This is a genomic window from Actinomycetospora flava, from assembly GCF_037400335.1.
GTDB classification, from domain to species: Bacteria; Actinomycetota; Actinomycetes; order Mycobacteriales; family Pseudonocardiaceae; genus Actinomycetospora; species Actinomycetospora flava.
In genome coordinates this window covers 1-223334 of record NZ_JBBEGM010000002.1, presented here as the reverse complement: position 1 = coordinate 223334, position 223334 = coordinate 1, and the positions used below count along the sequence as shown (strand labels likewise).

Sequence of the window (223334 nt, the reverse complement as noted above, 5' to 3'; positions counted from 1 at the left end):
TGACCGCGGCCATGCCCGTCGGCACCCGCGAGGCCGGGCGGCGGCTGTCGTCGATGACCCAGGGCGGGCTGCCGGTCGACGTCGCCGAGACGATCGCCTGGTTCGCCCAGGGCGCCTCGTACGCCGTCAACGGGCAGGTGCTGCGCGTCGACGGCCAGAACTACCTGGGGGCCTGATGGGGACGGAGACCCTCGACTCGTCCCCCACCCTCGGCGTCCTCTACGGGCGCGCGCTGCTCACGGCCCGGTCGGGCGGCACCACGCTGCCCGACCGCCGCCTCGAGCTCGTGGGCGTGCGCATCGACGCCGACGCGGTGGCCGACTACGACCAGGTGTGCGGGTTCTCCGTCGGCGGCGTCGTACCACCGACCTACCCGCACATGCTGGCGTTCCCCCTGCAGATGCGGCTGATGACCGACCGCGAGTTCCCCCTGCCCGCGCCGGGCATGGTGCACCTGCGCAACGTCATCACCCAGGCCCGCCCGCCGGAGGTGGGCGAGCCGCTGCGGGTCGCCGTGCACGCCGAACGGCTCGCCGCGCACCCCAAGGGCGCGCAGGTCGACCTCGTCACCGCGGTGACCGACGAGGACGGCGCGGAGATCTGGGGCTCGCGCAGCACGTACTTCGTGCGCGGGGCGGCGGCGCCCGACGGTGCCGAGAACGCCGCCTCCCGGGAGCCCGAGCCCCAGGTCGGGCGGCTCCCGCACGCGGTCTGGACGATCCCCGGCGACATCGGCCGGCGCTACGCCGCGGTCTCCGGCGACGTGAACCCCATCCACGTCAACGGGCTCGCCGCCAAGGCGTTCGGGATGCCGGGCACCATCGCGCACGGGATGTGGACGAAGGCCCGCGCGCTCGCCGCGCTCGCCGGTCGGCACGGCCCGGCGTTCACGGTCGACGTCGTCTTCAAGGCGCCGGTCCGGGCGCCGTCGACGGCGTGGTTCCACACCGCGCGCGCCGACGGCGGATGGGACGCGAAGCTCGTCAGCCCCAAGGGCCGCGACCACCTGCTCCTGACGCTGCGCGAGTCCTGATGCTCGCGACCCTGGACGAACGAACGGCGCTGTCGTTGCATCGGTAGCAGCGAGAGCCCTATCGGCGTGCTCAGCTGGACGTTCGTTCGTCTCGGGTTTCGGCGTCTCCGGTTTCGGCGTCTCCGGGGCGGGCGGGCCGGCGGCGCCCTACAGGGCGATCGTGTCGCCGCGCCCGACGACGTCGACGCGGTCCGACCAGCCGCGCCGTTCCACCTCGCCCAGGAAGTCCGACAGCGGCGAGCGGAAGACGCCGTAGTCGTCGTAGTGCACCGGCGTCGCGCGTCGCGGCGCGATGGTCTCGAGGACGTCGGCACCCATCTCGCCGTCCATGGTGACGACGAGACCGCCGGGCAGGGTGGTGCCGCCGAGGTGCAGGACGGCGCGGTCGACCTCGCCGATGTGCTCCCGGATCGCCGGGATGCCCTCGAACGGCAGCGTGTCGCCCGAGAGGTAGACCCGGCGCAGGACCTCGCCGGAGGGGTCGGCGAACTCCAGCAGGCTGCCCATCACCGGCGGCAGCAGGCGGGTCACGGGGCGCGGCGCGTGCCGGCCCGGCAGCGCCGTGACCCGCAGCGTCGCGCCGTCGGGGCGCACCAGCGTGTGCGACTCCCACACCGCGAGCCCCAGGGCCCGGCGGAAGCGCTGGCGCGACTGCAGCGTCCGCGCGGCCTCGGGCGTCGTGATCACCGGGACCGCCTTGTCGAGCCCTCGCCGGGCCTCCCGGTCCCAGTGGTCGCCGTGCAGGTGCGAGAGCACGACCGCGTCGAGCTCCGGCAGCTGCTCCGGCGACAGGGCGGGCTCGGTGAGCCGCTTCGACACCAGCCCTTTGCCCAGGTAGGCGCGCTGCCCGCGGTGCAGGAAGTTCGGGTCCGTGAGGACCGTGAACCCCCCGCACCGCAGCAGCGTCGTCGCCGTCCCGACGAAGAACAGCGACCCGGGGTCCGTCACGGCGACAGGACCACCTTGATGCACTCGTCCTGCTTCTTCTGGAAGATGTCGTAGCCGTGCGGCGCCGACTCGAGCGGCAGGCGGTGGGTCTCCAGGTCGTGCACGCCGAGCGGGTCGTCGTCGGTGAGCAGCGGCAGGATCTCCGGGACCCAGCGCTTCACGTGCGCCTGCCCCATCTGCAGCGAGATCCCCTTGTCGAAGATCTTCAGCATGTTGATCGGGTCGGCGGTGCCGCCGTAGACGCCGGACAGCGACACGACGCCCGCGCGCCGCACCGCGTCGACGGCCCCGACGAGCGCGGCGGTGCGGTCGACGCCCGCCACCTGCATCAGCGGCGCCGAGATGGCGTCCGGCAGCTTGTTGACCATCTTCTGGGCGAACTGCGGGATCGCCGAACCGCCGTGCGCCTCCATGCCGACCGCGTCGATCGCGGAGTCGGTGCCCCGGCCGTCGGTGAGGTCGCGGATGGCGGTCGTGACGTCGTCGACCGTGCTCGCGTCGACGACCTCGATGCCGTGCCGGCGCGCCATGGCGTTGCGCTCGGGCACGCTGTCGACGGCGATGACCCGGAAGCCCTGGTGACGGGCGATCCGCGCCGCCATCTGCCCGATCGGGCCGAGCCCGAACACCGCGACGCTGCCGCCGTCGGGGATGCGCGCGTACGCGACGGCCTGCCAGGCGGTGGGCAGCACGTCGGAGAGGTAGAGGAAGCGCTCGTCGACCGGACCGTCGGGGACCTTGATCGGCCCGAACTGCGCCTGCGGCACGCGCAGGTACTCGGCCTGCCCGCCCGGGACCTGGCCGTAGAGCTTCGTGTAGCCGAACAGCGAGGCGCCCATCCCCTGGTCACGGTTCTGGGTGGTCTCGCACTGCGCGAACCACTGGTGCTCGCACATCCAGCAGTGCCCGCAGGAGATGTTGAACGGGACGACGACGCGGTCGCCGACCTTCAGGTCGCCGGTCTCGGAGCCGACCTCCTCGACGACGCCCATCGGCTCGTGGCCGAGGATGTCGCCCGGGTCGAGGAACGGCCCGAGCACCTCGTAGAGGTGCAGGTCGGAGCCGCAGATCGCGCTGCTCGTCACCTTGATGACGGCGTCCGTCGGCGCCTGGATCGTCGGGTCCGGGACGGTCTCGACGCGGACGTCGCCCTGTCCCTGCCAAGTCAGTGCACGCATGGCTCCGGCTGCCCGACGCCCGCCGAGGCCGAAACGGACCGTCGAATCGGTCACGGTCCGGAGCCGGGCGTGTTCGACTGGTGTTCACCCGTCGGGTTCCGCCCCGACGCCCGGGCGACCTAGCGTCACCGCGACCACCACGATCCGGACACACGGGAGCTTCCGTGCGCCTGCTGCCGCTCGCCGTCCACCGTCCCCACGGACGTCCCCACGTCACGTGCCGCTACCGGTGCCACGACGCCTGCTCGCGCGAGGCACCCAACCCGACCGACACCACCCCGTTCCGCGAGGTCGCGGCCGCGGCGCTGAGCCGGCGGCGTGTGCTGCAGGCCGGCCTCGTCGCCGGGATGGCCGGGACGCTGGCCGCGTGCGGGATGGGCGGCACCGGTGCACCGGCACAGGCCGGCGCGAGCACCCCGATGCCCTCCCCGTTCGGCTTCACCGCCGTCGCGCCCAACACCGAGGACGCCGTGCGCGTCCCGGAGGGCTTCGCCCAGCAGGTCGTCATCCGCTGGGGCGACCCGGTGCTGCCCGGCGCCCCGGCGTTCGACCCGAACGCGCAGACCGCCGCGGCGCAGGCCCAGCAGTTCGGCTTCAACAACGACTTCCTCGCGCTGCTCGACGTGCCGGGCCGGCCGGGGCGTGCGCTGCTCGTCGCGAACCACGAGTACACGACCGAGCCGTTCATGATCCCCGGGTACGACCCGGCCGCGCCGACCCCGGAGCAGGTCGCGATCGGGATGGCGGCGCACGGGATGTCGGTCGTCGCCGTCGACCGCGACCCCGCGTCGGGCCGCCTGACCCCCGTGATGGACGCGGTCAACCGCCGGATCACCGCGAGCACCCCGATGACGCTGACCGGCCCGGCCGCCGGCGACGCGCTCGTGCGCACGACCGCCGACCCCGAGGGGCGCACGGTGCTCGGCACGCTGAACAACTGCGCGGGCGGGGTCACGCCGTGGCGCACGGTGCTGACCGGCGAGGAGAACGTCGACCAGTACTTCGCGAACGGCGAGACGGTCGACGACCTGGCGCTGGCGCGCTACGGGATGGACGGCGGCGCCACCGAGCGGAGGTGGGAGGGTGTCGACGCGCGCTTCGACCTCACCCGCGAGCCCAACGAGCCCAACCGGTTCGGCTGGGTCGTCGAGGTCGACCCGTTCGACCCGGCCTCCACCCCGCGCAAGCGCACCGCGCTCGGGCGGTTCAAGCACGAGGGCGCCAACGTGCACGTCGGCCCGACCGGCACCGTCGCGGCCTACATGGGCGACGACGAGCGGTTCGAGTACCTCTACAAGTTCGTCTCCTCGCGCACCCACCGCGCCGGCGACACCCCGGCCGACCGCGAGTCGAACGCCCGGCTGCTCGACGAGGGCACGCTGTTCGTCGCCCGCTTCTCGCCCGACGCGCCGGGCGGCGGTCCCGACGGCAGCGGCGAGTGGCTGCCGCTCGTGGAGTCGCTCGCCGACGGCACCGGGCGCTCGTTCGTCCCCTCGATGACCGCGGCGCAGGTGCTCGTGCACACCCGGCTGGCCGCGGACACCGTCGGCGCGACCCCGATGGACCGCCCCGAGGACGTCCAGCCGCACCCCCGGACGGGCCGCGTCTACGCCGCACTCACCAACAACGACGAGCGCGGGACGCCGGGCAAGGCGGGCGTGGACGGCGTCAACCCGCGGGCGGAGAACACGAACGGCCAGGTCCTCGAGCTCACCGAGACCGGCGACGACCCCGGCGCGCGGAGCTTCGCGTGGTCGCTGCTGCTGGTGTGCGGCGACCCCGCCGCCGCGGACACGTACTTCGGCGGCTTCCCGAAGGACCAGGTCTCGCCGATCTCGTGCCCCGACAACGTCGCGTTCGACGCCGTCGGCAACCTGTGGATCTCGACCGACGGCAACGCGCTGGGCTCCAACGACGGGCTGTTCGCGGTGCCGCTGGAGGGCCCGCAGCGCGGCCGCGTCCAGCAGTTCCTCACGGTGCCGCGCGGGGCGGAGACGTGCGGGCCGGTGGTCGAGGACCGGCTGGCGCTGGTGGCGGTGCAGCACCCGGGCGAGTCGGACGACGCGAGCCTCGCCGACCCGATCTCGCACTGGCCCGACGGCGGGACGAGCATCGCCCGCCCCGCCGTCGTGTCGGTGTGGCGCGCCGACGGGGGATGGCTCACGCCACGTGAGTGAAATGGGTCGCCCCGGCGACCCATTTCACTCATGTGGCCGCAGGCCCTCACAGCTTGACGATCATCTTCCCGGTGTTCTCGCCGCGGAGCATGCCGCGGAAGGCCTCGACGGCGTGGTCGATGCCCTCCGCGGTCGTCTCCGCGAACTTGACCTTCCCCTCGGCGACCCACGGCGTGACCTCCTCGAGGAACGCCCCCATGCGGTGCCAGGAGTCGGTGACGATGAAGCCCTGGATCGACAGGCGCTTCTTGACGATCTGGAAGAGGTTCGACGGCCCGGGCGTCGGGTTCTCCGCCGTGTCGTTGTAGTGCGCGATGGCCCCGCAGGCGGCGACGCGGGCGTGGTCGTTGGCGCAGGCGATGGCGGCCTCGAGGTGGTCGGCACCGACGTTGTCGAAGTACACGTCGACGCCGTCGGGCAGGGCCTTGCGCAGCTGGTCGACCACCGGGCCGTCCTTGTAGTTGAAGGCCTCGTCGTAGCCGAGCTCCTCGGTGAGCCAGCGGACCTTCTCGGCGCTGCCCGCGCTGCCGACGACGCGCGAGGCGCCCTTGAGCTCGGCGAGCTGACCCACGAGGCTGCCGACCGCGCCGGCGGCGCCGGACACGAACACGGCGTCGCCCTCGCGGAACGCGGCCTTGTCGAGCAGCCCGACCCACGCGGTGAGCCCGGGCATCCCGAGCACGCCGAGGTACGCCGAGGGGTTCACGCCCTCGGGCGCGGCGACCTTCTGGACCTGCTTGGCCGGCACCACGCCGTGGGTGCGCCAGGCGAGGTTGGCCACCACGAGGTCACCGACGGCCGCGTCGTCGCTGCGGCTCGCGACGACCTCGCCGACCGAGCGGCCGTCCATGGGCTCGTTCAGCGCGAACGGCGGGACGTAGCTCGGCACGTCGTTCATGCGGCCGCGCATGTAGGGGTCGACCGAGAAGTCGTGGTTCGCGACGAGGACCTCGCCCTCGCCGGGGTCGGGGAGGTCGCGGTCGACCAGCGCGAAGTCGTCGGGGTCGGGCATGCCCTGCGGGCGGCGGACGAGGTGGACCTCGCGGGCGGCGGTGCTCATGTCTCCCGCGTGCCCGCGCGCAGGCGTGGCCATGCCGTGACGTGGGTAGCCCGCGGGCATGAGTGAGGGCGGCTCATGGCCCGCGTCACGACTTGAGTCTCCGTCACTCAGGAATGAATGATCCGCCCCCGTTGCTGAAGCGGTCAGTGCCGGCATCACCGCCGGCGTGGACCCCTTTGAGGAGCTACATGACCAGCGCCTTCGGGCCCGGTGGTCCCGGGTCCGGCCCGTTCGACGACTTCCTCGCCAGCTTCCTGGGCGGAGCGTCCCCGCGAGGCGTCCAGCGCATCGACATCACCCAGCTCATGACCGAGCCGGCGCGCCAGCTCGTCGGTGCCGCGGCCCAGCAGGCCGCCGAGCGGGGCAACAGCGACCTCGACGCGTGGCACCTGCTGCTCGTCGTCACGCAGGTCCCGCCGCTGCGCCAGCTCCTGGCCGGTGCGGGCGCCGACGTCGACGCGCTGCAGCGCACCGCCGACGAGCAGCTGCCCCGGGACGAGGCCCGCACCGAGCCGCCGTCCCTGACCCCGACGGCCAAGCGCACGCTGCTCGACGCGCACCAGATCTCCCGGGCCCTCGGCTCGAGCTACATCGGCCCCGAGCACATCGTGCTCGCGCTGGCCGCCAACAACGACAGCCCCGTCGGCCGCGCGCTGGGCCAGCAGGGCGTCACGCCGCAGTCGCTGCAGCGCTCCGCAGCCTCCGGGGGGCAGAGCGCCTCCGGCGGCGGCCAGGGTGGCTCCGGCGGCGAGAGCGACACCCCGACGGTCGACCAGTTCGGCGTCGACCTGACCGCGAAGGCCCGCAACGGCGAGCTCGACCCGGTCGTCGGGCGTGAGGACGAGGTCGACCAGACCATCGAGGTCCTCTCGCGCCGCACCAAGAACAACCCCGTGCTCATCGGCGAGGCGGGCGTCGGCAAGACCGCGGTCGTCGAGGGCATCGCCCAGCGCATCGTGTCCGGCGACGTCCCCGAGCAGCTCGAGGGCAAGCGCATCGTCCAGCTCGACCTGTCGGGCATGGTCGCGGGCACCCGCTACCGCGGCGACTTCGAGGAGCGGATGACCAAGCTGGTCGCCGAGGTGCGCGAGCACTCCGACGAGCTGATCGTCTTCATCGACGAGCTGCACACCATGGTCGGCGCGGGCGGTTCGTCCGAGGGCGGCATGGACGCCGGCAACATCCTGAAGCCGGCCCTGGCCCGCGGCGAGCTGCACATCGTCGGCGCGACCACGCTGGACGAGTACCGCCAGTCGATCGAGAAGGACGCCGCCCTCGAGCGGCGCTTCCAGCCGGTGATGGTCCCGGAGCCCTCCGTCGAGGACACCGTCGCGATCCTGCACGGGCTGCGCGACCGGTACGAGGCGCACCACCAGGTGCGGTTCACCGACGAGGCCCTCACGGCGGCCGCCGAGCTGTCCGAGCGCTACGTCACCGACCGGTTCCTGCCCGACAAGGCCATCGACCTCGTCGACCAGGCCGGCGCGCGCAAGCGGCTGCAGGCCAAGGGCCCGCACACCGACTCGCGCGAGCTGGAGCGCAAGCTCGAGTCGCTGACCCGCGACAAGGACCAGGCCCGCCGACGAGGACTACGAGCGGGCCGGCGCGCTGCGTGACGAGATCGCGCAGACGCAGTCGTCGCTGGAGCAGGCGCGCACCGACCGTCGGTCGGGGCAGTCGGGCATCCTCGAGGTGACCGTCGAGGACATCGCCGAGATCGTCGCCCGGTCGACCGGCATCCCGGTCAGCCAGCTCACCGAGACCGAGCGGGACCGCCTGCTCAAGCTCGAGGAGCAGCTGCACGAGCGGGTCGTCGGCCAGGACGACGCCGTCAGCGCGATCGCCGAGGCCGTCCGCCGCTCGCGGGCCGGCCTGGACGACCCGAACCGGCCGATCGGCAGCTTCCTGTTCCTCGGCCCGACCGGCGTCGGCAAGACCGAGCTGGCCAAGGCCCTCGCGGCGACGATGTTCGGCGACGAGGACCGCATGGTCCGCGTGGACATGAGCGAGTACTCCGAGCGGCACACGGTCTCGCGGCTCATCGGGTCGCCCCCCGGCTACGTCGGGTACGGCGAGGCCGGTCAGCTCACCGAGGAGATCCGCCGCCGTCCGTACTCGGTCGTCCTGCTCGACGAGATGGAGAAGGCCCACCCCGACGTCTTCAACACGCTGCTGCAGGTGCTGGACGACGGGCGGCTCACCGACTCGCAGGGCCGCACGGTCGACTTCCGGAACACGGTGCTGATCATGACCAGCAACGTGGGCTCGGAGCTGATCACCACCAACACGCAGGCGCTCGGGTTCGCCCCGTCGAACGCCGACCCGTCGCAGTCCCTGCAGGAGCGGCTGATGCCGCGGCTGCGGGAGTCGTTCCGGCCCGAGTTCCTCAACCGGATCGACGAGGTGATCGTCTTCAAGCGGCTCGACGAGGAGCAGCTGCGGCGGATCACCGACCTGATCCTCGACGAGACGCGCGAGCGCCTCGACGCGCAGGACATCGGGTTCGCGATCACCGAGGCGGCCGTCGACCGCCTGGCCGAGCTGGGCTTCCAGCCCGAGTTCGGAGCCCGGCCGCTGCGCCGGACCATCCAGCGCCAGGTCGGCAACCGGCTGTCGTCGATGCTGCTCGCCGACGAGCTGCACGGCGGCCAGACGGTCACCGTCGACGTCGCGGACGGCGAGCTGACGTTCGCCGTCGCGTCCACCCCGGCGGAGACGCCGGTCGCGGCCGGCTGACCCTCGGCTCGCGGTTTCCGACCGAAGGGCCCCTTCGATCGATCTACTCGATCGGAGGGGCCCTTCGGTCGTTTCCGGGTACCTGGCACGTCGAGATCGACTCGAGAAGGAGGACCCCCGTGAGCGCGTCCGTCGGCGACCGCATCCGCCTGCACTCCAACACCACCGACGTCCCCGACCGGACCGGCACCGTGGTGGCCGTGATCGGCGAGGACGGGCCGCCCTACCGCGTCCGGTTCGACTCCGGCGAGGAAACGATCGTGACGCCGGGCCCCGACGCGACGATCGAGGCCGGGTCGGTCGGCGACAAGCTCGGCCTCGCCGCCGAGCAGGCGGGCGACAAGGCCGCGGAGGTCGCCGACGCCGCGCGGGTCAAGGCCGAGGAGGCCACGGGCAGCGCGGCGCGCGTCGTGTCCGAGCTCGCCGACGACGTGGCGAAACGCTTCGAGCGCTGACCCCGCGCACGCCGACGACCGGCGACCGCTCCCTGGTGGGAACGGTCGCCGGTCGTCGTCTGTCGGCGTGTCGCTCGAGCGAGCGTGTGGCGATCCTGACGTTGAGTGTCAGCGTGGCCGCCACGCTGACACACCTCGGTGCGTCAGGAGCCGGAGTGGTTGGTGCTCGAGGACGAGGTGCCGGAGCTCGAGCTGCTCGACGTCCCGGAGTCCGAGGACCCGGTCCCCGTGCTCGTCGACGACCCCGGCGTCGTGCCGGTCCCGGTCTCCGTCTCCGTCTCCGCGGGGGTGCCGGTGCCCTCGGCGGGCGTTCCGGTGGTCGTGTCGGCCGGGGTGCCGCTCTCGTGGTGGGTGTCGACCGGGGTGTGGGTGTCCTCCTCCTGCGGCGCCTCGCGCGGGTCGACCGTGGTGCCGTTCGGCAGCCGGACCGGGGTGCGGGTGGTGGAGCCGTCGGGGTTGGCGATCGTGCCGTCGGCGCGGGTCACCGAGCCGTCGGCGTTGACCCGCTCGCCGGGCTTGGCGTCGTAGCGGGAGTGGAAGGTGCCGTCCTTGCGCCACACGTCGACGTGGCCGCCGGGCGTGATGAGCGTGGCCGTGCCGTCGTGGTTCCAGACGATGCGCACGCCGGGGTCGGCGGGCGTCACGGTGCCGTCGGGGTTGATGGTGAAGCCGGGCACCGGGATGTCGCCGCCGTACGGCGTGGACACGGTGCTGGGCGGGACCACGATCGCCGTGCGGGGCGTCCCGTCGGCGTTCCGGACGGTGCCGTCGGCCAGCACGATCGAACCGTCCGCGGCGCGCCGGGCACCGTGCGGCAGCGGCACGGCCGGCGAGCGCAGGACACCGTCGGGACCGACGACGCTGCCGTCCGGGAGCAGGATCGAGCCGTCGTAGGTGAAGCGGCCGGCCGGGGCGGGCGTGCCGCCGCAGTGCCCGCAGGCCGGGATCTCGCCGCCCGGGACGCCGGGAACGCCAGGTACGCCGGGAGCGCCCGAACCACCCGGAGCTCCGGCGGCACCCGGGGCACCAGGGGCTCCGGGGGCACCGCCCGCGACAGCGTTCCCGCCGCCGGCCGTCGCGCCGCCGATCGCGCCGGGCTCACCCGCCGCGCCCGGGGCCGGCGTGGTCTCGCTCGACGAGGCCGGGGCGAAGGCGCCGGCGATGGTGCCGTCCGGGCTGGTCGCCATGGCGACGAGCGCGCCGAGCCCGAGGCCCGCGCTGACCGCGACCGCCGACGCCACGACCATCGTCGCGAGCCGTCGTCCCTTGCCCGCGCCCGCCGGGTCCCGCAGCGCGGGGGCGGGTCGCGGCGCCAGGGGAGGCGGTGCCTCCCGCATCGGAGCGGCCCCATGGCCGTGCCCCTGACCCGGGTCGAACGGGCGGGTCGGGTGGGGGGTGGTGTGCATTCCGGGGCTCCTCGGCCAGGGCCGGCCACCGTGGCCGGGCTCGCTGATGAGCCTCCGGGGCGAGCGCACCCCGGACGATCCGGTTCTTCCTACGATTCGTGGGGGCTGCCCCTACCTCGTCGCCTCGTTCACCCGTCTGCCACCCTCGCCTCCCGACAATCGGTCACATAGAGTAGCTGAACTGCCGGATCGACCCGCGGAGGACGACGACCGTGACCGAGCCCTGGGGACAGCCGCCACCGCCCGGCCCGCCGCCCGGTCCCCCGCCTCCTCCCCCTCCGCCGCCGGGTCCCCCGGTCGTCGAGCAGCACGTCCACCACCATCACCACGAGGAGGAGGAGGGCTTCCTCGAGGAGCTGTTCGACCGCGACGACCACCGCCACCGCACCGGCGGCCACCGCCCCCGCCACGGCGGAGGCGGCGGCGGCGGCGACGTCCTGCACCAGCGGATCCGCGCGCGCTACGGGCGCACGATGGACGTCGGCGACGTGCTGGCCTGGCTCGACTTCCGCGTCACCGAGCTCCACGCCGCCGTGCTGGAGGGCGAGCGTCACCCGTCGCGCGTGCCGGGCTCGCCGGTGCGGATGTCGGGTCTCGACGCGCTGCTCAACACCGACGCGACCGCGTTCCGGACGCTCACCGAGCTCGGCGCGCGCATGGACCGGATCGAGGAGAAGCTCGACCGGCTGCTGGCGAAGGAGTAGCGCTCACTCCTCGAGGGCGCGCCGGTCGCTCCCCTCGAGCTCGAGCGGCTTGCGGTTGACCGACACCCCGCCCATCAGCGCGAGGCCCGTCACGCGCACCCGGGGACCGTCGGCGCGCCGGGCCGCCCCGGACCCGTCCTCGAACGCGCCCATGAAGCCGAGTCCGTCCTCGACGACCGTCGTGTCCGGGTCGACGGTGACGTCGATCCCGCCCATGATCGCGACGGCCTGGATGGTCACCTCGACGCCCGCGGGGATGCCACGCAGGTCGATGGTCACGCCGCCCATGATCGCGATCGCGCCGATCGAGAGGCCGGCCTCGTCGAGGCGCGCGTCGCGGAAGTACAGCTCGGCGCCGCCCCAGAAGGCGATGACGCGGTGGGTGTGGCCGGGCGTCCAGTCGCCGCGCTTCGTCACCCCGGACAGCACGGCCACCGACGTCGTCGACGCCGGCCGGTCGAGACGGCCCGCGGGCCGGCGCACCGGGGAGGCCGGGGAAGCCGCGGTCGGCGTGCCGTTCTCCACCGGCTGCAGGTCGGCGGTGACGGGCGCGAGGTCGCGGCGGTACACGGCGGCGTAGACGTCGCGCAGCCGCTCGTCGCCCTCGACGATCGTCAGCCGCCCGTCGGCGACGGCCTCGCGGACGACCTCGGCCACCTGCTCGCGCTCGGAGTCCGACGCCCGCATCGGCGGCGGGCCCGGGGTCACGGCCGGGCGGCGTTCGGGGTCCGACGGCTCCTGCGGCCCGGGGTCGCTCATGGCCGGGAGGATAGGCCGACCCCCGGATCGGCGGGAGCACGATCACCGGCGGGCAGGTCGACCGTGAACCGGGTCTCCCCCGGCCGGCTCGTGATCGCCAGCCGGCCGCCGTGCTCGGCGACGACCGCCGAGACGATCGAGAGCCCCAGGCCCGTGCTGCCGGTGGTGCGCGCGCGTCCGGTGTCGCCGCGGGCGAAGCGCTCGGCGACGTGGGGCAGCAGGTCGGGCGGGATGCCGGGACCGTCGTCGACGACGTCGAGCCGGACGACCGACCCGTCGTCCGCCTCGTGCAGCCCGACCGTCACGAGCGTCCCCGGCGGCGTGTGCGTGCGGGCGTTGGCGAGCAGGTTGGCGACGACCTGGTGCAGCCGCTCCGGGTCGCCGACGACCTCGAGGGGCTCCCCGTCCTCTGAGCTGTCGGTCAGGTCCAGCGACCAGCGGTGCCCGGGCGCGGCGACGTGGGCGTCGGTGACGGCGTCGATCACGAGCCGGGTCAGGTCGACGGGCTCGCGGGCCAGTGGGCGCCCGGCGTCGAGGCGGGCGAGCAGCAGGAGGTCCTCGACGAGCGCGGTCATGCGCTGCGTCTGCGAGCCCATCCGGTCGAGGAGGCCGGCGACCTCGGGCGGCAGGTCGTCGGCGCGCCGCGCGGCCAGCTCGTTGTAGCCGCGGATCGCGGCGAGCGGGGTACGCAGCTCGTGGCTGGCGTCGGCGACGAACCGCCGCAGGCGGGTCTCGCTGTCCTGGCGGGCGGCGAGCGCCGCGCCGACGTGCCCGAGCATCCGGTTGAGCGCGGCCCCGACCTGGCCGACCTCGGTGCGCGGGTCGGCGTCGGCGTCGGGGACCCGCTCGGCCAGCTCGACCTCCCCCGACGACAGCGGCAGCTCCGAGACCCGCCGCGCGGTCGCCGACACGCGGTGCAGCGGGCGCAGCGTCCGCCGCGTGGTGAACGCCGCGGCGACCCCGGCCAGCACCACGCCGATGCCGAAGATGATCGCCTGGCGGAGCACCAGCTCGCCGACGGTGTTCTCCAACGCGTCCGTGGACAGGCCGACGACGGTCACCGTGCCGTCGTCCCCCTGCGCGGCCGCGAGACGGAACGTGCCGAGGCCGTCGAGGTGCAGCGTGTGCGGGGGCTGCCCGGGCGTGGTCGCGATCGCCGGCGCGGCCTCCTCGAACGGCACCGGGGTGCTCGCCCCCGGCCGGCCGAGCAGCACCGCGCGGACGATGCGCCCGTCGTCGACGACGACCTCGAGGGTGTTCGCGGGGCGGTCGGGGCCGCCGCCGACGAACCCGCCGCCGGCGTCGGGCGGCGGCGGGCGCCGGTCCGGGTCGCCCGGCGGCGGATTGCTGCGGAAGCGGGCGATCTCGGTGACCTGGCCGTCGAGCTGGCGATAGAGGTAGCCCCGCAGCGACAGCGCCGCCCCCACGCCGACGACGAGGAAGACCACGGTGAGGAGCAGGACCGTCGACACCACGAGCCGGTTCTGCAGGGACGGCACCCACGACCTCGCGGTGATCACTCCGCCGCCGGTTTCAGCACGTAGCCGGCGCCGCGCACCGTGTGGATCATCGGCGCGCGGCCCGCGTCGATCTTCTTGCGCAGGTAGGAGATGTAGAGCTCGACGATGTTCGACTGCCCGCCGAAGTCGTAGTTCCAGACGCGGTCGAGGATCTGGGCCTTCGACAGCACGCGGCGCGGGTTGCGCATGAGGAAGCGCAGCAGCTCGAACTCGGTCGCGGTGAGCTCGACCGGCGCGCCGGCGCGGGTGACCTCGTGGCTGTCCTCGTCGAGGGTCAGGTCGCCGACGGCCAGCGTCGCGTCACCGCGCACGGCCGTCGCGACCGCCGCGCGCCGCAGCAGCCCGCGCAGCCGGGCGACGACCTCCTCGAGGCTGAACGGCTTGGTCACGTAGTCGTCGCCGCCGGCGGTGATCCCCGCGACCCGGTCCTCGACGGCGTCGCGGGCGGTGAGGAACAGGACCGGGACGTCGGGGCTGTCGGCGCGCAGGCGGCGCAGCACCTCGAAGCCGTCGATGTCGGGCAGCATCACGTCGAGCACCACGACGTCGGGGCGGAAGTCGCGGCCCTGCTTCACCGCGCCCAGCCCGTCGCCCGCGCTGCGCACGTCCCAGCCCTCGTAGCGCAGGGCCATCGAGAGCAGTTCCGCGAGCGTCGGCTCGTCGTCGACGACGAGCGCGCGCACCGGTGTGCCGTCGGGTCGGCGCAGGTCGGCGCGGGTCGCGGCGTTCATGGGGCTCAGCCTGGCAGCCGTCCGTCGGCCCCGGCTGGGTGGTTCCTGTGCGTCGGCTGTGCGCGCCGGGCCGAACCGCGTCCCGCGCTCATCCGTTGGTGAGGGTGGGGGCGCGTCGTCCGTCGGCACCCCCGTCCTCGCGCGGACGGAGGAGCCGTATGGAGGCTGACGGGGCGATGCCGCGCGCCCGGATGACCCGCCGGACGCTGCTCGGCGGCGCCGTCGCGCTCGCCGGGGCGGCGGTGACGCTCGGGGCGCCGTGGGTGTCGGCCGCCGACGCCCCGGCCGCGCGCGCCGACCCGTTCACGCTCGGCGTCGCGTCCGGCGACCCCACGCCCGACGGCGTGGTGCTCTGGACGCGCCTCGCGCCGGACCCGCTCGCCCCGGACGGCCGCGGCGGCATGGGCGACCGGCCCGTGCTCGTGGCGTGGGAGGTCGCCGAGGACGAGGGGTTCGGCCGGCCGGTGGCGCGCGGCAGCGTCGTGGCGCGGCCCGAGGACGCACACGCCGTGCACATCGAGGTCGCGGGCCTGCGCCCGCGGGCCGACCTGTTCTACCGGTTCCGCGCCGGGACGGCGATCAGCCCGGTCGGCCGGACGCGCACCGCGCCGGCACCGGTCGCGCGGGTCGACTCGCTCGCGATCGCGTCGGCGAGCTGCCAGTGCCGCCAGGACGGCTTCTACAACGCCTGGGCGTCGATGGTGCGCGACGACCTGGACCTCGTCGTGTGGCTGGGCGACTACATCTACGAGAGCGCGGCCGGCAGCGCGCTCGGGCGCGCCCACCTCCCCGCCACCGAGGCGTCCACGCTCGCCGAGTACCGGGTGCGCCACGCCCAGTACAGGACCGACCCCGAGCTGCAGGCCGCGCACGCCGCGTTCCCGTGGGCGGTGACCGTCGACGACCACGACGTGGAGAACAACTGGGCCGGCGACGTCTCGCAGCTCGACGGCGAGCCCGACGGCGACCCCGCCGTGTTCCGCCGCCGGCGCGCCGACGCCTACCGCGCGTTCTGGGAGCACCTGCCGCTGCGCCGGGCCCAGCGCCCGCAGGGCCCGGGGATGCTGCTGCACCGCCGGCTGGCGTTCGGCGACCTCGTCGACCTGCACCTGCTCGACACCCGCCGCTTCCGCAGCGACCAGGACCCGCTCCATCCGCGCGACCCGGCACGCACCCTGCTCGGCGCCGACCAGCGGGCGTGGCTGTGGGACGGGCTCGCCCGGCCGTCCGCGCGCTGGACCGTGCTCGCCCAGCAGGTGTTCTTCGCCCCGCGCGACCTCGCGGCGGGCCCGGCGACCGCGCTCGACGAGGACTCGTGGGACGACTACGCCGTCGAGCGCGACGCCCTGCGCGACCACCTCGTCGCCGCCCGCACGCCCAACCCCGTGATCCTCACCGGCGACGTGCACGCCCACCACGCCGCCGACGTGCTCGCCGACTTCACCGACCCCGGCTCGCGGCCCGTCGCGACCGAGCTGGTGACCTCGTCGATCAGCTCCGGCGGCGACGGGAGCCGGCGCGCGCCCGGCGACGACGCGCTGCTCGCCGAGAACCCGCACCTCCGCGTGCTCGACCGCCGGCGCGGCTACGTGCGCAGCACGGTGACGCCGCGCGAGTGGCGCGCGGACTTCCAGGTCGTCGACCGCGTGTCGGTGCGGGGCTCGCCGGTGCGGACGGCGGCGACCGTGGTGCTCCCCGACGGCGGAGCCGAACGGACGACGTGAGCGATTTTCCCGGCGACAGCCGGGAAGATCACTCACGTAGGGGCGGTGACGGGGCGGCTGCCGCCGATCCAGCCGGGCAGGTGCAGCATCTTGATCCCGGGGCCGCCGGCGACGATCGGGAGGATCTCGGCGGCGCACGCCCGACCCTCCAGCCTCGCGTCGCCCCGGGCCCGCAGCGCGGCGACCAGGTCGTCGCGCGCCGGGAACGTCGGCGCCAGGCGCGCGGCGACCTCGGGCGGGAGGACGACGGCCTGGGTCATGTGAGCGCCGCGGGTGAGGTCGCCGGCGGCGCGCACGGCGCCGGCGAGCGCGTCGGCGAGCGCGTCGAGCACGGCGTCGGGATCGGGACGGTCGTCGCGCGGCAGCACCTCGGCGGTGCCGCCGATCGGGAGCACGGTGACGGAGTCCGGTGCCGTGCCCCAGGGTCCGGACGGGTCCTCGGCGAGGCAGCACGTGTAGCGGGCGGGCTGAGCCGTGGTCGCCATCGTCGTCTCGCCCGGCCGGACGCCGCCCGCCGTCGCCAGGGTCAGGGCGAGCGCGCGCCCGACGGCACCGTTGGTGTGCGGGCCGGGACCGAGCATCCCGGTGCCGTGGGTGAGCCCGATCCGCGCCGCGACGGGCCCGCCGACGACGAGGGCGACGGCCGCGGTGCCCGTCGTCGTGGCGACCCCGAGCAGGTTGAGCTCCGGCGCGAGGCACGCGCGGGCCGCGGCGATCACGACCGGCACGGCCTCGGGTGACGCCCCCGCCAGCACGCAGCACGTCGCCACGACCCGCGGCGTGAGCTCGCCGAACAGCGGCGGCACGAGCCCGAGGACGGCGTCCGGGTCGTCGACACCCCGGAGCGCCGCGGCCACCCGCGAGGGCGTCGGCGGCACCACCGGCAGCCCGTCGCCGACGCCCTCGGCCAGCAACGACGCCGTGGCCTCGACGACGTCGGTGCCCTCGGGGACCGTGATCACCGCGGGACCGCGCGCGACACCAGCTCCGTCCCGCCGAACGAGGGGATCCACGCCGAGTGCTTGCCGGCCCCGCCCGCGACCGCGATGTGCAGGTTCGCCGGGTCGTGGCTGACCGTGTACGCGTCGCCGTCGGGCGACACGCCCCACTCGACGAACTGCCGCCGGTTCCCTGGCGAGACGTGGTCGACGGGGATGCGCGCGTGCTCCCACAGGTGCGCGCGGATCGTCGCCGGCGTCCAGCCGTCGCGGGCCAGGGTCGCGGCGTGCTCCGGACCGAGCAGCAGCAGGTGCGGGCCCCGCACGTAGACGTTGTTCGACCCGGGCTGCGCCATCGTGCCGGCGATCGTCAGGAGGATCTCCGCGCCGGTGGTGCTGCCGTGGTCGTTGACGTTGTGCGGCGGCTCGGCGGCCATGACGGACACGACGCTCTCGTCGGCCGGGAAGCCCCGCTGCACCGACAGCGGCTCCCACGGCGTCTCGTCGGACTCGGCGAAGCAATACGTGTACTTCGCCGGCGAGCCCTGCGTCGACCGGTCCAGGACGCCGGGCGTGGCCCCGCCGACGTGCGTGAGCACCAGTGAGAGCGCCCGCCCGATCACCGCGTTGCCCCGCGTGCCCTGGCCGAGGCAGTTGCCGCCGGAGTTCAGGCCCAGCTCGCCGCGCACCGGCCCCGACACCATCACCATCGGCGCGCACGGGTGCGTCGTCGCGAGCGAACCGTGCAGGTTGTAGGCCTCGTCCTGCACGGCGGCGAGGGCGGCGAGCAGCACCGGCAGGTCCGCCGGGCGGCAGCCGGCCATCACCGCGTTCGCGGCGACCGAGCGCAGGGTCGGCGTCACCCCGCGCGGCGGCAGCGGCCCGGGTTCCGGCACGTCCGACGGCAGAGCGGCCAGCATCGTCGCCACCCGCTCCTCGGTCGGCGGGATCGTCGGTAGCCCGTCACCCCAGCCGCGCTCCTCGCACGCGGCCATCCATGCCCAGGCGTCGTCGACGTCGGGCAGATCGACGACATCACTCACGACAGCTCTCCCATCGCGCGCAGCTCCGCGACGACCCCGGCGTACGCGGCGTCCTCGCGGCCGGCGAACTCCTCCGGCGACAGCCCGCCGATCGGGTGGTCGACGACGACGAGCCGGGGCTCGGCGCGGCGTGCCTTCGCCTGGGCCTGCACGAGCGGCAGGAACGACGACGTGACGACGAGGATCGAGCGCACGCCGCGGCGTTCGAGCTCGAGCGAGTCGTGGAGACTCCACGACGAGCACGAGCCTCAATCACCGATGGCCACGACGGCCAGCCGGTACTGCGCGGCGAGGTGGTCGAGCAGCCCGGCGTCGGCGCCGACCGCCGCGCTCGGCTTCGCCTCCAGCCCGTTGGGCCCGAACCCGTGGTCGCCGGCGAGACGGCGCCCGATCGCCTCGAGGAGGTCGTGGGCGCCGGGCTTCGAGTTGGAGAGGCCGCACAGTGCGGCACGCAGCGCAGCGGAGCTGCCGCGCCGGAGGCCGGAGACAGCTCCGGCCGGGGTGGACCCTGCGGATGCGACGGCCGCGGTCTGCTCCTCGGCGATCCCCGACGTCGGGTCGACGATGCGCACGGCTACTCCTCCTCCAGTCGGGCGACGACCGCGAGCCCGGCGCGCAGGCCGTCCGCGGCCGCGGTGAGCAGGGTCCGGTCGGCACCGGTGACGTCGCCGGCCGAGAAGACCGGCGCGTCGGCGGGCTGGCCGTCGAGCAGCTCGGTCCGCGGGTCGGCGTGGGTGTAGACGAAGACTCCCGACGCGTCGAGCACCTCGCCGTCGTCGAGCCGGACCGCGGCGAGCGTGCCGTCCCCCTCGAGGGCACGCACCCCGCCGACCCGCACCTCGACGGCCTCGTCCAGGCGGCCCGCCGAGAACGCCGACCAGCCCGGCGCCGCGCTGACCAGCGTCACCCGCTTCGCGATCCCGGCGAGCTCGAGCGCCTCGCGCGCGGTCCACTCGTCGTCGCCGACGACCACGACCTCGCGCCCGGCGTGCAGCGGCCCGTCGCAGGTGGCGCAGTGCGAGAGCCCGCGGCCCTCCCACGCGTCGGCGTCGGGGAGGTCGAGACGGCCGGGGCGCCGGCCGGTGGCGACGACGACGGCGCGCGCCGTGACCGGCCCCTCAGCCGAATCGATCGTGAGAGCGTCGACGGTGAGCGGGTCGGTCCGCACCCCGGTGACCTCGCCGTACGCGATCTCCACGCCGCGGTCCAGGACGTCGGTGAGCAGCGCGCCCATGAGGTCGGGGCCGGTGGTCGGCGGGCCGGGCCAGTCGGCCAGCGCGCCGAGGTTGATCAGCTGCCCGCCCGGCGCGAGCGCGTCGTGGGTGACGACGCGCAGCCCGCGCTCGGCGCAGGCCCGGGCGGCGGTCAGGCCCGCGATCCCGGCGCCGACGACGACCACATCCCAGTCGCTCAAGTGATCTCCTCGATCCGCCGGCTCACCGGCACACCCTGCACGTGGTTCTGCACGAAGCCGCGGGACTGGTTGCGGCTCGCGTTGCCCGCCAGCACGATCCCGATGTCCGCCGCCCGCGGCACCATCGGCACGAGCCGGTCGGGGTCGGTACCCGCGTAGCGCTCATCGAGCTCGCCGGCGGCGACGGACGCCTCGAGGTCGAAGCTCGTCGAGCCGACGTTCCACGCGCACGCCTGCAGCTGGCGCACCGGCACCCGCATGTGCTCGGCGAGGTGCTCCCGCAGCGCGTCCTTGTCGACGCCGAAGCCCGCGAGCGCCCGCGCCACCGCCGGGCCGAGCACGAGCAACGGGTGGAACGCGCCGAACTCCAGCCCCGTGTACGCCCACGGCCCGATCGCGTTGCCGAAGATCGTCGTCAGCGCGTCGAGGTGGTCGGCCGCCGACTCGCCGCCGGAGTAGATCGGCGCGCTGACCGCCACCACGCTCTGCACGGTGACGACGCTGTCGCCGTCGCCGAACCCGCGGTCCTCCCGGTACGACGGCCAGCCGAGATCCCGGACGGCCGCGTCGTCCTCGGCGAGCGCGACGTGGAACGTCGAGGCGATCGCGCCCTGGTCGGTCTGTCCCGGCGGGATGCGCAGGCCCGCGACGTTGCGCAGGTACAGGCACAGGAACCGTCCGACCGCGGTGTTCGCGCGCCTCCCGACCCGCATCGCGCCGGTGCCGCTGTGGAAGCCGAGGCGCTCCACGACCGGCCCGGACAGCACGACCAGCGACTCCCACCCCGGCGTCGACCCGGCGTCCTGCACCCGGAACTCGGGGTCGGCGACGCACTCGACGACCGCCAGCAGCACCGGCAGGTCCTGCGGACGGCACCCCGCCATGACGCCGTTGACCGCGACGCTGCGCACCGTCGCCTGGCGCAGGTCGGGGGCGAGGACGCCGAGGACCTCGTCGGGGTCCCGGCGGGTGTGGTCGAGGAAGGCCGCCACGCGCTCCGGGGTCGGCGGCACGATCGGCAGGCCGTCGGTCCACCCGCGGGCCTCGAAGTGGTCGGTGATCGCGTCGAGGTCGCCGCGCGCGACGACGTCGGTGGGGCCGTGATCCCCTGACTCGTCCGGCTCCTCCGGCTCGCCCGTGAGCGACCCCGCCGCTCCGTCTCCCGCCAGCGCGTCCACCACCGCCGGCGCCACCTGCTCACGCATCTTCCGCCGGAACACCTCGGTGGGGTCGGTGAGGATCACGCCGGGGTAGCTGACGATCGGGACGTGCCCGACGCCGAGCGACCGGCCGACGGCGCGCCCCATGCCCTCGAACCCCGCGCCGCCGATCGCGACCGCCGGCACCCCGGCGCGCTCGGCGGTGGCCGCTGCCCGCATCACGGCAGGCATGCAGGAGCCTCAAGCACCCACCGCGGCGACGACGAGGTCGACGCGGTGGGCGCGCAGCAGCTCGGGCAGGGCGTCGAGCACCCGGCGTTCCTCGGCGGCCGAGGCGTGGAAGTTGCCGAACTCCTCCCACCCGACGAACTCGACGTCGCCGTGCCGCTCGCGCGCCACCTCGGAGATCACCGCGAACATCTCCGGGCCGCGGAACAGCTCGTCCCAGAGGTAGGCGACCCGCCGGCCCTCCAGGGACGACGGACGTTCGTGCTCGGCGACGTCGCCGACCACCCGCGGGCCCAGCGGTCCCAGCACCTCGTAGCGGGGCTCGGTCACGCGTCCTCCCTCACTCATCGGCGGTGATGACGCGGCCGGCGCGGTCGCGCAGGAACAGGGCGGCGACGGTGACGATCGCGGCGCCGACGACGGCGATGCCGACCGCGATCCCGTAGCCGGCGCTCGTCGCGACGACGCCGCCGATGATCGTCCCGATGCCCGACAGGCCGCGCCCGATGTTGTAGGCGGCCGCGGAGCCCAGGGACCGGATGCGGGTCGGGAACAGCTCGCCGAACCAGACCCCGAAGATCCCGAAGTAACCGAGGAACAGGCTCGACGCGAGGTAGAGCCACACGAAGTTGGTCAGCCCGGTGCCGCCGAGGGCGAGCACGAGCATCACGGCGAACGTGACGGTCTGGAGGGCGGCGAACGTGACGAACACGCGCCGGCGACCCCAGCGGTCGGACATCCAGCCGGCGAGGATGAAGCCGACGAACGAGATCGCCGACGCGACGTAGAGCACGGTGCTCGCGGTGCCGGCGTCGAAGCCGAGGTCGCTCTTCAGCATCGAGGGCATCCACGCCGTCGCGGTGTAGGGCACCCACTGCGCACCGAACGCGACGACCAGCCCGACGAGCACGATCGGCAGCGAGTCCCGCGCGATCAGCTGGCGCCACGGGGACCGGGCGGTCTTGGCGGCCGTCGTCTCGGTGAGCATGCCCGCCGCCTTGCGACGCTGCAGCTCCTCCCACTGGCGCGACTCGCGGCACCCGAACCGGATCCAGATACAGGCGAGCGCCGGCAGGACGCCGATGAGGAACGCGACCCGCCAGTCGGCGACGACCTGGGCGACCAGCACCGCGAGCGCGTACGCCGGCCACAGCGACGCCTGCACGACACCGCCGCCGAGCCCGCGGCGCTTCGGGGCCCAGGCCTCGTTCAGCCAGGCGAAGCCGACCGCCCACTCGCCGCCGGTGCCGATCCCGGTGAGGATCCGGAGCACCAGGAACACCGTGAAGTTCGGGGCGAAGAACACCAGGCCGGTGGCGATCGAGTAGATGAGGATCGACCAGATCAGCGTGCGGCGGCGGCCGTAGCGGTCGCCGAGCCAGCCGAAGAGCACACCTCCGATCGCCGAGCCGACGAGCTGACCCGCGACGGCGACGCCGAACAGGCCGGCCGAGACGTCGAAGTCGGCCATGATCGCGGCCGCGAGCAGCGTCGGGAGCATGAAGTCGAAGTACTCCATGCCCCAGCCCAGGCACGCGGCGCCGAGGATGCGCCGGCGCTCGCCGGGCGTGTACTCGGGCGACTCGGTGCCCGGCGGAGCCGTGACGGTGCCACCCGGCCGGTCCTGCTCGGCGGTCATGCGCTCCTCCGCTCCTGACCGCGCTCCAGGAGCGCGTGCCGTCTGTGTGGCGGAGGTTAGGAGGGTCACACGACGGAAGTCCAGAGTGGATTGGATACGATTTCGGCTACGCCCGCGGCGGCAGACCCAGCGCGGCGCTCAGGTCGGCGACGGTGTGGTCGCGGTGCGCGTCCATCAGCGCGACCACCGCCCCGGTGTCCCCGCGGCGCAGCGCGGTGATCATCTTGCGGTGCTCGCGCACCACCCGGGCGCGGCCGCCGGAGTCGTAGAGGTGCACCGTGCGGTAGGGCTCGCTGCGCCGCCACAGCCGGCCGATCTCGTCGACGACGAGGTCGAGCCCCGAGAGCCGGAACATCGCGAAGTGGAACGCCTGGTTGGCCGCGACGATGCCGGCGACGTCCACCCGGTCGACCTGCTCGGTGATGGCCTCGTTGAGCGTCGTGAGCTCGCGGAGCTGGTCGGCGGTCAGGCGCGGGAGCGCGCGGAGCACCTCGGTCTCCAGGGCCCGGCGCATGAGGTAGACCTGCGCGAGCTCGTCGGCGTTGAGACGGGCGACCGCGTAGCCGACGTGCGGCTCGTGGCGCAGGACGCCCTCGGCCTCGAGGGTCTTGAGCGCCTCGCGCACGGGGATGCGGCTGACGCCGAGGCGCGCGGCGAGCGTCTCCTGGCGGACCTGCTGGCCGGGGACCAGCTCGCGCGAGCGCAGCATCCGGCGGATCTCCTCCACCGCGCGCTGCACGCTCGTCGCCCGCCGGGCGGGCTCCGTCTCGGCACTGACCACGCTCCACCTCCCCCGCCGCAGCGTACCGGTGGTGCTTCGCCGACCATTGGATACGAAATGATGTTCGATCGGTTGTGCGGTCCCGGTCCGCCGACCTAGGTTCGGCGGGTGAGCACCGATTGGGACCGGGTCCTCTCACCGCGCTCGGTCGCCCTCATCGGCGCCACCGGCCGCGCGGACAACCCGATGGCGCGCCCCCTGCGCTGGCTCACCGAGCGAGGCTTCGCCGGGCGGGTGCACCCCGTCAACCCCAAGTACGCCGAACTGGGCGGGGTCCCGTGCGTGGCCTCGCTCGCCGAGGTGCCGGACGGCGTCGACCTCGCCCTCGCGCTCGTCCCCGCCGAGCGGGCCGCCGCGGCGGTCACCGAGGCGGGCGCCGCCGGCGCGGCCGCGGTGGTCGTCTTCGCCTCCGGGTTCGCCGAGGTCGGCGAGGCGGGCCGGGCGCGCCAGGACGAGCTGGTCGCCGCGGCGCAGGCCGCCGGCACGCGCGTCCTCGGCCCCAACTGCCAGGGCCTCTACCACGCGCGCAGCCGCCTGTTCGCCACGTTCACCGGCGCCGGCGAGCGCCCGCTGACCGGCTCGAGCGGCATCGCCTACGTCGGGCAGAGCGGGGCGATCGGGGGCTCGGTGCTCGACGTGGCCGCGGAGCGCGGGCTCGACCTGAGCGCCTGGGTGAGCACCGGCAACGAAGCCGACGTGTCGCTCACCGAGATCGGGCGCCACCTCGTCGCGGACCCGGAGATCGAGGTCCTCACCGTCTACGCGGAGTCGCTGCCCGATCCCGACGACTACGCCGCGCTGGCCGCCGAGGCCCGCGACCACGGCACGGCGCTCGTGGTGCTGCGCTCCGGGCGCTCGGAGCCCGGGCGGCGCGCGGCCGTCTCGCACACCGGGGCGATGCTCGGCGACGACACCGCGTTCCGCCTGGTGTCGCGCCGCCACGGCGTGGTGCTCGTCGACGACGTCGAGGAGCTGCTCGCCGCGGCCACGATGCTGCGCGGCCGGCGGGGCCCGGCCGGGCGCGCGGTCGGGCTGGTCACGAGCTCCGGGGGCGCTGGCATCCTCGCGGCCGACCGCGCGAGCGAGGCCGGGCTCGCGGTGCCCGAGCTGACCGCCGAGACCCAGCAGAAGCTCGCCCGCCTCGTGCCCGACTTCGGGGCCGTCGCCAACCCGGTCGACGTCACCGCGCAGCTGTTCAACGACGGCGGCGAGTTCGGCGAGGTCTGCGGCATCGTGCGCGCCGACGCCGCCGTCGACGCCGTGCTGGTGCTGCTCACCATGCTCGTCGGCGAGACCGCGATGGCGCTCGCCCGCGACCTCGCCGCCACCGTCACCGAGCAGGGCCCCGACGCGCCGCCCGTCGCCGTGGTGTGGATGGCCGGCGAGGACGGCACCGCCCCCGCGCGCGCCCTGCTGCGCGAGGCCGGCATCCCGGTGTTCTCGTCGATCACGCTGGCGGTCCGGGTGCTCGACGCGGTGGCGACGCCGGACGGGGCGGCGCCGGCGCCTGTCGAGCCCGGGGTTCCCGTCCCCGGCGACGGCTGGGACCTGCTCGACGCGCTGGGGGTGCGGCGGCCGGTGTCCTCGCCCGCCTCCGACCCCGCGGCCGCTGTGGCGGAGCTCGGCGGCACCGCTGTCCTCAAGGCCGAGGGGCTCGACCACAAGACCGAGGCCGGCGGGGTCCGGCTGGGCGTCACGACGGCGACCGCGGCCGCGGTGCACGCGGAGCTCGCGGCACTGCCCGGCGTCACCGGCGTGCTCGTCCAGGAGCAGGTGCCGAGCGGGGTGGAGCTGCTCGTCGCCGTCGACGGCGGGCGCGACGGCTGGCCCCCGGTGCTCACGGTCGGGCACGGCGGGACGGCCACCGAGGTGCACCGCGACGTCGTCCACGCCCTCGCGCCCGTCACCCTCGAGACGGCCCGGGCCATGCTCGGCGAGCTGCGCTGCTGGCCGCTGCTCGCGGGCCACCGCGGCGCCCCGGGCGTCGACCTCGACGCCGCCGTCGACGCGATCGTGCGCGTGTCCCGGGCGTGCGCCGTCCCCGGGCTCGGCGAACTGGAGGTCAACCCGCTGGTCCTGTTGCCGCGCGCCGATGTCAGCGGCGTGGCGCCGCAGACACTCGACGTCCGAAACGCCACACGCTCGGATCCGCGACACGCCGGGGCCGCGATCGCCGTCGACGTGCTGAGAACGGAGAAGTAGTGGGCAGCATCGGGCTCGAGATCACCGACGGCGTCGCCGTCCTCACCGTCGACGCACCCGACGTCCGCAACGCGCTGACCCCCGCGATGGGCCGCGAGCTGGCCGAGGCGTGCGACACCGTCGACGCCGACCGCTCCGTCGGTGCCGCCGTGGTCCGCGGGGCCGGCGGCACGTTCTGCTCCGGCGCCGACCGGCGCACCTGGAACCCCGGCGCCGACCAGGCCGAGGACGGCGCCTTCCGCGACACCGGCGCCGTCTACGGCGCGTTCCGCCGCGTCGGCACGCTCGCCGTCCCGACGATCGCGGCGGTCCGCGGCGCCGCGGTCGGCGCCGGCATCAACCTCATGCTCGCCACCGACCTGCGCGTCGTCGCCCGCGACGCGCGCCTGCTCGCCGGCTTCCTGCGGATCGGCCTGCACCCCGGCGGCGGCTTCTTCACGATCGCGAACCGCACCGCCGGCCGCGAGGCGACGGCCGCGATGGGCCTGTTCGGCGAGGAGATCGACGGCGCCCGGGCCGCGGAGATCGGGCTCGCCTGGCGCGCGGTCGCCGACGAGGACGTCGAGGACACCGCGCTCACCCTCGCCGCCGTGCCCGCGCAGGATCCCGACCTGGCCCGCGAGGCCGCGCGGTCGTTCCGCACCGAGACCGGACCGCCGGGCCTGCCCTGGGACGCTGCGGTGGAGTTCGAGCGCGCCACGCAGATGTGGAGCCAGCGACGCAGGGGGACACAGTGATCTTCGACCCGACCCCGCTCTCCGCCGACGAGGAGAAGCTGCGCGAGGAGGTGCGCACGTTCCTCGCCGAGACCCTGCCCGCGGACTTCCGCCCCGGCCTGGGGCTGGGCGGCCGCCACGACCCGGAGTTCACGCGCACGCTGGCGCAGCGCGGCTGGGTCGGCATGTCGATCCCCACCGCGTACGGCGGCGCGGGTGCCAGCACGGTGCGCCGGTTCGTCGTCATCGAGGAGCTGCTCGCCGCGGGCGCCCCGATCGCCGCGCACTGGATCGCCGAGCGCCAGTCCGCGCCCGCCTTCCTGCGCTTCGGCACCGAGGAGCAGCGGCAGTGGTTCCTGCCGCGGATCGCGGCCGGCGAGTGCTGGTTCTCGCTCGGGATGAGCGAGCCCGACGCCGGCTCGGACCTCGCGTCCGTGCGCACCGCCGCGACCCGCGTCGAGGGCGGCTGGCGGGTGTCGGGCACCAAGGTGTGGACCACCAACGCCCACCTCAACCACTTCGCCGCGATGCTCTGCCGCACCACGCCGCAGGGCGAGGGCGACCGTCACGCCGGGCTCTCGCAGCTCATCGTCGACCTGTCCGACGCGGACGTGCACGTCTCGCCGATCCCGCTGATCGACGGCGAGGAGCACGTCAACGAGGTGGTGCTCGACGGCGTGTTCGTCCCCGACGAGCGGGTGCTCGGCGAGGTCGGGCAGGGCTGGGCGCAGGTCACCGCCGAGCTCGCGCACGAACGCTCCGGTCCCGACCGCTACCTCTCGATCCTCGGCCTCTACCGCGCGTTCCTCGACGCGCACGGGCGCGACCCCGACGACGTCCGCGCCGCCGCGATCGGGCGGATCGGCGCGCAGCTCTGGACCATCCGCCAGCTGTCCCTGGCCGTCGCGCGCTCGCTGGACCAGGGGGAGGCGCCGGCGGTGGAGGCGTCGCTGGTGAAGGACATCGGCACGACGTTCGAGCAGCAGGTGGTCGAGACCCTCCGCGACGCCGCGGGCGGCGAGATCGACCCCGGAGGGCCGACCATGTTCCAGAAGCTCCTCGCGGAGTGCGTGCTCAACGCCCCGACCTGGACGCTGCGCGGCGGCACCACCGAGGTGCTGCGCGGGATCGCGGCCAAGGCACTGACGCGGGGTGCGCGATGAGCAACGCCGAGATCACCGAGGTCCGCGACGCCGTCGCCGACCTGCTCGCCGCCCGCGTCACCCCCGAGGTCCTCGAGGCCGCCGAGCGCGACGGCTGGGCCGCCGGTGTCTGGGAGCCGCTGCACGCGGGCGGGTTCACGACGGTGGGCGTCCCCGAGGCCGCCGGGGGTGCGGGCGGCTCGGTCGCCGAGGCGTGCGCGGTGCTCGAGGCCGCCGGGGCCGCGGCCGCGCCGGTCCCCCTCGCGGAGACCGGCCTGCTCGCCGGGCGCCTGCTCGCGTCGGCGGGGCTCGACCTGCCCGACGGCCCGCTGAGCACCGCCGCGGGCACCGTGGCCCTGCGCCGCGGGACGTTGTCCGGGCGGCTGGAGCGGGTGGCGTGGGCGTCGGCCGCGACCCGCCTCGTCGTCCTCGCCGACGACCCCACCGACGGTGCCGCCGTCGCCCTCGTCGACCCCGCCGCGTGCACCATCACACTCGGGCACAACCTCGCCGGCGAGCCCCGGGAGACGGTCGTCCTGGACGGGATCGTCCCCGAGGCGATGGCACCCGCTCCCCCCGGTGCGCAGGACGACCTCGCCCGCCGCGGCGCCCTCGCCCGGGCCGCGCAGATCGCCGGCGCCGCCCGTCGGGTCCTCGAGGTCACCGTCACCTACACCGGCGAGCGCGTGCAGTTCGGGCGCCCGGTGTCGCGGTTCCCGGCCGTCGCCGACCACCTCGTCCGCATCGCCGAGCAGGCCGAGACGGCGGCCATGGCGGCCCGCTCGGCCGCGGTCGGTGCCGGCGCGGACGGCGAGCCTGCGGAGCTCGACGTCGCCGCCGCGGCCGCCGTCGCGTCGCAGGCGGCGGGTCTCGTGGCGGCGGCCGCGCACCAGGCCACGGGCGCGATGGGCGTGACCCGCGAGTTCGCGCTCGGCGTCCTCACCCGGCGGCTCTGGTCGTGGCGCGACGAGTGGGGCGGCGAACGGGCGTGGTCGACGCGCCTGGGCCACACTCTCGCGGCGGTCGGCCCGGAGGAGCTGTGGCCGACGCTCTCCCGAGGGGTGCGTTGATGCGAACGGAGAACGGTCTCGTCGTCGAGGTCGCCGACCGGGTCGCGACGGTGACCCTCGACCGTCCCGAGCGGCTCAACGCCCTGTCGACCGGGCTCCAGCGCGACATCGTCGCCGCGTTCGACGGGTTCGTCGACGACCCGGACGTCTGGGTCGTCGTGCTCACGGGCGCCGGCGAGAAGGCCTTCTGCGCCGGCGTGGACCTGCGCGAGATCCGCGAGAACGACTCCTCCTCGGACCGAGGATTGCGCCCGATGGGCGGGCCGTCCCGCAACGTCTTCGAGACCGTGCTCGAGTGCACCAAGCCGACGATCGCGGCGATCAACGGCTGGGCCCTCGGCGGCGGCTTCGAGCTGGCGCTGGCGTGCGACGTGCGCCTCGCCGCCGACCACGCCCGCGTCGGTCTCCCCGAGGCCAAGCGGGGCATGGGCGCGAACTTCGGTGCGCACCTCGTCGCCCGGATGCTCCCGCCCGGCATCGCCTACGAGCTGCTCTACACCGGCGACGACCTCCCCGCCGCCGACGCCGCCCGCTGGGGCCTGGTCAACCGCGTCGTGCCGGGCGCCGACCTCGCGCGGGAGGCCGCGGCGCTCGCCGCGAGGATCGCGGCCAACGCGCCCCTGACCGTCCGGCGGTACAAGGCCGCGCTGGGCAAGGGCGGCTCGCTGCCCCTGTCGGCGGCGCTGCGCCTCGACGTCGGCCCGGACCCGTACACCAGCGAGGACCGCGTCGAGGGCGTCGCGGCGTTCGTCGAGAAGCGTGCCCCCGTCTGGCGGGCCCGCTGAGCCGTGTGACGCGCGCGACGGGCACGGTCCGGAGGAGCGGGTATCCGGCCGGATGGACGTCACCGTGTTCGGCGGCACCGGCAAGATCGGCCACCTCGTCGTGGAGCGACTGCTCGACGAGGGTCACCGCGTCACGGCGCTGGTGCGCTCGCCCGACAAGCTGACGATCGACGATCCCTCCCCGGAGGTCGTCGTCGCCGAGCTGGACGACGCGCCCGCGATCCGCAAGGTCGTCGACGGCGCCGACGCGGTGATCAGCGCGCTGGGTCCCGCCATCGACCCGTTCCTGCGCAGCGGGCCCCTCACCGAGGCGACCCGGACGGTCGTCGACGCCATGCACGAGTCGGGCGTGCGGCGGCTGATCGCGCTCGGGACCGTCAGCGTCCCCGACCCGCGCGACCGCCCGGGCCTGCTCGACCGCCTCGTGCCCGTCGGCATCGGGCTGCTGATCCCGGGCGCGCTGAAGGAGGTCCAGGGGATCAGCGAGGTGGTCTCCACCTCGGGTCTCGACTGGACGCTCGCCCGAATGACCGCGCCGATCGACATCCCGTCGAACGGGACACAGCGCGCGGGCTTCCTCGGCCGCGACGACGTCGGGACGCCCATGGCGCGCACCGACGTGGCCGCGTTCCTCGTCGAGCAGCTCACCGACGACCGCTTCGTCGGCGCCGCGCCGGCCATCAGCAACTAGTCGCTCACCCGCGCCCCCGGAAGTCCTCCTCGAGGGTCTGCTCCCGTTGACGCCTGCGCGCACGCTCCAGCGCCAGCACCGTCAGCCCGTACACGCCGCCGAGGACCAGCAGGAAGATCCCGATCCGGACGACGACCAGCTGGACGCCCGCGAGGCCGAGGTCCGCGCTCGCCACCAGGGTCAGCAGGCCCAGCGCGAACAGGTAGTAGAGGGTGACCAGCAGGTAGTTCAGCGAGGACGAGAGCGAGCGGTCGCCGTACACCTCCGCGAGGAATTCGCGGGCGATCCGGCGCAGGAGCACGCCCACCACCACCGTGATGACGATGCCGACGACCACCGTCGTCACGAAGCTCGCCGTCGAGACCCCCATCGGTGACCGCCCTCGTTGGTCCGGTGCGCGATGGGTCCGGCAACGGCGTGGGGCCTCAGAGCGCGCGACGTACCCGTGCGGCTACCCGGGCCCGGTCCGCCACCAACCCGCGCGGTCGCCGGGACGCTCAGCCGCGCGTCTCGTCCGTCTCGGAGGACGATCCCGGCACCACCTGCGACTCGAGCCGCGCCCAGGTCGCGCTCCACTCCGCCAGCGGCACCAGGAGCCGCTGGAGTACCTGGAGCTGCTCGTCGAACGCCGCGAGCTGGCTCTGCATGGCCGCGACCGCGTCGCGCTGCGCCTGGATCGCCGTCCGCATCGCACCGAGCTGGGCCGCGGACATCGCGCCCGGGTGCGTCGCGACCTCGGGCAGCCCCGGCAGCTCGCTCAGCGGCGCCCCGGCCGCCCGGACGACGTTCTCGGCCATCCCGCGCAGTCCGCTGATGACCCCCCACAAGGGGTTCTGCCCGCCCGCCGGCTCCTCGCTCATACCGCGAGGTCTACCCGATCAGACCTCCGCGCCCGTGTAGAACGCGATCGTGCGATCGGCGCGTTCCTCGGCGTCGCCGCGCTCCTCCACGCCGGACGCCACGCTCGCCTCGGCCCACGACCGCCCGGACCCGGCCATGAACAGCCGCCCCTCGTCGGACGCCGACCACTCCTCGGCCTGGTCGGGGGTGATCCCGGAGCCGGTGAGGTGCGCCGCGAGCCCCAGCAGGCCCAGATCCCAGCCGATACCGACGGCGGCCGGGCCGTAGGTGCGCCAGTGGTCGTCGTCGACGTGCGCGATGTGGGTCAGGGTGAAGCGCGCCCCGTCGCCGTCGGGGGTCAGGCGGACCTCGATCCAGCTCACCCCGCCCCCGAACTCCCACGTCGCGTCGAACCCGCGCGGCGGATCGCAGGCCGTGACGGTGCCGCCGGCGTTGCCCTCGAGCTGGTACTGCCCGCCGAGACGCAGCTCGCCGCTGACGGGCAGGAACCAGCGCGCGATGCGCTCGGCCTCGGTGCACGCGGACCAGAGGTCGGCGACGTCGGTGGGGAACGCCCGGCTCACGGTGACCACCGCCGCCTCCCCGGCCTCGAGGGTGCGGGCGCCGACGGTGCGGCGGGTGGCCGCGATCTCGTGCTGGATGTCCATGAGTATCAGTATCGACTTATATGAGTCAGGACTCAAGGAACGAGTCGAGGATCCGGTCGGCGGCCAGGGCGGGGGTGAGCTCGCCCGCCTCGACCTCGCGCTCGAGCTCGCCGCGCATGCCCTTGACGTCGGGGTGGTCCTTCAGCCGGTCGAGGAGGCGGTCGCGCACCATCTGCCAGGTCCAGTCGACCTGCTGGCGGGCGCGCTTTTCGTCCAGCCCGCCCTCGGACTCGAGGTGCTCCTGGTGGCGCACGAGCGCCGACCACACGTCGTCGAGCCCGGTCCTCTCGGCGGCGCTGCAGGTCAGCACCGGCACCTTCCAGGTCTCGCGCTCCCCCCGCAGCATCGCCAGCGCCTGCTCCAGCTCCCGCGCGGCGCGCTTGGCCTCCCGCGCGTGCGGCCCGTCCGCCTTGTTCACGGCGATGACGTCGGCGATCTCGAGGATGCCGCGCTTGATGCCCTGCAGGGAGTCGCCGGTGCGCGCGAGCGTCAGGAAGAGGAACGAGTCGACCATCTGCGCAACGGTCGTCTCGGACTGCCCGACGCCGACGGTCTCGACGATGACGACGTCGTGGCCGGCCGCCTCCATCACGACCATCGTCTCGCGGGTGGCCTTGGCGACGCCGCCGAGCGTCCCGGCGGTCGGCGAGGGCCGGATGAACGCGTCGTCGTCGGTGGCCAGCTCGTTCATGCGGGTCTTGTCGCCGAGGATCGAGCCGCCCGACCGCGTCGAGGACGGGTCCACGGCCAGCACCGCGACCTTCGACCCGGCGGCCGTCAGCGTCGATCCGAGCGCGCCGATGAACGTCGACTTCCCGACCCCGGGCACGCCGGAGATGCCGATCCGCCGCGCCCCGCCCGCGTGCGGGAGCAGCTCGACGAGCAGCTCCTGCGCGGCCTCGCGGTGGTCGGGCCGCGTGGACTCGACGAGCGTGATCGCCCGCCCGATCCAGAGCCGGGAACCGGACCGGACGCCCTCGACGTACTTCTCGAGGTCCACTACGACGAGCCGTGCCCCAGGCGCTCGGTCAGCGTCCCGAGCAGTTGGGTCGCGGCCTCCGCGATCACCGTGCCCGGCCCGAAGATCGCGGCGGCGCCGTTGTCGAGGAGCTCCTGGTGGTCGCCCGGCGGGATGACGCCGCCGGCGACGATGAGGATCTCCTCGGCGCCCGCCTCGGCGAGCTCGTCGCGCAGCGCCGGGACCAGCGACAGGTGCCCGGCGGCCAGCGACGAGACGCCGACGACGTGCACGTCGGACTCGACGGCCTGGCGCGCGACCTCGGCGGGCGTCTGGAACAGCGGGCCCACGTCGACGTCGAAGCCGAGGTCGGCGAACGCGGTGGCGATGACCTTCTGCCCGCGGTCGTGCCCGTCCTGGCCCATCTTCGCGACGAGGATGCGGGGCCGGCGGCCCTCGGCCTCCTCGAACCGCTGCGCCGCCTGGCGCGCGTTCTCCACGGCGGAGTTCTCGCCCACCTCGTCACGGTAGACCCCGGAGATCGTCCGGACGTCCGAGCGGTGCCGGCCGTAGACCTCCTCGAGCGCGTCGGAGATCTCCCCGACGCTCGCCTTGGCGCGCGCGGCGTCGATGGCGAGCTTGAGCAGGTTGCCGTCGAGACCGCTCTCACGGTTGCCCTCGTCGGCGGCGCGGGCGGCGTTCGTCAGCTGCTGCAGCGCCGAGCGGACCGCCTCGTCGTCGCGGTCCTCCCGCAGCTCGCGCAGGCGCTCGACCTGCTGGCGCAGCACGTCCTTGTTGTCGACCTTGAGGACGTCGACCTCCTCGCCGGAGGTCAGCGGGTACTTGTTGACGCCGATCAGCGGCTGGCGCCCGGAGTCGATGCGCGCCTGGGTGCGCGCGGCGGCCTCCTCGATGCGCATCTTCGGCAGGCCCTCGTCGATCGCCTGCGCCATGCCGCCGGTGGACTCGACCTCCTGGATGTGCGCCCACGCGCGGCCGGCGAGCTCGCGGGTCAGCCGCTCGACGTACGCCGAGCCGCCCCAGGGGTCGACGGTGCGCGTCGTGCCCGACTCCTGCTGGAGCAGCAGCTGGGTGTTGCGCGCGATGCGGGCGGAGAAGTCGGTGGGCAGCGCCAGCGCCTCGTCGAGGGCGTTGGTGTGCAGCGACTGGGTGTGGCCCTGCGTCGCGGCCATCGCCTCGACGCAGGTGCGGACGACGTTGTTGTAGACGTCCTGGGCGGTGAGCGACCAGCCGGACGTCTGGCTGTGCGTGCGCAGGCTCAGGGACTTGGGGTTCTGCGCGCCGAACGCGTGCACGAGCTTGGCCCACAGCAGCCGCGCGGCCCGCAGCTTGGCGATCTCCATGAAGTAGTTCATGCCGATGCCCCAGAAGAACGAGAGGCGCGGCGCGAACCTGTCCACGTCGAGGCCGGCGTTGCTGCCGGCCCGCAGGTACTCCACCCCGTCGGCCAGCGTGTACGCCAGCTCCAGGTCGGCCGACGCGCCGGCCTCCTGGATGTGGTAGCCGGAGATGGAGATCGAGTTGAACTTCGGCATCTTCTCGCTGGTGTAGCTGAAGATGTCCGAGATGATCTGCATCGACGGCTTCGGCGGGTAGATGTAGGTGTTGCGGACCATGAACTCCTTGAGGATGTCGTTCTGGATGGTCCCGGCCAGCTGCTCCGGCGACACCCCCTGCTCCTCGGCGGCGGCGACGTAGAGCGCCATCACCGGGAGCACGGCCCCGTTCATGGTCATCGACACCGACATGCGGTCCAGCGGGATGCCGTCGAAGAGCTGGCGCATGTCGAGGATCGAGTCGATCGACACCCCGGCCATGCCGACGTCACCGGACACCCGGGGGTTGTCGGAGTCGTAGCCGCGGTGGGTGGGCAGGTCGAACGCGACCGACAGCCCCTTCTGCCCGGCGGCGAGGTTGCGCCGGTAGAAGGCGTTCGACTCCGCCGCCGTCGAGAACCCGGCGTACTGGCGCACGGTCCAGGGCTGGGTCACGTACATCGTCGGGTACGGCCCGCGCAGGTACGGCGTGACGCCCGGGTAGGTGCGCAGGAAATCGAGGCCCTCGAGGTCCGCGTCGGTGTAGAGCGGCTTGACCCCGATGCCCTCGGGGGTCTCCCAGACGAGGTCCTCGGCGCCCTTGCCCGTGGCCTCCTCGAGCGCGGACTCCCAGTCGCGCGACGGGGCCTCGGGCGTGCCCAGCTCTACGTCGCCGAAGTTCGGGATGCTCATCGGACCTCCAGCGCCTTCAGGGTGTCGTCGAGGACGGCCGCGGCGTCGCACCCGGCGTAGAGGGTGCTGTCGACGCCCTCGACGTCCTTCCTGCCCGCGAGCAGGATGCGCGTCGCCCCGGCCTCGCGCAGGGCGGCCGCGACGTCCGCGGCGTGCTGGTCGTAGACCTTGTCCGACGACGCGATCACCGCCACCGGGGTGCCGGCCTCGCGGAACGCGGCGGCGATCTCCTGCGGGTCGGTGCCGCCGGGGCCGTCGGTGGTCGCGATCCCGCCGGCGTGGAGCAGGTTCGTGGTGAACGACGCGCGAGCGGTGTACTCGGCGAGCTTGCCGACGGTCGCGAGGAAGACCGTGGGGCGCTCGTCCGCGGCGTCGGCCCGGTCGCGCAGCTCCTCGAAGACCTGGGCGTAGCGGCGTCGCGGCAGCCCGCCGTCGTGCTCGGTGATCGGCTGCGGGGGACGCTGCGGGAGCTCCTCGTGCAGGTTGGGGAACTCGCTGACGCCGGTGATCGGGTCCTGGCGCTTCGCGATCCGCGTCGCGCGCTGCTCCCAGGTCGCGTCGAGGCGGGCGAGCAGGCTGCCGTCGTCGAGGACCGCCTCGATGCCGCCGTCGCGCTCGATGCGCGTGAACTCCTCCCACCCGGCGTGGGCCAGCGCGTCGGTGAGCGACTCGACGTACCAGGAGCCGCCCGCCGGGTCGATGACGTGCGCGAGGTGCGACTCCTCGAGCAGCAGCGCCTGCGTGTTGCGCGCGAGGCGGCGGGCGGCCTCGTCGGGGCGGCCCAGCTCGCTGTCGAAGGGCAGCACGGTGACCGCGCCGGCCCCGCCGAGCCCGGCGCCGACGGCCGCGACGGTGGTGCGCAGCATGTTCACCCACGGGTCGCGGCGGGTGACCATCGCCGGCGACGTGACGGCGTGCTGCTCCATCGCCCGGGCGCTCTCGGAGGCCCCGCTGACGTCACCGATGCGCTCCCAGCAGCGGCGCGCGGCGCGGAGCTTGGCGAGCGTGGCGAACTGGTCGGCGGTGGCGGCGAAGCGGAACTCGATCCTCCGGAAGGCGTCGTCGGTGTCGAGACCCGCCTCGGTGAGCAGGCGCAGTGCGTGCACGCCCGCGGCCAGGGCAGCGCCGAGCTCCTGCGCGTCGCTGCCGCCCGCGCGGTGGTAGGGCAGAGCGTCGGCGACGACGGTCCGCAGCGCGGGGTGGCTCCGGGCGGCGGTCCGCGCGTGCTCGAGGAGGGCGTCGGTGTACTGCTGCTCCAGCGCCGGCCCGCCCTGGGTGCGGGCGAGCAGCGGGTCGTAGCCGAGCGAGCCGCCGACGGCCCCGGACCCGGCCTGCTCGGCGAAGCGCAGCAGGGCGTCCGCGGCGGCCGGGGTGTCGCGGCCTGCCTCGAGCGCGATCGGCGCGAGGTCGACGAACACGCCCTCCAGCAGCGTCGGCAGCGCGTCGACGGGCGGCCCGCCGGCGTCGCCGAGCACCAGCCAGAGCGACGAGACGCCGTTCTCCAGCTCGGCCATGAGGACGTCGTGGGCGTCGCCGAGGTCGGCGTCGGCGGCGAAGGCGTGGCGCTGGCGGACCAGCCACCCGTCGGCGACCTGGCCCTCGGGCCGCGCGCCGCGCACGAACGGCGGCAGGCCCGGCACGCCGGTGTCGACGCCCGGCACGTCCTCGGCGGCGTACAGCCCGGCGATGGTGATGTCGTCGTCGGTGACGGTCGCGAGCGCCGCCTCCGCCTCCTCCGGCGAGACCTCGCGCCCGGACTTCGCCAGCACCCCGGCGACCAGCTCACGCCACTGCTCGCGCGTCGGGGCGTCGAACTCCCCGGCCAGCGTGAGCTCCTCCGGGGCCTCGTCGTCCAGCTGGGCGGAGGGGTCCAGCTCCGCTGCGCTCCGTGTCCCGCCCGATGTCATGCGCCGGATCGTAGAACGGTCGCTACCCACCGTTTCCCGACCGTGCGACAGGCCACCGGTGTGAGCGAGCGGAATCGTTCGAGATGGGCTGCGCCCAGGTGAGTGATATGGGTTGTCCCGGCGACCCATGTCACTCACCTGGGCGGAGCCCCTCGCATGTGCACGCGCTCGCCCTGACGTCCGAAGAGCGCGAGGACCTCGACCGGCCCGTCGCCGGTGCTGCCCAGCCAGTGCGGGCGGCGGGTGTCGATCTCGGTGGCCTCGCCGGTACGCAGCAGGAGGTCGTCGTCGCCGTTGATCACGCGCAGGCGCCCCGCGAGCACGTAGACCCACTCCCAGCCCTGGTGGGTCGGGAGCTCCGCGGGCGGGGTGTTCCGGGCCGGGGAGAAGACGAACTTGTACGCCGCGGGCTGTCCGGGACTGCGGGACAGCCGGTACATCACGGTGTCCTCGCTGCGCGAGACCGGCTCGTCGCGGGCCGGCGTGGCCTCCCGGATCCCGATCAGCTCGTCGATCCCGGTGCCGTAGACCGTGGCGAGCGGGAGCAGCAGCTCGAGCGTGGCGCGCCGGCCGCCGTTCTCGAGGCGCGAGAGCGTGCTCGTGGAGATCCCGGTGCGCTCGGAGAGCTCGGCGAGGCCCAGCCCCTCGCGGCGGCGCCGGGTGGCGAGGCGGGCGCCCAGCTCGTCCAGCACGTCCTCGGTCACGTTGCCATTCTGGCAAGAATCCTCGTCCCGCGCCGGGCGCCGTCGCACTCTGGTCGACATGACCCACGACCCCCTCGACGTCCTCGTCATCGGGGGCGGTGCGGCCGGCCTGTCCGGCGCGCTGACCCTCGCCCGCTCCCGCCGCTCCGTGCTCGTCCTCGACGCCGGCGAGCCCCGCAACGCCCCGGCCGACGGGGTGCACGCCTTCCTCACCCGCGACGGCCTGCCGCCCGCCGAGCTCGTGCGCCTCGGGCGCGCCGAGGTCGAGTCGTACGGCGGCGAGATCCGCGCGGGCACCGCGGTGGCCGCCCGCCGCGTCGGCGACCTCTTCGCCGTCGACACCGCCGACGGCGACACGCTGCACGCGCGCCGGCTGCTCGTCGCCACCGGCCTGGTCGACGAGCTGCCCGACCTCCCCGGCGTCCGCGAGCTCTGGGGCCACGACGTGCTGCACTGCCCGTACTGCCACGGGTGGGAGGTCCGCGACCGGGCGGTCGCGGTGCTCGGCACCGGGCCGAACGCCCTCCACCAGGTCAAGCTGTTCTCCCAGCTCACCGACGACCTCGTCTACCTGCGCCACCACGCGCCCGCGCTCACCGCGCAGGAGGCCGAGCAGCTCGCCGCGCTGGACGTCGCCGTGATCGACGAGGAGGTCGTGGGCCTCGAGATCACCGACGGCCGGCTGGTCGGCGCGCGCCTGGCCGACGGTCGAGTCGTCGCCCGCCAGGCGCTCGTCGTCGGACCGCGCTTCGTCGCGCGCAGCGGGGTGCTCACCGACCTCGGCGTCGAGGTCCTCGACCACCCGATCGGCGGGCGCCACGTCGCCACCGTCGACGCGACCGGCCTGACCGCCGTCCCCGGCGTGTGGGTCGCGGGCAACGTCGGCAACCTGTCCGCGCAGGTCGTCGCGGCCGCCGCCGAGGGCACGCTGGCGGGCGCCCGGATCAACGCCGACCTCGTGGACGAGGACATCGCGCGGGCCGTCGCGCGGTACCGGAAGGACGCCGCATGAGCACCCACGACCAGTTCACCGCCGCGTTCTGGGACGAGCGCTACCGCAGCGCCGAGAAGATCTGGAGCGGCGAGCCGAACGCCGTGCTCGTGCAGGAGGCCGCCGACCTCGCACCCGGCACCGCGCTCGACGTGGGCAGCGGCGAGGGGGGCGACGCGGTCTGGCTCGCCGCGCGCGGCTGGACGGTCACGGCGATCGACGTCTCGGAGGTCGGGCTGGCGCGGGTGGCGGCGCGGGCGCAGGCCGAGGGCGTCGCCGACCGGGTGACGACCACGCGCGTCGACGTCCTCCACGACCCCGTCCCCGGCACCCACGACCTCGTCACCGCGCACTTCATGCAGCTGTGGACCGACGTCCGCCCGCCGATCTTCGCGAGGCTCGCGGGCGCAGTGGCGCCGGGCGGGCGGCTGCTGCTCGTCGGGCACGACCCGGAGGGCATGCCCGAGGAGTTCGCCCACCACCACCCGCCGGAGTTCTTCGCGACCGCCGAGCAGCTCGTCGCCGAGCTCGGGGACGCCCTGGCCGGCTGGACGATCGAGGTCGCCGAGCGTCGTGCCCGCACCGGCGTGCAACCCGACGGGCGCCCCGGCTTCCTCTACGACGCCGTCCTGCGCGCTCGCCGCCCACGTGCGTGATCTTCTGAGCTATAGCTCAGAAGATCACGCACGTACGTCAGAGGCGCGCCTTCTGCACCTTGCCCATCGCGTTGCGGGGCAGGGCGTCGACGACGCGGATCTCGCGGGGGCGCTTGTGGGCGGAGAGGCGGTCGGCGACGAAGGCGATGACCTCCTCGGGGTCGACGGGGTCGCCGGCGACGACGACGTGGGCGACGATCCGCTGGCCCAGGTCGTCGTCGGGCTCGCCGACCACGGCGGCCTCGCTGATGCCCGCGTGCTCGAGCAGCGCGGTCTCGATCTCGCCGGCGCCGACGCGGTAGCCGCCGGTCTTGATCAGGTCGACGGAGCGCCGGCCGACGATCCGGTGGTACCCGCCGGCGTCGATCACCGCGGCGTCGCCGGTGCGGAACCAGCCGTCCTTCGTCCACGTCTCGGCGGTCGCCTCGGGCCGGCCGAGGTAGCCGTCGAAGAGCCCGGGGCCCTGGAGCTGCAGCTCGCCGATCGTCTCGCCGTCGTGCGGGAGCAGCGCGCCCTCGGTCTCCTCGTCGGTGGAGACCAGGCGCGTCGACACCCCGGCGACGGGCTCGCCGACCCAGCCCGGGCGGCGCTCGCCGTCGGCCCGGACCGACAGGGTGATCATGGTTTCGCTCATCCCGTAGCGCTCGACGGGCGCCTGACCGGTGAGCTCGCGGAGGCGCTCGAACACCGGCACGGGCAGCGGCGCGCTGCCGGAGACGAGCAGGCGCGCCGAGCGCAGGACCGCCGCGGACTCCGGGTCGTTCGCGATGCGCGACCAGATCGTCGGGACCCCGAACAGCAGGCTGGCGCCGTGGTCGCGGACGGCGCCGGCGTAGAGCTCCGGCTTCGGGCGCCCGACGTGCACGAGGCGCGACCCGATCCGCAGCGCGCCGAACACCCCGAGCCCGAGGCCGTGCACGTGGAACAGGGGCAGGCCGTGGGCGAGCGTGTCGTCCTCGGTCCACTCCCACGCGTCGGCGAGACCGTCGAGGCCGGCCGCCATCGCCGCCCGGGACAGCAGCACGCCCTTGGGCGCGCCGGTCGTCCCCGAGGTGTAGAGGATCAGCGCCGCCCCGTCGTTCGGGGCCTCGCGGGAGACGTCGCCGCTGCGCCGGCTGATGTCGACCTGGCGCACCGGCAGCGTGACCTCCGGCGGCCGGCGCCCGATCCACAGCGAGGCCCCCGAGTCGGTGAGCACGTGGCCCCGCTCGCCCGGCCCGGTGTCGGGCGGGACCGGCACGACGGGCACGCCGGCGAGCAGGCCACCGACCATCGCCACGATCGTCTGCGCCGTCGGCTCGGCGAGCACGGCGACGGGGCCCTCGTCGGGGCGGTCCACGATCTGGTCGGCGACCACGGCCGCCGCGCCGACCAGCTCGGGTCCCGACATCGCGACGTCGCCGACCCGGATCGCCTCGGGATCGTCGAGGCCCCCGTCGAGCAGCGCAGCGAGCAGCGTCGTCATGGCGCCCATCATGGGCACCGCCGTCCGGGCACGCGCGACGACCCCGGGGTGCGGCGCCTACCCGTCCCGGCGGCGCATCCGCCACACCGTCACGGCGACGCCCGGCACCAGGTAGACCAGCGCCCGCAGGCTGCTCGAGGCCAGGTCGTCGAGCGGGAGCGGGTCGCGCAGCGCGTCGGCGCCGGCTCCCCAGCCCGAGGTCAGCAGCAGGGGCTGGAGCCACTCGAGCGACGGGATCGCCGCGAGCACCCCGAAGACGATCAGCCCGCCGAGCACGGCCGCGAGCACGACGAGCGGGTGCTCGGTGAACGACGAGATCGCCAGCGCGATCGCGGCGACGGCGAGGAGCTGCACGACGGTCCAGGCCGCGACGAGCCCGACCCGCCCGAGGGCCTCGCCGAGCCCGAGCGTCGTGCCGGACAGCGTGATCAGGGTGCCGCTCGGGCCGCCGACGACGACCATCCCGGTGATCACGCCGACCACGGCGAGGATCGCGACGGCCAGGACCGCGACCGCGAGCACGCCGACGGCCTTCATGACGACCAGCCGGGTCCGGCCGACGGGCGCCAGCAGGAGCCCGCGCAGCGTGCCGTGGGCGGACTCGCCGGCCAGGGCGTCGGCGGCCGCGGTGGCCACCGTGAGCGGCAGGAGCAGCGCGAGCGCCAGCCCGAGCGCGGCGATCGGCAGGACCAGCCCGTTGCCCGCGACCGCGGCCACGAGGCCGGGCCCGTCGCCGTCGTCGCCGCCCGGCCCGCCGGTGAGCGCGATGCCCACCCCGAGCGCGATCGGGATCAGCCCCAGCAGCACGAGCAGGACCAGCGTGCGCGGCCGGCGCAGGACCCAGCGGACCTCGGCGGCCGCGAGCCTGCCCAGCGGGGCCGTGGTGCGGGTGGCCGCCGCGGACACTGCGGTCGACCCCGTCGCGGTCGCTGCCGTCGTCACGCGTCCTCCTCGGTCAGGCGGGCGAAGAGCTCCTCGAGGTGGGCGCGGCGGCGGTGGACCTCCCACACCGCGACGCCGGCCCCCACGAGCGCCGCCACGATCTCGGGCGCCTCGAGCGAGCCGGGCGGCACCGCGACGCCGCCCTCCGCCCGGTACGACGGCGCGCCCGCCTCGCGCAGCGCGAGGATCGCGTCGTCGACGTCGGGGGTGCTGACGACCAGGCCTCCGGCGTCCGCGTCCAGCAGCGCGCGCAGCTCGCCGGACACCAGCAGCGTCCCGGTCTGCAGCACGGCGACGTGGGTGCACACCGCCTCGACCTCGGCGAGCAGGTGCGACGACAGCAGCACCGTCGCGCCCGCGTCCCGCAGGTCGGCGACGACCCGGCGCACGTCGCGCGTGCCGGCCGGGTCGAGCCCGTTGGTGGGCTCGTCGAGCACCGCCAGCTTCCGCGGCACGAGCAGCGCGGCCGCGAGCCCGAGGCGCTGCTTCATGCCCAGCGAGTAGCCCCGGTAGCGACGGCGGGCGGCGTCGGCGAGCCCGACCCGCTCGAGCGCCGCGTCGACGGGCCCGCGCAGATCGCCGTCGAGGCGGGGCTCGGCGGCCGCGCAGCGCAGGAGGTTGTCGCGCCCGGAGAGGAACGGGTGGAAGCCGGGGCCCTCGACGAGCGCGCCGACGTCGGGCAGCGCGGCGGCGAGGTCATCGCCGCCGTGCCCGAGCAGCTCCACCGTCCCGGCGCTCGGGCGCGTGAGCCCGAGCAGCATCCGGATGAGGGTGGTCTTGCCCGACCCGTTGGGCCCGAGCATCCCGAGGACTGCGCCGGCGGGGACGTCGAGGTCGACGTCGTCGATCGCGACCGTCGACCCGAATGTCTTGCGCAGCCCGCGGACCCGGGCGGCGACCGCGTCGGCGGGCGACGCGGCCTCCTCCGTCGGCGGGCTGGAGGTCGCCGCCGTCACCGGGTCAGGGCCTCGGTGAGCACCTGCTGGGGCACCGCGCCGGCGGCGATCCGGCCGTCGTCGGTGATGATCACGGTGGCGACCGCCGTGGTGATCACGCGACCGCTGCCCCACGGGCCGTTGACCGGGGTGCCGAGCGCGGTGAGGTCCGGCGCGCCCTCGGGGCGCTGCTGCTGCCCGCCCTCGCGGGCCGGGGCCTGCCCGACGATCACGCTGTCCCAGCCGTCGCCGACGGTCTGGCGCTGCCCCTCGGGGCGCTCCTGCTGCCCGTCGGGGCGCTGGCGGTCCTGGCCGTCGCGCACGGTGGTGCCGGGCGGCGGGGTGAAGGTGAACAGCGACGGGTCCTGCGGGCCGTAGGTGATCTCGGAGAACCCGACCCGGAGCGCCGGCTCGCCCGCGCCCTGGGCGAGCACGGTGAGCTGCAGCGGCAGGCGCGTCTCGGCGTCGACCGCGACCCGTACCTCGCGCAGCAGCGTGCGCTCGGTGGGCTGCGGGGTCAGGACCAGCTGGTACGCCGCCCGCCCGGCGACCTCGGCGGTGCCGTCGACCGCGACGGTGCTCGTCCGGCGCAGGGTCGCGATGGCCTCGGTGGCCGCGGCCGTCGGATCCTGCTGGGCCTGGCCCTCCGGTGGACCCCGGTGGTCACCGACCGGCGAGCGCGTCGCGGTGCGGTCCTGCGAGTCGTAGGCCCAGCGCGTCGTGCCGTCGGAGACCAGCGTGCGCTCGCCCTCGGGCGACGGGATCGCGACGCGACCGCGGTCCTCCCCGCCGGACCACACGCGGATCGTCGAGGTGCCGTTCGCGAGCTGTGGCACGCCGGGGACGGCGGGCAGCCCGAGGGCGTTGTCGACCTCGACCTCCCCGGCGAACGGGCCGCGCTGGGCGGTCATCACCGAGGACACGAGGTCCTCCGGGCTCACCGGCGGCAGCGGCGGCGCCGCGGCGGCACCGGCCGGCGCGACCACCAGCCCGATGCCGATCGCGGCCACCAACCCCGCTCCGAGCCCTGCCCCGACCCAGCCCCTGCGTCCCATGACCCCATCGTGTCGGGCGCTCGCTGAGACGCTCTCAGCGTCCGGTGTCGGGGGAGGCCCTACCGTCGGTGTCGTGCCCAGGGTGCTGGTGGTCGACGACGAGCCCGGGGTGCGCGACGCCCTGACCCGCGGGCTCGGCGCCGAGGGCATGGACGTGCACGCGGTCGCCGACGGCGACACCGGCCTGCGGGAGGCCGCGACCGGCTCCTACGACGCCGTCGTCCTCGACATCATGCTGCCCGGGCTCTCGGGCTACCGGGTGCTCGAGGCGCTGCGCCGCGACGGGATCGCGACGCCGGTGCTGCTGCTCTCGGCCAAGGACGGCGAGGTCGACCAGGCCGACGGGCTCGACCTCGGCGCCGACGGCTACCTCGTCAAGCCGTTCTCGTTCGTCGTGCTCGTCGCCCAGCTGCGCGCGATGCTGCGCCGCTCGGGCCCGGCGGCGGCGCGGGTGGAGCGCGGCGGGCTGCGCCTCGACCCGGGGACGCGGTCGACCACCTGGCAGGGCCGCGACGTGGAGCTCTCGGAGCGCGAGTTCGCCGTGCTCCACGCCCTGGCCGTCCACCCCGACGGCGTGCTCACCAAGGACGAGCTGCTGGCCGCCGTGTGGGGTGGCGGCGGGTCGGCGAGCCGCAACGTCGTCGAGGTGTACGTCGGCTACCTGCGCCGCAAGCTCGCCGCCGTCGGGGCCGGCGACCTCGTGCGGACCGAGCGCGGGCGCGGGTACCGGCTCGGCCCGTCGTGAGGCGGTGGTGGGCGCGTCTCCCGGTGTCGGCGCGGATCACCCTGGTCGTCGGGGTGTTCACCGTCGTCGCGCTGCTCGCGCTGGGGCGGGTGGCCGGTGGGCTGCTCTTCTCGGCGGCCGTGACCGGCGGGGACGACGCGCTGCGCGAACGCGCGGCCGCGGCCACGGGGGCGGTCGCGTCCGGGTCGGCGCCGCCCCCGGGGGTCCGGGTGGTGGACGTCGCGGGAGCGCCCGTCGACGGCCGCGGGCCGCGCCCGGTGGACGCCGACGCCGTCCGCCGGCTCGGCGCGGGCCGGCCGGTGACGGTGCCCGGCGAACCGGACGGGCCGCAGCGCTGGGTCGCCGTGCCCGTCCCGGCGCCGGACGGGTCGCCACGGCTGGTCCTCGCCTCGCGCGACCAGGTCGGCGCCGCGGAGCTGTTCGCCGACGGCGCCCGCGGGCTGGTGACCACCGCCCTGCTCGGCGCCGTCGCCGTGATCGCCGGGACGTGGACCGTGACGCGGCTGGCGCTGCGCCCGGTCGGCCGGATGCGCGCCGCGGCCGCCGCGCTGCCGCCGGGTGAGCGCCTGCCCGTGCCGCCGGCCCGCGACGAGCTCGCCGCCCTCGCCGTCGAGATCAACGAGCTGCTGGCCCGCCGGGACGACGCCGTCGCGCGCCTCGAGCGCTTCACCAGCGAGGCCGCGCACGAGCTGCGCTCGCCCATCGCGGCCCTGCGCGCCCAGGCCGACGTGGCCGTCGCGCACCCGCACGGAACACCCGCGGACGAGACGTGGCGGTCGGTGGCGCGCGAGGCCGAGCGCCTGTCCGGGCTGGTCGGGGACCTGCTGGCGCTCGCGCGGGCCGACGCCGGCGAGCGGATGCCCGCGCGGCCGGTGGACCTCGTCGACGCCGTCGGCGACGCCTTCGCCCGCCTGTCCGAGGAGCCGCTGCTCGCGATGACGCTGTGGGCGCCGATGCCCGTCGCGGTCGCCGCGACGCCGGCCGAGGTGGCGATCGTGCTCGACAACGTCCTCGCCAACGCCCGCCGGCACGCCGCGACCGTCGTGCACGTCTCGGTGGTGCCGGCCGGGCGGTGGGTGCGCCTGCTGATCGACGACGACGGCCCCGGGATCCCGCCCGCCGACCGCGCCCGGGTCTTCGACCGCTTCACCCGCCTCCAGCCCGACGCGGGCGAGGGCAGCGGGCTCGGGCTGGCGCTGGTCGGGCGCCTGGTGGCCGGACGACACGGGACGACGCGGGCGACGACGTCGCCGGACGGGGGCACGCGCCTGATCGTGCGGTGGCCGGCGGCGTAGGGCGCGGGTGGGAGGAGCGAGGGACTCCCTGGCTGCGTTCTGCGCAGTCGGGGACGCCCTCGCTCTGCCGGGGTCGGCGCGGGTGGTGGGAGCGAGGGACTCCCTCGCTGCGTCCCACGCACTCAAGGACGCCCTCGCTCCCGCTGGGGACCCCGCGCTGTCGGGGGTCGCGGGCACACTGGTCGGCGTCGCGCTTCCCCCGCGGCACCGCCGATCCGGTCGTGCCTGCCCCGAGGGAGCCCGCCATGTCCTCCGTCGACCACCGCCGCGCCCGTGCGCGCCTCGACGCCGAGACCATCGACCGCGCCGCCGCCGTCCTCCGGCGCCGCGTGGCCATCGGCCGCTACGCCGGCCTCGCCGGCGACTACGCCGGATTCGAGGTGTGCGCGCTGCTCGAGGCCGTCGCGCACTCCTCGGCCGAGGACCCGCGCTCGTCGCGCATCAGGGACGCGGCGCTGCGCGTGGCGCGGGCGGTGCTCGCCGACGAGCCGGGCGCACCGTGACGGGCGATGTGATCGTGGGGGCTTTCCTGACGTTCAACGTCAGCGTGGCCGCCAGGCTGACCCACCTCGCCGGCCGAGTACGCGCGCGCCTCGCGCCGCTCCCGGTGCCCGTCGGTCACCACCGCCAGGGCGACGCCGGCGACGAGGGCCACCTCGCCGAGCAGGGCCACCGGGCCGGGCACGGAGCCGGCGAGCAGGGCCGCGAACACGAAGCCCCAGGCGGTCTCGAGCGCCATGAGCTGGCTGACCAGCACCGGCGAGAGCCGGGCCGCGGCGGCGTGCCACGCCCGCACCGCCAGCCACGAGGACACCAGTCCCAGGAACAGCACGACGAGCAGCGCGCGCACCGGCTCCGCGGGCACGCCCTGGGTCGCGACCAGCCAGATCGCCACGGGCAGCGCGAGCACGCCCGCGGCCAGTCCCTGGGCGCCGGCGAGCACGGGGCCCAGGTCGGGGCGCGCGGCGATCAGGCGGTGCGAGTCGATGCCGTACCAGCTCCACGAGGCCACGGCGACCAGCGCGAGCACGGTCCCGACCACCGCGGACCACCCGCCGGGGCCCGGCACCGGGGTGAGGTGCACGAGCACCTGCCCGACGCCGACCAGCGCCAGGGCCGGCAGCAGCGCCCACACGCCCGCCGTCCCGCGCCGGTTGGACAGCAGCGCCATCACCACCGGGACGAGCCCGATGGTCGCGACGGCGATGGTCGGGCCGGCGAGGCGCACCGACAGCGCGACGAGGGCGTAGTAGAGCAGCGAGCCGGTGACGGCGTGGGCGACCACGCGGCCCCAGGGGACGTCGGCGCGCAGCACCGCGCGCGCCTGGGGCAGCGACACCGCCCCGAACGCCACGAACCGTCCCATCGCCAGCAGCAGCGCGGGGGCGAGCGGCGCCAGCTCGGGCGCCACGAACACCGCTCCCCACCCCGCGCCGGCCAGGGTCATCGCTGCCAACGCCGTCCGTCGCGACATGCCTCCCGTCATGACTCCACGATGCGCCCGCGTGGGCGGGTGATGTCGGGCGATCTTCGAGTCAGAAGCCCGCCGAGGTGCACGATGTCCCCATGACGGCGCCGCATCGTGCACGATCCACCCAGCCGACCCTCGACCGCGTCGACCGGCGGATCCTCGATCACCTCGCCGACCACGGGAGATCGAGCATCGCCGACCTCGCGGAGGCCGTGTCGATCTCGGCGTCGTCGGCGCAGCGGCGGCTGCGGCGCCTCGAGAGCGAGGAGGTCGTGCGCGGCTACCGGGCCGTGCTCGACCCGGAGGCGGTCGACCGCGCCCTGGTCGTGCACCTCGCGGTGACGCTCGTCGACCACACCGCCAACACCGTCGGCCGGTTCGAGCGGCACATCGTCGACCTGGCCGGTCTCGTGAGCTGCCACCACGTCACCGGCGACATCGACTACCTGATCCGCGTCGACGTGCAGGACGTCGAGGCGCTCGACGTCCTGCTGCGCCGCACGCTCGCCCGGGTGCCGGGCGTCGCGCGGTTCACGACGATGGTGGCGACCTCCGCGCTCGTCGACCGGGTCACGCGGGTCTGAGGGGAGCGAGGGACGATCTGGCCGCGCCCCACGCAGCCAGGGCGTCCCTCGCTCCACCCACGCCGACCTCCGGTCAGCCCGCGGTCAGCCGGTCCACCTCGGCCAGCAGATCCGAGACCTGCTTGACGACGCTGAACCCGTCGCGCGCGTAGCGCGCCGCCTCCGGCCCCTTGGCGTCCTTCCAGCCCTCGGCGAACGAGCGCTCGACGGCGGCGGCGAGCGAGTCGGCGAGCGCCTGCCGGTCGTCGGTCTCGGGCACGAGCACGCCGACCTCGTCGGTGACGAAGTCCCGCGGCCCGCCGGAGTCGGCGCCGATCACGGGCGTCCCGCACGCCATGCACTCGAGGAACACCAGCCCGAACGGCTCCCGGTAGGACGGGAAGACCCCGACGTCGGCGCAGGCGAAGATCGTCGCGAGCTCGTCCTGCGGGCGCGGGCCGAGGAAGTAGGTCCGCTCGAGGCCGAGCTCGGCGGCGAGGTCGTGCATCTTCACCTGCTCCTCGACCGGCCCGGAGCCGGCGACGAGGGTCAGCACGCGCCGCTGCCTGCGCTCGTAGACCGCGGCCGCGCGCAGCAGCGCGTCGAGGCGCTTCCAGTCGGCGAACTTGCCGACGAACGCGACGACGGCGTCGAACCCGCCCTCGGGCGCGACCGCCTCCGGCGTCCGGTCACCGCCGGGGGGCGGCTGCGTCGTGAAGCCCGCGAGCACCCGCTCGCGGTCGGCGTAGGTCTCCGGCGCGGGGTGGAAGACCTGCTGGTTGTAGCCGTTGTGCGAGAGCACGATCCGCTCGCGCGGGAACTCCGGGAACACCGAGGAGAACGCGTCGACCTGCTCGGAGGAGATCGCGGCGACGACGTCGACGCCGTGCTCCGGGCCCGCGGACCAGTCGAAGATCTTCTCCTGCTGGATGAACGGCAGGAACCGCCACGGGAACTCGGCGGGGTTGTCGCCGCGCTGCTCCTGGACGTACATCTTGAGCTCGGTGCCGTGCGCGAAGTCGAGCAGCGGCAGGCGCGGGCGGCCCGCGGCGACCCGCGCGCGGACGACGTCGCGCATCACCACCGCGTTCATGAAGGCGTGGTGGGCGATGAGAAGGGAGAACTCCTCGCCGGTGGCGGCCTCGACGTCGTCGATGAAGGCGGTGACCTCGGCGGTCAGGCGGGCCCGGTAGGCCTCGACCTCCTCGGGCGGCATCGCGTGCCAGCGGTAGCTGCTGACCGGCGAGATCGACTCGCAGATGGGGATGTCGTGGTCGAGCGCGAACACCCGCACGTCGTCCTCGCCCGGGCGGGTGCGCTGGACCCGCGAGGGATAGATCGAGTAGCAGCGCACCCCGGGCAGCTCGTTGTAGGCGCGGTGGTGGGCCTCGTGGAGGATCCCCGAGCCGGGGGCGAACTCCCCGTCGCGCTGCCAGTTGTTGGTGCCCAGCTGGAAGATCAGCCGCTCGCCCATGCGGTACCCCCGGGTCTGGAGATCGTCGGGAGGCGCAGCCTAGGGCGCTACACGTCCCCCAGCGCGAGGCCCCGGTAGTTCTCCGCCAGCGCGCGGCGTGCGGACTCCGAGGTCTCGATGTGGTGCAGGTGCGACAGGGCGAGCTGCTCGTCGAACGGGTCGCCGTCGGGGTCGACGTGCAGCATCGTGGTCATCGTCCAGGAGAAGTGCGAGGCCCTCCAGACGCGGCGCAGCGCGGTCTCGGAGTAGGCGTCGACGAGGCGCTCGTCCTTGGTCGCGAACCACTCGCCCAGCGCCTCGGCCAGCACCCGCACGTCGGCGACGGCGAGGTTGAGGCCCTTGGCCCCGGTCGGCGGCACGATGTGCGCCGCGTCGCCGGCGAGGAAGAGCCGCCCGTGGCGCATCGGCTCGGTGACCATGCTGCGCATGGGCGTCACGGACTTGTCGCTGATCGGTCCCCGCGCCAGCGTGAACGACCCGTCGTCCAGGGCGAAGCGCGCCGAGAGCTCGTCCCAGATCGCCTCGTCGCCCCACGACGCGGGGTCGGTGCCGTTCGGGACCTGGATGTAGGCGCGGGTCACCGACGGCGAGCGCATGGAGGCGAGCGCGAACCCGGTGCGCCCGCGGGCGTAGATCAGCTCGTGGGACGAGGGCGCGACGTCGGCGAGGATCCCCAGCCACGAGTACGGGTAGATCCGCTCGAAGCGGCGCACGAGGTGCTCGGGGATGGCGCGGCGCGACGGCCCGTACGACCCGTCGGCGCCGACGACGACGTCGGCGTGCAGCACGTGCTCGGCACCGTCGTGGCGGTAGCGCACCGACGGGCTGTCGGTCTCGACGTCGCAGACCTCCAGCACCTCGGCGTCGAACAGCAGCGGCTCGCCCTGCTCCAGACGCAGCGCGATGAGGTCCTTGGTGACCTCGGTCTGCGCCCAGATCATGACGTGGCGGCCGGTGAGCTCCTGCATGTCGACCCGGACGCTGCGCCCGGCGAACCGCAGCTCGAAGCCGTCGTGCGGCATGCCGATCTCGTCCATGCGGGCGTCGGCGCCGACCTCGCGCAGGGCGTCGACGGTGCCGTGCTCGAGGATGCCGGCGCGCTGGCGGGTCTCGACGCGCTCGCGCGGCCGCGACTCGAGCACCACCGCGTCGACCCCGCGCAGGCGCAGGAGGTGCGACAGCATCAGGCCGGCCGGACCGCCGCCGACGATCGCGACCTGGGTGCGTGCGGGGACCGGGGTGCTCACGCCGGCGTCTCGGTCGTGGCGGCCGGCGGCTGGGCGAGGCCGTGCGTGGACAGGTCGAGGAAGACCGTCTCGCCGGGGCCCTGCATGCGGACGTCGAACCGGTAGCCGGGGCCGGTCGGGCCGCCGTCGGGCACCGCGACCAGCGTGGCGCGACGCGCGTCGTCCAGGGACGAGAGCAGCGGGTCGGCGGCGTTCGCGTCCACGTGGTTCGGGAAGTAGACGCGGGTGAACAGGTGGTGCAGCAGGCCGCGCGCGAACACGGTGACCGCGAGGTGCGGGGCGTGCGGCGAGCCGGCCGGGGCGGCGGGGCGCAGGGTGCGCAGGTGGTAGTCGCCGGCGCGGTCGGTCGGCACGCGGGCGAACCCGGTGAAGCTGCGCCCGTCGCGGTGCAGCGACCCGGAGCGGGTGGGCAGGCGCCCGTCGGGACCGGCCTGCCAGAACTCGAGCAGCGCGTCGGGCACCGGGGCGCCGGCGCCGTCGCGGACGGTGCCGTAGAGCGTGATCGCGCCGGGCGTGCCGGTCGGGACCACGTCGCCGCCGCCGTCGAAGGGCAGACCGAACGCGAAGAACGGCCCCACCGTCTGGGAGGGCGTGAGGTCGAGCATCAGGCTCCGCCTTCCTGGTCGGTGTCCGGCGGGGTGGCGTGCGCGCCGTCGAGCACGATGTCCCAGGTGTAGCCGAGGGCCCACTCGGGCCGGGTGACGTCGTGGTCGTAGGCCGCGACCAGGCGCTGCTGGGCCTTCTCGTCGGTGACCGACTGGAAGATCGGGTCGAGGCCGAACAGCGGGTCGCCGGGGAAGTACATCTGCGTCACCAGGCGCTGGGTGAACGCCGTGCCGAACAGCGAGAAGTGGATGTGCGCGGGGCGCCAGGCGTTGGTGTGGTTGCGCCACGGGTACGCGCCCGGCTTGATCGTCACGAAGCGGTAGCGGCCGTCGTCGTCGGTGAGCGCGCGCCCGCCGCCGGTGAAGTTCGGGTCGAGCGGGGCCGGGTGCTGGTCGCCGTCGTGGCGGTAGCGCCCCGAGGCGTTGGCCTGCCAGATCTCGAGGAGCTGGTTGCGGACCGGCCGACCGTCGCCGTCGAGCACGCGGCCGGTGACGATGATCCGCTCCCCGAGCGGCTCCCCGGCGTGGTGGCGGGTCAGGTCGGACTCGATCGGGGCGACGTCGCGCGCGCCGAACACCGGCGCCGCGAGCTCGGTCAGACTCGGCGGCGAGACCACCAGGGGCTGCTGCGGAGCCCGCAGCGCGGTGCTGCGGTACGGCCCGTAGGCCCGGTCGGGGTGGCCGGCGGGGAGCGAGGGGGCGCCGGCAGCGACGGCGATCTCGGCGGAGACCTCCTGCTGCGTCGCAGGCTCCTGGGGTGCGCTCACCCGCGCCAGGGTGCCTGCTCCGCCCGCCGTGCCAGAATCGAGCTTCCGGTGAGCAGAAGGAGCCACGGTGAGCCCAGCGCGGGGCGGCCAGAGCGGGCCGTCGGTGACCGAGCGCGTGCTCGGGATCCTGTCCGCGTTCGGCCCGGGCGCCGAGGCGCTGACGCTCTCGGGCATCGCGCGGGGCGCCGGGCTGCCGCTCTCGACCGCGCACCGGCTCGTCGGCGAGCTCGCCGCGTGGGGTGCGCTCGAGCGCGGCGAGGACGGGCGCTACCGGATCGGCCTGCGCCTCTGGGAGGTCGGCGCGCTCGCCCCGCGCAGCCTGGGCCTGCGGGAACGCGCCATGCCCTACCTCGAGGACCTCTACGAGGCGACGCGGCAGAACGTCCAGCTCGCGGTGCGCGACGGCCACGAGGTCGTCTACGTCGAGCGGCTCGCGCACCCCGAGGCGGTCCGCGTGTTCAGCCGCGTCGGCGGGCGGATGCCGCTGCACGCCACCGGGGTCGGGCAGGTCCTGCTCGCCTTCTCGCCGCCGGCGGTGCAGGAGGACGTGCTCGCCGGGCCGCTCCCGGCGCTCACCCCGCGCACGATCACCGACTCGGGGAGCCTGCGCCGCGCGCTCGCCGCCGTGCGCCGCGAGGGCGTGGCGGTGTGCGACGGGATGGTCGACCTGCTCTCGCTCTCGGTCGCCGCCCCGGTGCGCGGCGAGGACGAGCAGGTCGTCGCGTCGCTGTCGGTCGTCGTGCCGAGCGCGGGCGCCGAGCCGCGCACGATCGTCCCGGCCGTGCGCGCGGCGGCCCGCGGCATCTCCCGGGCCCTCGGCGCGCCGTCGGCCCGGCGCCGCCCGCTCAGCGTCGTCACCCCGGTCCCGGCCGCGGACGGGGCGTGACCCGGGACGCTCGCCGTCGTTGCTCCGTCCGGGTGTACCGACGGGGAGGACGGCGATGCGCGTCTGGGGTGTGGCCGCGGCCATCGTGCTGGCGCTGGTCGCGCCGGGTGTCCCGGCCCTGGCGGACCCGGGCCCGCAGCTGCCCCTGCCGATCCCCCGGCCCGAGCGCGCGTACGCGCCACTGGACCGCCCCGGTCCGGCGCTGCGGATCACCGACGCCGCGGACGCGCTGGACTGCACGGACGACGTCGACGACGCGGCGCGCCCGCCGGTGCTGCTGATCCCGGGCACGACGCTGACCGCCGAGGAGAACTTCTCCTGGAACTACGAGCGGGCGTTCGCCGCCGCCGGCCGCCCGTACTGCACGGTCACCCTGCCGAACCACGCGATGAGCGACATCCAGGTCTCCGCGGAGTACGTCGTCGCCGCGATCCGCGCGATGCACGAGCGCAGCGGGCAGCGCGTGGCGATCGTCGGCTTCAGCCAGGGCGGCATGATCGGGCGCTGGGCGCTGCGGTTCTGGCCGGACACCCGCGCGGACGTGGCCGAGGTGATCGGCATCGACCCGTCGAACCACGGCACGCTCGACGCCTACCCCGTCTGCGCGGCCGCGGGCTGCGCACCGGCGTTCTGGCAGCAGCAGACGCTCTCGGCGTTCACGACGGCGCTCAACTCCGGGACCGAGACCTTCGCCGGGATCGACTACACGCAGATGTGGACGCCGACCGACGAGGTCGTCGTGCCCAACCTCGGCCCGCGCCCCAGCTCGCAGCTGACCACCGGCGAGGGCCGGCGCGCCAACATCTCGACCTTCGACGTCTGCCCGGGCCACGTCGCCGAGCACCTGTCGATGGGCTCGTTCGACGCGGTCGCGTACGCCCTGGTCGTCGACGCGCTCGACCACGACGGCCCGGCGCGCGCGTCGCGCGTCGACCGGTCGGTGTGCCTGGCGCCGTTCCACGAGGGCGTCGACCCGGCGACCTTCCCGGCCCGCGTCGCGACCTACACGGCGGGCATCGGGGCGCAGGTGGCGCTCTACCCGCACGTCCTCGCCGAGCCGGAGCTCGCGCCCTACGTCCTCGACTAGCTCGGCCGCGCCATCGCGCCCTGGCGGGCGGCCTTCTCGGGCTCGCTCATCGAGCGGTGGTCGACGACCTGCTGCTTCGTCGCCTCGTCGCCGCCGACGACGTGGTCGTCGCCCGCGAACAGGGCGTCGATGCCCTGGCGCGCGACCTCGGTCCGGTCGTTCTTCCAGCTGTTGTCGCCGAAGCGGGTGTCGCCCATGCCGGCGTTGTGGTGGAACGCGGAGTCGGTCGCCCCGGGCAGCAGCGCGGTGACGGTGATGCCCTCGGCGCGGAGCTCCTCGCGGATCGACTCGGCGAAGGAGAACCCGAACGCCTTGGTGGGCCCGTAGACGGGCTCGTAGGGGGTCGGCGTGGTCGCCGAGACCGACGACACGACGAGGATCCGCCGCTCGCCGTGGTCGGGGCCCTGCTCGTGCATGGCGCGCACGACGCGCTTGGCGAGGTGCACGGTGCCGGTGCAGTTGATCGCGATCATGCGCAGCTCGGCGTCGAGGTCGGTCTCGAGGAACGACGCCCCGCCGACCCCGACGCCGACGTTCAGGCACGCGACGTTGATCGGGCGCCCGAGGCCGGCGACGGAGCGCCAGAACCCCTCGACGCCGTCGTAGGTCGCCGCGTCGGCCCGGAAGGGATAGACGTCGACGCCGAGCTTCCCCAGCTCCGTCGCCGACGCGTGGACGCGGTCGCTCTGCCCGGAGATCGCGACGTCGTGGCCGCGCTCGGCGAGCTCGCGGGCGAGCTCGTAGCCGATGCCCGAGGACCCTCCGCTGACGAGGGCGAGGGGGCGGGTCGTGCTCATGGGGCGCTCCTGTCGGTCGGTTGCCGGGTGGTGGGTGCCCGCCGGGGTTTGGCCGGACCTCGTGATCGGCGACACCCGTCGGACCACCACGTCCCGGAGGTCCCCCGTGCGCCCGTTCGACGACATCGACCGCCTCGCGAAATCGCCCGCCCTCGACAAGGTCGCCGCGCCCCTGCGCGACGCCGTCCACCAGGTCCTGCGCCGCCAAGACGTCAAGGACGCGCTGCACGGGGTGTGGCTGGGCCACCCGCTGCACCCGATGCTCGCGCAGCTCTCGCTGGGCAGCTTCGTGTCCGCGGGCGTGCTCGACGTCCTGCCGCGCACCCGCCGACCGGCGACCGCGCTCATCGCCCTCGGGCTCGTCTCGGCCGTGCCCACCGCCGCGGCGGGCTGGGCGGACTACGCCGACGGCCACGAGGAGCAGCAGCGCGTCGGCGTCGTGCACGCGGCGGCCAACGGCACGATGCTCGCGGGCTACGTCGCGTCGCTGGTGGCGCGCGCCCGGGGCCGCAGCACCCGCGGCGCGCTGTGGGGCTGGGCGGCGCTGGCCGTCGGCTCGGCGGGCGCCGCGCTGGGCGGGCACATGGCCTACCACCAGGCCATGGGCGCCAACCACGCCGAGGGCTACCCGCACATCGGGCCGGGCGACTGGACCGACGCCGGCACCGTCGCCGACCTGCCCGAGGGCGAGCCGGCGCGGCGGATCGTCGGAGACGTCGGGGTGCTGGTCGTGCGCCGCGGCGAGCAGGTCCACGCCCTCGCCGACCGCTGCGCCCACGCGTCCGCGCCGCTGCACGAGGGCGAGGTCACCAACGGCGACGGCCCGCCGTGCGTCGTGTGCCCCTGGCACGGCAGCGTCTTCCGCCTCGACACGGGCTCGGTGGTGCACGGACCGGCCACCGCGCCGCAGCCGACCTTCCGCACCCGGGTGCGCGACGGACGTCTCGAGCTCGCCGTCACCGGCTACGACGGCGTGCCGGCGAGCTGAGTCACGAGTGGGCGTGCGCGCTCGTCGGGCACCCCGGGTCGTTCCCGACCGCAGGAGGTCCTGATGACCGCGCACGCCCTCGCCGACTTCCCCACCGAGGGGTTCGAGTACTTCCGCCAGGCGTTCGCCGACGCCGACGCGGCCCGCGAGTGCCGCAGCGCCCGCGTCTTCCGCGGGGACGACGACCGCGTCCTCGTCCTGCTCGCGTTCGACGACGCCGACGCCCGGGCCCGCTGCCGCGCCGAGATCGAGAAGGACACGGCCTCGGGCGGCGACATGGCCCCGCCGGTGATCACCGAGCTGCACGAGGACGAGGACCTCGTCACACGGGCGCGCGTGTGAGGCGCCGCGCCTGCGACGTCCGGGTGAGCGCGCGGCGACCGTCGGGCGAACCCCACCCGGCGGTCGTCGGGCGGCCGGTGCCCTCGCCCGACGGTGTCCCGGACGCCGTGTCAGGGTGGGACCGGACAGGTTTCAACCTCTGCCCCTTCTGGCCGACGAGCCCGTCGCCCAGGACCGCCCGCCCCCTCGGGAGCTTCCCCGCATGACGTCCGGTCCGGCCTCACCGCCCGCCGAGCTGCCCGCCGAGCCGCCCGCCTCGCCGGTCACCGAGCCGCCCGCCACCGACGGGTCCGCTTCCAAGCAGGGCGACCTCTCCGACCACGAGCGCCACATCGCCCCGCACGTGATGGTCTACCTGTTCGCGTTCGTGCCGTTCGTCGCGCTGTTCGCCGCCGTGCCGCTCGCGTGGGGCTGGGGCCTGAGCTGGCTCGACGTCGGGCTGACGGCCGGCTTCTACGTGCTGACGATGCTCGGCGTCACCGTCGGGTTCCACCGCTACTTCACCCACGGCGCCTTCCGCGCCCGGCGCGGTCTGCGGATCGCGCTCGGGGTCGCGGGCAGCATGGCCGTGCAGGGCCCGATCCGGCACTGGGTGGCCGACCACCGCCGTCACCACCTGTTCGCGGACAAGGAAGGCGACCCGCATTCGCCGTGGGCGTTCGGCACGTCGCCGGCGGCGCTGGTGCGCGGCTTCTGGCACGCCCACATGGGCTGGATCTTCGATCGCTCGCTGACGAACCAGCAGCGCTTCACCCCGGACCTCCTCGCGGACCCGGACATGCGCTTCGTGCACCGCGCGTTCACGTGGCTGACGGTGCTGAGCCTGGCGGCGCCGCCGGTCATCGGGGGCCTCGTGACGTGGTCGTGGTGGGGCGCGGTGACGGCGTTCTTCTGGGCGAGCCTCGTGCGCGTCGGCCTGACCCACCACGTCGCCTGGTCCACGAACTCGATCTGCCACCTCGTCGGCGAGCGTCCGTGGGGCGCGCGCGACCGCTCCACGAACGTCTGGCTGCTCGCGATCCCCAGCATGGGCGAGTCGTGGCACAACCTGCACCACGCCGACCCGACGTCGGCCCGCCACGGCGTCGGCCGGGGCCAGCTCGACATCTCCGCACGCACGATCTGGCTGTTCGAGAAGCTCGGCTGGGTCTCGCACGTCAAGTGGCCCACGGAACGCCGTCTCGGCCGGCTCGCGGCGCGCGCGGCCGCCTAGCAGGCGCGTCGGTAGCGGGCGTCGAGCACGCAGTAGAGGCCGAACGCCGCGAGCCCGAGCGAGATCGCGACGAGCGGCGTCACGCCCTGCCAGCGCCCCACGAGCTCGCGCAGCGCCTGGTCGAGGCCGCCGACGCGCTCGGGGTCGCCGCGCAGGGCGGCGACGGCGAACAGGGCGCCCACCGCCCCGAACGCGAGGGCGCGCGCGACGTTGCCGACCGCGCCGAGCACGACCCCGGCGCGCCGCGCCCAGGTCGGCAGGTCGTCGACGAGGTCGCCCATGAAGGTCCGCGCGACGCCCGTGTAGATCATCGTCCCCGCGACTACGAGGATCGTGATCGCGACGGCGCCGACGAGCAGGTTGCCGGCGGGCAGGTCGAGCAGGGACGCGACGAGCCGTTGGGGCCCGGCGCGGCCGCTGGCCGGGTCCCCGAGGACGGTCCGCGCGGCCACCAGCGCGACCGCGAGCACCGCGACCGCCTTCGACGCCGCGCCCACCCGCTTGCGGAAGCGTTCCCCGCCGGACACCCAGCGGAAGCCGGCGACGGTGGCGGTGACCTGCCAGGCCGCGAACGCCACCAGCCCGGCGACGAAGACGACGAGCACCACGACGCCGGCGGGCCCGACCGCGGCCACGGCGGAGACCGCGCCCTGCTGGTCGACCTCGGACGGGGCCTCCCCAAACGCGAGGCGCAGCCCCAGGCCGGCGACGAGCAGGTGCACCGCGCCGTAGGCGACGAGCCCGGCCCGGCCCAGGATCTCCACCAGGCGGCTGGGCGCGTCGCCGCCGCCGTGGACGGTCCGGTCGGCGGCCTCGTGGACGGCGTGCTCGGCGGCCTCCTCGACCGCCTCGGCACCGCCCTGGTCGGTGGTCACCGGCGAGGCATCACCCGTCGCGGCGGGCGGCGAAACCTCGTGTGATCAGAAGTCGGGGCCGTAATCGGTCGGCACGGCCGCGGCCATCGGCACGCGCTGCAGGTGCACCCGGCGGGCGAAGCGGATGCCCGGCCGGATCAACAGCTCGACGCTGCCGATGACGAAGAACCAGGTGCCGACGTAGGTCGTCTCCGCGGAGAAGAACAGGATGCTCCCGACGAGGAACCACAGACCGACGAGGATGTCGTTGACGATCGACAGCACCTCGTAGCGACGCCGGATCACCAGCTCCTCGCGACCCAGCCTGTAGACCAGCGGCGGGGCGTGCCCGGTCGAGGTCTCCCCGCTGGTGCCGCCCGTCGGTGCGCTCATGGTGCGGGAGCTTGCCCCGTCCGGCGGCCCGGCGTCAGGTCAGGGCACCGAGCGTGTGAGCGTGGCGCTCGGCGGTCTCGGCGTCCTCGCGGGCGCGGTCTGCCTCGCGGCGGCGCGTGTCGCGCTCCCGGCCGGCGGTGTCGGAGCGGTCCCACGCGGCGCGACGGGCCTCCTCGGCGGCGTCGAGACGGGCGCGCAAGTCGCTCACGGTCGCGTCGGCCTCCTCGGCCTCCTCGGTGGCGGCGTCGGCGGCCTCGGAGGCCTCGCGGGCCTGCTCGGCCAGGTCGTCGGCGCGCTCACGGGCCTGCCGGGCGGCCTGCTCGGCGCGCTCGCGCTCCTCGCGCTCCCGGCGCTCGCGCTCGGCGCGCTCGCGTTCCTCCTGCTCGGCGCGCTCGCGGTCCTCGCGCTCGCGGGTCTCCTGGTCGTCGCGGATGTCGTCGGTCTCGTGCTCGTCGTGCTCGTCGTCCTCGTCGTGCTCGTCGTCGGGCTCGTCGGGCTCGTCGGGCTCGTCGGGCGGGGCCGGGCGGGCCGTGCGGCGGTCGGGGCGCAGGTGGGACGGGCGGGTGGGGCGGTCGCGCCGGACCGAGCGGGCGCCCGACGCCGGGCCGCCGAGGGCGGCGCTGATCCCGCCGTCGCCGAGCCCGGGGCCCGCCTCCATCCCGCCGGCGAGCTGCCCGCCGGCCAGCGCCCGGGCGGCGGCGGGGTCGGCGAGCGCGGCGCCGATCGTGCGCTCGAGCTCGCGGATCGCGGGGTCGCCGAGGCGGACGGCCTCCTCGCGGGCGATGCGCCGGCCCCGCTCGACCAGCGCGTTGATCAGCCCGTGGCGCTGGCGGGAGAGCTGGCGCAGCGCGTCGCCCTCGAGCTTCTCCTGCGCCTCGCGCAGCGACCCGCCGAGCTCCTCGAGCCCCTCGATCTCCTCGGGGTACTCGCGGGCCAGCCGATTGGCGACCCACGCGGCCACCGACGGCTTGCGCAGCGCGCCGATCTCCTTGGCGAGCTCGCGGTCGCCGGCCTTGCGGACGTCCTTGACCATCGCGTCGCGGACCGGGATGAACTCCTCGCGCCCGATGCCGTAGAGCAGGTCGGCGGCGTCCTCGAGGGAGGTCGGCAGCTCCTCCTCGGTCTCGGGCCCGCTGCTCATCGGTGCACCTCGCCGCTCTCTCGTTCACGCCGGCGGCGTGGGTGGGAACACCGTGCCCCATGGCGCCTACTCCGCGCACGCTCGCTCGCCGGGCACGCCGTCAGGTCCTGCGTCCGGCGTGGTTCCTCGCCCGGGCCGGGCGGGCGAGCGGTCCCGAACGCGAGGCCGTCGTCCAGGCCGCGAAGGCCGCCGCCGCGGCCGGGGCGGCGTGGCTGCTCGCCCGCTGGGTGCTGCAGGCCCCGCAGCCGTTCCTCGCGCCCTACGCGGCGGTGTTCCTCGTGGTGCAGGTGACCGTGTACCGGTCGGTGCGCGACGCCGGGCAGCAGCTCGCGGTGGTGGCGACGGGCGTGCTGCTCGCGCTCGGGGTCACGCTGCTCACGGGCTCGGTGGTCGTCGGGCTGGTGCTCGTGGTGCTCGTGGGGCTGCTCCTGGGCCGGTTGCGCGTGTTCGGCGAGCACGGGCAGTGGGTGGCGGTGACCGCGCTGATCCTCGTCGGCCAAGCCGGCCCGGCGGCGAGCTCGCCGGTCGAGGCGGTCGTGCGGCTCGCCGAGATCGCCGTGGGGGCCGCGGTCGGCGTCGTCGTCAACATGCTGGTGCTGCCGCCCGTGTACCAGCGCGACGCGGCCGCGGCGCTGACCGGCGTGACGGCGCGGCTCGCGGACCTGCTGCGCGGGATGGCCGCCGCGTTGCGCGAGGACCAGGAGGCGCGCTCGGACCTCGCGCACGACTGGCGGCACCGCGCCCGCGCCCTCGACGGCGAGGCGCGCCGGGCGCGGGACAGCGTGGCGTGGGCGCGCGAGAGCCTGCGGCTCAACCCGCTGCGCCGGCGCCCGCGGACGCCCTCGCCCAGCGCGGTGCTCGTGCCCGCCGCGGACGCCGTCGTGGAGGTCGCGGCGCACGTGCACGACCTGTGCGAGGCGGTGGTGGACGCCGCCGAGGACGCCGCCGAGGACGCCGCGATGGACCCGCTGTTCGTCGGATCGTTCGCGGACCTGCTGGACCACCTGGGCGAGGCGCTCGAGGAGATCCGCGACGACCCGGGCGCGCTGTCGCCCCGCTCGGACCGGAGCCCGCCGGGGTCGGCGGCGCTGGAGCTGATGACCGCGGTGCACCGCGACGCCGCCCGACGCCTCCCCGGCTCCTCGGGCGAGGTGCGCGCCGGCTGGAGCGTCGAGGGAGCGTTGCTGAACGCGGCCCAACGCGCGGTCGTCGACCTCACGGGCCGCCGCCCGCCCCGGACCCCGACCGGCCCGACACCACGCTCGGACGCGTGACCCCGTGCGAGCGATGCGGCATGGCTGGCGTCTCACGCCAGGATCGCCACATCCTCGCCGGCGCGACACGCCGGGGTGGGCGTGGTGCGGGGTGTTTCAGCGTGGCGGCCACGCTCGCGTTCAACGTCAGGAAAGCCGCCACGATCACGCGCGGCGGTACGGGGGTTTCCCCCACGACGCCGGTGGTTCTCCCCATCCCTCCTCGTCAGGGTGCTCCGTAGCGTCCTGAGCCATCACGACCGGCAACCCACGGACCGCGAGGAGGTGCAGCTGTGCGTCGCTGGTGGACACGACGAGCGCGGGCGGAGGACTCCTCGACGGAGCCGCCCGAAGGGCCGCACCGACCGGACGACGCCGAGGATCCCGAACCGCAGCCCGCGCAGGACCTGCGCGGGACGCCGCCCCGACGACGTCCCGTCCCGGAGACAAGGCTGCTGCGCGACCAGCGTCCGCGGCGGTCCACTCGACACACCGGCGGGAGCCGGCCACCCGACTGATCGTGGGGGCTTTCCTGACGTTCAACGTCAGCATGGCCGCCACGCTGAAACACCACGCACCACGCCCATCCCGGCGTGTCGCGCGAGCGAGGATGTGGCGATGCTGGCGTGAGACGCCAGCAATGCCGCATCGCTCGCTCAGGAGTCAGGAGCGGGGGGTGACGACGCGGGCGAGGCCGGGCGGGTCCGCCATGCCCGCGGTGGCGGGGCCCTCGAGCACCGCGCCGTCGGGGGCGAACCGCGAGCCGTGCAGCGGGCAGTCCCAGCTCGCCGCGGCGTCGTTCCACGCCACGATCCCGCCCAGGTGCGGGCACACCGCGCCGAGCTCGTGCTCGACGCCGCCGACGCGGCAGCGCGCGATCTTGCCCCGCGAGGTGGTCTCCACGCGGCCCTCGCCCTCGGCCAGCGCCTCGCGGGAGGGCAGATGCGGCCGCGCCCACCCCGTCGCCAGGTATCGCCCCACCTCGCCGTTAGCCCGGGCCAGGCTCGGTAGCGCCGAGGCGGTGGGTGCCCGGTCGGCGCGCAGGGCGTGCGACCAGGGGTTCGGCCGGCCGACGACGTGGTCGCGCAGCGCCAGCGCGGCCGCGGTGCCGCCCGTCATGCCCCACTTCGCGAACCCCGTCGCCACGAGGATCCGCGGCTGCCAGCGCATCGGGCCGACGAACGGCAGCCCGTCCTCGGGCAGGTAGTCCTGCGCCGACCAGCGGTGCGTGATCTCGCGGACCCGGAAGCGCCGGGCGGTCCAGTCGGCGAGCGCCTGCTCGTGCGACGACGTCGGCGCGCTCGCCCCGACGCGGTGGCCGAAGCCGCCGGTGAGCAGGCGCCGGTCGCCCTCGATCATCGCGGTGCGCAGCGAGACCGTCGGGTCGTCGGCGGAGAGGTACATGGCCTGGGGCAGCTCGCCGTCCACCCGCACCGCCTGGGCGTACGAGCGCGCGGGCTCGACGCGCGCGAAGTACAGCCCGCGGTCGAGCACCGGCACCCCGGTGGCGAGCACGACCCGCTCGGCGCGCACCTCGCCGTCATCGGTGCGCACGCGCGGCGCGCCGAGCAGCGAGACGCTGCGCACGCGGGTGTTCTCGCAGACGAGCTGGCCGCCCTCGTGCAGCTCCTGGGCGAGGTCGGCGAGGTAGGGCATGGGGTCGAACTGCGCCTGGTCGGCGAGCGTCACGGCCTCCGAGACCCCGAACGGCAGGCCGACCTCGGTGCCCAGCTCGGCGGGCAGCCCGGCGCGGCGCAGCACCGCCGCCTCGCGCCGCACGGCCTCCGCGCCCGCCGACGCGCGCCCCGCCGTCGAAAACGTCACTGCGGCGCGGCGCTCGAGATCGCAGTCGGCGCGCCGGGCCCGGTCGAGCAGCCAGTCGAAGCCCGCGCGGTGGCCCGCGAGGTAGGCGTCGACGGTCTCGGGACGGTGCCGCTGGTCGAGCGTCGCGGCCCGCGTGCCCTGCAGCAGCGAGATCTTCGCGGTGGTGTTGCCGGTGGCGACGGCCCCGATCCGCCGTGCCTCGATCACCGCGACGTGCAGCCCCTCGCGGGCCAGCAGGACCGCCGTCGTCAGCCCGGTGATCCCGGCGCCGACGACGGCGACGTCGACCCGCCGGTCACCGCGCAGCGCCGGGTAGGTGTCGGGCTCCTCGGCGTGCTCGGGGTCGTGCCACGGCGAGAGCTCGTGGGCGGGCAGTGGGGGCGCCATGCCGGGGAGTTGTCCGGCCCACGGAGCCCGCAATCCCGTTGTGAGCAGTTTCCGGCGCTATAGCGCCGGAAACTGCTCACGTGCGGGCCGGGGCGGGGTCGACGAGCGCGGAGACGTCGAGGGCGAGCTGGTGGAGCTGCGCGGCGAGCTGGGCGTCGCGGTCGGCGAGGCCGCCGGGCCGGGTGGCGGCGAGCTCGTCGGCGATCTCGTGGGTCGGGCGCGGGCCGTCGGGGTCGTCGGCGTCCGGGTCGGTGGCGCCCGGGTCCGCGGCGAGGGCCCGCACGGCCGCGGCCAGCTCCTCCACGCCGCCGGTCAGGTGCGCCGGCACCGACGCGCCCGCCGACAGCACCTCCACCGCGGTCCGCGCGAGCAGCACGGTGCTCGCGTGCACGTACTCGATCCCCGCGAGCCGCCGCCGCAGCGCCGAGACCCGCGCGCGCTCCCGCCGGCCCCGCACCGTCGAGGCGGCCAGCGACCCCGCCGTGCCGGACGTGTCCAGGAACGTCGCGAGCGCATCCTGCCCGCCGCGCACGGTCTCGACGGCGTCCTGCGCCCGCGACGCCGAGCCCGATCGCAGCGCCTCGGCGACCTCCCCGAGCGCCGACGCCGGGCCCTGCAGCGCGTCGCGCGCCGCGGCGAGCAGCAGGCGCACGGGGCTCGGGGAGGCCAGGACCTGGCTGACGAGCAGCGCCAGCACCCCGCCGATGACCGCGCTCAGCAGCCGCGTCCACCCCGTCTGCGGCGACGCGAGCCCCACGACGAGCAGGGCGGCGATCCCGGCCTGCAGGAGCGTCAGCGAGCTGATGCTGCCGAGGGCGACGACGAGCATGCCCGCCGCGACCGCCAGGCCGACCTGCAGCCAGCCGCTGCCCGTGATGCGCGTGGCGATCTCACCGACCGCCACGCCGACGCACACCCCGCCCAGCAGGCGCAGGGCGCGGCGCCCGCGCACCCCGGGGTCGTCGGTGAGGCACACGACGGCGGCGATCGGGGCGAAGATCGGCGCCGGCTGCCCGAGCAGCAGCTGGGCGAGCACCCACGCCGCGGTCGCGGTGACCGCCGCCAGGGCGATCCGCCAGGCGCCGTCACGCAGGCGCGTGCCGGCGCGTCCCGCCCAGGCCACCACTCCTCGACGGGCACGCGCCGGCATCGCGATCACCCGGCACGTCTACCCGTGCCGGGCGAGGATCAGACCGCGACCAGCCGTTCGGCCTCGGCCCCGGTCTCCCGCTCGATCTGCTCGCGCAGCGCGGCGAGCGTGCGCGAGAGCAGCCGCGAGACGTGCATCTGCGAGATGCACAGCACCGCGGCGATCTCGGCCTGGGTCTTCTCGTGCACGAACCGCAGCGCGAGCATCGTGCGCTCGCGCTCGGGCAGGTCGCGGACGAGGTTGCCGACCAGCGCGCGGACCTCGACGCGGTCGAGCTCGGTGTCGAGGACGCCGAGGATGTCGACGAGCGCGGAGTCGTCGCCCTCGCCGAGCGACTCGTCGAGCGACGCCGGCTGGTACGAGCCGTGCGCGGCGACCGCCTCGGCCACCTCGTCGCGGCTCATGCCCAGGTGCTCGGCGAGCTCGCCGGCCGTCGGGGCCCGCCCGAGCTTCTGCGACAGCGTCGCGGTGGCCGACCCGACGGCGACGTAGCGGTCCTTGACGCTGCGCGGCGTGCGGACCGACCAGGCGGAGTCGCGGAAGTGGCGCCGCACCTCGCCCATGATCGTCGGGACGGCGTAGGACAGGAAGTCGCGCTCGCGGCCCGGGTCGAACCGGTCGAGCGCATGGAGCAGGCCGAGAGAGGCGACCTGCTCGAGGTCGTCGGTGGGCTCGCCGCGCCGCGCGAAGCGGCGGGCGATGTTGCGTGCCACGGGCAGGAAGCCGTGGACGAGCTTCTCGCGCACCTTCTCGCGGCGCGGATCGCCCTCGGGCAGATCGGCGAACTCCTGGAGGAGAGGTACGTACTCGTCGTAATCGCTGCTGCGGCCGGCCATCGGTCACCCCCGAAACGGGGCCCCGGGCACTAGACCGTCTCGCGGACCAGGCAGGGGGCTCGTGATGTGTGAGCTGACCCGGCTGGTGTCTGAACCGGACTTCGTTCCTTCTCCGCCTGTGCCCCGTCCGACGGGATGTCACACCTCAGCGGTGGCGCAGTCCGTCCACGAGGTCGAGCAGCGCGGCGTCCACGACCTCGTGGTGGGTCTGGTTGACCGCGTGCCCGGCGTCCTCGACGAGCACCAGCCGGGCCCGCGGCCCGAGCGCCTCGGCGATGCGCTGCCCGTGGGTGGCCGGGGTGAGGCGGTCGCCGGTGGCCGCGACGACCGTCGTCGGTACCCGCGTGAGCGCGGGCAGCGACGCGGACTCGTCGCAGGCGAGCAGCGCCGAGGAGAACGCCGAGGTCACCGACAGCGGCAGGCTCTCGGTGACCGTCTGCAGGCGGCGCACCTCCTCGTCGGTGGCGTCCGGCGTGAACGCCAGGCGGCGCACCAGCCAGCGCCCGACGGTCGAGTCGCGCCACGGCAGGGTGTCGGCGAACGGCGCAGCGCGGCGGGCGCCCTCGAGCACCGCGGGCAGGACGCCGGCGCGGCGCGCGACGGTGTGCAGGGCGCCGGCGAGGCCCTCGGAGACGAGGTCGCCTGCCGAGGTGGCGACGAGGAACACCCCGGCGACGCGGGTGCCGAACCACTCGGGGTGCTGGCGGGCCAGCGACAGGACGGTCATCCCGCCCATCGAGTGCCCGCCGAGCACGACCCGCCCGCACGGGGACACGGCGTCGACGACGGCGGCGAGGTCCTGCCCGAGCTGGTCGATGGTGGCGTTCGCCGGGTCGCCCCAGCCCGAGCGCCCGTGACCGCGCTGGTCCCAGCTGACCACCCGCGCGCGGTGCGCGAGCGCCGCGATCTGGGGCGCCCACTCCTGCGAGTCCACGGTGAAACCGTGGCTGAGCACCACGACCGGGCCCTGGTGGCCCCGGATCTCGACGTGCAGCGGCACGCCGTCGCTGGTGCGCACCCCGTGGACGGGACGCGGGCGCGCGGCACCCCCCGACGCCGCCGACGGCGACGCGGGGGTGGACAGGGACGGGGCGTGGGGAGCGGGCGCGGACCGGCCTGACCGGGGGCCAGGCGCCGCGCCGACCCGCTCGGAGGGCAGGACGGCCATGAGTCCAGGATCGGCGAGGACGCCCGCGGCTCCACCCCGGACGGGGGTGATGTCGACCAAGTGTCCGTGGCGCCCGACGGGCGGTGTGACCGACGCCGCAGGCGCGGCGGCCGCGGCCGCTCACCGACTCAGTGGCGTGGCTCCACGGCGAGCGTGACGGCCGTCGGGTGCGCGGCGTCGTGGAGCACCTCGCGGGGCTGGCGCACCAGCGTGGTGGCCTCGCCGAGCGGGTCCCCGGTGCCCGGGTGGCGGGCGAACCGCGGGTGCGCCCCGCCGCTGACCTGCAGGCGCAGCCGGTGGCCGGCGGCGAAGCGGTGACCGGCGGGCCACAGCTCGACGGTCGCCGCGCGGGTGCCGTCGGACGCCGTCGCCGGCGCGCCGGGGCCGAGGCGGACCAGCCCGTCGGTGACGTTGACCGAGCGGCCCCGCGGGTCGACGTCACACACCCGGACGAACACGTCGAGGTGCTCGGTCGCCGCGCGCAGGTGCACGGTCGCCGACGCGGGCCCGAGGGCGACGACGTCCTCGGCGAGCACGTCCGAGGTGAACACGGCGACGTCGGGGCGCGCCTCGAGGTCGGTCTGGTCGCGGGGGCCGGACTTCCCGGTGAGGATCGGGCCGCCGACCGCGGGCGTGGGGTCGGCGGGGTCGTAGTCGACCTGCGTGCCGGGCCAGCGCACGGCGCCCGCGGTGCGGTCGGGCGGCGGCTGCACCGACAGCGAGTGGTCGGCGCGCAGGTACCAGGTGCGGTCCGTGGCGTCCGGCGGCGGCCAGTCGGTGAGGTGCCGGGTGCCGCCGTCCCCCGAGAGCGTGACCGTGACGGGCGCCTCCTCGGTGGTCGCCGCGGCCACGCCGCCGCTGCCGTGGGTGCCGTCGAAGGCGCGCTCGAACGCGGCGAGCGCCTCGCGCAGGCCCGCCGCCAGGCCCGGCGCGGACGCGTGCACCCAGGGGCCGACGACCAGGCGCGGGCGGGCCCCGGCGGCGCGCAGCGCGGCGTGGTCGGCGAGCTGCCAGGGCAGGAAGATGTCCTGCCAGCCGCCGAGCATCGTCACCGCGACGTCGGCGCGGGCGACGTCGGCGACGCCGCGGGTGTAGTCGCGGCGCGCCCAGTAGGCGGAGTCGGGGGCGGACTCGCGCAGCCAGTCCTGGTACCAGTCGACCCGGCCGCCGGTGGCGTGGTGGTCGCCGCTGCGCAGGGGCAGGGCGTCGAGGGCGTCGGCGAGGACCCGGCGCCCGCGCAGCATCCGCCCCACGCGCCCGGCCGGCCCGGCGGCGAGCGTGCGCATCGTCGAGGTCCACGACAGGGCGTTGTCCAGCGAGAACGCGCCGCCGGCGTAGGTCTGGTCGCGGAACGACGACGCGGTGACCAGGGTGCCCATCGCGCGCAGCGAGCGACCCGCGGCCGGTGCGAGCGCCCACTGGGTCAGGCCGAGGTAGCTCGGGCCGAGGGTGCCGAGACGCCCGTCGCACCAGGGCTGGTCGAGCACCCAGGTGACGGTGGCGGCGCCGTCGTCGGCCTCGTCGAACGGCGACAGCTCGCCCTGCGAGTCGGCCGTGCCGCGCACCGACTGCACGACGACCTGCAGGCCGCGCTCCGCGACGAGGCGCCCGAACACCACGCCCACCCAGCCCGCGCGCCCGTACGGGGTGCGCACGATGACGACCGGACCGCGGTGCACGCCGGCGGGCCGGTAGAGGTCGTGGCGCAGCACGGCGCCGTCGGGCATCGGGACCGCGACGTCGCGGTCGACCGTCACCCGGGGCGTGCGCGGCGCGGGCAGGCGCAGCGCCCGCCGCAGGATCCCGGTCGCGAGGCTCACGCCCGCAGTCTCGCCGATCACGCCCCGGACCCGCCGAGGGGCGCCGATTCGCCCGTTTCCGCACCGGGCGTCAACGCCTGTTCACTGTCCGGGACTGGCCTCGCGGTCCCGGAGCCGCGAGCCTGCCTCCCCGTGACCTTCACCCCGCGCGGCGGCGCGCCCGACGTCGGCGTCCCCGCGGCGCTCGCCGCCCGGATGTCCGTGGCCGAGCAGCACGAGTGGGTGGCGTCCCACCTGCGCCGCCACCCCGTCAGCCGGCGGACCGCCCTGCGCGGCGGTGCGGGCGTCCTCGCCGCGACGGGGCTGGCGTCGGCGCCGTGGACGCTCGCGGCGTGTGCGCAGGCCGCGCAGGCGCCGGTGTCGGTGGTCGGGCGGCACCTCGCCTACGGCGCCGACCCGCAGCGCCGGATGGCGCTCGCCGGCGAGCTCACCGCGCCTCCCCCGCGGGGGCCGGTCGTCGTCGATCTCGGCCGCGACAGCACGTTCGGCACGACCCTGCCGGTGGAGGTGCGCCGGCTCGTCTCGCAGGTGCCCCAGGCCGACGGCGCGATCCGCGGAAGCGAGCAGTTCTTCGTCCACGCGCTGGCCGACGGCCTGGCGCCCGGTGAGCGCTACCGCTACCGGTTCCGGCTCCCGGACGGCACGACCACCCCCGAGGCCGACTTCACCACGGCGCCCGCGGCGGGCTCGACGGCGCCGTGGAGCTTCACCGCGTTCGCCGACCAGGGCGTCGACACCCGTCCACCGAGCGGGCAGGCCGGGTTCACCAACGACTACGAGGCCGACGACACCCGCCGCACGATGACGCCGTCGACGTCGCTGGTCGACCGGATCGCGGCCGCGCGCCCCGCGTTCCACCTGCTCGCGGGCGACATCTGCTACGCCGACCCGTCGGGCCACGGCCTGCCCGAGCGCAGCACCGGTGGCAGCGGGTTCGACAGCTTCGACCCGACGGTGTGGACCACGTACTTCGGGCTGATCGAGCGCAGCGCGGCCTCGACGCCGTGGATGTTCGCCACCGGCAACCACGACATGGAGGCGCTCTACGACGACGACCGCGCCCCGGGCGGGGCCACGCACGGCTACGGGGGCCACGCGGCGCGCCTGGACCTGCCGGGCAACGGTCCGTCGGCGTGCCCCTCGGTCTACACGTTCCGCCACGGCACCGTCGGCGTGGTCAGCGTCGACGCGAACGACCTGTCGACCGAGATCCCGACCAACGCCGGCTACTCGGGCGGGCGGCAGACGGCGTGGCTGCGCGAGACGCTGAGCGCCCTGCGCGCCGACCCCGGCGTCGACTGGGTGGTCGCGTTCCTGCACCACTGCGCGTTCGCCACGTCGGAGTCGCACGCCTCGGACGCCGGGGTGCGCGCGGCGCTCGCGCCGCTGTGCGACGAATTCGCGGTCGACCTGGTGCTCCAGGGCCACAACCACCAGTACGAGCGCACGAACCCGATCCGGCACGGACGCTCCGGCGCGCAGGCCCCCGACGGCGCGACCGTGCGCCCGGAGACCGACGGCACCACCTACCTGTGCGTGGGCTCGGGCGGGCGCCCCCGCTACGCCTGGCAGCCCGGCGAGACCGACCGCTACCGCGGCAACCCGGGCCCCGACAGCGGGACCACGGTGGCGAGCTACGTGGCGCTCGGCGAGGACGCGAAGCAGCCCGAGCAGGTCGAGTGGTCGCAGGCGCGCTACCTCGACTACGCGTACGTGACGGTCGACGTCGCGCCGGCGCCCACCCCGGGGGCGACCACCAGCCTGACCGTCCGCGCGACCACCGACACCGGCCAGGAGATCGACCGCGTGGTGCTGGAGCGCCGGTCCCCCACGTGAGCACTTTCCGGCCCTATAGCGCGGGAAAGTGCTCACGTGGCCCGTTCGGCGCAGCGCCGTGTGAAGACGGCATGATGCTCCGGTGCGTGCCCACCCGGTCATCGACGTGCTCGCGGCTCGCCGCGCCGAGGGCACGCGACCGAGCACCCGGACCGACCCCCACCGTGTCGCCCTCGCGGTCGAGGGCGGCGGGAGCCGGGCGACCTACTCCAGCGGCATGGTGCTCGCCCTCGAGGAGCTCGGGCTCGCCGAGTGCTTCGACGCCATCTACGGGTCCTCGGCGGGTGCGCTCGCGGGCAGCTGGCTGGTCGGCGCGCAGGCCGCGCACTGCTGCGCCGGCTGGTACCGCCCCGGGCTCATGGAGCGCGTCACCAAGCCGGGGCGCGGGCTGCGCGGCCAGCCGGTGGTCGACGTCGAGTACCTGATCAACACCGTCGGCGAGAAGATCGTGCCGTTCGACTGGCAGGCCGTGCTCGACGCCGACGTCCCCCTGCATCCCATCGCCACCGACGTCGAGACCGGCGAGGCGGTCGACCTCCACGACACCCTCGTCGACAAGGCGAGCCTCCAGCTCGCGCTGCGCGCCAGCGCCGCCGTGCCGGTGCTCGCCGGGCTGCCCGTGGAGATCGACGGGCGCCGCTACGTCGACGCCGCCGTCGCCGAGCCGATCCCGTTCCGCACCGCGCTCGCCCAGGGCGCCACGCACGTGCTCGTGCTGCGCACCCGGCGTGCCGACCAGACGGCCATCGACGTGACGCGCCTGGAGCGCGCGCTGGTGTCGCGCCTCGGCGCGGTGAACGTGCCGGGCCTCGTGCACGTCATCGGCACCCGTCTCGAGAACCGCCGCGCCGACGACTCGCGCCTCGCCCACGCCACCGCGTCGCCGGGCGAGGAGCCGTACCTGTTCGAGGTCCGCCCGCCGACGGGCGCGGACACGATCAACCCGCTCGAGACCGACCCGGACGTCCTGCGCCGCGGCATCGAGACCGGGCAGGAGGCGCTGCGCACGGCCCTCGACGATCGGGGCGAGGTGCGCTCGAGCGCCTGAGCTTGCGCGGTTACTGGCTGGTATCGCTCGCCTGGCGAGCGATACCAGCCAGTAACCGCGCCACCCCGGCACGGCGCTAGTCCCCTGCGGCGATGCTCCGCAACGGCAGGCCCGCGACGATCCGGGCCGCGTCGCCGCCGAGCACGCGCAGCGCCGCCGGCGACGACCCGCCCGCCAGCGCCAGGACGGCGTCGGGGACCAGCGCGTGCCGGACCACCACGGCGCCGTCGACACCGACGCCCACCCCGACCTCGAGCCGGGACTCCGACGCCGCGAACCGGCCCGCCTGCTCGGCCGCCACCGACGACGAACCGAGCAGCGCGGTCGGGATGCCCTGCTCCTCGGCGCCCGCGCACACCTCGCGCACCACGGCGTCGGGCGCGTCGTCGTGCACCGCGACGAGCACCGCGGGCGGCAGCGCCGGATCGTCGGCGCGGTCGATGCGCCCGTGGCAACCGGGGCCGCCGGACGCGTGGATCCCGGAGAGCCGGCTGGTCACGAGGCCGCGACCCGGGCCGGAGCCGGCCCCGCGGCGGTGCCCGCGTAGGCGTCCACCAGCCCGGCCGCGACGGCGTTGCGCGGGCCCTCGGTGCCGTGCACGTTGCCGATCCCGCACACGACCCCGTAGGGCGCGAGCGCGTCGGCGACCATGCCGGGGATCTCGAAGTCCAGCGCCGACCCGCCCAGCAGCACCACCGAGCCGAGCAGGCGCAGCGAACCCTGCGGGGCCACCTGGGCCAGCGCCCGCAGCGCGTTGACGACGAACACGCGCCGCTTCGCCTCGCGCCGCACCCGGCGGACCTCCTCCAACGAGCCGCGCACCGGCACCGCGGCGAGCCCCTCGGGGGTCACGGTGACGACCTTCGCGAACACGTGCGGCGGCAGCGGCTCGGTGAAGAACTGCACCGTGCCGTCCTCGTGGCGCACGTGGAAGAAGCTCTCGACCTTCGCCAGCGGGTGGCGCTTGACCGACTCGGCGGCCTCGCGGTCCTCCAGGCCCAGTTCGGAGTCGATCAGCTTGGTGACCAGCTCGCCCGCGCCCGCCACGTGCACCGCGGACACCGCGCCGTCGCGGTCGAGCAGCGCGGCGTCGGTGGAGCCGCCGCCCATGTCGATGATCGCGATCGGGACCGAGCTGCCCGGCGTCGTGAGCGCGCCGCGCACCGCGACCTCGCCCTCGACGCCGCCGATGATCGTCTCGCAGCCGATCTCGGTGGACAGCGCGTCGGCCACCGCCTGCATGCGGCTGCGGCTGGTGCGGACCATCGCCGCGAGCGCGACGGCGTTCTCCTTCGACACCTCGCCCGCGAGCCCGCCGCGCACGGTGGCCGGGACGAGGGTGTCGACGGCGAGCACGTCGCGGATGCGGATCTCCGAGGCCGGCTGCCCGGTCACGTCGGTCATCGTGTCGCGGACGTTCGCGAGCATCCCGCCGACGTGCGTGCCGGCCTCGCCGTGCACGTCGTTCAGCGGCGCGACCCGCCCGATCGCCTCCATGATCGCGTCGGCGCCCTGGTCGACCCCGATGTCGAGCGAGCGCCCGGAGCCCGACAGCGTCAGGGTGCCGACCGGGATCCGCCGGTCGGTGACGTCGCCGGCGGGCGTGCGCACGACGACCGCGGACCGGTTCCCCGAGAGCGCCCGCGCCACCGGGGAGACCTGGCGGGTCTGCTCGGCGTCGAGGTCGAACGTCGACGCGAGCCCGTAGGAGTCCGACAGCGTGCGGATGGTGCGCCCGGGCGGGGCCACCTCGACCGCCGCGAGCATGCCCAGCGGCACCCGGTCGACGGCCGACACCTCGTCGACCACCGGGATGCGCCGCGCGAGCCGGTTGACGACGAGCACCGCGTCGTCGCCGTGCATCACCGCGGCGACGACGTCGACGCCGCGCTCGAGGGCCCGGTTCAGGGCATGGGCGACGTCGTCGAAGTCCGCGCCGGCACCGACCACGACGACGACCGGCGTCTCCGCCTCGACCTCGGCGGTCTCCGCGAGCGTCACCGTCATCCCGACGCCGAGGCCCTCGCCGCCCGGGGTGTCGGGGTTGTGCCCGATCATCGTGGACTCGGTGATGATCGTCTCGGTGATCGTCTCCATCGCGAGCCCGCTGATCACCGGGGTGGCCTCGTTGAGGAGCACGGTCGCGAGGGCGTCGGCGGGCCGCCCGGCGGCCTCGAGGGCACGGCGGACAGCGGTGACGGCGCCCGCGATGTTCGCCGGGGTGCCCTTCACGCCCGTCGTCGACGTGAGCGAGGAGGCGAGGCGATCGATCTCGGAGCCCTCGACCTCCGCGATGCACGCCTCGGTCGTGGAGTTGCCGATGTCGACGCCGATGACCAGGGACGCGGAGCTTGCCGGAGCCGGACCATCCACTTGCGACACGCCTGTCCTTCCTCGCCTCGTCACACGGAGCGAGGGTCACCCTCACTGCGTCCCACGCAGCGAGCGTGACCCTCGCTCCTCCGGAACTGCTAGTCGACCTTGGTGATGACCGGCTCGACCTCGACCGCGTTGCGGTCCTTGTCGATGCAGTCGAACTCCTTGAGGTGCAGCAGCGCCGCCTTGGCCTGCCAGCGCGGGCGGGCCATCTGGTCGTTGCGCGTCGGCACCGGCTTGGGCGACTGGCCCTGGGCGTACTGCGCGGCGTTCGCCCCGATCATGCGGAACACCTCGGCGTCGAGCAACGGCGCCTGCGGGAAGAGCTCCAGGTTCGAGAGCCGCGCCAGGTCGCGCTGGTGGAGCACCGTGGTGCCCCGCGACAGCACGCCCACCGCGATCCCCGAGCCGGAGAGCTTGGCCCCGAAGTGGGCGATCGCCGCCAGGTCCGCGGTCCGGTAGACCTTGATGACCCGGGCCGACCCGCCGCGCTCCTCGATGCCGGCGAGCAGCTGCCGGATCACCTCGGCGTGCGGCACGTCGACGATCGTCTTGGTGAACGGGTCGCCGAACGCCGGCGAGAGCGCGATGACGACCTCGTCGGGACGGGTGCCGCGCTCGGCGGGCCCGACCTCCTTGAGCGACAGGGTGCGGACCGACTCCACTGCGGCGGTCATACGACCTCCTCCTCGGGGTTCTCGGCGGAGGTGACGTGGCGGAGCTTCTTGAGCTCTTCCCACCGCTCGCCGGTCAGGCGGTAACCGGTGCCGGGACCGGCGTAGTCGTTGGCGTCGTTGATCGCCGCCTTCGGGACGAAGTCGCCGTCGAGCACGGCGGCGGTCTGCAGCAGGTCTCCGGAGACGCGCTGGCGCAGGACCTGGAGGTAGTTCTCGGCGACGTCGCCGAAGCCGGCGCGCTCGAGGACCTTGACCAGGTCGAGGCCCGTGATGCCGCGCTCCATGACGCTGCGGGCGCCCTCGAGGTCGGCGAGCACGTCGCGGTCCGGGTAGTCGTCGCTGGAGTTGGCGTAGGTTGCCGCCTCCACCTCCTCGTCGGTGATCGCCGGGAGGTCGAGCTCCGCGAACAGGGCCTGCATGGCGCGGGCGGCCTTGTTGCGGACCTGCAGGATGACGTCCTCGCGCACGTGGCGCAGGCCGCCGTCGACCTGCATGTCGCGCTGGATGACGTTCCAGTCGTCGTAGTCGTCGGTGTCGAGGTTCGACCCGGCGAACATGTTGTCCTTGTTGGGCACGGCCGAGTAGCCGGAGCAGACGAAGTCGGTGCCCGGGAGCATCTGCGGCAGCAGACGGCTCGTGCGGCGCATCGCCGAGTGCGAGAACGACTGGTCGTTGCCCGAGGCGCACTCGAGGTCCATCCAGCTGGCGACGAGGTTCTCCGCCGCCACCGCGCGGATGCCGCCGGGGACCGCCCCGGGGACGCCGATGCAGCTGATCGAGCCGTTCTGCAGGCCCTGCACCCCGGCGCCCTTGGCCATGAGGATGCAGCGGATCTCCAGGTACAGCATGGAGCGGCCCTCGGCGTTGCCCATCTGCACCTCGGAGCCGGTGCCCGAGGTGAAGCGCATCTTGATGCCGCGGGAGGCGTAGGCGGACGCGAGGAAGGCCTTCGACCAGGGGGTGTCGTCCCCGTCGACGAACACCGACTCGGTGCCGTAGATCGAGATCGTCTCGGCGTAGGCGGTGATGCCGCGCATGCCGAGGTCGAGCTCGGTGGCCTCCTCCAGCGCGCACTGGGTGAGCGTGCCGCCGCGGCCGACCTGGCCGCCGACCTGCAGGCCGATCGCCACCAGCGGCGCGTAGCGCACGACGCCGAGGGTGGTCTCCAGCTCGGCGAAGCCGCGCACGGCGCCCTCGGCGGCGTCGGCCGCGACCTGGATCGGGTTGTCCTTCGCGCTCGTCGAGTGCGCCTGGTTGGCCGGCGTGCGCCGCGAGCGGGTCTTCTGGATGCCCATCATGATCTCGACGACGTTCATCAGCTTGACGACGTCGAGGATCTTCGCCGGCGTGAGGCCGCGGCCCAGCGCGACGACGTCGGCGCGCGAGGTGCGCGGGTCGACCAGGGCCCGCGCGATCTCGATCGAGGGGGTCGCGAGGGCGGCCTCGCAGGTGTCGACGTCGATCGCGTGGTCGGCGATGAACGTGTCCATGAAGTCGAACTGGTCGCGGGTGCGGCCGTCGAGCTCGACGATCCGGCCGTCCTCGACGCGCACGCTGGGCTGCGGGTCGAAGTCGGACTCCATCGCGACGAGGCCCTTCTCGGGCCACTCCTCGACGAAGCCGTCCAGGTTCACCGGACGGGCCTCGAGCACCTCGGTGCGCTTGGACGTCCGTACGGTGCTGTCCGAGCGGGGTTCCACCGCGGTCATGTCAGTCCTCCTCGGCGAGCAGGTTGCGGGCCGCGTAGACCTGCGCGGCCTCGCGGACGAGCGCGGCGCACGTGGTGGCGGAGTACGTGGTCTCCAGCCGGGAGGCGAGCTCCTCGAGCTGGGCCGCGGTCGAGGCGTTCGGACGCAGCGAGTTGTACATCGAGAGCACCTCGGCGTCGGGGATGGCGGTCATCTCCGAGGCGCGGGTGAAGTTCTCGGCGAGCTGGCGCCGGCCGGCCGCGGCGGCCAGCTGCCCCTGCATCGCGAGGGTCTCCGGGGTGATGCGCAGGTCCTCGGAGGTGATGTCCCCGGCGACGACCGAGGACATCGTCAGGTCGTCGAGGGTCTTGCCGGTCGGCGTGCGCAGCAGGTCCGGCCGGTTGATCGACAGGGGGTAGTCGGCGGCGGTGAGCTCGGTACTCGTCACGGGGTCTTCTCCTTGGCCGAGGTGCTCGCGGCCGGCACGACGACGTCGGCCGCGGTGGCGGGGTGGCGGGGGTCGGCGTTGGCGCCGGCCTCCGCGGACTCGGGCGTCGGGGCGGGCGCCGGCGAGTCGAGCTCGGCGGGCACCTCGAGGCGCTCGATGATCAGGACGTAGAGGCCGCCACCGATGAGGGCGCCGATGATCGGCGCCACGATGGGCAGCCACCAGTAGGGCGTGCCGTCGGCCGTGCCCCAGGCGCCGTCGTAGCCGGTGAGCCACTGGGCCAGGCGCGGGCCGAAGTCGCGGGCGGGGTTGATCGCGTAGCCGGCGTTCGTGCCCCAGGCGAAGCCGATGCCCAGCAGCAGGAGGCCGACCATGAGCGGCAGGAGCTGGCCCGCCGCCCCCTGCAGGGTCGCGATCAGCGCGAACAGCACGAACACGAGCAGGGCGGTGCCGACGACCTGGTCGAAGAACGCCGTGCCGATGCCGTGGTTCGGCAGCGTCGAGAAGATCGTCTGCGACGCGGTGGTCAGACCGGGGTCGACCGCGACGATGCCCGAGTTGTAGACCCCGCGGGTGACCAGCGCGGCGAGGAACGCGCCCAGGAACTGCGCGCCGATGTAGGGCAGGACGCTGCGCCACGGCAGGTTGCGGTAGACGGCCATGGCGATCGTGACCGCCGGGTTGAGGTGGCCCGCGCCGAGGCGCCCGGCCACGTAGATACCCATGATCAGGCCGGCGACCCAGCCCCAGGTGAGGGTGGCCCAGTCGCCGGCGTCACCGCCGGACACGACCATCTGCGCCACCGCGGCGGTGCCGAAGACGATCAGGATGAAGGTGCCGGCGAACTCGCCGACGAGCTCGCGGGTGAGGGGTGAGACGGACTGCCCGGGACGGGACACGAAGGCTCCTGGGAGGCGGCGTTGCCGTGGACGACGGGGAGAGCTCAGGCCTTGATCGCGGCGGCCGCGGCCTCGGCGACCTGCACGTCCTGCGCGGCGGAACCGGCGCTGACGCCGACGGCGCCCACCAGCTCGCCGTCGCGGTGCACGGGGACGCCCCCGCCGAACACGACCATGCCGCCGGCGGTCTGCTCGAGGCCGTAGAGCTCGGCGCCCGGCTGGACCAGCTCCATGAGGGCCGCCGTCGGGGCCTCCATGAGGATCGACGTGTTCGCCTTGCGCTGGGCGATGTCGATGCTCGCCCGGATGGCGCCGTCCTGGCGGGCGAAGGCGACCAGGTGGCCGCCGGCGTCGACGATCGCGACGTTCATCGGCTGGCCGATCTTGTCGGCCTCGGCGAGCCCGGCGTCGAGCATCCGACGGGCGTCGGCGAGGGTCAGTCCGGGCATGCGGGAACCTCCGACCGGTTCGGGGCAGGGAGTGGTCGCCCCGCGCCCGACCGGTCGGGGTGCGGACCGGTCGGGCGGGGCGGTCGGGCACACAGCCCGGCGACGCAGGACGCTAGGTACCCCGAACGGCCGTGACCACGGGGACTGTCCCCACCCTCGGTCCTGGGGGATCTCCCCTACGCCGACGAGCCGCCCCGCGAACGGCCCAACCTCGTGTCAGCGACGTGGCGCCGCTGACGCCCAGTGTCCGTAACGCCACGCGCTCGCACAGAGGCGTGCCGTCTCATCGGGTCAGCGCCCCAACACGGAGACGCGCGTGGCGTCCAGGTGCACCCGCAGCCGGATGCGCGCCTCGTCCGCGTCGCCCACGCCGAGCGCGTCGACGATCGCCTCGTGCTGGGCGAGGATCGCCCGCGGGCGTGTCGGCCCCTTCTCGAGCGAGCCGAGGTTCATCCGCAGCTGGCGGTCGCGCAGGGAGGCGTAGAGCTCGAGCAGGATCGGGTTGTGCGCGCTCTCGACGAGCGTGATGTGGAAGCGGCGGTCGGCCTCGGCGAACGCCTGCTCGTCCTCGGCGGCGAGCGCGGCGCGCTGGATGTCGAGCACCGCGTGCAGGGCGCCGCCCACGACGGCGCGGTCCTCCTCGGGCGCCGCGCACAGCTTCGTCAGCGCGTGGCCCTCGACCAGCTCCCGCGCCTCGAGAACGGCCTCCACCTCACTGGGCGACACCGCGACGACGAGTGCGCCGCGCTTGGGGAACAGTCGGAGCAGCCCCTCGGCCTCCAGGCGGAGGAACGCCTCGCGCACCGGGGTGCGGCTCATCGCGAGGGTGTCCGCGACCTGCCCCTCGGTGATCAGGTCACCGCCGGGCAGCGAGCCGTCCAGGATGCGGGCCTTGGTGTCGCGGTACGCGCGCTCTTTCGCGGACAGGCCGCTGATCCCCGTCACCGCACCGCCCTTGCCGTCGAGTCCGCGTGACCCTACTCTCACCAGATCGATGCATCTTGTATGCATCATGTGTCCGACGTCGAGGAGGACCGCACGTGACCGCAGTGGCAGCGTGGAACGCGCTCCCGGTGATGCCGGGGGCCGCTGCGCCGCCTCGGTCCGTCCTGTCCCGCACGACGGAGACCGACCCCCTGCGGCGCCGCCTCGCCGACCACCTCGGCACCCTCACCGGCGGCGTCGGCTGGGTGGTGCGCGTCGACCAGGCCGCCGGGTCCTGGGCGGTCGCCGCGGGCGACGGCACGGTGCCCGACGACGTCGTCGCCCGGCTGCTCCGCACCGGCGACCCGGTGCTCGACGGGTCCGTCCTCGCCGTGCCCGTGCGCCGCGGGCCCCGGATCGTCGGCGCGTGCGTCGCCACCGCGGGGCGCGAGGGCGGCTTCTCGGACGCCGACGTGCACCTCGCCGAGCTGTTCGCCGACTACGCCGCCCTGACCCTCGCCGACAGCGGCGTCCTCGCCGGCCGCACCCTCGAGCAGGCCGTGCGCCAGGAGCTGGACTGGGTCGAGGCCTACGCGCCCACCCGGGCCGACCTCGTCACCGTCGGCGCCGGCAGCATCCCCGGCGAGATCGCCGACGAGGTCTTCCGGATGACCCAGGAGGCCCTGCTCAACGCCGCGGTGCACGCCGGCGCGGAGTGCGTGCGCGTCGGCGTGGTGCACGGCCCCGGGACGCTCACCGTGCTCGTCGAGGACGACGGCTGCGGGTTCGACACCGCCGCCAACGCCCAGCGGCAGGGCGCCACCGCCGGCGCGCGCCTCGGGCTGCGCGCCATGGCCGCCCGCGCGCGGCGTCTCGACGGCGAGCTCGAGATCGACAGCGCGCCCGGCCGCGGCACCCGGTTGCGCCTCACGCTGCCCTGCTCGTCCGCGCCCCCGCCGGTGCCCGGCCGCACGCGCACCGGGGTGCTCGTCGCCGCGGTGCGCCCGGTGGTGCGGGCCGGCGTCGTGCGCCTGCTGCAGCTCGGCGCGCCCGGGCTCGGGATGGTCTCGGAGGTCGACGGCGCCGACGACCTCGTCGGCACCTGCCGCCTGCTGGGTCCTGACGTGCTGGTCGTCGAGCACGGGCTGCTCGGCGACGACCTGCTGGTCATGCTCGAGCGCCTCGCCGCGCTGCCCGACCCGCCGGCCGTCGTCCTGCTGGCCGGCGACTGCCCCGACGACCGGCTCCGGGCCGCCGTCGGCGCGGGCGTGAAGGGCTGCGTCGACCCAGACGCCGACGACACCCGCCTCGTCGCCGTCGTCAGCGCCGCCGGCCGCGGCGAGACGCTGCTCGCCGACGACCAGCTCGAACGCCTCGCCGCGCCGTCGCGCACCGTGGGGGCGTCGACGATCACCCCGCGCGAGCGCGAGGTCCGCACGCTCGTCGCGCAGGGGTTCACCGACCGCCAGATCGCCCGCGCGCTGGCGATCTCGGCCAAGACCGTCGAGAAGCACGTCGGCTCGCTGCTGCGCAAGACGGGCACGCGCAACCGGACGATGCTGGCGCAGCTCTGACCCGTTGCAGGCTGCTTCTCCGCGCGCGACCTCCCCGTTTCTAGCGGCTGCCGATCTGCGCCCGGGCGATGCCCGCGAGCGCCGCGATCCCCGACACCGGCCGGAACGACTCCGCGGCCGCGGTGAGCGCGGTGTACTCGTCGTCGGCGAGGGTGATCTCGGCGGCCGCGCAGTTGCTCTCGAGCTGGGCGACGCTGGACGCGCCGGGGATGGCGACGACCACGGGGTGGTGGATCGTCCAGGCCAGCGCGATCTGCGAGGGCGTCGCGTCGTGGGCGTCGGCCACCGCGCGCAGGGTCTCGATGAGCGGGGTGATCCGGCGCAGGCTCTCCGGCAGGAACGCCGGGCGCAGAGAGCGGACGACGTTCTCCGGGCGGTGGTCGGCGTCGTACTTGCCCGAGAGCAGGCCCTGGGCCAGCGGGCTGTAGGCGAGGATGCCGCGACCGGCGGTCCGGGCGTAGGGCAGCAGGTCGGCGTCGGGCCGGCGGGCGACGAGGCTGTACTCGACCTGGTTGGAGATCACCTGCGTGCCGAGCGCGGTCTCGGCGCCCTGCCAGCGGTCGAGCCCGTAGTTGCTGACGCCGACCTCGTCGACGACACCGGCGGCCTGCAGCGTCCGCATGCCGGCCATGGTCGTGCCGTCGCCGATCACCGGGTTCGGCTGGTGCACCTGGTACAGGTCGATCTTTCGGCGCAGCCGGGCCGCGCTCGACGTCCCGCGCTGCACGACGACCTGGTCGACCGGCAGCACCGGGAAGATCTTGGTGGCGACGACCGTGGTCTGCGGGTCCGCGTCGGCGCGGTCGAGGGCCTCGCCGAGGATGCGCTCGCTGCGCCCGAAGCCGTAGGCCTCCGCGGTGTCGAACACCGTGACGCCGAGCTCGAGGGCGCGGGCGACGATCCGGGACGCCTCGCTGTCGGGACCCTGCGCGTAGTCGGCGCCGTAGCCCCACTCGCGGGAACCGAACTGCCAGGTGCCCAGGCCGATCGCGGACCACTTCTTGGCCGTCGGGAGGTCGAGGTAGCGCATGCCCTCGTTTCTACCCGCCGGTACGGACGATGTGCTCCCGCACCCGGTCCACCGGCAGGTCGAGCAGGCAGGCGGGCTCGGTCGCGAGCGGGCACCGCGCCTCCCACCAGCAGACCTGCTCGGTGATCGCGGTCGGCTCGCGGTACGGACACTCGGGCAGGCCCTGCAGGTTGGTGCCCTCCTCGAGGCCGTAGCGCGAGGCGGCGGTCGGGCCGAACAGGGCGACGGTGCGCGCGCCCACCGCGGCGGCCAGACGCACCGGGCCGGTGTCGGGTCCGACGACGACGCCGCCGGCCTCGCCGACCGCCGCGAACCGGGCGGCGAGGCCGCGCAGGTCGGTCGGCGGCAGCTCGGTGGCGCCGTCGACCGGACCGACCGAGAGCACCGGGCCGGGCAGGCTCGCGGCGAGCGCCGCCCAGCGGCGGGCCGGCCAGCGCTTGACCTCCATGCCGGCGTCGGGGACGAGGACGGTCGGCGAACGGCCCAGTGCGCCCGGGTCCGGCGTCGGCGTGTCGCGCGAGCGAGCGTGTGGCGTTTCGGACGTTGAGTGTCTGCGGTGCCACGCCGCTGACAGGAGGGCACGGCGACCGGCCGCATGTTCGTCGTCCGTGAGCACCACGCGGGGCGGCCGGACGCGGTCGGCGATGACGCCCTCGGCGGCGAGGATGCGCTGGTAGCGCTCGCCCACCAGTTCGTCCGCCGGCGGTCGCCGCCAGAGGTTCGCGACGGCCCGGGTCCCGCGCCGGCGGGCGTCGGACTCCACGAGGTCGCCGATGCCGTCGAAGCGTGTCGTGGTGACGGTCAGGTCGGGCGCCAGGTCGGCGAGCGCCTGCTCGGCGGCGGCGCGCTCGTCGTGCTTCTCGGCGGTGCGCACCGCGGTGACCGCGGGGTCGTGGGCGAGCAGCGGCGCGCCGGGGGCGTGGGTGAGCACGGTGAGCTCGGCGCCCGGGTGCGCCTCGGCGAGCGCGTGGACGCCGGGCAGCACCATGATCAGGTCGCCGAGACCGCCCAGCAGGTCGATCACGAGGATGCGCATCGGAGCACCTCGTCGTAGGTCGCGACGTGCGCGGCGGCGAGCGCGTCCCAGTCGTGGCCCCGCACCAGCGCGTGCCCGCCGACCGCGACGCGGCCCCGCAGGTCACCGTCGTCCAGGAGCCGGCGCAGCCCCTCGACGAGCACCTCGACGTCGCGCACCTCCGGGGCGACGACGACCGTCTCGCCGTCGACGAGGTCGGGGTCGGCGGGCGCGTCGGCGCGCCGCGTGATCAGGGTCGGCAGCCCGTGGTCGAGCGCCGCGAGCAGGGCACCGCTCTTCAGCGTCGCGCCGGCGGTGAAGGGGAACGCCGCGATGTCGGCGGCCTGCAGCGCCGCGGAGACCTCGCCGGCGGGGCGGTGGCCGGTGATCGTCACCCGGTCCTGCGCGCCCGCCCCGGCGATGTGCCCGGTCAGCTCCCCGCGGAACGCCTCCGCCTCGTCTTCCGGCAGCGCCAGCGACGTGAACCCGCCGAGCACGAGCAGGTGCAGCGCCGGGTGCTCGGCCGCCAGGCGCGCCACGGCGTCGACGAGGTAGCGCAGCCCCTTCACCGGGTGCACGAAGCCGAAGAACACCACCAGCTCCGCGTCCGCGGGCACGCCCAGTGCGCGGCGGGTCGTCGCGCGGTCGGGCGCGGCGGGGTCGACCTCGACGTTCGGCAGCAGCGGCGCCCGCTGCGCCTCGACCCCGCAGCGCTCCCGCAGCGTCGCGGCGTGCTCGCCGTTGGTGGTCAGCACCGCGGCGCTGCGCGGGACGAGCCGGCCGGTCTCGCGGTCGGCGAGGCGGCGCCGTTCCAGGAACGACCACACCGCGTCCGGCACCCGCGGGGCGAGCGACCACCACCCGTACTCGTGCACGGTCGTCACCAGCGGCATCCCGGCGAGGTCGCCGAGCAGCCCCGGCGCGCCGGAGAAGCCGAACGCCGACGGGGCGAACTGCACGTGCGCGAGGTCGGCACGGCTCCCCCGCAGGTAGCGCGCCGCGCGCAGCAGGCCGAGCGGACCGGGGTCGACGGGGACGTCGACGACGTCGACGCCCTGGCGGTCGAGCGCGTCGGCGAGGTGCAGCGTGTAGTCGGCGACCCCGTCGTGGGCGGGGTCGGCGCGCCCGTGCACGAGCGCGACGCGGAGGCGTGTCACCGGGCGCCCTTACCCGATCCGCTGCTCCCCGGAACGGCCCGCCACCGGCACGTAGATCGAACAGGCGTCGAAGACCGCCTCGCGCACGGGGTCCTCGTCGCAGTCGCGCGCCGGGCGCAGCACGGCGTCGCCGGCCCGCAGGCGGGCGAAGGCGTCGGCGACCTCCCGCAGGTACCGGCCCTCGGCGACCCCGCGGCCGAAGTGAGCCATGAGCACGAGGGCGACGTCGTCGGCGAGCTCGGCCAGGCGCGCGGTGGAGGCGGCGAACGCGGCGAGGTCGGACTCCGGCGCCTGCGCGTAGACCGGGCCGGTGTTGATCGTGTCGCCGGCGACCAGCAGGCCGTCGCGCTCGTCGAGGAAGCAGACCGAGTCGGGGGTGTGGCCCGGGGTGTGCAGGACGCGCAGGGTGCGCCCGCCGAGGTCGAGCTCGTCGCCCTCGTGCAGCGGGTCGGGCTCCGGCGCGGGGCCGGGCGCCCAGGTCTCGTCGACGTCCGGCGGCAGCGGGCGCGGGTCGGAGTCGGCGGAGAGCAGGTGGAAGAACTCGTGGTCCAGCGCCCGGTAGCGCTCGGCGGCGGCGAGCATCCGGCGGGCGTGGCGCAGGTAGCGGGCGCGCTCGGCGGGGTCGGTGCCCGCGCGCAGCTCGGCGGCGCCGGCGGGGTGGATCGCCACGCGGTCGAACTCGGCGTCGCCGCCGACGTGGTCGAAGTGCGCATGGGTGTGGAGCACGTCGACCGGCAGGTCGGTCAGGCCCGCCACGACCGGGCGGATCGGGGCGATGCCGAGCCCCGTGTCGATCAGCACCGCGCGCTCGTGCCCCGCGACCAGCCACGAGTTGACGTGCCCCGGCTCGGCGATCAGCCAGACGTCACGGGCGACGGGCCGCGCGTGGAACCAGGACATGTCGCGTGAGCCTGCCAGCGCCTCCGGGTACTCGCCGCCGTGCCCGACCTGCGACACCCCGCCGCCCACCGCCCGGGCCGCGACGACCCCGATTGGCCCGCGATGCGCCGGATCCTCGTCGTGCGGCCCGACAACGTCGGCGACGTCCTCATGACCGGCCCGGTCTTCCGGGCCCTGCGCGCCGCGGCGCCCGCGGCGACCCTCGACCTGCTCGCCTCCCCGGCCGGCGCGGCCGCGGCGTCGCTGCTGCCCGAGGTCGACGGCGTCGTCACCGCGTCGGTGTCGTGGCAGCAGCTCGACCTGGTGCCGGGTGACGACCCGGACGCGGCGCTGGTCGCCGAGCTGGCCGGACGCGGCTACGACGCGGCGATCGTGCTGACGTCGTTCTCGCAGTCGCCGTGGCCGGCCGCGGAGGTCGCGCGCCGGGCCGGGGTGCCGGTGCGCGCCGGGCTGTCCAAGGAGTTCGGCGGCGGCCTGCTCACGCACTGGGTGCCGTCGCCGCCCGACGAGGAGCACCAGGTCGACCGCATGCTGGGGCTGCTCGCGGCGCTCGGGGTGCCGTCGCGGGGAGCGTCGCTGCAGGTCCGGATCCCCGACGACGCCGCGACCCCGCTGGCCGTCGTGGGCGCGCGCTACGCCGTGGTGGCGCCGGGGGCGAGCTGCCCGTCGCGGCGCTGGCCCGCGGAGCGGTTCGCCGCGGTGGTCCGGGAGCTCGCCGCGGACGGGCTGACGGTGGTGGTCAGCGGCACCGAGCGCGAGGCGGAGCTCGTCGACACCGTCGCCGGCGACGTCGGCGTGCCGCTCGCGGGCGGGCTCGGGCTCGCCGACCTCGCCTCGCTGCTCGCGGGCGCCGAGGTCGTCGTCGCCAACAACTCCGGCGGCGTGCACCTCGCCGACGCCGTCGGCGCGCCCGTCGTCGAACTGTTCGCCGGCACCGAGACCGTCGACCAGTACCGGCCCCGCTCCACCCGCGCCGAGGTGCTCACGCGGCCGGTCTCGTGCGCGCCGTGCCGGCAGCTCGAGTGCCCGTTCGGCCAGGAGTGCCTGGCGATCGGGCCCGGCGAGGTCGTCGCGGCGGCCCGGCGGCTGCGCGCGGGTGCCGGATCCGTGGTGGCGGTGTAGTGGTCGAGCACACCGACGACGGGCGCTACGTCGTCGTCGACGGGCGGCGCTGGCGGGCGACCGATCCGCTCATCCCGGAGGACGAGGCGGCGGTGCTGCGGCGCTGGCTGATGGCGGCGCGCCGGGACGTCGGGACCGCGAAGAAGCGCGGCGACGGGGAGGCGGAGGCGGCCGCGCGCTCGCGGGTGCACGCCGCGAAGACGGCGCTGGGCGAGCGGGGCACGGCGTGGTGGGAACAGAGCGAGGACGACCGGCGGGCGCGCTGGGGCGAGGGGCTGCGGCGCGCGGCGCAGGAGGGGTTTGACGGGGCCGGGTGAACGGGTGCCCACGTCCCATGACGACACCGCCGATCCAGGGTGACGAGAACCCGAACGACCCGAACCCCGCGAACTCCAGCGCGACGCTCGCCGCGTTCAGCGGCCAGGTGCAGCGGCGCCTCGGGCTCGAGACGCCGTCCGAGGCCGAGGTCCTGGTCCGCAGCACGCTCAACGAGTTCGGCAAGGTCGTGAGCAGCGGCCTCGCGCAGGAGCTGACGGTCAGCCTGCCGCCGGAGGTGTCGGCGGAGCTGCGCGCGCAGCGGCCGAAGGACGACGCGGCCCGCGCGGTGGGCAAGGACGCGTTCGTCGACGCGGTCAGCGGGGCGGTCACGTCCGTCGACGCGGACAAGGTCGAGCGTCAGGTCGAGGAGGTCCTGCGGCTGCTGCGCGAGTGGCTGCCCGAGGACCAGGTCGACCGCACCCTCGAGCAGCTCCCCGGCGACCTCGTGGCCCTCATGCGCTGACCCCCACGTGCGTGATCTTCTGCGCGATCGCTCAGAAGATCACGCACGAAGGACGGCGCTACGGCAACGGCGACCAGTGCACCACCTTCGTGGTGGTCATCTCGTCCAGGAGCTCCGGGCCGTAGCCGAAGCCGGTACCCGACGTCCCGCGCGGCTGGGCCGCACCGCCCGGCGCGCCGCCGAAGACCGCGTTGATCTTCACACTGCCGACGGGGAGCTCGCGCCAGGCCTGCTGCGCGTTGCCCATGTTCCCGGTGAGCACGGTGGCGGCGAGCCCGTGCGGGTCGTCGATCGCCTCGGCGAGGCCCTGCGCGAAGTCCTCCACGACGCGCACGCCCGCGACCGGCCCGAACGTCTCCTCGCGCAGGATCGGCATCGCCGGGGTCAGCCCGGACAGCACGGTGGCGGGGTAGAACGCTCCCTCGCCCTCGGGGACGAAGCCGCCCGCGTGCACGGTGGCGCCGTCGGCGATCGCGGCGGCGACGTGGCTGTGCACGTGCTCGCGGTGCCGGCGGTCGACCAGCGGGCCGAGCGCCTTCTCCCCCGCCGCCGACGGCCGGTACACCCAGCGCGCGGCCTCCTCGGCCAGCGCGTCGAGGAACGGCTCGGCGATCGCGGCCGCGCAGTAGATGCGCTCGACCGACACGCAGACCTGCCCGCCGTTGGCGTAGGACCCGAGCGCCGCCTGCTCCGCGGCCCACCGTGGGTCGACGTCGGCGTCGATCACGAGCGGGTCGTTGCCCCCGTTCTCGAGCAGGACGTGCGCGCCGGTGCCCGCGGCGGCCTGGCGGATGGCCTGGCCGGCGGCGATCGAGCCGACGTGGGCGACGAGGTCGACGTCGGCGTGCCCGGACAGCGCCGCGCCGGTCGGGCCGGCCCCGTCGACGACCTCGAGGACGCCGTCGGGGAGGAAGGACGCGACGAGGTCGGCGAAGCGGCGCCCGAGGTGCGGGCAGCGCTCGCTGGGCTTGTGCACGACGGTGTTGCCGGTGACGAGGGCCGCGCCGATCAGCCCCGCGGCGACGGCGACCGGGTCGTTCCACGGGGTGATCACGGCGGCGACGCCGCGGGGCTCGGGGATCATGAGGTCGGTCGCCGCCCACGACCCCTGCAGCGAGCGGCCCCGGTGCACCGGGCCCAGCTCCGCGTACTGCTCCAGCGTCCCGGCGGCCGCGAGCACCCCGCCGAGCCCGTCGTCGTAGGGCCGGCCGGTCTCGGTCTCGTTGAGCCGGGCGAGCTCCTCGGCGACGGCGCGCAGCGCGCCGGCGGCGTCCCGGACCAGGCCCGCGCGCTCGGCGGCCGGGGTGCGCGCCCAGCCGTCGCGGGCGGCGCGCGCCCGGGCGACGGCGTCGTCGACCTCCTGGGGCCCGGCGGGCCGGACCCGTCCCACGAGCTCCCCGGTGGCCGGGTCGTGGACCTCGATGTCGACGTCGATGGCTGTGCTCATGGGGGGCGGGTATCCACCTCGGGCTGCCGGGTACGCATGCTGGTGATCGACGTCGATGTGGGGGAGGACGCGTGGCGGAGACACTCGAGGGCACGACGGCGGTGGTCACCGGCGCGTCGAGCGGGATCGGCGAGGCCACGGCGCGGGCGCTGGCGGGCCGGGGCGCGCGGGTGGCGCTGCTGGCGCGGCGCCGCGACCGGCTCGACGCCCTGGCCGGCGAGCTCGGCGACCGCGCTGCGGTGTTCGAGGTCGACGTCACCGACGACGCCGCGGTCGCCGAGACCATGGCGGCCGTGGTGCGCGAGCTCGGGGGCATCGACGTGCTCGTCAACGACGCCGGCTACGGCTCCATGGTCCCCGCGCTCGAGGCCGACCTCGCCGAGTGGCGGACCATGGTCGACGTCAACGTCAACGGCGTGCTGCTCACCACCCACGCCGCGCTGCCGCACCTCGTCGAGGCCGCGCAGGGCCCGCGGGGGGTCGCGGACGTCGTCACGATCTCGTCGGTGGCCGGCCGCAAGGTCGCCTCCCCCGGCGCGGGCGTCTACGCCGCGACCAAGCACGCCGTGAACGCGTTCTCCGAGGCGCTGCGCCAGGAGCTGGCCGCCCGCCACGTGCGCGTCGGGCTGGTCGAGCCGGGCCTCGTGCGCAGCGAGATGACCGAGCACAGCGGCGCCGCCGCCGACGCCGAGGAGCACTTCGCGCTCGGTCTCATGGAGCCCGGGGACATCGCCGACGCCGTGGTCTACATGGTGACCCGCCCGCGGCGCACGGCGGTCAACGAGATGCTCGTGCGGCCGACCGAGCAGACGCGTTAGCGCCGCGCCCGGCGCGGATACGCCGTCGGGATGACGGGACGACTGGACAGCACCACCGCGATCGTGACCGGGGCGTCGAGCGGGATCGGCGCCGCCACCGCCCGTGCGCTCGCCGCCGAGGGCGCCGCCGTCGCGCTCTTCGCGCGCCGCCGCGACAGGCTCGAGGACCTCGCCCGCGAGCTGGACGGCGCGAGCGTGCACGAGGTCGACGTGTCCGACGCCGATGCCGTGCGCCGCGCGGTCGACGAGGTCGCGCAGCAGCGGGGCGGCGTCGACGTCCTGGTCAACAACGCCGGCTACGGGTCGATGGACCTCGCCCGCGACGCCGACCTCGCCGAGTGGCAGAAGATGGTCGACGTCAACCTGCACGGCGTGCTGTCCACGACCCACGCCGCGCTCGACCACCTCGCGCGCTCCGCGCGGGGCAGCCGCGGGATCGCCGACGTCGTGACCGTCTCCTCGGTCGCCGGACGCAGCGTGACCGGCCCCGGCAGCAACATCTACGCCGCCACCAAGCACGCCGTCGGCGCGTTCTCCGAGGCCCTGCGCCAGGAGCTCGCCGAGCAGCACGTGCGCGTCGGCCTCGTCGAGCCCGGCCTGGTCGACACCGAGCTGACCAACACCGGCGACGACAACAAGCCCGACGCCTCCCAGGCCTCGGAACTGGGCCTGCTCCACGCCGACGACATCGCCGACGCCGTGGTCTACGTCGTCACCCGCCCGGCCCGGGCGGCCGTCAACGAGATGCTCGTGCGCCCGACGGAGCAGGAGAACTGACCGATCAGGTCTGGCCGCCGACCGCCAGCACGAGCGCGAACGAGATCAGGTTGAACGTCGCGTGGGACGCGGCCGGCGGCCAGATGGAGCCGGTGCGCTCGTAGAGCACCGCGTTCACGACCCCGAGGACGAACGCGGCGGCGAACACGACGTTGAGCCCGTGCGCCAGCGCGAAGATCGCCGCGGTCACGATCACCGCGAACACGCGCCCGACGCGGCGCAGCACGCCGTAGCCCAGCCCGCGGAACAGCAGCTCCTCGCCGAGCGGGACCAGCAGACCGCCGACGGCGACGACGAGCGCGGCGGCGACAGGGCCGCTGAACAGCGTCAACGCCTCCTGCGGGTCCGAGCGGTCGCCCGTCACGGCGACGTAGGCGACGATCAGGAGCCGCGACGCGAGCCACACGAGGACGCCCAGGCCCACGCCGAGCGCGAGCCCGCGCAGGGTCGGGCGCACGAGCCCCACGGCCGCGGCCGAGCGCACCCGCGGAGCCAGGGCGATCGCCACGGCGCCGAACGCCGACGCCGCGGAGACGCCGACGAGCACCGGCGCGGGCGGCACGCCCTCGGACAGCAGGCCGATCGCGACGGCCAGCACGAGCTGCAGCGCGACGTAGGAGAAGGCCCCGACGACGAGCTCGATCCAGCCGAGTGTGGGCCGCGGGGCCGGGGGCGCGAGGACCGGCTGCTCAGTCACCCCGCGCCTTGCGGGTCTCCCGGTCGCTCTCCTTCTGCAGGGCGTCGACGAGCTGCTCCTTCGTCATATCGGAACGGCCCTCGACGCCGAGCTGCTGCGCCCTCTCGTAGAGGTGCTCCTTGCTGGCGTTGGCGTCCACGCCGCCGGCGCTCTGTCCGCTCGGGTTCGGGCCGCCGCTGCGCGCCTGCGAGTCCGACGGGCCCTTCTCCTCCTTCGGCTCCCAGTGGTCGCCGACCTTCTCGTGGGTGTGCTTGAGCGCCGCGTACGCGGTCCGGCTCGCCCGCTCGCCGACGCCGTAGGTCTCCTCCGCGGATTCCTTCGCCTCGGCGTAGGTCTTCCGGGCGCTCTCGGGCGAGCGCTGCAGGGTCGACGGCAGGTCCTCGAAGTCCTCGGGCATGACCAGCAGGTACCCGGTCACCCCCGCACGCCTACCTCGAGGTCGGCGACGCTCGCCACGACCTGCTGCGGGCGGTAGGGGAAGCGGTCCATCTCGGCCGGGTCCGTCACCCCCGAGAGCACCAGGATCGTGTGCAGTCCGGCCTCCATGCCCGCCACCATGTCGGTGTCCATCCGGTCGCCGATCATCGCGGTGGTCTCGGAGTGTGCGCCGATGGTGTTGAGGCCCGCCCGGATCATCAGGGGGTTGGGCTTGCCGACGTAGTACGGGTCGCGCCGCGTGGCGTGCGTGATGAGGGCGGCGACGGACCCGGCGGCGGGCAGCGTCCCCTCCGGTGACGGGCCGGTCGCGTCGGGGTTGGTGACGATGTAGCGCGCGCCGCCCTCGATGAGCCGGATCGCGCGGGTGATCGCCTCGAACGAGTAGGTGCGGGTCTCGCCGATGACGACGTAGTCGGGGTCCCGGTCGGTGAGGATGTAGCCGACGTCGTGCAGGGCGGTCGTCAGCCCGGCCTCGCCGACGACGAACGCGCTCCCGTCCGGTCGCTGGCTGTCGAGGAACTGCGCGGTCGCCAGCGCGGAGGTCCACAGGTTCTCGGCGGGGATGTCGATCCCGCTCGCGTGCAGGCGCGCCTGCAGGTCACGCGGGGTGTAGATGGAGTTGTTGGTCAGCACGAGGAACCGCTTGTCGGCCTCGCCGAGCCGGCGGATGAACTCGTCGGCTCCCGGGAGCGCGTTCTCCTCGTGGACGAGCACCCCGTCCATGTCGATGAGGTAGCTCTCCAGCGGCTCGCTCATGCCGCCTCCCCGCGCAGGTGGGTGTCGAAGAACCGCAGGATGCGGCCCCACGCGTCCTCCGCGGACTCCCGGTGCAGGCCGAGCCCGAACACCGCGAGCGGGGCGGGCATCGGCTCGAGGAAGCTGTGGTTGGCGTCCGGGTAGGTGTGCACGTCGTGCTCGACGCCGAGGGCGGTGAGCGCCGCCTCGAGGCGCTCGGGGTGCCCGCGCAGCGACGGGTCCTTGCCGCCGAAGCTCGCGACCACCGGGCAGATGCCGGCGAGCTCGCGCTCGGCGTCGTCGGGGACCCGCCCGTAGTTCGGGGCCGCGGCGGCGTAGTCGTGGCGGGCCGCGGAGATCAGCGCGAAGCCGCCGCCCTGGCAGAAGCCGATGACCCCGACCCGCCCGGTGCAGTCCTCGCGGCCGGCGAGCCAGGTGCGCGCGGCCTCGATGTCGTCGAAGACCGGGCCGGTGTTGGTGGTCATCGACTTCATCGTCGCGGCGATGCAGCGGGGTCCCCCGCCCCGCGCGGTGTACAGCGCGGGCGCCACCGACAGGTAGCCGGCGGCGGCCAGGCGCTCGGTGTGCTCGCGCAGGGTGCCGCGCAGGCCGAAGGCGTCCTGGAGGACGACGACGCCGGGGAACGGACCGTCGCCGACCGGTGGGACGGCGAGGAACGCGGACTGGTGGCTGCCCGCGGACGCGGGGATGTGCAGGTCGGGCACGGCGACCTCTCGATGATCTCGGCCGGTGCTGGCGGGCCCGAGCGTGGCAGCATCCCCGAGGCCGTGCGCGACGAGGGAGTGCTGATGAGTGAGCCCGAACGGATCCGGGTCGAGCAGGAGGCCGGGGTGTGCCGGCTGGTGTTCGCGAGCCCCGAGCGTCACAACGCCGTCGACCACGCCTTCGGACGGCAGTTCCACGCGGCGCTGACCGGTCCCGCGACCGAGGCGCGCTGCGTCGAGATCGTCGCCGAGGGCGCGAACTTCTGCGTCGGCGGCGACATCTCGGGGTTCGCCGCCGAGCCGGACCGCAGCCTCTCCGAGCTCGCCGAGGCGATTCACGTCGGGCAGCGGGCCCTGCTCGACCTCGCGGCGCCGGTCGTCGTCGGCGTCAACGGCTGGGCGGCGGGGATCGGGCTGTCGCTCGCGCTGTGCGGGGACGTCATCGTGCTCGGCGCCGGCGCGAAGCTGCGTCCCGCCTACACCGCGATCGGGCTGACCCCCGACGGCGGCATGACCGCGACGCTGACCGGGGCGGTGGGCCGGGCGCGGGCGATGGACATGTTCCTCACCAACGCCCCGATGAGCTCGGCGGAGGCGCTGGGCAGCGGGCTCGCCTCCCGGGTCGTCGGCGACGACGAGCTGCGCCTCGCGACCGACGGCATCGCCGAGCAGATCGCCGCGGGCCCGTTCGCCGCGCTCGCCGCCACCAAGCGGCTCGTGCGGCAGGCCGGCGGCGTGCTCACCGACGCCCACCTGGACGCGGAGGCCGCCAGCATCGGCGAGCGCGGGTCGTCCCCCGAGGGCCGCGAGGGCATCGCGGCGTTCCTGGAGAAGCGCCGACCCTCATGGCCTCCGGCCACGTGAGTGTTCTGGGTCGCCCCGGCGACCCAGAACACTCACGTGGGCACAGCCCATCGCGGGTACGCCCGGTCGTATGGACATCAAGTACACCGCTGAGGCCGTGTCGTCGGGCGACGCCCGCAACGGGCACGTCAAGAGCTCGGACGGCGTCATCGACCAGGCCATGACCATGCCGAACGAGCTCGGCGGGCCGGGCGGGGGCACCAACCCCGAGCAGCTGTTCGCCGCCGGGTACGCCGCCTGCTTCCACCAGGCGCTCAAGCTCGCGGGCGGGCAGTCGGACGTCGACGTCGACTCGACGACCGTCGAGGCGCGCGTCGGGATCGGGCCGGACTCCGGGAGCTTCGGGCTCCAGGTCTGGCTGACCGCGACGATCCCCGGCACCGACCAGGAGACCGCGGACCGGCTCGTCGCCCGCGCGCACGAGCTCTGCCCGTACTCGAAGGCGACCCGCGGCAACATCGACGTGGACGTGACCGCCAAGGTGTGACCCCGTGCGCCTCCCCCTCGGTCTCCGTGTCGTGGGCACGACCCGTCGCTGGCTCGGCAGGTCGGTCGCCCATCTCGATCCCGCCGACGTCCCCGCCGCCCGGGCGGCCGTGCTGCGCCTGCAGCACGGCCCGCTCGGCCGCGCGGTGATCGGCACGCCGCCGCGGGACGTGGTCGTCGAGGAGACGACGCTGCCGACCGACGCCGTGCCCGGCGGGCTCGGGGTGCGCGTGTACCGGCCGCCGTCGTGCGACGCGCCGGCGCCGGTCGTCGTCAACTTCCACGGCGGCGGCTTCGTGCAGGGCGACCTCGACCAGTCCGAGTGGTTCTGCGCCCACGTGGCGCGCGAGGCGGCGGCGGTGGTCGTCTCCGTCGACTACCGGCTCGCCCCCGAGCACCGGTTCCCCGTCGCCGCCCAGGACTGCTACGACGCCGTCGCCGCGCTCGCCGCCGACCCCGGGCGCTTCGGCATCGACCCCGCGCGGCTCGCGGTCATGGGCGACAGCGCGGGCGGCAACCTCGCGACCGTCGTGTGCCTCATGGCTCGCGACCGGCGGCGCGACGGCCTCGACGCCCCGGCGATCGCCGCGCAGGCGCTCGTCTACCCGGGCGTGGAGATGGTCGACGTGCTGCCCTCGGAACACGAGATCCCGGTCGCCCCGATCCTCTCGGCGGCCGACATCCGCGGCTTCCACGCGCTGTACCTCGGCGACGCCGACGGCCGCCACCCCTACGCCTCGCCGCTGCGCGCCGACCTGACCGGCCTGCCGCCGGCACTCGTGCAGACCGCCGACCACGACCCGCTGCGCGACCACGGCGAGCGCTACGTCATCGCGCTCGACGCCGCCGACGTGCCGGTGCGCCACACCCGCTACCTCGGCGCCGCGCACGGCTACGTCGCCACCGGCGGCCTCACCCCGCGCACCTCGCGGCAGGCGGTCGCCGAGATCACCGCCTTCCTCCGCGCCATGTGAGCACTTTCCGGGCCTATCGGCCCGGAAAGTGCTCACGTACGGGCACTCACCGCCACGGGGCTACCGTGGAGGCCCGTGACCCCCGACCGAGCGACGCCGGCGCGTGCCGTGCTGCTCGGAGGGTGTGCCGCGGTCCTCGGGGTCGCGGCGCACGGGGAGGCCGGCGGCGCGGTCTCGGCCACCCCGACCGCGCTCGCGGCGGGGCTCGGGGTCGTCGCCGCGACGGCCCTGCTCGGCGCCCGGCCGCGGTCGCTCGCGCGCCTCGCGGCCGTCCTCGCCGCCGGGCAGGTCGCGCTGCACCTGGCCATGCCGGCAGGCGCCCACGGCCACGACCACGCCGCCATGCCCGCCACGGCCCCGAACGACGCGGGCATGCTCGTCGCCCACCTCGCGGTGGCCGTGCTCGTCGCCGGCGGCATCGCCCACGCCGACCGTGCGCTCGCCCGCGCCGTCCGCCGACGCGTCGCGACCTGGACCCGCCGCCTCGCCGGGCCGACACCGACGCCGCGCCGACCACGCCTCGAGCCCCCGCAGCGTCCGCGGAGAACCATCCGGCAACGCCGCGCCGCCGTCACGCTCCACCCGCGCCGGGGACCCCCGTCGCCGCGCCCCACCGCGACGACACCCCGACACGGAAGGACCCCTCCATGCCCACATCGCGGACCCCGTCCGCCCGCACACGCCCGCTCGCCGCGCTCCTCGGCGGCCTGCTCGCTCTCGCCGTCCTCCTGCTGACGGCCGGCACGGCGAGCGCGCACGACGTCGTCACCGGCAGCGACCCCGCCGACGGCTCGACCGTCGCGACCGCGCCGACCCAGGTGTCGGTGACCTTCAGCGACGACCCGCAGGGCCAGCTCTCCACGCTCACGGTGGTCGGCCCCGACGGCGCCCACCACGAGCAGGGCCAGGCGACGACGCAGGGCAGCGTCGTCTCGGTGCCCGTCGGGCCGCTCGGCCAGGCCGGTCGCTACGAGGTCGGTTACCGGATCATCTCCAGTGACGGCCACCCGACGACCGGGTCGGTCACGTTCGACCTGACCACGCCGTCCGCGCCGGCGAGCACCGCCGCCGCCCCCGGCCCGGCCGCACCCTCGGGGCACGCCGGCCACGAGGCCGCGCCGCCGTCACCGGCCGCCGCGGCCGGTCCCGACAGCTCCGGTGGCGGCGTGCCCGCCTGGGTGTTCGTCGTGATCGCGATCGTGGTCGTCGGCGGGGCGGTCGCGCTCGTGCTGCGCCGCCGCGCCTGATCCGCCCGGCCGGGAACCGGACGGGCGAGGGGCACCCCCCTCGGATGCCCCTCGCCCGCCGCGCCCGGCCACGATCACGTCGGCCACGATCAGTCCTGGCCGGAGCTCGTCACTCGACGATCTGGACCCGGTCGTTCGGGTTGAGGTGCTCGAAGAAGCGCTTCGCGTCGTCCGGGCCGAGGCGCACGCAGCCCGCCGACTGGCGGTCGGTGCTGCCGCCGTGGAACGCGCGGCCGTTGTTGTCGAAGAACACCGCGTACGGCATCGGCGAGCCCTCGTACTCCTGGCTCACGTGGTGGCGTTCCTTGCGCTGGATGACGAAGTCCCCGGTCGGGGTCTCGTAGCCCTCGGCGCCGTGGCTGTTCTTCACGGGGCCGTAGACGACGTTGCCGTCGCCGTCGAGCAGCCAGGCCCGGTTCTCCGAGAGGTCGACGCACGCCTTGATGCGCGCGTCCGTGCACGGCGTGCCGTCGACCCCGCCGCCGCCGGCGGCCGGCGCCGCGAGCGCGACCCCGCCCAGCTGGAGCGCGCCGAGACCGATCGTGGCCACCGAGACCCCGATCCGGCCGGCGGACGCCCCGCGCTGTGCCCCCCTGCGATGCCTACCCGCCATCGGCGTCTGCCCCTCGCTCGCGTGCGCGGCTCCCACACCGCGCGATCGACCGACCCAACGAGGCAGTGACGGGCAGGTCACGCACCGTTCGGCGTGCTCAGGGGCACGTCACCCGAACCGGTTCGGAGCACAACCGCTGTGGGTCTGGGACGTCCCGCACACGGCGCGTGCCGTCAGTACGACGTCTCACCCACTCGGTTCGGCCGCCCGGACGAAGGCATCGAGGACTTGATCGCTGAAGAGGATGAACTGCGCCTCGCGCACCGCACTCTCGGTGTTCCGCACCGTCGTCACGGCGATCCGCGCCGCGTCGTCGAGCGGCCATCCGTAGACGCCGGCCGACACCGCGGGGAACGCCACGGTGCGCGCGCCGACCTCGTCGGCGACCCGCAGCGACTCCCGGTACGCGGACGCGAGGAGCTCCGAGCGGTCCTCGGACTTCGCGTACACGGGACCGACGGTGTGGATCACCCACTGCGCCGCGAGGTCGCCCGCCGTCGTCGCGACCGCCTGCCCGGTCGGCAGGCCGTCGGGCAGCGTCGTGCGCCGCAGTTCCCGACAGGCCTCGAGGATCGCCGGACCGCCCGCGCGGTGGATGGCGCCGTCGACACCCCCGCCGCCGAGGAGCCCGGAGTTCGCGGCGTTGACGACCGCGTCGACCTCGGCCTTCGTGATGTCGCCCCGGTGCAGGGTGATCTCCGTCGAGCCCATGCGGGCGGAGTACCCCGCGCGCGGGCCGGCCACGACCGCCCCTGGGACGATCGCGCCGTGAGCGACACGCGCATCTCGGTGACCGACACCCTCGACGCCCCGGTCGAGCGGGTCTTCGCCCTCCTCGCCGACCCCGACCGTCACCCCGACCTCGACGGCAGCGGCACGGTCCACGCCTCGCACACCCACCTGGCGATCATGGAGGTCGGCGACGTCTTCGTGATGGAGATGGACAACCCCGATCGCGGCCGCTACCGCGTCGAGAACCACGTGGTGCGCTACGAGTCCGACCGCGCGCTCGCCTGGGCGCCCGCCCGCCCCGGCGCGCAGCCCTCCGGGCACGTGTGGGGCTGGGAGCTCGAACCCGACGGCGACGACCGCACCGTCGTCACGCTGTACCACGACTGGGCGGACCTCACGGACCCCGAGATCCTCGCCCGCGTCCGCGAGGTCACGCCGGACGAGATGCGGCTGACCATCGGGAACCTGGCGGAGGCGCTGGCCTGACACCGGGCCGGGGTGCCGACTCTTCCGGAGACATGCTTCGGAAATCGAAGCAGTTCCGTCGGAGAGGAAGAGGCGAAGGCCGGGCCCGGGCGCCGGCTCTTTCGGAGAAATGCTTCGGAAGTCGAAGCGCTTTCGTCGGAGAGACACCGCTCTGGCAGCGCCGGGGAGCGCGCGATCAGGGTACCGGCGGTGGCTGTCTCGTCGCGACGAACACGAAGGTCAGCGTCGCGACGAGCAACGAACCGATGCCGGCGGCCGCCGAGAACGCCGCTGCCTGTCCACAGAAGCGCGACACGGTGTGCCGTAGAGCCTGAACACCGCGCTGACGACTGCTCAACGCTTTGAGGTTCTCCCACTTGTGCCGCTTGAGGTGGCATGCACCCAAGAGGCCCCGACCGTTGTTGCCGCAGTAGTCCACTTCGCCGTCGCGCTTCTCTTTGTTGATCGCCATGCACGGCGTCTCCGCGAAGAACAGCGCGAACACGATGACCAGCGCAGAACCGACCAGTAGCAGCACTGGGTTCGTCCGGTCCGCAATGAACCAGCCGTACGCCACGAGCGCCAGGACCAGATACCCCCAATTCTGGCCGACGCTCTTCCAGATTCTGCGCTTGCTCGTCGCACGCACGAGCAACCAATCTATGTCGAGCGCAGAGAAGATCTCAGGCCCGAAAGAGTGGACCGCACAGCGATCGTTTCTCGTTCGGGATCGCGGCGTGCTCGCCGTGGTTCGAGCCGGTCACGTGGCGGCGGGGCCCAGGGCCCGGAAGTCGTCGCGCGGCGGGGCCTCGAGGTCGTGGCGGACGCCGTCGGGGCCGGTGAACGCGAGGCGCCAGGCGTGCAGACCCGTGCGGGTCTCCGGGTTCTTCGTGAACAGCGGGTCGCCGACGAGCGCGTGGCCGATCCAGGCGAGGTGCACGCGGATCTGGTGGCGGCGCCCCGTCGTCGGCGTCACCGCCAGCAGCGTCCGGTCCTCGCCGCGGCGGAGCACCTCGAACGTCGTCGTCGACGGATAGGTGTCGCCGGGCAGGACGGCGTCGGCGGGGACGGACCAGGTGCCGCCGTCAGGACCGGAAACGCACGTGATCGCCTCGCGCGGCGCGGCGATGCGCACGCGGTTCTTGCGGCCGACCGACAGCGGGAGCTCGACCGTGCCCCGCTCGGGCAGGCCGGTGCCGGACGCGACGGCGAGGTAGGTCTTCGCGACGGTGCGCTCGGCGAACTGGCGGGTGAGGTCGCCGTGCGCCTCGAGCCGGCGCGCGAACAGGACGATCCCCGAGGTCACCTTGTCGATGCGGTGCGCGGGCCAGAGCTTCTCGCCGGCGTCGGCGGCCAGGCGGACGAGGTCGGTGTCGTGGCGCTCACCCATCACCGACCAGCCCGCCGGCTTGTCGAGGACGAGCAGGTCGTCGTCGCGCAGCAGCTCGCGGTCGGCGCGGATCCCGTCCCAGGTGCTCACCCCTCGTCGAGCCCCAGCGCGTCGAGCAGGGTGCGCAGCTTGACCGCGGTCTCGGCGAGCTCGTCGGCGGGGCGCGAGGCGGGCACGATGCCGGCGCCGGCCCAGAGCCGGACGCGGTCGCCCTGGACCTCGCCGCAGCGCAGCGCCATGACCCACTCGCCGTCGCCGTGCGCGTCGGTCCACCCCACGGCGCCGGTGTAGAAGCCGCGGTCGAACGGCTCGATCTCGGTGATCGCGGCGTGCGCGGCGGGCCGCGGCACCCCGCACACCGCCGGCGTCGGGTGCAGCGCCTGCGCGAGGTGCAGCGCCGACGCGTCGGGGTCGGTGGTCCGTGCGCGCACGGTCGTCGACAGGTGCCACAGGGTCGGGGTGCGCACGAGCGAGGGCTCGTCGGGCACCTCGAGGTCGTCGGCCAGGGGACGCAGCCGCTCGGCGACGTCGGCGACGACGAGCGCGTGCTCGTGGCGGTCCTTCGCGGACGCGAGGAGGGCCTCGCCGCGGCGCCGGTCCTCCTCGGGGTCGGGCGAGCGGGCCGCCGAGCCGGCGAGCGGGTTCGCCGTCACCGTCGTGCCGCGCCGCGAGAGCAACAGCTCCGGGCTGGCGCCGAGCAGCGTGCGCGCCGTCCCGGGCCGCGCGGGCGGGAGGTCGACGGCGAACAGGTAGCTGCGCGGGTCGCGGCGGGCGAGCTCGCGCAGCATCGGCACCGGGTCAACCGGCCCGTCGGCGACGACCTCCAGCGCGCGGGCCAGCACGACCTTGTCCAACGCGCCGGTCGCCATGCGCGCGAGCGCCTCGGCGACCATCGACTCGTAGACCGCCGGGGCCGGGACGGGGCGGGCGGTGCCGGCCACCGGCGTGCTGCCCGGCCCGGCGACGAGGACGGCGCCGAGGGGGTCGGCGCGCTCGACGTGCTCGGGCACGACGAGGTGCGCCGGCGCGGCGGGGTCGAAGGGCAGGGCACCGACCGCGAGGGCCGACCCGCCGAGCTCCCGCAGGCGCCGCAGCACGGCGTCGGCGTCACCCGAGGGCAGCCGGGTGCGCGTGCCACGGGTCAGCAGCGCGCCCTGCGGGCCGGAGAACCAGGAGCCCTCGCCGGGCGTCCAGGACCGGAGCAGCCGCACCGGGTCGGCGGCGGCGCCGATCGGCGCGCGTGCCGCCGGGCTGGTGCTCGTCACGGTCGCGTTCCCCCTGCCGTCGTGCGCCTCGGTGGCCATGGTGGTCCAGAGGGTCGGACTGCGCCGTCCCGGACCGTCACCTTTCACCCTCCGCGCCGGGTGACTCCCGGTCCAGCGGTGGGGGCGTGACTCGCCGCACCGTCATACTCTGGGTATGTGACGACGGATCAGGCGGACCCCCGCACGGCGCCGACGCCCCTGCCGCGCTGGCGGTCGGACCTCCGCCTCGGCACCCGGATCGCGATGATGCGTGCGGGCGGCCTGGCGCTGGCCCTGCGCGGCGACCCCGTCGCACGGCTCATGCACCGTCCCTGGCGCCTCGATCCGTACCCCACCTACGCGCGGCTGCGCGCCGACGCCGCGGCCGGGGGCGGCGTCGCCCGGAGCCGGACGGGCATCCGCGCGGTCGCCTCCCACGAGGCCGCGACCGCGGTGCTGCGCGACCGCCGCTTCGGTGTCCGGCTGGCCGACGGGCGGATGCCGTTCGATCCGCGCGACACGGAGCAATCAGGGGAGCACGCCGATAGGGGAGCTGGCGCCTCCGAGAGCGACGACGCCAGCAGCACGACGGGCGGCGACCCGACCGATCCCGAGGCGGCCCTGCTCGAACCGATCGACCTCTCGCTGCTCGGTCTCGACGCGCCCGACCACACCCGGCTGCGGCGCCTCGCGCAGCCGACGTTCGCCCCGAAGCGCCTGGCGCAGTACCGCGAGACGGCCCGCACGGTCACCGGGAAGCTCCTCGACGCCGCGCCCGCGCAGGGTCCGTTCGACCTGGTCAGCACGCTCGCCGCGCCGCTGCCGATCAGCGTCATCTCCGAGCTGCTCGCCATCCCCGACGTCGACACCCCGCGCTTCGCGGCCTGGGGCCGGGTCGTGGGCGCGGCGCTCGACGGCGTCCACTCGGTGCGCCACGCCCACGCGCTCTCGCGGGCCACCGCCGACCTGCGCTCGCTGTTCGCCGACCTCGTCGAGCGCCGCCGCGCCGACCCCGGCGAGGACGTGATCTCCCAGCTCGTGCACGCGCTCGACGAGGGCACGCTGACCCTCGACGAGCTCGTCTCGCTGGCCCAGCTGCTGCTGATCGCCGGGTTCGAGACGACGACCAACCTCGTCGGCAACGCGGTGCGCGCCCTGCACGCGAGCGGGACCTGGGACGACCTGGCCGCGGACCCGGGCCTCGCCGCGAGCGTCGTCGAGGAGACCCTGCGCTTCGACCCGCCGGTACAGCTCACGGCGCGGTTCGCGCACGAGGACGTCGAGCTCGGCGGGCGGACGCTGCGCCGCGACACCGGCGTGCTCGTCCTGCTGGCTAGCGCGGGCCGCGACCCCGCCGCGCACCCCGACCCCGACCGCTTCGACCCGCGCCGCGAGCAGACCACGGCGCATCTCGCGTTCTCCGGCGGCGCGCACTACTGCCTCGGTGCCGCGCTCGCGCGCATGGAGGGCGAGGTCGCGCTGGAGCTGCTCGCGGAGCGGATGCCGCGCCTGCGCCCGGCGGGACGGCTCGTGCCGCGCGTCGCGACGGTCCTGCGCGGGCCCCGGCGCTTCCCGGTCCGCGCGGACTGAACCGGCGCTCCCCGGTGCAGCGAACGTGGCCTTCGCTGCGATAGAAGCAGCGAACACCACGTTCGCCGCGTCCCACACCCGGAGGCCCCGATGCCCGAGCTGCCCTCGATCTCCCACGTCGCGCTGTCGGTGACCGACCTCGGGACCAGCCGGCCCTGGTACGAGCGGCTCTTCGGCGTCGAGCCGGCGATGACGCTGTCCGACGGGCCGTTCGAGCGGAAGGTGTTCGCGCTGGCCGGCGGGCAGCTGTTCGGCCTGACCGCGCACGACGCCGCGCGCTCGGGCGACCGGTTCGACGTCGTCTCCCCCGGGCTCGACCACGTCGGCTTCGCGTGCGCCGACCGCGCCGAGGTCGCGGCGTGGCAGACCCACCTCGACCAGATCGGCGTCACGCACAGCGGCATCGTCGAGGCCGACTACGGCTGGGCGCTGTCCTTCACCGACCCCGACGGGAACGCGCTGGAGTTCTTCGCGCTCGCGTCCTGACCCCGCCGCGCCCACGCCGGCGCGCGCTCGGGCAGGAACCCGACCCCGACGAGGTAGGCGGGCACGACCTGCAGCGCCGGCACCCGCTGCAGCAGCCGCACCGGCGCCGGCAGCCGGCCGACCCCCAGCCCGCCGCCCCGCAGGACGTTGCGCACGACGACGCGGTGCGCGATGCGCTGCGCGGTCTGGGTGGCGACCGTCGGGAACCACCGGCGCCGCTGCACCCGCCGCGCGGCGCGGTCGACGGCGGCGGGGTCGGGGTCCGGGCCGAGCGCCGGCGCGAGGAGACGCGCGGTGGCGACGGCGTCCTGCACGGCGAGGTTGATGCCGACGCCGCCGACCGGGGACATCGCGTGCGCCGCGTCGCCGATGCAGAGCAGGCCCGGCGCCGACCAGCGCCGCAGCCGGTTCAGGGCGACGCGCAGGAGCTTGACGTCGTCCCAGCTCTCCAGGGCGTCGACACGCTCGCCGAGCCACGGCATGGCCCGGTCCAGGTCGTCGCGCAGCGCCTGCACCGGGCCGCGGCGGGACTCGGCGTCGGTGCCGCGGGCGATGAGGTAGGCGACCTGGTAGTGGTCGCCGCGGTCGATCATGATGATCATGCGGCCGTCGGCCGACAGCCTGCCGAGCCCGCCCGCCGGGTCCTCGGGCTCGCGCGGCAGCCGGAACCACCAGACGTCCATGGGCACGGCGAAGTCGTGCTGCGGCAGCCCGGACAGCTCCCGCACCCGCGAGTCGCGCCCGTCGCAGGCGACGACGAGGTCGGCGGCGAGCTCGTGGCCCTCGATGCCGGAGGAGCCCCAGCGCACCCCGGTGACCCGCCCGCCGCGCCGGACGAGGTCGGTGACCTCCGCGTGGCGGATCAGCGTGAACGTCGGCTCCTCCTCGCCCGCGGCGGCGAGCATGTCGAGCAGGTGCCACTGCGGCACCATGGCGACGAACGGGTGGGGCTCGCGCAGGCGGCTGAGGTCGCCGATCTGCGCCGGACCGGCGTCGACCACCACGCGCACCGAGTCGATCGGCTTCCACGGCAGCGCCTCGAACCGGTCCCAGAGCCCCAGCTCGTCGATCAGGGTCATCGTCGACGGGTGGACGGTGTCGCCGCGGAAGTCGCGCAGGAAGTCGCCGTGCTTCTCCAGCACCGTGACCTCGACCCCGGCGCGCGCCAGCACGAGACCCAGCACGATCCCCGCCGGCCCGCCGCCCACGACCGCACACGTCGTCCGCTGTGTCATCGGACGAGCATGCCGGGGAATCGGGCGTTCACGACAGCGCCGCGGCCACACCCTCTTTTCGGCCAGGTTCCGGTTGTCGCCGGAATAGTGCGACAGGGAAAGTCCTGCGACACACTGGTCGCCGCCACCCGTCCGGGTGTCCGGACCCGCCTCGTGGGGGTGACTCGTGGAACCGCACACCGACCTCGTCGCCATGCACATGAGCGACGGCATCGTGAACGCGCCGACCTCGGTGATCTTCGGTGTCGTCGCGGTGCTCGGCCTCGCCGTGTGCGTGGCCCGCGCCCGGCGCGACCTCGACGACCGCACCGCGCCGATGGCCGGGCTGGTCGCCGCGTTCGTGTTCGCCGTCCAGATGCTGAACTTCCCGATCCTGCCCGGGGTCAGCGGCCACCTGCTCGGCGGCGCGCTCTGCGCGATCCTCGTCGGCCCGTACGTCGGCGCGATCTGCGTGTCGATCGTCCTGCTGCTCCAGGCGCTGCTCTTCGCCGACGGCGGGCTGTCCGCGCTCGGCACCAACATCACCAACATGGCGCTGATCGGCACGTTCGTCGGCTACGGCGTCGCGGTCGCCCTGCGCAGGATCGCCCTGCGCAGCCGCGGCGGCCTGATCGCGACGGCGTTCGTCGCGGCCTGGGTGAACACGGTGGTCGCGTCGCTGGGCTTCGTGCTCGAGTACGCGATCGGCGGCCAGGGCCTCGCGCTGGGCACGGTCTTCGGCCTCATGACCGGGCTCCACGCGCTGATCGGGATCGGCGAGGGCATCATCACCGCGCTCACCGTCGGCGCCGTCGCCGCCGTGCGCCCCGACCTCGTCTACCTGACACGCTCCGCCGCGCCGTCGCTGCAGTTCAAGGGAGCCCAGGCATGAAGAAGCTGCCGCTGGCCTTCTACGCCGGCTTCCTCGTCGTCGCCCTGCTGCTCGCCGGCGTCGTCTCGTACGCGGCGAGCAGCAGCCCCGACGGTCTCGACGCCGTCACGCAGACCGGCTGCCAGCTCGACGAGGCCGGTGAGCCGGTCGGCGGGCAGTGCATCGCCCAGAACGCCGGCGAGCACGCCACCGCGGGCAGCCCGCTCGCCGACTACACCGTCGGCGGCAGCGAGGGCAGCACGGGCGTCGCGGGGGTCATCGGCGTGCTGGCCACGCTGGTCGTCGCCGGCGGGCTGTTCTGGCTCCTGCGCCGGCGGTCGCGCGACGACACCCCGAGCCGGGTCGAGTAGTGGCCGCCGGGCACGCGCACCCGCTCTACCGCGCCGGCGACTCGGTGGTCCACCGGCTCCCGGCGCACGTGAAGATCGTCGTCGCGTTCGTCTTCGTGCTCGCCGTCGTGGCGACGCCGCGCGAGGCGTTCGCGGTGTTCGGCCTGCAGTTCCTGCTGCTCGTGGGCGTGTGGGTCGCGGCCCGGATCCCGCCGGGCTGGCTCGCGACGCGCGCGCTCATCGAGGCCCCGTTCGTCGTGCTCGCGGTGCTGCTGCCGTTCTTCGCGACCGGCCCGCGGGTCGAGTGGTGGGGCATGTCGCTGTCGGTCGACGGGCTGCTCGCCGGCTGGAACATCCTGATCAAGGGCACGCTCGGCGTCCTCGTCTCCGTGACGCTGGCGGCCACCACCCCGCTGCGCGACCTCGTCTCCGGGCTCTCGCGGCTGCGGGTGCCGTCGATGGTGTGCGTGATCGCGACGCTGATGCTGCGCTACCTCGAGGTCATCGCCGCCGAGGCCCGGCGGATGCGCCTGGCCCGCGTCTCGCGGGGCCACGACCCGCGGTTCGCCTGGCAGCTCGGCGCCACCGTGCGGTCGGTGGGCGCGCTGTTCCTGCGCTCCTACGAGCGGGGCGAGCGCGTGCACCTGGCGATGCTGTCCCGCGGCTACACGGGCGCGATGCCCGCCTTCACCACGGCGTCCGCGTCGACGGCGACGTGGTCGGTCGCCCTGGTGCCCGCCGTCGCCGCGGCGCTGCTCGCCGTGTCCGGATACTGGGTGTGGTGACCACCGGGAGACGAAGCGGAGCGGAGCTCGACCCATGACGGCGTCGCTCGAGGTGTCCGGGCTCGCCTTCGCCTACCCCGACGGCCACCAGGCGCTCTTCGGCGTCGACCTGCGCATCGAGCGCGGCGAGCGTGTCGCGCTGCTGGGCCCGAACGGGGCGGGCAAGACGACGCTCGTGCTGCACCTCAACGGTGTGCACCGGGCCGGGGCGGGGACGGTGCGCGTCGGTGGGCTGGAGGTCACCCGCGAGCACGTGCAGGAGATCCGGCGGCGGGTCGGGATCGTCTTCCAGGACCCCGACGACCAGCTGTTCATGCCCACCGTCGCCGACGACGTCGCGTTCGGGCCGGCGAACTTCGGGGTTACCGAGCCGGAGCTGTCGTTGCGGGTCAAGGAGGCCCTCGACGCGGTCGGGGTCGCCGAGCTCGCCGACCGCTCCCCCATGCACCTCTCCGGCGGCCAGCGACGCCGGGCGGCGCTCGCGACCGTCCTCGCCTGCGACCCCGAGATCCTCGTCCTCGACGAGCCCTCGACCCACCTCGACCCGGTCGCCCGCCGCGAGCTCGCCGACGTCCTGCTCGGCCTGGATCGCACGATGCTCATGGTCACCCACGACCTGCCCTACGCCCTGCAGCTCTGCCCGCGCTCGGTGGTGATCGACGGCGGCGTGGTGGTCGCCGACGCCGCGACCCGCGACCTGCTCGCCGACGCCGACTTCCTCGCCGCTCATCGCCTCGAGCTGCCGTTCGGGTTCGCGCTGGACTGAGCCCGTGCCAGGCTCACGGCATGGACCTCGACCACTTCCGCGAGCGGGCGGCCGGTGAGCACTTCCTCGTCGTCGTGTCGACCGCCCGGGCGGACGGCTCGATCCAGTCGTCCGTCGTCAACGCCGGCGTCATGGACCACCCGGTGCACGGGACGCCGATCGTGGCGCTCGTCGCGGCGGGCGGCTCGGCGAAGCTCGCCCACCTGCGCGTCCGTCCGTGGACGACGGTCACGGTGCGCGCCGGGTGGCGCTGGACGAGCGTCGAGGGCGCCACCGAGATCGCGGGGCCGGACGACCCGCTCACGGGGGTGGTCGACGTCCCCGCCCTGCTGCGCGAGATCTTCGTCGCCGCCGGCGGCACGCACGACGACTGGGCGGAGTACGACGCGACGATGGCGCGCGAGCGCCGCGCGGCCGTGCTCGTGACGCCGACGAGGATCTACGGCGTCTGAGGGTCCTGAGGGGCGCCGGAGAGCATCGACAGCGTCCGGACGATCTGTCCCTCGACGGCGTCGCGCCCCAGCCCGAGGCCGGTGAGCGTGCCGGCGCCGTCCTCCTGCTCGAGCAGCGCGAGCAGGATGTGCTCGGTGCCGACGTAGTTGTGCCCCAGCCGCAGGGCCTGGCGGAACGTCAGCTCCAGCACCTTCTTGGCGGTGCCGTCGAACGGGATGAGCGCACCGAGCTCCTCGACGCGGGGCGGCAGGGTGCCGACGAGCGTGCGGCGCGCCGTCTCCGGCGAGACGCCGAGCTCCTTCATGGTCAGGACGGCGAGCGACTCCGGCTCGTGGAGCAGCCCGAGCGCCAGGTGCACGGGCGTGATCTCGGCGTTGCCGGCGCTGCGCGCCTCCTCCTGCGAGGCGACGACGACGTTGCGGGCGCGCGGGGTGAAGCGGCCGAAGCCCTCCTCGAAGTCGATCTCCCCGCCCGGGCCCTTGGGCACGAAGCGCTTCTGGGCGGCCTGCTTGGTGACGCCCATGCGCTTGCCGATGTCGGTCCACGACGCCCCGGAGCGGCGGGCCTGGTCGACGAAGTGCCCGATGAGGTGATCGGCCACCTCCCCGAGGTGCTCGGCGGCGAGCACGGCGTCCTGGAGCTGCTCGAGGGTGTCGGAGTGGACCGACGTGATCGCGTTGATGAGGTCGTCGAGACGGACCGGGGGCGCGGGAGTGTCTGCCATGCGTCCACCTTAGGTTGACGATGGCGGTGTTCGTCAACCCTAGGTGGACGCCGGCACCAGCCGCGCGTCGACGATGTCCGTGACGCCGACGAACCCGAGCCGCGCGTAGAGCGCGTTGCTCGTCGGGTTGTCGAGGTCGGTGAACAGCAGGACCTCGTCGGCGCCGCGCTCCCGCGCGTGCCGTGCCGCCGCCGCGGCGACCGCGGCCCCGTGGCCGTTCCCCCGGTGCGCGGGACGCGTGTAGACCGGGCCGATCCGGACGGTCCCGAGCATCACCGGCGAGGCCGACGCGTACGCGACCGGCTCACCGCCGGCGAGCGCGACGACCGCGCGCCCCTCGGCGACGGCCGCGTCCATCGCGGCCCGCGGCGGCACCGGGTCGTCCGGTGTCGCCTCGTGGTGGAACTCGAGCAGCCAGGACCAGAGGAGGTCGGCGTCGCCCGCGACCGCGCGCCGCGTCGGCGGCGGGTCGACCGGCGGCCGGAGCCGCTCGAGGCGGTGGAGCCGCTCGGTCACGACGGGCTCGGTGGTGGCGCCCCAGGCCCGCGCGAGGTGCTCGACGGTGTCGGCGGGGCCGAGGACGCGCTCCGGACACGGCTGGGCGGCGGCCCAGGCTGCCGCGGCCGCCGGCGACATCGCGCTCACCACGGGGCGGTGGGGCGGGGTCCGGGCGATCACCGCGCCGCCGTCCCCGTCCCACCAGGCGAGCTCCGGCGGCCCGTCCTCGGCCGCGGCGCCGGGCATGCGGAGGCGCTCGACGATCGTGAGGACGACCGTGCACGCGACGCGGTGCGCGCGGAGGTGGTCGGCGGTCGCGCGCCGGAACACCTCGACGTCGTCGGTGACCGTCCAGCCCATGGGCCCAGGGTCCCGGCGGCGTCGAGGGAGTTGCCGACCCGTGTCCTCGGGACACGGATCGGCAGCACCACTTGCCGAGCCGCGCTCGTGAGCAGCACCTTCGCACGCGAGAGGCGCCTCGCCACTTGCCGGACGCGCCGCTCGCAGCCGTCACGGAGCCACGGGCTCAGGGCGCCGGCGGGATCCAGAACCGCAGGGTCGGGGCGACGCGGTCGCCGTAGGGCCGCGACGAGGGCCACCCGGCGTCGAGCACACCGCCGCAGCGGCGGATGACCTCCAGCGAGCCCGCGTTGTCCTCGCGGCAGGTCACGAGGACCGGCCCGACGCCGCGGGCGCGGAGGAACGCGACGCTGCGCCGCAGGATCGCGGTCGCGTAGCCGCGGCGCCGCTCCTCGGGCAGGACGGCGTAGCCGACGTGGCCGCCCTCGACGCAGAGCGTGTCGGTGAGCGTGTGCCGGATCGACGCCCGGCCGACCACCCGCCCGCCGACGTCGGCGTACAGGAACGTGCTCGCCACCCGCCCCGGCGGCAGGCCGTCGCCGCGGTGCTCGCGGTCGAGCCGGTCGAGGTAGGCCAGCCACGGTTCGTCGTCGGGCCGGAGCCCGAAGTCGAACCCGTCCGCGGTCAGCGCGGCCTGCGCCGCGCGCGCCACCGGCTCGTCCGAGGGCAGGGGTGCGCGCAGGACCAGGTCGTCGGACACGGGTTCCACCCTGCACCGCCCGGGGTGAAGTCGCCCACGACCGGCCGAGGAGGAGCGGCCGCCGGGGGACCATGGAGGTCCCAGCCGAAGGAGACCCGCGGTGCCGGCCACGCCCACGGACGCGTCCACCCCCGACCTGGTCGTCCCCCACAGCCCCCGGCTGTCGAACCTCCGCGACGTCGGCGGGATGCCGACGCTCGACGGCGGCCGCACGCGCCCCGGCGTGCTGTGGCGCTCCGACGCCCCGCTCGAGGGCGACACCACCGAGGGTCCCGGTGGCCTGCCCTGGCCGCCCGGCAGCGTCATCGACCTGCGCAACCCCATCGAGCTGCCCGCGGTGCACCCGCTGCCCGCGCTCGGGTCGGAGCTGACGACGCTGTCGCTGATCGCGTCGCTGGCCCCCGCCGAGCAGGCACGCGGCCGCCGCGGCGAGCTCGACGCCGGCGAGCTCTACCTCCTGTTGGTCGAGTCGATCGGCGCGACCTGGCTGCCGCAGCTCGTCGGGATCGCCGCGTACGGGCCGGGCCCGCTGCTCGTGCACTGCGCCGCCGGCAAGGACCGCACCGGCGTCGCCGTCGCGCTCCTGCTCCGCGCCGCCGGGGTCGACCGCTCCACCGTCGCCGCCGACTTCGCCGCCACCAACGACCACCGCGCCGCGCTGCGGGACCGGCTCGTCGCCCAGGGCGCGATCGACGCGTCGGTCGAGGCGAGCCGCATCGGCGTCACACCCGAGCACATCGAGCCGGTGCTCGACCTGCTCGACGACGACCCGTGGGCGCCCCTGCGCGACGCCGGCGTCCCCGACGCCGACCTCGCCGCGTGGCGCGCTCGCCTCGTCGAGGGCGCCTGACTGCGGCCGTCCGGGGGAACCGCCGGCCGACGCTGTGCCACGCCACAACGGCGTCGTCGTGATCTCTGTGGGCGGGCACAGTGCCCGGCCGGGGTCCCTCCCCGAAGACTGGACGGTGTGCGGGTCCACCAGGCCCGCGAGGCGCCGATCGACTTCGAGGTGACCCGGATGAACGACCCGACGACGTGCCCCTGCTGCGGTGTCGTGGTCATGCCCCGCGAGATGTCCTACGACTTCGACGGCGAGACCGTCGCGTCGCTGACGCGGGAGGTCGCCTACCTGCGCGCCACCGTGGCTCGGCTGCGCGGCGCCCCGGTCGCGCCGGTGCTCCCGGCGCCCCGGGCGATCGAACGGACGGTCGAGCGGCCCATCGAGGCCGTCAGCGCCTGACGCGGGCCCCGTCGGATCCGTCCGCGGCGGCCCGCAGCCGGGTCACGGCGGTCGTCGGGTCGAGGCCCGGCACCGCCGACCCCGGCCAGCGCACGACGACGCCCTCGACCAGCGCGGCGGCCTCGGCGACCAGCTCGGCCGCCAGCGACAGCCCGGTCCGCGCCGCGTCGGGACCGTCGCCGGCCCGGCGCATCGGCTCGACCACCGTGTCGGGCACGACGATGTCGGGCACCTCGTGGCGCAGGTGCTCGGCCTGGGCGTAGCCGGTGAGCGCGCCCACCGAGGCCAGCACCGGCACCCGCCGGCCGGCGGCCGTCAGCGCGTCGAGCACCGTGCGCAGCCGGTCGACCTCGAACACCGGCCGCGTGACCAGGAACTCCGCCCCCGCCTCGACCTTCGCCACCGCCCGCGCGGCCTCGTGCTCGAGGTCGTCGGCACCGGGCGTGATGCGCGCACCGAGCCGGAACGCCGTCGCCGTGCCCAGCTCCTGACCGTCGGCGTCGACGCCGTGGTTGAGGTCGGCGGCCAGGCGCATCAGCTCGAGCCCGTCGACCTCCCACACACCGTCGCCGACGGCCTGCTCGGCGTGCACCGGCGGGTTGCCCGTCTCGCACACCAGCGTCCGCACGCCCAGGGCGTGCAGCCCGAGCAGATCCGCCTGCAGGGCGAGCAGGCTGGTCTGCCAGCTCGTGACCGTGAGCGCGGTGTCGACGTCGACGCGGTCGTGCAGGTGCACCGCGAGGCCGGTGGTGCTCGTGGTGGCGCGCCGGGCGCGGGACCGGCTGACCCACAGCACCGACGCCCCGCCCGAGACCGCGCGCCGGGCGCGGGCCAGGTGCTCGTCGGGGCCGCCGGCGCCGGCGACCTCGGCGGCGATGAGGAACTCCCGCGACGCCGGGCGCCCGCGCAGCCAGCGCTCCACCGCGCCCCGCCCCGGGCCCGGCTCGTCGATCTCCTCGTCGGGGGCGGGCGCCGGGTCGGGCTCCGCGCGCGGGGCGGGGACGACACGCTCGTGACGGGGAGCCGCCGGGGGCGACCAGGCGTCGTGCGTGGTCAGCGCCCGGGCCGCCGCGGCCGTGTGCTCGGGCGTCGTCCCGCAGCACCCGCCGACGAGGCGCGCGCCGGCCTCGACGTAGCGCAGCACGTAGCGCGCGAAGTGCTCGGCGTCGCCGGCGAAGCGCACGCTGCGGTCGGCGACGACGTGGGGCAGGCCGGCGTTCGGCTGCGCGGACAGGGCCGGCCCTCCGGTCGGGCCCATCCGGCGCACGACGTCGAGCAGGCCCTGCGGGCCGAGCGTGCAGTTGGTGCCGACGGCGACGGCCCCGGCGTCGACGAGCCGGGCGACGACGTCCGCGGGCGACTCCCCCGCGGCGGTCAGGAGGTCGCCGTCCTCGTCGACGAAGGTCGCCTGGGCGACGACGGGCAGGTCGGTGACCTCCTGCACCGCGCGGATCGCGGCGAGCAGCTCGCCGGCGCGGCTGAACGTCTCGAGCACGACGAGGTCGACGCCGCCCTCGACCAGCGCCTCGACCTGCTCGCGGATCGCGATCGCCGCCCGCGCCTCCTCCACCGGGACGGCGAGCCCGGGCGGCGTCGCGGGCGACACGGAACCGGCGACCCAGGCCGGGCGTCCAGCGGTGTCACGGACGCCGGCGGCGAGGCGGGCGCCGGCGAGGTTGATCTCGCGGACGCGGCGGGCGAGACCGTGGCGCTCGAGGCGGGGGCGCGAGGCGGCGAAGGTGTGGGTCTGCAGGACGTCGGCGCCGGCGGCGAGGTAGCGCTCGTGCAGCGCCGAGACCAGCTCCGGGGCGATCACGCAGAGTTCGGCGCCGTGGCCCTCGACGAGCCCGCCGCTGGCGCGCGCGAGGGTGCCCATCGCGCCGTCGCACAGCAGCACGCGGCGCCCGAGGGCCTCGGTGAACGACTCGCTCACCCCTCCATCTCCCCGAGGATCTCCAGCGCCATCTGGGCGGCGAGACGGTCGCGGTAGGCGTCGAGGTCGAGGCCGGACAGCTCCTCGGCGCGCCGCAGCCGGTAGCCGACGGTGTTCGGGTGGACGTTGAGCACCCGGGCGACGCGCTGCGGGCTGCCGTCCTCGCGGAAGTAGCGCGCGAGGGTGCGCAGCAGCTCGACGGTGCGCTCGGAGCGGTCGGTCGCGAGGCGGCCGAGCACCTCGCGGGCGAAGGTCCGCGCCGCCTCGGGGTCGGGGATCTGCAGCAGCAGGCGGTGCACGCCGAGGTCGTCGAAACGCAGCACGCGCCCGGCGCGCCCGAGCCTCCGGGCGGCGACGAGGGTGCGGCGGGCCTGGTCGTAGGACGTGGCGATCTCGCCCGGGTCGCGGACCGTGCCGCCGACGGCGACGGTGACCGGCCACTGGGCGTCCGGGTCCGGCACGCGGCCGCGCGCGAGGCGGCGGGCGCAGGCGGCCCCGACGGTGGCCGGGTCGGCGGTCTCGGGGACGACGGCGACGGTCTCGGTGTCGCGCACGACAGTGAGCGCGGAGGGGGCGGCGGCGAGCAGGTGCTCCTCCGCCTCGCCGAGCAGGCTCGCCGGCCCCGCGCCGTAGGCGCCGTCGTCGTCGGGCGACACGACGACGACGCGGTGGTCGACGCCGGCGTCGTAGCCGACGTGCTCGGCCCACTGGGCGGCCTGGTCGGCGTCGCGGGCGCGGTCGAGCAGCAGCCCGGAGACGAGGTCGCCGCGCACCTGGCCCGCGGCGGTGGCGAGCACCCGGTCGCGTCCGGCGATGACGCCGACGACGGTCGCGGCGTGCTCGGCGACGAGCAGCAGGACGTCGTCGCCCGCAAGCGTCTCGGGGCGGTCGCGGGCCGCGGTGTCCTCCTCGGCGAGCAGGAAGGCGGGGACCTCGCGGCCGAAGAGCACCGGCGCGACGACCTGCACGCGGCGCCCCGGACCCGGCACGCGCAGGGCGCGCCCGGCGGTCGCGGCCACCTCGAGGGTCCGGGGCCACACGGCGCTGCGGGCGTCGGCGCGCACGAGGGCCGAGGCCTCGGCGATGCCCATGCCGGGCGCGGCGGCGGCGAGCACCTCGCCCGCGGGCCCGACCACGGCGGCGAGCACCCCGAGCTCGCCGGCCATCACCGACGCGACGGCCTGGGCGTCCACCGAGGGCGCGGCGACGAGCCCCGAGAGCCGGCGGTAGAGCGCGACGAGACCGCGCGCACCCGGGGCGTCGGACCCCGGGGCGTCCGGGGGTGTCGTGCGCACCTCCCTCGTCGTCACGGGCGCATTCTCCCCTGTCACGGGCGTTCGCGGGGCTCGTGCGGCGATCAGAACCGACTCGGCACCGATACCCCGCGCGGTCGGCGACGCCCGGACGGGTCATGATCGGGGCTCCACACCGACCCGGGAGGACCCGTTGTCCGATCGCGCTCCCCGCATCGCCGTCGTCTTCTACTCCGCGACCGGCAACGTGGCGAAGCTCGCCGAGTCGCTCGCCGAGGGCGCCCGCGAGGCGGGCGCCGAGACCCGCGTCCGCCCCGTCGCCGAGCGCGCGCCGGCCGAGGCGATCGAGGCGAACCGGCGCTGGAAGGCGTGGGTCGAGGACAATCCGTACGACACCGTCGCCTCGCTGGACGACCTGGAGTGGGCCGACGGCCTGGCGCTCGGGAGCCCGACCCGCTTCGGCAACAGCGCCGAGCAGCTCAAGGCGTTCCTCGACACCACCGGCGGCCTCTGGGCGCAGGGCAAGCTCGCGGGCCTCGTCGGGACGTCGTTCACCAGCGCCTCGACGGGCCACGGCGGGCTCGAGGCGACGATCCTGTCGATGAACAACGTGCTCTACCACTGGGGCGCGCTCGTCATGCCGCTCGGCTACGCCGCCGACCCGTCGCTGATGTCGTCGGGCAACCCGTACGGGGCGTCGTGGGTGTCGCGGAAGTCGGCGGAACCGGACGACGCCGCGCTCCAGGCCGCCCGCGTGCAGGGCACCCGGCTCGCCCGGATCGCCGACAGGCTGAAGGACTGACCGGCCTCCGTGAGTGATTTCCTGCCCTATAGGGCAGAAAATCACTCACATGCTGGAGGGGTACGCCGAGGCGGCGCAGGCGGTCAGCGGGCTGGTCGGGCGGATACCGGAGGACGCGTGGGACCGCCCGGGGCTCGGGGAGTGGGACCTGCGCGCGCTGGTCGGGCACACGAGCCGCTCGTTCGTCACCGTGCTCACCTACCTGGAGCGCCCGGCGGACACCGAGGACATCGACTCGCCGGAGGGCTACTACGCGCTCCTGCCCTCGATGACCGGCGAGGGGCTCGACCAGGCGGCTGTGGCCCAGCGGGGGCGTGACGCGGGGGCGGCGCTCGGTGACGACCCGGCGGCGGCGTTCACCGCGCTCGCCGGGCGGGCCGTCGCGGCCGCCCGCGCCGCCGACCCGGACGCGCTGATCGCCTCGATCGCCGGCGGCCTGCGCGTCGCGTCGTACGTGCCGACGCGCACCGTGGAGCTGGTGGTGCACGGGCACGACATCGCCGCCGCCACGGGCCTCGAGGTCGCGTTCACCGACCACACGATCACGCAGGTGGCGACGGTGCTCGCGCGGACCGGCGTGCGCCTGGGGCACGGGCGGCTCCTGCTCGACGCGCTCACCGGCCGCGCCCCGCTGCCCCCGGGCTTCTCGGTGGTCTGACGGGCGAAGCCCAGGTGAGTGGAGTGGGTCGCCCCGGCGACCCATTCGACTCACGTGCGGAGCGTCAGGCGGCCGAACCCACGGTGGCGACGAGGTCGTCGAAGCGGGCCGCGAGGTCGAGGTCGTCGACGGTGACGACCTCCTGGCGCTCGGTCCGCGCGCGTACGGTCAGCGTCGTGGGTGTGCGGTCGAGGATCCGCAGCCGCCGGCCGGTCTCGCTCTCGACGGCGCGCAGGCGCTCGAGCAGCAGGTCGAGGTGCTCCGAGGGCAGCGCGACGGTGCGCTCGATGCCGCTGCGGTCGCCCGACCACTCCGTGAGCTCGCCCTGCAGGGTGCGGTCGAGCTCGTCGGCGTCGACCGGCTGCGGGCGGCCCTGCGCGCCCTCGGACGCGGCGTCGGGCGGCAGCGTCGGCCCGGAGCCGAGCAGCGAGGGCGGCAGCACGCGGGTGATCCGGTCGCCGAGGTCGCCGTCCTCCGCCCGGAGCTGGCCGGTGACCGCGGTCAGCGCGTAGCGGGCGCGTTCGGCGGGCCACCCGGTACGGCGCGCCACCTCGTCGACGAGCCCGGTCTCGGTGGGCTCGCCGCCGTCGTTCTGGCGGTCGACGCCGGACTCCTGCTCGAGCAGCTTCGGCAGCGCCGCCGCGAGCGCGTCGCGGTCGTCGGCGGGCAGGTGCGCGGCCACGGTCGCGAGCACGGCGTCGGCGGCGCGGCGGGCGTCGTCGGTCGAGGCGAAGCCACCCCGGGTGGCGACGCCTGCGAGGAACTCCTGGTGTCGCATGGATCCGGGCCTACCCGGCACCCCGTCCCTCGTACCTCGACAGAACGTCGACGACGTCCCCACCGCACCGGTCCAGACGTAGACCATCAGCGCCGCGCGGTCGTCGGTCTCCATCCCGTGCGGCTGCCAGGGCGCATGGTGGATCCAGGTCCCCGCCGGCTCCGGGGCCGGGGGGTCGTCGAGCCCGTGCACCCAGCGGATCGTCGCCGTCGGCAGGTAGCGCTCCTCGGCCGGGTGGTGGTGCGGCGGGTAGCGCACGCCGGGCCCGAGCAGCAGGAGCCCGGCCGCGACGTCCGGCGCCTGCGCGAGCGTCGCGTGCGCGTAGCCCGCGAGGAACGACGGGTCGGGCGGGTCGGCGACGTACGCCGCGGTCTGCCCCCACGCCACGCCGGTCGCCAGCGGGCGCAGGAGGCCGGCGAGCTCGGCGTCGACCTCCTCGCCCGCCCGCGCGAGCGCGTCGTCGAGGTGCGCCAGCACCGGGAGCGCCCCTGGCTCCCCGCGCCGCGGCTCCGCGGGGAGCCCGTCGAGCACCGGCGCGAGCCGGCGCCGCAACGCCTCCCAGGGCGACACCCTCAGTCCAGCGCCCGGCGGACGAACCCCTGGATGCCGATCGCCCCGAACAGCGCGCACGACGCGACGAGCGCCAGCAGGCACACCCACCCCGCGAGGTGCGGCACCGACGGCGTCAGCGCACCGCGCAGCCCCTCGGAGATGTAGGTGATCGGGTTGAGCGCGCAGACCACCTGGAACCAGCGCAGGTTCTCCAGCTGCAGGAACGGGAACTGCGTCGAGCCGGTGAACAGCAGCGGCGTGATGACCAGCGCGAACACCACGTTGATCTTCCGCGGCGACACCAGCGTGCCGATGCACAGCCCCGCGGCCCCGCCGGCCAGCGAGCCGAGCACCAGCAGCAGCGCCGAGAACGGCAGCCCCGAGAGCTGCCAGTCGACGTTGCCCAGCACCAGGTAGCCGACCGGGATCATCACCAGCGAGCCGAACAGGCCGCGCGACGCCCCGAACACGATCTTCTCGACCGCGACCAGCCGCGTCGACAGCGGCGCGAGCAGGCGGTCCTCGATCTCCTTGGTGTACGAGAAGTCGATCACCAGCGGGATCGCGGTGGCCTGCACGGCCACGAAGAACGCGTTCAGCGCGAGCAGCCCGGGCAGGAGCAGCTGGGCGTAGCCCGGCGTCACGTAACCGAGCTGGCCCAGCACCACGCCGAACACGAACAGCAGGAAGAACGGCTGCATCAGCACCTGGCTGATGAAGGTGCCGAACTCCTTGCCGGTGACCGCGATGTCGCGGCCCAGCACCCCGAGGAACGCCCGGCCCTGGCCCGGCCCCGCCCGATTCGGTGTCGCCGTCGTCGGCGCGCTCAGCGTCATCCGTTCCGGCTCCCCATCGGCGTGCTCGTCTGACCGCTCCGCGTCACCGCAGGCCCCTTCCCGTGAGATCGATGAACACGTCCTCCAGCGTCGGCTCGCCGAGCTCGACCTGGGTCACGGTGCCGCCGCCGTCGGCCACCGCCCCGAGCACCGGGGCGAGCGCGGCACCGGCCTCGCCGTCGGCGCGCACGCGCAGCCGCGAGGCGCTCTCGTCGGAGCGGTCCTCCACCCCGGCCACGCCGCGCACCTCCTTGATCCGCCCCTGCAGCGCGCCCGCGTCGGCCCCGGTGAGCACGAGGTCGATCGTCGCCTCGCCGGGCAGGCCCGCCACCAGCGCGGACGGCGTGTCGAGCGCGAGCAGCCTGCCGTGGTCGACGATGCCGACGCGGTCGGACAGCTTGGCCGCCTCGTCCATGTCGTGGGTGGTGAGCACGACCGTCACGCCCGAGGCCGCCAGCTCGACCACGCGGTCGTGGACGAACAGGCGGGCCTGCGGGTCGAGCCCCGTGGACGGCTCGTCGAGGAACAGCACCTGCGGGGCGTGCATGAGGCCGCGCGCGATGATCAGCCGCTGGGCCTGGCCCCCGGAGAGCTCGTCGGGGTTGGTGGTCGCCTTCTCCGACAGGCCCATGCGCTCGAGCAGCTCGTCGGCCAGCGCGCGGCGCCGCGAGCGCGGCACCCCGTGGTACGCGGCGTGCCAGACCAGGTTGCCGCGGGCGTCGAGCGAGCGGTCGAGGTTCGGCCGCTGCGGCACGACGCCGAGCACGGCCCGCGCGGCCACCGGGTCGGCCGTGACGTCGATGCCCGCGACCGTCGCGCGCCCCGCCGTCTTGGTGACCCGCGTGGTCAGCACGCCGACCGTGGTCGTCTTGCCCGCGCCGTTGGGGCCGAGCAGCCCGAACACCTCGCCGCGCCGGACCGCGAAGCTCAGCCCGTCGACCGCGGGCGTGGTGCTGCGCCCGTAGCGCTTCACCAGATCGGCCACCTCGACCGCCGGCGCGGCGTCGTCGGCCTCGCTCCCGGCCGACGGTCGCGTCGTCGTCTGCGTGCTCACCGGCGGTCCTCTCCTGTGCGCCGAACCGTTCGGCGAACGCCGTCGCGACGCTACGCCGGGGGCCCGACACGCTCTTGTCGATTTCGGTGGTGCCCGTCAGGTTCGGACCTGGAGGAAGGTCGAGGTCAAGCACCCGACGCCGGCACCGGCACGTGCACCAGCCGCGGTCCCGGTCCCGCGAAGCCGCGCCGGACCGCCTCGCGCAGCGCGTCCACGGTGTCGACGGTCTCGGCCGGCACGCCGTAGGCCTGCGCGAGCGCGAGGTGGTCGACGGCGGGCAGGTCGAGCCCGGGCACCTTCGGCGTCCGCTCGCGGGAGGCGAACCACTTGAGGATCGCGTACTCGCGGTTGTCGAGGACGAGCACGGTGACCGGGACCTGCAGCGACGCCGCGGTCGCGAGCGCCTGCACGGAGTACTGCAGCGAGCCGTCGCCGATCACGGCGAGCACCGGGCGCGAGGGCTCCGCGAGCCCCACCCCGACCGCCGCCGGCAGCCCGAACCCGAGCCCGCCCGACGCCGTGAAGTACGAGCTGCCCGGCCGCGTGATCGGCAGCCGCGCCTGCTGGGTGCCGCGGTGCGAGGGCGCCTCGGTGACGAGCACCGCGTCCTCCGGCCACACCCCGGCGATGGTGGCGAAGACCTCCTCGGCGGTGAGCTGCCCCTCACCCGCCGTCCGGGGCGCCTCGAGGGCGGCGCGCGGCGGCACCGCCGCCCGGTCCGACGGCCCCGGCCCGACGCGCTCGAGCAGCGCCCGCAGCGTCAGCGCCGGGTCGGCGACGACCGCGTCGCCCACGGGCGCGCGGGCCGCCTGGTCGGCGTCGGCGGTGACGTGGAACAGCCGCGTGTTCGCGGGCAGGAAGGGCCCGGGCACGTACGGGTAGTAGCGGAACACCGCCGCGCCGACCACGAGCACGACGTCGTACGGCTCGAGCGCCTCGGCGAGCGGGGCGATCGCCATCGGCAGCGGGCCCCGGAACTGCGGGTGGTCGGTGGGGAAGCCGACGCGGCCCTCCACGGGCGGGGCGAACACGGCGGCGCCCGTCTGCTCCGCGAGCGCGACGGCATGGTGGAAGCCGCCGGCGGCGTCGACGTCCCCGCCGACCACCAGCGCCGGCGCCCGTGCGGTGTCGAGGGCCTCGACGATCGGGTCGAGACCCAGCGGGTCGGGCGCCGCGCGCTGGTGGACGCGGCGGCCCGCGACGTACCCCGCCGCCTCGGTGGCGGGGTCGACCTCGGCGTACCAGTCGTCCATCGGGATCGACACGAACACCGGACCCCATGGCGGTGTCGTGGCCGCGTGGATCGCCCGGGCGAGGACGGCGGGGACGTCCTGCGGCCGGGAGGGCTCGAGGGACAGCTTGACCGCGGGCCGGGGCAGCACGGTCGCGTCCGGGTTGGTGAGGAGCGCCTCGAGATTGATCATGGGCCGGACCTGCTGTCCGGCGGTGACGACGAGCGGCGCGCCGTTGGCGGCCGCGTTCACCAGGGCCCCGACCGCGTTGCCGACGCCGGGGGCGGTGTGCAGGTTCACCAGGGCGGGGCGGCCGGTGGCCTGGGCGTAGCCGTCGGCCATGCCCACCACCGCGGCCTCCTGCAGGCCCAGCACGTAGCGGAAGTCGTCGGGGAGCTCGGAGAGCATGGGGAGCTCCGTGGACCCCGGGTTGCCGAACACCGTCGTCATGCCGTGGGCCCGGAACACCTCGAGCGAGGCCTCCCGGACCGTGGGTCCGTCCGCCATGCGTGGGGTCTCCCGTCCGTCGACGCCGCGGTCAGACGGACGTGTACCCGTCAGCGGGGACTGTGGAGCCGCGAGATGCGAATGACCACGTCCGGCAGGCCGTCGCCGTCGAACTCGCGCCGCATCTCCTCCGCACGGATGGTCGCCTCGACACCCTCGTACGGCCCGTGCGCGTCGAGCTCGCTGGTCTCCGGGTCGAACACCAGGACGACGTACCCGTCGCACTCGTCCAGGTCCGCCGCCGCCGCGAGCAGAGCCGCCGATCGATCGTTCAGCACGCTGATCACCTCCACCTCGTGCATCGCCACCATGGGGCCCGGTGTGACACCTCGACGCGAAGTTGGCTCGTTCGGGTCACGAACACCAGCCGTCGGCGTGTCGAGTCGCCACGCGTTCGGACCTGTTGATCGGGATCGTTCGGCGGGCCCGCCCGCGGATGGATACGGTGCGGTGTCGTGGCCGCTGACGCACCCGTTCCCGCCGGGAATCCGTCGAACGAGGTCGTGCCGTTCGTCCTCGACGTCCCGGAGGAGCAGCTCACTGACCTGCGAGAACGCCTCCGCCGCGTCCGTCTGCCGGAGCCGGCGACCGACCCCGGCCAGGGCATCGGCCTGGACGCGGTCACCGAGCTGTGCCGTGCGTGGCTCGAGGAGCACGACTGGCGCCGGGTCGAGGACGAGCTCAACCGGCGCGGCCAGTTCCGCACCGCGATCGATGGTCTCGGCATCCACTTCCTGCACGTTCGGTCACCACGTAGTGACGCTGAGCCACTGATCGTCACCCACGGGTGGCCCGGCTCGGTCGTGGAGATCCTCGACGTCCTGGACGCCCTGACCGACCCCGGCGACGACTCCCTGCCCGCCTTCCACGTGGTCGCGCCGTCGCTGCCCGGCTACGGGTTCAGCGACAAGCCGACCGGGCCCGGCTGGGGCGTCGACCGCATCGCCGACGCCTGGGCCGAGCTCATGACCCGCCTCGGCTACGAGCGCTTCCTCGCCCAGGGCGGCGACTGGGGCGCGATGGTGACCACCCAGCTCGCCGTCCGTCACCCCGACCGCGTGGCGATGATGCACACGACGATGCCGCGGGCCCCGCGGCCCGAGGGCGCCGACGAGGCGAGCCTCGACGAGACCGAACGGCGCTGGCTCGCCGAGAGCGAGGAGTTCCGCAAGATCGGCTCGGGCTACTCCGCCCAGCAGCGCACCCGCCCCCAGACGCTCGGCTACGGGCTCGTCGACTCCCCGGCCGGCCAGCTCGCGTGGATCGCCGAGAAGTTCGTCGTCTGGACCGACGGCGACGGCTTCGGCGGCGTGCCCCGCGACCGTGTCCTGGACAACGCGACGATCTACTGGCTGACCGGCTCCGGGGCCTCCTCGGCGCGCCTGTACTGGGAGAGCTTCGGCGGCGTCGACGTCTCGAGCCCCGTCACCGTGCCCAGCGCCGTGTCGTACTTCCCCGCCGAGATGGTCAAGCTGCCCCGCGCGTGGGTCGAGGCGCGCTACACCGACCTGAAGTACTGGAACGTCCTGCCCGCCGGCGGCCACTTCGCGTCGCTGGAGGTCCCCCGCGACTTCGTCGACGAGCTGCGGGCGGCCTTCGCGCTCAGGGGATGACGACGATCTTGCCGACGTAGGCGGAGCCGGCGAACTCCTCCTGCGCGGCGTGGAGGTCGGCGAGGGCGTAGCGCGCGGCGATCCGCGGGCGGACCCGCCCGGCCACGGCGTCGGCGACCAGCTCGGCGAAGTGCGTCCGCGTGTGCATCGACGAGCCGACGAGGCTGACGTTGTGCAGGTAGAGCCGGCGCAGGTCGAGGTCCACGGTGTGGCCGCCGATCGCGCCCGCGATCACCCAGCGGCCACCGTCGCGGATGCGGTCGAGCAGGGCCGGCAGCAGCGGGCCGCCGACCACGTCGACGACGGCGTCGAGCGGCCCGCCGGCCTCCGCCGCGACGGCGTCCGCGACCGCGCCCGGCTCCGCGTCGCGGAGCACGACGCCCGCGGCGCCCGCCTCCCGCAGCGCCTCCTCCTTGCCCGGCGCCGTCAGCGCCACCACGCGCGCGCCCCGGGCCGCCGCGAGCTGCACGGCCGCGAGGCCCACGCCGCCCGAGGCCCCGGTGACCAGCACCGTCTCGCCCGCCGTGATCCGCCCGCGCGCGAGCATCCCCGCCGCGGTGCCGTAGGCGACCGGGAGGCAGGCGAGCTCCTCGTCGGACAGCGGGGAGGCGCCGACGTCGTGGGCGCGGTCGTCGAGGCAGACGACGTACTGCGCGAAGCCCCCGTCGGCCTCGCTGCCGAGCAGCCCGATCGGGCCGGCGTCCGGGCCGTCGCCCTCGTAGAACGCGTTGTCGACGACGACCCGCCGGCCCACGCGGGCCGCGTCGACCCCCTCGCCCACCGCGGCGATCTCGCCGGCGATGTCGCCGCCCTGGATGCGCGGAAAGGTGATCGGGCCCCGCCAGCCGGCGAGAGCGTCCGGGTCGCCGGGCAGCCCGTAGGCGCCGCGGCGGGTCCAGAGGTCGGTGTTGTTCAGGGCGGCGGCGGCCACCCGCACCAGCACCTCGCCGGGCCCGGGTCGCGGCACGGGGACCTCGCGGATCTCGAGCGCCTCCGGCCCCCCGTGCCGCGTCAGCACCGCCGCGCTCATCGTCTCCGGGATCATGTCCACCTCCGACTACACTGGTCTGTGAAGTCCTCACACTACACAGATCTGTGAAGGCAGCGCATGACGACCATGACCCCCGGCGCCCGGCGCATCCTCGACGTCGCCGCGGAGCTCTTCTACGCGCACGGGATCCACGCGGTCGGGGTGGACACGATCGCCGCGGAGTCCGGCGTCACCAAGCGCACGCTCTACGACCGCTTCGGCTCCAAGGACGTGCTCGTCGCGACCTACCTGCGCGAACGCGACGAGCGCTGGCGCGCGCGGGTGAGCGCCGCGGTCGCGGCGGAGAGCGAGCCGGCGCGCCGCGTCCTGGCCCCGTTCGCGGTGCTGGCGGACTGGGTCGCGGAGGGCACGAGTCGCGGCTGCGCGTTCGTCAACGCCTTCGCCGAGATCGACGACCCCGGCCACCCGGCCTTCGCCGTCATCCGCGACGAGAAGCGGTGGTTGCGGGACCTGTTCGCCACCGAGCTCGCCGGGGCGGGCGTGGCCGATGCCGAGACGCCGGCCCGGCAGCTGCTCGTGCTGCACGAGGGCGCGCTGGTGACGCACGCGGTCGCCGCCGAGCCCGGGGTGCCCGCGGCGACGGAGGCGGCGGCGCGGCTCCTGGTGGACGCGGCGCTCAGCTGAGGCTGTCGACGGGGTCGGCGCGGGCCAGCGCCGGGTCGTCGGCGGCGAACGTGCGGGCGCGACCGGGACCGCTGGTCGCGGTCTCGAACCGGGCGGTGACGCGGCCGTGCCCGCTGCCCTGCACCCAGCCGTGGCCGTGCTCGGTGTGCGCGAGGTCGTCGCCGGTGCGCCACTCGCGGCGGGGTTCCGGCTCGGGCTCCTCGGGGGTCTCCGGGGTCGGCGCCGGCGTCGGTTCCGGCGTCGGCGTCCCCGGGAACAGCGCCTCCTGCACCGCGGTGGTGAGCCCGGAGAACGAGACGCCGACCAGCCGCACGCCGGCGTCGGGGAGGGCGGCGACGGCGAGGCGCTGGGCGGTGTCGGTCAGGGTCGCGAGGTCGGTGGTGGCGTCGGGGTGGGTCTCGGCGCGGCTGGTGGTGCCGAACGACGCGCTGCGGATCTTCACGCTGACCGTGCGGGCGGCCCGGTGCGAGGCCACCAGGCGCTGGTGGGCGCCCTCGGCGAGCTCGGCGACGGCGGCGCGGACGGAGTTCAGGTCCGAGAGGTCCTCGTCGAACGTGGTCTCCGCGCTGACCTGCTTGGCCTCGCCCCGCTCGACCAGCGGGCGGTCGTCGAGCCCGCGGGCGAGCCGGTGCAGCCCGGTGCCGACGGCCGACCCGAGCAGCGCGGTGACGTCGGTGGCGTCCATCGCGGCGAGCGCGGCGACGGTCTCCACGCCGCTGCGGTGCAGCGTGGCCTCGGCGACCGGGCCGATCCCCCACAGCGCGCGCACCGGCAGCGGGTCGAGCAGCGCGCGCTCGCCGCCCTGGGCCACGACGTGCACGCCGTCCGGCTTCGCGAGCCCGGACGCGATCTTGGCGACCTGCTTGCCCGACCCCGCCCCCACCGACACCGCGAGCCCCGTGACCGCGCGGACCTCGGCCCGCAGCTTCTCGGCGAAGGCGCGCACGTCGTCGGCATCGGCGTCGGCGAGCGCCTCGGGCTCGGCGAAGGTCTCGTCGTAGGCGACCTGCTCGAGCACCGGCGCCCACGCCCGCACGACACCGAAGAAGCGCTCGGAGAGCACGCGGTACAGCGCGGTGCGCGGCGGCAGCGCCGTGGCGTGCGGGCAGAGGCGCCGCGCCTGGCCCATCGGCATCGCCGAGCGCGCCCCGCACGCCTTCGCCTCCCCGCTCGCGCCCGCCACGATCCCGCGCGGCCCGAGGCCGCCGACCAGCACCGGGCGCCCACGCAGCGTGGGACGGGTCAGCTGCTCCGCGGACGCGAAGAACGAGTCGAGGTCGAGGTGCAGGACCCAGCGGGGCACCGGTTCAGGATGCCCCGAGCGACCACAGCTCGTCCGGGCGACGCAGCACCGCGGTCGCCCCGGCCGCCCACAGCGCCCCCTCCCGGGTCCCGCCCCAGCCCACGCCGACCGGGACGAGGCCGTGCGCGCGGGCGGCCTCGAGGTCGGCGGGGCTGTCGCCGAGCATCGGCGTGCCCGGCGCGGCCGCGGTGACGCCGAGCCCCAGCAGCGCCTCGCCCACCACGGCCGCCTTGCCCGCGTACCGCCCGTCGACCCCGCGCCCGGCGACGCTGGCGAAGCACCCGCGCAGGCCGAGGTCGTCGAGCACCCGGCGCGCGGTCGCCGTGCCCGCCGACGTCGCCACGGCGAGGTCGACCCCGCGCGCGTGCAGGGCCTCGACCAGCGCGGCGACGCCGGGCGCCGGGCGCGTCGCGCCGGGGACGGTGAGCGTGCCGTCGAGGTCGAACACGACCGCGGGGAACGGAGGCGTCACACCCGCGAGTGTCGCGGTTCGGGGGACGGGGCGCCGGGGACCCGCCGCTCATGGGTTACGACGTCACGCAGGTGCAGAAGTCGCTCGCCGGGTTCCAGTACCCGGGCGGCCCGGACGACCTGGCGCAGCACGCCAGCTCGCAGGGCGCCGACCAGCAGCTGGTCGACACCATCAAGGGCCTCGACAAGGAGCAGTTCGACGGCCCGAACGCCGTCATGAAGAAGCTCAGCGAGGCCGGGGCGCTCGGCGGCAGCTGAGCCGCACGCCCGCCCCCGGAACGAACGAACGGCGCTCTCGCTGCTTGCGATGCAACGAGAGCGCCGTTCGTTCGTCCGGTGGGCGGAGGTCAGTGCGGCAGCGTCGGCAGGCCCCGCTTCACCATGTCCCGCGCGCCCTCGAGCGTGCCGTCGCCGAGCCACGTGTTCGGGTCGAGCTGCGAGAGGTTCCAGCCGCCCGGGCGCACGCGGGTGCCGTAGAGGAACGTGTCCTTGTTCTCGACCCACTGGATCTCGTAGTCGATCGGATCGGGTCCGCCGGAGCTCCACCGCCACGCCGCGCCCGACCCCCGCGACGTCTCGTGCAGCTCGACGCCGTCCACCTCGATGGCCATGCCCACCCCTATCCGGCCCCGGTGAGCCGATCGGAGCAGGAATCTACCGGCCGTCCGGCGCGATGGGCACGTCCTCTCAGGCGGCCGAGCGCGGTGCCCAACCCTCCCGGGTGAGGGCTCCGACGATGCGCACGGCCTCCCGCCGGTGCGCGTCGGCGCGGTGGCTGGTCCAGCTCCACTGCTCGCACTCGGCGTGCAGGAGGTGGCAGACGACGGTGATCGCGTGCTCCCGGTCGCCGGCCGGGACGTCCGCCTGCCGCGGGCGCGCGCCCGGTCTCATCAGCTGGGCGACGGGCGAGTGAGCGGGTACGACACTCATGACGGACCTCCCCTGCGGCGGCCGGAGGGCTCCGGCCGACCCGGGTCGTGCGCAGCGGCGACCTCGACGCGTGGCCTGACCCCACCGAGAGTGACCGGTCGGGGACCGGCGGGAAACAGCCAGGGGACCCAGGCCACAGCACCCGGGTGGGGACGTTCGCCACAGCGGCGGGACCGCCGGTCCCGGCATGATGCTGCGCATGGCCACAGCAGAGCAGCCGACGGCCGGGTGGAGCGTCGAGCTCGACACGACCCCGGGACGCCGCCAGGCGCAGGAGGAGTTCCTGCTCCACCACGCCGACGGCACCGACGAGCGGATCACGCTGCACGACTACGCCCGCGTGTACGACGTTCCCGGGCTGTACGAGGAGGTCGTGCAGCGCCGCCTCGAGTGCGCGTCACCGCAGACCGTGGCCGCCGCCCTCGTCGAGGCCGCGGCCGGGGAGGGGCGCGACCCCGCCGAGCTGCGGGCCTTCGACCTCGGCGCCGGCAACGGCGTCGTCGGCGAGGAGCTGCGGGCCCGCGGCGTCACCGTCGTCGCGGGCGCCGACGGGATCCCCGAGGCCCGCGACGCCGCCCACCGCGACCGTCCCGGGCTCTACCAGCACTACCTGGTGGGCGAGCGCCTCGACGTCGAGCAGGTCACGGCCATGGTCGGCGAGGAGCACCTCACCGCGCTCGTCGCCGCGGGCGCCGTCGGCGAGGGGCACGTGCCGGTGGACTCGCTGGCGCAGCTGTGGGACGCGTTCCCGCCCGGCTCGTTCCTCGCGCTGACCCTGGCCGGCGGCGAGAAGGACCACGACATCACCGACGTCGAGGCGATGCTCGAGGCGACGAGCACGTCGGCGCACCGCACCCGCACGCTGGTGCGGCGCAGCTTCCGGCACCGCGTGAGCATGGCCGGCGACGACCTGACCTACCTGGTCCTGGTCGCCACCAAGGATTAGCCCGCCCCACCCCGCACGAGCACGAGCCGCGGCCGGGCCGCGTCCGGCGTCGTCGCCGGTCGGCTCGGCTGCGGTCCCGGACGCGTGCCGGGGTGCGGTCCACGACGGGGGCGGCGGGTCCGCGCGCTGGTGCCCACGAGGCCGACGAGGTCGTTGACGAGGTCGTCGGCGAGCTCCTCGGAGAGCACGCCCCCGCCCGCGTAGTCGTCGAGCACGTCGAGGCCGCGGCGCCACGGGGTCCCGGTCGCCACGCCCGTCTCGTCGAGCGCGCCGATCTCGTCGCTGATCATCGCGGGGGACGTTAGCGCTGGTGAAGCGTCGATCTCGCGCTCGATGAGCCCATGGAGTGACCACTCGACCGAGGCGCGATCGAGCCACGCCCCGACTCGGGATCACCTGTCCGGCGGCGTGTCGCGCCCGGCGTGGCGTCCGGCGACCTCGCCGACCGACGGGTGCGGCCCGCGGTGAGGTGGGCCACGATGATCCGGTGGAGACTCACGCGACGCGACCCCACCACGTCGCCGTCGTCGGTTCCGGGCCGTCGGGCTTCTACGCCGCGGCCGCGTTGCTCGACGCGGATCTGGACGTACGGGTGGACATGTTCGACCGGCTGGCCACGCCCTGGGGGCTGGTCCGCGCGGGGGTGGCCCCCGACCATCCGAAGATCAAGTCGGTGTCGTCGCAGTACGACAAGACCGCCGCGCGCGACGGGTTCCGGTTCTTCGGGCACGTCAGCCTCGGTCAGGACATCACCCGCGACGAGCTCCTCGAGCGCTACGACGCGATCGTCTACGCCGTCGGGTCGCAGACCGAGCGCCGCCTCGGGATCCCCGGCGAGGACCTGCCCGGCAGCATCGCCTCGGTCGACTTCGTCGGTTGGTACAACGGGCACCCCGACTACGTCGACCTCGCGCCGCCGCTGGACACCGAGCGCGCCGTCGTCATCGGCGCGGGCAACGTCGCCCTCGACGTCGCCCGCATGCTCCTGCTCCCCGAGGCCGACCTGCGCGCCACCGACACCGCGGACCACGCGCTCGACGCCCTCGTCGACTCCGGCGTGCGCGAGGCGGTGATCTGCGGGCGCCGCGGGCCGCGCGAGGCGGCGTTCACCACCACGGAGCTGCGCGAGCTGAACGACATCGACGACCTCGCGGTCGTCGCCGACCCCGAGCAGGTCCCCGCCGGCATCGCCGACGACGACACGCTGCCCAAGGGCACCCGGCGCAACCTGGAGATCCTGCGCGGGTTCGCCGAGAACGCCCCCGACCCCGCGGCGCGCCACCGGATGGAGTTCCGCTTCTACCGCTCGCCGGTCGAGATCCGCGGCGACGGGAAGGTCGAGGAGATCGTGCTGGCGGTGAACCGTCTCGAGACCGGCGACGACGGCCGCACGCGCGCGGTCGACACCGGCGAGCGCGAGACCGTCCCGACCGGCCTGGTGCTGCGCGCGGTCGGCTACCGGGGCATGGCGCTGCCCGGCGTCCCGTTCGACGACGACACCGGCACCGTCCCGCACACCGAGGGGCGGATCGACGGTGACGAGCACGCGCGCGAGTACGTCGTCGGCTGGATCAAGCGCGGGCCCAGCGGGATCATCGGCACCAACAAGAAGGACGCCAACGAGACCGTCCGCCACCTGGTCGCCGACCTCACCGGCCGCGAGCCCCTCGCCGCCGAGGACGACCACCACACGGCGATCGAGACGTGGCTGCGCGACCGCTGCCCCGACCTCGTCGACCAGGCCGGCTGGGCGGCGATCGACGCCCACGAGCGCGGCCGCGGTGAGCCCGACGGCCGCCCGCGCGTCAAGGTCGTCGACCGCGACGAGCTCCTCAAGCTCTCCCGCCCGTAGCCCCACGTGCGTGATCTTCTGAGCTACGACTCAGAAGATCACGCACGTGACGGCCGCCTCCGTGATCGCAGCCACACCCCGCTCCAGCCGGACATGCTGTTACCGCTACCTTGGGTATCACCTACCGCAGGTAACAGTGACCCGAGGTTCGGCCAGGAGGAACCATGACGACCGCGGAGCAGAGCACCACGCACCGGGCGGACGTCGCGAATCGACTGCTCGACTCGTCCGACCAGCTCTCGTACGACCCGCTGCGCGAGGTCGACTGGGACGGCGAGGTCGATCCCCGCCACCACGGCACCTCGCCGGAGTGGAGCACCCTCTACGGCACCGCCTACTGGGACGAGATGACCGAGGAGCAGCGCGCGGCGCTGACCCGCCAGGAGGCGGCGTCCGTCGCGAGCACCGGCATCTGGTTCGAGATGATCCTGCAGCAGATGATGATCCGGGACTTCTACGCGAAGGACCCGACCGACCCGGCCTTCCAGTGGGCGCTCACCGAGATCGCCGACGAGTGCCGGCACTCGATCATGTTCGCGCGCGGCGCCAAGAAGCTCGGGGCGCCCGCGTACCGGCCGCCGCGCCACGTGATCGAGGGCGGGCGCGTCTTCAAGACCCTCGCGCGGGGCGAGGCCGCCTACGCCGCGATCCTCGTCGCCGAGGAGGTCCTCGACGTCATGCAGCGCGACTGGATGCGCGACGAGCGCGTCGCCCCGTTCGCGCGCACGATCAACAACATCCACGTGGTCGAGGAGGCGCGCCACATGCGCTTCGCCCGCGAGGAGACCCTCGAGCGCCTGCAGGGCGCGAGCGCCGCGCGCCGGCAGTTCAACGCGCTGGTCGTCGCCTTCGCCGGCTACTTCATCGTCACCAGCATGTGGAACGGCAAGGTCTACGAGAACGCGGGCCTCGACGCCAAGCGCGCCCGGCGCGAGGCGCGGCGCAACCAGAACCACCGCGCCCTGCTGCGCTCGAGCTGCGCCGGGCTCATGGAGTTCCTCGACTCCGCCGGGCTGCTGACCCGCCCGGCCAAGGCGCTCTACCGCGCCGCGCACGTCCTGTAGGAGCGCGGGCCGCCATGCCGTACGCGATCACCCAGCTGTGCTGCACCGACGCCTCGTGCGTGGCGGCCTGCCCGGTCAACTGCATCCACCCCACGCCCGACGAGCCCGACTTCGGGACGACGGACATGCTCTACGTCGACCCGCGGACCTGCATCGACTGCGGGGCCTGCGCCGAGGCGTGTCCCGTGGACGCGGTGTTCCCGGTCGAGGAGCTGACCGGCCCGCTCGCCGACTACCCGGCGATCAACGCCGAGCACTTCGCCGGCACCGAGCCCGCCGCGCCCGACGAGGGCTCGCCGCTGTTCCACGCGTGGGGCCCGGTGCGGTTCGACCGGGTGCTGCCGGCCGACTTCCCCGAGCTCGACGTCGCGGTGGTCGGCAGCGGGCCGGCCGGGATGTACACGGTGCAGGACCTGCTGCTGCACACCACGGCGCGCGTGACGCTCTACGACCGGCTTCCGGTCACCGGCGGCCTCGTGGCGTTCGGGGTCGCGCCCGACCACCTCGACACCAAGCGCATCGGCGACTCGTTCGCCCGCTACCTCGACCACCACCGCCTGCGGCTGCGCCTCGGCACCGAGGTCGGCCGCGACGTGGACGCCGACGAGCTGGCGGCGCGCCACGACGCCGTCGTCTACGCGGTGGGCGCGCCGACGTCGCGCGCGCTGGACGTGCCCGGCGAGGAGCTGGCGGGTCACCTGCCCTCGACCACCGTGGTCGGCTGGTACAACGGCCACCCCGAGATCGGCGCCGACGCCGTGCCGACGGACGCCGAGCGCGCCGTGGTCGTGGGCACCGGCAACGTCGCGCTCGACATCGCCCGCATCCTCGCCGCCGACCCGGACCGCCTGGCCGGCTCGGCGATCGCCCCCGGCGCGCTGGAGCGCCTGCGGGCGGGCCGGCTGCGCGAGGTGACGCTGCTCGGGCGCCGTGGCCCGGAGCACGCCGCCTGGACCCGGGGCGAGCTGCTCGCGCTGCTGCGCCGCGACGACCTCGAGGTGGTCGTCGACGACGGCGACCCGCGCACGGGCGAGGCGATCGACGCGGCGGGACCCCGGGAGCACGCGGCGCTGCTGCAGGGCGTGCCGCGGCTGTCCGGCGTCTCCGGGTCCGACGGCCGGCGACGCGTCGTCCTGCGCTTCCACGCCCCCGTCGAGGCCCTGCTCGGCGACGACCACGTCACGGGCGTGCGCGCCGGCGGCACCGATCTGCCCGCCGGGCTCGTCGTGCGCGCCATCGGCCACCGCGGCCGGCCCACCCCCGGCCTGCCCTTCGACGAGGCCACGGGCACGGTGCCGAACGACGCAGGCCGCGTGGACGGCCACCCCGGCACCTACGTCGTCGGGTGGATCAAGCGCGGGCCCGGCGGCGGCATCGGCCGCAACCGCCGCGACGCCGCCGAGACCGTGGCCTCGCTGATCGAGGACGGGAAGGACCACGTCATCGGCGCCCACCCCCGCCGCCGACGCTTCCTGCGCCGCCTGACCCGTATGTGAGTGCTTTCCGGCCCTATAGGGCCGGAAAGCACTCACGATGGGACGGTCAGGCCACCGCGATCCGGCACTCGGCGGCGGCCTCGGGCGTCGCGAGCACCGTGGAGACGTAGACGCCGACGTGGTGGCGGATCTCGGCGTCGAGGTCGCCGAGGCGGCGCAGGAACACCCCGCCGACTCCGCGCGTGCGGATGTCGGCGTCGATGTCCTCGGGCCGCACCGGGTCGACGTCGATCTCCACCGCGCCGACCGTCGCCCGCCCGGCGAGCCCGACGCGCACCTGGAGGTCGACCTCCGCCGGGATGCGGCGGGATCCGATCTCGACGGTGACGTCGAGGGACACCGGGATGCACACGACCACGCGCGTCACCCCGTCGCGCCAGGCCCGCAACCGGCCCACCGAGCCGGTCGCCGACGCCGTCGCCATGTCGTGCGGGCCGGCCGGGACCGGGCCGAACGTCACCGTGGGGCCGATGAGGCCGGCGACGACGTCGACGGCGCGCTTCGGGTTGGCGATCGCCAGCACCGTGTCGAGGTCGAGCCCGTGCGCCGCGGCCTCCCGCTCCGCGACCTCGCGCCCCTCCTCGTCGAGGGCCGCCATCAGCCGGCCGTCTCGAGCTCGCCCGCGAACTCGACCGCGAACGGCGGCCTCGACGTGCCCGCGAGCCGGTAGCGGCCCCACGGGTCGACGTCGGAGAGCTCGCCGTCGGCCGCGCCGACCGGCGTGACGACCCGCGCCGGCCGCTTCCGGCCGCCCAGCGCGGCGTCCAGCTCGGCGTGCGCCGCGACGCGCCCGTACCAGTGGTACCGGCCGTCGAGGGGCTCGAAGTGTCCGACGAGGGTGATCGCGACGGCGTACTCGGCGTCGTCGACCGTCAGGGTCGCCGGGCCGGTGTAGCCGTCCTCGTCGTGATCGTGGTCGTGATCGTGCTCGGGTGCTGCCGCCGGCGTCATCGCTCCGGGCTCCTCACTGCTCGATCGGTACTCGTGCTGCCGTCCCCCGCTCGCAGCTGGACCACCTTGTTGATCTCGAGCGGGACGTTGGGGTCGATCGTGACGCCCTGCTGGCGGGCGAAGCCGTCGATGGCCGCCCAGACCAGCATCGTCAGGTACTCGGTGACGCTCTCGCGGCTCATCGACTGCCGCTCGAGCCACCACTCCGCGGTGTTCTGGACGAAGCCGACGACGCCGTAGGCCCACGGCTCGGCGGGCCCGGAGTCGAGCCCGAAGGCGCGCAGGTAGTCGCCGAGCATCGCGGACAGCGCCGTCGCGATGATCTCCTTGTCCTCGCGGACGACGTCGGGGCCGCGGCCGTCGATCGGGGTGTGGCGGGCGAGGACCCAGTACAGGTTGGGGTAGTCGTCCAGCGTCCCGAAGAAGGCGTCGATCGACTTGCGGATGCGCGGGAGCGGCGCCTCCTCGCTGTTCAGCGCGGGGATCAGGCGGTCGAGGAGGATCTCCGTCGCCCGCTCGCCCATCGCCTCGACGAGGTCGGCCTTGTCGGAGAAGTGGCGGTAGAGCACCGGCTTGGTGACGCCGGCCTCGACCGCGACCTGCTCGATGCCGAAGTCCGGCCCGACGTCGGCGAGCACGCGCATCGCGGCCTCGACGAACTCCGCGCGGCGCTGCGCCCGGTGCTTCTCCCAGCGGGTGCGACGCCCGTCACGCGACGGGGGGCCTCCGGGGCGGTTCGGCTTGACATCGTCCGGCACGGGTCCGCACGCTACCACTGGTTACAGTTACCAGCGGTAAGACGTACACCAGGTGCGGGTTACCTCGTGTACGGCACACAGTAGCGGCAGCGGGAGGACACCCAGCGATGAGCGCGCCCACGGCGGAGAAGCAGCACCCCGACCGCCATGCAACGGCCGAGCGTCTCCTCAAGTCGTCCGCGAAGAAGTCCTACGACCCGTCCGTCGACATCGACTGGGACGCCCCGCTGCCGGCCGACAAGATCTGGGTGCCGGAGCACCGGGTGTCGCTCTACGGCACCGAGCTCTGGGAGCGGATGACGCCCGAGCAGCGCGTCGAGCTGGGCAAGCACGAGGCGTGCAGCGTCGCCTCGGTCGGCCTGTGGTTCGAGGTCCTGCTCATGCAGCGCCTGCTCAAGGACTTCTACGCCGAGGACCCGACGACGCCGCGGGCGCAGTACGCGCTCACCGAGGTCGCCGACGAGTGCCGGCACTCCCAGATGTTCGCGCGCATGGTGCACACCGCAGGCGTCGAGCCGTACGGCCCGCAGGAGAAGATTCGCCAGCTCGGCAAGCTGTTCTCGCTGGTCAGCTGGGGCCCCGCGGCCTACGGTGCGATCCTCGTCGCCGAGGAGGTGCTCGACCGCCTGCAGCGCGAGCAGGCGAACGACGAGCGCATCCAGCCGCTGATGCGCCAGGTCAACCGCATCCACATCATGGAGGAGGCGCGCCACGTCTCCTTCGCCCGCGACGAGGTCACCCGCGGGATGGCGACGCTCTCGCGCGCCGAGAAGGCCTACCAGCGCTTCATCATCGCCTACATCTCGATGTTCGTGGTGCGCAGCCTGATCAACCCGAAGGTCTACGAGGCCGTCGGCATCGATCCGGCGGTGGGCCGCCGCGCCGCACTGGGCAACCCGAACCACCGCGAGATGATCCGCTGGGCCGGGGAAAAGATCATGCCGTTCCTCGACGAGGCCGGTCTCGTCGGCCGCCCGGGCATGACCTGGTGGCGCCGGTCGTTCCTGCTGGGGGAGAGCTGAGGAAGGGGTCCGCCGTGGCGGAGCAGGTCGATCGGTTCACGACACCCGACGGGACGCGACTGCGCGTCGCCGAGTCCGGCGACGGGCCCGGCCCGACGCTCGTGCTGGTGCACGGGTGGTCGCAGGACCTGCGGACCTGGGACCGGGTGCTCGACGACCTGCGCCGCGCGGGCGTGACGTCGCGGGTGATCCGCTACGACCACCGCGGCCACGGCGGCTCGGACAACGCCCCCGAGGGCACCGCGACCATCGGCACCGCCGCCGACGACCTCGCCGCGCTCCTGCGCGAGCGCGTCCCGGACGGCCCGATCGTGCTCGCCGGCCACTCCATGGGCGGCATGTCGGTCATGGCGCTGGCCGAGCGCCACCCCGAGCTGGTCGCCGAGCGCGTCGCCGGGGTCGCGTTCGTCGCCACCGCGAGCGACGACATGGACCGCCTCGACCTCGGCCTGCCGGGGCGGCGCGGTCAGCTCGTCGCCCGCGGCGAGCACGTGCTCATCCCGTTGACCGCGCGGCTCGGCCACCGGGCGCCGGCCGGGGAGATCGGCGACGTCGGGCGCGCGGGCAGTGCCCGACCGCGGGCCCGGGCGACGGCGCTGTCCGGGGTGATCCGCGCGCTCGTCTTCGGCCGCAGGCCCCGTCGGGCCGACGTCCTCTCGGTCGCCGAGCAGGCGCTCGCGGCGCACCCGCCGAGCGTCGCGGCGTTCCGCCTGTCGATCGGCGAGCACCGGCGCCGTGAGTCCCTCGCCGCGCTGCGCGGGACGCCGACCGTCGTCCTCGTCGGCGACCACGACCGGCTCTGCCCGCAGCGCCACGCGCGCGCGATCGCGTCGTCGCTGCCCGACGCACGGATCGTGCTGCTGCCCGGCGCCGGCCACATGATCAATCTGGAGCGGGCGGACGAGGTCGCGGCGCACGTCGCCGGCCTGCTCGCCGTGCCCGCGTCGCTCACCGAGGTGATCCCGCAGGAGGAGGCCGCCCGTGCCGGGGCGTGAACGGGTGCACGAGGTCGTCGTCGTCGGCTCCGGGTTCGCCGGGCTCGGGCAGCTGCTCGCGCTGCGCAAGGCCGGGATCACCGACGTCGTGCTGCTCGAGAAGGCCGACTCGCTCGGCGGCACCTGGCGCGACAACACCTATCCCGGCTGCGCGTGCGACATCCCGTCGCACATGTACTCGCTCTCGACCGACCCGAACCCCGGCTGGTCGCGCTCGTACTCGCCGCAGCCGGAGATCCGCGACTACCTCGAGCGGGTCGCCGACGACCACGACCTGCGCGGACATCTGCGCTTCGGCCAGGAGATGACCGGCGCGACGTGGGACGAGGAGCGGCGCACCTGGACCGTGCACACCCGCGGCGGGCGCGAGTGGACCGCGCGGTTCCTCGTCTCCGGGGTCGGCGCGCTGCACCTGCCGAAGACCCCGGACCTGCCCGGCGCCGCGTCGTTCGCCGGCCCGTCGTTCCACTCCGCGCGGTGGGACCACGACGTGGACCTGCGCGGCAAGAAGGTCGCGGTGATCGGCACCGGGGCCAGCGCGATCCAGTTCGTCCCGCAGATCGCCGGGGTCGCCGCGCAGGTGCAGCTCTACCAGCGCACGCCGGCGTGGGTGCTGCCCAAGGGCGACAAGCCGCTGTCGTCGCGGCGCCGCGCGTTCCTCACCCGCCACCCGAGGGCGCACCGCGCCTACCGCGCGGCGGTGTACGCGGCGCTCGAGTCGCGGGCGGTCGGGTTCAACACGAATCCGGCGCTGCTGCGGCCCGCGGAGTGGCTGGCGACCCAGCACATCAAGGCGTCGATCGACGACCCGGTCCTCGTCGCGAAGCTGACCCCCGACTACTCGATCGGGTGCAAGCGGATCCTCGTCTCCAACGACTACTACCCCGCGCTCGCGCGCCCCGACGTCGAGGTCATCACGGGCGGGGTGCGCGAGGTCCGCGGCTCGTCGATCGTCGACGGCGACGGGGTGGAGCGGGACGTCGACGTGATCGTCTACGGCACCGGGTTCCACGTCACCGACGCCTTCGACGGTCTCGAGATCACCGGCCGGGGCGGGCGCACGCTGCGCGAGAACTGGGCCGCCGGAGGCATGGCGACGCACCTGGGGATGACGGTCACCGACTTCCCCAACCTGTTCTTCCTGCTCGGGCCCAACACGGGGCTCGGGCACAACTCGGTCGTGTTCATGATCGAGTGCCAGACGCGCTACGTGGCGCAGGCGATCGCGACCGTGCACGAGACCGGGATGGGCGGGCTCGACGTGCGCGCCGAGGTGCAGCAGCGCTCCAACGCCGCGGTGCAGCGGCGCCTGGACAAGGGCATCTGGACGCGCGGCGGGTGCACGAGCTGGTACCTGGACGCGGCGGGCGTGAACCGGACGATCTGGCCGGGCTTCACGGTGCGGTACTGGTGGGAGACGCGGCGGTTCGACCCGACCGACTTCGAGTTCTTCGGACGGGCGGCGGACGCGGCAGAAGCCTCCGCACCGGCCGGCGACGACCGCTCCGTCACCCCGGAGCCCGTCCCCGTCGGCTGAGGTATCGAGGCACGGGGTGTCCCAGCGTGGGGGCCACGCTGACGTCAGACGTCAGGAAAGCCCCCACGATCTTCTGCGGCTCGAGCTGGTGGAAGAACTGGCGTTCAGCGTCAGCATGGCCGCCACGCTGAGACACCCGGCGCGCCCCTAGGGTCGCGAGGCGTGCCCTATCCGCCGCCCGGCGCCGCCCGTCCGCTGGTCGCCGCCGCGGCGGTGTTCCGCGACGACGACGGGCGGGTGCTGCTCGTCCACCCTGTCTACAAGCCGGGCTGGGAGCTGCCCGGCGGCATCGTGGAGGCCGGCGAGTCGCCGGCCGTCGCGTGCCCCGCCGCTCGCCCGGCGCGTCGGCAGCACCGCCGCCGGCGACGGCCCGTACCTCGAGCACGGGCTGGCGGTCAGCCCCGACGCTGCCGGATGAGCCCTTCCTGCACCACGGAAGCGACGAGCACGCCGTCCCGGGTGTAGAAGCGCCCGCTCGCGAACCCGCGCCCGGCCCCGGCGCTCGGTGACTCCTGCACGTAGAGCAGCCACTCGTCGGCACGGAACGGGCGGTGGAACCAGACGGCGTGGTCGAGGCTCGCCAGGCTGACCTCGCCGGACGCCGCGCCGCCGACCACGTGCGGGAAGACCGCCGCCTCCAGCAGGGTCAGGTCGCTGGCGTAGGTCAGGACGCACACGTGCAGCAGGCGCGCGGCGGCCGAGGAGGGGTCGGGGAGCTCGCCGTCGGCGCGGACCCAGACGCGGTTGCAGGGGTCGCGGTCCTCGGTCTCGTCCCAGGGCGAGTGGTCGACGTAGCGGACGTCCAGCGGCCAGGTCAGCCGCCGCCCCGTGGTGGTGTGCGCCGGCCGGTCGCCCGGCACCGGCGCCATGTCGCGGCGCCGGAACCCGTCCGGCCCGGGCGTCGCGGGCATCGGCGCCTGGTGCTCGACGCCCTCCTCCGCGCGCTGGAACGACGCGGACATCGTGAAGATCGTTTCGCCGTGCTGGACCGCCGTGACGCGGCGAGTGGTGAAGGAACGCCCGTCGCGGGTGCGGTCGACCTCGTACACGATCGGGGCGAACGGGTCGCCGGGCCGCAGGAAGTACCCGTGGAGCGAGTGCACGTCGCGGTCCTCGTCGACGGTGCGGCCCGCGGCCACCATCGCCTGCCCGGCCACCTGGCCCCCGAAGACGCGCAGCAGCGACTCCCTGGGGCTGCGACCTCGGAAGATGTCGCGCTCGATGCGCTCGAGGTCGAGCACGTCGTCGACGAGCTCCCGCAGCGCCTGACCCACGTCGCCCTCCCTCTCCGGCCCGGAACCGGGACATCGTCGCGCACGTCCGGCCCAACGCGTGCGCGGGCGGACCGTCACCCCCCGCGAGCGTGGTCGTCGCTACATCGCGCCCCCCGTTCGAGGGTCGTGATCGGATTCCTCCTCGACGGCGGGAGCAACCGTTGGGCCGTCCGGGTTTGAGGCACACCCCGTTCGGGGCACGGTCACACTGCGCGGTTCGGCCTCAGTGGACACCCACTGTCACCGAATCTGGCCGTTTCGAATCTCTGCGTAACCGCGCCGTGACCCCCTCGTTGAGACCTGCGACGTCACCCCCGGGGCCGATTCAGCCCGGGTGGTGGCAGCTCGGGGACACACCGTCCGCAGTCCTTGCCCGCCGCAGCGGGCGGACCCATCCGGTGGTCCCGCTCCCCCGACAGAGCACATCCCGAGGAGTTCATGTGATCAAGAAGCTGGGTGTCGTGACGGTCGGCGTGGCCGCCGGCCTGATGGTTGCCGCGCCGTTCGCCTCCGCCACCGAGGGCGGGCACGGCCACGACGGCGACCACAAGAGCTCCGGCTCCTGCAACATCAACGGCGGCAACGCCCAGGCCAACGGCGGCGTCGACGGTGACGCCCTCGTCGCGGACGCCCTGGCCCAGGCCCCGGTGGGCGCGAACGCGCTCAACCTGGTCTGCAGCCAGGTCCTGAACGACAACCTCAGCGGCAACACCCTCGACGTCAGCATCGGCGACGGCCTCGGCCTGCCGCTCGAGCTCCCCGGGCTGCCCACCTGAGCTAGTCCCTGACCACGGCGGGCCGCCGACGAGGTGGCCCGCCGTCGGCGGTGGCCGATCCGTCGGGACCGCCTCGCACTGACACAGCAGTACTGACTCACCCTCTGGGAGAAGCGCGTGTTCAAGAAGGTCGGCATGGTCACCGTGGGCATCACGGCAGGTCTGCTCGCGGCGGCGCCGCTCGCGTCGGCCGGCGAGGCCCCGCACGACGGTCACGGCCACAGCCACGGTGACCACCACGGCAAGAAGAAGCACGGCGGCGACGACTGCAACATCAACGGCGGCAACGCCGAGGCCAACGGCGGGATCGGTGGCGACGCCGCCGCCAACGCCCTGGCGCAGGCCCCGGTCGGCAGCAACATCGGCAACATCGTCTGCAGCGACATCCTCAACGACAACCTCAGCGGCAACAACCTCTCGGTCAGCATCCTGGGTGCTGACGACGACGAGGAGGAGGAGGCCACCACGGCTTCCGCGGCCGGCGAGGGCGCCGGTGAGGGTGCGGGCACGGACGCCGACGGCGCGCTCTCGCAGGAGACCTTCGCGCTCTGAGCGTCCTGACGCGCTGAACGTCATGACGGCCCGGCCATCCGATCGGTGGCCGGGCCGTCGTGTTTCCGCAGGTCGGACACCCGATCGGGGGCGATCCCCCGGCATCGGGTCACAAGAACATCACAAGCTCGTTGGGCCGTTCGAGGCGTCGTGCCGCGCTCCTCGCAGTCCCGGCGGCACCGCTCGCACCATCCCCCGACATCCCCTGGAGTTCCTCGTGCTGAAGAAGCTGGGCCTCGTCACGGTCGGCGTCTCCGCCGCGCTCGTGGCCGCCGCGCCGCTCGCGTCCGCCCATGAGTCGTCCGGCGGCGACTGCAACCTCGACTCGGAGCACGGCGACTACGGCGTCGAGCGCTGCAGCACCGTCGGCGAGGGCAACGGCCAGGGCAACGTCCTCAACGGCACCGAGCTGCCCGTGCCGGACGCGCCCGCGCTCCCCGAGCTGCCCAACCTGGGCGAGATCCTCGGCCAGCTCCCGGACCTGTCGAACGTGCCGATCCAAGTCTGAGCCGACCACGACGACGGGCCCGGTCCACCGCACGGTGGGCCGGGCCCGTTTTCGTGTGTCCGGGGTCAGCGCCCGACGGGCTCCGGGGCGCCCGCCGCGGCCAGCACGACGTCGTGCACGACCTCGCCGTCCAGCGCCACCGGGACGACGGTGGGCTCGGCGTGCCCGTGGACGTCGTCGCGGCCCCGCGCGAGCAGCAGCCCCGTGCCCGGACGGGCCCGGTCCACGTCGAGCCGGTAGCTCCCGTCCTCGCCGGCCTCGGCGCGACCGAGCTGGTGGCCGTCGGGGTCGATGAGGGTGACGACGGCGCGCCGCGGCCGCCCCTCGCCGTCCCGCACCCGCCCGCGCACCGAGGGCCCCGCCGTGTCAGCGGCGTGGCGCCGCTGACGTCCAGTGTCCGTATCGCCACGTCGATCACCGGGCTCGGCGCCGTCCGGCACGACGAGGATCGGGCAGGGACCGTTCGTCCAGAGCGCGCGGTCGGCGCTCGGCGAGGCCAGCGCCGCGAGCGCGCCACCCCGCGGGCGCCCCACCACGACCGCCCGCGCGTCGAGGCGCCGGGCCACCGCCACGAGCTCGCCGCCCACGTCGTCGTGGCTCCCGGCCGGCGCGAGGGTCTCGGTGGTCACCGACGCGCCCGCGCCGAGCGCCGCGCGCGCCGCCGCCACGGACCGGTCGAGACCCGACCCGCCGTCGGCGTCCGAGGCCGCCGCCGCGTCGACCACCGCGCTCTCGGGCACGTGCACGACGACCAGCGGGGCGTCGAGCAGCTTCGCGAACCGCCCGCCCGCCGCCGCGACCGCCGCGGCGTGCGGCGCGCCGTCGACGGCGACGAGGACGGGGCGCGCCGCGGGCTCGTCCGACGACGACCGCTCCGAGGACACCGACTCCTCGCCCGTCTCCACCCGCCGCAGCAGCCGGTGGGCGGTGGCGAGGACCAGGATGCCGACGGCGACCACGGCCGCGCCGACCCAGAACGGCGTGTCCGGCAGGAACGCCTCGGCGAGCAGGCCCGCGATCCACGGCGCGAGCCCGCCGCCGAGGAACCGCACGAAGCTGTAGGACGCCGACGCGACGGGGCGCTCCACCGGCGCCACCGACATGACGGCCTGCGTGACCAGGGTGTTGTTCAGCCCGATCATCGCCCCGGCGACGATCACGGCGCCGATGACGACGCCCGGGGTGTCGTTCCAGTAGGCGATGACGGCGAGGTCGACGGCGAGCAGCCCGAGCACGAAGTACAGCACCCGGACCGTGCCGAACCGCCGCTCGAGCGCCGGTGCCACGAACACCGCGAAGATCGCGACGAGTACGCCCCACGCGGTGAAGACGGCGCCGAGCTGCAGCTCGTCGAGCCCGCCCATCGAGTACGGCGAGTACGCGAGCAGCGTGAAGAAGCCCCAGTTGTAGGCGAAGGCGGTCAGCGCGATCGTCGCGAGGCTGCGGTGGCGCAGTGCCGTGATCGGGTCGAGCAGGCTGATCTTCTTCGCGGGTCTCGGGGTCTTGTCGAGCAGCACCAGCGTCGCGATCAGCGCGATCGCCATGAGCACGGCGACACCGAAGAACGGGGCGCGCCAGCTCACCGACCCGAGCAGGCCGCCGACCAGCGGCCCGAGCGCGATCCCGACGCCCAGCGCGGTCTCGTAGAGGATGATCGCGCCCGCGAAGCCGCCGCTGGCCGACGCGACGATCACCGCCAGTGAGGTCGCGATGAACAGCGCGTTCCCCAGCCCCCAGCCGGCCCGGAAGCCGACGATCTCGCCGATCGAGCCGGAGGCCCCGGCGAGCGCGGCGAACACGACGATGATCGTGAGGCCGGTGAGCAGCGTGGCCTTGGCGCCGATGCGGCTGGAGACCCAGCCGGTCACGAGCATCATCACCGCGGTGATCAACAGGTAGCTGGTGAACAGCAGCGAGACCTGGGCCGGTGACGCCTGCAGCTGCGTCGCCAGGGCGGGCAGGATCGGGTCGACCAGGCCGATGCCCATGAAGCTGATGACGCAGGCGAAGGCCACCGCCCAGACGGCCTTCGGCTGACGGAACGGGCTGGCGGTTGCGGTGCTCACGACTCTCCTCGAGAGGGGTCGGTCAGGGTCAGGCGGGACAGTGCGCCGGCGGCGGCCTCGACGGCGGCCCGGTCCTCGGGGCCGAGGTGGTCGAGCAGCGCGGCGAGCCGCGTGGCCCGCCGGGTACGGCGGCTCAGGAGCACCTCGCGGCCCGCGTCGGTCAGCGTGACGATCACGGCACGCCGGTCGGTGGGGTCGTCGCCGCGGGTGGCCAGGCCGTCGCGCTCGAGCCGGGTGACCAGCGCGGTCATGCTCGGCTGCGTGACGCCCTCGCGGACCGCGAGGTCGGAGAGCCGCTGCGGACCGCCGCGGTCGAGCGTCGCGAGCGTCGACGCCGTGGTCAGGCTGAGCTCACGGTCGGCGGTGGAGCGGATCGCCCACGCCGCGAAGGCGTCGAGCGCGGCAGCGGTCGCCAGGCGCGCGTCGGTCGGTGCGGTCACCAGACCGTTGTATCACCTAACTATATTCCTGGTCGATGTGACGGCCCGCGCACCGGGCCGCGGCGCGTCAGGAGTCGAAGGAGAGCACGGACGGCGACGACTCCCCGAACGAGAGCAGCGACGTCGTCGTCTTCCCGAGGCCGTTGACGACGCCGCCCACGCCGCCGACCACGCCCCCGAGCAGGCCACCGGACCCACCCGAGCCACCGGACCCACCAGAACCACCCGAGCCACCGGAACCGCCCGAGCCACCGGAGTTCCCGGACCCCCCGGAGCTGCCCGAGCCGCCACCCGAGCCCCCACCCGAGCCACTCGCACCGCCGCCGTCGTCCGCGGCCGCGGTCCCACCGCCGCCGCCACCCCCGGACGAGCGCGTCCCGGTCGCGCGGGCGGCCGTGCCGCGGGCCGGGGCGTCGTCGGCGGCGCTCACGCGGGCGGCGCGACGGACCGGGGCCGCGTCGCCACCGCCGCCGGAGCGGACGCCGCCGATCGTGCCGCCGGGGGTGCGCTGGTCGGCCGTGACGGAGCCGCCGGTCGCCGCGAGGTCGAGCACCTGCACGGGGGCGGGCGCGACGCCCGGGCCGAGCGGTAGGGAGGCCGGCGGTGCCGCGGCGAGGCCGCCGCTCCCGGCGCCGGCGTTCGGGGGCTCCAGCGAGGCGTCGGAGCTCACGGGGCTCATGACCACGGACCCGATGCCGATCGCGCCGACGGTGGCGACCAGCGGGAGCGCGCCGAGCGCGACCCGAGCGCGCGGCGAGGACGCCGCCATCTGGTGCCTGCCCATGCGTGGCTCTCCGTCCGTTCGTCCCGGCCGATCAGTCCGGCCACGGAGTACACCACCGATCGAGTGAGCACTCCTCCGGAACGCTCAACGGATGTGACGGCAGGAGGTTACGGACACCGGCCATACGAGCTTGAGTCCATCGATGAGGTGAACGCGGGATCGTCCGGCTGCGGCGCGGTCGGCTGGCCGTGTCGACGGTCCGGCCCCAGACTGAGCCGTCGTCACGACGGCGTCGGCGAGGAGGCCACTGAAGTGAAGCAGCTGTCGGGCCTGGACTCGGTGTTCCTGGACGCCGAGGACGAGCACCAGTTCACCCACGTCAGCCAGCTGCTGATCCTCGATCGGCCGGACGGCGACTTCGAGCCCTACCCGGCGTGGCGCCGTCAGCTCGCCGACCGCATCCACCAGCTCGAGCCGCTGCGTCGGCGTCTGGTGCCGGTGCCGTTCGGCCTCGACCACCCGTACTGGATCGCCGACCCCGACTTCGACCTCGACTTCCACGTCCGCCACAGCGCGGTGCCGCCGCCCGGCGGGGACGCGGAGCTGGACGAGCTGGTCGGCCGGCTCGTCGCGGCGCCGATGGACCGCGACCACCCGCTGTGGGTCTCGCACGTCATCGAGGGCCTCGACGGCGACCGCTTCGCGATCCTCACGATGATCCACCACAGCGCGGTCGACGGGGCGGCGGGCGCGGAGCTGCTCGAGCTGATGCTCGAGGACACCCCGGACGCCGAGCGTCCCGCGCAGGCGGGGCGGTGGCGCGGCGAGAACCCGCCGTCGACCACCGAGGTGCTCGCCCGCGCCGCGGTCAACGGCGTCCGGCGGCCCGGCCGCGGGCTGCTCCTCGCCGCCCGCGCCGGACAGAAGCTGGCCCGCGCGACCCGCAACCCGGCGGTGATCGACCTCGCCGACACGGTCCGCGGCACCCTGCGCGGGCCGCTGGGCTCGCTGCTCAACGCCGGGCGCGCCCGCGAGGAGGACGACCGCCTGCCCCGGCTGCCGCCGCTGACGTCGCCGCCGACGCCGTTCAACCACCCGATCAGCCGGTACCGGCGCTTCGCCCACCGGTCGGTGCCGTTGGCCGAGGTCAAGGCGCTGGGCAAGGAGGTCGGCGCGACGATCAACGACGTCGTCGTGGCGCTGGTCGGCGGTGGTCTGCGGCGGTGGCTGCTCGACCGCGGCGAGCTGCCCGAGCAGCCGCTCACGGCGATGGTCCCCGTGTCGCTGCGCAGCGGCGACGAGGAGGAGCGCTGGACCAACCGCGTCTCCGGCACGATCGCGGCGCTGCCGACCGACGTCGACGGCCCGCTCGAGCGGGTGCGCGCCGCGCACGAGGCGCTGGACCTCGCCAAGCAGGTGTTCAAGGCGCTGCCCGGGGAGCTCACCCCGGAGGCCGCCGGGCTGGGCGCGCCCCTGATGACCACGGCGATCAGCCGCGCGGTGACCCGCTGGTCGACCGTCGGGCCCGCGCCGTTCAACCTCATCGTCTCCAACGTCCCGGGACCGACCGAGCCGCTCTACGTCGGCCCCGCCCCGATGACGCACTACGTGCCGGTGTCGGCGGTCGCGGACGGCGTGGGCCTCAACGTCACCGTCCAGAGCTACGTCGACCAGCTGGATGTCGGGCTGCTGGCGTGCGCCGAGCTCATGCCGGACCTGGACGACCTCGCCGACGCGATCATCGCCGAGTTCGCGGCGCTGCGGTCGGCGGTCGAGGCGAGCGCGTGACCGCTGCCGAGCGCCTCGCCCCGCTGCTCGACGTGCCCCTGCCCGACGACCCCGCGGCACCGTGGTTCGACCTCGTCGAGGGTCGGCCGGGGTCGCGCGGGCGCATCCAGGACCTGTGGGAGTCCGGGGGCGGCGCCGGGTTCTACGACCGGCTCGTCGGCGCGGGCGACCGCGTCCGCGACCACGTCCCGAACCTCGCGTTCGGCGGGCTGTTCCGCGACTTCTACGGCGTCGTGCACCGCCTCGACCTGGTCGGCGGCGAGACCGTGCTCGACCTCGCCTGCGGGCCCGGCACGCTCACGCGCCACCTCGCCGACGCCGTCGGGCCGGACGGGCTCGTGATCGGCGCGGACCTCTCCCCCGCGATGCTGACCCGCGCCGCGCGGGCGGTCACGGCGCCGAACACGGTGTTCGTGCGCGCCGACGCGATGGCGCTCCCGCTGCACGACGCGTGCCTCGACGCGGTCTGCTGCTCGTTGCTCCTGCAGCTCGTCCCGGACCTCGACACCGCGCTCGCCCAGATCCGGCGGGTCCTGCGCCCCGGCGGACGTCTCGCCGTCGCCGTGCCCGCCCACGGCCGTGGACCCTTCCGGGTGCTCACCGAGGTGCTGGCGCGCGGGGGTCAGGCGCGGCTGTTCCGCCGCGGGGAGCTCGCCGACGCGCTCGTCCGGCACGGGTTCGTGCGGGTGGGGACGCGGTGGGACTCGGTCATGCAGGTCGTGGACGCGGTCGCGCCCGGAGCAGCGCCCCCGCGAGGGTGACGACGCCGCCGGTCGCGGCGACGACACCGACCGCGGCGAGGACGTCGCTGGGCCGGTGCCAGCCGGCGACCATCGTGGCGACGCCGGCGATCCCCGTGACGGCGACGGCGACCAGGCCGGCGAGCGGCCGCAGCGCGCGGGGCACCACGAGCACGAGCGCCAGGCCGAGCGAGGCCACCAGCGTGACGTGCCCGCTCGGCAGCGAGTTGCCCTCCAGCGACTCGGGGCGCACGAGACCCGCCTTGAGCACCTGGGTCACCAGCTGGGCGCCGAGCACCAGCGCCACCACCCCCAGCGCGCGGTCACCGCGGCCGCGGGCCAGCGCCACACCGGCCAGCACGATCACCGCGAGCGCGACCGTCGGGATGCCGACGAGCTCGAGGACGTCGAGCCCCTCGCCGCGCAGCCCCACGCCCGTGGCCGCGTCCATGACGGCGTCGTCGAACGCCCGGCCGGTCGGGTCGAGCACGGCGAGGACGTAGGAGCCGATCACGGTGGCGGTCCCGAGGACGATCGCGAGCACGGCGGCGACCCGTCCCCCCGACCCGGTGCGCCGCGGCGGCGCGTCGAGGAGCGGGACCGTGGGCTCCGTCTGCGCGGCCGCGAGGGGGATCATGCGCTCCACGCTGCGCGCGGGCGGTGTGGCCGGCCTGACGGGTGGCTGTGGGGAGGCTGAGAACCCCGGACACGACGACGGCCGGACCCCGCTGGTGCGGGGCCCGGCCGTCCTCGGATGCCGGGAGACCTACGCGCGGTAGGCCTCCACGGCGTGGCCGTACACGACGACGTTGTCCTCGTAGCTGCGCACGTCGCTGTCGAACTCGCCGCCGCAGGTGATCAGCCGCAGCTCCGGGCCCGTCGTCGGGCCGTAGACCTGGACCGTCGGGAACGCGTTCTTCGAGACGGTGTCGACCCGGTCGACCGCGTAGACGACGGTGACGCCGTCGGTGCGCTCGACCACGACCTGGTCGCCGGCCGCGACGTCGGCGAGACGGGCGAACCCGCCGTCGACGCCGTGGTAGTTCACGTGCGAGGCGTAGACGGCCGGCCCGGTCTCGCCGGGGGCCGCGCCGCCGCGGTAGTGGCCGACCGTCGTGGCGTCCTGCGGGACCTCCAGCCGGCGGTCCTCCGTCTGCCCCAGCTCGGTGAGCTGGCGGGTGTCGACGCCGATCGAGGGGATCCGCAGGTTCGCGGTCCCGGCGGCGTCGAGCGGCATCGCGACCTCCGTGCGCCCGGCCGGCAGCTCGGCGGCTGCCGGGCCGGTGCGCTGGGAGAGGTCACCGGAGAGGTAGGCCGCCACCGCGAGCAGGGCGAGGACGACGAGGACACCGATGGTCGCGCGGGTGGCGGTGCTCGTGCCGGGCTTCTTGTCGTTCGTGACGGCCATGGTGATCAGCCCTGCTTCGCGTAGCGGCGGACGAGGACCAGGCCGGTGGCGCCGAGGCCACCCAGCGCACCCGCGGCGAGAGCGATCTCGGCGGGCGAGGCACCGGTGGAGGTGCTGCCGTCACCGGTCGAGACGCCGCCCTCGGGGTAGCTCACGTACTCGACCTCGTCGTCGTGGGCGTTCCACTCGCAGGCCTCGCCGTCGTCGTCACGGTCGAGACGGAAGGGGTCGGAGCGGTCCCAGTCGAGGATGGCGTTGGCCTCGTCGTAGGTCAGCTCGTCGCAGTCGACGTCGTAGCGGTGGGTCCAGTAGGCGCCCCACCACTCGTTCGTGACGTTCCAGTTGACGATGTTGATCGTGGTGTTGTGCTCGACGATCGTCGGGCAGAGGTGCTTCAGCACGTCACGCAGGTGCTCGAGGCAGACGTCGACATCGGTCGTCTCCAGACCGTGGCAGAGACCCTGCAGCTGTCCGCTGATGTTCGCGAGGACGGCCTGGTCGGTGCCGGCGGGGAACTCGAGCTTCGAGATCGCGTTCAGGCAGGCGTCGTTGACGTTCTCGAACTCACCGTTCGCGTCGGGCTGCGGGATCACGGCGGGCAGACCCGGGAGCGTGATCGGGTTCGCGCCGGCCTCGGGGACGATCGCGTCGATCTCCTTCTGGAGGTCCGGGACGACGTTCGCGACGTCCTCGGCCTTCGGAGCCGGGGCCGGGTTCGGCTGCGCGGTGTCGCCCTCCGGCGCCTTGTTGTCCTGGCCGGCGTTCGGGTCGACGACCGCGTCGTCGTTGCCCTGCTGGTCGGTGGGGTTCGCACCGACCAGCGTGTCGTCGGCGCCCTGCTGGCCGCCGGTCTGCTGGCCGCCCGTCTGCTCGCCGCCGGTCTGCTGGCCGCCGCCGGGCTGCTCGCCGCCGCCGCCGGTGACATCCGGGGTCGATCCACCCGGGGAGACCACGGGGCTCGACGGCGTGACGGCCGGGGTGCCGGAGTCACCCGAGCCCGCGTCGGAGGATCCGCCCGAGGTGTCCGATCCCGTGTCCTCGACGACCGCGGTCGAGCCCGAGCCGGTGCCGTCGTCGCAGACGCCGTCGACCCAGGTGTAGCCGAGCGTTTCGCACTCGGCCTCCGTCGTGGCGCTCGGCACCGGAGCCGCGAGAGCGAGGCCCGGAGCCATCACCGCCAGTCCCACGCAGCCGGCCAGCACGACCGCGGCGCTGCGGCTGCTCCGTCGACCCCTCATCGGTACTCCCCTTCGAGCGCTTGTGGCCGAGTGCGTTCGGCCGTTCGCTGCCCACGTCGCACGGAGAGTCACCGCCGTTACCGGCTCTTGGAGATCCCATGCCCGCAAGCCGAGAGACCACTCGAACGGTTGACGTGTCGCGCTCGCCGCGACCCGCGAGGACGCACCATGTTCCGTTATCGGGGCGTGACCTGGCAGAACGCGAGCCTCGTCGGTCGTCCTGCTCCGCACCACGAGGTCTCGAGCGGATCTCCGCGCTCCCGAGCAGCCCAGGGGCCGGCCACCTCATCGAGGGGAGCGTGATCACCCTGTGTCGTCGGCCGTCACCGGGCGCCGCAGTGCCGCCGCACGCGCGGCCTCGTTAGCGGTGCGTACCCCTTCGTGCGGTACGGCGTTAGGGCGATCGGGGGACGTCGCCGGTCGACGACCCCGGGACATCGGGCGAGCACGGATCGGGTCGGGACATGGCGAACGGGCGTCGACGCGTCGCAGGTGCGTTGGTCGGGCTGGTGGCGGCAGGCATGATCGGGACGGCGGGCGTCGCCGTGGCCGACGACGGCGACTCCGGTGGTGCCGGCGGCCTCGGCGACCTGATCAGCGGCATCGTCGACAGCGTCACCGGCCTCATCCCCGGAGGGGGTGACCTGCCCGAGCTCCCCGAGGTGCCCCTGCCGGGCGGCTCGACGACCACGACCACCCCGACGACGAGCTACTCCTCGCCGCCGTCGCACTCCTACGACCACCACGAGCACTACCACCCGTGGACCCCGCCGGCGGTCTACGGACCGGGCAGCCCGTACTACACCTACGTCGTGCCGGTCCGTCCCGCGAACCTGCTCAACTGCTGGGACTTCGCCGACACCGCCGACGCGCAGGCGGTGCTCGTCGCCGACCCGTCGGACCCGAACAACCTCGACGGCGACAACGACGGCCGGGCCTGCGACTGGGGTGTCGGCGGCCCGAGGGACTACCGGGGCCACCCGGTCGGTGGCGTCGCGGCGGGCGACGGGACCACCGACAGCCCGACCATCGGCCAGATCCTCGCCCTCTCCTTCCTGGGCATCGGCGCCGGCGCGGGGCTCGTGCGGAGCGGCCAGATGGTGGCCGCCCGGCGGGAGAACGCCTGACATGACGACCACGGAGACGCCCGGCGAGGACAAGGTCCGGCGCGGCGGCCTCGAGCGGATGACCGGCCGGCTGACCGCCCTGGTCCTCGCCGTGCTGGTCGTCGGCGTGCTCGTCGCCGTCGCCACCGGGGACGACGGCGAGGAGGGCCCGCGTGCCGTCTCGCTCCCGCCCGCGGAGCGGGTGTCCGTGGCCCTGCCACTGCCCCCCGCGCAGATCACCGGTGTCAGCGCGCCGTCGATCGGGCTCGCCGCCCAGGACACGACCAGCCTCGGCCTGCGCGACGACAACTCCCTCGACGTCCCGCGCAGCGCGTCCACGGTGGGCTGGTACGGCGACAGCGCCAGCCCCGGCACCGCGGGGGCCGCGGTGCTCGCGGCGCACGTGGACTTCCGCGGCGAGGAGGGCGCCTTCGCCCGCCTCGAGCAGCTGGCGCCGGGCGCCACCGTCGAGGTGCACCGCGACGACGACACCACCGCCGTCTTCACCGTCGACCGCGTCGACCGGGTCGCGAAGGACGCGTTCCCCACCGAGGCCGTCTACGGAGACGTCGCCGACAGCGAGCTCCGGCTGATCACGTGCGGCGGGGTGTTCAACGAGCGCACCCGCAGCTACGACGACAACATCATCGTCTTCGCGCGCCTCACCGAGGCGTACCGGCCGGTCTGACCGCCCGCCCGATCTCGCGGTCCCCCCGCGCGCCGACGTGAACTCGACGCGGTCCTCGGGGCATGCTCGATCGGGTGACCGGCCGCCTCACCGCCTTCGTCCTCGCCCTGCTGGCGATCGGCGTGCTCGTCGCGGTCGTCGGCGGCGAGAGCGACGCGGCCCCGCCGGCGCCGGCGCTCGCCCCCGGGCAGCGGGTGGCGGTGCCCGCGCCGCTCCCGCCCGCCGAGATCACCGGCGTCGACATCCCCTCGATCGGGCTGTCGACCGAGGACACCACCGACCTCGGCCTGCGCGCCGACAACTCCCTCGACGTCCCCCGCCGCGCCTCCACCGTGGGCTGGTACGAGGGCAGCGCGAGCCCCGGGGCGGTCGGCCCGGCGGTGCTCGCGGCGCACGTCAACCTGCGCGGGGACTACGGCGCCTTCGCCCGGATCGGGCTGATGAGCCCCGGTGAGACGGTCGCGGTGCACCGCGACGACGACACCACGGCCGTCTTCACCGTCGACCGCGTCGACCAGGTCGCGAAGAACGCCTTCCCCACCGACGCCGTCTACGCCCCCACCCCGGACAGCCAGATCCGCCTGATCACGTGCGGCGGCGTCTTCGACCACCGCATGATCACCTACGAGGACAACATCGTCGTGTACGGCCACCTCACCGAGGCCTACCGCGAGGGGCGGGCGGACTAGATCGTCAGGTGCCGGGCGAAGAACCGGTTGCCGTCGTCGCCCTCGAACGCCGGGACGCCGGTGTGCCCGCCGGTGTTGGCGTGCAGCGTCTTCTCCTCGGCGCCGAGGGCGTCGAACAGGTCCAGGGCCATCTGGCGGTCGTTGCCCTCGTCGTCCCACTGCAGCAGCACCAGCAGCGGGATCGTGACCCGGCGGGCCTCCTCGACGATGCTGCGCGGCACGTAGCTCCCGGCGAAGAGCAGGGCCGCGGCGAGGCGGGGCTCGACCACCGCCAGCCGCACGCCGACGGAGATGATCCCGCCCGCGAACCCGACCGGACCCCGGATCCCGGGCAGGGCCAGGAGGGCGTCGAGCGCGGCACGCCATTCCGGGACCGACTGCTCGACCAGCGGGATCACGAGACGCTCGACGACGTCGTCGTCGACCGGCCCTCCGGCCTGCACCGCCCGACGCAGGTCGGCGCGCGCCGACTCGGCGGCGGGCTGGCGTGGCCGGTCGCCGCTCCCGGGGAGCTCGATGGTGGCCGCGGCGAAGCCCTCCGCCACGGAGTGCCGGGCCCGTGCCGCCAGGCGCGGGTACATGCGCGGCAGCCCGCCGGGGTGGCCGAGCAGGATCAGCGGGGCGGGTGCGGGCGACGCCGGAGTCCAGAGGACGCCGGGGACATCGCCGAGGGTGAAGGTGCGTTCGAGGACCCCGTCGTCGAGGCGCTGTTCGCCGGTGAATCGCATGGTCGTGCCTTTCAGGAGCGCTGGTGGCGCTCCCGGACGACCCATCGCCCGACCGTGATCCCGGAGGGGAGCACCCACGTCGATACTGCGGTCACGGGTCCCACCTCCTCGTCCTCGCGCACGGCCGCCGGGACGCTAGCTCCGGTCGTCTCCGGTGCGCCACCGCGTTTCCCGTCGACAGGCGAAGGCCGCGCGAACTCGGGGGGAGAGTCCGCGCGGCCCTCGCGCGCACCGGCCGAGCCGGTCGTGTCGCAGCGCTCAGGAACGTGGAGCGCCCAGGTCGTACACGGTGCGCCCTCCGACGTCGATCGGCGTGAAGTTCGACTCGATCCAGGTACGGATCTCACCGCTCGTCCCCCGTGCGAACGAACCGCCGCCGCGACCGGTGTCCCCCGCCGGCGCACCCGGCATGCCGCCAGGGCCGCCGGCGCCGGGCCCGTCGCCCTCGACGTAGTACCGGACCTGTCCGGAGGCGACGTACGACTGGAACTCCGCGAGGGTGGGCGCCGGGTCGCTGCCCATGAAGCCGCCCATCGCCATCACCGGGACACCACTGTGGAGCTGCAGCGACGCCTGGTTCATGGCGCCGACCGTGGCCGCGGCCCAGCGGGTCCCGGCGCCCTGCAGGAGTGCGACGAGCTGGGGTGACGGCGTCTGCTCCTCGGGGCCGCGCATGCCGTCGCGGACGCGGTCGCCGTCGCGGCGGCCGTCCGGACCCGTGCTCCCGCCCGGGCCCGCGCTGACGATCGAGCCCTGGTGCGGGGTCACCACGGCCTGGGCGGCGAACGCCGTCGACCCGCCGAGCACGGCGACGAGCGCCGCCACGGCCCCGACCGTCGCCACCCGGCCCCAGCGTGCCGGCGGGACGAGCACCGCCACCGCGCCGAGCACGCCGACGACGAGCAGCACCCAGCGCGCCCACGGCAGCCAGTCGTGCTGCGTGAGGACCACCGCGCTCCACGCGGCCGTGCCCGCGACGACGACGGCGAGCACGATCCGCGACCACGGCTCGGCGCGGCGTCGCCACAGCACCGAGGCCCCGACCGCGGTCGTGATCGCGATCCCGGGTGCCATCGCCACCGTGTAGTAGGGGTGGATGATCCCGCTCATCGCGCTGAACACCAGCGCGTGCACGAGCGTCCAGGTCCCGCCGAGGATCAGCAGCGCGCGGGTGCGGTCGGTGCGCGGGGCCCGGCGCAGCGCCCAGAGCCCGGCGACCAGCAGCAGGAGCGCGGCCGGGAGCAGCCACGACGCCTGGCCCGAGAACTCGGCGGTGAACAGGCGCTGCACGCCCGGCGAGCCACCGAAGCCGCCGCCCATGCCCCCGCCCCCGGGAGGACCACCGGGAGGGCCACCGGCCGGCATGCCGCCCGCCGGCATCCCGGGCGCGCCACCGGGACCGCCCGGAGGTCCGCCGCCCTCGTTGCCCAGGATGCGGCCGAGCCCGTTGTAGCCGAGCGCGAGCTCGAGCAGCGAGTTGGTCGTCGACCCGCCGATGTAGGGCCGCGAGGACGCCGGCCAGAGCTCGACGAGCAGGACGTACCAGCCCGCCGAGACGACCATCGCGGCGCCGCCGGCGAGCAGGTCACCGATCCGTCGCCACGGCCGCGACGGTCCGGCCACCAGCACCGCGAGGGCCGGCGCCGGCACGACGAGCAGCACCTGCAGCTGCTTGGTCAGGAAGCCCAGCCCGACGAGCGCGCCGGTCGCGACCAGCCACCACGTGCCCGCACGCCGGCCGGCGGCGTCGATCGCGCGGGTCGTCGTGTAGGCCGCGGCGACCATGGTCAGCACGAGCATCGCGTCGGGGTTGTCGAACCGGAACATCAGCACCGCGACCGGCGTCGCCGCGAGCAGCGCCCCGGCGACCAGCGCCGTGCGCGGGCCCGACCAGCGCCGCACCGTGAGGTACACGAGGCCCACCGCGGCGACGCCCATGAGGGCCTGCGGCGCGAGCAGCGACCAGCTGCTGAAGCCGAAGATCCGCCCGGACAGCACCATGACCCACAGCGAGGCCGGCGGCTTGTCCACCGTGATCAGGCCGGGGGCGTCCAGCGCGCCGAAGAGCCAGGCCTTCGGGGACTGCGTGCCGGCCTGGACCGCGGCCGCGTAGAAGGAGTTCGCGTAGCCCGAGGCGCCGAGGTCCCAGAGATAGGCGACGGCGGTGGCGACGAGCAGCCCGAGCAGGGCGGGGCGCACCCAGCGCGGGTCCTCTGCCCGGCCGCGCCAGCACCGCCGGAGCCGCGAGTCGCCGGGGGCGGGGTGCGGCCGGTCGGTGGGGGCGCCCTCGACGTCGGGGTCCACGTCGGGGTCGGTCGCGGTGGTCATCGGTGCTCCGGGTTCATGATCGACGGAAGATTTCGGACGCTGGGTGTCAGCGACGCCACGTCGCTGACATCGGGTCACGCGCGCTGACGGCGCGGGTGGAAGACCCAGGCGCGGTAGGCGACGAAGCGCAGGAGGGTCGCGACGAGGTTGGCGACGACCAGGACCGCGAGCTCCACCGCGTGCGACGCCGCCGGCGCGAGGACGCCGAGCAGGGCGAGCGAGCCCGACGTCAGCGCCAGCCCGAGCCCGAACACCACGAGGCCCTCGACCTGGCTCCGGCCGGCGTGGCGGCGCCCGCGGATGCCGAAGGTCAGCCGGCGGTTCGCCGCGGTGTTCGCGACGGCGGTGATCACCAGGGCGAGCAGGTTCGACGGCTGGGGCCCGAGCACGCCCCGGAAGAGCGTGTAGAGCAGCAGGAACGCGAGCGTGGAGACCACGCCGATCGCGGCGAAGCGCACCATCTGCCCGGTGAGGCCCGGGGTCACGCCGGCCATCTCGTCGGGCGACGGCTCCGCGGCGAGCGGCTCACGGCCGAACTCCGCCCGCAGCCGCGCCACCGGCAGCGCGCCGGTCGCCAGCGCGTGCCCGACGCGGGCCACGCCCTTGAGGTCCGCGATCGCCGTCGACACCACGTCCACGCGCGAGTCGGGGTCGTCGACCCAGTCGACCGGCACCTCGTGGATCCGCAGCCCCGACCGCTCGGCGAGCACCAGCAGCTCGGTGTCGAAGAACCAGCCGGTGTCCTCGACCAGCGGCAGCAGCCGCTGCGCCACGTCGGCGCGGATCGCCTTGAACCCGCACTGCGCGTCGGAGAACCGCGCGCGCAGCGTCCCGCGCAGCAGCACGTTGTAGCAGCGCGAGATCACCTCCCGCTTCACCCCGCGCACGACCCGCGAGGCCGGCGCGAGCCGCGAGCCGATCGCGAGGTCCGAGTGCCCGGAGATCAGCGGGGCGACCAGCGGGAGCAGGGCGTTGAGGTCGGTCGAGAGGTCGACGTCCATGTACGCGAGCACCGGCGCGTCCGACGCCGACCACACCGTGCGCAGCGCCCGCCCGCGGCCCTTCTCGTCGAGGTGCACGACGGCGACCTCGGCGAACTCCTCGGCCAGCGCCTCGGCGACGGCCAGGGTGGTGTCGGTGCTGGCGTTGTCGGCGACGGTGATCCGGAACGGGTAGGGGAAGTCGTCGGTCAGGTGCCGGTGCAGCGCCCGGACCGACGGGGCGAGGTCGCGCTCCTCGTCGAACACGGGGACGACGACGTCGAGCACGGCGCCGCCCGTCGCCTCGACGGGTTCGCGCGCGGCGGAAGGGGAGCGGAGCGGGGTCGCTGCGGTCATGATCGCAGCGTCGGAGCCGATCGTGGACGGGTCGTGTGCCGAACCTGTGGCCGCGCTGTGCCCGTCCACGTCACACCCCGGCCGGCGCGGTGAGGTCGTAGACGGTGGTCCCGCCGACGGTCGTGGCCGTGTAGTGCGCCGCCACCCACGCCGCGATGCGCGCCGCGTCGTCGCTGCCGCCGCTGTCGGTGGTCGAGATCGACGCGGAGCTCTCGTCGCCGACGAACCAGTGCACCGCACCCGTCGCGACGTAGGCCTGGAACTGCGCGAGCGTCGGCGCCGGATCGGTGCCGTTGAACCCGCCGAGCGCCATCACCGGCGCCCCGGACGCGAGCTGGTAGCCCGCGGCCGCGTTCGACCCGACCGCCGCGGCCACCCACGTGTGCCCCGCCGCGCCGTCGCGCAGGAGCGTGGTCAGCGCCGCCGACGGCCTGCTGGCCTGCAGCAACGTCATCATGCCGCTGCCCCGGCCGCCGCCGTCACTCATGGGCGCACCGCCGGGCGGGGCACCACCGGGACCGCCGCGCGCCCCGCCGTCCGGGAAGCCCGGGCCGCCCGCACCGCGACCCGGACCACCCCCGGGACCCCCGGGGCCCCCCGGCCCGCGCCCGCTCTCCGGGCCCGCGGTCGGGAGCGCGCCCTCGTGGGTCGTCGCGGCGGTCACCACCGACGACGCGGCAGGCCCGGCGACGCCGACCACCAACGCCCCGGCGAGCACCGCGGTGACGACGACCCGCCCGGCCCGGACCAGCAGCCCCAGCGCGACCACGAGCCCGCCGACCAGCACGACCGCCCGGAGCCAGGGCAGGAACGTCGGCGTCTCCCGCAGCAGCGCCCACGACCACACGGCGGTGACGGCGACCGTGACCGTCAGCAGGACCCGGCCGAGGCGGTCCCGGCGGCGCGCCAGCGTCACGGCGCCGATGCCGACGAGGGCGGCGATCGGCGGGGCGAGCGCGACGGCGTAGTAGCTGTGGATGATCCCCTGCGAGAGCGTGAACACGGCCGCGGTGACGAGCAGGGTGCCGCCCCAGAGGATCGCCGCGGCGCGGGTGCGATCGGTGCGCGGTGCCCGCACGGTGATCACGATCAGCGCGGCGAGCAGCAGCAGCGCGGCGGGCAGCAGCCAGCTGACCTGGCTCGCCATCTCCCCGGTCACGAGCTGCAGCACCGAGCCGCTCGACCGGCCCCCGCCGCCTCCCCCACCGCCGGGGCCGACGCTGCCGGTCTCGTCACCGGTCAGGCGCCCGAGCCCGTTGTAACCCAGCAGGAGCTCGACCGCGGAGTTCGTCTGCGACCCGCCGACGTACGGCCGGGAGGACGCCGGCCACAGCTCGACGACCGCCACCCACCACCCCGAGGCGACCGCGAGCACCGCCGCCGTCGGCAGCAGCGCGAGGAGCCGCCCGCGGACCCGCCCCGGGCCGGCGAGCAGCCAGACCGCGGCGAACGCGGGGAGCACGAGGAACGCCTGCAGCGACTTGGTCAGGAAGCCGGTGCCGACGAGCACCGCGGTGAGCGCGAGCCACCGCCACGCCCCGCGCGGGGTGTCGGCGTCGACCGCGCGGGTCAGCGCCCAGGCCGCCGCGACCAGCAGGAGCACGAGCAGCGCATCCGGGTTGTCGAACCGGAACATCAGCGTCGCCACCGGCGTCAGCGCGAGCACGAGCCCGGCGACCAGGCCCGCGGCGGGACCGGCCCACCGGCGCACGGTCGCGTGCAGCAGTCCGACCGACGCGACGCCCATGAGCGCCTGCGGCACGAGGATCGCCCAGGCGTTCACACCGAACAGCCGGGCCGAGAGCCCCATGACCCAGACGGACGCGGGGGGCTTGTCGATCATGATCAGACCCGGCGCGTCCGAGGCCCCGAAGAACCAGGCCCGCCAGCTCGTCGCGCCCGCCTGGGCCGCCGCCGAGTAGTACGCGTTCGCCCAGCCCGACGCCCCGAGCCCCCAGAGGTAGAGCACCGCGGTCCCGGCGAGCAGCGCGAGCAAGCACCACCGGGGCCAGGCCGGGACGGGAGCGGCGGGGGCGGGGAACCGGGGATCGGGTGCGGGAGCGGGGCGCAGCAGGGTCGGGGACGCCATGATCGAGCACGCTCGTCCGCCGGGCTGTCCCGAGCCTGGACGGAACCTGTGTGCGGGCTGTGCAGACCGATTGCACTTGACAACCACCCCGGGCTCCGCTTCGCTGACGGCCGTGCTGGTCGACGTGGACGACGACGTGACGCTGGGCGTGGAGACGCTCGGTGACGCGGACGCGCCGGCGCTGCTGCTCGTCGCGGGCGGGGGCTGGTCGATGGACTGGTGGGACGACGACCTGTGCGCGCTGCTCGTCGACCGCGGGCTGCGGGTGATCCGGTACGACCACCGCGACACCGGGGTCTCGACGACGTGGCCGGCCGGGGCACCCGGCTACACGGGCCACGACCTCATGACCGACGCCCTCGCCGTGCTCGACGCGTGCGGCGTCGGGCGCGCCCACGTGGCCGGGCTGTCGATGGGCGGCGGGCTCGCCCAGCGGCTCGCGCTCGCCCACCCCGACCGGGTCGCCGCCCTGACGTTGATGGCGACCACGGCGATCGACCCCGCCGTCGGCGACCTGCCCGGGCCGACCCCCGCGATCGCGGCCGTCTTCGCCGACGCGGACCCGGGCCCGGACGACCCGGTCGAGGCGCTCGTCGACGGTGAGCGTCCCTTCGCCGGACCGGACGCGTTCGACGAGGCGCGCGTGCGCGCGATCGCCACGCGGGTCGTCGCGCGCAGCACGGACGTCGCGGCCGCGGGCAATCACTTCATGATCGAGACGGGCCCGATGGGGCCGACCGATCTCGGTGCGCTCGCCGGCCTGCCGACGCTCGTCGTCCACGGCGGCGCCGACCCGCTGTTCCCGCCCGAGCACGGCCGCGCCCTGGCCGCCGCGATCCCCGGCGCCCGCCTGCTCGAGATCCCCGGGATGGGCCACCAGCTGCCGCCGCGGGACGCGTGGGGCGAGCTGGTCGACGCGCTGCTCGACCTGCACGACCACGCGCGCTGACTTCTTTGCCCGATTCCGGGCACAGTTCAGCGCGATCTCTCAGCAAGCACGCAGAAACACACCAGCCTCGGCACAGTCAGCGGGCCGACCCTGGTTCGCGTGAGCGACAACAGCCCCACCTCCCCCTCCCACGCCGCGGACCCGACGGCGCGTCCCGCGGGCGGTTCCGGCACGGGCACCCTGCCCGCCGGTCCTGCCGGTCCCACCGGGGAGCGTCCCGGCGGCTACCCCACCGCGCCGTACGGCTCGGGTCTCCCCGCCGGCGGCCACCAGTCCACCGGCTACGGCGGCGGCCCGAACGACCCATGGCACCGCCACGACGTCCCCGGCTCGCCGCCCGGTCCCCCACCCACGGCCCCCGGACACGCGGCCCCGCCGCCCGGACCCCCGCGCCGCCGCCGGCCCGCCGCCCTGATCGCCGGAGCGCTCGCCGCGATGCTGGTCGCCGGCGGCGTCGGCGGAGCCGTCGGCTACGAGGCCGCGTCGTCGGGCGGCGGCGGCACCTCGGTGCTCTCCTCGGCCCCGAGCGGCTCCGGCTCCGCGCCCGCCGACGCCGCGCCCGCCGGGTCGGTCGAGCAGGTCGCCAACACCGTGCTCCCGAGCGTCGTCCAGCTCGAGGGCCCGTCGGGCGAGGGCTCCGGCGTCGTGATCTCCGCCGACGGCCTCATCCTCACCAACGCCCATGTCCTGGAGGCCGGTCAGGCAGCGCAGCAGCAGTCCCCGCTCGGCGGGCTCGAGCAGTCGCCCGAGGGCGGCGGCGGTGCGCCCGGCCAGGCGCAGGGCCTGACCGCGGTGTTCCAGAACGGCAACCGCGCGCCCGTGCAGGTCGTCGGCACCGACACCAGCGCCGACCTCGCCGTCGTGCGGGCGCAGGGTGTCTCCGGGCTCCGGCCGGCGACGCTCGGCGACTCCTCGCAGCTGCAGGTCGGCCAGGACGTCGTCGCCGTGGGGTCGCCGCTGGGCCTGTCCGGCACGGTGACCACCGGGATCGTCAGCGCGCTGCAGCGCCCCGTCGCGAGCGGCGGCGCCCAGAGCGGCCAGGCCACGGTGCTCGACGCCATCCAGACCGACGCCGCGATCAACCCCGGCAACTCCGGGGGCGCGCTGGTCGACATGCAGGGGCGCGTCGTCGGCATCACGTCGGCGATCGCGTCGCTGGGCGGGCAGTCGTCCGGCGGTCAGCAGTCGCAGTCCGGCTCGATCGGCCTGGGCTTCGCGATCCCGATCGACCAGGCCGCCCGCATCGGCAACGAGCTGGTGACCCAGGGCTTCGCCACCCGCGCCGTGCTCGGCGTCAGCGTGGCCGACGGCCCGGGCGGCGCGACGCTCGGCGAGATCGCGCCGGGCGGGGCGGCCGCCTCCGCCGGCCTGAACCAGGGCGACGTCGTCACGCGCGTCAACGACCGCGTCATCCAGGACTCCGACAGCCTCGTCGCCGCGATCCGCTCGCAGCAGCCCGGCGCGCAGGTGACGCTGACCGTCACCTCGCCCGGCGGCCAGCCCCGCGAGGTCCCGGTGACCCTGGGTTCCGAGCGCTCGAGCTGATCACCTCGCCCTCCTCGGGGAACGAACGGCGCTCTCGCTGCTACCGAAGCAGCGAGGGCGCCGTTCGTTCGTTCAGGGTCGGCGGCGTGCGGGCGAGCGCGTGCGGCCGGTCGGCGGGTCGGCCCGTCAGTTGACGCAGCCGGGCGCGGCGGCGGTGATCGGCGGGGTCGGCGACACGGGCGGCGCCGCCTGCCGGCCGTCGCGCGAGCCGCCGTTGCGGGAGGACGCGCTGCGCGTCGACCCGTACTCGCCGTCGGACGACGAGCCGTACTCGTCGTCCGACGACCCGTACCCGTCGTCCGAGGAGCTCGCGTCGTCCTCGTCGCGGGACGCGTCGAGGCGGTCGAGTCCTGCACTCACCGAGGCGTCGGTGGCGCCGACCGGGGGCGGCGGGGTGAGCGCGGCGAGGGCCGCGGGGTTGCCGGCGTCGGCGGCGATCGCCGTCGCGACGAACGAGCGGACCTCGTCCGGGTCGACCTGCACCGCGGTCCCGTCGTACGGGGTGCTGAGCTCGGTGGAGCCGGTGGGGATCGTGCGGAACGTGACCGCACCGGCGGAGAGGCCCTGCATCTGGCGCGCGAAGCCGAGCACGTCCCACCCGGCGTCGAGCGTCACCGACCGCGACACCGCCTCGGTGATGCGCCCGACCGCGAACGGGTCGGTGAGCGTGTTCGCCGACAGCAGCGTCTCGGTCGCGCCGGCGAGGAACACCTGCTGGCGCGCGATCCGGTCGAGGTCGCCGTTCGGCAGCCCGTGGCGCTGGCGCACGAAGGCGAGGGCCTGCGCGCCGCTGACCTCCTGCGGGCCGGCGGGCAGCGCGAGCCCGGAGTAGGAGTCCTGCACCGGGCCGCGCAGGCACACCGGGACCCCGCCGATCGCGGTGCTGAGGTCGGCGAAGCCGGCGAGGTTGACCGCGGCGAAGTGCGAGATCGGCAGCCCCGTGAGCTGCTGGACCGCGCCGATGGTGGCCCGCGCGCCCGCGGCGCCGGCGGCGCGCACGACGGCGGGGTCGTTCGGCGACGGCGGGCCGGGGGACTCGGCGGCGAAGAGCGCGGTGGTGCCGGTCGGCCCGGAGCCGGTCATGGCCTCGGTGGCCTGGGCGGCCGCCCGCGACCAGGCAGAATTGATCTTGTGCCGGCCGAGGCCCGATCCGAGGTCGACGTAGGAGTCGCGCGGCACCGAGATCGCCGTGGCGCGGCCGCCGCCGGCGGGGACGTGCACGACGGTCAGCGAGTCGGCCGTGCCGCCGCCGGACTCGCCGTCGCCGGCGTTGAGCGCGGCGAGGACGTTCTCGGGCAGGGGGTTGCCCTGGGCGTCGGTCCGGTTGTCGAGACCCACCAGCAGGATGTTCTGCTCGCCGGTCGGCGCCGGCTCGGGGCCGTCGATCACCGCGGCGGCGGGCGTGGATCGATCCAGTGCGCGCAGCTGTGTCCAGCCGACCGCCGAAAGCACCAAGATCCCCACCGACACCGCGCTCACGGCGAGGCGCGCGATGAAGCGCAGACGCCGCGAACGCAGCACGGGACCGATCACGTGAACAGCGTTCCCGGTTCTCGGGTCCCCGTCACCTACACGTGCAGGGCATCTCAGTGATCGTTACCCGTCCGGCGCTTTTCGGGCCGTCTCCGGAGTCGGGCGTGCGGGCTGCGTGAGGTCGCGGGGCACGTTCACAGCTCGCGCACAATCGTCGCCCACCGGACGGACACGGTGCGGCCGGACAGTCGGCGCCATGACGGTCCACGACGGTCTGACGACCGAGCTGCGGGTGTCTCCGCGCGCCCCCACACGACGCCCCGCGCGCCATGCCGCCCCGCCGCGGTGGCCGGCGCTCCTGACCGGGCGGCCCGGCGATCCCCGCTGGGTGCGCCCGTCGGTGATCGCGCTGCTCGCCGCCACCGCCGTGCTCTACCTGTGGGACCTCGGCGCCTCGGGCTTCGCCAACACCTACTACGCGGCTGCCGTGCAGGCCGGGACGCAGTCGTGGAAGGCGTGGCTGTTCGGGTCGATGGACTCGTCGAGCTTCATCACGGTCGACAAGCCCCCCGCCTCGCTCTGGGTGATGGGCCTGTCCGGGCAGATCTTCGGGTTCAGCTCCTGGTCGCTGCTCGCGCCGCAGGCACTCATGGGCGTCGCGGCGGTCGGGCTGCTCCATCTGACCGTGCGGCGCTGGTCCGGGCCCGGCGCCGGCCTGCTCGCCGGCGCGGCGCTCGCGCTGACGCCGGTGGCGGTGCTGATGTTCCGTTTCGACAACCCGGACGCGCTGCTGGTGCTCTGCCTGGTGGCGGCGGCGTATGCGGTGGTGCGGGCGGTGGATGCCGTGTCCGCGCGGGCCGGCACGTGGTGGACGGTGACGGCGGGCGCGCTGATCGGGCTGGGCTTCCTCACGAAGATGATGCAGGCGTTCCTCGTGCTGCCCGCGCTGGCCGCGGTGCTGCTGCTCGCCTCCGCGGCCCCGCTGCGCCGGCGGCTGGTGCAGCTCGGCGCGGGCGCGGCGGCGCTGGTCGCGTCGGTGGGCTGGTACGTGCTGCTCGTCGACCTGTGGCCGACCGACGCCCGCCCCTACGTCGGCGGCTCGACCGACAACACGCTGCTCGACCTCGTCCTCGGCTACAACGGGCTCGGCCGCATCCTCGGCGGCGAGGGCAACGGGGGCGGCGGGGGCGGCGGGGGTGGCGGCACCGGGTTCGGGGGCGCCACCGGCATCGGGCGGATGTTCAACGACTCCTTCGGCGGCCAGATCAGCTGGCTGCTCCCGGCCGCGCTGGTCGCGCTGGTCGCCGGGCTCTGGCTGACCCGCCGTGCCCCGCGCACCGACCGCACCCGCGCCGCGCTCGTGCTCTGGGGCGGCTGGCTGCTCGTCACCGGGCTGGTGTTCAGCTTCATGAGCGGCACGATCCACGCCTACTACGCCGTGGCCCTGGCGCCCGGGCTCGTCGGCACGCTGGTCGTCGGCGGCCGGGAGGTGTGGCGACGCCGCGGGCATCTCGCCGCGGACCTGACGCTCGGCCTCACCGTCGCCCTGACCGCCGGCTGGAGCGTCGTGCTCCTGCGCCGCACGCCGGAGTTCCTGCCCTGGCTGCGCTGGGTCGTGGCGATCGCCGGGATCGTGGCCGCGGTCGCGCTGGTGATCCCGGCGTCGGCGTGGCGGCGGATCGGTCGCGACGCCGGCCGGCGGGTACTGCCGGTCGTGGTGCTCGGGGCGCTGCTGGCGGGCGCCGGCGGGGCGACGGCGTACGCGGTGCAGACGGCGGCGACCGCGCACCAGGGCTCGATCGTCAGCGCGGGGCCGTCGAGTGGTTCCGAGACGGGCGGTGGCCCTGGTGGCGGGCAGGGTGGTCCTCCCGGCGGCGGGCTCGCGCCGCCGAGCGGTGGCCCGGGCGCCCAGAGCACTCAGGGTGCTCAGGGCGGCGGTCCGGGTGAGGCGACCACGTCGTCGGAGCTCACGGCGCTGCTGACGGCGAGCGACACCCGGTGGTCTGCGGCCACCGTCTCGGCGCAGGGCGCCGCGGGCCTCGAGCTCGCGAGCGGGACCGCGGTGATGGCGATCGGCGGGTTCTCCGGATCGGACGCGGCACCGAGCCTCGGCCAGTTCCAGGCCTCCGTCGCGGCCGGGGACATCCACTGGTTCGTGGCGTCGGGCGGGCAGGGTGGCGGGCAGGGTGGCGGACAAGGTGGCGGCCCCGGCGGCGGCGAGGACGGCGTCGGCACCCAGATCAGCGAGTGGGTCGCGGCGCACTACACCGCGACGACGGTCGGCGGCACCACGGTCTACGACCTCACCGCGCCCGCGAGCTGACCCGTTCCTCGCGAGGGTTACTGGCTGGTATCGCTCGCTGGGCGAGCGATACCAGCCAGTAATCGCCGAATGCGGTGGGCGCCGGCGCCTCCCCGGAGATCACGGGCGACGTGGTGCACCCGCGGGGCCGGGCGAGGTGCATGGCGTCGCCCCTGATCACCCGGGCGCCGCGACAGCCAGGCCCCACGTCAGGCGGCGCGGGGCGTCCCGCTCGCGGCGTCGTCGTCGGTCACCGGGACGTCGAGGGGGTGCGCGATCTCGTCCGGGCCCAGCCGGCCCGCGATCAGCGCCAGCGCCCCGAACGCGAGCGGGACAAGGCCCGCGGCGAGGAAGACCGGCGTCAGGCCCGCGACCTCGCTGACCGGCCCGGCGAGGGTCATCGACACGGGCATGAAGGCGAGCGAGACGAAGAAGTCGAGGCTCGTGACGCGCCCGAGCAGGGCCGGCGGGACGCGACGCTGCAGCAGGGTGCCCCAGATGACCTGCGGCGCGCTGAACAGGCCGCCGACCACGAACCCGGCGACGACCATCGGCCAGAGCGAGTCGGCGAGCCCGAAGACGACCATGGGCACGCACCCCGCCGTCCACATGAGGATCATGACCGTCAGGTACCGGCGCGGGAGCCGCAGCGAGGCGACGAGGATCGACGCGATCGCCCCGCCGGCCCCCACCGCGAGGAGCACGAGCGAGTGCCCGCCGGGCCCGCCGGCGGCGCGCTCGATGATCGCGAACGGGACGAGCACCTCGAGCGGGCCGAGCACGAGCAGCACCATCGCCGACGCGAACACCAGCGTCACGAGCAGCCACCGGGTCGCGACCATGTAGCGGAAGCCCTCGACGAGGTCGCGGACCACCGCGGACACGCCCTTGCTCTCCCCGTCCAGCTCGCGGCGCAGCGCCCGCCGGGGCAGCGACAGCGCGGCGACGAGCCCCGCCACGCACGCGACCGCGGTCGCGGCGAGCGCCGCGGCCGGCGAGTACGCGGCGACCAGCGCGCCCGCGAGCGCCGGGCCGGCGCCCTGCAGCAGCACCGGGCGCACGACGCCCTCGAGCCCGTTGACGGCGAGCAGCTCGTCGTCGTCGACCATCGCCGGCACGAGCGCTGAGTACGCCGGGAAGAACAGGCCCATCGACAGGCCGATCGCCGCCGCCACGACCACCAGCAGCGGCACCGTCAGCGCACCGAGCGCGGAGAGGCCCGCGACGAGACCGATCGACACCGCCAGCACCGCCATGACGCCGACGAGGATCCGCTTCTGCGGCACCCGGTCGGCGAGCACACCGCCGAGCAGCGCGGTGACGATCACGCCCAGCGCGAGCGCTCCCGACACCAGCGAGAGCTCCAGCGGACCGCCGCCGAGCTCGATCACCTGCCACACGACGGCGAGGGTCCACAGGCCCTCGGCGAGCACCGACAGCGCGAGCGCGGCGGCCAGACGCCGGTAGGCGGACCGGCGCAGCGGGCGCAGGGCGCGCATGGGACTCGACCTCCTGGCGATGGGCGGCAGTCGCGACGGTAGGTGCTCGACCGGGGTGGAGGTCCAGCGCATTCCGTTGATCCCGAAGAAGGAACCGAGTAGACCCACACCCGTGCGCAAGCAGCAGTGGGTCGCCGAGGTCGGGTCGGAGAACGCCGCGTTCCTGGCGACGCGCAGTCGCACGGCGGTCCTCGCCTCCGAGTACCGGCCGCGCGATCTCGGCGACGGCCGCGTCGGCTACGACGAGCGGTCCCTCGGGGCGGCCCGCGAGCTCTCCGAGGAGGAGGAGGGCGCGATCACCGACGACGGCGACGGCCTGCGGGTCTGGGTCGGCGACGACGCCTTCGACCTCGAGGAGCAGGGGTAGGGCACGACTTTCGTCGTACGCCCGCCCGACGTCCGGCGCTGCCGGCACGAGGTGATCACCGCCTAGCGTCGATCACCATGAACGCGCCGACGACGATGCCGGACGTCTCCACCCCGGGCCGCCGGATCGGTGAGCTCGACGTCCTGCGGGGCTTCGCGCTCTGCGGGATCCTCGTGGTCAACATCCTGCAGCAGCTCGTCGGCCGTCCGTACCCGGCGCCGATCGACCTGATCTTCGTCGAGCGCTTCCTCTCGCTGTTCGCCCTGCTGTTCGGCATCGGGTTCGGGCTCTTCCTCGACCGCGCCGCGACGCGGACCGCCCGCCCGCGGGTCGTGCTGGCCCGCCGGCTCGGGGTGCTGCTGCTGATCGGGATCGCGCACCAGGTCCTGCAGCCGGGCGAGGCGCTGGTCCCGTACGCCGTGATCGGCCTCGTGGTCCTGCTGCCGATGAGCTTCCTGCCGCCCCGGGCGTGCCTGGTCGTCGCGCTCGCCCTGCTCGTCGTCGCCCCCCAGGTCCAGGAGAGCTACGGGCTGACCGTCGCCCTGCTCGCGGGCAGCTTCGCCCTGGCCCGCCTCGGCCTGCCCGACGCGCTCGGCCGGTACCCGGCGCGGATCGCGGCCGTGCTCGCCGTCGCCGCGACCCTCGCCGGCGCCTGGGCCCTCGCGGTCAGCACGGGCTGGACGCCGCCCCAGGTGAACGTCCTCGGCGGCGGGCTCGGCGGCGTCCAGAGCCTCCTGCCGCCGCTGGCCGCGCTGACGACGGCCGTCGCGTACGCCGCCGCGCTGCTGCTGCTCCTGCGCGCCCCCGCCGGCGCGGTGATCGGCCGCGTGCTCGCCCCGATGGGCCGCATGGCCCTGACGAACTACCTCACCGCGACCGTGCTGTTCGTGACGCTCGGACCGCTGCTCGGCATCGACTCCCCCGACGACGGCGCGGCGATCGCCGGCCTGACCGTCGGGATCCTCGTGGCGCAGGCCGCGTGGAGCCGGTGGTGGCTCGACGCCTTCCGGTACGGGCCGGTCGAGTGGCTCTGGCGGTGCCTGACGTGGTGGCAGCTCGCCCCGATCCAGAGGTGATCGCGACTACGGTGCCGGTCATGGACCGCCGGCGGTGGGCGTTCGACCTCGCGGTCGCCGCGCTGACCGGGGTCTTCATGACCGGCATCGTGCTGTTCTTCCCGCGCCAGATCGGCACGCTGCTGGACCTCGGGACGCCGGCCCTGCTCGCGGTCGTCGCACTGTCCACAGCCGTGCTGGTGTTCCGGCGACGGGCACCCGTGCTGGTCACGGCGGTCGTCGCGCTGCTCTCCGTGCCGTTCCCCGGGTCCTGGTTCGGGTACGTCGCGCTGTACTCGGCCGGCGCCTACGGACGGCGCTGGACGCTCTGGCTGCTCGCGCCCCTGGTGGTCGCCGCGTCGTTCGTCGGCGACCGCGGGTGGGTCGGCTTCCGCTTCAACGACCACGCGTTCCTGCTCTTCGTGGCCTCGCTGGTGACGCTGGCCGGGCTCTACGTCGGCACCCGCCGCGAGGCGATCGCCGGCGCCGTGGAGCGCGCCGAGCGGGCCGAGCGGGAGCAGGACCTGCTCGCGGAGCAGGCCCGCGCCGACGAGCGCGTCCGGCTCGCGGGCGAGATGCACGACGTCGTGACGCACCGGATCAACCTCATGGTGCTGCAGGCCGGCGCCCTCGGCGTCGACAGCGACGACCCCGCCGTCCGCGACGCCGCCGAGGACCTGCGGCGCGCCGGCGTCCAGGCGCTGGCCGAGCTGCGCGACCTCGTCGGCGTGCTGCGTGCCGGGCGCACCGCGGGCTCGGCCACCGCGGACGTCCCCGCCGACGAGCTCGACGGCCTGGTGGACGAGTCCCGGCAGGTGGGCGTCGACGTCGCGCTGGAGGTCACCGGCGACCCCACCGGCCCGGCCCCGACGGTCCGGCGCACCCTGCACCGCGTGGTCCAGGAGTCCCTCACCAACGCCCGCAAGCACGCCCCCGGCGCCGCGGTCCGGGTGGCGGTCCGCCACGAGGACGGGCGGGTGTCCGCGACGATCACCAACGGGCCGGCGGACGCCCCCGCCGCGCGCGACACGACCGGCGGCGGGGTCGGCCTCGACGGCCTGCGCCGCCGGGTCGGGCTGGTCGGCGGCACCCTCGCCGCGGGCCCCACCGACGACGGCGGGTTCCGGGTGGCCGCCGACCTGCCCGACTACGTCCCCACGGGAGCAGCATGATCCGGGTGCTGGTCGTCGACGACGAACCCATGGTCTGCACGCACCTGACCACGATCCTCGGCACCGACGAGATCACCGTCGTCGGCGAGGCCCACGACGGCGCCGAGGCCGTCGAGCAGGTCGTGCGCCACCGCCCCGACGTGGTGCTGCTCGACATCCGCATGCCCGGCGTCGACGGGCTCACCGCGCTCGGCCACCTCGCCGCGCTCGACGACCGGCCCGCCGTCGTCGTGCTGACCACCTTCGACGTCGACGACTACGTGCTCCGCGCGCTCGCGGCCGGCGCGCAGGGGTTCCTGCTCAAGTCCACGCCACCCGCCGACCTGCGCCGGCTCGTCGCGGTGGCCGCCGACGGGCACACGGTGCTCTCCCCCGAGGCGGCGCAGCGGCTCGCGGTGGCGTCGAGCCGCGAGGACCGCACCCGCGAGAGCGCGCGGGCGCGCCTGCGTGGCCTGCCCGAGCGTGAGCTCCAGGTCCTCACCGCGCTCGGCGAGGGCCTGTCGAACGCCGCTATCGGCGCCCGGCTGCACCTGTCCGAGGCGACGGTGAAGGGCTACGTGTCGCGGCTGATGGAGAGGCTCGACTGCGACAACCGCACGCAGGCGGGGTTGCTCGCCTTCGCCGCCGGGCTGGTGGGTCCGGACGGGGCGTCGTCCTAGTCATCGGCGACGAGGAGACGGCCCGACAGCGCTCCGTCGTCGCGCTGCCCTGCCGTTCCCGCGCCCGGGCTCAGGCGACCGGGCGGACCGGGCGGTGCGCGCTGGGTCGCACGGGGCGGGCGACGACCGGACCGCGCCGCGGCGCCGTCCGCGGGATCCGCGGCGGGCCGGCCTGGCCGACGGCGGCGACCGGGCGCCCCGCGAGGACGGCGGCGAGGACCGCGACGACCTCGCCCAGCGAGTGGTAGCGGCGCTCCGGGAGGCGCTCGAGCATCGTGCGGGTGACCGTGTCGACCCCGTACATCTCCGCGGTGGTGAGCACCTGCCAGCGGTGGGCCGGGAGGGCGAGATCGCCGAGCACCGCGGCGAGCCGATCGGGGAGGCCCGACGGGTCAGGAGAGGACGAGGCGGGCTGTCCGGGCTGAGCGGTCATCGGTTCCTCCGAGCAGGAGCGCCTGGTCGCGCAGACAGAAGGGTTCCCCGAACGCCCGTTCGTCAATCCGGTACGTCACCCCTGCGTCGATGATCGTTCGTTCCCGGAGGGGCGACGAGGGTTGCTACCCCCCGGTAACCTGCCCGCCGTGAGTACCCCGAGCGTGCTGGGCACGTGGCGCCGCTTCTCCGGCTCGTGGCCGGGCCGCCTGCTGGTCAGCGCGGCCGTGTGGCTGCGCGCCCCGTACTTCCTCACCGCCGCGCCGGTGATCCGGACCCTGGAGCCGGGGCGGGCCGAGGTGTCGCTGCGCAACTGGTGGCTGGTGCACAACCACCTCGGCACGGTGCACGCCATCGCGTCCTGCAACCTCGCCGAGTACGCGATGGGCGTGCTCGCCGAGGCGACGACGCCGTCGACGCACCGGTGGATCCCGCGCGGCATGAGCGTGCAGTACCTCGCGAAGGCCGACACCGACCTCGTCGCCGTCGCGACGTTCCCGGCGCCGCCGGCGTTCTCCGACGAGCGCGAGGACGTCGACGCCGACATCACGATCACCGACGCCCGCGGGCAGGAGGTCGTGCACGCGACGATCACCCTGCGGATCTCCCCGCGCCCCGCGCGCGTGCCCGCCGCGGCCTGACCGGAACGCGCCCCCGCCGGCGCCGCGACGTGCCACGATCCGCGGCGAGATGCCTTCCCCGACGACGACCTCCGACCAGGTCCACGCCTACCGCTTCGGGCTGCGCCGCCTGCAGTCGGCGCTGGTCCGGCGCCAGGCCGTGCCGGGGACCGATCCGCTGCGCTCCCAGCACCGCGCCACCGTCGCCGGGGTCCTGATCGCCGCGCTCGCCCTCGGCGTCGCGGCGGTGTGGGGGCTGCTGGACAAGCCCGCCGACTGGCGCAGCGCCGGCATCGTCGTGGCCGAGGGCACCGGCGCGCTCTACGTCGTCGTGCACCAGCCCGACCGCCTCGTGCCGGTTCCCAACCTCGCGTCGGCCCGCCTCGTGCTCGCGGGGCTGGCGTCCGCCGGCGGGCAGGCGGGCGACCCGGAGCCCGTCGAGGTCGCCGACGCCGACATCGCCACCGCCCCCCGCGAGCGCGGCGTCGGCATCGTCGACGCGCCGCCCCTGCCGCCCGCGGACGCGCCGGCCCCGCCCCTGTGGTCGGTGTGCGACACCGGGAGCCCGCAGCCCGGGGCGGCGCGCCCGTGGGAGCAGCCGCGGGTGTGGACCACCGTGCTCGCGGGCGCCTCGCCGCCGGCCCGGCCGCTCGACCCGGGCCGCGGGCTGCTGCTGCGCGACCGCTTCGACGGCACCTGGCTCGTGCACGAGGGCATCCGCTCGCGCCTCGACCTGGGCGACCGGGCGGTCGTCCTCGCCTTCGACCTCGCGGGCCAGACCCCGCGCCCGGTGAGCACGAGCCTGCTCAACACCCTCACCGAGGGGCCGCCGATCGTCGCGCCGGAGATCGCCGGCCGCGGCGAGGCGCCGGCGACGGGGCTGCTCGCGGGCGAGCCGGTCGGCGGGGTCGTGCGCCTCGTCGGGCCCGGCACCCCGGACCGCTGGTACGTCGTGCAGCGCGAAGGCGTGCAGGAGGTGCCCGAGGTCGTCGCCCGGCTCGTCCGCCTCGACGACCCGGCGCGCGCCGAGGTCCCGGTGCCGATCGTCTCGCCGGGCCAGCTGCGCGCGCTCGCCACCGCCCGCGGGATCGCCGTCGCCGCCTACCCCGACCCGGTGCCCCGGGCCGTGCCCATGGCCGACGCCCCCACGACGTGCGCCAGCGCGCAGGGCGGCGGCCCGGTCGTGCTCACCGTCGGCACGGACCCGCCGGCCACCGGCACGCCGCCGACGACGCTCGCCCAGGCCGACGGCTCCGGCGACCGGGTGGACGCCGTCGCCGTGCCCGGCGGCGGGGTCGCGGTGCGCGCGGTCCCGATCGGCCGCGACGACGCGCCGGGCAGCCCCACGGTGATCTCCGGCTCCGGTCTCGCGTCGGCGGTGCCCGACCTCGAGACGGCCGGGGCGCTGGGGCTCGGCGCGGCGTTCCCGCCCGCGCCCGGCGCGGTGGTCGGGCTGCTGCCCGCGGGGCCGGTGCTCTCGGTGGCCGCGGCGCTCAACCCGCTGCCGGGCGGCGGCTGAGCGCTACTGGGCGTTCGGCGCGGGCTGGCCGGGCGGGACGACCGCGGTGGTGGTCGTCGTCTCGGGCTCCTCGACCACCGGCGGCGGGACGACCACGCGCGGGCGCACGGTGGTCGTCGTGGTGGTCGTGGTCGTGGTGGTGGTCGTCGTGCGGCGCGGGGTGGTGGTGCGCCGGGTGCGCGGCGCGGTGGCCGCCTCGGTCTCGTCGGTGGTGGTGACCTGCGGGGCCACGGGCAGCGGCGGAGGGGGCGGCGCGAGGGTCGCCGAGGGCACCGGCGGCAGCGGCTGCTCGTCGGAGAGCACCGCGTACGCCACCGCGGACCCGGCCACGAGCAGCGTCGCGGCCGCGGCGGCCACCGCGGCGGCCAGGCGGCGCCGGCGCGCCCCGGGCCGCGCCAGCGACGACGCCCCCGTCGGCTCGGGCTCGGGGACCGGCGCGACGGCGAACCCGCCCGTGCCGACGATGCTGGTGGGCGCGGTCATGAGCACCGGCGACAGCACGGTCTCGGCGTCCATCCCGACCTCGCGGGAGACCCCGCGCAGCCCGGCGACGACCTCCTCGGCCGTCGGGCGGTCGACCGCGTCGTCCGCGGTCATGGCGGTGAGCAGCCCCTCGAGCCCGGGCGAGAGGCCGGTGGGCACCACGGGGCGGCGGTGCAGGCGGGCGACGGCCGCCTCGAGCGCGTTGCCCGGGTACTCGCGGCGGCCGGTGAGGCACTCGATGAGCACGAGACCCAGGGCGTAGATGTCGACGGCGCCGTCGATCGGCTCGCCGCGCACCTGCTCGGGGCTGAGGTACGACGCCGTGCCGATCACCATGCCGGCGGCCGTGACGGGCGCGGCGTCGTGGACCGCGGCGATGCCGAAGTCCGAGAGGTGGGCGCGGCCCTCGGCGTCGAGCAGCACGTTGCCGGGCTTGACGTCGCGGTGCACGACGCCGCGGCGGTGGACGTAGGCCAGCGCGTCGGCGAGCGCGGCGCCCAGCGCGACCACGTCGACCACCGGGAGCGGGCCCGCGCGCACCCGCTGCGCGAGCGTGTCGCCCTCGATGAGCTGCATGACGAAGTACGCGCGGCCGTCCTCGTCGCCGACGTCGTAGACGGTGACGAGCCCGGGGTGGGACAGCCCGGCGAGCGTGAGCACCTCGCGGCGGTGGCGGGCCTCCTGGCCCTCCTCGATGTCGCCGATCTTCTCGGCCGGGTCGGCGGGGTCGCCCGGCTCGACGTCGGAGGACACCACGGAGCCCGCCGCGTTGAACATCTTGATCGCGACGTCGCGGCCGAGCAGCTCGTCGCGCGCCCGGAAGACGTCGGCGGCGCCGCCGCGCCCGATGAGGTCGCCGAGGGTGTATCGCCCGCCCACCATCGCGGGCGGACCGGTCTCGGTGCTCACTGCCCGCCCTCCTCCCGGTGCGCGGTCGCCCCGATCATCCCGTACGAGGGGGTCCCTCGTCTGCGTGACGTCCCGGGCGGCGCGTCGCCCGAACGGCGGGTTGCCCGCGATGGCCGCCGGCGCGCCGCGCGCGGACGGTTCCCTGCCCGGTGGTTCGGCGCCGGAGGTGCCCGCGTTACCCGTTCGAGTGGATCTCTACGTTCGGCCGAGGCGCCCGAGGACCGTCGGCAGGGGGCCAGGATGCACCACGACCAGCGAACGTGTGGCGCGGGTGAGGGCCACGTAGAGGTCGTTGAGCCCGCGGGGTGAGGCGTCCACCACGCCCTCGGGGTCGACGAGCACGACCGCGTCGAACTCGAGCCCCTTGGCGTCGGCGACCTCGGACACGACGATCTCGGAGCCGAGGTCCACGGCCGGGTCCCCGTCGGCGGCGCCGGTCGGCCCGGCCGCGACCCCCAGGGCCGCGGCGAGCTCGTCGACCCGCGACCCCGGCGCCAGCACCGCGACACGCCCGGCGCCCTCGGCGTCGACGACGGCCTCGCGCGCCCGGCGGGCCTGCTCCACGGCCACCGCGACCAGCCCGGACCCGTCGGTGGCCACCGCGCGCGGCGCCACCCCGGACTCGCGCACCGATTCCGGCGGGGTCGCGGTGGGGTCGATGGCGGCGAGCACGTCGGCCGCCACCGCCATGATCTCGGCGGGCGTGCGGTAGTTGACCGTCAGGACCTCGCGTCGCCAGCGCGCCTTCACGTACGGCGAGAGCACCTCGGCCCACGACGACGCCCCGCCCCGCGCGCCGGTCTGCGCCACGTCGCCGACCAGCGTCATCGACCGGCTGGGGCAGCGGCGCATGAGCACGCGCCACGCCATCGGCGAGAGCTCCTGGGCCTCGTCGACGATGACGTGCCCGAAGGTCCACGTGCGGTCGTCGGCGGCCCGCTCGGCGGCCGAGGCGTAGGTGGCCTCCCGGGTGCGGTCGGCGAGCACACTGGCGTCGACGACGTCGGTGGGACGCAGGAGCTCGGGGTCCCAGTCCTCCTCCATCGCGAGGATCTCCAGCACGCCGGCGGCGTAGGCCTCGTCGGCCTCGCGCTTGCGCTCCTCGGCCTCGCGGGCGGCGGTGTCGTCCTCGCCGAGCAGCTCGGCGACCTCGTCGAGCAGCACCGCGTCGGCGGGGCTCCACCAGGCGCCGTCGAGGAGGTCGGCGGGCATCGCGTCGCGGGCCAGCAGGTCGCGGTCGGCGTCGGACCAGCCGCGCGTGGCCGCCCGGAGCCGTTGCGGGGTGGTCCAGAGGTCGGCGAGCAGCTGCGGGGGCGTCAGCGTGGGCCACAGCTCGTCGAGCACGGCCCGGAGATCGGGGTCGGCGCGCAGGCCGGCGCGGACGTCGGCGAGGTCGCCGCGGTCGAGCAGGTTGCCGTGGCCGTCGACATCGCGGCCCACCCGGTCGACCTCGCGGCGGGCGAGCTGGTCGACGACCTCGCGCACGAAGGTCCGCTTGGCGTCGTTGTGGGGCCGGCGGGTGCGCCGGGCGCGGGTGCGGGCCTGGGCGACGACGTCGCGGTCGACCACGACCGGCTCGCCGTCGACGTTCAGCCGGATCGGGCGCCGCGGCAGCTCCTGGCGGTCGCGCACGGCGGTCGCGAGCATCTTGCTCATCTCGACGTGGCCCTTGAGCGCGGCGGCCGTCGCCGGCTCGGGGCGGTGCGCGGACAGGCCCGGGTAGAGCTCTCCGACCGTGGAGAGCAGCACGCTGGTCTCGCCGAGCGAGGGCAGGACCTGCTCGATGTAGCGCAGGAACGTCGGGTTGGGCCCGACGACGAGCACGCCGCGGCGGGCCAGCTGGCGCCGGTGGGTGTAGAGCAGGTACGCCGCGCGGTGCAGCGCCACGGCCGTCTTGCCGGTCCCGGGCCCGCCCTCGACGACGACCACGCCGTTGGCGCTGGAGCGGATGACCCGGTCCTGCTCGCCCTGGATGGTCGCGACGATGTCGCCCATGCGCCCGGTGCGCCCCGCCGAGAGCGCCGCGAGGAGCACCGCCTCGCCGGTGAGCCCGGTGCGCTGGGTGCCTCGTGACGCCGCGGCCGCCGCTGCGTCGTCGAGGTCCAGGATCTCGTCGTCGACGGCGGTGACGCGCCGGCTGCGCGAGCGGATGTGCCGGCGGCGGCGCACGCCGTCGGGCGAGGCCGCCGTCGCGGTGTAGTACGGCCGGGCCGCGGGCGCGCGCCAGTCGACGAGCAGCGGCTCGTAGTCGTGCTGGTCGTCGAGCAGCCCGAGGCGCCCGACGTAGAGCACGTCCTGGTCGAGGCCCTCGATGGGCTCCGGGTCGCCGTCGATCGGCGGGGGCGGCGGACGGTCCGGGTCGAGGTCGAGGCGCCCGAAGCACAGCCCGTTCTCGACCGCGGAGAGCGTGGCGAGCTGCTCGGAGTACATCTGGGCGGCGGCGTCGCGCTCGGAGACCGCCTGCGGGGTGCCGGTGGTCTCGTCGCGCAGCACGCGGGCGAGCAGCGCGGCGGTCTCCGCCCGGCGCTCGTCGAGCTTGCCGTAGAGCATGCTCACGTAGGGCTGCTCAGCCGCGACGGTGTCGCCGGCCACGGGATCGCCGTCGGGGTCGTGCGCGCGCGCGGTGTCGGCGGCGGACGGGGACGTACGGGTCACGCGGGCCTTCTCCAGCGGACGGTCCGGCGCCTGGTGTGCCGGGACGACCTTCCACGGTAGCCCGGGACACCGACCGCGCGCCGCCGACAGGGCCCACCCGGGCGCACCGGAGATGTCCGTTCCGTGTCGGCGGGGTGTCAGGCCGGGACGTTGAGGACCACGCCGTCGTCCCCGGACGTGCGCGTCACCCGCCCCTGGGCGGCCAGGACCTCCAGGTGCGCGTCGGTCTCGAGCACCGCGAGCATCCGGTTGAAGGTCTCCATGTCCTCGAGGCGGTGCTCGCGCCGCGTCCACCGCAGGGCGCCCGCGATCTCCGCCGCGGTCGGCAGGCCCTTCTCCGCCGCGGTGGCGATCTCCGCGAGGCGCTGGTCGTGATGGGCGATCAGCTCGTCGACGCGCTCGTGCACGCTCGGCGCCACCGGCCCGTGCGCGGGCAGCAGCAGGCGGTCGGGCTCGGCGCGCAGGGCCGCGAGCGAGGACAGGTAGCGGATCAGCGCGCCCGGCTTCGCCGCCGGCTCGAAGCCGATCGAGGGCGTGATGTGCGGCAGGACGTGGTCGCCGGCGTAGAGCATCGGGCCGTCGGCGACGGTCTCGTCGACGAACACCAGGTGCCCGCGGGTGTGCCCCGGCGTCTCCCGGGCGACGAGCGCGCGCCCGCCGGCGCGCAGCTCCTGCCCGTCGGTGAGCCACTCGTCGGGGTCGGCGAAGTCGTCGACCGGCGGCGCCTCCTCGGCGGCCAGCCAGGCGCGGATCTCCCCGGCGAGCTCCGGGGCACCGGCCCGCTCGAGGCCGACCACCTGGGCCTGCAGGCCGGTGTCGCGGCCGCGCACGGTCTCGAGCGACTCGGCCTCGCCCGCGCCGAGCGCCACCCGCGCGCCGTGGGCGCGGCGCAGCGCGATCGCCTGGCTGTAGTGGTCGCGGTGGACGTGGGTGACGAGGAAGCGCCGGATGTCGCCGACCTCCGCGCCGATCCCGGCGAGCAGGCGCGCCAGGACGTCGCGGGACTCGTCGATCGCCCAGCCGCCGTCGACGAGCGTCAGGTCGCCGTCGCCGCCCTCGGGTGCCAGCGCGTACACGTTGACCGCGCGCAGCGAGTCGTTCGGCAAGGGCAGCGGCAGGCGGTGGACGCCGGGCGCGACGGTCTCGAGCTCGGGCCTGGTCCACGCGTGCCGATCGGAGATCACTCTCCGGAGGATGCCCCTGCCCCCGCGTGTTCCGCCGTGCGGGGGTCGCCCGCGGCCGTGTCGGCCCGCTCTCGCGCCTCGGCGCGCCGCGCGCCGGCGACGCCGAAGTGGTCGCCGCCCTTGCGCTTGACGTCGTCGGTGCCCCAGGAGCGGCTGCGGTCCACGGGGACCATCCGCGGGATGTGCTTGCGGCAGTGGATGTAGGCCTCCTCCACGGTGACCTCGACCCACAGGTCGGCCCGGCGGCCCGGCGAGGTCTCCGCCGGGATGTCGGGGTGCTCCGCGCGCAGCTCCGCGTCGTCGACGATGCGCGCCGACCCGTTGACGTGCAGCCCGATGAGCTCGTCGGTGAAGTCGAGCATCATCAGCCCGACGTGCGGGTTCTCGGTGATGTTGCCGAGGCTCGCCATCACGCCGTTGCCCCGGTACTCCGGCCACGCGACGTGCCGGTCGTCGAGGACGTGCAGGAACCCGGGCGGCCCCGCCCGCAGCGTCGAGTCGCACTCGCCGTGGGCGTCGGCGGTCGCCACGAACGCCATCGTCATCCGCGCCACGAAGTCCTGCATGGCGGGCACCAGGCGGTCGCACGTCTGGTCGGCGTGGAAGCGCTCGGCCCGCGCGGACGTCCCGAGCGCCTCCTGCAGGCGGTGCTCGCCGGCGGAGCCGGGACGGTCGGGGTGGGGGTCGGGCTGATCGGGCTGAGGGGTGACCCGGTCGCTCATCGACGCCTCTCCGCGACCCGCTCGGGGCCGCCGTGTCGGGGTGGCGGATCGGGCGGGACGCCGGGGCAGCGCCCGCCCCCGGAGCCGCTGCGTTCGGGGGACCGTCCCGATGGAACCCTTCCGTCCGGGTGCTGTCGACCCGCCGGGTAGTCCGACCCTCGCTCGGCGCAACCGGCGACCGCAGGTCAGTGGGCCGAACAGCCGCACTTGCCTGTGATGTACATCACTTCGTGATGGACCCGAGACCGGGGCGCGGCGTGGCCGTGACCGGGCGCCGGAGGCCTGAGCAGGCGTGACGCGCGCGGACACCCAGCGTCCCGGGGCCGCTCCGTCCGGTGACGGGTCTTCCCCCGCGACCTACTCTTCGAGGCGTCCGGCCACCCGTGGCAGCTGGTGCCGGACCCGCGCTCGTCCCGCCCGGGCCTGTCCGGCGGGCGCGGCCCCCGACCCCTGCGGCGACAGGCCGTACGCCACGCGCCGGACTCCCCACCGGCGACGCGGCACCTGGCTCGCTCCCCCTCGTGCCAGGTCGACCGGCGGCGCGACGGAGACCTCGCATGGCACGACACCGTGCGGCGCCTGCCCGAGCGGCAGCAGCGCCTCCCCCGGCAGCACCCACCGGCACCGCCGTCATGACGGGCGGGCAGCGCGCGAGAGACCTCGCGGCCGCCCTCCCCCGCCAGGGCCTCACCGAGGCCCACCCGTCGGGGCCGTTGCCCCGCGCGGGCTCCCGCCGCGCGTCCCGCGGATCGGGCCTCGACGCGGACACCGCCGCGCTCGACCTCGCGGCGATCGCGCTGGCGGCGGCGAGCGCGGGCCCGGCGGGCGCCCCGACGAACCCGTCCACCGGCTCGACGGCTCTCCCGGACGGCCCCACCACCGGCGGGACGCCGCGCCCGGCGTTCCCCGCGTCCGTCCCGAGCGCCCTCGCGCCCGTGACGCCGTCGCACGCCGTCCCGGCCGTCGGGCGCCGCGACCCGGGCCGGCGCGTGCCGCTGCCGACCCGTACGGCCGGGGCGCTCGCCCTGGTCGGCGCGCTCGCGGGCGGCGGCGTGGCCGTGGTCGGCGGGAACGCCGTCCTCACGGCCGACCCCACGCCCACGACGGGCGAGCTCCGCGTCGGCGACGTGGCGAACGCCGCCGAGAGCGCCGCGGCGGCCGCGTCGGTGCCCCGCGCCGATCAGCAGCAGGACGAGCGTCAGGGCGGCCAGGACGACCAGGGCGGGCGCCACCGGGCCGACGACGGCGCCGCGGCGTACGGCGGCGGCTACTGACCCTTCTCGGTCACCCGACGGACGACGGGGCGGCCGGTGGCCCGGGGAACCGGACCACCGACCGCCCCGTCGTCGTTCGTGCCGGGTGCGGCGCGCGGACTCAGCCGAGCGCGCTGACCAGTGCCTCGCGCTGGCGGGAGCCGAGGCCGGCGACGCGCCGGTCCTCGGGGATCCCGGCCTGCTCGAGCACCGCCGAGGCCTTCGCCGGGCCGTAGCCGGGCAGGGCCCGGACGAGCTGCGAGACCTTGGTCTTGCCGGCGATCGGGTCGCTCTTGCCGCGGTCGAGGACGGCGGGGATCGACTCCTCGCCGCTCTTGATTCCGGCCAGGAGGGCCGAGCGGGCCTGGCGGGCCTCGCGCGACTTGGCCTGGGCGGCCTCGCGCTGCTCGGGGGTCAACGTCGGGAGGGCCATCGCGGTGTCTCCCCTCTCTGTGGTGCGGGTTCGTCGCGGAGGGACCACGACGCGGTCGGACCGGTCACAACAGACGGTCACACGGACGGTCGGTCGACACGGAACGCCACGCCGCGACGGTGCCGCGATCCGGACGCCCGGGCCGATGGTTGCGGGACCGTACACCCTCCCGATCGGCACCCTGCCCCTGACCTGGGCGGATCACCATTCCGTCCTCCGCAGCACCCGTCGTGGTGACACCCGGACGACCGCCATCACCCTCGTGCGCCCCTCCGGCACCGCCGCGCGAACGAGCCGTCACCGCCGCGGCGACGACGCGCGGTACACCACGGCCGGGGGCAGGTTGCGCCAGACCACCGGCGACGTCTCGACCTCGGCGAAGCACTCGTCGAGCTCGGCGCGCAGGGCCCGCGCAGGGCCGGCCCAGGCGGTCCAGCAATAGGCGAACTGCACGAACACCCCGTCGTCGGCCAGCGCGCGCGCCACGACCGGGAGCAGGGAGTCCTCGCGTCCCGGGCGGGTCGCCGACCAGCCCAGGCCGCTGACGACCGCCTGCGCCCCGCGGATGCCCCGCAGCGCGAGGAGCGCGCCCAGCTCGGCGACGTCGGCGGGCACCACCTCGACGGCGGGGAAGCGCTCGGCGACCCGGTGCGCGAGCACCGGGTTGATCTCGACGGCGAGCTGGCGGCCGCGGCCGGCGAGGCGGTGCGCGAGCAGCCCCGTGAACGCCCCGCTGCCGGCGCCGAGCTCGACCACCGCGGGGTGCGGGTGACCGGTGCGCAGCGCGGCGTCGGCCATGGCCCGGGCCAGCGCGGTGCTGCTCGGCCACACCGAGGCCGTGGCGACGGGCGCGCGGACGAACTGCGCGGCGAACACCGCCCGGTCGGCGAGGGAGGCCTCGCGGAGTGGTTCGGGGGGCGTGGGGCCGGGCGGGGTGGTCTCAGGCGGCATGGTCGAGCTCCCGGACGGTGGGCAGGGGACTCGCCGCGGGGTGCCCCTCGAGCCCGGGCGGCAGGGCGGCCGTGATCGCCCGCTCGGTGCGCTGCGCGAGGGCACGCCGGGCGCCGGCGCGGGCGGGGCCGGCGGGGACGGTGCGGGGGTCGATCACCGGGCAGGCGGTGACGTCGACGTCGACCCCGCGCGACGTGAGCACCCGCAGCAGCGAGGCGGCGAGGGTGTCGTCGCCGACGAAGGCCGCGGTCGGGTCGACGGGGGCCGGGCGCGCGTCCTCCCGGCGCCGGTAGCGCAGGGCCACCGGGACCACGGGGGCGCCGGCGTCGTGGGCGGCCTGGAAGGCGGCGGGGCGGAAGCGGCCGAGGTCGCGTCCGCACCGGGTCGTGCCCTCGGCGAACACGCCGATCGGGACGCCGTCCCGCAGCGCGTCGGCGAGTCCGGCGACCGCGCCCGGCAGGTCGCGCAGCCGGTCGCGGTCGAGGAACACCGTGCCCGCCCGGGCGGCCATGAGACCGAGCAGCGGCCACCGGCGGACCTCGGTCTTGGCGAGCATCCGGACCGGCGCGACGGCGTGCAGCGCGAACACGTCGAGCCACGACACGTGGTTGGCGACGACGAGCGCGCCGGGCGGGGCCACGGGGCCGGTGTGGCGCACCCGCACCCCGCACGCCGAGAGCACCGCGACCGCCCACAGGCGCTGCACGCCGGCCAGCGCGGACGGTGCGAGCAGCGGCACCACCAGCGCCGCGAGGAGACCGGCGAGGAGCACGACGACGAGCGCCGTGCCCCGCACCGTGAGCCGCAGCGCGCGCAGCGCCCGGGCCCTCGCGTGCGTCGCCACGGGCCCCGGCAGGCACCCGGGGTCGCACGGCGACGTGGGCGACCAGGCGCTCACGCGTCCTCCCCGGCGAGGTGGCGGCGCCACCGCGGGTCGATCGCGGTGTGGTCGAGCAGGACGAACAGGTCGGCGACGCCGAAGTCGGGGTCGAGGGCCGGCACCCCGCCGATCTCGGCGCCGAGGCGCAGGTAGCCCCACAGCAGCGGCGGCAGCCCGGCGCGGGCGGCCCTCCTCGCCCCGGGCGCCTCGGGGTCGTGGGCGCCGATCGGGGCCTCGCGCCAGGGGCGCACCCGCCGCACGGCCGGGGCGAGGTGCTTCGAGGCGACGAGCGACCACACCCCGCCCGGCATCACGCCGTCGTCGGTCAGCGGGACGCTCGCGCAGCCGACGACCCACCGGCGGCCGGTGAGCACCATGTAGCGGAGGATCCCGGCCCAGACCAGCGAGAGCACGACGCCGTGGCGGTGGTCGGGGTGCACGCAGGAGCGGCCGACCTCGACGAGCTCGTCGCGCAGCCCGTCGAGACCCGAGAGGTCGAACTCGGTGTCGGAGTAGAGGCCGCCGGCGGCGCGGGCGCCCTCGGGCGTGAGCATCCGGTAGGTGCCGACGATCGCGCCGGTGGCCTCCTCGCGCACCACGAGGTGGTCGCAGTGCGCGTCGAACGCGTCCGCGTCGCGTCCCTCGGCGGCCGCCGCGAGGGCGACGGCGTCGTCGGGGGCGGGGCGGGCGCCCTGCTCGCCCGCGAACACCTGGTGGCGCAGCCGCTGCGCCGCCGCGACGTGCTCGGGCTCGCGGGTGAGCAGCAGGCTGTAGCGGCCGGCGGCGGCGTTCTCGGCGGCGGTGTCGACGACCGGAGCGGGCCCGGTCGGCGGGACCGCGGCGGTCGCCTCCTGCTCGTCCTGGCTCTCGGAGGCGGGTCCGGCGGACCGCGCCAGCACCTGGGATGTGGCCATGGGGCGGTGTCTACGGGCCGAGATCGCCCGGGGGCCCACCCCGGCGTGACGGTCGGGTGTGGTCCGGGTGAACTCACCGGGCGCCGCATCGAGCGCGTGGCGATACGGACATTGAGTGTCAGCGACGTGGCGTCGCTGACGTTGGATGTCCGTAACGCCACGCGCTCGCGCGGGCTCAGGCCGCGGGCGTCGAGGCGACGTCGGGCGTGCCCGCGCCGGTCTCGTCGCCGGCGATGACGGCGGCGTAGTGCCCGAGGAGCTCCTCGCACACCGAGGGCCAGGTGCGCCCGGCGACACGGCGGCGGCCCGCCGCGCCGTACGCCTCCCGCGACGCGGGGTCGTCGCGCCAGGCGGCGATCCGGCCGACGATCTCGGCGCCCGCGGTCGGCGAGGAGGGGTCGTAGAGCCAGCCGGTGCGGCCCGGGTCGACGAGGTCGGCGACGCCGCCGGCGTCGGGCGCGATCACCGGCAGCCCCGACGCCTGCGCCTCCTGGACGGCCTGGCAGAAGGTTTCGTGCGGACCGGTGTGCACGAAGGCGTCGAACGACGCGTACGCCCGCGCCAGCTCGGCGCCCCCACGGAAGCCCAGGAAGTGCGCGGAGGGCAGCAGCTCGCCCAGCCGCGCCCGCGACGGCCCGTCGCCGACCACGACGACCCGCACGCCGGGCAGCCCCTCGAGCGCCGCGAGCCGCTCCACCTGCTTCTCCGGGGCGAGGCGCCCGACGTAGCCGACGAGCATCTCCCCGTGCGGCGCGAGCTCGGCGCGCAGGTCGTCGTCGCGGCGGTCCGGGTGGAAGCGCTCGGTGTCGACGCCGCGGCCCCAGCGGTGCACGCGGGGCACGCCGTGCGACTCGAGCGCGTCCACGGCCCAGCGCGACGGCGCGAGGGTGCGCGCGGCGCCGCTGTGCAGGCGCCGGATCCAGCGCCACGCGGCCCGCGCGGTGAGCCCGACGCCGTACGAGGAGGCGAACCCGGCGACGTCCGTCTGGTACACCGCGACGGCCGGGACCCCGAGGCGCCGGGCCACCGTGAGGGCCCGCGCCCCGAGCACGAACGGCGAGGCGAGGTGCACCACGTCGGGCCGGTACTCCTCCAGCGCCGCGCGCACGGCCGGCGTCGGGACCCCGACGGGCAGCGAGTCCACCCCCGGCACGTCGACCGCGGGCACCCGCACCACCGGGACGTGCGGCGCGCCCGGCACCTCGTCCGGCCCCGCCCCGGGGGCGATGACCATGGCCGAGTGGCCGCGGCGCTGCAGGTGGGCGACGACATGGAGCACGGAGTTGGTGACGCCGTTGACGGCGGGCAGGAAGGACTCGGTCACGACGGCGACGCGCACGTCCGCACGGTGGCCGTCCCGGGGGTGCGATCTGCCGACAAGGACGTGTCCCTCGTCCTAACACCGACCCAACACTGCGTTCGGCCCGTGCGCGGAGATCCCTCCGAAGATCACCGACCGTCAGAACGTCTCCGGACGACGCGACGTTTCCGGCGTGTCGCAGGGGCACCCTCCGGCGTGTCGGACACGGACGGTGGAGAAGGGACTATCCGCTGCGCGTGTCGGAGGATTCCTTCGTGTTGACAGCGCCGTGGCGCTGTCGGCTACTGGACGGGCAGGTGTGACGGACCTGCCGCAACCCCGGTCATCCGGCGAACGGAGGGAGGACGCGTGGTCGACGACTTCCGCTGGCCGCTCGGCCCTCCCGGCGCCGCGAACTTCGACCTCCCGAGCTCCGCGCGCGTCTACGACTTCCTGCTCGGCGGCACGTCGCACGGCGCCGTCGACCGCGTGATGGGCCGGGACCTGGCCCGCGCCGAGCCGCTCGTCGTGTCGATCGTGCGCGAGAACCGCTCGTTCCTGCGCCGCGCCGTCACGTTCCTCGCGCACGCCGGGATCGACCAGTTCCTCGACCTCGGCTCCGGCATCCCCACCATGGGCAACACCCACGAGATCGCCCGCCGCGTGAACCCCGACGCCCGGGTCGCCTACGTCGACATCGACCCGGTCGCGGTGTCCCACGGCGAGCTGCTGCTCGGCGCGGCCGCCCGGGGCGTCACCGTGACCCACGCCGACCTGCGCGACCCCGAGAAGGTTCTCGCCGCGCCCGCGGTCACCGAGGTCATCGACTTCGCCCGGCCGGTCGGGGTGCTGATGTTCTCGGTGCTCCAGCACGTGTCGGCCGCCGACGACCCGGCCGCGGTGGTCGGCGGGTTCCTCGCGCACGTCGTGCCCGGCAGCGCGCTGGCCGTCTCCCACCTCACCGCCGACGACCCGCGCATCGACATAGACGCGATCTGCGGACCGACGCGCGCCTACCCGAGCGGGCGGGCCACCCCGCGCTCGGCCGACGAGCTCGCGGCGCTGGTCGAGGGCCTGGACCTCGTCGAGCCCGGCCTCGTCTTCGCCGCGCAGTGGCGGCCCGAGGCGCGGCGGCACCGCGGCCCGCTGGCCGAACCGTGCTGCGGGCACCGCGCGGCCGTCGGGTTCCTCCCCGCCTGACCGGTCCAAGGCCGTCCCGCGCGGCGGGGCAAACCCCGCTCGCCTCGATCGCGCGCCGCGCGATCGCACCGAACGGAGCAGCGCGCACCGCTCGCCTCTAGGCCGTTCGCCGCCGACCGCGATGTGACGACCACTCACCGCGACAGATGAACGATGGCCGGTCACGGCTTGTCACAAAAGGTCTCGGTTCGGTTACGGTCCCCCACCGCGCCGGTCCGCTCCCCAGCACCACCCCGGGCGGCGCATCCCACCGAGACGAACCGACGAACCACCGACGAACCGGAGCCCCGATGTCTGGTCGCCACCACCTGCCGTCCGCGCCGTCCCGTCCGCTGCTCAAGGTCGGCGTCGTCGCCGCGGCCGCCGTGACGGGCCCGCTGGCCATCACCGGCACCGCCATGGCCGCACCGTCCGCCTCGCCCGAGTCGAACGCGACCTGGGACCGCCTCGCGATGTGCGAGAGCACCCAGAACTGGGACGCCGACACGGGCAACGGCTTCAAGGGCGGCCTGCAGTTCACCGACTCGACCTGGAGCGAGTTCGGCGGCGAGCAGTTCGCCGACGCGCCCGACGAGGCCAGCCGCGAGCAGCAGATCCGCGTCGCGAAGAAGGTCCAGGACGAGCAGGGCTGGAACGCCTGGCCGACCTGCTCGGAGAAGCTCGGCCTGCAGTAACGCACCGGGCGAGCGCTCCTGCCACGATGCCCGGTATGCCCGACGCCGACGTCATCGTGGTGGGGGCCGGCCTCGCCGGTCTCGTCGCCACCGCCGAGCTCGCCGACGCCGGACGCCGGGTGATCCTGCTCGACCAGGAGCCCGAAGCGTCGCTCGGCGGGCAGGCGTGGTGGTCGTTCGGCGGGCTGTTCCTCGTCGACAGCCCCGAGCAGCGCCGGCTGCGCGTCCGCGACTCGTTCGATCTCGCCTGGTCCGACTGGACCTCCAGCGCCGGCTTCGACCGCGCCGACGAGGACCGGTGGGGCCGCGCGTGGGCCCGCGCCTACGTCGAGTGGGCGGCGGGCGAGAAGCGCCCGTGGCTGCACGCGATGGGCGTGCGCTTCTTCCCCGTGGTCGGCTGGGCCGAGCGCGGCGGCGCCTCCGCCACCGGCCACGGCAACTGCGTGCCCCGCTTCCACATCGTGTGGGGCACCGGCCCCGGCATCCTCGAGCCGTTCCTGCGCCGCGTCCACGCCGCGGTCGCCGACGGTCGCGTGACCATCCGCTGCCGGCACCGGGTCGACGCCCTCGAGGTCACCGCGGGTGCCGTGACGGGCGTGTCCGGCACGGTGCTCCAGCCCTCCGAGGTCGCCCGCGGCGAGTCGAGCTCACGGGAGGCGGTCGGTTCCTTCACCCTCGCCGCCGACAGCGTCGTCGTCACCTCGGGCGGCATCGGCGGCAACCACGACGCGGTCCGCGCCGCCTGGCCGGAGCGTCTCGGCCCCCCGCCGCGCACGATGATCACCGGGGTCCCCGCCCACGTCGACGGGCGCATGATCGGGATCAGCGAGGCCGCCGGCGCGCGCGTCGTCAACCGCGACCGGATGTGGCACTACACCGAGGGGATCGTCAACCACTCCCCGGTCTGGCCGCTGCACGGCATCCGCATCCTGCCCGGGCCGTCGTCGCTGTGGTTCGACGCCGAGGGCCGCCGCTTGCCGCCGCCGCTGTGGCCCGGGTTCGACACCCTCGCCACGCTCGAGCACATCGGGCGCACCGGCCACGACCACACCTGGTTCGTGCTCAACCAGCGCATCCTCGAGAAGGAGTTCGCGCTCTCGGGCTCCGAGCAGAACCCCGACTTCACCGGCCGCGACGTCCGCCTGACCCTGCAGCGCGTGCGCCCGGGGCCGACCGAGCCGGTGGCCGCCTTCCAGCGCTCGGGCGAGGACTTCGTGACCGCCGACTCGCTCGGTGAGCTGGTCGGGAGGATGAACGCCCTCACCCCGGAGCCGCTGCTGGACGCGGCGAACGTCGAGCGCGAGGTGCTCGCCCGCGACGCGGAGCTGGCGAACCCGTACGGCAAGGACGGCCAGCTCGCCGCGATCCGGTCCGCGCGCGGCTACCTCGGCGACCGCCTGGTGCGCGTCGCCCCGCCGCACCGCATCCTCGACCCCGCTGCCGGCCCCCTGGTCGGGGTCAAGCTGCACGTGCTCACGCGCAAGACGCTCGGCGGACTCTGGACCGACCTCGACGGGCGCGTGCTCGGCACCGACGGCTCCCCGCTGCCCGGGCTCCACGCCGCCGGGGAGGCCTCGGGCTTCGGCGGCGGCGGTGTGCACGGTTACCGCAGCCTGGAGGGCACGTTCCTCGGCGGCTGCCTGTTCTCCGGTCGCCAGGTGGGCCGCGCGCTGTCCTGACGTACCAGCGATGCGACACCGAGGATGTGACGCCAGGATCGCCACATCCTCGGTGTCGCGACACGCCGTGCGAGCGAGGCACGGGGTGTCTCAGCGTGGCGGCCACGCTGACGCTCAACGCCAGGAAAGGCCCCACGAGCCCGTGGCCGCCGCCACCGCATCGCTCGCCGTCGCACCCGTCGCACCCGTCGCACCCGTCGCGCCCGGCACCCGCGCGGCCGCGGAGCCCGTCACCGCATCCCCGACGGCGAACACCACGACCGCGAGCCGTCCCCGGTCCACCACGTCGGCCGAGCCGCGACGCACCGCGCGCACCGAGGCCGGGTGCGGCCGGCGCGCCGTGGACGCCGGCGAGTTCGACTCCTCCTGCTCCGAGTACCAGGGCTACCTCGACCCCGGCACGTCCGCCGGCCGCGGACCGACGTCCGGCGAGACCCTGCAGTGAGGCTGCGAGCAGGGCTACATCCCCGAGGACGAGTGCCGCTGACCTCTCACGGCGACGCGACACCGTTCCGGAAGGCCCAGACCACGGTCTGCACGCGGTCCCGGGTGCCGATCTTCGCCATCGCGCGCCCGAGGTGCGACTTCACCGTGCTGACCTCGACCACGAGCTCCGCCGCGATCTCGGCGTTCGACAGCCCGTCGGCGAGGAGCCGCACGATCTCGGTCTCCCGCGCCGTGAGGCCCTCCGCGACGTCCACGGCGGGCGGGCTCACCGGCCGTCGCCGCGCGAACTCGGCGATCACCCGCCGGGTGACGGTCTGGTCGACGAGCCCCTCGCCCGCAGCCAGCCGCCGCACGGCGTCGACGAGGTCGTCGGGCTCGGTGTCCTTGAGGACGAAGCCACCGGCGCCCGCCTCCAGCGCGCCGAAGACGTACTCGTCGAGGTCGAACGTCGTCACGACGAGCACCGCCGGGACCGGGGGCGCCCCGGCCGCGATCTCCCGTGTCGCCGCCAGTCCGTCGCCGCCCGGCATCCGCACGTCCATGCACACGACGTCCGGGGCGAGGCGCCGGGTCAGCCGCACGGCCTCCGGGCCGTTCGCGGCCTCTCCCACGACCTCGATGTCCCCGGCCGTCTCGAGGAACATCCGGAACCCGGCGCGGACGACGCCCTGGTCGTCGACGAGCAGCACCTTGATCACGACGAGCTCCTCGGGATCTCGAGGCGGACCGACCAGCCGCCGTCGGGACGCGGCCCCACGTCGAGGTCGGCACCGATCAGGTCCGCGCGCTCCCGCATCCCGACCAGTCCGAGTCCGCGGCCCGGTCCCGGCTCGGCGGGCGCCGACGCGGGCCGGCCGTTGGCGACCTCCAGCACGGTCGCCGTCTCCCCGTGCTCGACGCGGACGGTGACCGGAGCACCCGGCGCGTGGTCGCGGGCGTTCGACAGCGCCTCCTGCGCCACCCGGTAGACGCTGACGTCGGCGACGGGCGCGAGCTCCCGCGGCTCGCCGACCACCCTCAGCTCGGCCCCCGCGCCCGCCACCAGCCGGTCCAGCATCGCGAGCCCCGGCACCGGCGCGCCGTCGTCGGACACGGCGTCCCGTTCCCGCAGCGCACCGACCACCGACCGCAGGTCGTGCAGGGTGGCCCGTCCCTGGCTGCGGACCTCGGCGATCGTGCGGCGGGCGGCCTCGGGGTCGCGGTCGACCAGCCGTTCCGCCATCGACGCCTGGACGACCATCGCCGCGAGGTGGTGGGCCGCGATGTCGTGGAGCTCGCGCGCCACACGGGTGCGCTCGCCCGCGATCGCGGCGTCGGCGCGCGCCCGCTGCGCGTCGACGGCCTCGGCCGCCCGGAGCCGTTCCATCCGGCCGACCCGCCGCCTGGTCGCCACGTACCCGCCGAGCAGCGTCGCCGCGAGGTAGGTGAGGACGGACGACACGAGCTGCGTCAGGACCTGGGCGGTCGTGATCGTCCCCGTCGGGAGCACGACGGAACCGACGGCCTCGGCGAGCGCGGCGAGCACCGCGAGGACCAGGGCGCGACGTACCGGCAGCCACGCCCCGCACGTGTACGCCGCGATCACCGGCGCGAGCCCGCGCAGGAAGGCCTCCGGCGGCAGCATCCCCGCCAGCACGACCTGCAGCCCGATCGTCACCACCAGGCACAGCGCCGGTGCGGTCCGGCGCACGACCAGCACCGCGGCCTGCGCCACGAGGACCACCAGCAGCACCGGTACGGAGGACGTGCCGGTCGCCAGCGCGCCGGCGAGGGTCGGGTCCGCGAGCCCCACCAGGACGAGCAGGACCGACACCAGCGCGGTCGCGACGGCGAGCGCACCGTCGCGGCGCCGCGGGGTCGTCAGCCCGACGCGGGTGAGCAGCGCGTCGACCCGGACCCCGGCCCCTTCGGGCGCGACGCTCTCGGCCGCGGGGCCGTCGGGCGGGGTCATGGGGTCACCAGGCCTTCGTGATCGCCGAGCAGACGGATCGTAGGGGTCAGAAGCCGAGGTCGGTGGAGATCAGTCCGTAGGTCGCCGCGACACCCGCGACGGCCACCAGGGCCAGCAGGAGGAGCAGCCGGCCGCTCACCGCCGGCCCCCCGGCCCGACGCCGCACCCCCGTGACGACCGACGCCGCGGCGGGCACGACGGCGAGCGCTCCGGCGGCCTGGAGGACGACCAGTCCGGCGAGCACACCCGTCGGCACCTCACCCAGCCCGAGCAGGGTGACGACGACGGCCGTCCAGCCACCGAGCGCCACCACCGCGGCGGCGGCGCCCAGCCGCGTCGTCAGCAGGGCGAGCCGGTCGACCCGCGGGGTCACGACGGCCCGGCCGTACCGGCGCCGGACCCAGGCGCCCGCCGGCCAGGCCACCAGGGCGGCGAGCAGCACCACGACGGCCCCGACGAGCACCGGCACGACGAGCGAGCCGTTCCGCCAGGGCGGCGCCGGCAGCATCGTGAACGCGCCCTCGACCCCCAGCGCTGTCACCCGTCCGTCCTCGACACGCCCCGCGACGATCCGCTGGCCGCCGACCTCCTGCCACACCCACGGCCGGAGCTCGCGATAGACGGCCGGCTGCGCGCTGAGGGGCCCGGGCGCGAACAGCAGGGTGCCGTCCGGCTGCGCGACGACCGTGACCTGCCCGACGAGGTTCATCGCGGAGAGGAACGTGCTGAACGGCGCCCGGGCGGACTCGTAGGTGCCCTGGGCCAGGACCGCCCGGTCCGCGCTGCCCGTCGCGCCACCGGTGTCGGCGCCGCCGGGGTCGGTGCCGCCCGGGAAGTAGCGGTCGGTGAACCCGTGGAGCACGGCCTCGCGCAGCTCGTGACTGTCCATGGCCCCGCGACCCGACCCGTTCAGCGCCACGAAGATCCCGGTGCGCTCGGCCGGGTAGAGCTGCAGGTGCGCGTGGAAGAACTGGGTGTCGCCGCCGTGGCCGAGGATCCGCCGCCCGTTGCGGCTCTCGTCGAACAGGCCGAGCCCCGTCCGCGGGCCCTCGGCGAGGCCGCCGAGCGTGCCCGCGCCCAGGCCCGGTCGCCGCATCAGGTCCTGCGTCGCCGGGGAGAGGAGCGAGGGAGGCCCCAGCTCGGCCAGCATGAAGCGGCCCATGTCGTCCGGCGACGCCGTCAGCGACCCGGCGGGCGACGGCCGCACGGTCTCGAACGGCGCAGCGGGGTCGTCGACGGTCGGGGAGGCCGACGACAGGCGATCCCGCAACGGCGGCGGGAGCGGCTGGGCGGCGCTCGACGAGGTCATCCCCACCGGGTCGAGGACGTGGCGCTGCAGGTAGTCGGGGTACGGCATCCCGCTGACCCGTGCGACGACGTAGCCGGCCAGCCCGTAGCCGTAGTTGGAGTAGGCGGGCGTCGTCCCCGGCGGGAACACCTGCTCCGGGGGATCGGTCGCCAGGTGGTCGCGCAGGTCCTCGGTGGTCTCGCCGAGTGTGATCAGACCGCGGATACGCTCCTCGAAGCCCGCGCTGTGGGTGAGCAGGTGGCGCATGGTCACCGGCGGCTCGAACTGCAGCGGCAGCGGGAAGTCGAGGTAGGTGCGCACGTCGGCGTCGAGATCGATCCGGCCCTGCTCGACGAGCTGGAGCACCGCGGTCGCGGTGAAGACCTTCGCCACCGAGCCCACGCGGAAGAGCGTCCGCGTCGGGTCGACGGGGACTCCGGCGCCGGCGACGCCGTAGCCGCGGGACGTGAGCACCTGTCCGTCCCGCACGACGGTGACGGCAGCGCCGGCGATGCCGGCGCGGTCGAGCCCGGCGGGGACCACGCCGTCGAGCCACGCGTCGAGGTCCGCGGGAGTGAGAGCGGCGGCGGGCGGCGCGGCCGGTGCGGCGGCCGCGGACGGCGCGCCGGCGAGCAGGGCGGTGACGAGGGCGAGGAGCACCGCCAGGGCGGTCCTCGCTCCGGTGCCGGCGATCATGGTGAACCCACCTCCCCGGACCTCGCGGTGCGGGCCCGACGACGAACTGACGTCGGGAACGCTCCCGTTCCGGGGGTGCCGGCCACATCGGACGCAGGTCGGCTCCGCGCCTCCGACCTCCGTCGGAGGGGACGGGGTCGGAGGTCGGGTCCTCAGCGCGACTCGACGCGCCCGATCGCCGCGGGCACCGTCGCCGCGGCCTCGGACCACGCCGCATCCGCGGGGTCGAGCGCCGACCGCAGATACGCCGTCGTGAGCCGTTGCAGCGCCGCGACGCGGGCGGGGTCCTCGTCGGTCGTCTCCGCCGCCTCGTAGCCCGGGATCCCGCCGAGCGAGTGCTCGGCACCGACCAGCGTCAGCAGGCTCTTGCCCGGCGGGCTCAGGCGGTAGGGATCCGCCGACCAGTCCGGCCCGCGGGTGCTCAGCGCGCTCGCGTCGGCGTCGCCCATGACGACGAGCGCCGGCGCCTTCATCGCCGAGAAGTCGGGGTCCAGCCAGGGGAACATCTCGATCACGCCGGGCCGCAGGTCGTCGCCGCCCCGCCCGGCCGTCGCGAGCAGGACGCCGGCCGTCACCCGCGGGTCGGCGAGGTCCTCGCCCTCCACGCGCAGCCCCAGCAGCACGCCCACCGTCTGCCCGCCGAAGGAGTGTCCGGCGGCCACCACCCGGTCGCGGTCGACCCGCCCCGCGAGGCCCGGCACCGCGGCCTCGACGACGTCGAGCCCGTCGAGCACGCGCGTCATGTCGTCGACCCGGTGGCGCCAGAACGTCCGCCGCCGCGGGTCGTCGTCGGGCAGGCCGAGCGTGCGGGAGTCGAGGTGCGTCGGCTGGACGACGACGAACCCGTGGCCCGCCCAGTGGTCGACGAGCGGACCGTACGCCCGCGACGACGACCCGAAGCCGTGCGAGAAGAGCAGGACCGGCAGCCCCGACCCGGATACGGGCGCCGACACGCGGACCGACCGCTCCCCCATCTCCACCGGGCTGACCGACACGACGGGCACACTCATGGACCCAATTTCTAGAACGACTGTTCCATGAAGTCAAGGTGGGCACATGGCCGGACGGCCGATCGATCACGAGCACCGGGCGGCGCTGCTCGACGCCGCCGTCGACCACGCGACCGAGCAGGTCTTCGCCGAGCTGTCGTGGCGGTCGGTCGCGGCCGCCCTGGGGGTGTCGACGACGACGCTCGTGCACCACTTCGGCACCAAGGAGCAGATGCTCGCGGCGATCCTGGACCGGCTGCGCGAGCGCCTGATCGCCGGGAGCCGGGACCTCGCCGGCGAGCACGCCGACCTCGCGACGACCGCGCGGGCGTTCTGGACCTGGAGCGCCGACGAGCGCCGGTGGCCGACGCTGCGGCTGTTTTTCGCGGTCTACGGGCAGGCCCTGCAGTCCCCGGACGCCCACGCCGGGTTCCTCGGGCAGGTCGGTTCCGACTGGACCGCCGCCCTGCGCGCCGCCCAGGGCCCGGACGTCGACCCCGACCTCGCGTCACGGCGCGCGACGCTCGTCGTCGCGACGCTGCGCGGGCTGCTGCTCGACCTGCTCGCAAGCGGCGACCGCGCCCGGGTCGAGGACGCGGCCGAGGCGTACCTCGCGAGCCTCTAGGCGTGCTGCTTGCGCCGGCGCTGCAGCGCGACCATCGCGGCCACGATGACGAGCAGCAGTGCCGCGGCGCCGAGCCAGCGCCAGACGCTGCGCCCCGAGTCGGGGGCCGCGACGGTGATGGTGGCCTCGAGGGGGCGCCCGCCGCAGGTCGCCGTGACGGTGACGGGTCCCGGGGCGGCGTCGTGCGCGACGGTCACCGCCGAGAAGACCGCCCAGGGCTGGTGGCCGTCGGCGTCGCGCTCCCACGGCGAGCCGGTGACGCCGGGCCCCGTGACCGGGGTCGTGTCCGGCTCCTCGCAGCCCATCTGCGCGCGCAGCGACGTCCCGGGCGCGGCGGGGGCGCCGTCACCGATCACCAGACCGGGGTCGGCCAGCGCCGTCCCCGCACCGAGGAGGAACAGGACGGCCACCAGCGTCGTCAGCAGCAGGCGCATGAGGTCACCGTGCCACCTGCGGGGCGCGGCACAGGTCACGCCGCGACCACACGTTCAGGGCGCCTTGCCCCCGGGCAGTCAACGCCCATGGAGCAACGCACTCTCGGCGGCCAGGGGCTGCGCGTGTCCGCGCTCGGCCTCGGCTGCATGGGCATGACCTTCGCCTACGGCGGTCAGGACGACACCGAGTCGCGCGCCACGATCGAGCGCGCGCTCGAGCTCGGGGTCACGTTCCTCGACACCGCCGACATGTACGGGCCGCACACCAACGAGGAGCTGCTCGGGTCGGTGCTGCACGGGCGGCGCGACGAGGTCGTCCTGGCCACCAAGTTCGGCAACGAGATCGGCCCCGACGGCAAGGGCACCGGGCGCGTCAACGGGCGCCCCGACTACCTGCGCGGCCAGATCGACGGCTCGCTGCAGCGCCTCGGCACCGACCACGTCGACCTCTACTACCAGCACCGCGTCGACCCCGACGTCCCCATCGAGGAGACGTGGGGCGCGCTCGGCGAGCTCGTCGCCGCCGGCAAGGTGCGCTACCTCGGCATCTCCGAGGCGGCGCCGGAGACCATCCGCCGCGCCCACGCCACGGCGCCGATGAGCGCGGTGCAGACCGAGTACTCGCTGTTCACCCGGGACGTCGAGGACGACGGGGTGCTCGCCACGTGCCGCGAGCTGGGCATCGGCTTCGTCCCGTACAGCCCGATCGGGCGCGGCTTCCTCTCCGGCACGATCCGGCGGACCGAGGACCTGCCCGAGGGCGACTGGCGCCGCAACTCGCCGCGGTTCCAGGGCGAGGCGCTGCAGGCCAACCTGCGGGTGCTGGATGAGGTGAACAGCCTCGCCGAGCGCAAGGGCGTGACGCCGACCCAGCTCGCGCTGGCGTGGGTGCTGGCGCAGGGCTCGGACATCGCGCCGATCCCGGGCACCAAGCGCCGCCGCTACCTGGAGGAGAACGCGGGCGCCGCCGACGTGACGCTGTCCGCCGAGGAGCTCGAGGCGATCGAGAAGGTCGCCCCGGTCGGCGTCGCGAGCGGCGACCGCTACCCCGCCGCCGCGATGCGGATGCTGCACCACTGAGCCCTCCGTGAGTACTTTCCTGCCCTATAGCGCGGGAAAGTGCTCACATGGGCCGGACGGCGGACTCCCGTACCGACGTCAGGGCGAGGCCGGCGCGCAGGGCCGAGGCGGCGTCGAGCACGGCGTCGCGCGCGGCCGGGATGACGCCGGCCATGCCCGCGAAGCCGTGGATCAGCCCGGGGAAGCGCCGCGCGGCCACCGGCACACCCGACGCGCGCAGTGCCACGGCGAGCTCCTCGCCCTCGTCGCGCAGCGGGTCGAAGCCCGCCGTCGAGATGTACGCGGGCGGCATGATCGCCAGGTCGTCGACCTCGAGCAGGCCCGTCGGGCGGATCGGCTCGATGCCGTCGGGCAGGTAGTAGCGCTCGAAGACCTCGATGTCGACGGTCCGCAGCCCGAACCCCTCGGCGAACAGCTCCCGCGAGCCGCCCGCCCGGCCCGCGTCGGTGACGGGGTAGAGCGCGAGCACGAACGCCGCGGTCTCCCGGCCGTGGCGGGCGAGCTGGTGCGCGGCGGTCAGCGCGAGGTTGGCGCCGGCCGAGTCACCGCCGACCGCGACGGTCGTCGCGCGGTAGTCGTCGCGGTGGGCGAGGACGTGGTCGAGCGCCGCGGCGGCGTCGGCGAGCCCGGCGGGGAACGGGTTCTCGGGCGCGAGGCGGTACTCCACCGACAGCACGCGGACCCCCGCCTGGTGGGCGAGCACCCGGCACAGCGGGGCGCTCGAGGCAATGCTGCCCAGCGCGAACCCGCCGCCGTGGAAGTGCACGAGCAGCGGCGCGGCGGCGGCGCCGACCTCGGCGGGCTCGTAGAGGCAGGCGGCCAGCGCGCCCGCCGTCTCCCGCCCCGTGCCCGCGGGCACCGGGACCGTCGTCGCCCGCGCCCGCACCCCCGGCGTCCGGGCGACCGCGAGGCTCGCCGCCGCGTCGGTGGCCTGGCGCTGGTCGACGAGCGAGGGCTCCTCGCCGCGCGCGATCAGCCCGAGCACACGCAGCACGAGCTGCACGTCGATGTCGAGGGTCTGTCCGTCGCGCGTGTTCGTCGGGCCGGCGATCAGGCGACGGAGCGGTCGGGGCAGGCCGATGAGGGCGCGCAGGATGCGCCGCAGAACAGCGAACATCACCGGGCGAGCCTAGGCGCGTGCCGCGACGAAGGTCAGCAGCGCGCCCCACGTGGGGGATTTCCTGACATCTGACGTGGGCGTGGCCGCCACGCTGACACCGCCCCGCGCGTCAGTTGCCCGATTCGTCCTGGTCACGGGGGTAGCGCAGGCGGACGGGGCCGCGCGCGGTCGCCGGGTCGACGGGCTCGCCGCGCTGGGTCATCTCGATCGTCCCGTCGCCGACCAGCCGGCTCGCGACGCGGCGGGCGTCGGGCATGAGGTCGCGCCACGCGTCCGGGTCGACGCGGCGGGCGGCCTCGGACGGGCAGATCGTCCGGCCCGGCGCGCGGTGGTCGAGCAGTGTGACGATCGCGTCGGCGAGGGCGCTCTCGGTGTCGGGCACGCGTGCGGGATACCCGCGGAGGGGTAAGGACGTGACGTGAGCGCACCGGTGACGAGGACCGTGGAGATCGACGCCCCCGTGGCGCGGGTGATCGAGGTGATCTCCGACCTCGAGAACACCGACCGCTGGGCGAACGAGGCGAAGTCGGCGAAGGTGAAGGCGCACGACGACCAGGGCCGGCCGACGCGCATCGTGGTGACGCTCGGGGCGCTGAAGTTCACCACCGACGCCACCTACGACGTCACCTACACCGACAACTCCGTGACGCTGACCTGCGTCGACGCGCGCCTCATCCGCGAGTCGACGATCGCCTACACCGCCCACGACCTCGGCGGCGACCGGACGCGCCTGGAGATGGCGTCGACGATGGAGGTCACCGTCAAGGGCGTCCCGCGCTGGGGGCTGGAGCGGGCCATGGGCTCCAGCGCCGAGAAGAACCTCGCGTCGATCAAGAAGGACGCCGAGGGCTGACGCCTCGTGAGTGGAACGGGTCGCCCCCGCGACCCATTCCACTCACCTGGGCCGCAGGCCCCTCAGATCACCTTCTCGTCGGTCAGCGCCGCCATGTCGGCGTCGGAGAGCCCCAGCTCGGCGTAGACCTCGCCGTTGTGGTGCCCGGGCACGGGCGGTCCCGCCCAGCGCACCTCGCCGGGGGTGTCGGAGAAGACCGGGACGACGCCGGGACCGAGCACGTCCTCGCCGAACCGCTCGTCGAAGTGCGGCGCGAGCATCCCGCGCGCCCGGAACTGCGGGTCGGCGACGACCTCGGCGGCCGTGTTGATCGGCCCGCAGATCACGCCGGCCTCGTCGAGGATCCGCCGCACCTCGTCCGCGGGCAGCGAGCCCACCCAGTCGCCGACGATCCCGTCGAGCTCGTCCTGGTTCTCGCCGCGGGCGCGGTGGTCGGCGAAGCGCGGGTCGTCGGCGAGCTCCGGGCGGCCCATCGCCGTGCACAGCCGGCGGTACACGGTGTCCTGGTTGGCCGCGACGACCAGCCACAGCTCGTCGGCCGTGCGGTAGACGTTCGACGGCGCGATGCCCTCGAGGCGCGTGCCGCCGGGCTGGCGCACGCGCCCGAGCTTGTCGTACTCCGGGATGATCGACTCGAGCACCGACAGGCACGCCTCGGTCAGCGCGACGTCGACGACCTGGCCCTGCCCGGTCACCGAGCGGTGGTGCAGCGCCGCGAGCACGCCCTGCACCGCGACCATCCCGGCCAGCGAGTCGCCCAGCGAGATCGCCTGCCGCGGCGGCGCCTGCCCCGGGTAGCCGTTGATGTAGCGCAGGCCCGACAGCGCCTCGGCCACCGACGCGTAGCCCGCCTTGTCGGCGTACGGCCCGGTCTGCCCGTACCCCGACACCCGCGCCAGCACGAGCCGCGGGTTCACCGCCGAGAGCCGGTCCCAGCCGAGGTTCCAGCGCTCGAGCGTGCCGGGCCGGAAGTTCTCGACGATGACGTCGGCACCCTCGACGAGCTGCAGGAACACCTCCTGCCCGCGCTCGGAGCGCAGGTCGAGGGTGATGCAGCGCTTGTTGCGGGCGTGCACGGTCCACCAGAGCCGGTGGCCCCGGTACGACTCCTGGCCCCAGTCGCGCATGGGGTCCTGGCCGCCCGGCGGCTCGATCTTGACGACGTCGGCGCCGTAGTCGGCGAGCAGCCGCCCGGCGAAGGGGCCGGCGACGATCGTGCCGAGCTCGAGCACCCGCACGTCGGCGAGCGGACCGGGTCGGACCGGCTCGGCTCCGCTCCGCGGCTCGGTCATTCCGGGATCGACGTCCGCGCGTACCCCCCGCGGTGGAAGACCAGCGGCGGGCTGCCGGGCGCGCCGAGGTCGTGCACCGCGCCGACGACGATGAGGTGGTCGCCGCCGTCGTGGACCGCGTGCAGCGTGCAGTCGATCCACGCCGTCGCCCCGCCGAGGATCGGCGAGCCGAGGCCCGACGCGTGCCACTCGACGCCCGCGAACTTGTCGCCGCCCGACACCGCGAACGTCGTCGACAGCTCCTCCTGCTCGGCGGAGAGCACGTTGACGACGAAGCGGCCGGTCGCCTCGATCTTCGGCCAGCTCGACGACGAGCGGCCGGGCAGCACGAGCACGAGCGGCGGGTCGAGGGAGAGCGAGGAGAAGGACTGACACGTGAAGCCGGCCGGACCCTCGGGGGTCGTGCCGGTGACGATGGTGACGCCGCTGGGGAAGTGCCCCAGCACCTGGCGCATCGTCGAGGCGTCCGTGCCCTGGCTCATCCGCTGCCTCCCGGGGTGCTGCTGTCGTGCACGACCGTATTGACCTCGCCCCGCCCGTGCACCTCGCGGAGCGCAGCGTCACGGCGCGCCCTTGCCCGGGCCGGCGGCGCCGCCGTGCCGAGACCAAGATGCTGAACGTCTCAGTCGTTCTCGATTCCGCGCTTTCTCGTCCGGGATGGGCTGTGTCACGCTCGATCGCAGACGTTCGAGGAGGAGCGGGGGTGCACGTGACATGACCCGTGTCGTCGTCGCCGGGGCCGGGATCGGCGGGCTGACGCTGGGCATCGCGCTGGCTCGCGCCGGCGTCACGGTCGACCTCCACGAGCGTGCCGACGAGCTGCGCGAGGTCGGCGCCGCGGTGGCGCTCTCGGCCAACGGGTCGCGCCACCTCCACCGCCTCGGGGTGGGCGAGTCCCTGGACGCCGTCTCCACCCAGCCCACCGAGCTCATCTACCGCGACGGGCGCACCGGTGCGCGGATCGCCGCGCACACCGGCGGGGCGAGCTACCGCGCGCGCTACGGCGCCCCGTACTGGGGCGTGCACCGCGTCGACCTGCAGCAGACGCTCGCGAACGCCTTCGTCGCGGCCGCCGGCGCCGAGCACCTGCACCTCGGCAGCACGGTCACCGGCGTCGACGCCGAGCGGGGCGCGCTGCTGCTCGCGGACGGCAGCGAGGCGGTCGGGGACGTCGTCGTCGGCGCCGACGGGGTGCACTCGCTGCTGCGCGACACGGTGACCGGGCCCGGCACCGGGCCGACCTACACCGGCACCAGCGGCTTCCGGGGTCTCGTGCCGATCGAAGCGCTGCCGAGCCTGCCCGACCCGCACGCCATCCAGTTCTGGGCGGGCCCCGGCGCGCACCTGCTGCACTACGCGCTGGGCCGCGACGACGACACCGTCAACTTCCTCGCCGTGCTCTGCGGGCCCGAGAGCTGGCAGGGGGCGCAGCGCGAGGCCCCGGCGGGCGAGCTGCTCGAGGGCTTCGCCGGCTGGCACCCCGCGGTGCGCGAGATGCTCGCCGCGGTGCCGCAGAGCCCGCGCTGGCCGCTGCTCGCCCAGGAGCCGCTGACGCACTGGACGCGCGGGCGACTCGCCCTGCTCGGCGACGCGTGCCACGCGATGCTGCCCCACCACGGCCAGGGTGCGAACCAGGCGATCGAGGACGCCGTCGCGCTCGCCCGCCTGATCACCGAGCACGACCCCGCCACCGCGCTCGCCGCCTACCCGCGCGAGCGGCGCGCCCGCACCCGCGCGATCGCCGCGAGCGCCTGGGACACCGGGACCCTGCTCCACCTCGACGACGACCACCCGCGGATCGCCGAGCGCGACAAGCGCTTCGCGGGCTACCTGCCCGACCACGCCTGGGTCCACGACCACGACGCCGCCACCACCCCTCTGAGGAGCTCCATCGCATGACCACCACCAACGACCAGTCCGTCTCGGATGCCGTCACCGCCGGTTCGCACGCCACCGAGTCCGCCCGCGCCGGGCTGTCCAACCTCCGCGGTCCGGGCGCCGGGCAGGTCGACCAGCAGCGCGTGGCCACCGTCGTCGGCGCCGCGCTCGAGGGCATCCGCTCGGCGATCCGCGACAACGAGGTCACCTACGAGGAGTTCGACGCGTTCAAGCAGTGGCTGATCGCGGTCTCCGACACCGGCGAGTGGCCGCTGTTCCTCGACGTCTACCTCGAGTTCGAGGTCGAGAAGGTCGCCGCGCAGACCCAGCAGGGCTCGGTCGGCACGATCCTCGGCCCGTTCTGGCTCGACGGGCAGGCCGAGCTCGACACCCCGGCGACGCTGCCGATGCGCGACGACGAGCCGGGCACGCCGATGATCCTCGCCGGCCAGGTCACCTCCACCGACGGCACGCCGCTGCGCGGGGCGACCGTCGACATCTGGCACACCGACGACGAGGGCTGGTACTCGGGCTTCGCGTCGAAGCCGCCTGCCGGCAACCTGCGCGGGGTCGTGCGCTGCGACGACGAGGGCCGCTTCGAGATCCATACCCGCAAGCCCGCGCCCTACACGATCCCGCTCGACGGCCCGACCGGGCAGATGACCCAGGCCGCCGGCTGGAGCCCGTGGCGCCCCGCGCACATCCACCTGCTCGTCGCCGCGCCCGGGCACCGGACGCTGACCTCGCAGCTGTTCTTCACCGGCGACCCCTACCTGGGCAACGACGTCGCGTCGGCCGACAAGCCGGAGCTCACCCTCGACCCGCAGCCGACCGGTCACGGCAGCGAGGTGCGGTCGGACCGCGACTTCGTGCTGGAGCCCGGGACCGACTAGTGGAGACGCGCCAGCTGCGCTACTTCGTCGCGGTCGCCGAGACCCGGCACTTCGGGCGGGCCGCCGAGCGGCTGCACATCGCCCAGTCGCCGCTGTCCCAGGCGATCCGGCAGCTCGAGGCGCAGCTGGGCGCTCCGCTGTTCGAGCGCACGACCCGTCGCGTCGACCTGACCGCGGCCGGGGAGGCGCTGCTGCCCGACGCCGTGCGCATCCTCGCCTCGCTCGACGCGGCCCGCGACCAGGTGGGCCGCGTCGCCGCGGGCGCGCTCGGGCGGCTGCGCGTCGGCGCGACGGGGCTGGCGACCTACCGGCACGTCCCGGAGCTCGTCCGGCGCCTCGCCGCCGAGCTGCCCGGCCTGGAGCTGGCGTTCTCCACCGAGATGCTCACCCCGGCGCTGGAGACCGCGCTCGCCGACCACCGCATCGACCTCGCGGTGCTCCGCCCGCCGGTGGGCGACGCGGGGCTCGCCCACCACGTCCTCGCCCGCGAGCGCCTCGTCCTCGCGGTCCCCGCCGACCACCGGCTCGCCGCCGTGGGGAGCGAGGGACGCCCTGGCTGCGTGGGACGCAGCGCCGCCGCGCGGCCGTCGGCGCGGGCCGCGACGGAGGAGCGGACCCGCGCCGAACCGGCTCGTCGCGGAGAGAGGCAGGGACGCCCTCGCACGGTCCACGCCGCGGCGCCCGTGCCGCTGGCCGAGCTCGCCGACGACGACTTCGTGGTCTACGCGGCGGCGGGATCGGTGGTCGGCGAGGCCGCGGCGCGGGCGTGCCGGGCGGCGGGGTTCACGCCGCGCAGCACCCACCACGCCGACCAGACCTCGATCGTGCTCGCGCTCGTCGCCGCCGGCCTCGGCGTGGCGCTGCTGCCGTCGTCCGTGCTCGCCGTGGCGGTCGAGGGCGTGCGCTACCTCGAGCTCGCCGAGGACCACCCCGTCACCACCGACGTCGCCCTGGCCTGGCGCCGCGACGACCCGCAACCGGCCCTGGCCCGGGCGCTCGCCGTCCTGTGCCGTCCCGATCACCCGGAGAACCGACGAGCATGAAGATCGACACCGTCGAGGCCATCCCCCTCGCCGTCCCCTACCGGCGACCGTTCGCGTTCGCGAGCGGGCAGGTCACCGCCGCCGACCACGTCCTCGTACGGATCACCACCGACGACGGGCTGGTCGGGCACGGCGAGGCCCCGCCGCGCCCCTACACCTACGGCGAGACCGCGGCGTCCATCGTCGCGGCCGTGCGGGACCTGTTCGCGCCCGTGCTGATCGGCGCCGACCCGTTCGCCCGCGAGCGCATCCGCGCCGACCTCGCCCGCACCGTCGCCAACAACGCCGCCCGCGGCGCGATCGACGTGGCGCTCTGGGACCTCGTCGGCCAGGCCTGCGGGCAACCCGTGCACGTGCTGCTCGGGCACGCCGCCGACGACGTCGCGGCCGCGCACATGATCGGGCTCGGCACCCCGTCGGAGATGGTCGCCGACGCCGTCGAGATGAACGACCGCTACGGGGTCGAGGCGTTCAAGGTGAAGGTCGGCCGGGACCTCGCCCACGACCTCGCCGCGGTGCGCGAGCTGCGCCGCGAGCTCGGCGACCAGGTCGAGCTCTACGCCGACGCCAACCGCGGCTGGGACGCCGACACCGCCGTCGTCGCCTCCCGCCGGCTCGCCGACTTCCACGTCACCATGCTCGAGGAGCCCAACCCCGCCGACGACGTGCTCGGGCGCCGGCGCGTCGTCGCGGCGAGCCCGATCCCGGTGGTCGGCGACGAGTCGACGATCACCCTCGGCGGGGTCGCGCGCTCCCTGCTCGACGGCGACGCGCAGGCGATCAGCGTCAAGGTCGCGCGCACCGGGTTCACCGACTCCGCCAAGATCGTCGGGCTGTGCGAGGGCCTCGGCGTCACCACCGTCGTCGGCAACCAGATCGACGGCATGCTCGGCACCGTCGCGTCCACCGCGCTCGCCTGCGGCCAGCGGGCCCTGGCCCGCCACCCCGTCGAGGTCACCAACTTCCTGCTGATGACCGACGACGTCCTCACCGAACCCCCGACGATCGTCGACGGCCGCGCCGCCGCCCGCCAGGGCCCGGGCCTCGGTGTCACGATCGACCCCGACAAGCTCGCCCACTACCGCGTCGACCGCTAGAGATGTCAGCGACGTGGCGTCGCTGTCATCGAGTGTCCGGATCCAACTGAGCACGCCGATGAAGCCACGCGCTCGAACCGCAAGGAGCACCCCGTGCAGTTCCTCGTCCGCATGGACGTCCGCCTCCCCCACGACATGCCGCAGGACGTCGCCGACGATCTCCGCGCCCGCGAGAAGGCCCGCGCCCACGAGATCCAGCGCTCCGGCAAGTGGCCGGAGCTGTGGCGCGTCGTCGGCCAGTACGCGAACGTCAGCCGCTTCGACGTCGAGTCCGGCGACGAACTCCACCAGCTGCTCACGAGCCTGCCGCTGTTCCCGTACATGCAGGTCGAGGTGACCGCGCTGACCGTCCACCCCTCGAAGCTCGACTCCTGATGGGCGGAAGCAGACGGTTCACCACCCCCGCGCGCCGGGCACGGTGAGGGCGTGAAGCTCCACCACGCCGCCGAGGGTCCCGCCGACGGGCCGCCGCTGGTCCTGCTGTGCTCGCTGGGCAGCACGATCGACATGTGGGCGCCGCAGCGCGCCGAGCTCGCCGACGAGTTCCGGGTGATCTCCCTGGACACCCGCGGCCACGGCGGCTCCCCGGTGCCCGACGGTCCCTACTCCGTCGAGGACCTCGCCGGCGACGTCCTCGAGACCCTCGACGACCTGGGTGTGCACCGCGCGTCGTTCGCCGGCGTCTCGCTCGGCGGGGCGATCGCGCAGTGGATCGGCCTGCACGCCCCCGAGCGCGCCGCCACGCTGGCGATGCTGTGCACCGCGGCGCGCTTCCCCAACCCCGACACCTTCCGCGACCGCGCGCAGAAGGTCCGCGCGGAGGGCACGGCGGCCATCGCCGACGGGGTCGTCGCGCGCTGGTTCACCGACGACTTCGCCGACGCGCAGCCCGACACCGTCCGCCGGATGCGCGACCTCATCGCGTCCACGCCCGCCGAGGGCTACGCGGGCGCGGCCGAGGCGGTCGCCGCGTGGGACGTCGTCGACCGGCTCGGCGGGATCACCGCGCCGACCCTCGTCGTCAGCGGCGTCGAGGACCCCGCGACCCCGCCGGAGAACCAGCAGATCCTCGCCGACGGCATCCCGGGTGCGCGCCTGGAGTCGGTCACCGGCGCCGCGCACCTGGCGTCGTTCCAGCGTCCCGAGGTCGTGACGCCGCTGCTGCGCGAGCACGCGAAGGGGGCGTCATGACGATCGACAAGTCGGTCGCGTCCGCCGACGAGGCCGTCGCGGACATCGGCGACGGCGCGTCGCTCGCGGTCGGCGGGTTCGGCCTGTCGGGCGTGCCGATCGTGCTCATCGACGCCCTGTCGCGCGGGTCGGCGACCGACCTGCACGTCGCGTCGAACAACTGCGGCACCGACGGCTGGGGCCTGGGCATCCTGCTCGAGCAGCACCGCATCGCCCGCGTCGTGGCCTCCTACATCGGCGAGAACAAGGAGTTCGGCCGCCAGTACCTCGCCGGCGAGCTCGAGGTCGAGCTGACCCCGCAGGGGACGCTCGCCGAACGGATGCGGGCCGCCGGCTCCGGGATCCCGGCGTTCTACACCCCCGCCGGGGTCGGTACCTGGGTCGCCGACGGCGAGATGCCGTGGCGCTACGCGCCCGACGGGTCGGTGGCGGTGACCTCGCCGCCCAAGGAGGTCCGGGAGTTCGACGTCGACGGGGAAAGAGTCCCCTTCGTCCTCGAGCTCTCCCTGGTCTGCGACTTCGGCCTGGTCCGCGCGGCCAAGGGCGACCGGCACGGCAACCTCGTGTTCCACCGCTCCGCGCGGAACTTCAACCCGCTCGCCGCGATGGCCGGGCGCACGACGATCGCCGAGGTCGAGGAGCTCGTCGAGCCCGGCGAGATCGACCCCGACGACGTCCACGTGCCCGGCATCTTCGTCCACCGCGTCGTGGAGTTGACCGCCGAGCAGGTGGCGAACAAGCACATCGAGAAGCGCACACTGCGCCGTTCTTCTGGGGAGGAGTCCTCGTGAGCCTCACCCGCGAGCAGATGGCCGCCCGCGCCGCGCGCGAGCTCACCAACGGCTCCTACGTCAACCTCGGCATCGGGCTCCCGACGCTGATCCCGAACCACCTGCCCGAGGGCGTCGACGTGCTGCTGCACTCGGAGAACGGGCTGCTCGGCGTCGGGCCCTACCCGACCGAGGACGAGGTCGACCCGGACCTCATCAACGCCGGCAAGGAGACCGTCACCGTTCGCGAGGGCGCCTCGTTCTTCGACTCCGCGCTCTCGTTCGGGATGATCCGCGGCGGCAAGGTCGACACGGCCGTGCTCGGCGCGATGCAGGTCGCGGTCACCGGCGACATCGCGAACTGGGCGGTGCCCGGCGCCATGGTCAAGGGCATGGGTGGCGCGATGGACCTCGTCCACGGCGCTCGCCGCGTGCTCGTCGTCATGGAGCACGTGACGAAGAAGGGCGCGGCCAAGCTCGTCGAGTCCTGCTCGCTGCCCCTCACCGGGCGCGGCGTCGTCTCGCGCGTCATCACCGACCTCGCCGTGGTCGACGTGACGCCCAGCGGGTTCGTCCTGCGCGAGCTCGCCCCCGGCGTCACGGCCGAGGAGGTCCGCGAGCAGACCGGGGCGCCGCTGGCCGACGCGGACGACCTCACCGAGATCCCCGCCTGACGATCTGGACGTCAACCGAGCGCGACGACCGGGCAACGCACAGTTCCTGCGGCCGGGTTGTCGCCGCCCGGAGCTGCGCGCATATTGGCCACCTTCCGTAGGGAGCCCACCACCACCGATCTCCCCGGCTAGGACGACATGATCACGAACAGCGATCTCGCGGTGATCCCGGCGCACACCGCACGCTCGGTGCTCGACGCCGCGCGGGCCGAGATCGGCGAGCGGGTGGCCGTGCGGCTCACGACCGGCTCGCTCGACCGCGTCCAGCGCGTCCTGCTCCGGCTCCTGGCGCGGGCGAGCCTGTCCGACTGCGCCACCCGGGTCGCGCTGCGGGCCGAGGCCGACGAGCTCGACGCCGCCGTGCGGGCCGCCCGCGACATCATCTTCGCGGCGCCGGACACGCCGGGCTCCTCGAGATCACCGAGCTCGACGGCGCGTGTGGCGCCGACCGACCCGCCCGTCGAGACCGCGCTGCTCGACGCCACGGGCGTGATCGTCTGGGTGGACGACACCTGGGACGCGTTCTGCCGCGCCAACGGTGGCGACCCCGCCCGCGCCGGGGTCGGGCTGTCGTTCCTCGCCCTGTGCGACGCCGCGGGGGACCCGCAGAGCGCCACGGTCGCCGCGGCGATCCGCGCGGCGCTCGACGGCGACCTCCCCGCCCCGGCGCGCGTCGAGGTGCCGTGTCACGCCCCGACGCATCCCCGCTTCTTCGACGTCCTCGTGTCGTCCCGGCGCGACGACCGCGGCGACGTCCTCGGCGCGACCGTCACGCTGTCCGAGGTCGTCGCGGCGCCCCTCTAACCGCGCGCCCGCGACACCACGTTCTCGAGCGCCTCGGGGTTGCGCAGCGCGTCCTTGCTGACGGCCTTCTCGGCGGGGGTGCCGGCGAGGATGCGCTTGACCGGCACCTCCGACTTCTTCCCGTTCAGCGTGCGCGGGATGTCGTCGACGACGAGGAAGCGGTCGGGCACGTGGCGCGGCGAGAGCTGGGCGCGCAGCGCCTTCTTGAGCTGCGACTCCACGTCGTCGAACGCCACGCCCTCGGCGAGCACCACGAAGCACAACAGCTCGCCGCCGTCACGGGCGCCCTCGAGCCCGGTGGTGTCGATGACCAGCGAGTCGAGGACCTCGTCGAACGACTCCACGACCTCGTAGAACTCGGCGGTGCCCATCCGCACGCCGCCGCGGTTGAGCGTCGAGTCGCTGCGGCCGCGGATGATCGACGAGCCGCGCGGGGTGATGACGATCCAGTCGCCGTGGCGCCAGACGCCGGGGAAGTCCTCGAAGTACGACTCCCGCATCCGGGAGCCGTCCGGGTCGTTCCAGAGCATCACCGGCATGGACGGCGTCGGCTTCGTGATCACGAGCTCGCCGACCTCGTCGATCAGCGGGTTGCCCTGCGGGTCGAAGGCCTCGACGGCGGCCCCGAGGGCGCGGCAGGAGATCTCGCCGCGCCACACCGGCACGGTGGGCGCGACACCGACGAACGCCGCGCAGACGTCGGTGCCGCCGGACACCGAGGCGATCTGCACCCCGGGGCCGACCGCGTCGAGGATCCAGTCGAAGCCCTCCGGCGAGAGCGGCGAGCCCGTCGAGCCGACCGCGCGGATCGACGAGAGGTCGTACTCGTCCCGCGGCCGCAGGCCGGCCTTGAGGCACGACTGCACGAACGACGCCGACGTCCCGAACAGCGTGACGCCCTCGTCGGCGGCCATCTTCCAGAGCACCTCGAGGTCCGGGTGGCCCGGGCTGCCGTCGTAGGCGATGACCGTCGAGCCCACGAGGAGCCCGGAGATCAGCAGGTTCCACATCATCCAGCCGGTGGTGGTGAACCACGTGAACCGATCGCCGGGGCCGAGGTCGTGCTGCAGCGCCAGGGACGCGAGGTGCTGGACGACGATGCCGCCGTGCGAGTGCACGATGCCCTTGGGCAGGCCCGTGGTGCCCGAGGAGTAGAGGATCCACAGCGGGTGGTCGAAAGGCACGGGGTCGACGGCGAGCGGGGCGTCGCCGTCCTGCGTGAACTCCGCCCAGGCCAGGACGTCGTCGCCGTCGGACCACCCGTCGACGTAGTCGATCCCGACGACCGCGCGCAGGGTCGGCAGCTGCTCGCGCAGCGAGGCGACCGTGCCGCGGATGTCGTAGGACTTGCCGTTGTAGAGGTAGCCGTCGACGGCGACGAGCACCGACGGCTCGATCTGGGCGAAGCGGTCGACGACGGCGCGCGCCCCGAAGTCCGGCGAGCACGACGACCACGTCGCGCCGAGCGAGGCGGCCGCGAGGAAGGCGACGAGGGTCTCGACGGAGTTCGGGGACAGGGCGACGACCCGGTCGCCGCGGCCCACGCCGAGCGCGACGAGCCCGGCCCGCGCGCGGGCGACGTCGGCGCGCAGCTCGCCGTAGGTGCGCGCCGTCCGGCGCCCGTCCTCGCGCACCGCGACGATGGCCGTGTCGGCGTCCGCGCCGCCCTCGGACGGCCACAGCGCGTGCTCGGCGTAGTTGATCGTCGAGCCCGGGAACCACTCCGCGCCCGGCATCGTCTCGGCGCCGAGGACCTCACGCGGCTGCTCGTGGAAGCGCACGCCGAGGAAGTCGACCGCGGTGCCCCAGAAGGCCCGCGGGTCGGACGTCGACCAGGCCCACAGCTGCTCGTATGTGTCGACCGTCACCCCGTGCTCCCCGGCGACCTGCTGCGCGAACGCCGTGATCCGCGCGTCCCGCACGGTGCTCTCGTCGGGTCGCCAGAGGATCTCGGGGGCCTCGTCAGTCATGGCACCCGTTCTATCCCTCAGCGGGTCGTGAGCACCAGCATCCGCGCCTGCACCCCGACCCCGGCCCGGTACGGCGCGAGCTCCGCCGAGACGAGTTGGACGCTGCCGGCGGCGACGAGGCGGTCGACCTCGGCGCGGTAGCCGCCGGACTCCCAGACGTCGTCGAGCACGGTGGCGACGACCCAGCCCTCGGGGCGGGTGACGCGGGCGAACTCGGCGAGCACCTCCGGGCCGACGTGACCGTGGGTGAGCGTGCCGACGCAGACGACCACGTCGTAGACGTCGGCGTCCGTGGGCAGCGGGCCGGTGAGGTCGACGGGCTCCAGCGAGCGGTACGCCCCGGTCGCGCGGGCCTGCCCGAGCATGCCCTCGGAGACGTCCATCCCGTCGATCACCCGGACCCCGCGCTCGGCGAGCGCCGCCCCGACCAGGCCCGTCCCGCAGCCGGCGTCGAGCACGGTGACGTCGGGGCCGGCCACACGCACGACGGTCTCGGCGGCGAGCACCGGGGCGACGTAGCCCTGGTCGTCGCCGGCGAGGTCGGCGTCGTAGTGCTTCGCCCACTCGTCGTAGAGCGCGCGGGCGTCGTCCGGACCGCCGAGGCGGTAGGCGCGCGCGACGTAGGGGTTGTCGCCGGTCGGGGTGGTGGGTTCGTCGGGCATGGGCGGCAGTCTTCTACGTGAGCGAAATTGACGGCTATACCCGGGAATTCCGCTCACCTAGAGTCGGGGACGTGCAGAACCTCTTCCGCCGACGCTGACACCGGGCCCCGCGCAGGTCGCGGGTTCCCCGCGGATTCGGCGCCCGCGTCGTCGCCGTCGAGGCGCTCGGCCAGTTCGTGCCGCTCTACCCGCTGTACGCGCTGCTCTTCGCCGACCACGGGCTGTCCGAGGCGGGCATCTCGGCGCTGTTCGCGCTCTGGTCGGTGACGACGCTCGTCCTCGAGGTGCCCTCCGGCGCCTGGGCCGACGTGAGCTCGCGGCCCCGCATGCTCGCGATCTCGGGCGTGCTCTCGGCGGCGGCCTTCGCCCTGTGGGTGCTGGTCCCGAGCACGCCGGTGTTCGCGCTCGGCTTCGTGCTGTGGGGAGTCGCGGGCGCGCTGAGCTCCGGCACGCTCGAGGCGCTGGCCTACGACGCCCTCGCCGGCTGGGAGGCGACGGAGCGGTACCCGACGCTGATGGGCCGGGCCCGCGCCGGCTACCTCGCGGCGACGCTCGGGGCGACCGCGCTCGCCGCGCCGCTGGTGACGGTCGGGGGCTACGTGCTGCCCGGCCTCGTCGGGGCCGGCGCGTCGCTCGCGGGCGCGGCCCTCGCGCTGACGCTGCCCGAGCAGTCGCGACCCCGGCGCTCCCGGACCTCGCCCCGGGCCGCGGCCGCGGAGTGGTGGGCGATGCTGCGCCAGGGGGTCGGCGAGGTCTCCCGCACCGCGCTGCTGCGCCGGGCGGTGATCGTGACCGCGCTGCTGACCGGCCTCATGGCGCTCGACGAGTACCTGCCCCTGCTCGCCGCCGCGCACGGGGCGACGCCGGCGGTGGCGGCGCTCGCGCTCGCCGGGGTGGGCGTCGCCGAGTCGGCGTGCGCCGCGCTCGCGGGACGGGTCGCCCGGGCCCGCGGGCCGGTGCTGGGCGGGCTGCTGGCCGTGGCGGCGGTCGCCGTGGGGGCGGGCGTCCTGCTGCCGCTCGGACCGGGGTTCGCGCTGGTCGCGGCCGGGTGGGGCGTGCTGCAGATGCTGCTGGTCGTCGTCGAGACCCGCGTGCAGGACGCGGTGGAGGGCGACGCGCGCGCCACCGTCACGTCGATGGCCGGGCTCGGCTCGGAGACGATCGCGCTCGGGGTGCTCGCGGCCGTGGCGGCCGGCTCGGTGTGGTTCGCGCTGCCGGTGCTCTTCGCGGCGCTCACCGTCCCCCTTCTGGTGATCGCGGTGCTCGTGGGACGACAGTGACCGTCCGGGTCTGGCCGAACCCGGACGGTGCCTGTCATATTCGTCACGTCCCGAACCCGACGAAGGGGGCCCGGCATGCGCATCGCGGACCTGCTCGCACGGAAAGGGACGGCGGTCCTCACCGTCGAGCCCGGTGACCCGATCTCGGGGCTGCTCGCGGTGCTCGCCGAGCGCAACGTCGGCGCGGCGGTCGTGTGCGAGAGCGACCGGCTCGTCGGGATCGTCTCCGAGCGCGACGTCGTCCGGCAGCTGCACCACCGCGGCGCCGAGCTCCTCGGCGCGCCGGTCGCGGAGATCATGACGACGGTCGTGGCGACGTGCCGCGCCACCGACGACCTGCAGACCCTGAGCCGCACCATGACCGAGCGGCGCATCCGCCACATCCCGGTGGTGGACGAGGCCGACCGGCTGGCGGGGATCGTCAGCATCGGCGACGTCGTCAAGAGTCGGATCGACCAGCTCGAGGAGCACCGCGACCAGCTCGAGGCCTACATCTCGGGGTAGACCGTCCCCGGTTCGCCGCCGTGGCACCGGGTACGCGATCCCCATGGAGACCACGAGACTGGGCAAGACCGACCTGCAGGTGTCGCGGATCGCGTTCGGGACCTGGCAGGTCTCGGGCGAGTGGGGTTCCTACGACGCCGAGGCGGCGCAGGCCGCGATCCGCTCCGCGCTGGACCGCGGGGTGAACTTCTTCGACACCGCGCAGGCCTACGGGTTCGGGCAGTCCGAGGAGGTCCTCGCGAACGCGCTGCGCGGTGAGCTGGACCGCGACCGGGACTCGGTGGTGATCGCGACCAAGGGCGGCATCAACCCCGGCACCGACCGGCCGCGCGACTCGCGCCGCGAGTGGCTGCGCTCGGGTGTCGAGTCGTCGCTGAAGGCGATGAAGATCGACCACATCGACCTGTACCAGGTGCACTGGCCCGACACCGACACGCCGTTCGCCGACACCGCGGGCTACCTGCAGGAGCTGGTCGACGAGGGCAAGATCCGCCATGTCGGGGTGTCGAACTACGACGCCGACCAGATGGCCGCGTTCGACACCGTGCGCCCGGTCGAGACCCTCCAGCCGCCGTACCACCTGTTCCGCCGCGGCATCGAGGACGACGTGCTGCCCTACGTGCGCGCCCACGACATCGGCACCCTGGTCTACAGCCCGCTCGGGTCCGGGCTGCTCACCGGCACCCTGACCACCGACTCGACGTTCGAGGACGACGACTGGCGCTCGCAGTCCTCGGCGTTCCGGGGCGAGCGGCTCCGGACGAACCTCGAGGTCGTCGAGCGACTGAAGGGCTTCGCCGCGGACAAGGGCTGCGAGGTCTCGCAGCTCGCGATCGCGTGGGTGCTCGCCCAGGACGGCATCGACGTCGCCATCGTCGGTGCCCGGTCGGAGCGCAACATCGAGCGCTCGCTGGCCGCGGTCGACGTGCAGCTGTCCGCCGACGACCTCGCCGAGATCGAGAAGATCACCGCCGACGGCGTCCAGGTCGGCGGCGCCGCCCCCGAGGGCATCGCCTGACCCCTCGTGTCAGCGACGTGGCGTCGCTGACGTTGAGTGTCCGGAATCTTCCGTCGATCATGACCCGTCGGAGCCGGACACACACGCAACGTCGTCCTTGTTCAGGATCATGCGGTCGCTCTACCGTACGACGGGTCCCGACGAAGGAGCACCCGATGACCGCGTCCACCGCCACCACCGTCACGAACCTCGGCGTCGCCATGTTCACCGTCACCGACCAGGACGCGGCCATCGCCTTCTACACCGGGCAACTCGGGTGGGAGCTGCGCGGCGACACCCGCTTCGGCGAGGGCGGCACCGAGCGGTGGGTCGAGGTCGCCCCGCCGGGCTCCACGGCGCGGCTCGCGCTGAACCCGCCCATGGGGGGCGAGCCCGGCGGTTGCGGCATCGGCGTCGAGACCCCGGACGTGCGCGCGGAGCACGCGCGTCTGCGCGAGGCCGGCGTCGACGTCGACGACGTCATGGACGCGCCGGGTGCCCCGACGCTGTTCATGATGCGCGACCCCGACGGCAACAACATCGCCGTCGTCCAGGTGTGAGCGCGTGGCGTTGCGGACGTTCAGTGTCCGCAGCGCCACGCGGCTGACACCTACCTCGCCAGCTCGGCCTCCACGACGTCCGCGGCGACGCGCGCGCCGCCGGCACGGCGGATCGCGTCACGCTGCTCGGCGAGCCGGGTCGCCACGTCGTCCGACGACGTCAGGGCCAGCAGGGCCTCCCGCAGCGCCGCGGGCGTCGCGTCCTCGGTGGCGACGGTGCGGGCGACGCCGAGCTGTTCCAGCAGGAACGCGTTGCCGAACTGGTCGACGCCCTGCGGGATCGCGATCATCGGCACGCCTTGGTACAGGCCCTCGGAGCACCCGCCCATGCCGGCGTGGGTGACGAACGCGCTCGCGCGCCCGAGCACGCCGAGCTGCGGGACCCAGCGGTGCGCGGTGACGGTCGAGGGCAGCTCGCCCAGGTCGTCGAGGGCCACGTGCGGTCCGATCGCCAGCACGACCTCCCAGCCCAGCGGCGCGAACGCCTCCACGCAGGCGCGGAAGGTGTCGGGCCGGTCGTGGTACGCCGAGCCGAACGACACGAGGACCAGCGGGCGCTCCGACGCCGGCCACTGCTCCTGTGCCGCGCGGCGGTCGAGGTCCGGTCCGACGAAGGTGTAGACGCTCTCGTCGACCTTCTCCGCCGACGGTTGCAGCGCCCGCGGGATCTCGACGATCGAGCGCCGCGGCCGGCCGACGAACTGCTCGGGGTCGTCGTCGATCCCGGACTCCGCGAGCCACGCCGCGAACCGCGCGAGGTAGGCCCGGTAGCCCGGCTTCTGGCGGAAGGTCAGGTGCTCGGCGAGGTCCTTCTCGTAGCCGTCCCAGGCCACGAGCGCCGGTGAGAGCTGCACGGCGGGGATGCCGAAGCGCCGCGCCAGGACGATCGCCGGGTAGCCGCCGATGTCGTAGAGGGCGATGTCGGGGACGTCGTCCCCCAGCGCCTCCGCGATCTGCGGCAGGGCCTGCACCGCCTCGTCGAGGAACAGCGCGGTGCCCTCGACCGGGTCGGTCGGCCACTGCTCGCCGCGGCTCTGGTCGGGCAGCACCGACGTGTGGACGAGCGGCGTCGCGCCGGTCGCCGCGACCATCTCGGCGAACGCGGCCGGGATCGCGTAGGTGACGCGGTGGCCGCGCTCGACGAGCTCGGCGATCACGGGCAGGTGCGGGCGGGTGTGGCCGTGCGCGGCGACGCCGACCATGAGGACGTGGGCCATGAGGGACTCCAGGAGCTGGGGGTGACGAGGGCAGGACGAGACACCGCCGGTGCGGCACGGCGGTGGGGAGCGAGGCCTCGTCAGCCGTAGAGCTGCTGGATCACGGCGCGGACGCTAACCCGGTCGGCGCAGCGCCCGCGAGCGACTTTTCCGCGAGCGCGTGGAGTTACGGACACTGAACGTCTGCAGCGCCACGCCGCTGACATGTCGCTCAGTCGGGCAGCGCGAACTGGATGCGGTCGATGGACTCCGCGATCGGCGCGAAGAGCTCGCGGCGGATGCGGTTGTGCTCCGGATCCGCGTCGTAGATCCGGTAGGCGTCCTCGGACACGAAGTCGGCGGTCAGGGCGAAGTGCGCGTTGCCGTCGCGCAGACCGAGGTCCCGGCCGCCGACCACCCGGAACTCGACGCCCTCGACGGTCAGGTCGCGCAGGGCCTGGATCGCCGCCTCCACCTGCTCGGCCGGCACGTCCTCGCGGATGCGGCCCACCACCACGTTGCGGATCATCGCCCGATCCTCTCGAATCCGTCGAGCAGCGCGGCGAGGCCCGTGTCGAAGATGCGCTGCAGGTCGTACGGGTAGTCGCCGACGCGGCGCAACGCCGGCCCGCCGTGGCGGCGCAGGGCCTCGCGCAGCGCCGGGTCGCGGTCGGCCCAGGTGTCGGCGTCGAGCCCGGTGTCCGCCGCCGCGTCGATCTCGGCGGCGAGGTCGACGGCCATGCCGCGCACGAAGCTGGTCAGGACGACGTGCAGGTCGAAGCGGGCCACCGGGTCGTCGACGACGTCCTCGAGCGCCGCCAGCTCCGCGTCGGCGAGGCGCAGCAGGGCCGGCGACGCCTGCGGGCGGCTCAGCGACAGGGCGCGCGCGAGCCAGGGATGCCGGCCGTGCACGCGCCACTGCCGCCGGGCGAGGGCCTCCAGCCGCGCCCGCCACGGCCCCGTCGCCGGAGGCAGCGCGGCGGCCGCGAACACCGCGTCGATCATCCGGACGACCAGGTCCTCCTTGCCGCGCACCAGCCGGTAGAGCGCCATCGTCGGCGCCCCGAACGCCGCCGCCACCCGCCGCATCGACAGCGCCGCGAGACCCTCGGCGTCGGCGAGGGCGATCGCCACCGCGACGAGGTCGTCGGTGGTGGGGTCCGCGGCCGGGGCACGGCGGCGCACGGGCGAGGGCGGTGACGCCACCACCGACCCCACCCGCGACACGGTCCGCGTCCAGCCGCCGTCGCGCAGCAGCGTCAGGGCGCGGGCCGCGGTCGACGCCGCGACCCGGTGCTCCGCGGCCAGCGCCCGCGTCGAGGGCAGCCGGTCGCCGGGCAGGAGGTCGCCGTCGACGATCCGCGCGCGCAGCTCGGCCGCGATCCGCTCGGAAGGGAGGTCGTCCATCGCCCACCTCTGTGCTGGCTGTACCGGCACAGATCGGTACAGGACGCCCCACGGACAGCAGGGTTCCGAGAGACACCGTATCGAGGAGGAGCACCCATGGTCGACGTTCTCGTCTCCGGCGGCGGCATCGCCGGGGCGACGACCGCCTACTGGCTACGCCACCACGGATACACACCCGTGGTCGTGGAGTCCGCGCCCGCCCCGCGCCACGGCGGCCAGGCCGTCGACGTCCGCGGGCCCGCGCTCACCGTCGCCGAGCGGATGGGCATCGCCGACGACCTCCGCGCGGCCCGCACCGACATGCGCGGCATGAGCGTCGTCGACGAGGACGGCACCGAGCTGATGCGGACCACGGACCTCACGCTGACCGGCGGCCCGGTGGACGGACCGGACGTCGAGATCCTGCGCGACGACCTCGTCGACGTCCTGCTCCGCGCCACCCGCGACGTCGAGTACCTCTACGGCGACCGGGTCGTCGAGCTCGACGACACCGGCGCGCGCGTCCGTGTCGAGCTCGCGAGCGGCACCCGCCGCGACGTCGACCTCGTCGTCGGCGCCGACGGGCAGTTCTCCGCGGTCCGGCGCCTCGTTCTCGGCCCGGACGACGACGGCCGGCTGTACCCGCTCGGCCAGCACATCGCGGTCTTCACGCTGCCGAACACCTTCGGCCTCGACCGCTGGCAGGTGTTCCTCCAGCGCCCCGACGCGATGGTCGGCCTCTACACGGCGCGCGCGAACACCGAGGTCCGCGCGGTCATGGGCTGGTCCGACGCCGACCTCGCGTACGACCACCGCGACCTCGACCACCAGCGCCGTCTCGTGCACGACGCCTTCGCCGCCGGCGGCTGGCGCATCCCCGAGATCCTCGCGGGCATGGCCGACGCCGACGACTTCTACCTGACCCCATGACCCAGGTGCGGCTCCCGGCGTGGTCACGCGGGCGGGTCGCGCTCGTCGGCGACGCCGCCTACTGCGCGACCGCCGTCTCCGGGCAGGGCACGAGCCTCGCGATGGTCGGCGCCTACGTGCTGGCCGGCGAGCTCGCCCGCGGCTTGGGGGCGGGCGCCTACCAGGACCGCATGCAGCACTACGTCGAGGCCAACCAGCACCTCGCGCTCGTCAACGCCGAGCGGACGCGGCAGCTGACCGGCGCGCAGGAGGCCGTCGAGGGCTTCGACGAGCACTGGGTCGCCTCCGCGGCGACCGCCATCGACCTGCCCGAGTACTGACCGCCGCTACGGCAGCCCCTACGGCAGGCGCTACGGCAGGCGCTGCCCCGTCTCGGCGTCGAAGACGTGCAGGGCCTCGGGGTTCGGCCGCACCGCGATCGGGTCTCCGAAGCGGATCTTCACCCGCCCCGGGCCGCGCACGACGATCGAGGTCGACGTGTCGTCGGCGAGGTGGGCGTAGAGGTAGGACTCGCTGCCGAGCTCCTCGACGACGTCGACGACGGCCTTGACCACCGTGCCCGAGTCGGCGTCGGTGCTCTCGAGCACCCAGTCCTCGGGCCGGATGCCGACGGTGAGCTTGTCGCGCGAGCCGGCCGCGTCCGCGATGTCGCGCGGCAGCGGGATCTCGACCCCGCCGAGCGTGACCCCGCTGGACGAGCGCGGCAGGTCGAGCAGGTTCATCGCCGGCGAGCCGATGAAGCCGGCGACGAACGCGTTGGTCGGCCGGTCGTAGAGCTCCGGCGGCGTCGCGTACTGCTGGAGCTGCCCGTTGGCGAGCACGGCGACCTTGTCGCCCATCGTCATCGCCTCGACCTGGTCGTGGGTGACGTAGACGGTCGACACCTCGAGCCGGTTCTGCATCTCGGCGATCTGCGCGCGGGTCTGCACGCGCATCTTCGCGTCGAGGTTCGACAGCGGCTCGTCCATGAGGAACACCTGGGGCTCGCGCACGATCGCGCGGCCCATGGCGACGCGCTGGCGCTGGCCGCCGGAGAGCGCCTTGGGCTTGCGGTCGAGGTACTCGGTGAGCCCGAGCATCTCGGCGGCCTGGCGGACCCGCTGGGCGCGCTCGTCCTTGTCCATCCCGCGCATCTTCAGCGGGAAGGCCATGTTCTCCGCGACCGTCTTCGACGGGTAGAGCGCGTAGTTCTGGAACACCATCGCGATGTCCCGGTCCTTCGACGGCACGTCGACCACGTCGCGCCCGTCGATGCGCACCGACCCGGCGTCGATGGGCTCGAGACCGGCGAGCATCCGCAGCGCCGTGGACTTCCCCGAGCCCGACGGGCCGACCAGCACGACGAGGTCGCCGTCGGCGACGGTCAGGTCGAGGCTGTCGACGGCCGGCTTCGCGCCCGGGGTGTAGATGCGCGAGGCCTTGTCGAACACCACTTCAGCCATGGATCGAGCACTCCCCTTCGACGGTCCAGCTCCGCTGCGCTTCGTGTCCAGTCACTTGACCGCGCCGAACGACAGACCCTGCACCAGCTTGTTCTGCGCCACCCAGCCGGCGATGACCACCGGGAGCGCGGCCATCGTCGCCGCCGCGGAGAGCTGGGCCCAATAGAGGCCCTCCGAGGTGATGAACCCGACCAGGAAGACCGGCACGGTGCCGGCGTTGGCCGCGGTCAGGTTGACCGCGAAGAAGAACTCGTTCCACGCGAAGATCACGCAGATCAGCGCCGTCGCGAAGATGCCCGGCGAGATGATCGGCAGCACGATCTCGCGCAGCGTGCGCCACAGCGGCGCGCCGTCGATGCTGGCCTGCTCGAGCAGCTCACCCGGGACCTCGAGGAAGAACGAGCGCATCATCCAGACCGCGATCGGCAGGTTCATCCCCGTGTACAGGATGACCAGGGTCCAGATGTTGTCGAGCATCCCGATCTGGTTGACGACGACGTAGATCGGCACGATCGCCGCGACCACCGGCAGCATCTTCGTGGAGATGAAGAAGAACAGGACGTCCTGGGTCTTCTCCACCGGGCGCAGCGACACCGCGAAGGCCGCGGGGATCGCCAGCAGCAGCACGAAGATCGTGGAGAACACCGTCGCGATCACGGAGTTCGTCAGGTACGGCCCGATGCCCGCGGCGAAGACGCCCTCGTACTGCTCCAGCGTCGGCTCGAAGATGATCTTGGGCGTGGTGGTGTAGGCGTCGGCCTCCGTCTTGAAGGAGGTCAGCACCATCCACAGCACCGGGAAGAAGAACGCGATGCCCACGACCCAGGCGATGACGCCCAGCCAGACGTTGGCCGCGCTGGTCTTCTTCCGCCGCGGCTCGGGCGCGGCCTCGGTCGCCCGCTCGTCGGTGGGGGTGCTCGTCGTGACCGACATCAGGCTGCCTCCTGCTCGCCGCTGAACGAACGGAAGATCAGGCGCAGGGCGAAGTTCGCCGCGATGAGGGTCAGGATCACCACGACCACACCCATCGCCGCCGACTGTCCGATGTCGAAGCCCAGGAACGCGCGCTGGTAGATGTAGAACGGCAGGTTCGCGCTGGCCACACCCGGTCCGCCCTGGGTCATCATGTAGACCATGTCGAAGGTGTTGACCAGGTAGATCGTGCCGAGGACGACGCCGAGCTCGATGAAGCGGCGCAGGTGCGGCAGCGTCAGCTCGCGGAACGTCGACCACGCGCTCGCCCCGTCGACCCGGGCCGCCTCGAGCTGGTCGGTGGGCATGCTCTGCAGGCCCGCGAGCAGCAGCAGCATCATGAACGGCGTCCACTGCCAGACCAGCGCGGCCATCACCGAGGCGAGCGGGTAGTTGCTGATCCACTCCGTGCCCGACGCCCCGAACGGCGAGAGCATGAAGTTGACCAGACCCAGCGTCGGGTCGAGCAGCACCGTGCGCCACAGCAGCGCGGCCGCGACCGGCGTGATGAGGAACGGCGTGATGAGCAGCGTGCGCACCACCCCGCGGCCCCAGAACGCGCGGTTGAGCAGCAGCGCGAACAGCAGGCCGAGCACCACGGCGATGAGCACCGAGCCCAGCGTCATGACGACGGTGTTGAGCGCGACCTGGCGGAACTGGCTGTCCGCGAAGACGTCGAGGTAGTTCGAGAACCAGACGAACTCCTGCGACCCCGGCCGCACCAGGTTCCACGACTGCAGCGAGTACCAGAGCGTCAGGATGAACGGGATCTGGGTGACGATGATCGTGAAGATCAGCGCCGGCAGCAGGGGTCCGCGGCGGCGCCACCCCTCGGCGCGGTCCACCATCGGCTTGCCGCCGACGTTCTCCGACGCGGCGGGGCGTTCGTCCAGTGTCGCTGTCATCGGGGGGCTCCAGCTCCCCTATCGGCGTGCTGAGCTCGATGCTTCGTGTCGCTCATCGCTGGTAGCTCTCCCCCACCGTCTCCGCGTAGTTCTGGGACTGCTCGAGCGCCTCGTCGACGGTGATCTGACCGGCGATCGCCGCGCTGACCTGCTGGCTGACCCGGGTGCCGAGGTCCTGGAACTCCGGGATGCGGACGAACTGCACGCCCTGGTACGGCACCGGCTGCACGGTCGGCTGCTGCGGGTTGGCGCGCTGCAGCCCGTCGAGGATCAGGGGCGCGTAGGCGTTCGCCACCTGCTGGTACTGCGGGATCTGGTAGGTCGACTGGCGCGACCCGGGCGGTACCGACGTCCAGCCGATCTCGGGGTCGTTGCCGGCCCGCTGGATGTACTCCCGGTTCGTCATCCACGACATGAACTGCCAGGCCGCGTCCTTGCGCGGGGAGGTCTGCGGGATGCCCAGCGACCAGGTGTACAGCCAGCCCGACGACGGCGTCGCGACGACCGGCGCCGGCGCGTAGCCGATGCGCCCGGCGACGGTGGACTCCGCGGGGTCCTCGACGGTGCCCGCGGCGGACGTCGCGTCGTACCACATGGCGACCTGGCCCTGACCGAACTGCGTGGCGCACTCGGAGAAGCCGGACTGCGAGGCCCCGGGCTGGCCGTGCTGGCGCACGAGGTCGACGTAGAACTGCACGGCGTTGCGCACCTCGGGCGAGGTCAGTTGCGCGTTCCACTGCGGGTCGAACCAGCGCCCGCCGAAGGTGTTGATGACGGTGTCGAGCGGGGCCATGACCTCGCCCCAGCCGGGCTTGCCGCGCAGGCAGATGCCGCGCTGCTGGCCCGGGCCCTGGTCGAGCCGCGCCGCGTACTCGGCGATCTGCGGCCACGTCGGCTGCGCGGGCATCTGGATGCCGGCCTGCTCGAAGAGGTCCCGGCGGTACATCAGGAACGACGACTCGCCGTAGAACGGCACCGAGTACATCCGGCCCTCGTAGGACAGCGAGTCGCGCACGGTGGGGATGAAGTCGGCGCGGTCGTAGCCCGGGGTCGCGGCCATGTAGGGCTCGAGGTCGGTGAGCCAGCCGTTCTGCGCCCACTGCGGCGTCTCGTAGTTCGAGATCATGACGATGTCGAACTCGCCGCCGCCCGTGGCCACCGACGCGGTGATCTTGGCGCGGGCCTCGTTCTCCGACAGCGAGACGAACCGCAGCCGGATGCCGGGGTGCTCGGCCTCGAACTCCGGCGCGAGCGAGATCGCGTCCTCCATCTGCGGGTTGGACACGATGGCGACGGTGACGGTCTCGACGCCCTCCTCGGCGCCGATCGCCCCGGCGCCGGAGCAGCCGGCGAGGAGTCCGAGGGTCGCCACCATCGCTCCGAGCACCGCCGGAAGCCGGCTCCGCCCCCGTCGCGCCGCGCCGCGCATCGCGTCTCCCGCCGCCGTGTCCGCCGATCCCGCCCGACCGCCGCCCGTCGGCCGTGATGTGGGCCACGTGCGGTGGGGTGACCGTAAAGGTGCTCTCAGTCACATGCAAGCGCTTAACCGCATCAGATGGGCAGGGCGCGCCAACCGTCGAGATCGGGGTACAAACACTCCACGACGGTCGCCGCCGATCGGACGACGTCGCCCGAGGACAGGAGCCGTGCCATGGCCACGATGGCGGACGTCGCGCGCATGGCCGGCGTCTCCACGGCCACGGTGTCGCACGTCCTCAACGGCACGCGCCCGGTGCGCGCCCGGACCCGCGAGCTCGTCCTCTCCGCGGTCGCGGCCACCCACTACACGCCGAACACCGTCGCCCGGTCCCTGGCCACCGCGCGCACCACGACGATGGGCCTGGTCCTCTCGGCGATCTCCAACCCGTACTTCGGCGAGCTCCTGAGCGCCGCCGAGAAGGCGGCCGCGGGGGCGGGCTACACGCTGCTGCTCGTCGACCCGCACGAGGACCCCGACTACGAGCTGACCGTGGTCACGCGCCTGCACCACCACCGCGTCGACGGCATGGTGCTCGCGCCCTCGGCGCGCCCGGACGCGGCGCTGGCCTACCTGCGCCGCCACGAGGTGCCGACGGTGCTGCTCGACCGGCTGATCGACCCGTCCCACGACCAGGTCGGCACCGAGAACCGGGAGGCCACCGCGGCGCTGACCGGCCACCTCGCCGACCACGGCCACACGCGCATCGCGCTGATCACCGGCCTCGAGGGGCTCGCGACCACCGTCGAGCGCCGCGACGGGCACCGCGACGCCCTCGCCGCGCGCGGCCTGCCGGTCGACCCGGAGCTCGAGGTCAGCGGGTCGTCGGCCACCGAGCCGTCCCGCGCGGCGGTGCAGCAGCTGCTCGCCCTCGACGACCCGCCGACCGCGATCGTCGCCGGCAACAACAGCATGGCCATCGGGATGATGCAGGCACTGCGCGAGGCGGGGCTCGGCGTCCCGTGCGACGTCGCCGTCGCGGCGTTCGACGACTTCCCCTGGGCCGACCTGTTCTCGCCGCGCCTGACCGTCGTCGCCCAGCCGTTCGGCGAGATCGCGACGACGGCGGTGGACCTGCTGCTTGCGCGGATCGCCGCCCCCGGGACGCCGCCCACCACGCGCCGGATCGCGCCGCAGCTGCGGATCCGGGAGTCGTGCGGCTGCCCGCCCTGACTCAGCTCAACTCGGCGAGGTTCTCGAGCGAGCGGCGCAGGTGGTCCTCGCCGAAGGGCGGGAAGCTGATGTGCTCGCGCAGGAACGCCGGCACCGCCGACCAGTCGTAGGTCAGTGTCACCGCGCACGCCTCGGGGCCGTCGTCGGTGAGGTCGTATCGCCACGTCCAGCCGCCGTAGCCGATCTCGCCGTCCGGGCCGTACTGGCCGGGCTGCCAGGCGATGGCCCGCGGCGGCTCGAAGACCTCGACCCGGTTGTGCATCCGGTAGTCGCCGTCGGGGTGGTTGCTGTGGAACATCCCCATGCCGAAGACCTGCCCGGCGCCGGTGATCGCGCCCGCGTCGAGCGGCTCGCGCACCCAGCCGGTGCCGTCGATCGCCGCGTGGCGCGCCGGGTCGGTCAGGACGGCGAACACCGCCCCGACCGGCGCGTCGATCCGCCGCGTCACGCTCAGGACCTCGGTGACCGTGTCCATCGGGGGACTCCCTCCGCTCGTGGAAAGTCCTGGAACGATATCGCGTAATACCGGAGAAGGACAGTCACGCCGAGGTGCGCGCGGCGCAGCGGGCGTGCACGTCGATCAGCCCGCCGCGGGTGGCGGCGACGACGAGCCGGGCGCCGACCTTGAGCTTGCGCTGCGGCCGGGGCGGACACTCGAACACCGCCTCGTCCCCCGCGCCGCGGAAGACCCCGACCACCCGGATCTCGCCGCCGATCTCGGCGGTGGTCGCGGGCAGGCCGACGAGCAGCGCACTGCGACCGACGGGGACGTCGGCGACCAGCAGGACCGAACGCCCGACCGGCACGGTGGCCACCACCTGGTGGTCGCGCATCGCGGCGGCGAAGGCCGGGGCGGCGAGGAACGAGACGCTGCGCGAGACCGCGACCTCGAGCGTGCGCTCGACACGACGCGCCAGGTCGTCGTCGCGCAGCCGCAGCACCACTCGCAGCCGCGAGCGCAGGGAGCGTCCGACGAGCCCGGTCTCGAGGTTGGCGACGTCGTCGCGGCCGACGGCGACGAGCGCGCGGCAGTCGTCGACCGACGCCTCGGCGAGCGTCTGCCGGCGGGTCGTGTCGCCGACGATCACCGGCACCCCCATCCGGCGGACCTGGGTGACGCCGGCGCTCTCGTCGTCGTCGACGGCGACCACCGGCACGCCGCGCTCGTGGAGCTGCTCGACGACCCGCACCCCCACGTTGCCCAGCCCGACCACGACGACGTGCCCGCGCCGGTGCCGCGACCGCTGGGGCGTCCCGGCGAACCGCGCGCTGACCGCGGCGTCGACCACCACCGCGGTGACCAGCGGGATGATCGCGATGCCGACGACCGTGACCAGCGCCTGGATCACGCGGGCGACGGTCGAGGCGCTGTGCGTGTCGGGGTCGGCCGCACCGGCCGTGTCGAGGACGGTCAGGTAGATCGCGTCGCCCCACGACAGGTCGGCGAGCGTCGCGAACCCGACCGTGCCGAGCACGAGCAGCCCGACCAGCGCGAGCGTGGCGCGGGCCAGCGAGCGGGTCATGCTCGCGCGCGCCCGTCGCCACGTCCGCGTCAGCACCCGGCGCCACAGGGCGCGCCGCGTCCCGACGATGCGTCCCTCGCGGTGCACGGGGACGCGGGCGAGCACGAGGTCGGCGGCCGCGTCATCGGCCGGCAGGAGCGCGGGGAGGCCGCGGTCGGGGCGGTGGGCGAGGCCGCACACGACCTGCCCGCTGCGCACGCCCTCGCGGTCGGCGACGACCATCGGGTGGCCCGGCAGGTCGACCGACTGGCGGGTGGCGGTGCCGACCGCGGCGGTGACGAACGCCGGCGCCGCGGTCGCCGACACCGAGAGCACCGTGGCGGTCGGCAGCAGCATGCGGATGCGCCCGGAGAGCGCCGGGGCGTGCAGGCGGACGACGAGCCGGGTGGCGGGGGCGAGCTCCTGGACGCGCAGCGCGCGGTGGATGTTGACGACGTCGTCGCGGTGGACGAGGGCCACCGAGGTCGCCTCCCCCACGCGCGCGGCCTCGAAGGCCTCCTCGTCGGGCTCGGCGACCTCGACGACCTCCACCCCGCGCAGGGCGCGCAACCGCTCGACGACGGCGCCGCCGGGCGCGGTGAGCACGACGACCTCCGTCCTCCCGCGCGGCCCCTGGCTGACCAGCGCCTCGACCATGCGCAGCGAGAGCATGTCCTCGCCGCAGACGACGAACCGCTCCCGGAACCCCCCGCCGATCACGTCGAGGACCCTAATCCTGGGGATACTGCGGGCATGGCGCGTTCTGCGACGTACGTCGCCGGGGTCGACTCCTCGACCCAGGCCACCAAGGTCCTCGTCGTCGATCCCACCGACGGGAGCGTGATCCGCGAGGCGCGGCGCCCCCACCCGGACGGGACGGAGGTCGACCCGCGGGCCTGGTGGGACGCGCTGGCCGGGGCGCTGGGCGAGGTCGGCACCGACGACGTCGCGGCGATCGGGGTGGCCGGCCAGCAGCACGGGATGGTGCTGCTCGACGAGTCCGGCGAGCCGGTGCGCGACGCGCTGCTGTGGAACGACACGCGCTCGGCGCCCGACGCGCAGGCGCTGATCGACGAGCTCGGCGGGCCCGCGGCGTGGGCCGAGGCCGTCGGCACCGTCCCGGTCGCGAGCATCACCGCCACCAAGCTGCGCTGGACGTCGCGGGCGGAGCCGGACAACGCCGCGCGGGCGCGCTCGGTGGTGCTGCCGCACGACTGGCTGACCTGGCGCCTCGCGGGCGCGCCCGCCGAGCCGACCACCGACCGGGGCGACGCCTCGGGCACCGGCTACTGGTCGACGGTCACCGGCGAGTACCGCCCCGACCTGCTCGAGATGGCGTTCGGGCGGGGCCTCGCGGTGCCGCGGGTGGCCGGGCCCGGGGAGGTCGTCGGCCGCACCCCGGACGGGCTCGCGATCTCCGCGGGCACGGGCGACAACGCCGGCGCGGCGCTGGCGATCGGGCCGGCGCCGGGCGAGGTCGTGATCTCGATCGGCACCTCCGGCGCCGTGTTCACCGGCCACGACCGGCCCTCCACGGACGCATCGGGGCTGGTCGCGGGGTTCGCCGACGCGCGCGGGGGCTACCTGCCGCTCCTGGCCACGCTCAACGCGGCGCGCGTGCTGGGGGCGGGCGCGGCGCTGCTGGGCGTGGACCCGGCCGGGTTCGACGCGCTCGCGCTCGACGCGTCGCCGGGCGCGGGCGGGCTGACCCTGCTGCCCTACCTCGACGGCGAGCGCACGCCCAACCGCCCCGACGCCCAGGGCCGCTACGTGGGGCTGACGACGGCCAACGCGACCCGCGCGAACCTGGCGCGCGCGACCGTCGAGGGCATGCTGTGCGGGCTCGCGGACGCCGTCGACGCGCTCGTCGAGCAGGGCGTGCCGGCGCGGCGGGCGCTCCTGATCGGCGGCGGGTCGCGCTCGGGCGCCGTGGCGGACCTCGCCCCCGACATCCTCGGCCTGCCCGTCGAGGTGCTCTCGCCCCAGGAGTACGTGGCCCTCGGCGCGGCGCGCCAGGCGGCCTGGGCGCTGCACGGCGAGGAGCCCGGCTGGACCGTCGCGCGCGAGACCACCCGCGACGTCACCGACTCCTCCATCTCCGGCGAGATCCGCGCCCGCTACGCCGACGTCCGCGACGGCCGGGCCCGCTAGTACCAGTTTGCTCGATACGAGCGATGCGGCACGGCTGGCGTCTGACG

225 protein-coding genes and 1 pseudogene (1 of these 226 running past the window's edge) are annotated in these 223334 nt (G+C 75.1%); 102 read left to right on the top strand and 124 right to left on the bottom strand.

The features are described 5' to 3' along the window. Nucleotides 1–176: the 3' end of a 3-oxoacyl-ACP reductase gene (locus WCD58_RS07765; protein WP_337701294.1), read on the top strand. The gene continues 1198 nt to the left of window position 1, outside the view; the window shows 176 of its 1374 coding nt (coding positions 1199–1374); its start codon lies beyond the left edge, outside the window; its stop codon occupies nucleotides 174–176. After that, nucleotides 176–1033, top strand: a complete 858-nt coding sequence (locus tag WCD58_RS07760; protein ID WP_337701292.1) for a MaoC/PaaZ C-terminal domain-containing protein — start codon at nucleotides 176–178, stop codon at nucleotides 1031–1033. The genes WCD58_RS07765 and WCD58_RS07760 overlap by 1 nt, the downstream gene beginning before the upstream one ends. A gap of 147 nt (nucleotides 1034–1180) precedes the next feature. Here WCD58_RS07760 and WCD58_RS07755 read toward each other — a convergent pair whose 3' ends face one another. Next, the gene (locus WCD58_RS07755; protein WP_337701290.1) at nucleotides 1181–1981 is read right to left on the bottom strand and encodes an MBL fold metallo-hydrolase; all 801 of its coding nucleotides are present in this window, start codon (nucleotides 1979–1981) and stop codon (nucleotides 1181–1183) included. Continuing rightward, on the bottom strand, nucleotides 1978–3159 hold the full coding sequence (locus WCD58_RS07750; protein WP_337701287.1) for a zinc-dependent alcohol dehydrogenase: 1182 nt from the start codon (nucleotides 3157–3159) through the stop codon (nucleotides 1978–1980). Before WCD58_RS07750 ends, WCD58_RS07755 begins: the two co-directional genes overlap by 4 nt. A gap of 164 nt (nucleotides 3160–3323) precedes the next feature. On the opposite strand from WCD58_RS07750, the gene WCD58_RS07745 reads away from it, so the two are divergent. After that, nucleotides 3324–5336, top strand: coding sequence for a PhoX family protein (locus tag WCD58_RS07745; protein ID WP_337701285.1), 2013 nt, complete (start codon nucleotides 3324–3326; stop codon nucleotides 5334–5336). 46 nt (nucleotides 5337–5382) lie between these two features. Here the strand turns inward: WCD58_RS07745 and WCD58_RS07740 are convergent, their stop codons facing one another. Continuing rightward, nucleotides 5383–6396, bottom strand: a complete 1014-nt coding sequence (locus tag WCD58_RS07740) for an NADP-dependent oxidoreductase (RefSeq protein WP_337701283.1) — start codon at nucleotides 6394–6396, stop codon at nucleotides 5383–5385. Between the two features lie 188 nt (nucleotides 6397–6584). Here WCD58_RS07740 and WCD58_RS07735 point away from each other — a divergent pair. Together WCD58_RS07735 and WCD58_RS07730 are read left to right on the top strand one after the other, a co-directional pair. Continuing rightward, nucleotides 6585–9132: pseudogene (locus WCD58_RS07735) on the top strand (ATP-dependent Clp protease ATP-binding subunit). Nucleotides 9133–9251: 119 nt separating this feature from the next. After that, nucleotides 9252–9587: a DUF1918 domain-containing protein gene (locus tag WCD58_RS07730; RefSeq protein WP_337701281.1), complete on the top strand. Its 336-nt coding sequence runs from the start codon at nucleotides 9252–9254 to the stop codon at nucleotides 9585–9587. 143 nt (nucleotides 9588–9730) lie between these two features. Here the strand turns inward: WCD58_RS07730 and WCD58_RS07725 are convergent, their stop codons facing one another. Continuing rightward, nucleotides 9731–10993: a hypothetical protein gene (locus WCD58_RS07725; RefSeq protein ID WP_337701279.1), complete on the bottom strand. Its 1263-nt coding sequence runs from the start codon at nucleotides 10991–10993 to the stop codon at nucleotides 9731–9733. 212 nt (nucleotides 10994–11205) lie between these two features. On the opposite strand from WCD58_RS07725, the gene WCD58_RS07720 reads away from it, so the two are divergent. Next, nucleotides 11206–11697, top strand: a complete 492-nt coding sequence (locus tag WCD58_RS07720) for a hypothetical protein (protein ID WP_337701277.1) — start codon at nucleotides 11206–11208, stop codon at nucleotides 11695–11697. Between the two features lie 3 nt (nucleotides 11698–11700). On the opposite strand, the gene WCD58_RS07715 is transcribed toward WCD58_RS07720, so the two are convergent. Genes WCD58_RS07715 through WCD58_RS07705 form a run of 3 tightly spaced genes read right to left on the bottom strand, consistent with a single transcriptional unit; the run spans nucleotide 11701 to nucleotide 14707 of the window. Next, on the bottom strand, nucleotides 11701–12456 hold the full coding sequence (locus WCD58_RS07715) for a DUF1707 SHOCT-like domain-containing protein (protein ID WP_337701274.1): 756 nt from the start codon (nucleotides 12454–12456) through the stop codon (nucleotides 11701–11703). Next, entirely contained in the window at nucleotides 12453–13955 is a 1503-nt protein-coding gene (locus WCD58_RS07710) for a sensor histidine kinase (RefSeq protein WP_337701273.1), read from the bottom strand. The genes WCD58_RS07715 and WCD58_RS07710 overlap by 4 nt, the downstream gene beginning before the upstream one ends. A gap of 17 nt (nucleotides 13956–13972) precedes the next feature. Next, nucleotides 13973–14707 carry a response regulator transcription factor gene (locus WCD58_RS07705; RefSeq protein WP_337701270.1) on the bottom strand — a complete coding sequence of 245 codons (735 nt, stop codon included), beginning with the start codon at nucleotides 14705–14707 and terminating at the stop codon, nucleotides 13973–13975. Between the two features lie 158 nt (nucleotides 14708–14865). On the opposite strand from WCD58_RS07705, the gene WCD58_RS07700 reads away from it, so the two are divergent. Further along, on the top strand, nucleotides 14866–16431 hold the full coding sequence (locus WCD58_RS07700) for an alkaline phosphatase D family protein (protein WP_337701268.1): 1566 nt from the start codon (nucleotides 14866–14868) through the stop codon (nucleotides 16429–16431). Between the two features lie 32 nt (nucleotides 16432–16463). On the opposite strand, the gene WCD58_RS07695 is transcribed toward WCD58_RS07700, so the two are convergent. The 7 genes from WCD58_RS07695 to WCD58_RS07655 all read right to left on the bottom strand — a co-directional run bounded on the left by WCD58_RS07695 (nucleotide 16464) and on the right by WCD58_RS07655 (nucleotide 23634). Next, nucleotides 16464–17393, bottom strand: a complete 930-nt coding sequence (locus WCD58_RS07695; protein ID WP_337701266.1) for a hypothetical protein — start codon at nucleotides 17391–17393, stop codon at nucleotides 16464–16466. Next, entirely contained in the window at nucleotides 17390–18412 is a 1023-nt protein-coding gene (locus WCD58_RS07690) for a hypothetical protein (protein WP_337701264.1), read from the bottom strand. Before WCD58_RS07690 ends, WCD58_RS07695 begins: the two co-directional genes overlap by 4 nt. Next, nucleotides 18409–18984, bottom strand: a complete 576-nt coding sequence (locus WCD58_RS33825; protein WP_444876316.1) for a UGSC family (seleno)protein — start codon at nucleotides 18982–18984, stop codon at nucleotides 18409–18411. Before WCD58_RS33825 ends, WCD58_RS07690 begins: the two co-directional genes overlap by 4 nt. Nucleotides 18985–18986: 2 nt before the next feature. Further along, nucleotides 18987–19826: an NAD(P)/FAD-dependent oxidoreductase gene (locus WCD58_RS07675; RefSeq protein WP_337701256.1), complete on the bottom strand. Its 840-nt coding sequence runs from the start codon at nucleotides 19824–19826 to the stop codon at nucleotides 18987–18989. Continuing rightward, entirely contained in the window at nucleotides 19823–21523 is a 1701-nt protein-coding gene (locus WCD58_RS07670) for a UGSC family (seleno)protein (RefSeq protein WP_444876318.1), read from the bottom strand. Before WCD58_RS07670 ends, WCD58_RS07675 begins: the two co-directional genes overlap by 4 nt. A gap of 31 nt (nucleotides 21524–21554) precedes the next feature. Beyond that, the gene (locus WCD58_RS07660; RefSeq protein ID WP_337701250.1) at nucleotides 21555–22853 is read right to left on the bottom strand and encodes an MFS transporter; all 1299 of its coding nucleotides are present in this window, start codon (nucleotides 22851–22853) and stop codon (nucleotides 21555–21557) included. Between the two features lie 106 nt (nucleotides 22854–22959). Then, the gene (locus tag WCD58_RS07655; RefSeq protein ID WP_337701248.1) at nucleotides 22960–23634 is read right to left on the bottom strand and encodes a GntR family transcriptional regulator; all 675 of its coding nucleotides are present in this window, start codon (nucleotides 23632–23634) and stop codon (nucleotides 22960–22962) included. Nucleotides 23635–23742: 108 nt separating this feature from the next. On the opposite strand from WCD58_RS07655, the gene WCD58_RS07650 reads away from it, so the two are divergent. Genes WCD58_RS07650 through WCD58_RS07625 form a run of 6 tightly spaced genes read left to right on the top strand, consistent with a single transcriptional unit; the run spans nucleotide 23743 to nucleotide 30240 of the window. Continuing rightward, nucleotides 23743–25836 carry an acetate--CoA ligase family protein gene (locus WCD58_RS07650; protein WP_337701246.1) on the top strand — a complete coding sequence of 698 codons (2094 nt, stop codon included), beginning with the start codon at nucleotides 23743–23745 and terminating at the stop codon, nucleotides 25834–25836. Beyond that, complete coding sequence (locus tag WCD58_RS07645; protein ID WP_337701244.1) at nucleotides 25836–26573, top strand: enoyl-CoA hydratase-related protein; 738 nt, start codon at nucleotides 25836–25838, stop codon at nucleotides 26571–26573. Before WCD58_RS07650 ends, WCD58_RS07645 begins: the two co-directional genes overlap by 1 nt. Next, the gene (locus WCD58_RS07640; RefSeq protein WP_337701241.1) at nucleotides 26570–27715 is read left to right on the top strand and encodes an acyl-CoA dehydrogenase family protein; all 1146 of its coding nucleotides are present in this window, start codon (nucleotides 26570–26572) and stop codon (nucleotides 27713–27715) included. Before WCD58_RS07645 ends, WCD58_RS07640 begins: the two co-directional genes overlap by 4 nt. Then, the gene (locus WCD58_RS07635; protein ID WP_337701239.1) at nucleotides 27712–28764 is read left to right on the top strand and encodes an acyl-CoA dehydrogenase family protein; all 1053 of its coding nucleotides are present in this window, start codon (nucleotides 27712–27714) and stop codon (nucleotides 28762–28764) included. Before WCD58_RS07640 ends, WCD58_RS07635 begins: the two co-directional genes overlap by 4 nt. Continuing rightward, on the top strand, nucleotides 28764–29549 hold the full coding sequence (locus WCD58_RS07630; RefSeq protein ID WP_337701237.1) for an enoyl-CoA hydratase/isomerase family protein: 786 nt from the start codon (nucleotides 28764–28766) through the stop codon (nucleotides 29547–29549). Before WCD58_RS07635 ends, WCD58_RS07630 begins: the two co-directional genes overlap by 1 nt. A 52-nt stretch (nucleotides 29550–29601) precedes the next feature. Further along, nucleotides 29602–30240 (top strand): NAD(P)-dependent oxidoreductase, encoded by a 639-nt coding sequence (locus WCD58_RS07625; protein WP_337701235.1) that lies wholly within the window; start codon nucleotides 29602–29604, stop codon nucleotides 30238–30240. Between the two features lie 4 nt (nucleotides 30241–30244). On the opposite strand, the gene WCD58_RS07620 is transcribed toward WCD58_RS07625, so the two are convergent. From WCD58_RS07620 to WCD58_RS07590, 7 genes are all read right to left on the bottom strand, one after another. Then, nucleotides 30245–30610, bottom strand: a complete 366-nt coding sequence (locus WCD58_RS07620; protein ID WP_337701233.1) for a hypothetical protein — start codon at nucleotides 30608–30610, stop codon at nucleotides 30245–30247. Between the two features lie 127 nt (nucleotides 30611–30737). Further along, nucleotides 30738–31100 carry a hypothetical protein gene (locus tag WCD58_RS07615; protein ID WP_337701231.1) on the bottom strand — a complete coding sequence of 121 codons (363 nt, stop codon included), beginning with the start codon at nucleotides 31098–31100 and terminating at the stop codon, nucleotides 30738–30740. 18 nt (nucleotides 31101–31118) lie between these two features. Further along, the gene (locus WCD58_RS07610; protein WP_337701229.1) at nucleotides 31119–31748 is read right to left on the bottom strand and encodes an SRPBCC family protein; all 630 of its coding nucleotides are present in this window, start codon (nucleotides 31746–31748) and stop codon (nucleotides 31119–31121) included. Nucleotides 31749–31773: 25 nt separating this feature from the next. Next, on the bottom strand, nucleotides 31774–32748 hold the full coding sequence (meaB, locus tag WCD58_RS07605; RefSeq protein ID WP_337701227.1) for a methylmalonyl Co-A mutase-associated GTPase MeaB: 975 nt from the start codon (nucleotides 32746–32748) through the stop codon (nucleotides 31774–31776). Then, nucleotides 32748–34955 carry a methylmalonyl-CoA mutase gene (gene scpA, locus WCD58_RS07600; RefSeq protein WP_337701226.1) on the bottom strand — a complete coding sequence of 736 codons (2208 nt, stop codon included), beginning with the start codon at nucleotides 34953–34955 and terminating at the stop codon, nucleotides 32748–32750. Before scpA ends, meaB begins: the two co-directional genes overlap by 1 nt. Further along, complete coding sequence (locus WCD58_RS07595) at nucleotides 34952–36862, bottom strand: methylmalonyl-CoA mutase family protein (protein WP_337701224.1); 1911 nt, start codon at nucleotides 36860–36862, stop codon at nucleotides 34952–34954. The genes scpA and WCD58_RS07595 overlap by 4 nt, the downstream gene beginning before the upstream one ends. 134 nt (nucleotides 36863–36996) lie before the next feature. Then, nucleotides 36997–37566 (bottom strand): helix-turn-helix domain-containing protein, encoded by a 570-nt coding sequence (locus tag WCD58_RS07590; RefSeq protein WP_337701222.1) that lies wholly within the window; start codon nucleotides 37564–37566, stop codon nucleotides 36997–36999. A gap of 58 nt (nucleotides 37567–37624) precedes the next feature. Here WCD58_RS07590 and WCD58_RS07585 point away from each other — a divergent pair, with 58 nt between their 5' ends. Together WCD58_RS07585 and WCD58_RS07580 are read left to right on the top strand one after the other, a co-directional pair. Beyond that, nucleotides 37625–38578 (top strand): NAD(P)/FAD-dependent oxidoreductase, encoded by a 954-nt coding sequence (locus WCD58_RS07585; protein WP_337701220.1) that lies wholly within the window; start codon nucleotides 37625–37627, stop codon nucleotides 38576–38578. Beyond that, nucleotides 38575–39213: an SAM-dependent methyltransferase gene (locus WCD58_RS07580; protein ID WP_337701218.1), complete on the top strand. Its 639-nt coding sequence runs from the start codon at nucleotides 38575–38577 to the stop codon at nucleotides 39211–39213. Before WCD58_RS07585 ends, WCD58_RS07580 begins: the two co-directional genes overlap by 4 nt. Before the next feature lie 37 nt (nucleotides 39214–39250). Here WCD58_RS07580 and WCD58_RS07575 read toward each other — a convergent pair whose 3' ends face one another. The 4 genes from WCD58_RS07575 to WCD58_RS07560 are packed head-to-tail and all read right to left on the bottom strand — an operon-like array spanning nucleotide 39251 to nucleotide 43610. Continuing rightward, on the bottom strand, nucleotides 39251–40678 hold the full coding sequence (locus WCD58_RS07575) for an acyl-CoA synthetase (RefSeq protein ID WP_337701216.1): 1428 nt from the start codon (nucleotides 40676–40678) through the stop codon (nucleotides 39251–39253). 57 nt (nucleotides 40679–40735) lie between these two features. Further along, entirely contained in the window at nucleotides 40736–41620 is an 885-nt protein-coding gene (locus tag WCD58_RS07570) for an ABC transporter permease subunit (RefSeq protein ID WP_337701214.1), read from the bottom strand. After that, complete coding sequence (locus tag WCD58_RS07565; protein ID WP_337701212.1) at nucleotides 41617–42576, bottom strand: ABC transporter ATP-binding protein; 960 nt, start codon at nucleotides 42574–42576, stop codon at nucleotides 41617–41619. Before WCD58_RS07565 ends, WCD58_RS07570 begins: the two co-directional genes overlap by 4 nt. Beyond that, nucleotides 42573–43610 (bottom strand): LolA family protein, encoded by a 1038-nt coding sequence (locus WCD58_RS07560; protein WP_337701210.1) that lies wholly within the window; start codon nucleotides 43608–43610, stop codon nucleotides 42573–42575. The genes WCD58_RS07565 and WCD58_RS07560 overlap by 4 nt, the downstream gene beginning before the upstream one ends. Nucleotides 43611–43692: 82 nt before the next feature. Between WCD58_RS07560 and WCD58_RS07555 the strand changes: the two genes are divergently transcribed. Both WCD58_RS07555 and WCD58_RS07550 read left to right on the top strand, forming a co-directional pair. Then, a complete protein-coding gene (locus tag WCD58_RS07555; protein WP_337702013.1) occupies nucleotides 43693–44355 on the top strand; it encodes a response regulator transcription factor in 663 nt (220 codons plus the stop codon). A gap of 23 nt (nucleotides 44356–44378) precedes the next feature. Further along, nucleotides 44379–45650 (top strand): sensor histidine kinase, encoded by a 1272-nt coding sequence (locus WCD58_RS07550; RefSeq protein ID WP_337701208.1) that lies wholly within the window; start codon nucleotides 44379–44381, stop codon nucleotides 45648–45650. Nucleotides 45651–46014: 364 nt separating this feature from the next. On the opposite strand, the gene WCD58_RS07545 is transcribed toward WCD58_RS07550, so the two are convergent. Then, nucleotides 46015–47136: a DMT family transporter gene (locus WCD58_RS07545; protein ID WP_337701205.1), complete on the bottom strand. Its 1122-nt coding sequence runs from the start codon at nucleotides 47134–47136 to the stop codon at nucleotides 46015–46017. An 80-nt stretch (nucleotides 47137–47216) separates the two neighbouring features. Here WCD58_RS07545 and WCD58_RS07540 point away from each other — a divergent pair, with 80 nt between their 5' ends. Continuing rightward, the gene (locus WCD58_RS07540; RefSeq protein WP_337701203.1) at nucleotides 47217–47705 is read left to right on the top strand and encodes an Lrp/AsnC family transcriptional regulator; all 489 of its coding nucleotides are present in this window, start codon (nucleotides 47217–47219) and stop codon (nucleotides 47703–47705) included. Nucleotides 47706–47778: 73 nt separating this feature from the next. Here WCD58_RS07540 and WCD58_RS07535 read toward each other — a convergent pair whose 3' ends face one another. From WCD58_RS07535 to pcaH, 4 genes are read right to left on the bottom strand one after another with little or no spacing between them, the layout of a single operon-like run. Beyond that, the gene (locus WCD58_RS07535; protein WP_337701201.1) at nucleotides 47779–49158 is read right to left on the bottom strand and encodes a glycosyltransferase; all 1380 of its coding nucleotides are present in this window, start codon (nucleotides 49156–49158) and stop codon (nucleotides 47779–47781) included. Nucleotides 49159–49205: 47 nt separating this feature from the next. Further along, the gene (locus WCD58_RS07530; RefSeq protein ID WP_337701200.1) at nucleotides 49206–50405 is read right to left on the bottom strand and encodes a 4-hydroxybenzoate 3-monooxygenase; all 1200 of its coding nucleotides are present in this window, start codon (nucleotides 50403–50405) and stop codon (nucleotides 49206–49208) included. Beyond that, the gene (gene pcaG / locus WCD58_RS07525) at nucleotides 50402–51010 is read right to left on the bottom strand and encodes a protocatechuate 3,4-dioxygenase subunit alpha (RefSeq protein WP_337701198.1); all 609 of its coding nucleotides are present in this window, start codon (nucleotides 51008–51010) and stop codon (nucleotides 50402–50404) included. Before pcaG ends, WCD58_RS07530 begins: the two co-directional genes overlap by 4 nt. Further along, nucleotides 51010–51777 (bottom strand): protocatechuate 3,4-dioxygenase subunit beta, encoded by a 768-nt coding sequence (gene pcaH, locus WCD58_RS07520; protein ID WP_373696195.1) that lies wholly within the window; start codon nucleotides 51775–51777, stop codon nucleotides 51010–51012. Before pcaH ends, pcaG begins: the two co-directional genes overlap by 1 nt. Nucleotides 51778–51844: 67 nt before the next feature. On the opposite strand from pcaH, the gene WCD58_RS07515 reads away from it, so the two are divergent. After that, a complete protein-coding gene (locus WCD58_RS07515) occupies nucleotides 51845–52663 on the top strand; it encodes an IclR family transcriptional regulator (RefSeq protein ID WP_337701196.1) in 819 nt (272 codons plus the stop codon). Between the two features lie 55 nt (nucleotides 52664–52718). Continuing rightward, entirely contained in the window at nucleotides 52719–53750 is a 1032-nt protein-coding gene (locus tag WCD58_RS07510; RefSeq protein ID WP_337701194.1) for an esterase/lipase family protein, read from the top strand. On the opposite strand, the gene WCD58_RS07505 is transcribed toward WCD58_RS07510, so the two are convergent. Further along, nucleotides 53747–54547, bottom strand: coding sequence for an SDR family NAD(P)-dependent oxidoreductase (locus tag WCD58_RS07505; RefSeq protein WP_337701192.1), 801 nt, complete (start codon nucleotides 54545–54547; stop codon nucleotides 53747–53749). The genes WCD58_RS07510 and WCD58_RS07505 overlap by 4 nt on opposite strands. A gap of 106 nt (nucleotides 54548–54653) precedes the next feature. Here WCD58_RS07505 and WCD58_RS07500 point away from each other — a divergent pair, with 106 nt between their 5' ends. The 3 genes from WCD58_RS07500 to WCD58_RS07490 all read left to right on the top strand — a co-directional run bounded on the left by WCD58_RS07500 (nucleotide 54654) and on the right by WCD58_RS07490 (nucleotide 57090). Continuing rightward, complete coding sequence (locus WCD58_RS07500) at nucleotides 54654–55535, top strand: Rieske (2Fe-2S) protein (RefSeq protein WP_337701190.1); 882 nt, start codon at nucleotides 54654–54656, stop codon at nucleotides 55533–55535. A 63-nt stretch (nucleotides 55536–55598) separates the two neighbouring features. Further along, nucleotides 55599–55877, top strand: coding sequence for a hypothetical protein (locus tag WCD58_RS07495; RefSeq protein ID WP_337701188.1), 279 nt, complete (start codon nucleotides 55599–55601; stop codon nucleotides 55875–55877). Between the two features lie 202 nt (nucleotides 55878–56079). Then, nucleotides 56080–57090 carry an acyl-CoA desaturase gene (locus WCD58_RS07490; protein WP_337701186.1) on the top strand — a complete coding sequence of 337 codons (1011 nt, stop codon included), beginning with the start codon at nucleotides 56080–56082 and terminating at the stop codon, nucleotides 57088–57090. Here WCD58_RS07490 and WCD58_RS07485 read toward each other — a convergent pair. From WCD58_RS07485 to WCD58_RS07475, 3 genes are read right to left on the bottom strand one after another with little or no spacing between them, the layout of a single operon-like run. Beyond that, the gene (locus WCD58_RS07485) at nucleotides 57087–57965 is read right to left on the bottom strand and encodes a DUF1206 domain-containing protein (protein ID WP_337701184.1); all 879 of its coding nucleotides are present in this window, start codon (nucleotides 57963–57965) and stop codon (nucleotides 57087–57089) included. The two genes, WCD58_RS07490 and WCD58_RS07485, sit on opposite strands and share 4 nt — an antisense overlap. A 45-nt stretch (nucleotides 57966–58010) precedes the next feature. Then, nucleotides 58011–58337, bottom strand: coding sequence for a YrhK family protein (locus tag WCD58_RS07480; protein WP_337701182.1), 327 nt, complete (start codon nucleotides 58335–58337; stop codon nucleotides 58011–58013). Nucleotides 58338–58371: 34 nt separating this feature from the next. Then, nucleotides 58372–59478, bottom strand: a complete 1107-nt coding sequence (locus WCD58_RS07475; protein ID WP_337701180.1) for a hypothetical protein — start codon at nucleotides 59476–59478, stop codon at nucleotides 58372–58374. 59 nt (nucleotides 59479–59537) lie between these two features. Between WCD58_RS07475 and WCD58_RS07470 the strand changes: the two genes are divergently transcribed. Next, the gene (locus tag WCD58_RS07470; protein ID WP_337701178.1) at nucleotides 59538–60752 is read left to right on the top strand and encodes an aromatic acid exporter family protein; all 1215 of its coding nucleotides are present in this window, start codon (nucleotides 59538–59540) and stop codon (nucleotides 60750–60752) included. Nucleotides 60753–61394: 642 nt separating this feature from the next. On the opposite strand, the gene WCD58_RS07465 is transcribed toward WCD58_RS07470, so the two are convergent. From WCD58_RS07465 to WCD58_RS07445, 5 genes are all read right to left on the bottom strand, one after another. Beyond that, nucleotides 61395–62942, bottom strand: a complete 1548-nt coding sequence (locus WCD58_RS07465; protein ID WP_337701176.1) for an FAD-dependent oxidoreductase — start codon at nucleotides 62940–62942, stop codon at nucleotides 61395–61397. Between the two features lie 76 nt (nucleotides 62943–63018). Next, entirely contained in the window at nucleotides 63019–64065 is a 1047-nt protein-coding gene (locus WCD58_RS07460; protein WP_337701174.1) for an FUSC family protein, read from the bottom strand. A gap of 65 nt (nucleotides 64066–64130) precedes the next feature. Further along, a complete protein-coding gene (locus WCD58_RS07455; protein WP_337701172.1) occupies nucleotides 64131–64928 on the bottom strand; it encodes a SigB/SigF/SigG family RNA polymerase sigma factor in 798 nt (265 codons plus the stop codon). A gap of 145 nt (nucleotides 64929–65073) precedes the next feature. After that, a complete protein-coding gene (locus WCD58_RS07450; RefSeq protein ID WP_337701170.1) occupies nucleotides 65074–65946 on the bottom strand; it encodes an alpha/beta fold hydrolase in 873 nt (290 codons plus the stop codon). A gap of 278 nt (nucleotides 65947–66224) precedes the next feature. Further along, entirely contained in the window at nucleotides 66225–67916 is a 1692-nt protein-coding gene (locus tag WCD58_RS07445; RefSeq protein ID WP_337701167.1) for a CocE/NonD family hydrolase, read from the bottom strand. A 132-nt stretch (nucleotides 67917–68048) separates the two neighbouring features. On the opposite strand from WCD58_RS07445, the gene WCD58_RS07440 reads away from it, so the two are divergent. Both WCD58_RS07440 and WCD58_RS07435 read left to right on the top strand, forming a co-directional pair. Next, nucleotides 68049–69752 carry a metallophosphoesterase gene (locus WCD58_RS07440; RefSeq protein WP_337701165.1) on the top strand — a complete coding sequence of 568 codons (1704 nt, stop codon included), beginning with the start codon at nucleotides 68049–68051 and terminating at the stop codon, nucleotides 69750–69752. Nucleotides 69753–69834: 82 nt separating this feature from the next. Then, the gene (locus WCD58_RS07435; RefSeq protein ID WP_337701163.1) at nucleotides 69835–70800 is read left to right on the top strand and encodes a patatin-like phospholipase family protein; all 966 of its coding nucleotides are present in this window, start codon (nucleotides 69835–69837) and stop codon (nucleotides 70798–70800) included. A gap of 76 nt (nucleotides 70801–70876) precedes the next feature. Here the strand turns inward: WCD58_RS07435 and WCD58_RS07430 are convergent, their stop codons facing one another. The 8 genes from WCD58_RS07430 to WCD58_RS07395 all read right to left on the bottom strand — a co-directional run bounded on the left by WCD58_RS07430 (nucleotide 70877) and on the right by WCD58_RS07395 (nucleotide 78282). Then, a complete protein-coding gene (locus tag WCD58_RS07430; RefSeq protein ID WP_337701161.1) occupies nucleotides 70877–71299 on the bottom strand; it encodes a glycerol dehydratase reactivase beta/small subunit family protein in 423 nt (140 codons plus the stop codon). Continuing rightward, nucleotides 71296–73182 carry a diol dehydratase reactivase subunit alpha gene (locus WCD58_RS07425; protein WP_337701159.1) on the bottom strand — a complete coding sequence of 629 codons (1887 nt, stop codon included), beginning with the start codon at nucleotides 73180–73182 and terminating at the stop codon, nucleotides 71296–71298. The genes WCD58_RS07430 and WCD58_RS07425 overlap by 4 nt, the downstream gene beginning before the upstream one ends. An 89-nt stretch (nucleotides 73183–73271) precedes the next feature. Further along, nucleotides 73272–73853: a propanediol/glycerol family dehydratase medium subunit gene (locus WCD58_RS07420; protein WP_337701157.1), complete on the bottom strand. Its 582-nt coding sequence runs from the start codon at nucleotides 73851–73853 to the stop codon at nucleotides 73272–73274. Beyond that, nucleotides 73850–75562: a propanediol/glycerol family dehydratase large subunit gene (locus WCD58_RS07415; protein WP_337701155.1), complete on the bottom strand. Its 1713-nt coding sequence runs from the start codon at nucleotides 75560–75562 to the stop codon at nucleotides 73850–73852. Before WCD58_RS07415 ends, WCD58_RS07420 begins: the two co-directional genes overlap by 4 nt. Nucleotide 75563: 1 nt before the next feature. Next, a complete protein-coding gene (locus tag WCD58_RS07410) occupies nucleotides 75564–75989 on the bottom strand; it encodes a diol dehydratase small subunit (protein ID WP_337701154.1) in 426 nt (141 codons plus the stop codon). Continuing rightward, nucleotides 75986–76888: an MIP/aquaporin family protein gene (locus WCD58_RS07405; protein WP_337701151.1), complete on the bottom strand. Its 903-nt coding sequence runs from the start codon at nucleotides 76886–76888 to the stop codon at nucleotides 75986–75988. The genes WCD58_RS07410 and WCD58_RS07405 overlap by 4 nt, the downstream gene beginning before the upstream one ends. Before the next feature lie 44 nt (nucleotides 76889–76932). Next, nucleotides 76933–77337 (bottom strand): GlcG/HbpS family heme-binding protein, encoded by a 405-nt coding sequence (locus WCD58_RS07400; protein ID WP_337701149.1) that lies wholly within the window; start codon nucleotides 77335–77337, stop codon nucleotides 76933–76935. 291 nt (nucleotides 77338–77628) lie between these two features. Next, on the bottom strand, nucleotides 77629–78282 hold the full coding sequence (locus WCD58_RS07395; RefSeq protein ID WP_337701147.1) for a GntR family transcriptional regulator: 654 nt from the start codon (nucleotides 78280–78282) through the stop codon (nucleotides 77629–77631). Nucleotides 78283–78377: 95 nt separating this feature from the next. Between WCD58_RS07395 and WCD58_RS07390 the strand changes: the two genes are divergently transcribed. Then, nucleotides 78378–79835, top strand: a complete 1458-nt coding sequence (locus WCD58_RS07390; protein WP_337701145.1) for a LuxR C-terminal-related transcriptional regulator — start codon at nucleotides 78378–78380, stop codon at nucleotides 79833–79835. A gap of 40 nt (nucleotides 79836–79875) precedes the next feature. On the opposite strand, the gene WCD58_RS07385 is transcribed toward WCD58_RS07390, so the two are convergent. Genes WCD58_RS07385 through WCD58_RS07370 form a run of 4 tightly spaced genes read right to left on the bottom strand, consistent with a single transcriptional unit; the run spans nucleotide 79876 to nucleotide 83937 of the window. After that, nucleotides 79876–80865, bottom strand: a complete 990-nt coding sequence (locus WCD58_RS07385; protein ID WP_337701143.1) for an aldo/keto reductase — start codon at nucleotides 80863–80865, stop codon at nucleotides 79876–79878. Between the two features lie 10 nt (nucleotides 80866–80875). Continuing rightward, complete coding sequence (locus WCD58_RS07380; RefSeq protein WP_337701141.1) at nucleotides 80876–81901, bottom strand: glycosyltransferase family 9 protein; 1026 nt, start codon at nucleotides 81899–81901, stop codon at nucleotides 80876–80878. Continuing rightward, complete coding sequence (locus WCD58_RS07375; RefSeq protein ID WP_337701138.1) at nucleotides 81886–83037, bottom strand: glycosyltransferase family 4 protein; 1152 nt, start codon at nucleotides 83035–83037, stop codon at nucleotides 81886–81888. Before WCD58_RS07375 ends, WCD58_RS07380 begins: the two co-directional genes overlap by 16 nt. 9 nt (nucleotides 83038–83046) lie before the next feature. Beyond that, on the bottom strand, nucleotides 83047–83937 hold the full coding sequence (locus WCD58_RS07370; protein WP_337701136.1) for an MBL fold metallo-hydrolase: 891 nt from the start codon (nucleotides 83935–83937) through the stop codon (nucleotides 83047–83049). Nucleotides 83938–83976: 39 nt separating this feature from the next. Here WCD58_RS07370 and WCD58_RS07365 point away from each other — a divergent pair, with 39 nt between their 5' ends. Genes WCD58_RS07365 through WCD58_RS07355 form a run of 3 tightly spaced genes read left to right on the top strand, consistent with a single transcriptional unit; the run spans nucleotide 83977 to nucleotide 85840 of the window. After that, nucleotides 83977–85059: a glycosyltransferase family 9 protein gene (locus WCD58_RS07365; protein WP_337701134.1), complete on the top strand. Its 1083-nt coding sequence runs from the start codon at nucleotides 83977–83979 to the stop codon at nucleotides 85057–85059. After that, nucleotides 85059–85376 (top strand): hypothetical protein, encoded by a 318-nt coding sequence (locus tag WCD58_RS07360; RefSeq protein WP_337701132.1) that lies wholly within the window; start codon nucleotides 85059–85061, stop codon nucleotides 85374–85376. The genes WCD58_RS07365 and WCD58_RS07360 overlap by 1 nt, the downstream gene beginning before the upstream one ends. A gap of 17 nt (nucleotides 85377–85393) precedes the next feature. Then, nucleotides 85394–85840 (top strand): DUF2267 domain-containing protein, encoded by a 447-nt coding sequence (locus WCD58_RS07355; RefSeq protein WP_337701130.1) that lies wholly within the window; start codon nucleotides 85394–85396, stop codon nucleotides 85838–85840. A gap of 58 nt (nucleotides 85841–85898) precedes the next feature. On the opposite strand, the gene WCD58_RS07350 is transcribed toward WCD58_RS07355, so the two are convergent. After that, nucleotides 85899–87287 carry an aldehyde dehydrogenase family protein gene (locus tag WCD58_RS07350; protein ID WP_337701128.1) on the bottom strand — a complete coding sequence of 463 codons (1389 nt, stop codon included), beginning with the start codon at nucleotides 87285–87287 and terminating at the stop codon, nucleotides 85899–85901. Nucleotides 87288–87358: 71 nt separating this feature from the next. On the opposite strand from WCD58_RS07350, the gene WCD58_RS07345 reads away from it, so the two are divergent. Together WCD58_RS07345 and WCD58_RS07340 are read left to right on the top strand one after the other, a co-directional pair. After that, complete coding sequence (locus WCD58_RS07345; RefSeq protein WP_337701126.1) at nucleotides 87359–88105, top strand: SDR family oxidoreductase; 747 nt, start codon at nucleotides 87359–87361, stop codon at nucleotides 88103–88105. 30 nt (nucleotides 88106–88135) lie between these two features. Next, nucleotides 88136–88882 carry an SDR family oxidoreductase gene (locus WCD58_RS07340; RefSeq protein WP_337701124.1) on the top strand — a complete coding sequence of 249 codons (747 nt, stop codon included), beginning with the start codon at nucleotides 88136–88138 and terminating at the stop codon, nucleotides 88880–88882. Between the two features lie 4 nt (nucleotides 88883–88886). Here WCD58_RS07340 and WCD58_RS07335 read toward each other — a convergent pair whose 3' ends face one another. Genes WCD58_RS07335 through WCD58_RS07320 form a run of 4 tightly spaced genes read right to left on the bottom strand, consistent with a single transcriptional unit; the run spans nucleotide 88887 to nucleotide 91477 of the window. Continuing rightward, entirely contained in the window at nucleotides 88887–89579 is a 693-nt protein-coding gene (locus WCD58_RS07335; RefSeq protein ID WP_337701122.1) for a CPBP family intramembrane glutamic endopeptidase, read from the bottom strand. Then, complete coding sequence (locus WCD58_RS07330; RefSeq protein WP_337702008.1) at nucleotides 89572–89976, bottom strand: ChaB family protein; 405 nt, start codon at nucleotides 89974–89976, stop codon at nucleotides 89572–89574. The genes WCD58_RS07335 and WCD58_RS07330 overlap by 8 nt, the downstream gene beginning before the upstream one ends. A 17-nt stretch (nucleotides 89977–89993) precedes the next feature. Next, nucleotides 89994–90773: an HAD-IIA family hydrolase gene (locus WCD58_RS07325; protein WP_337701120.1), complete on the bottom strand. Its 780-nt coding sequence runs from the start codon at nucleotides 90771–90773 to the stop codon at nucleotides 89994–89996. After that, nucleotides 90770–91477 (bottom strand): dienelactone hydrolase family protein, encoded by a 708-nt coding sequence (locus WCD58_RS07320; RefSeq protein WP_337701118.1) that lies wholly within the window; start codon nucleotides 91475–91477, stop codon nucleotides 90770–90772. Before WCD58_RS07320 ends, WCD58_RS07325 begins: the two co-directional genes overlap by 4 nt. 84 nt (nucleotides 91478–91561) lie before the next feature. Between WCD58_RS07320 and WCD58_RS07315 the strand changes: the two genes are divergently transcribed. The 5 genes from WCD58_RS07315 to WCD58_RS07295 all read left to right on the top strand — a co-directional run bounded on the left by WCD58_RS07315 (nucleotide 91562) and on the right by WCD58_RS07295 (nucleotide 95048). Then, the gene (locus WCD58_RS07315) at nucleotides 91562–92341 is read left to right on the top strand and encodes an enoyl-CoA hydratase/isomerase family protein (RefSeq protein ID WP_337701117.1); all 780 of its coding nucleotides are present in this window, start codon (nucleotides 91562–91564) and stop codon (nucleotides 92339–92341) included. Nucleotides 92342–92411: 70 nt separating this feature from the next. Further along, on the top strand, nucleotides 92412–92828 hold the full coding sequence (locus WCD58_RS07310) for an organic hydroperoxide resistance protein (RefSeq protein WP_337701115.1): 417 nt from the start codon (nucleotides 92412–92414) through the stop codon (nucleotides 92826–92828). A 4-nt stretch (nucleotides 92829–92832) separates the two neighbouring features. Further along, on the top strand, nucleotides 92833–93801 hold the full coding sequence (locus WCD58_RS07305) for an alpha/beta hydrolase (RefSeq protein WP_337701113.1): 969 nt from the start codon (nucleotides 92833–92835) through the stop codon (nucleotides 93799–93801). A gap of 75 nt (nucleotides 93802–93876) precedes the next feature. Continuing rightward, the gene (locus WCD58_RS07300) at nucleotides 93877–94536 is read left to right on the top strand and encodes a hypothetical protein (protein WP_337701110.1); all 660 of its coding nucleotides are present in this window, start codon (nucleotides 93877–93879) and stop codon (nucleotides 94534–94536) included. Beyond that, nucleotides 94449–95048: a copper resistance CopC family protein gene (locus WCD58_RS07295; protein WP_337701108.1), complete on the top strand. Its 600-nt coding sequence runs from the start codon at nucleotides 94449–94451 to the stop codon at nucleotides 95046–95048. Before WCD58_RS07300 ends, WCD58_RS07295 begins: the two co-directional genes overlap by 88 nt. A 109-nt stretch (nucleotides 95049–95157) precedes the next feature. Here WCD58_RS07295 and WCD58_RS07290 read toward each other — a convergent pair whose 3' ends face one another. Together WCD58_RS07290 and WCD58_RS07285 are read right to left on the bottom strand one after the other, a co-directional pair. Then, nucleotides 95158–95598: a L,D-transpeptidase gene (locus tag WCD58_RS07290; RefSeq protein WP_337701105.1), complete on the bottom strand. Its 441-nt coding sequence runs from the start codon at nucleotides 95596–95598 to the stop codon at nucleotides 95158–95160. Between the two features lie 249 nt (nucleotides 95599–95847). Continuing rightward, on the bottom strand, nucleotides 95848–96372 hold the full coding sequence (locus WCD58_RS07285; RefSeq protein WP_337702006.1) for an O-acetyl-ADP-ribose deacetylase: 525 nt from the start codon (nucleotides 96370–96372) through the stop codon (nucleotides 95848–95850). A 57-nt stretch (nucleotides 96373–96429) separates the two neighbouring features. Between WCD58_RS07285 and WCD58_RS07280 the strand changes: the two genes are divergently transcribed. Further along, nucleotides 96430–96879, top strand: a complete 450-nt coding sequence (locus WCD58_RS07280) for an SRPBCC family protein (RefSeq protein WP_337701103.1) — start codon at nucleotides 96430–96432, stop codon at nucleotides 96877–96879. 175 nt (nucleotides 96880–97054) lie between these two features. Here the strand turns inward: WCD58_RS07280 and WCD58_RS07275 are convergent, their stop codons facing one another. From WCD58_RS07275 to WCD58_RS07265, 3 genes are all read right to left on the bottom strand, one after another. After that, a complete protein-coding gene (locus WCD58_RS07275) occupies nucleotides 97055–97507 on the bottom strand; it encodes a hypothetical protein (RefSeq protein ID WP_337701101.1) in 453 nt (150 codons plus the stop codon). Between the two features lie 111 nt (nucleotides 97508–97618). Beyond that, complete coding sequence (locus WCD58_RS07270) at nucleotides 97619–98338, bottom strand: RluA family pseudouridine synthase (RefSeq protein WP_337701099.1); 720 nt, start codon at nucleotides 98336–98338, stop codon at nucleotides 97619–97621. After that, nucleotides 98335–99513, bottom strand: coding sequence for an isochorismate synthase (locus tag WCD58_RS07265; RefSeq protein ID WP_337701097.1), 1179 nt, complete (start codon nucleotides 99511–99513; stop codon nucleotides 98335–98337). Before WCD58_RS07265 ends, WCD58_RS07270 begins: the two co-directional genes overlap by 4 nt. 156 nt (nucleotides 99514–99669) lie before the next feature. Here WCD58_RS07265 and WCD58_RS07260 point away from each other — a divergent pair, with 156 nt between their 5' ends. Together WCD58_RS07260 and WCD58_RS07255 are read left to right on the top strand one after the other, a co-directional pair. Then, nucleotides 99670–101082: a cytochrome P450 gene (locus tag WCD58_RS07260; RefSeq protein ID WP_337701094.1), complete on the top strand. Its 1413-nt coding sequence runs from the start codon at nucleotides 99670–99672 to the stop codon at nucleotides 101080–101082. A 90-nt stretch (nucleotides 101083–101172) separates the two neighbouring features. Continuing rightward, the gene (locus WCD58_RS07255; RefSeq protein ID WP_337701092.1) at nucleotides 101173–101568 is read left to right on the top strand and encodes a VOC family protein; all 396 of its coding nucleotides are present in this window, start codon (nucleotides 101173–101175) and stop codon (nucleotides 101566–101568) included. Here the strand turns inward: WCD58_RS07255 and WCD58_RS07250 are convergent. Then, a complete protein-coding gene (locus WCD58_RS07250) occupies nucleotides 101499–102803 on the bottom strand; it encodes an FAD-dependent oxidoreductase (protein ID WP_337701090.1) in 1305 nt (434 codons plus the stop codon). The two genes, WCD58_RS07255 and WCD58_RS07250, sit on opposite strands and share 70 nt — an antisense overlap. Before the next feature lie 193 nt (nucleotides 102804–102996). On the opposite strand from WCD58_RS07250, the gene WCD58_RS07245 reads away from it, so the two are divergent. The 5 genes from WCD58_RS07245 to WCD58_RS07225 are packed head-to-tail and all read left to right on the top strand — an operon-like array spanning nucleotide 102997 to nucleotide 106006. Then, a complete protein-coding gene (locus WCD58_RS07245) occupies nucleotides 102997–103674 on the top strand; it encodes an energy-coupling factor ABC transporter permease (protein ID WP_337702004.1) in 678 nt (225 codons plus the stop codon). After that, nucleotides 103671–104024, top strand: coding sequence for a PDGLE domain-containing protein (locus WCD58_RS07240; protein ID WP_337701088.1), 354 nt, complete (start codon nucleotides 103671–103673; stop codon nucleotides 104022–104024). The genes WCD58_RS07245 and WCD58_RS07240 overlap by 4 nt, the downstream gene beginning before the upstream one ends. Then, nucleotides 104024–104788 (top strand): cobalt ECF transporter T component CbiQ, encoded by a 765-nt coding sequence (gene cbiQ / locus WCD58_RS07235; protein ID WP_337701086.1) that lies wholly within the window; start codon nucleotides 104024–104026, stop codon nucleotides 104786–104788. Before WCD58_RS07240 ends, cbiQ begins: the two co-directional genes overlap by 1 nt. Nucleotides 104789–104822: 34 nt before the next feature. Next, nucleotides 104823–105554, top strand: a complete 732-nt coding sequence (locus WCD58_RS07230; RefSeq protein ID WP_337701084.1) for an energy-coupling factor ABC transporter ATP-binding protein — start codon at nucleotides 104823–104825, stop codon at nucleotides 105552–105554. A gap of 20 nt (nucleotides 105555–105574) precedes the next feature. After that, on the top strand, nucleotides 105575–106006 hold the full coding sequence (locus WCD58_RS07225) for a pyridoxamine 5'-phosphate oxidase family protein (protein WP_337701082.1): 432 nt from the start codon (nucleotides 105575–105577) through the stop codon (nucleotides 106004–106006). Here WCD58_RS07225 and WCD58_RS07220 read toward each other — a convergent pair. The 3 genes from WCD58_RS07220 to WCD58_RS07210 all read right to left on the bottom strand — a co-directional run bounded on the left by WCD58_RS07220 (nucleotide 105994) and on the right by WCD58_RS07210 (nucleotide 108289). Beyond that, the gene (locus WCD58_RS07220; protein WP_337701080.1) at nucleotides 105994–106731 is read right to left on the bottom strand and encodes a Clp protease N-terminal domain-containing protein; all 738 of its coding nucleotides are present in this window, start codon (nucleotides 106729–106731) and stop codon (nucleotides 105994–105996) included. The two genes, WCD58_RS07225 and WCD58_RS07220, sit on opposite strands and share 13 nt — an antisense overlap. A gap of 39 nt (nucleotides 106732–106770) precedes the next feature. Beyond that, the gene (locus WCD58_RS07215) at nucleotides 106771–107589 is read right to left on the bottom strand and encodes a GNAT family N-acetyltransferase (protein ID WP_337701078.1); all 819 of its coding nucleotides are present in this window, start codon (nucleotides 107587–107589) and stop codon (nucleotides 106771–106773) included. A 166-nt stretch (nucleotides 107590–107755) separates the two neighbouring features. Next, on the bottom strand, nucleotides 107756–108289 hold the full coding sequence (locus tag WCD58_RS07210; RefSeq protein ID WP_337701076.1) for a GNAT family N-acetyltransferase: 534 nt from the start codon (nucleotides 108287–108289) through the stop codon (nucleotides 107756–107758). A gap of 100 nt (nucleotides 108290–108389) precedes the next feature. Between WCD58_RS07210 and WCD58_RS07205 the strand changes: the two genes are divergently transcribed. Then, nucleotides 108390–109139, top strand: coding sequence for a tyrosine-protein phosphatase (locus WCD58_RS07205; RefSeq protein WP_337701074.1), 750 nt, complete (start codon nucleotides 108390–108392; stop codon nucleotides 109137–109139). 117 nt (nucleotides 109140–109256) lie between these two features. Next, the gene (locus WCD58_RS07200; RefSeq protein ID WP_337701072.1) at nucleotides 109257–109529 is read left to right on the top strand and encodes a hypothetical protein; all 273 of its coding nucleotides are present in this window, start codon (nucleotides 109257–109259) and stop codon (nucleotides 109527–109529) included. Here the strand turns inward: WCD58_RS07200 and WCD58_RS07195 are convergent. Both WCD58_RS07195 and WCD58_RS07190 read right to left on the bottom strand, forming a co-directional pair. Continuing rightward, nucleotides 109519–111462, bottom strand: coding sequence for a homocysteine S-methyltransferase family protein (locus WCD58_RS07195; RefSeq protein WP_337701070.1), 1944 nt, complete (start codon nucleotides 111460–111462; stop codon nucleotides 109519–109521). The genes WCD58_RS07200 and WCD58_RS07195 overlap by 11 nt on opposite strands. Continuing rightward, complete coding sequence (locus WCD58_RS07190; protein WP_337701068.1) at nucleotides 111459–112772, bottom strand: PucR family transcriptional regulator; 1314 nt, start codon at nucleotides 112770–112772, stop codon at nucleotides 111459–111461. The genes WCD58_RS07195 and WCD58_RS07190 overlap by 4 nt, the downstream gene beginning before the upstream one ends. Nucleotides 112773–112908: 136 nt before the next feature. On the opposite strand from WCD58_RS07190, the gene wrbA reads away from it, so the two are divergent. Together wrbA and WCD58_RS07180 are read left to right on the top strand one after the other, a co-directional pair. Beyond that, on the top strand, nucleotides 112909–113517 hold the full coding sequence (gene wrbA / locus WCD58_RS07185; protein ID WP_337701066.1) for an NAD(P)H:quinone oxidoreductase: 609 nt from the start codon (nucleotides 112909–112911) through the stop codon (nucleotides 113515–113517). Nucleotides 113518–113566: 49 nt separating this feature from the next. Beyond that, the gene (locus WCD58_RS07180; RefSeq protein WP_337701064.1) at nucleotides 113567–114175 is read left to right on the top strand and encodes a maleylpyruvate isomerase N-terminal domain-containing protein; all 609 of its coding nucleotides are present in this window, start codon (nucleotides 113567–113569) and stop codon (nucleotides 114173–114175) included. A 64-nt stretch (nucleotides 114176–114239) separates the two neighbouring features. Here WCD58_RS07180 and WCD58_RS07175 read toward each other — a convergent pair whose 3' ends face one another. The 5 genes from WCD58_RS07175 to WCD58_RS07155 all read right to left on the bottom strand — a co-directional run bounded on the left by WCD58_RS07175 (nucleotide 114240) and on the right by WCD58_RS07155 (nucleotide 119412). Continuing rightward, nucleotides 114240–115523, bottom strand: coding sequence for a dimethylsulfonioproprionate lyase family protein (locus WCD58_RS07175; RefSeq protein WP_337701062.1), 1284 nt, complete (start codon nucleotides 115521–115523; stop codon nucleotides 114240–114242). Nucleotides 115524–115525: 2 nt separating this feature from the next. After that, nucleotides 115526–116341: an ABC transporter permease gene (locus WCD58_RS07170; RefSeq protein ID WP_337701060.1), complete on the bottom strand. Its 816-nt coding sequence runs from the start codon at nucleotides 116339–116341 to the stop codon at nucleotides 115526–115528. Nucleotides 116342–116384: 43 nt separating this feature from the next. Further along, on the bottom strand, nucleotides 116385–117395 hold the full coding sequence (locus tag WCD58_RS07165; protein ID WP_337701058.1) for an ABC transporter ATP-binding protein: 1011 nt from the start codon (nucleotides 117393–117395) through the stop codon (nucleotides 116385–116387). A gap of 125 nt (nucleotides 117396–117520) precedes the next feature. Next, the gene (gene mdlC / locus WCD58_RS07160) at nucleotides 117521–119134 is read right to left on the bottom strand and encodes a benzoylformate decarboxylase (RefSeq protein ID WP_337701056.1); all 1614 of its coding nucleotides are present in this window, start codon (nucleotides 119132–119134) and stop codon (nucleotides 117521–117523) included. 50 nt (nucleotides 119135–119184) lie between these two features. Continuing rightward, nucleotides 119185–119412: a hypothetical protein gene (locus tag WCD58_RS07155; protein ID WP_243741582.1), complete on the bottom strand. Its 228-nt coding sequence runs from the start codon at nucleotides 119410–119412 to the stop codon at nucleotides 119185–119187. Nucleotides 119413–119589: 177 nt separating this feature from the next. Here WCD58_RS07155 and WCD58_RS07150 point away from each other — a divergent pair, with 177 nt between their 5' ends. Continuing rightward, entirely contained in the window at nucleotides 119590–120747 is a 1158-nt protein-coding gene (locus WCD58_RS07150) for an epoxide hydrolase family protein (RefSeq protein WP_337701053.1), read from the top strand. Here the strand turns inward: WCD58_RS07150 and WCD58_RS07145 are convergent. After that, on the bottom strand, nucleotides 120737–121792 hold the full coding sequence (locus tag WCD58_RS07145) for a zinc-binding dehydrogenase (protein WP_337701051.1): 1056 nt from the start codon (nucleotides 121790–121792) through the stop codon (nucleotides 120737–120739). The two genes, WCD58_RS07150 and WCD58_RS07145, sit on opposite strands and share 11 nt — an antisense overlap. 63 nt (nucleotides 121793–121855) lie before the next feature. Here WCD58_RS07145 and WCD58_RS07140 point away from each other — a divergent pair, with 63 nt between their 5' ends. Beyond that, a complete protein-coding gene (locus tag WCD58_RS07140; protein ID WP_337701049.1) occupies nucleotides 121856–122422 on the top strand; it encodes a TetR/AcrR family transcriptional regulator in 567 nt (188 codons plus the stop codon). Here WCD58_RS07140 and WCD58_RS07135 read toward each other — a convergent pair. Together WCD58_RS07135 and WCD58_RS07130 are read right to left on the bottom strand one after the other, a co-directional pair. Further along, nucleotides 122415–123725 carry a DNA polymerase IV gene (locus WCD58_RS07135; protein ID WP_337701047.1) on the bottom strand — a complete coding sequence of 437 codons (1311 nt, stop codon included), beginning with the start codon at nucleotides 123723–123725 and terminating at the stop codon, nucleotides 122415–122417. The genes WCD58_RS07140 and WCD58_RS07135 overlap by 8 nt on opposite strands. Before the next feature lie 4 nt (nucleotides 123726–123729). Then, on the bottom strand, nucleotides 123730–124197 hold the full coding sequence (locus WCD58_RS07130; RefSeq protein WP_337701045.1) for an HAD family hydrolase: 468 nt from the start codon (nucleotides 124195–124197) through the stop codon (nucleotides 123730–123732). 50 nt (nucleotides 124198–124247) lie between these two features. Here WCD58_RS07130 and WCD58_RS07125 point away from each other — a divergent pair, with 50 nt between their 5' ends. Next, nucleotides 124248–124454, top strand: coding sequence for a DUF2795 domain-containing protein (locus WCD58_RS07125; RefSeq protein ID WP_337701043.1), 207 nt, complete (start codon nucleotides 124248–124250; stop codon nucleotides 124452–124454). An 89-nt stretch (nucleotides 124455–124543) separates the two neighbouring features. Here WCD58_RS07125 and WCD58_RS07120 read toward each other — a convergent pair whose 3' ends face one another. Further along, nucleotides 124544–124807: a hypothetical protein gene (locus tag WCD58_RS07120; RefSeq protein WP_337701041.1), complete on the bottom strand. Its 264-nt coding sequence runs from the start codon at nucleotides 124805–124807 to the stop codon at nucleotides 124544–124546. Between the two features lie 76 nt (nucleotides 124808–124883). Next, entirely contained in the window at nucleotides 124884–125126 is a 243-nt protein-coding gene (locus WCD58_RS07115; protein WP_337701038.1) for a hypothetical protein, read from the bottom strand. Between the two features lie 199 nt (nucleotides 125127–125325). Between WCD58_RS07115 and WCD58_RS07110 the strand changes: the two genes are divergently transcribed. Then, complete coding sequence (locus WCD58_RS07110) at nucleotides 125326–126072, top strand: class I SAM-dependent methyltransferase (RefSeq protein ID WP_337701036.1); 747 nt, start codon at nucleotides 125326–125328, stop codon at nucleotides 126070–126072. Here the strand turns inward: WCD58_RS07110 and WCD58_RS07105 are convergent. Further along, complete coding sequence (locus WCD58_RS07105) at nucleotides 126069–126362, bottom strand: hypothetical protein (protein ID WP_337701034.1); 294 nt, start codon at nucleotides 126360–126362, stop codon at nucleotides 126069–126071. The genes WCD58_RS07110 and WCD58_RS07105 overlap by 4 nt on opposite strands. A 197-nt stretch (nucleotides 126363–126559) precedes the next feature. On the opposite strand from WCD58_RS07105, the gene WCD58_RS07100 reads away from it, so the two are divergent. The 3 genes from WCD58_RS07100 to WCD58_RS07090 all read left to right on the top strand — a co-directional run bounded on the left by WCD58_RS07100 (nucleotide 126560) and on the right by WCD58_RS07090 (nucleotide 130484). Then, nucleotides 126560–127924 (top strand): FAD-dependent oxidoreductase, encoded by a 1365-nt coding sequence (locus tag WCD58_RS07100; protein WP_337701032.1) that lies wholly within the window; start codon nucleotides 126560–126562, stop codon nucleotides 127922–127924. Between the two features lie 164 nt (nucleotides 127925–128088). Further along, the gene (locus tag WCD58_RS07095; protein ID WP_337701030.1) at nucleotides 128089–128988 is read left to right on the top strand and encodes an AurF N-oxygenase family protein; all 900 of its coding nucleotides are present in this window, start codon (nucleotides 128089–128091) and stop codon (nucleotides 128986–128988) included. A 14-nt stretch (nucleotides 128989–129002) separates the two neighbouring features. Then, on the top strand, nucleotides 129003–130484 hold the full coding sequence (locus WCD58_RS07090) for an FAD-dependent oxidoreductase (RefSeq protein ID WP_337701028.1): 1482 nt from the start codon (nucleotides 129003–129005) through the stop codon (nucleotides 130482–130484). Between the two features lie 46 nt (nucleotides 130485–130530). On the opposite strand, the gene WCD58_RS07085 is transcribed toward WCD58_RS07090, so the two are convergent. From WCD58_RS07085 to WCD58_RS07075, 3 genes are read right to left on the bottom strand one after another with little or no spacing between them, the layout of a single operon-like run. Then, nucleotides 130531–131082 carry a hypothetical protein gene (locus WCD58_RS07085; RefSeq protein WP_337701026.1) on the bottom strand — a complete coding sequence of 184 codons (552 nt, stop codon included), beginning with the start codon at nucleotides 131080–131082 and terminating at the stop codon, nucleotides 130531–130533. Continuing rightward, nucleotides 131082–131435, bottom strand: a complete 354-nt coding sequence (locus WCD58_RS07080; RefSeq protein ID WP_337701024.1) for a DUF4873 domain-containing protein — start codon at nucleotides 131433–131435, stop codon at nucleotides 131082–131084. Before WCD58_RS07080 ends, WCD58_RS07085 begins: the two co-directional genes overlap by 1 nt. Next, nucleotides 131432–132193 (bottom strand): TetR family transcriptional regulator, encoded by a 762-nt coding sequence (locus WCD58_RS07075; RefSeq protein ID WP_337701023.1) that lies wholly within the window; start codon nucleotides 132191–132193, stop codon nucleotides 131432–131434. The genes WCD58_RS07080 and WCD58_RS07075 overlap by 4 nt, the downstream gene beginning before the upstream one ends. Nucleotides 132194–132300: 107 nt before the next feature. Between WCD58_RS07075 and WCD58_RS07070 the strand changes: the two genes are divergently transcribed. The 4 genes from WCD58_RS07070 to WCD58_RS07055 all read left to right on the top strand — a co-directional run bounded on the left by WCD58_RS07070 (nucleotide 132301) and on the right by WCD58_RS07055 (nucleotide 136212). Further along, the gene (locus WCD58_RS07070) at nucleotides 132301–133215 is read left to right on the top strand and encodes an AurF N-oxygenase family protein (protein WP_337701021.1); all 915 of its coding nucleotides are present in this window, start codon (nucleotides 132301–132303) and stop codon (nucleotides 133213–133215) included. A gap of 14 nt (nucleotides 133216–133229) precedes the next feature. Continuing rightward, nucleotides 133230–134210, top strand: coding sequence for an alpha/beta fold hydrolase (locus WCD58_RS07065; protein ID WP_337701019.1), 981 nt, complete (start codon nucleotides 133230–133232; stop codon nucleotides 134208–134210). Beyond that, nucleotides 134197–135747, top strand: coding sequence for a flavin-containing monooxygenase (locus WCD58_RS07060; RefSeq protein WP_337701017.1), 1551 nt, complete (start codon nucleotides 134197–134199; stop codon nucleotides 135745–135747). Before WCD58_RS07065 ends, WCD58_RS07060 begins: the two co-directional genes overlap by 14 nt. Nucleotides 135748–135909: 162 nt before the next feature. Further along, the gene (locus WCD58_RS07055; RefSeq protein ID WP_337701015.1) at nucleotides 135910–136212 is read left to right on the top strand and encodes an NUDIX domain-containing protein; all 303 of its coding nucleotides are present in this window, start codon (nucleotides 135910–135912) and stop codon (nucleotides 136210–136212) included. Here the strand turns inward: WCD58_RS07055 and WCD58_RS07050 are convergent. Then, nucleotides 136143–137021 carry an acyl-CoA thioesterase gene (locus WCD58_RS07050; protein ID WP_337701013.1) on the bottom strand — a complete coding sequence of 293 codons (879 nt, stop codon included), beginning with the start codon at nucleotides 137019–137021 and terminating at the stop codon, nucleotides 136143–136145. The genes WCD58_RS07055 and WCD58_RS07050 overlap by 70 nt on opposite strands. Before the next feature lie 440 nt (nucleotides 137022–137461). Between WCD58_RS07050 and WCD58_RS07045 the strand changes: the two genes are divergently transcribed. The 3 genes from WCD58_RS07045 to WCD58_RS07035 all read left to right on the top strand — a co-directional run bounded on the left by WCD58_RS07045 (nucleotide 137462) and on the right by WCD58_RS07035 (nucleotide 138857). Then, entirely contained in the window at nucleotides 137462–137797 is a 336-nt protein-coding gene (locus WCD58_RS07045; RefSeq protein ID WP_337701011.1) for a hypothetical protein, read from the top strand. 117 nt (nucleotides 137798–137914) lie between these two features. Continuing rightward, nucleotides 137915–138349, top strand: a complete 435-nt coding sequence (locus WCD58_RS07040; protein WP_337701009.1) for a hypothetical protein — start codon at nucleotides 137915–137917, stop codon at nucleotides 138347–138349. Nucleotides 138350–138566: 217 nt separating this feature from the next. Further along, nucleotides 138567–138857, top strand: coding sequence for a hypothetical protein (locus WCD58_RS07035; RefSeq protein WP_337701007.1), 291 nt, complete (start codon nucleotides 138567–138569; stop codon nucleotides 138855–138857). A 65-nt stretch (nucleotides 138858–138922) separates the two neighbouring features. On the opposite strand, the gene WCD58_RS07030 is transcribed toward WCD58_RS07035, so the two are convergent. From WCD58_RS07030 to WCD58_RS07020, 3 genes are all read right to left on the bottom strand, one after another. Beyond that, complete coding sequence (locus tag WCD58_RS07030; RefSeq protein ID WP_337701005.1) at nucleotides 138923–140923, bottom strand: MFS transporter; 2001 nt, start codon at nucleotides 140921–140923, stop codon at nucleotides 138923–138925. Then, nucleotides 140920–141363: a MarR family winged helix-turn-helix transcriptional regulator gene (locus WCD58_RS07025; protein WP_337701003.1), complete on the bottom strand. Its 444-nt coding sequence runs from the start codon at nucleotides 141361–141363 to the stop codon at nucleotides 140920–140922. The genes WCD58_RS07030 and WCD58_RS07025 overlap by 4 nt, the downstream gene beginning before the upstream one ends. Nucleotides 141364–141430: 67 nt before the next feature. Continuing rightward, complete coding sequence (locus tag WCD58_RS07020) at nucleotides 141431–142147, bottom strand: hypothetical protein (RefSeq protein WP_337701001.1); 717 nt, start codon at nucleotides 142145–142147, stop codon at nucleotides 141431–141433. Between the two features lie 252 nt (nucleotides 142148–142399). Between WCD58_RS07020 and WCD58_RS07015 the strand changes: the two genes are divergently transcribed. Both WCD58_RS07015 and WCD58_RS07010 read left to right on the top strand, forming a co-directional pair. After that, the gene (locus WCD58_RS07015; RefSeq protein WP_337700999.1) at nucleotides 142400–143875 is read left to right on the top strand and encodes a WS/DGAT/MGAT family O-acyltransferase; all 1476 of its coding nucleotides are present in this window, start codon (nucleotides 142400–142402) and stop codon (nucleotides 143873–143875) included. Further along, nucleotides 143872–144636 carry a class I SAM-dependent methyltransferase gene (locus WCD58_RS07010; RefSeq protein ID WP_337700997.1) on the top strand — a complete coding sequence of 255 codons (765 nt, stop codon included), beginning with the start codon at nucleotides 143872–143874 and terminating at the stop codon, nucleotides 144634–144636. Before WCD58_RS07015 ends, WCD58_RS07010 begins: the two co-directional genes overlap by 4 nt. On the opposite strand, the gene WCD58_RS07005 is transcribed toward WCD58_RS07010, so the two are convergent. The 3 genes from WCD58_RS07005 to WCD58_RS06995 form a co-directional block, all read right to left on the bottom strand. Further along, a complete protein-coding gene (locus WCD58_RS07005; RefSeq protein WP_337700995.1) occupies nucleotides 144584–145252 on the bottom strand; it encodes a phosphatase PAP2 family protein in 669 nt (222 codons plus the stop codon). The genes WCD58_RS07010 and WCD58_RS07005 overlap by 53 nt on opposite strands. A gap of 129 nt (nucleotides 145253–145381) precedes the next feature. Beyond that, nucleotides 145382–146023 (bottom strand): sortase domain-containing protein, encoded by a 642-nt coding sequence (locus WCD58_RS07000; RefSeq protein ID WP_337700993.1) that lies wholly within the window; start codon nucleotides 146021–146023, stop codon nucleotides 145382–145384. A 5-nt stretch (nucleotides 146024–146028) separates the two neighbouring features. After that, on the bottom strand, nucleotides 146029–147261 hold the full coding sequence (locus tag WCD58_RS06995) for a GVDTG sorting domain-containing protein (RefSeq protein WP_337700991.1): 1233 nt from the start codon (nucleotides 147259–147261) through the stop codon (nucleotides 146029–146031). A 509-nt stretch (nucleotides 147262–147770) separates the two neighbouring features. Between WCD58_RS06995 and WCD58_RS06990 the strand changes: the two genes are divergently transcribed. From WCD58_RS06990 to WCD58_RS06980, 3 genes are all read left to right on the top strand, one after another. Then, nucleotides 147771–148388 (top strand): hypothetical protein, encoded by a 618-nt coding sequence (locus tag WCD58_RS06990; RefSeq protein ID WP_337700989.1) that lies wholly within the window; start codon nucleotides 147771–147773, stop codon nucleotides 148386–148388. A 1-nt stretch (nucleotide 148389) separates the two neighbouring features. Further along, nucleotides 148390–149055: a class F sortase gene (locus WCD58_RS06985; protein ID WP_337700987.1), complete on the top strand. Its 666-nt coding sequence runs from the start codon at nucleotides 148390–148392 to the stop codon at nucleotides 149053–149055. A 74-nt stretch (nucleotides 149056–149129) separates the two neighbouring features. Continuing rightward, nucleotides 149130–149744 (top strand): sortase domain-containing protein, encoded by a 615-nt coding sequence (locus WCD58_RS06980; protein ID WP_337700985.1) that lies wholly within the window; start codon nucleotides 149130–149132, stop codon nucleotides 149742–149744. On the opposite strand, the gene WCD58_RS06975 is transcribed toward WCD58_RS06980, so the two are convergent. The 4 genes from WCD58_RS06975 to WCD58_RS06960 all read right to left on the bottom strand — a co-directional run bounded on the left by WCD58_RS06975 (nucleotide 149741) and on the right by WCD58_RS06960 (nucleotide 156226). Continuing rightward, nucleotides 149741–150472, bottom strand: a complete 732-nt coding sequence (locus WCD58_RS06975; protein WP_337700982.1) for a dienelactone hydrolase family protein — start codon at nucleotides 150470–150472, stop codon at nucleotides 149741–149743. The genes WCD58_RS06980 and WCD58_RS06975 overlap by 4 nt on opposite strands. Before the next feature lie 258 nt (nucleotides 150473–150730). Continuing rightward, on the bottom strand, nucleotides 150731–152800 hold the full coding sequence (locus tag WCD58_RS06970; RefSeq protein WP_337700981.1) for an ArnT family glycosyltransferase: 2070 nt from the start codon (nucleotides 152798–152800) through the stop codon (nucleotides 150731–150733). A 74-nt stretch (nucleotides 152801–152874) separates the two neighbouring features. Beyond that, a complete protein-coding gene (locus WCD58_RS06965) occupies nucleotides 152875–154137 on the bottom strand; it encodes a bifunctional glycosyltransferase family 2/GtrA family protein (protein WP_337700979.1) in 1263 nt (420 codons plus the stop codon). 70 nt (nucleotides 154138–154207) lie between these two features. Further along, nucleotides 154208–156226 (bottom strand): ArnT family glycosyltransferase, encoded by a 2019-nt coding sequence (locus tag WCD58_RS06960; protein WP_337700977.1) that lies wholly within the window; start codon nucleotides 156224–156226, stop codon nucleotides 154208–154210. A gap of 112 nt (nucleotides 156227–156338) precedes the next feature. On the opposite strand from WCD58_RS06960, the gene WCD58_RS06955 reads away from it, so the two are divergent. Both WCD58_RS06955 and WCD58_RS06950 read left to right on the top strand, forming a co-directional pair. Continuing rightward, the gene (locus WCD58_RS06955; protein ID WP_337700974.1) at nucleotides 156339–157175 is read left to right on the top strand and encodes an alpha/beta fold hydrolase; all 837 of its coding nucleotides are present in this window, start codon (nucleotides 156339–156341) and stop codon (nucleotides 157173–157175) included. 99 nt (nucleotides 157176–157274) lie between these two features. Further along, nucleotides 157275–158720 carry a S1C family serine protease gene (locus tag WCD58_RS06950; protein WP_337700971.1) on the top strand — a complete coding sequence of 482 codons (1446 nt, stop codon included), beginning with the start codon at nucleotides 157275–157277 and terminating at the stop codon, nucleotides 158718–158720. Between the two features lie 126 nt (nucleotides 158721–158846). On the opposite strand, the gene WCD58_RS06945 is transcribed toward WCD58_RS06950, so the two are convergent. Beyond that, nucleotides 158847–160253, bottom strand: a complete 1407-nt coding sequence (locus WCD58_RS06945) for an LCP family protein (RefSeq protein ID WP_337700969.1) — start codon at nucleotides 160251–160253, stop codon at nucleotides 158847–158849. A gap of 196 nt (nucleotides 160254–160449) precedes the next feature. Between WCD58_RS06945 and WCD58_RS06940 the strand changes: the two genes are divergently transcribed. Continuing rightward, a complete protein-coding gene (locus WCD58_RS06940; RefSeq protein ID WP_337700967.1) occupies nucleotides 160450–162516 on the top strand; it encodes an ArnT family glycosyltransferase in 2067 nt (688 codons plus the stop codon). Between the two features lie 188 nt (nucleotides 162517–162704). Here the strand turns inward: WCD58_RS06940 and WCD58_RS06935 are convergent, their stop codons facing one another. Further along, the gene (locus WCD58_RS06935; protein WP_337700965.1) at nucleotides 162705–163994 is read right to left on the bottom strand and encodes an MFS transporter; all 1290 of its coding nucleotides are present in this window, start codon (nucleotides 163992–163994) and stop codon (nucleotides 162705–162707) included. A 112-nt stretch (nucleotides 163995–164106) separates the two neighbouring features. Between WCD58_RS06935 and WCD58_RS06930 the strand changes: the two genes are divergently transcribed. The 4 genes from WCD58_RS06930 to WCD58_RS06915 all read left to right on the top strand — a co-directional run bounded on the left by WCD58_RS06930 (nucleotide 164107) and on the right by WCD58_RS06915 (nucleotide 167247). Continuing rightward, nucleotides 164107–164361: a hypothetical protein gene (locus WCD58_RS06930; protein ID WP_337700963.1), complete on the top strand. Its 255-nt coding sequence runs from the start codon at nucleotides 164107–164109 to the stop codon at nucleotides 164359–164361. A gap of 77 nt (nucleotides 164362–164438) precedes the next feature. Continuing rightward, nucleotides 164439–165437, top strand: coding sequence for a DUF418 domain-containing protein (locus WCD58_RS06925; protein ID WP_337700961.1), 999 nt, complete (start codon nucleotides 164439–164441; stop codon nucleotides 165435–165437). 20 nt (nucleotides 165438–165457) lie between these two features. Then, nucleotides 165458–166588, top strand: a complete 1131-nt coding sequence (locus tag WCD58_RS06920; protein WP_337700959.1) for a sensor histidine kinase — start codon at nucleotides 165458–165460, stop codon at nucleotides 166586–166588. Beyond that, entirely contained in the window at nucleotides 166585–167247 is a 663-nt protein-coding gene (locus tag WCD58_RS06915) for a response regulator (protein ID WP_337700957.1), read from the top strand. The genes WCD58_RS06920 and WCD58_RS06915 overlap by 4 nt, the downstream gene beginning before the upstream one ends. 70 nt (nucleotides 167248–167317) lie before the next feature. Here WCD58_RS06915 and WCD58_RS06910 read toward each other — a convergent pair whose 3' ends face one another. After that, nucleotides 167318–167680 (bottom strand): DUF2795 domain-containing protein, encoded by a 363-nt coding sequence (locus WCD58_RS06910; RefSeq protein WP_337700955.1) that lies wholly within the window; start codon nucleotides 167678–167680, stop codon nucleotides 167318–167320. Nucleotides 167681–167828: 148 nt separating this feature from the next. On the opposite strand from WCD58_RS06910, the gene WCD58_RS06905 reads away from it, so the two are divergent. Next, nucleotides 167829–168320: a hotdog fold domain-containing protein gene (locus tag WCD58_RS06905; protein ID WP_337700953.1), complete on the top strand. Its 492-nt coding sequence runs from the start codon at nucleotides 167829–167831 to the stop codon at nucleotides 168318–168320. Nucleotides 168321–168369: 49 nt separating this feature from the next. Beyond that, nucleotides 168370–169818: a type VII secretion protein EccB gene (gene eccB / locus WCD58_RS06900; RefSeq protein WP_337700951.1), complete on the top strand. Its 1449-nt coding sequence runs from the start codon at nucleotides 168370–168372 to the stop codon at nucleotides 169816–169818. Between the two features lie 3 nt (nucleotides 169819–169821). On the opposite strand, the gene WCD58_RS06895 is transcribed toward eccB, so the two are convergent. The 4 genes from WCD58_RS06895 to WCD58_RS06880 form a co-directional block, all read right to left on the bottom strand. Beyond that, nucleotides 169822–171210 (bottom strand): serine/threonine-protein kinase, encoded by a 1389-nt coding sequence (locus WCD58_RS06895; RefSeq protein WP_337700949.1) that lies wholly within the window; start codon nucleotides 171208–171210, stop codon nucleotides 169822–169824. A gap of 195 nt (nucleotides 171211–171405) precedes the next feature. Then, the gene (locus tag WCD58_RS06890; protein ID WP_337700947.1) at nucleotides 171406–173865 is read right to left on the bottom strand and encodes a HelD family protein; all 2460 of its coding nucleotides are present in this window, start codon (nucleotides 173863–173865) and stop codon (nucleotides 171406–171408) included. A gap of 137 nt (nucleotides 173866–174002) precedes the next feature. Beyond that, nucleotides 174003–175049 (bottom strand): MBL fold metallo-hydrolase, encoded by a 1047-nt coding sequence (locus tag WCD58_RS06885; protein WP_337700945.1) that lies wholly within the window; start codon nucleotides 175047–175049, stop codon nucleotides 174003–174005. Beyond that, nucleotides 175046–175771 carry a pyridoxamine 5'-phosphate oxidase family protein gene (locus WCD58_RS06880; RefSeq protein WP_337700943.1) on the bottom strand — a complete coding sequence of 242 codons (726 nt, stop codon included), beginning with the start codon at nucleotides 175769–175771 and terminating at the stop codon, nucleotides 175046–175048. The genes WCD58_RS06885 and WCD58_RS06880 overlap by 4 nt, the downstream gene beginning before the upstream one ends. Nucleotides 175772–176403: 632 nt before the next feature. Here WCD58_RS06880 and WCD58_RS06875 point away from each other — a divergent pair. Beyond that, nucleotides 176404–177045, top strand: a complete 642-nt coding sequence (locus WCD58_RS06875) for a hypothetical protein (RefSeq protein ID WP_337700941.1) — start codon at nucleotides 176404–176406, stop codon at nucleotides 177043–177045. Nucleotides 177046–177145: 100 nt separating this feature from the next. Here WCD58_RS06875 and mihF read toward each other — a convergent pair whose 3' ends face one another. The 5 genes from mihF to WCD58_RS06850 all read right to left on the bottom strand — a co-directional run bounded on the left by mihF (nucleotide 177146) and on the right by WCD58_RS06850 (nucleotide 181541). Next, complete coding sequence (gene mihF / locus WCD58_RS06870) at nucleotides 177146–177457, bottom strand: integration host factor, actinobacterial type (RefSeq protein ID WP_274284601.1); 312 nt, start codon at nucleotides 177455–177457, stop codon at nucleotides 177146–177148. A 297-nt stretch (nucleotides 177458–177754) separates the two neighbouring features. Beyond that, the gene (locus WCD58_RS06865; protein ID WP_337700935.1) at nucleotides 177755–178408 is read right to left on the bottom strand and encodes a class I SAM-dependent methyltransferase; all 654 of its coding nucleotides are present in this window, start codon (nucleotides 178406–178408) and stop codon (nucleotides 177755–177757) included. Continuing rightward, nucleotides 178398–179306 (bottom strand): lysophospholipid acyltransferase family protein, encoded by a 909-nt coding sequence (locus WCD58_RS06860; RefSeq protein ID WP_337700933.1) that lies wholly within the window; start codon nucleotides 179304–179306, stop codon nucleotides 178398–178400. Before WCD58_RS06860 ends, WCD58_RS06865 begins: the two co-directional genes overlap by 11 nt. Next, nucleotides 179303–180202 carry a GNAT family N-acetyltransferase gene (locus tag WCD58_RS06855; protein WP_337700931.1) on the bottom strand — a complete coding sequence of 300 codons (900 nt, stop codon included), beginning with the start codon at nucleotides 180200–180202 and terminating at the stop codon, nucleotides 179303–179305. The genes WCD58_RS06860 and WCD58_RS06855 overlap by 4 nt, the downstream gene beginning before the upstream one ends. A 175-nt stretch (nucleotides 180203–180377) precedes the next feature. Further along, nucleotides 180378–181541: a glycosyltransferase family 4 protein gene (locus WCD58_RS06850; protein WP_337700928.1), complete on the bottom strand. Its 1164-nt coding sequence runs from the start codon at nucleotides 181539–181541 to the stop codon at nucleotides 180378–180380. 330 nt (nucleotides 181542–181871) lie between these two features. Between WCD58_RS06850 and WCD58_RS06845 the strand changes: the two genes are divergently transcribed. The 4 genes from WCD58_RS06845 (at nucleotide 181872) to WCD58_RS06830 (ending at nucleotide 185500) form a co-directional block, all read left to right on the top strand. Beyond that, nucleotides 181872–182702: an SAM-dependent methyltransferase gene (locus tag WCD58_RS06845; protein WP_337700926.1), complete on the top strand. Its 831-nt coding sequence runs from the start codon at nucleotides 181872–181874 to the stop codon at nucleotides 182700–182702. A 290-nt stretch (nucleotides 182703–182992) separates the two neighbouring features. Then, a complete protein-coding gene (locus WCD58_RS06840) occupies nucleotides 182993–183376 on the top strand; it encodes a transglycosylase family protein (RefSeq protein ID WP_337700924.1) in 384 nt (127 codons plus the stop codon). A gap of 35 nt (nucleotides 183377–183411) precedes the next feature. Further along, nucleotides 183412–185055, top strand: coding sequence for an FAD-binding dehydrogenase (locus WCD58_RS06835; RefSeq protein ID WP_337700922.1), 1644 nt, complete (start codon nucleotides 183412–183414; stop codon nucleotides 185053–185055). Between the two features lie 142 nt (nucleotides 185056–185197). Further along, on the top strand, nucleotides 185198–185500 hold the full coding sequence (locus tag WCD58_RS06830; RefSeq protein WP_337700920.1) for a hypothetical protein: 303 nt from the start codon (nucleotides 185198–185200) through the stop codon (nucleotides 185498–185500). 46 nt (nucleotides 185501–185546) lie between these two features. On the opposite strand, the gene WCD58_RS06825 is transcribed toward WCD58_RS06830, so the two are convergent. From WCD58_RS06825 to WCD58_RS06810, 4 genes are all read right to left on the bottom strand, one after another. Beyond that, entirely contained in the window at nucleotides 185547–186200 is a 654-nt protein-coding gene (locus WCD58_RS06825; protein ID WP_337700918.1) for a response regulator, read from the bottom strand. Then, a complete protein-coding gene (locus WCD58_RS06820) occupies nucleotides 186197–187453 on the bottom strand; it encodes a sensor histidine kinase (RefSeq protein WP_337700916.1) in 1257 nt (418 codons plus the stop codon). The genes WCD58_RS06825 and WCD58_RS06820 overlap by 4 nt, the downstream gene beginning before the upstream one ends. Nucleotides 187454–187499: 46 nt before the next feature. Then, nucleotides 187500–189437 carry a serine hydrolase domain-containing protein gene (locus WCD58_RS06815; RefSeq protein WP_337700914.1) on the bottom strand — a complete coding sequence of 646 codons (1938 nt, stop codon included), beginning with the start codon at nucleotides 189435–189437 and terminating at the stop codon, nucleotides 187500–187502. 152 nt (nucleotides 189438–189589) lie between these two features. Then, nucleotides 189590–190456, bottom strand: coding sequence for an alpha/beta hydrolase family protein (locus WCD58_RS06810; RefSeq protein ID WP_444876317.1), 867 nt, complete (start codon nucleotides 190454–190456; stop codon nucleotides 189590–189592). Nucleotides 190457–190493: 37 nt separating this feature from the next. Here WCD58_RS06810 and WCD58_RS06805 point away from each other — a divergent pair, with 37 nt between their 5' ends. After that, nucleotides 190494–191051, top strand: a complete 558-nt coding sequence (locus WCD58_RS06805) for a TetR/AcrR family transcriptional regulator (RefSeq protein ID WP_337700910.1) — start codon at nucleotides 190494–190496, stop codon at nucleotides 191049–191051. On the opposite strand, the gene WCD58_RS06800 is transcribed toward WCD58_RS06805, so the two are convergent. Next, nucleotides 191048–191485 (bottom strand): hypothetical protein, encoded by a 438-nt coding sequence (locus tag WCD58_RS06800; protein WP_337700908.1) that lies wholly within the window; start codon nucleotides 191483–191485, stop codon nucleotides 191048–191050. The genes WCD58_RS06805 and WCD58_RS06800 overlap by 4 nt on opposite strands. 87 nt (nucleotides 191486–191572) lie before the next feature. On the opposite strand from WCD58_RS06800, the gene WCD58_RS06795 reads away from it, so the two are divergent. Beyond that, nucleotides 191573–192565, top strand: a complete 993-nt coding sequence (locus tag WCD58_RS06795) for an aldo/keto reductase (RefSeq protein ID WP_337700906.1) — start codon at nucleotides 191573–191575, stop codon at nucleotides 192563–192565. Between the two features lie 43 nt (nucleotides 192566–192608). On the opposite strand, the gene WCD58_RS06790 is transcribed toward WCD58_RS06795, so the two are convergent. Beyond that, complete coding sequence (locus tag WCD58_RS06790) at nucleotides 192609–193682, bottom strand: alpha/beta hydrolase (RefSeq protein ID WP_337702002.1); 1074 nt, start codon at nucleotides 193680–193682, stop codon at nucleotides 192609–192611. Between the two features lie 112 nt (nucleotides 193683–193794). Further along, a complete protein-coding gene (locus tag WCD58_RS06785; RefSeq protein ID WP_337700904.1) occupies nucleotides 193795–194067 on the bottom strand; it encodes a DUF3253 domain-containing protein in 273 nt (90 codons plus the stop codon). A gap of 36 nt (nucleotides 194068–194103) precedes the next feature. On the opposite strand from WCD58_RS06785, the gene WCD58_RS06780 reads away from it, so the two are divergent. After that, entirely contained in the window at nucleotides 194104–194538 is a 435-nt protein-coding gene (locus tag WCD58_RS06780) for an SRPBCC family protein (RefSeq protein ID WP_337700902.1), read from the top strand. Nucleotides 194539–194600: 62 nt separating this feature from the next. Here WCD58_RS06780 and WCD58_RS06775 read toward each other — a convergent pair whose 3' ends face one another. Together WCD58_RS06775 and WCD58_RS06770 are read right to left on the bottom strand one after the other, a co-directional pair. Beyond that, nucleotides 194601–195830: a CaiB/BaiF CoA transferase family protein gene (locus tag WCD58_RS06775; protein ID WP_337700900.1), complete on the bottom strand. Its 1230-nt coding sequence runs from the start codon at nucleotides 195828–195830 to the stop codon at nucleotides 194601–194603. Beyond that, a complete protein-coding gene (locus WCD58_RS06770) occupies nucleotides 195827–196312 on the bottom strand; it encodes a flavin reductase family protein (RefSeq protein ID WP_337700897.1) in 486 nt (161 codons plus the stop codon). Before WCD58_RS06770 ends, WCD58_RS06775 begins: the two co-directional genes overlap by 4 nt. Before the next feature lie 232 nt (nucleotides 196313–196544). On the opposite strand from WCD58_RS06770, the gene WCD58_RS06765 reads away from it, so the two are divergent. From WCD58_RS06765 to WCD58_RS06725, 9 genes are all read left to right on the top strand, one after another. Then, nucleotides 196545–197729 (top strand): FAD-dependent monooxygenase, encoded by a 1185-nt coding sequence (locus WCD58_RS06765; RefSeq protein ID WP_337700895.1) that lies wholly within the window; start codon nucleotides 196545–196547, stop codon nucleotides 197727–197729. Beyond that, on the top strand, nucleotides 197726–198601 hold the full coding sequence (locus tag WCD58_RS06760) for a dioxygenase family protein (RefSeq protein ID WP_337700893.1): 876 nt from the start codon (nucleotides 197726–197728) through the stop codon (nucleotides 198599–198601). The genes WCD58_RS06765 and WCD58_RS06760 overlap by 4 nt, the downstream gene beginning before the upstream one ends. Next, nucleotides 198601–199644 (top strand): LysR family transcriptional regulator, encoded by a 1044-nt coding sequence (locus WCD58_RS06755; RefSeq protein ID WP_337700891.1) that lies wholly within the window; start codon nucleotides 198601–198603, stop codon nucleotides 199642–199644. The genes WCD58_RS06760 and WCD58_RS06755 overlap by 1 nt, the downstream gene beginning before the upstream one ends. After that, the gene (locus WCD58_RS06750; RefSeq protein WP_337700888.1) at nucleotides 199641–200741 is read left to right on the top strand and encodes a mandelate racemase/muconate lactonizing enzyme family protein; all 1101 of its coding nucleotides are present in this window, start codon (nucleotides 199641–199643) and stop codon (nucleotides 200739–200741) included. Before WCD58_RS06755 ends, WCD58_RS06750 begins: the two co-directional genes overlap by 4 nt. 93 nt (nucleotides 200742–200834) lie before the next feature. Continuing rightward, nucleotides 200835–201116 (top strand): muconolactone Delta-isomerase, encoded by a 282-nt coding sequence (catC, locus tag WCD58_RS06745; protein WP_337700886.1) that lies wholly within the window; start codon nucleotides 200835–200837, stop codon nucleotides 201114–201116. A 51-nt stretch (nucleotides 201117–201167) separates the two neighbouring features. Continuing rightward, nucleotides 201168–201932 carry a 3-oxoadipate enol-lactonase gene (gene pcaD / locus WCD58_RS06740; RefSeq protein ID WP_337700883.1) on the top strand — a complete coding sequence of 255 codons (765 nt, stop codon included), beginning with the start codon at nucleotides 201168–201170 and terminating at the stop codon, nucleotides 201930–201932. Further along, entirely contained in the window at nucleotides 201929–202723 is a 795-nt protein-coding gene (locus WCD58_RS06735) for a CoA transferase subunit A (protein WP_337700881.1), read from the top strand. Before pcaD ends, WCD58_RS06735 begins: the two co-directional genes overlap by 4 nt. Next, on the top strand, nucleotides 202720–203376 hold the full coding sequence (locus WCD58_RS06730) for a CoA transferase subunit B (RefSeq protein ID WP_337700879.1): 657 nt from the start codon (nucleotides 202720–202722) through the stop codon (nucleotides 203374–203376). The genes WCD58_RS06735 and WCD58_RS06730 overlap by 4 nt, the downstream gene beginning before the upstream one ends. A 138-nt stretch (nucleotides 203377–203514) precedes the next feature. Then, complete coding sequence (locus WCD58_RS06725; protein WP_337700877.1) at nucleotides 203515–204180, top strand: PAS domain-containing protein; 666 nt, start codon at nucleotides 203515–203517, stop codon at nucleotides 204178–204180. Here WCD58_RS06725 and WCD58_RS06720 read toward each other — a convergent pair. Continuing rightward, nucleotides 204177–206150, bottom strand: coding sequence for an acetoacetate--CoA ligase (locus tag WCD58_RS06720; RefSeq protein WP_337700875.1), 1974 nt, complete (start codon nucleotides 206148–206150; stop codon nucleotides 204177–204179). The genes WCD58_RS06725 and WCD58_RS06720 overlap by 4 nt on opposite strands. 17 nt (nucleotides 206151–206167) lie before the next feature. Then, nucleotides 206168–206812, bottom strand: coding sequence for a class I SAM-dependent DNA methyltransferase (locus tag WCD58_RS06715; protein ID WP_337700872.1), 645 nt, complete (start codon nucleotides 206810–206812; stop codon nucleotides 206168–206170). A 176-nt stretch (nucleotides 206813–206988) separates the two neighbouring features. Here WCD58_RS06715 and WCD58_RS06710 point away from each other — a divergent pair, with 176 nt between their 5' ends. The 4 genes from WCD58_RS06710 (at nucleotide 206989) to WCD58_RS06695 (ending at nucleotide 210153) form a co-directional block, all read left to right on the top strand. Continuing rightward, nucleotides 206989–208092, top strand: a complete 1104-nt coding sequence (locus WCD58_RS06710) for an MFS transporter (protein ID WP_337700871.1) — start codon at nucleotides 206989–206991, stop codon at nucleotides 208090–208092. A gap of 75 nt (nucleotides 208093–208167) precedes the next feature. Then, nucleotides 208168–208596, top strand: coding sequence for a CBS domain-containing protein (locus tag WCD58_RS06705; protein ID WP_337700868.1), 429 nt, complete (start codon nucleotides 208168–208170; stop codon nucleotides 208594–208596). A gap of 43 nt (nucleotides 208597–208639) precedes the next feature. After that, on the top strand, nucleotides 208640–209614 hold the full coding sequence (locus WCD58_RS06700) for an aldo/keto reductase (protein WP_337700866.1): 975 nt from the start codon (nucleotides 208640–208642) through the stop codon (nucleotides 209612–209614). Nucleotides 209615–209769: 155 nt separating this feature from the next. Then, entirely contained in the window at nucleotides 209770–210153 is a 384-nt protein-coding gene (locus WCD58_RS06695) for a VOC family protein (protein WP_337700864.1), read from the top strand. 50 nt (nucleotides 210154–210203) lie between these two features. Here WCD58_RS06695 and WCD58_RS06690 read toward each other — a convergent pair whose 3' ends face one another. The 3 genes from WCD58_RS06690 to WCD58_RS06680 form a co-directional block, all read right to left on the bottom strand. Beyond that, nucleotides 210204–211370, bottom strand: coding sequence for a macrolide family glycosyltransferase (locus WCD58_RS06690; protein ID WP_337700862.1), 1167 nt, complete (start codon nucleotides 211368–211370; stop codon nucleotides 210204–210206). 211 nt (nucleotides 211371–211581) lie between these two features. Then, the gene (locus WCD58_RS06685) at nucleotides 211582–211878 is read right to left on the bottom strand and encodes a Dabb family protein (protein WP_337700859.1); all 297 of its coding nucleotides are present in this window, start codon (nucleotides 211876–211878) and stop codon (nucleotides 211582–211584) included. Next, nucleotides 211875–212756: a GntR family transcriptional regulator gene (locus WCD58_RS06680; RefSeq protein ID WP_337700857.1), complete on the bottom strand. Its 882-nt coding sequence runs from the start codon at nucleotides 212754–212756 to the stop codon at nucleotides 211875–211877. Before WCD58_RS06680 ends, WCD58_RS06685 begins: the two co-directional genes overlap by 4 nt. A gap of 96 nt (nucleotides 212757–212852) precedes the next feature. Between WCD58_RS06680 and WCD58_RS06675 the strand changes: the two genes are divergently transcribed. Both WCD58_RS06675 and WCD58_RS06670 read left to right on the top strand, forming a co-directional pair. Next, nucleotides 212853–213665, top strand: a complete 813-nt coding sequence (locus WCD58_RS06675; protein WP_337700855.1) for an FAD-dependent monooxygenase — start codon at nucleotides 212853–212855, stop codon at nucleotides 213663–213665. Continuing rightward, on the top strand, nucleotides 213602–213985 hold the full coding sequence (locus tag WCD58_RS06670; RefSeq protein WP_337702000.1) for an FAD-dependent monooxygenase: 384 nt from the start codon (nucleotides 213602–213604) through the stop codon (nucleotides 213983–213985). The genes WCD58_RS06675 and WCD58_RS06670 overlap by 64 nt, the downstream gene beginning before the upstream one ends. Nucleotides 213986–214015: 30 nt before the next feature. Here the strand turns inward: WCD58_RS06670 and WCD58_RS06665 are convergent, their stop codons facing one another. Genes WCD58_RS06665 through WCD58_RS06650 form a run of 4 tightly spaced genes read right to left on the bottom strand, consistent with a single transcriptional unit; the run spans nucleotide 214016 to nucleotide 218359 of the window. Continuing rightward, complete coding sequence (locus WCD58_RS06665) at nucleotides 214016–215107, bottom strand: ABC transporter ATP-binding protein (protein WP_337700853.1); 1092 nt, start codon at nucleotides 215105–215107, stop codon at nucleotides 214016–214018. A gap of 51 nt (nucleotides 215108–215158) precedes the next feature. Beyond that, nucleotides 215159–216040: a carbohydrate ABC transporter permease gene (locus WCD58_RS06660; RefSeq protein WP_337700852.1), complete on the bottom strand. Its 882-nt coding sequence runs from the start codon at nucleotides 216038–216040 to the stop codon at nucleotides 215159–215161. After that, nucleotides 216040–216984: a carbohydrate ABC transporter permease gene (locus tag WCD58_RS06655; protein WP_373696194.1), complete on the bottom strand. Its 945-nt coding sequence runs from the start codon at nucleotides 216982–216984 to the stop codon at nucleotides 216040–216042. The genes WCD58_RS06660 and WCD58_RS06655 overlap by 1 nt, the downstream gene beginning before the upstream one ends. Before the next feature lie 52 nt (nucleotides 216985–217036). Beyond that, the gene (locus tag WCD58_RS06650) at nucleotides 217037–218359 is read right to left on the bottom strand and encodes an ABC transporter substrate-binding protein (protein ID WP_337700850.1); all 1323 of its coding nucleotides are present in this window, start codon (nucleotides 218357–218359) and stop codon (nucleotides 217037–217039) included. 276 nt (nucleotides 218360–218635) lie between these two features. On the opposite strand from WCD58_RS06650, the gene WCD58_RS06645 reads away from it, so the two are divergent. Beyond that, entirely contained in the window at nucleotides 218636–219634 is a 999-nt protein-coding gene (locus WCD58_RS06645) for a LacI family DNA-binding transcriptional regulator (protein WP_337700848.1), read from the top strand. Between the two features lies 1 nt (nucleotide 219635). Here the strand turns inward: WCD58_RS06645 and WCD58_RS06640 are convergent, their stop codons facing one another. Together WCD58_RS06640 and WCD58_RS06635 are read right to left on the bottom strand one after the other, a co-directional pair. Next, nucleotides 219636–220109 carry an SRPBCC family protein gene (locus WCD58_RS06640; RefSeq protein ID WP_337700846.1) on the bottom strand — a complete coding sequence of 158 codons (474 nt, stop codon included), beginning with the start codon at nucleotides 220107–220109 and terminating at the stop codon, nucleotides 219636–219638. A gap of 64 nt (nucleotides 220110–220173) precedes the next feature. Continuing rightward, nucleotides 220174–221856: an NAD-binding protein gene (locus WCD58_RS06635; RefSeq protein ID WP_337700844.1), complete on the bottom strand. Its 1683-nt coding sequence runs from the start codon at nucleotides 221854–221856 to the stop codon at nucleotides 220174–220176. A 33-nt stretch (nucleotides 221857–221889) separates the two neighbouring features. Between WCD58_RS06635 and xylB the strand changes: the two genes are divergently transcribed. Then, the gene (gene xylB, locus WCD58_RS06630; RefSeq protein WP_337700842.1) at nucleotides 221890–223287 is read left to right on the top strand and encodes a xylulokinase; all 1398 of its coding nucleotides are present in this window, start codon (nucleotides 221890–221892) and stop codon (nucleotides 223285–223287) included. Nucleotides 223288–223334: the final 47 nt, after the last annotated feature.

Excerpts from the sequence above, each read along its gene's own strand:
- WCD58_RS07760 (WP_337701292.1), top strand. The coding sequence starts at position 176 with ATGGGGACGGAGACCCTCGACTCGTCCCCCACCCTCGGCGTCCTCTAC.
- WCD58_RS07750 (WP_337701287.1), bottom strand. The coding sequence starts at position 3,159 with ATGCGTGCACTGACTTGGCAGGGACAGGGCGACGTCCGCGTCGAGACC.
- WCD58_RS07740 (WP_337701283.1), bottom strand. The coding sequence starts at position 6,396 with ATGAGCACCGCCGCCCGCGAGGTCCACCTCGTCCGCCGCCCGCAGGGC.
- WCD58_RS07725 (WP_337701279.1), bottom strand. The coding sequence starts at position 10,993 with ATGCACACCACCCCCCACCCGACCCGCCCGTTCGACCCGGGTCAGGGG.
- WCD58_RS07715 (WP_337701274.1), bottom strand. The coding sequence starts at position 12,456 with ATGAGCGACCCCGGGCCGCAGGAGCCGTCGGACCCCGAACGCCGCCCG.
- WCD58_RS07705 (WP_337701270.1), bottom strand. The coding sequence starts at position 14,707 with ATGAACGCCGCGACCCGCGCCGACCTGCGCCGACCCGACGGCACACCG.
- WCD58_RS07700 (WP_337701268.1), top strand. The coding sequence starts at position 14,866 with ATGGAGGCTGACGGGGCGATGCCGCGCGCCCGGATGACCCGCCGGACG.
- WCD58_RS07660 (WP_337701250.1), bottom strand. The coding sequence starts at position 22,853 with ATGACCGCCGAGCAGGACCGGCCGGGTGGCACCGTCACGGCTCCGCCG.
- WCD58_RS07635 (WP_337701239.1), top strand. The coding sequence starts at position 27,712 with ATGAGCAACGCCGAGATCACCGAGGTCCGCGACGCCGTCGCCGACCTG.
- WCD58_RS07630 (WP_337701237.1), top strand. The coding sequence starts at position 28,764 with ATGCGAACGGAGAACGGTCTCGTCGTCGAGGTCGCCGACCGGGTCGCG.
- WCD58_RS07625 (WP_337701235.1), top strand. The coding sequence starts at position 29,602 with ATGGACGTCACCGTGTTCGGCGGCACCGGCAAGATCGGCCACCTCGTC.
- WCD58_RS07620 (WP_337701233.1), bottom strand. The coding sequence starts at position 30,610 with ATGGGGGTCTCGACGGCGAGCTTCGTGACGACGGTGGTCGTCGGCATC.
- WCD58_RS07615 (WP_337701231.1), bottom strand. The coding sequence starts at position 31,100 with ATGAGCGAGGAGCCGGCGGGCGGGCAGAACCCCTTGTGGGGGGTCATC.
- WCD58_RS07610 (WP_337701229.1), bottom strand. The coding sequence starts at position 31,748 with ATGGACATCCAGCACGAGATCGCGGCCACCCGCCGCACCGTCGGCGCC.
- scpA (WP_337701226.1), bottom strand. The coding sequence starts at position 34,955 with ATGAGCATCCCGAACTTCGGCGACGTAGAGCTGGGCACGCCCGAGGCC.
- WCD58_RS07595 (WP_337701224.1), bottom strand. The coding sequence starts at position 36,862 with ATGACATCGGGCGGGACACGGAGCGCAGCGGAGCTGGACCCCTCCGCC.
- WCD58_RS07585 (WP_337701220.1), top strand. The coding sequence starts at position 37,625 with ATGACCCACGACCCCCTCGACGTCCTCGTCATCGGGGGCGGTGCGGCC.
- WCD58_RS07580 (WP_337701218.1), top strand. The coding sequence starts at position 38,575 with ATGAGCACCCACGACCAGTTCACCGCCGCGTTCTGGGACGAGCGCTAC.
- WCD58_RS07575 (WP_337701216.1), bottom strand. The coding sequence starts at position 40,678 with ATGACGACGCTGCTCGCTGCGCTGCTCGACGGGGGCCTCGACGATCCC.
- WCD58_RS07560 (WP_337701210.1), bottom strand. The coding sequence starts at position 43,610 with ATGGGACGCAGGGGCTGGGTCGGGGCAGGGCTCGGAGCGGGGTTGGTG.
- WCD58_RS07545 (WP_337701205.1), bottom strand. The coding sequence starts at position 47,136 with ATGACGGGAGGCATGTCGCGACGGACGGCGTTGGCAGCGATGACCCTG.
- WCD58_RS07540 (WP_337701203.1), top strand. The coding sequence starts at position 47,217 with ATGACGGCGCCGCATCGTGCACGATCCACCCAGCCGACCCTCGACCGC.
- WCD58_RS07535 (WP_337701201.1), bottom strand. The coding sequence starts at position 49,158 with ATGGGCGAGCGGCTGATCTTCCAGCTGGGCACCAACAACTGGCAGCGC.
- pcaG (WP_337701198.1), bottom strand. The coding sequence starts at position 51,010 with ATGCTCGACCTCACGCCCTCCCAGACGGTGGGGCCGTTCTTCGCGTTC.
- WCD58_RS07510 (WP_337701194.1), top strand. The coding sequence starts at position 52,719 with ATGCGCGTCTGGGGTGTGGCCGCGGCCATCGTGCTGGCGCTGGTCGCG.
- WCD58_RS07505 (WP_337701192.1), bottom strand. The coding sequence starts at position 54,547 with ATGAGCACGACCCGCCCCCTCGCCCTCGTCAGCGGAGGGTCCTCGGGC.
- WCD58_RS07495 (WP_337701188.1), top strand. The coding sequence starts at position 55,599 with ATGACCGCGCACGCCCTCGCCGACTTCCCCACCGAGGGGTTCGAGTAC.
- WCD58_RS07490 (WP_337701186.1), top strand. The coding sequence starts at position 56,080 with ATGACGTCCGGTCCGGCCTCACCGCCCGCCGAGCTGCCCGCCGAGCCG.
- WCD58_RS07480 (WP_337701182.1), bottom strand. The coding sequence starts at position 58,337 with ATGAGCGCACCGACGGGCGGCACCAGCGGGGAGACCTCGACCGGGCAC.
- WCD58_RS07475 (WP_337701180.1), bottom strand. The coding sequence starts at position 59,478 with ATGAGCAGCGGGCCCGAGACCGAGGAGGAGCTGCCGACCTCCCTCGAG.
- WCD58_RS07470 (WP_337701178.1), top strand. The coding sequence starts at position 59,538 with ATGGCGCCTACTCCGCGCACGCTCGCTCGCCGGGCACGCCGTCAGGTC.
- WCD58_RS07465 (WP_337701176.1), bottom strand. The coding sequence starts at position 62,942 with ATGGCGCCCCCACTGCCCGCCCACGAGCTCTCGCCGTGGCACGACCCC.
- WCD58_RS07455 (WP_337701172.1), bottom strand. The coding sequence starts at position 64,928 with ATGGCCGGCCGCAGCAGCGATTACGACGAGTACGTACCTCTCCTCCAG.
- WCD58_RS07420 (WP_337701157.1), bottom strand. The coding sequence starts at position 73,853 with ATGACCGCCGCAGTGGAGTCGGTCCGCACCCTGTCGCTCAAGGAGGTC.
- WCD58_RS07415 (WP_337701155.1), bottom strand. The coding sequence starts at position 75,562 with ATGACCGCGGTGGAACCCCGCTCGGACAGCACCGTACGGACGTCCAAG.
- WCD58_RS07400 (WP_337701149.1), bottom strand. The coding sequence starts at position 77,337 with ATGCCCGGACTGACCCTCGCCGACGCCCGTCGGATGCTCGACGCCGGG.
- WCD58_RS07385 (WP_337701143.1), bottom strand. The coding sequence starts at position 80,865 with ATGCGCTACCTCGACCTCCCGACGGCCAAGAAGTGGTCCGCGATCGGC.
- WCD58_RS07380 (WP_337701141.1), bottom strand. The coding sequence starts at position 81,901 with ATGCGCATCCTCGTGATCGACCTGCTGGGCGGTCTCGGCGACCTGATC.
- WCD58_RS07370 (WP_337701136.1), bottom strand. The coding sequence starts at position 83,937 with ATGTCCTGGTTCCACGCGCGGCCCGTCGCCCGTGACGTCTGGCTGATC.
- WCD58_RS07355 (WP_337701130.1), top strand. The coding sequence starts at position 85,394 with ATGACGACACCGCCGATCCAGGGTGACGAGAACCCGAACGACCCGAAC.
- WCD58_RS07350 (WP_337701128.1), bottom strand. The coding sequence starts at position 87,287 with ATGAGCACAGCCATCGACGTCGACATCGAGGTCCACGACCCGGCCACC.
- WCD58_RS07340 (WP_337701124.1), top strand. The coding sequence starts at position 88,136 with ATGACGGGACGACTGGACAGCACCACCGCGATCGTGACCGGGGCGTCG.
- WCD58_RS07330 (WP_337702008.1), bottom strand. The coding sequence starts at position 89,976 with ATGCCCGAGGACTTCGAGGACCTGCCGTCGACCCTGCAGCGCTCGCCC.
- WCD58_RS07325 (WP_337701120.1), bottom strand. The coding sequence starts at position 90,773 with ATGAGCGAGCCGCTGGAGAGCTACCTCATCGACATGGACGGGGTGCTC.
- WCD58_RS07315 (WP_337701117.1), top strand. The coding sequence starts at position 91,562 with ATGAGTGAGCCCGAACGGATCCGGGTCGAGCAGGAGGCCGGGGTGTGC.
- WCD58_RS07310 (WP_337701115.1), top strand. The coding sequence starts at position 92,412 with ATGGACATCAAGTACACCGCTGAGGCCGTGTCGTCGGGCGACGCCCGC.
- WCD58_RS07295 (WP_337701108.1), top strand. The coding sequence starts at position 94,449 with ATGCCCACATCGCGGACCCCGTCCGCCCGCACACGCCCGCTCGCCGCG.
- WCD58_RS07285 (WP_337702006.1), bottom strand. The coding sequence starts at position 96,372 with ATGGGCTCGACGGAGATCACCCTGCACCGGGGCGACATCACGAAGGCC.
- WCD58_RS07255 (WP_337701092.1), top strand. The coding sequence starts at position 101,173 with ATGCCCGAGCTGCCCTCGATCTCCCACGTCGCGCTGTCGGTGACCGAC.
- WCD58_RS07250 (WP_337701090.1), bottom strand. The coding sequence starts at position 102,803 with ATGACACAGCGGACGACGTGTGCGGTCGTGGGCGGCGGGCCGGCGGGG.
- WCD58_RS07245 (WP_337702004.1), top strand. The coding sequence starts at position 102,997 with ATGCACATGAGCGACGGCATCGTGAACGCGCCGACCTCGGTGATCTTC.
- WCD58_RS07240 (WP_337701088.1), top strand. The coding sequence starts at position 103,671 with ATGAAGAAGCTGCCGCTGGCCTTCTACGCCGGCTTCCTCGTCGTCGCC.
- WCD58_RS07230 (WP_337701084.1), top strand. The coding sequence starts at position 104,823 with ATGACGGCGTCGCTCGAGGTGTCCGGGCTCGCCTTCGCCTACCCCGAC.
- WCD58_RS07225 (WP_337701082.1), top strand. The coding sequence starts at position 105,575 with ATGGACCTCGACCACTTCCGCGAGCGGGCGGCCGGTGAGCACTTCCTC.
- WCD58_RS07220 (WP_337701080.1), bottom strand. The coding sequence starts at position 106,731 with ATGGCAGACACTCCCGCGCCCCCGGTCCGTCTCGACGACCTCATCAAC.
- WCD58_RS07215 (WP_337701078.1), bottom strand. The coding sequence starts at position 107,589 with ATGGGCTGGACGGTCACCGACGACGTCGAGGTGTTCCGGCGCGCGACC.
- WCD58_RS07180 (WP_337701064.1), top strand. The coding sequence starts at position 113,567 with ATGCTGGAGGGGTACGCCGAGGCGGCGCAGGCGGTCAGCGGGCTGGTC.
- WCD58_RS07170 (WP_337701060.1), bottom strand. The coding sequence starts at position 116,341 with ATGACGCTGAGCGCGCCGACGACGGCGACACCGAATCGGGCGGGGCCG.
- mdlC (WP_337701056.1), bottom strand. The coding sequence starts at position 119,134 with ATGGCGGACGGACCCACGGTCCGGGAGGCCTCGCTCGAGGTGTTCCGG.
- WCD58_RS07145 (WP_337701051.1), bottom strand. The coding sequence starts at position 121,792 with ATGATCCCGGAGACGATGAGCGCGGCGGTGCTGACGCGGCACGGGGGG.
- WCD58_RS07140 (WP_337701049.1), top strand. The coding sequence starts at position 121,856 with ATGACGACCATGACCCCCGGCGCCCGGCGCATCCTCGACGTCGCCGCG.
- WCD58_RS07125 (WP_337701043.1), top strand. The coding sequence starts at position 124,248 with ATGGGTTACGACGTCACGCAGGTGCAGAAGTCGCTCGCCGGGTTCCAG.
- WCD58_RS07120 (WP_337701041.1), bottom strand. The coding sequence starts at position 124,807 with ATGGCCATCGAGGTGGACGGCGTCGAGCTGCACGAGACGTCGCGGGGG.
- WCD58_RS07115 (WP_337701038.1), bottom strand. The coding sequence starts at position 125,126 with ATGAGTGTCGTACCCGCTCACTCGCCCGTCGCCCAGCTGATGAGACCG.
- WCD58_RS07110 (WP_337701036.1), top strand. The coding sequence starts at position 125,326 with ATGGCCACAGCAGAGCAGCCGACGGCCGGGTGGAGCGTCGAGCTCGAC.
- WCD58_RS07105 (WP_337701034.1), bottom strand. The coding sequence starts at position 126,362 with ATGATCAGCGACGAGATCGGCGCGCTCGACGAGACGGGCGTGGCGACC.
- WCD58_RS07095 (WP_337701030.1), top strand. The coding sequence starts at position 128,089 with ATGACGACCGCGGAGCAGAGCACCACGCACCGGGCGGACGTCGCGAAT.
- WCD58_RS07090 (WP_337701028.1), top strand. The coding sequence starts at position 129,003 with ATGCCGTACGCGATCACCCAGCTGTGCTGCACCGACGCCTCGTGCGTG.
- WCD58_RS07085 (WP_337701026.1), bottom strand. The coding sequence starts at position 131,082 with ATGGCGGCCCTCGACGAGGAGGGGCGCGAGGTCGCGGAGCGGGAGGCC.
- WCD58_RS07080 (WP_337701024.1), bottom strand. The coding sequence starts at position 131,435 with ATGACGCCGGCGGCAGCACCCGAGCACGATCACGACCACGATCACGAC.
- WCD58_RS07070 (WP_337701021.1), top strand. The coding sequence starts at position 132,301 with ATGAGCGCGCCCACGGCGGAGAAGCAGCACCCCGACCGCCATGCAACG.
- WCD58_RS07020 (WP_337701001.1), bottom strand. The coding sequence starts at position 142,147 with ATGGGCAGGCACCAGATGGCGGCGTCCTCGCCGCGCGCTCGGGTCGCG.
- WCD58_RS07005 (WP_337700995.1), bottom strand. The coding sequence starts at position 145,252 with ATGATCCCCCTCGCGGCCGCGCAGACGGAGCCCACGGTCCCGCTCCTC.
- WCD58_RS07000 (WP_337700993.1), bottom strand. The coding sequence starts at position 146,023 with ATGGCCGTCACGAACGACAAGAAGCCCGGCACGAGCACCGCCACCCGC.
- WCD58_RS06995 (WP_337700991.1), bottom strand. The coding sequence starts at position 147,261 with ATGAGGGGTCGACGGAGCAGCCGCAGCGCCGCGGTCGTGCTGGCCGGC.
- WCD58_RS06985 (WP_337700987.1), top strand. The coding sequence starts at position 148,390 with ATGACGACCACGGAGACGCCCGGCGAGGACAAGGTCCGGCGCGGCGGC.
- WCD58_RS06975 (WP_337700982.1), bottom strand. The coding sequence starts at position 150,472 with ATGCGATTCACCGGCGAACAGCGCCTCGACGACGGGGTCCTCGAACGC.
- WCD58_RS06970 (WP_337700981.1), bottom strand. The coding sequence starts at position 152,800 with ATGACCACCGCGACCGACCCCGACGTGGACCCCGACGTCGAGGGCGCC.
- WCD58_RS06965 (WP_337700979.1), bottom strand. The coding sequence starts at position 154,137 with ATGACCGCAGCGACCCCGCTCCGCTCCCCTTCCGCCGCGCGCGAACCC.
- WCD58_RS06960 (WP_337700977.1), bottom strand. The coding sequence starts at position 156,226 with ATGGCGTCCCCGACCCTGCTGCGCCCCGCTCCCGCACCCGATCCCCGG.
- WCD58_RS06940 (WP_337700967.1), top strand. The coding sequence starts at position 160,450 with ATGACGGTCCACGACGGTCTGACGACCGAGCTGCGGGTGTCTCCGCGC.
- WCD58_RS06935 (WP_337700965.1), bottom strand. The coding sequence starts at position 163,994 with ATGCGCGCCCTGCGCCCGCTGCGCCGGTCCGCCTACCGGCGTCTGGCC.
- WCD58_RS06925 (WP_337700961.1), top strand. The coding sequence starts at position 164,439 with ATGAACGCGCCGACGACGATGCCGGACGTCTCCACCCCGGGCCGCCGG.
- WCD58_RS06920 (WP_337700959.1), top strand. The coding sequence starts at position 165,458 with ATGGACCGCCGGCGGTGGGCGTTCGACCTCGCGGTCGCCGCGCTGACC.
- WCD58_RS06915 (WP_337700957.1), top strand. The coding sequence starts at position 166,585 with ATGATCCGGGTGCTGGTCGTCGACGACGAACCCATGGTCTGCACGCAC.
- WCD58_RS06910 (WP_337700955.1), bottom strand. The coding sequence starts at position 167,680 with ATGACCGCTCAGCCCGGACAGCCCGCCTCGTCCTCTCCTGACCCGTCG.
- eccB (WP_337700951.1), top strand. The coding sequence starts at position 168,370 with ATGCCTTCCCCGACGACGACCTCCGACCAGGTCCACGCCTACCGCTTC.
- WCD58_RS06880 (WP_337700943.1), bottom strand. The coding sequence starts at position 175,771 with ATGAGCGACCGGGTCACCCCTCAGCCCGATCAGCCCGACCCCCACCCC.
- WCD58_RS06875 (WP_337700941.1), top strand. The coding sequence starts at position 176,404 with ATGACGGGCGGGCAGCGCGCGAGAGACCTCGCGGCCGCCCTCCCCCGC.
- mihF (WP_274284601.1), bottom strand. The coding sequence starts at position 177,457 with ATGGCCCTCCCGACGTTGACCCCCGAGCAGCGCGAGGCCGCCCAGGCC.
- WCD58_RS06865 (WP_337700935.1), bottom strand. The coding sequence starts at position 178,408 with ATGCCGCCTGAGACCACCCCGCCCGGCCCCACGCCCCCCGAACCACTC.
- WCD58_RS06855 (WP_337700931.1), bottom strand. The coding sequence starts at position 180,202 with ATGGCCACATCCCAGGTGCTGGCGCGGTCCGCCGGACCCGCCTCCGAG.
- WCD58_RS06840 (WP_337700924.1), top strand. The coding sequence starts at position 182,993 with ATGTCTGGTCGCCACCACCTGCCGTCCGCGCCGTCCCGTCCGCTGCTC.
- WCD58_RS06835 (WP_337700922.1), top strand. The coding sequence starts at position 183,412 with ATGCCCGACGCCGACGTCATCGTGGTGGGGGCCGGCCTCGCCGGTCTC.
- WCD58_RS06820 (WP_337700916.1), bottom strand. The coding sequence starts at position 187,453 with ATGACCCCGCCCGACGGCCCCGCGGCCGAGAGCGTCGCGCCCGAAGGG.
- WCD58_RS06815 (WP_337700914.1), bottom strand. The coding sequence starts at position 189,437 with ATGATCGCCGGCACCGGAGCGAGGACCGCCCTGGCGGTGCTCCTCGCC.
- WCD58_RS06805 (WP_337700910.1), top strand. The coding sequence starts at position 190,494 with ATGGCCGGACGGCCGATCGATCACGAGCACCGGGCGGCGCTGCTCGAC.
- WCD58_RS06800 (WP_337700908.1), bottom strand. The coding sequence starts at position 191,485 with ATGCGCCTGCTGCTGACGACGCTGGTGGCCGTCCTGTTCCTCCTCGGT.
- WCD58_RS06795 (WP_337700906.1), top strand. The coding sequence starts at position 191,573 with ATGGAGCAACGCACTCTCGGCGGCCAGGGGCTGCGCGTGTCCGCGCTC.
- WCD58_RS06790 (WP_337702002.1), bottom strand. The coding sequence starts at position 193,682 with ATGTTCGCTGTTCTGCGGCGCATCCTGCGCGCCCTCATCGGCCTGCCC.
- WCD58_RS06775 (WP_337700900.1), bottom strand. The coding sequence starts at position 195,830 with ATGACCGAGCCGCGGAGCGGAGCCGAGCCGGTCCGACCCGGTCCGCTC.
- WCD58_RS06770 (WP_337700897.1), bottom strand. The coding sequence starts at position 196,312 with ATGAGCCAGGGCACGGACGCCTCGACGATGCGCCAGGTGCTGGGGCAC.
- WCD58_RS06765 (WP_337700895.1), top strand. The coding sequence starts at position 196,545 with ATGACCCGTGTCGTCGTCGCCGGGGCCGGGATCGGCGGGCTGACGCTG.
- WCD58_RS06760 (WP_337700893.1), top strand. The coding sequence starts at position 197,726 with ATGACCACCACCAACGACCAGTCCGTCTCGGATGCCGTCACCGCCGGT.
- WCD58_RS06750 (WP_337700888.1), top strand. The coding sequence starts at position 199,641 with ATGAAGATCGACACCGTCGAGGCCATCCCCCTCGCCGTCCCCTACCGG.
- WCD58_RS06735 (WP_337700881.1), top strand. The coding sequence starts at position 201,929 with ATGACGATCGACAAGTCGGTCGCGTCCGCCGACGAGGCCGTCGCGGAC.
- WCD58_RS06725 (WP_337700877.1), top strand. The coding sequence starts at position 203,515 with ATGATCACGAACAGCGATCTCGCGGTGATCCCGGCGCACACCGCACGC.
- WCD58_RS06720 (WP_337700875.1), bottom strand. The coding sequence starts at position 206,150 with ATGACTGACGAGGCCCCCGAGATCCTCTGGCGACCCGACGAGAGCACC.
- WCD58_RS06715 (WP_337700872.1), bottom strand. The coding sequence starts at position 206,812 with ATGCCCGACGAACCCACCACCCCGACCGGCGACAACCCCTACGTCGCG.
- WCD58_RS06705 (WP_337700868.1), top strand. The coding sequence starts at position 208,168 with ATGCGCATCGCGGACCTGCTCGCACGGAAAGGGACGGCGGTCCTCACC.
- WCD58_RS06700 (WP_337700866.1), top strand. The coding sequence starts at position 208,640 with ATGGAGACCACGAGACTGGGCAAGACCGACCTGCAGGTGTCGCGGATC.
- WCD58_RS06695 (WP_337700864.1), top strand. The coding sequence starts at position 209,770 with ATGACCGCGTCCACCGCCACCACCGTCACGAACCTCGGCGTCGCCATG.
- WCD58_RS06690 (WP_337700862.1), bottom strand. The coding sequence starts at position 211,370 with ATGGCCCACGTCCTCATGGTCGGCGTCGCCGCGCACGGCCACACCCGC.
- WCD58_RS06685 (WP_337700859.1), bottom strand. The coding sequence starts at position 211,878 with ATGATCCGCAACGTGGTGGTGGGCCGCATCCGCGAGGACGTGCCGGCC.
- WCD58_RS06680 (WP_337700857.1), bottom strand. The coding sequence starts at position 212,756 with ATGGACGACCTCCCTTCCGAGCGGATCGCGGCCGAGCTGCGCGCGCGG.
- WCD58_RS06675 (WP_337700855.1), top strand. The coding sequence starts at position 212,853 with ATGGTCGACGTTCTCGTCTCCGGCGGCGGCATCGCCGGGGCGACGACC.
- WCD58_RS06665 (WP_337700853.1), bottom strand. The coding sequence starts at position 215,107 with ATGGCTGAAGTGGTGTTCGACAAGGCCTCGCGCATCTACACCCCGGGC.
- WCD58_RS06660 (WP_337700852.1), bottom strand. The coding sequence starts at position 216,040 with ATGTCGGTCACGACGAGCACCCCCACCGACGAGCGGGCGACCGAGGCC.
- WCD58_RS06655 (WP_373696194.1), bottom strand. The coding sequence starts at position 216,984 with ATGACAGCGACACTGGACGAACGCCCCGCCGCGTCGGAGAACGTCGGC.
- WCD58_RS06650 (WP_337700850.1), bottom strand. The coding sequence starts at position 218,359 with ATGGTGGCGACCCTCGGACTCCTCGCCGGCTGCTCCGGCGCCGGGGCG.
- WCD58_RS06645 (WP_337700848.1), top strand. The coding sequence starts at position 218,636 with ATGGCCACGATGGCGGACGTCGCGCGCATGGCCGGCGTCTCCACGGCC.
- WCD58_RS06640 (WP_337700846.1), bottom strand. The coding sequence starts at position 220,109 with ATGGACACGGTCACCGAGGTCCTGAGCGTGACGCGGCGGATCGACGCG.
- xylB (WP_337700842.1), top strand. The coding sequence starts at position 221,890 with ATGGCGCGTTCTGCGACGTACGTCGCCGGGGTCGACTCCTCGACCCAG.